The sequence below is a fragment of the Bradyrhizobium manausense genome, from assembly GCF_018130615.1.
Taxonomy (GTDB): domain Bacteria; phylum Pseudomonadota; class Alphaproteobacteria; order Rhizobiales; family Xanthobacteraceae; genus Bradyrhizobium; species Bradyrhizobium manausense_A.
In genome coordinates this window covers 115344-277500 of sequence record NZ_JAFCKB010000008.1, presented here as the reverse complement: position 1 = coordinate 277500, position 162157 = coordinate 115344, and the positions used below count along the sequence as shown (strand labels likewise).

Here is a 162157-nt window from a genome sequence, read left to right as displayed (position 1 = left end):
TTTCAACAGGCACCCGTTCGGTCCTCCAGTGAGTGTTACCTCACCTTCAACCTGCTCATGGCTAGATCACTAGGTTTCGGGTCTAATACAACGAACTTGGCGCCCTATTCAGACTCGCTTTCGCTACGCCTTCGCCTATCGGCTTAAGCTTGCTCGTTAAATTAAGTCGCTGGCCCATAATACAAAAGGTACGATGTCACCCAGAACGAATCTTGGGCTCCATCTGTTTGTAGGTGTCCGGTTTCAGGTCTATTTCACTCCCCTCGTCGGGGTGCTTTTCACCTTTCCCTCACGGTACTGGTTCACTATCGGTCGCTGAGGAGTACTTAGGCTTGGAGGGTGGTCCCCCCGTGTTCAGACAGGATTGCACGTGTCCCGCCTTACTCGTGGATACATCATCGCATTACTCGTACGGGGCTATCACCCTCTGAGGCCCGGCTTTCCTGACCGGTTCCGATTGTCTTTGATGTATCACTGGCCTGGTCCGCGTTCGCTCGCCACTACTAACGGAGTCTCTGTTGATGTCCTTTCCTCCAGGTACTTAGATGTTTCAGTTCCCTGGGTTTGCTTGAAACCTCCTATGTATTCAGAAGTCTCATACCTTCTCTTGATAACCGGAAATCCAAAACCTCTTCGATCGAAATCTAAAGGCCTGGCTTCTCACATTATCTGATCGAACCCCACACCGATGTCTTTCGACAAAGGTCTTGGAGTTCCGGCTATCGAAGGTGGGTTTCCCCATTCGGAAATCCGCGGATCAAAGCTTCTTCGCAGCTCCCCACGGCTTATCGCAGCGTAGCACGTCCTTCATCGCCTCTCAGCGCCAAGGCATCCACCGAACACCCTTAAGGCACTTGATTGCTCTCATTATCAATGTCCACACACTCGGCAGAATGTTGTCTGTACGATTGCCAGGAGATCGAAATCTCTAAGGCACGCGCCCTCGATGAACGCTACGTACAGCCGGACAATGATTAGAAAGACCAGCTTGCTTCGTAAGATCGTTCCGATAGCGAGGCGGTCAAGCTTCGCTAAAAGGATCATTTTACAACTCGCTGCCAACCTTGCGGTCAGCGACGAGCGCCGAAAATGATCCGGAGATAATGAAGGATCCGCGCAACAATCTGCTGCACGACCCAACTCGGATCGATCTCCTCTTTACGATGTCAGAAAACACGCATCTTGCTGTCTATCCAGACTAGCAGGATGCGAAGTGATGTTTCGCGGACGACGGTACAAGATCTCGGTGATCAAACCATCTGGTGGAGCCAGACGGGATCGAACCGACGACCTCATGCTTGCAAAGCACGCGCTCTCCCAGCTGAGCTATGGCCCCGTAACCAGAAGACGAATGCTCACTCGATGAGTGTGGTGGGCCTGGGAAGACTTGAACTTCCGACCTCACGCTTATCAAGCGCGCGCTCTAACCAACTGAGCTACAAGCCCCTAACGCATATCCCGTTAAGGACCCTGGAGCCTGCCGTTACAGGCCCAGCGCGTGTTCGTCCGCGAAGAAAGAGAAACGTAGACGGCGAAATCCCGCCAATGGAGCTCAACGATCTGGCGATCTGTTGGCCCCTGATGTTTCTAAAACAGCTCGATAGAAGCAAGCTTCTGAAGAGCCATCCTTAGAAAGGAGGTGATCCAGCCGCAGGTTCCCCTACGGCTACCTTGTTACGACTTCACCCCAGTCGCTGACCCTACCGTGGCCGGCTGCCTCCTTGCGGTTAGCGCACCGTCTTCAGGTAAAACCAACTCCCATGGTGTGACGGGCGGTGTGTACAAGGCCCGGGAACGTATTCACCGTGGCGTGCTGATCCACGATTACTAGCGATTCCAACTTCATGGGCTCGAGTTGCAGAGCCCAATCCGAACTGAGACGGCTTTTTGAGATTTGCGAAGGGTCGCCCCTTAGCATCCCATTGTCACCGCCATTGTAGCACGTGTGTAGCCCAGCCCGTAAGGGCCATGAGGACTTGACGTCATCCCCACCTTCCTCGCGGCTTATCACCGGCAGTCTCCTTAGAGTGCTCAACTAAATGGTAGCAACTAAGGACGGGGGTTGCGCTCGTTGCGGGACTTAACCCAACATCTCACGACACGAGCTGACGACAGCCATGCAGCACCTGTGTTCCAGGCTCCGAAGAGAAGGTCACATCTCTGCGACCGGTCCTGGACATGTCAAGGGCTGGTAAGGTTCTGCGCGTTGCGTCGAATTAAACCACATGCTCCACCGCTTGTGCGGGCCCCCGTCAATTCCTTTGAGTTTTAATCTTGCGACCGTACTCCCCAGGCGGAATGCTTAAAGCGTTAGCTGCGCCACTAGTGAGTAAACCCACTAACGGCTGGCATTCATCGTTTACGGCGTGGACTACCAGGGTATCTAATCCTGTTTGCTCCCCACGCTTTCGTGCCTCAGCGTCAGTACCGGGCCAGTGAGCCGCCTTCGCCACTGGTGTTCTTGCGAATATCTACGAATTTCACCTCTACACTCGCAGTTCCACTCACCTCTCCCGGACTCAAGATCTTCAGTATCAAAGGCAGTTCTGGAGTTGAGCTCCAGGATTTCACCCCTGACTTAAAAACCCGCCTACGCACCCTTTACGCCCAGTGATTCCGAGCAACGCTAGCCCCCTTCGTATTACCGCGGCTGCTGGCACGAAGTTAGCCGGGGCTTATTCTTGCGGTACCGTCATTATCTTCCCGCACAAAAGAGCTTTACAACCCTAGGGCCTTCATCACTCACGCGGCATGGCTGGATCAGGGTTGCCCCCATTGTCCAATATTCCCCACTGCTGCCTCCCGTAGGAGTTTGGGCCGTGTCTCAGTCCCAATGTGGCTGATCATCCTCTCAGACCAGCTACTGATCGTCGCCTTGGTAGGCCATTACCCTACCAACTAGCTAATCAGACGCGGGCCGATCTTTCGGCGATAAATCTTTCCCCGTAAGGGCTTATCCGGTATTAGCACAAGTTTCCCTGTGTTGTTCCGAACCAAAAGGTACGTTCCCACGCGTTACTCACCCGTCTGCCGCTGACGTATTGCTACGCCCGCTCGACTTGCATGTGTTAAGCCTGCCGCCAGCGTTCGCTCTGAGCCAGGATCAAACTCTCAAGTTGGACTTGAACTTTGAACCGGCTGATCACAACGTTTGACGAGGTCCCACCATTATCGACCGAAGTCGATGTGCTGCCTGCGATTCACATCGCGGGCAACGATGGTGTTTCCTTTGAAACGTGTACCGCCGAAGTCTTTCGTCCGGTCTCGATCAGAAAAGCCGAAGCTTTTCAGAAGCGAGACCCGCAAGGACTCCGCCGTCCACGTTTCTCTTTCTTCATCTTCACTTGTCAAACAGCCCGGGACCGTGGAGGCCCCAACCTTCCGGAGTGGAAGGGTTCCGACACTCTTACCGACGTCGAATGACTCCAACCGATTGTGTCGGCTGTTGTGTCACTCAACAAGTTGAGGAGCATCAGTGGCGCGTTCGCTCGCCTTGGTCAGTGACCCGGCGGCGCCGCGCTCAGTGGTTGGGGTTATAGGCCCCGCCTTCCGGGCTGTCAACGCCAATCGTCAACAAATCGTCGCACAGTGGATTGGCGAAAAAATTCTAGCGATTCCAGTCAATTAGAGGGGCGCGGAGCGGCCGAGGGGAGGTCGGACCGTAAAAAATCTGAAAAAAAGTTTGGCCCGCCGGGGGCTCCGGAGGGGCTCCTGAGGGCCTCCGGCGGCGACTGGCGACGCCCCTCCCCGAGGCCCCTGCGCCCGGCCGTTCAGGAAACTTTTTCCATATTGGGCGCCGTACTAGAGCCACAATCCCGCGGCGTTCTGATAAGAGACAAGCTTGAATCGCAGGATGCCAGTGGGGGCTGCCTGCGATTTTCATGGGGTCCAGAGAAGGCGATCTGATGATGACGCGGCCTTCTTCGGACATTCGAAAGACATCGAGAGACCTTCACCTGCCCTGCTGTTCGTAATTTCGGCCGGGCCTCATCCGGGGCCTACTGAGCGCGAACACCTGTGCGGCACGGCTTTTCCCGCGATGCCCCTGCAAGAGGGCAACCGGGGGGAGCTCGAAGCGAAGATTTTCGGGTCGTTGATGGGGGACTTGGGTTGAACCAGAGGACGTCACGCGGCGCTTACGGGCGTGAAACCGGGATCATCGATCTCGGCCACGAGCCGCCGCTGTCCGTCGATGGCTCCGAGGCCGCCGTCATCGATCGCCGTCGCGTCTCGGTGCAATGGTTCAGCGGCACAATTCTGACCGGACTCTGCGGCGCAGCCCTGATCGGCGGCGCCGTTTTCGCATCTCTCGACGGCGAAATGACCTTCGCCAAGGTGCCGGAGCGGGTCGAAGGCGCGCTGCGCGGGGCCTTCGGTGCCGCCGATCGCACCGTCACACTGCACAAGAGCGACCGCCTGCCGCCGCCGAACGACTCCACCGCCTCGCGCAACATCGTGCGCGTCTCGACGGTCGCCCGCGTCGGCAGCCGCGACGTGATGCGCGTGCGTCCCTTCGTCCGGATCGCCGGCAATCTGTCGATGACGACGAGCGATTTGTCGGCGAAGATCCCGCCGTTCAATGCCCAGCGTCTGCTCACCGACGTCGGCTCCGATCCGAAGACCGCCTCCGACGATCCGAACAATCCCGAGGCCGTCGAGCCCGACGCCGAGGTCTCCTTCGTCACCAAGGACCTCTCGCCGGTGCTGCCGAAGGCCAAGATTTCCGCGGTGGTCGCGCTCGACGACATCCTGATGCGGGTGCGCGACGCCGCCAATTGGCGCGGCAATGGCGGCGTACGCTACGCCTCGCTCGCCAACGCCACCGCCGACGTCTCCGGCGCGGCCGGCTCATCCGACATGAAGATGGCCTACGCCACTGAGGTGTCGCCGTCCGATCCCTATGCCGGTTTCGAGACCCGCGTGGTGCCGGAGAACGTCACGCTGCTGCCGAAGACCAAGGAACAGATCACCGGCGGCAATCCCAACGGCGAGCGCGTCCATGTCGTCAAGAAGGGCGACAGCGTCGGCTCCGTGCTGCGCGATCTCGGCGCGACGCCCGACGAAATCAAGGCGATCGCTGCGACCCTCGGTCCGCGCGGCCGCGACGGCGGCCTGAAGGAAGGCGAAAAGCTTCGCATCCTGATGGCGCCCGCAAGCCCCGGCGCGAGGCTGCAGCCCTATCGCGTCGTCGTCGCCAACGACACCGTGGTCGAGGCGATCGCGGCACTGTCCGATCTCGGCAAATACGTCGCGGTCGACGTCTCCAGCATGAACACCGTCGCCGACGCTACGGCCAACGCCAACAGCGAAGACGATGACGACGATGACGGCAGCGGCGTGCGGCTCTACCAGAGCATCTACGAGACCGCGATGCGCAACAAAGTGCCGATGCCGGTCATCGACGACATGATCAAGATCTACTCCTACGACGTCGATTTCCAGCGCAAGGTGCAGCCGGGCGATTCCTTCGACGTGTTCTACGCCGGCGAGGACGAGGGCTCGACGGCGGTCGACAAGAGCGAAGTGCTGTTCGCCTCGCTCACGGTCGGCGGCGAAACCAAGAAATATTATCGCTACCAGAGCCCCGACGACGGCGTCGTCGACTACTATGACGAGACCGGCAAGAGCGCGAAGAAGTTCCTGGTCCGCAAGCCCGTCAACAGCGCGATCATGCGCTCCGGCTTCGGCGGCCGCCGCCATCCGATCCTCGGCTATGTGAAGATGCACACCGGTGTCGACTGGGCCACCGCCTACGGCACGCCGATTTTCGCCGCCGGCAACGGCGTGATCGAAAAGGCCCAGCTCGAGGGCGGCTACGGCAAATATGTCCGCATCAAGCACAACAACGGCTATGAGACCGCCTACGGCCACATGTCGGCGTTCGCCAAGGGCATGGAGCCCGGCAAGAAGGTGCGGCAGGGCCAGGTCATCGGCTTCGTCGGCTCGACCGGCCAGTCGACCGGCCCGCATGTCCACTACGAAATTCTCGTCAACGGCCGCTTCGTCGACCCGATGCGCGTGAAACTGCCGCGCGGCCGTTCGCTGGAAGGCCCGATGCTCGCCGGCTTCGAGAAGGAGCGCGACCGTCTCGACGGCATGATGAGCGGCCGGGGCGGCGCCATCGCCCGCATGTCGGACGCGACCGGCGGCCCGCTCCAGATCAGCAACCGCTGATTGGATCGCCGGCCGAATTCGAACCGGACATCTCCAAAAAAAGATGATCATGCCGCGACGTCATTTGGTCGCGCACAATTTCAAGTTTCGTTTGCCAAAGCGGCATGACGGGCGAATACTTTCCAAAAAATCGGGAGGACTCGCCATGAATCACAGGTTCGCCTGCGCAGCTTTCGTCGCTGCAATTGTCTCGACCACGAGCGCATTTGCCGACAACTGGGAGGTCACTAAACTCGTCCCGGGCTCGGCGTTTCATGGCGTGCACGGGCTCGGAATCGACAAGGCCGGCCGTCTGTTTGCGGGCAGCGTCGCAGGTGCAGCGCTCTACGAAGTCGACATCGCCGGCGGCACCGCAAAGATTGCCATCCCGGCTCCTGTCGGCATGGCCGACGACATCGCATTCGCACCCGACGGCACCATGGCCTGGACCGGATTCCTCGCCGGCGACCTCTATGCGCGCAAGGGCGACGGCCCGATCAAGAAGCTGGCCAGCGGCCTGCCCGGCATCAACTCGCTCGCCTACCGCAAGGACGGCCGGCTCTACGCCACCACCGTTTTCCTCGGCGACACGCTCTATGAAATCGACGTCGAGGGCGTCAAACCGCCGCGTCAGATCATGGAGAAGATGGGCGGTCTCAACGGCTTCGAGTTCGGTCCCGACGACAAGCTGTACGGTCCGCTCTGGTTCAAGGGACAGGTCGCCAAGGTCGACGTCGACAAGGCCGAGCTGACGGTGGTTGCCGACGGCTTCAAGGTCCCGGCCGCGGTGAACTTCGATTCCAAGGGCAATCTCTGGGTTGTCGACACCGCGCTCGGCCAACTCGTGCGCGTCGATCCCAAGTCCGGCACCAAAGCCATGGTCGCGCAACTGAAGCCGTCGCTGGACAATCTCGCCATCGACGACAAGGACCGCATCTACGTCTCCAACATGGCCGACAACGGCATCCAGGAGGTCGATCCGGTGACCGGCCTGGTGAAGCAGGTCATCATCGGCAAGCTCGCTTTGCCCGGCGGCATCGGTGTCACCTCGGACAACGGCAAGGATACGATCCACGTCGCCGACGTGTTTGCCTATCGCACGGTGGACGGCGCGACCGGCGAGGTCTCCGAAAAGGCGCGCATGCACGCCGACGGCGTCACCCTCGAATATCCGATGAGCGCGGCCGCGAAGGGCAACGACGTCATCCTGTCGAGCTGGTTCACCGGCACGGTCCAGGTAATCGACGGCAAGACCGGCGCCACGCGCGACATGCTGCACGGCTTCAAGGCGCCGCACGACGCGATCGTGCTCTCCGACGGCAGTATTTTGGTGGCCGAGCTCGGCACCAAATCGCTTGTCCGCGTCAGCGGCGAGCATGGCAAGGACCGCGCCACGGTGGTCGGTGGTCTCGAGGGCCCGGTCGGGCTCGTCGGCGGATCGGGCGACGAGGTCTACGTCACCGAAGCCTTTGCCGGCACCGTCTCCAGGATCGACAAGAACGGCGAGAAGACCGTGCTCGCCAAAGAGTTGAAAATGCCCGAAGGCCTGGCCCGAGGCAGCGACGGCAGATTGATCGTGGCGGAGGTCGGCGCCAAGCGCCTGATCGAGATCGCACCCGACAGCGGCACGGTCACCGAGATCGCGGCCAATCTTCCGATCGGCCTGATCGGCGCGCCGGGCGGCCTGCCCAGCAATATCCCGACAGGAGTCGCCGTCGGCGCCTCCGGCGTCATCTATTTCAGCTCCGACATCGAGAACGCGATCTACAAGGTCGTGAGGAAGTAAGGCTTGACGCCTTGATGCCCGACTAACGCCCCACGCGGGGTCGTTCCCTCTCCCCTTGTGGGGGAAGGAACGGAGAGAGCATCGCGCCAACGAAAAAAATCGCCCCGGAGAGAACGACATCTCCGGGACGATTTTATTTCGCGATGCGCGCTGGCGCTCAGTTCAGCTTGCGCTTCGACGCCGGGGCCTCGAACTGGGCAATCTCCGCGGTCTGCTGTGCCTTGCCGTTGAAGGTCAGCACATTGCCTTCGGACGAGATCGCGACCGTGTCGCCATCCCTGACGTCGCCGGCCAGGATCATCTCGGCGAGCGGATCCTGGAGGTAGCGCTGGATCACCCGCTTCAGCGGCCGGGCGCCGTAGGCAGGATCCCAGCCCTTGGCGGCGAGCCAATCGCGCCCCAAGGCGTCGAGCGTCAGCACGATCTTGCGATCGGTCAGCAGCTTCTGCAGCCGCGCGAACTGGATCTCGACGATCCGGCCCATCTCGCTCCGCTGCAAGCGGTGGAACAGGATGATCTCGTCGACGCGGTTGAGAAATTCGGGACGGAAATGCCCGCGCACCATCCCCATCACCTGCTCGCGCACGGCTGAGGTGTCTTCGCCCTCGGGCTGGTTCACCAAAAATTCCGAACCGAGGTTCGAGGTCATGATGATCAGCGTGTTGCGGAAATCGACGGTGCGGCCTTGGCCATCGGTCAGGCGGCCGTCATCGAGCACCTGCAACAGGACGTTGAAGACGTCAGGATGCGCTTTCTCGATCTCGTCGAACAGCACGACCTGGTAAGGCCGCCGCCGCACGGCTTCGGTGAGGGCACCGCCCTCGTCATAACCGACATAGCCCGGAGGCGCGCCGATCAGCCGCGACACCGAGTGCTTCTCCATGTATTCGGACATGTCGAGGCGAACCATCGCGGTCTCGTCGTTGAAGAGGTACTCGGCGAGCGCTTTCGTCAGCTCGGTCTTGCCGACGCCGGTGGGCCCTAAGAACATGAACGAGCCGGTCGGCCGGTTCGGGTCCTGCAGGCCCGCACGCGAGCGGCGCACGGCGGTCGCGACCGCACGCACGGCCTCGGCCTGGCCGACGACGCGCTGCCCGAGCTGCTCCTCCATCTTCAGGAGCTTCTCCTTCTCGCCCTCCAGCATCTTGTCGACCGGCACGCCGGTCCAGCGGGAAACCACCTGCGCGATGTGGTTGGCGGTCACCGCCTCCTCCATCATCTCGCCGGAACTCTCCTTGGCCTCGATATCGGCAAGCTGCTTCTCGAGCTGTGGGATCCGGCCATAGGCCAGCTCGCCGGCCTTCTGGAATTCGCCGCGTCGCTGGGCGTTCGCCAGTTCGACGCGCAAGCCGTCGAGTTCGGCCTTCAGCTTCTGGGCGTCGGAGAGCTTGCTCTTCTCCGCGCTCCAGCGCGCGGTCAGCGCTGCCGACTTCTCCTCGAGTTCGGCAAGATCCTTCTCGAGCGTCTGAAGCCGGGTCTTGGAGCCGAGGTCGCTTTCCTTCTTGAGGGCCTCCTGCTCGATCTTGAGCCGGATAATCTCGCGATCGAGCGAATCCAGCTCCTCCGGCTTGGAATCGACCTGCATCTTCAGCCGCGCAGCCGCCTCATCCATGAGGTCGATCGCCTTGTCAGGCAGGAAGCGATCGGTGATGTAGCGGTTGGACAAGGTCGTCGCGGCCACGAGCGCGGAATCGGTGATCCGCACGCCGTGGTGCTGCTCGTACTTGTCCTTCAGGCCGCGCAGGATCGAGATGGTGTCCTCGACCGAGGGCTCGCTGACGAAGATCGGCTGGAAGCGCCGCGCCAATGCCGCGTCCTTCTCGACGTGCTTCTGATACTCGTCGAGCGTGGTCGCGCCGATGCAGTGCAGCTCGCCGCGGGCGAGCGCCGGCTTCAGCAAATTGGACGCGTCCATCGCGCCGTCGCCCTTGCCCGCGCCAATCAGCGTGTGCATTTCGTCGATGAACAGGATGAAATTGCCTTCGCTCCCGGTCACCTCCTGGAGCACGGCCTTCAGCCGCTCCTCGAACTCGCCGCGATATTTCGCACCCGCGATCAGCGCACCGAGGTCGAGCGAGAGCAGTTTCTTGTCCTTGAGGCTCTCGGGCACGTCACCATTGACGATGCGCAGCGCCAGCCCTTCCGCGATGGCGGTCTTGCCGACGCCGGGCTCGCCGATCAGGACGGGATTGTTCTTGGTCCGGCGCGAAAGCACCTGGATGGTGCGACGGATTTCCTCGTCGCGGCCAATGACCGGGTCGAGCTTGCCGTCGCGCGCGGCCTGGGTCAGGTCGCGGGCATATTTCTTCAGCGCGTCATAGGCGTTCTCGGCGGTCGCGGAATCCGCAGTACGGCCCTTGCGCAGCGCCTCGATCGCGGCGTTGAGGTTTTGCGGGGTGACACCGCCCTTGTTGAGGATCACGCCTGCCTCGCTGGTCTTCTCCAGCGTGAGACCGAGCAGCAGCCGCTCCACGGTGACGAAGCTGTCGCCGGCCTTCTCGCCGGCCTTTTCGGCCGCATCGAAGGTACGGGCGAGCTCGGGCGCCAGAAAGATCTGGCCGGCACCGCCGCCACTGACCTTCGGCACCTTGTTGAGGGCGTCCTCGGTCGCCTTCAGGATCGCGCGGGAATTACCGCCGGCGCGGTCGATCAGACCGGCAGCCAGCCCCTCATTGTCATCCAGCAGCACTTTCAGGACGTGCAGGGTGGAAAACTGCTGATGCCCCTCGCGCACCGCAAGCGACTGCGCGGACTGGATGAAGCCCCTGGAGCGTTCGGTATACTTCTCGATATTCATAGCTTTTCTGTCCCTCGGCCTGCCCATGGGGCCCTCTCAGGCACCCCAAACGGCATCTTCATTGGGTTTCCGCCGGTCGCGTTGACGTTCCTCAACACGGCAAGCGGTCGTTATCAGCCGGCGCTGGCGCCGGCCTGACCCAGATGTGGGAAGGGCGTCCTCGGATCGGAAGAGGCGAGTTCACAATTTCGTGCGCTGACCGGCCGGCTTGGCGGGTGCGAGCCGAATCCCTTAAGTAGCCGCATGACAGCCAGCCATACCGCCGAAATCACCGGCCTTTACCGCTACCCGATCAAGGGCCTGACGCCCGAGCCTCTGCCCCGGGTCTCCTTGCGAACCGGCCAGACCCTGCCCGCCGACCGCCGTTACGCCATCGAGAACGGCCCGAGCGGCTTCGATCCCGAGGCACCCAGCTGGAAGCCGAAAATCCAGTTTCTGATGCTGGCACGAAACGAGCGGCTGGCCTCGCTCGACAGCCGGTTCGACGATGCGAGCAACCGCCTGACCATCCGCAAGGACGGCCAGATCGTCGCCAGCGGCGATCTGGAGACCGCGGACGGCCGCGCGGCCATCGAACGCTACTTCACGGAGAACTTCCAACCGGAGCTGAAAGGGCCGCCGAAGGTGCTGTCCGGGCGCGACCACAGCTTTTCCGATGTCGACCGCAAGGTCGTGTCCATCATCAATCTCGACAGCGTCCGTGCCATCGAGACCATGCTCGGCGGCACGGCCGTCAATCCTCTGCGCTTCCGCGCCAATCTCTACGTGAAGGGCTGGCCGGCCTGGTCGGAGCTCGACCTGGTCGGCCAGACGCTCGCAATCGGGCAGGCCCGGCTGAACGTGGTCAAGCGCATTGTCCGCTGCCCGGCCACAAATGTAGACCCGGTGACGGCCAAGCGCGATCTCGAGATACCCCCGACGCTGTCACGCCATCTCGGCCACATGAATTGCGGCATCTATGCCGAGGTGATCGCCGATGGCGAGATCGACGTGGGGGATGCGGTTGCGGTGGAAGAGCCGAGATTGGTGTGAGCCTTGTTCGTCGTCCCGGACAAGCGCGCCCAAAGCGCGCGCCGATCCGGGACCCATAGCCACAGAGAGTGGTTTGGCGAAGACTCGTGGTTATCAACTCGCACAACAACGCGAGCCTGTGGTGATGGGTCCCGGATCTGCGCTGACGCTTGTCCGGGACGACGATCTTGTTTGACGCAAGGGCACCCCTCGCATCTCTCAACTCAATTCGGCATCACATAGGCATAGACGCGGCCGCGCGAGATCGGCGCCTCGCGAACGCGATTGCCGTTGTTGCCGGAGATCATGATCGGATTCCCCTGCGCGTCGATCCCGGTGATGATGCCGACGTGACCGCCACGCCGGCCACGCGACATCACGGCGATGGCGCCGACCTGCGGACCGGACACGCGCGTGCCGTAATGTGCGAACGAGCTCGCCATGTCCGAGCCGGTGCCCTGATGGCCGGTATGCTGCAGCACCATGTTCATGAAGCGCGCGCACCACAGGCTGCCGCGCCCGGTCGGATTGCCGCCGATATAGCGGCGCGCCTCGGACACGAGGCCCGACCCGCCGCCGAAGCCGCTGCTCGCAGCCATGCCGTCATTGGCGGTGCCGCTATTGGCATTCGGATTGTAGCTGGCCTGCGTGTCGGCAAAGCCGCTCGCCCGCAACTGCGCCGCGCCACGTTCGAAGCGCGAGCTGCGTGCATGGTGGCGATAATGATGATGCCTGGCGTGATGCACGTAACCGTGCCGCTCTGCGCTATGACGATGATGCGGCCGCGCTGAGGCCGGAGAAACAAACACGGCAACCGCCGCGAAGAAAATCGCCAGCGCGACAACACAACGCGACAGGCGAGACGCAAACAACTCAACCATACTTCATCCTCGTTGACACCCCCACTTCCCAAGTCGACCCGTGCGGTGGCCGACATCGAAAAGGCCGTTAAGCCGGACGATGTGGCAAGAAAAAGACGCCGTGCGGGCGAATAGCTGCGATGATTTTGTGTTGATGCTCGCGGGATGCTGCCGCATTGCGGACACCAGCATTAACTGCAATCCTGCAAAGGCGGCTTGAAGAGAGGGAAACGGTTAATGCCCCACGCCACGACCAGGGACGACGTCCGCATCTATTTCGAAGAAGCGGGTCAGGGAACGCCGATTATCTTTTTGCACGAGTTCGCGGCCGACTACACCAATTGGGAGCCGCAGATGCGCTACTTCTCGCGCAGCCACCGTTGCATCACTTATTCGGCGCGCGGCTACACACCGTCGGACGTGCCGGATGGCGAGGTCTACACCTTCGAGCATTTCTACACCGACGCGCTCGCGGTGCTCGATCATCTCAAGATCGAACGCGCGCATCTCGTCGGTCTGTCGATGGGCGCTTACTCATCGCTCCAGATCGGATTGAACGCGCCACAGCGCACGCTGTCGATGACGCTTGCCGGCGTCGGCTCAGGCTCGGAGCTCGAGAATTTGGAGGCCTGGCGCAAGCAGTGCCGCGCCAACGCAGAGCAGTTCGAGACGCTCGGCTCCGCCGAGGTCGCAAAAGTCACGCGCGAGGCGCCGAGCCGGATTCCCTTCCTGGGGAAAGACCCGCGCGGCCACGCCGATTTCTACGCCGCGCTGGCGCGGCACGATGCCAGGGGGTCGGCGAACACGATGCGCGGCTTCCAGGGCCGCCGCCCCTCGATCTACACCATGACGGATGCGATCAAGGCCGCGGCGACGCCGGCGCTGATCATCTGCGGCGACGAGGACGATCCCTGCGTCGGGGCGAGCCTGTTCTTGAAGAAGCATCTCCCGGCCGCGGGGCTGGCGATGTTTCCAAAGTCCGGCCATGTGCTCAATCTCGAAGAGCCCGCATTGTTCAACGAGAGCGTGGAGCGGTTCGTGACGCTGGTGGAGGCGCGCCGTTGGCCGGTGCGCGATCCGAGGTCGCTGGCGGCGCATTAGGGCAAAGTCGCAGCCAAGTATTCCGTCATTGCGAGCGCAGCGAAGCAGTCCCCCTCCGCGGAAGAACTCTGGATTGCTTCGCTGCGCTCGCAATGACGAGAGACTATCTTTCGCCACCGCGGCTCAGCAAGAACACGCCCTGCTCGCCAAACAGATTCCACACCCACCATGGCAATCGCAGCCGAAGCGGACGGCCGTAGAGGTCGAGCGCCTCGGCGCGCTCCATCTTGACGTGGATTTCGTCGCAGAGCTCGACGAAGTCCTTGATGGTGCAGAAATGGATATTGGCGGTGTCGTACCAGCTGGCGGGCAGATTCTCCGTGCGCGGCATGTGGCCGCCGATCAGGAGTTGGAGCCGCATCCGCCAGAAGCCGAAATTCGGAAACGAGACGATGGCGCGGCGGCCGATGCGCAAGAGATTCTCCAGTACGACCTTCGGCTGCCGCGTGGCCTGGAGCGTCTGCGACAGGATCACGTAGTCGAAGGCATCGTCGGGATAGTTGACGAGGTCGGTATCGGCATCGCCCTGCACCACCGCGAGGCCCTTGGCGACGCAGCGGTTGACGCCTTCACGCGACAGCTCGATGCCGCGGCCGTCGATGCCGCGGGTCTCCAGCAGCTGAAGCAGATCGCCCTCGCCGCAGCCGACATCGAGCACTTTCGAGCCCGGCTTGACCATTTCGGCGACCAGCAGATGGTCGGCGCGAAACGGGCCGGACTGCTCCGACGCGAGGCCATTGAGCGGCAGCACTTCCTGTACAGACATCGCGAGCCGTCCTTGTCAGTCGTTCTTGACGCTGAGCCCGCGCGCCTTGCCGGCCGATTGCAGGAAGGCGCGGGCGATATCGAAGAATTCGGGCACATCGAGCAGGAAGGCGTCGTGGCCGCGATCGGTCTCGATCTCCGCGAACGACACCCGCGCGCTCGACGCATTGAGCGCGTGCACAAGCGCGCGTGATTCCGAGGTCGGGAACAGCCAGTCGCTGGTGAAGGAGACGACGCAGAAGCGCGTCTCGATCCCGGCGAACGCTTTCGCCAGCACGCCGCCGTGGTCGCCGGCGATGTCGAAATAATCCATCGCGCGTGTGAGATAGAGATAGGAGTTGGCATCGAAGCGCTCGACAAAAGACGAGCCCTGGTAACGCAGATAAGATTCGACCTGGAAGTCGGCGTCGAACGAGAAGGTCGGCAGGTCGCGGTCCTGCATGCGGCGGCCGAACTTCCGATGCAGCGCGGCGTCCGAAAGATAGGTGATGTGCGCGGCCATGCGCGCGACCGCGAGGCCGCGATGCGGATGGATGCCCCGATCGGCGTAGGCGCCGTTGTGCCAGTCTGGATCGGCCATCACGGCCTGACGGCCGAGCTCGTGGAAGGCGATGTTCTGCGCCGAATGCCGCGTCGAACAGGCGATCGCGAGTGCGGAGTAGACTCGCGTCGGGTAGGCCGCGGTCCATTGCAGCACTTGCATGCCGCCCATCGAGCCACCGACGACGGCAAACAGCGTGTCGATGCCGAGCCGGTCGATCAGCATCGCCTGCGCGCGCACCATGTCGGGGATGGTGATGACCGGGAAATCCAGGCCCCACACCTTGCCGGTCGCGGGATTGATCGAGGCAGGGCCGGTCGAGCCCATGCAGCCGCCGATCACGTTGGAGCAGATGATGAAGTAGCGGCTGGGATCGAGCGGCCGGCCGGGGCCGACCAGCGTCTCCCACCAGCCGGACTTGCCGGTGACGGGATGCACGTTGGCGACGTGCTGATCACCCGTCAGCGCATGGCAGATCAGCACCGCATTGGAGCGATCGGCGTTGAGCTCGCCATAGGTCTTGTAGGCGATCTGGAACGGGGAGAGATCGATGCCGCAATCGAGCCGCAGCGGCTGGTCGGCGCCGAACTGCGCGACCTCTGAACTGGGATGATCGACCTCATGCGACCGATCGTCGGCACTGATCGCGGAACTTGGGATCGTAGGACTTGGGACAGACTTGACGCCAACCATCTCTGACCATCGACCTCGTTTGCGATCGGACTTCAGATCGCGACTGACATCAGGCCATGAAAAACCCGGCCTGAACGATAGGTTCGGCCGGGATCGGAAGCGTCCCCGGCCTGTTTAGCGAATTTTTTAACGTGGCTGCAAGCCGGCCGGCTCAAATGACCACGGAACAGGCAAAAACCTACTGTCTTGGGCGCTTTTCGTCAAGTCACGGTCCGGACGAGGCAAAACAGTCTCTCAACGCGCATCCTCGCAGGGCGTCATTTCTCTTTGCTTTCGCCGCCGTGACTGCCTAATCAAGACATTAACCGCAGCGGATCCGGCTTGCCCGATCCGCATAGGAACAGCCCTTACAACAGCACCTCGCAGATATGTCCCAACGTCCGCCCGCGCCACCATCGCTCCAGGAATTGCGCAAGGAGATCGACGCGATCGACGAGGGCATGCATCGCCTGCTGATGCAGCGCGGCGACATCATCGACCGCCTGATCCAGGTGAAGCAGACCCAGGAGGTCGGCTCGGCGTTCCGTCCGGCGCGCGAGGCCGCGATGATGCGCGACATCGTGCAGCGCCATCGCGGCATCCTGCCGCTCGACACGGTCGAGAGCATCTGGCGCGTCATCATCTCGACCTTCACCTATGTCCAGGCGCCGTTCTCCGTGCATGCCGACATCTCGGTGAGCGAGCCGGCGATGCGCGATTCCGTGCGCTTCCATTTCGGCTTCACGGTTCCTTATGTCGCGCATTTCAGCGCGCAGGCCGCGGTCGAGGCGGTGGCGAAGTCCAAGGGCGATCTGGCGCTGGTCTCGGCGACCTCGAGCCGCACGCCGTGGTGGCTGGAGCTGGAAGCGGACGGCGCGCCGAAGATCATCGCGCGGATGCCTTTCGTCGAGCGCGCCGACCATCCGGCCGCGCTGCCCGTGTTCGCGATCTCGCGTGTCGCCGACAGCGCCGTGGTGACGGAGGTCGAGACCTTCAGCGTGCGCGTGTCCGGCTGGAACGCCGAGGTCGCGAGGGCGCTGTCGCCGCTGGCCGAGATCGTGGCGGTGCCCGATACCGCCTTCGACGGCGCGGCCCTGCTGATCTCGGTCACGAGCGCCACCAGCATCGACAAAATCAGGGCTGCCCTGATCGAAGCGGGGGCCTCCGTGCGCTCCACGGCCCTCGTCGGCAGCCACGCAACGCGCTATACGGTGCCCCCGACCGGGTCGAAATCGTAGATCGCGAACCGCCTGAAGCCTATCCGGAGTTGAAGATGTCCCGCCCCGTGCCGAATCCCGGCATTCTCGATATTGCGCCCTACACGCCCGGCAAGAGCCCGGTCGCTGAGCCGGGCCGCAAGGTGTTCAAGCTCTCGGCCAACGAGACGCCGTTCGGACCCTCGCCCAAGGCAATCGAGGCCTTCAAGCACGTCGCGGAGCATCTGGAAGACTATCCTGAGGGAACCTCGCGCGTGCTGCGCGAGGCAATCGGCCGCTCCTTCGGGCTCGACCCCAACCGCATCATTTGCGGCGCTGGCTCCGACGAGATCCTCAACTTGCTCGCCCACACCTATCTCAGCCATGGCGACGAGGCGATCTCGACCACGCACGGCTTCCTGGTCTACCCGATCGCGACCATGGCGGTCGGCGCCAAGAACGTGGTTGCGGCGGAAAAGAACCTGACCTGCGACGTCGACGCGATCCTGAACGCGGTGACGCCGAAGACGAAGCTGGTCTGGCTCGCCAACCCCAACAACCCGACCGGCACCTATATCCCGTTCGACGAGGTCAAGCGCCTGCGCGCCGGCCTGCCTTCGCATGTGCTGCTGGTGCTCGACGCCGCCTATTGCGACTATGTTTCCCGTAACGACTATGAGATGGGGATCGAGCTCGTCGCCACCACCGAGAATACGGTGGTGACGCACACCTTCTCCAAGATCCACGGCCTTGCGGCGCTGCGCGTCGGCTGGATGTTCGGGCCCGAGCACATCATCGACGCCGTCAACCGCATCCGCGGTCCCTTCAATGTGTCGACGCCGGCGATGTACGCCGCAGTCGCCGCGATCGAGGACACCGCGCACCAGGCGATGTCCAAGCAGTTCACCGAAACCTGGCGCAGCTGGCTCACCGAGGAGATCGGCAAGCTCGGGCTGAAGGTGACCCCCAGCGTCGCCAATTTCGTGCTGATCCATTTCCCGACCGACAAGGGCAAGACCGCGGACGACGCCGACGCCTTCCTCACCAAGCGCGGCCTCGTGCTGCGCGCGCTGAAGAATTACGGCCTGCCGCACTCGCTGCGCATGACCATCGGCACCGAGGAGGCCAATCGCCTCGTCGCCGAGGCCCTGCGCGACTTCATGGCCGACAAGTGAGCGTGGAGGCGCACTTCCAGCGAGTCGCGCTGATCGGCTTCGGCCTGATCGGCGGCTCGATCGCGCGCGCCGCGAAACGCCAGGGCCTGGCCGGCGAGATCGTCACCACCGCGCGCTCGGAAAAGACGCGCGCACGGGTGCTCGAGCTTGGCATTGTCGACCGGGTCGTGGCGACCAACGCAGAAGCGGTGAAGGATGCCGATCTCGTCATCCTCTGCATTCCCGTCGGCGCCTGCGGGCCGGTGGCGCAGGAGATCGCCGCACATCTGAAGCCCGGCGCCGTGATCTCCGACGTCGGCTCGGTCAAGGGCGCCGTGGTCAAGGACATGGCGCCGCACCTGCCGAAGACGGTTCATTTCGTGCCGGCGCATCCGGTTGCGGGCACCGAGCATTCGGGGCCGGATTCCGGCTTCGCCGAGCTCTTCATCAACCGCTGGTGCATTTTGACGCCGCCGGAAGGCACCGACACTGCAGCCACCGCGCATTTGCGCGCCTTCTGGGCCGCAATGGGCGCCAAGGTCGAGGTGATGACGCCGGATCATCATGACCTCGTGCTCGCCATCACCAGCCATCTGCCGCATCTGATCGCCTACACCATCGTCGGCACCGCCGACGAGCTGGCGCAGGTGACCGAGTCGGAAGTCATCAAATTCTCCGCCGGCGGCTTCCGCGACTTCACCCGCATCGCGGCCTCCGATCCGACGATGTGGCGCGACGTCTTCCTCGCCAACAAGGACGCCGTGCTGGAAATGCTCGGCACCTTCACCGAGGATCTGGCAAAGCTCACCCGCGCCATCCGCCGCGGCGACGGCGAGGCGCTGTTCGATCACTTCACCCGCACCCGCGCCATCCGCCGCGGCATCGTCGAGATCGGCCAGGATTCGGCGACCGCCGACTTCGGGCGCCAGCACGGGCAGCTCGACAAGAAGCCCGGCTAACAGCGGTCCTTCGCTCGCGCGATGCGGCGGCGGCCGGCGAGGCCGGCGCCGATCTGCAGGCATACGCCCAGCATCCAGGTGGCGCCGAACAGGAGATTGCCGGCGGGATCGGACGTCTCGTCGAGCACGAAAGCATAAAGCGCGAGCAGGCCCGCCCCGGCCGCGAGAAACGTGCCGGTCGCGCTGGCAAGGCCGATCACGGGCGATCGGTGGGCCGACCCGGCCTGAAGCTGCGGCCAGCGCGGGATATCGATCCCGAGATAAGCGCCGACCATTCCAAGCACGATCAGCGCGACAGTGAATTCGACGGTGTCGAACCAGGGCAGCTCGACCCGCATCAGCAATGCGGCGACGAAGGTGGCGCCGGCCGCACCCGTCATCGCCAGGCCAAGCCGGGCGACGACGTGCGCGAGCCGAAGGATCAGAAGACCGTCGGACAATTGCCACTCACGATGGACTATTTGAGTTTGAGCATGATCTGATCGGAAAACCGCTGCACACTTTTCCGGATCATGCTCTAGAACGGATAGTACCGGATCTGCGTCATGACGATATTGTCGTCGGTCTTGGGCGCGCCGCCGACGCCGGCGAAGGCGAAGCGTTGCGTGTAGGAGTACTGCACGCCGGCTTTGAGCGTACCGTAATTGCCCTGGTAGACGGTGTCGTAGATTCCGGCCGTGACCTGCCGGACTTCCCTGGTGTTTCCGTTACAGGTCGCCGCCGGCGTGTTCTCGGTGAAGCAGCCGGTGTTGTTGTAGAGCGGATTGCCGTAGCCGAACGGCGTGGTCCCGACGTTGGCGAAATTGGCCTTGGCCTTTTCCAGACCAGCATAGCTGTAGACGTCCAGGGTCGGCGTTGCGTGCCAGATCAGGCCGGCCGCGGCCGCCGTGATCGTCAGCGGCAGCACCGTGCCGTCCTGCGCCAGCGCGGCATCAGGGAACGGCGTCGCCGTGAAGCGGCCGAGCACGCCGTGCGCGCCGTAGAGCTGCAGGTCGAGGGTCTTCGGAATCAGCTCGGCAAACACGTGGCCGCCGAAGCTGCCGGTGTCGTAGGTGTGGTTGGCACCATTGAAGCGGTCGAACAGCTGACGATAGAGCGCCCAGGTTTCGACATGCAGCTTGTAGGGCCCGAGTCGCGGATCCCACGCCGCCTTGACGGTGACGTCAGGCACCTGGTTCAAGCTGACATTGTTGAGGTTGTTGAAGAAGCTGCCGCCCGGTCCGGTCAGATTGACCTGGAGGTTCGGGTTGAGCACGCCCTGCGGGCCGACCGCGGGCGTACCGACCGTCGGCGTATTGCCGCCGAAGAAAGCGGTCTGCGGATTTTCGACCGACGCCGCGATCTTGAACTCGGGCCCGAGGTCCTTCCAGACGCGCAGACCCGGCTGGCGTGCCGCCAAGAGTCCCGGAACGGATTCGAAGTCGATCACACCCGGCGCGTCGATACCACGAGGGTCGATGCCCGACTTGGTCGGCGCATTCAGCGACCAGGATTGGCCGGCAAGGAAGTGCAGGCCGAGATCGGTTCGATCGACCTCGAGGCTGAGCTGTCGCATGCGCGGATTGAAGGAGTTGGTTGCAACCGAGCTTGCCGTCTGCGCCGCGCCCTCGAAGTCGATTTCGCCGTAACCGGCGAGATGCGTATCGGGATCGGCGTTACCTTCGGCGAGCACCGAGAACCTGCTCTGGCGCGCGGAGAAACGCGTCTCCGGAAAATAGAAATTGTGGCTCTGCTGATAGGGAATGAAATTGTAGACCGAGCCGGTGTCGGAAGCGATGTTGCGCGAACGGTAGATGCCGGTGAGGTCGACCCACCCTCCGAATGTCAGCGTGACGCCCTTGTAGCAGATCTTTCCGGCTGCGCAGGGATCGACGGGCAGCGCCTTGTACGTCGCCGGCATCGGCACGGCTCGCGACTGCGCCGCCTCGACCTGACGCGTCTTACGCGCCTCCGAATCCACCCTCTGCTGGAGCTCCTTCAGCTTCGCCTTCAGCGCCTGGATTTCGGTTGTGACATTGTCGTCGGCACGCGCCTGTCCCGAACAGGCAGCGAGCACTCCCAGCATCAGTCCGTAGTTGATGATCCGCACGTAGGCCTCCCTCCACTTGGGAAGCAGCTGCTGTTGGTTGCGCCCCCGGCGCGTGCATGCTTCCCTGGTGTGGAGTGATTTGAATGGGCCAGCTGTTATTCTCGGCGAGGCGCATCTTCTGCATCACGTTTTCCTGACGATCATGTTCGGAATATTTTCATCGCTCGACCGATCCGCACGCGCGCGATTCCCCTCGCATCGGATGTAGCGCGCATTGGGCCCGACCGGGTCATGGCCGGGCCCAACTCCGCGACGCGCTACGTCTCAAGGGGATGGCGGCTATTTGCCCTTGGTCGCGCGGATCACCGTGGGGCGCGGTGATTTTGCAGAAGGCACGTAAGCCATCGTGTCGCGCGTGGCTGGGGTCGCGAGACCGCGGTCGCCATGCGGATATGGGGCTTCGTAGGCAGCCGGCTCCTGCGACTGCCACTGCGCGAACGCAGGCGTCGCAACGGCGACCGCGACGGCAGCAACGAACAGCTTGGATATGGTCATGGTATCTCTCCTGCCCGGCCAGCCCGCCTCATCGAGCAGCCGACATGGAGAGAGAGCGGGATTTGCGGCTCCGCATTCCCGATGGACAATCACGATCCAGCGAAGAGATCGTGAGGTGCCGGTAGCCCGGATGGCTCCATCCGGGCGGCGAGAGACAGCTAATATAGCGGCGGAATCTGGCCGACCTTGAACGGGCCGAGCAGCACGGCGCCGTCGACGAATTTCAGCGGGAAGCTGCGGGCCTTCTTGCCTTCGAGCGTGCTCTCGGTGCCGATCGAATTGATGCCGGCGGCAACGCCGGCATTGGCGTTCTGCTTGATGACCTTGCCGAGGCCGGGAACGGCGCGGTCGAGAGCACCAAAGAGATTGTTGAGGTCCTGCGATTTCACGCCAGGCGCGACGCGATCGAGCGTTGCCTGCGGAACGCCCTCCTCCAGCATCTTCTCGATGCCGAGTGCCGGAATGACGCGCTCGAGGCCGGCCACCGTCATCTGCAATTCGCCGTCCAGTCGGCCATTGACCGAGAGGCCCAGCGTGCCGGCCGCGACCGCGATCATCTCGCCCTGCCGGATCCGCGACTGCACGATCTCGATGTGACCGCCGGCGGCCTGGATCTCGCGGAAGCGCTGCGGCCAGGGTTTTGGGGTGAGGTCGGAGAGCCCTGTGATCTTCGCGCGCGTGTCGGCTTCGAACGGCTCGGCGAGCAGCGGGTGCACGCCCTGGATGCTGCCCTGCGCGATCTGAAGCACGGTCTCAATGATCGGATGATCGGACGGGGATCCGTCCGCGAGACGCCCGTGCAGCTCGATCTGCTTGGCGCGCGCGAGCGGCACCTGCACCGAACCATCGAGCCTGTTGAGGCTGGGATCGTCGAACACGAGGGAGGCGCGTTCCGGGATTGCCGGCAAGCCGACCACGCTGCTTCGGCCCTTGCTCCAGTTCACCACAAAGGTGTTTTGCGTGACGCCGTCGGTCAGTGTCGCCGGCGCGGAAAACTCGGCGATGACGTGCTTGGGATCGTAGACCTGAGCCAGAACCAGAATGTTGTCGAGCTTCGCCGTAAACGGCGTCTTGCTTGCATTCTGCGAGACCAGGGCGACGCTGGCGCCGGAGCACTGGACCTCGAAGCGGAACGGGAAGCCCGCGATCGACCGCTTGGCGCAATCATAGATGCGGCCGGACTTGGCCTCCTGCGCGCGCCAGGCATCGGCTGCGACCTCGGCCTGCGAGGCCGCATAGAACCAGAAGCCGCTCCAGGCGGCCGCAAGGATCAGGAGAAGGACGGGAGCAATGAAGAGCCCCCAACGGGAGCGCCGGCCTGCGGCAATGGTCATATCGGACATGCGGCGACCCTTTGACCCCAGATTTTGTCAAATGTAAGCGAGGCCGGCCTCGGGCGAAAGGCGGAGAATTCGCTTCGTTTGCGCACCCAGTTCTGGTAGCCGTGCCCGAAATGTCGGAAATCACCCTCCCCTCCGTCACGTCAGCCAAGGGCGACCTTTGGGTGTTCGGCTATGGCTCGCTGATGTGGCGGCCGGGCTTCGCATTCGAGGAACGCGTTCCGGCGCGGCTGGTCGGCGAGCACCGCGCGCTCTGCGTTTATTCCTTCGTGCATCGCGGCACGCCGGAGCAGCCTGGCCTCGTGCTGGGGCTCGACCGCGGCGGCGCCTGCCGCGGCATCGCCTTCCGCGTTGCTGAAAAGAACCGCACCGAGGTGGTCGCCTATTTGCGGGAGCGCGAGCAGGTAACATCGGTCTATCGCGAGGTGATGCGCTCGGTTTGGCTGGAGAACGAAGCCCGCGAGCGCGTCTCGGCGCTCGCCTATGTCGTCGACCGCGGTCACGTGCAATATGCCGGGCGGCTGTCGCTCGCTGACCAGCACCGCCATGTGCTGCAGGGTCACGGCCAATCCGGGGCCAATCGCGACTATGTGACGGCGACTGTGAAGGCAATCGAGGCCGAAGGCTTTCGCGACACACAGCTGCATCAGCTCGCGATGATGCTGCATGGTGATGCGCAGCACGCACCACCTCCCGTGGACGATCAAGAGAACCGTTAGCTCTCTGACGGCGCGTAGCTCGGCGCGCTGCCGATCAGTTGCTCCTGCTCCTTGCGGCCCGCTTCAACGATGCGAGCGGTCGCGTCTTCGATCGCCGTCTGCACGCGCGCGAGAAACTCATCCTTGGGCAGGCCCGGCGGCAGCGGATCGAGAAACTCCACCACCAGCGTGCCGGGATAGCGCATGAAAGTCCGCCGCGGCCAGAACAGGCCGGAATTGAGCGCGATCGGCAGGCATTGCACGCCGCAGGACGAATAGATCTGCGCAAAGCCGGTCTTGTAGTCCGGCGGCGCTCCCGGCGCACGGCGCGTACCTTCCGGAAAGATCACGAGCTGGCCGCCGCCGCGCACCGCCTCGCGCGCGCGCCGGGTCATGTCCAGCAGCGCCTTCACGCCGGCGTTGCGGTCGATCGCGATCATCCCGGTCTTGACCAGGAACTGGCCGAACACCGGGATCTGCATGAGCTGACGCTTGAGGATGAAGATCGGGCGGTTGAAGAAGCCCGGCAGCACGAAGGTCTCCCAGAACGACTGGTGCTTCGCGACGATCACCAGCGGTCCCTGCGGGATCTTCTCCACCCCGCGGAATTCCACCCTGATGTTGCAGACCACACGCATCAGGAACACCGTCGCCTTCGCCCACCATTCGGCAACCGTCAGCATCGCGCGCGGCGGCAAGGCGAAGGTCGGCAGCGCTACGATCGCGAGGCACACCAGCACGGTGTAGAACAGCACGTTGAACAGCAGCGAGCGCAGAAAAATCAGGAACATCGAAAATCCGATCAATTGGCCTGCGCGGTGGCTGGCCGCTTGGATTGCAGACCCGCAGGCTGCTCCGACATCTCGGGGGAAAGGTCAATCCCGAAATCCTCCAGCCGCACCCTGAGCTCGGCGGCAACGTACTTGACGTATTCGGACAACAGCAGCCGCAGCGTCGAGGCCGAGGTCCACCACGGCTCCTCGCGCCATTTGTCACCGACCACGGCGAACGGGATCAGTGCCGTCGCCGGCATCGCATGGGAGAATTCCACCAGCGCACGCGGCATGTGATAATTCGAGGTCACCACGATCAGCGATTTGAAGCCGCGCCCCGCGGCCCAGCGCCGCGCCTCCGCCGCGTTGCCGCGGGTCGTGAGCGCTGTGCGGTCGAGATCGACGCAGCAGGTCATGAAGGACTGGTTCTCCGGCAGGGTCCGGGAGATGTCGCTCGCGGTCGAGGTCGGGTGCACACCCGAGATCAGGAGCCGCTTGCCGTAGCCGGCCGCGAGCAGCTCCATCGCATCCGACACCCGCGAGGAACCGCCGGTCAGCACCACGATGCCGTCGGCCTTGCGGTCCGGCGCGATCTCGCCGCCGCGCAATTGCGACAGGAACGCGATGAAGCCCGCCGCTGCGCCGACAAAGGCGAACGCGATCGTCGACACGACGGTCGCGCGGAGCCAGCCGCGCGGCAGTTTCGGCGATCGATCGTCGGTCGGCGAGGTCATATGATGTCGGTGATCCCTTCCCCGGATTATTTTAGGACGTTTTGAGGCGAAGTGGAGTCCGGTTTATCGGGCTCAGTCCACATCGTTCAGCGTCGCGAACAGGGTCTGGCGCGAGGCGACCGCCGTGATCGCGCCGATCAGGACGGCCTGCACCGCGAGCACGACATAGCCGGACGGCCGCAGCGAGAAGGTGCCGAGCAGGGCTGCGAACTGGTCGCCGACCGGGGTGCCGGAGAACCATCCGGCGATCGACTCGGAGAAGCCAAACAGCAGCATGGCGACACCGCCACCGATGACGCCGCCTTCGAGGCCGAGCCTGAGGAAGTGCCGCAGGAAATGATTGGCAATGTAGCGGTCGCCGGCGCCGACGAAATGCAGGACCTCGACGATCGGACGGTTCGCCGCCATCGCGCCGCGCGTCGCAAACGAGACCGAGATGATGGTCGCGACGATGACCAGCGCGAGGATGCCGATGCCGGCAAGCACGGTCGCATTGGTCATCGAACGCATCCGTTCGATCCAGGCGCGATGATCGTCGACGCTGGCGCTCGGCGCCACCTGGGTCACGCGGGCGCGCAAGGCTCCGAGATCCAGCACCGTTCCCGGCTGCACGCGCGCGATGATCATGCGCGGCACCGGCAGATCGTCCATCGACAGACCGGTGCCGAGCCAGGGCTCGAGCAGCTTGCCACTCTCGTCCTTGGTGAACGGCTTGACCTCGACGATGCCGGCCTGCGCGCGCATCGCCTCGGTGACGGCGCCGGTGTCGCGCTCGATATCGCGTCCGGATTGCGGGCGGACCTGGATGGTGATCTCGCTCGCGACATCCGACTGCCATTCTGCGGCGGAGGCGCTCACCAGCAGCACCGCGCCCGTCGTCATCGAGGCGAGAAAAGTCATGATGGCGACGACGGCGACCAGCGCGCGACCGTGGATCGAGGCGCGCGGCACGATCGGCGACATGTTGCGCGCCTTGGCCGGCAGCTGCGGACGCTCCTGTCCGAGATCGACCAATACGCCGCGCTCGTCGGTCCTACTCATAGACGTGCAACCGTCCCTGATGCAGCACGAAGCGGCGCGCTTCGTACTGGTCCATCAACGCGATGTCGTGGGTCGCGATGATGACGGCCGTGCCTGATTTGTTGAGCTCGATGAAGAGCCGCAGCAACCTTCGCCCCAGCGTCGGGTCGACGCTGCCGGTCGGCTCGTCGGCGAGCAGCAGCTGCGGTCGTGAGATCACCGCGCGCGCGATCGCCGCGCGCTGCTTCTCGCCGCCGGACAGGATCGGCGGCAGCGCATCCATGCGATCGCCGAGACCGACCCAGCGCAGGAGGTCGATGACCTCCTTGCGGTAGCTCGATTCGCTGCGGCCCATGACGCGGAACGGCAGCGCCACGTTCTCGTAAGTCGTCATGTGGTCGAGCAGGCGGAAATCCTGGAGCACGATGCCGATGCGCTTGCGCAAGTCGGCAATCTCGTCCTTGCCGAGCGTGGAAATGTCGTGGCCGAACAGATTGACGAGGCCGCGCGTCGGCCGGTGCGACAGGAACAACAGGCGCAGCAGCGACGTCTTCCCGGCGCCGGACGGGCCGGTGAGGAACTGGAAGGAATGCGCCGGGATCTGGAAACTGAGGTCGCGCAGGATCTCCGGCCCCAGACCGTAGCGTAATCCGACATTTTCGAACCGAACCAAGCTCAGCTCCGTTCGAGAGGTGACGCCGCGCGGCCAGCGAGGTTTCGCCGCGCGCGATCAAGGGGTTGTGCGACCGTTATGGTTTCCGGTTCGTTAACGGTCGCCCTGTAGCATCCCCGGCAGCATCCTTAGAAGTCGCTTCTTGGGAGTCCCTTGGCGCCAGGTTGCGCGCGAGGTCATCGTCGAGGCCGTCCATGCATATCGTCTGCCCGCATTGTACGACATCTTACGCCATCAAGCCTGCAAGCCTTGGGGCCAATGGGCGGACGGTCCGCTGCTCCCGCTGCAAGGAGACCTGGGTGGCGCATCCCGAGGATGCCACCGAGGAGGCCGTGATGCCGGCCATGGCCGCGGCCCGCCAGGCCGACGACCAGTCGGACCTTGCCGAGCAGTGGAACTCCTACGCCAAAGACGACGATGCCGCCGAGGCCCCCGTGGTCGAAAGCCCCTCGATCGCCAGTGACTGGCCGACCGAGGATGCTGCCGAGCCAGAGGACGAATGGTCGGCTGCGGCCCGGGTCGCCGAGGAGGAAGTCGTCGGCGTGCAGCACCAATCCTGGTTCCGTGGCTTGTTCAGCCGCCGCGGGGCCAAGGTCAGCCGCCCCGCCCCAGCCGTGGTCCGGCGGAAATCCCATTTTGGCCTGCCGATGGCCTGCGCCGCCATGGGCGCGCTGGTGCTGGCGCTGGTGATCTGGCGCGGCGACATGGTCCGGCTGCTGCCGCAGACGGCGGCCTTCTACAAGATGGTCGGCCTCGAGGTGAACCTGCGCGGGCTCGCCTTCAAGGACGTCAAGCTCTCGTCCGAAACAGTGGACGGTAAGCAGGTGCTGGTGATCGAAGGTGTGATCGTCGGCCAGGGCAAGAAGCCGCTGGATATCCCGCGCTTGCGCTTTGCCGTGCGCGACGCGCAAGGTGCAGAGATCTACGCTTGGAATTCGGTGCTGGAGCAGACCGTGCTGCAGCCCGGTGAGCGCGCCTTCTTCCGCTCGCGCCTGGCCTCGCCGCCGCCGGAAGGCCGCAATATCGACGTTCGCTTCTTCAACCGGCGCGACATTGCCGGCGGCAGCGTATAATCAGGCCCGCAAGGTCTGCACGGGAGGTTGGTCCCAAGGTTGGTGTCATGCCGAAAGTACTGATCGCCGATGACGAGGATTCGATGCGCCAATTGGTGGCGCGTGCCATCGCCATGGACGGCCACGAGACCGTCACCGCGCAGGACGGCGCCGAGGCGCTCGAAATCCTGACGCGCGAGGACGGCGCGTTCGACCTGTTGCTCACCGACATCCAGATGCCCGTCATGGACGGCATCGCGCTGGCGCTTTCCGCCGCGCGCGATTTTCCCGACCTGACTATTCTGCTGATGACCGGCTTTGCCGATCAGCGCGAGCGCGCCTCGAATTTGAACGCGCTGGTGCACGACGTCGTGACAAAACCGTTCTCGGTCGCCGATATCCGCACGGCCGTGGCGGATGCGCTTGCGGCGAAGAAGGGGTAGCGGCTCCGCACACTCGGTGTCGTCCTGGCGCAGGCCGGGACGACACTGGGAGAGAGCCGGGCCTCAAAAATCCTTCAGCAGCCGCTCGATATAATCGAGCTCGATCTGCGGGCGCGAGGGGTCGCCGAGGCGGCGGCGGAGTTCTTCGAGGATGCGGCGGACGCGCTGCACGTCGATCTCGCCGGGGATCTTGACCGTGTAATCGTCATCGATACTGCCGCGACGAAGAGGCCGGCCGAGCGGGTCGGTCTGGTTGCCGCCGCTCTGCTGGCGCCCGGCGCGATTGCCGGGGCCGTCACCCTGGCCGTCGCCATCGCCCTGCTGCATCGCCTCGGCCATCTTCTGCGCGCCCTTGCGCATGGCATCCAGCGCCTTGCCTTGCGAGTCCACCGCACCGTCGGCGTTGCCGTCGCCAAGCTTCGAGCCCGCATCACCCATGGCGCTGTCGGCGGAATCGAGCCCGCCATCATCGTCGCCCTGGTCGGCGTCCTGATCGCCATCCTGCCCCTGGTCGCCTTGCTGACCCTGCTGGCCCTTCTGTCCCTGCTGGCCTTTCTGCCCCTTCGGCGAGAGACCGCGCTTGGCCATCTCGTCCTGGAGCTTCTTCAAGCGGTCGCGCAGCGCCTGCTGGTCCTGCTGAAGATCCGACATCGACTGGTCGCCCGGCTGCTGCTTGCCGCGCATGCGATCGCGCCGGGAATCCTGGCCCTGCTTGTAGGTCTTGTCGCGCAATTGCTGCTGCTTGCGGATCATGTCGCCGAGCTCGTTCAGCGCCTGCTCCATGTCGCTCTCGCCGGACTGTCCCGGCTGCGCCATCTGAAGGCCCTCCAGCATCTGCTGGAGCTGATCGAGCAGCTGCTTGGCCGCTTCCTTGTCGCCGGAGCGCGACAGGCGCTCCATACGGTCGATCATGTTCTGAAGGTCCTGCTGGCGCAGGAACTTGGTGTTGGGATCGAGGGGACGCGCGAGCTGCTGAGCATCCTTGTTGTTGCGGAACTGCTCGGCGAGCTGGCGCATGAAATTGTCGAGCGCCGCCCGCAGATCCTGCGTGAGCTTCTTGATCTCCTCGTCGCTGGCGCCGCGTTCCAGCGCCTGCTTCAGTGCATCCTGCGCCGCGCGCAACGCCTTCTCGACGTCGGAGATGTTGCCGTCCTCGATCGTCACCGCGAGCGCCCACAGGCTTGCCACGACCTCACGCAACGCATCGTCGGTGCGCGCCGCCTCGAGCTGGCGCGCGACGTTGTAGAGGCCGAGATACTGCCCTGCCTCCTGCGTGAACAGCTCGGGCGCAATCATCAGCGCATCGAGCGCGGTGTAGACGTCGGAATTCTTATTGGCGTCGAGCGCGAGGATGCGGCGCTGCTCGATCAGCGCACGCGCAAGCGGCTTGGTGAACAGCCGCTCGGGCAGGCGCATATTGAAAGGTTCGCTTCGGGCCTCGTTGCCGGCTTCGTCCTTGGCGGTGAGGGTCAGCGTGACATCGGCACCGGCATAGGGATCCTCGCTGAGATCCTTCACCGTCTGGCCGACGCCGTTACGGGTGTGCGCATTGGGCAACACCAGCGGAAACTGCGGCGGCTGGAACAGCGGCCGCGCCGCGGTCTTGCCGTCGCCGTCCTTACCCGCATCGGCGGAACGCGTGGCGACCTGCGCCTCGGCGCCGGTGACGCCGTAATCGTCCTCGATCTTGTAGACGAGCTGGAGCGCACCGCGCGCCTGGCGCTCCGGATCCTTGGCGAGCGCGATCGTCGGCGGACGGTCCGGCGTCGCAGCGAAGGCCCATTGCGGCTGGCCCGAGGGCGCGCGGACATGCGCGGTGCCGTCGCCGGTAATGGTGAAATGCTTCTCGTTGGTGCCCTTGGGCGTGGCCTCAGCCGGCGCGACTTCCTTGAGGCCGCCGGACACGACGACATCCAGGCTGCCACCGGAGGAGCGCACGATCAGCGTCGACCCGGCGGGAACGCCGAGCGGTCCGGAGGCCGGAAGCGCTGCGGCCTCCTTGTTCGCGGCCGACAGGATCACGGGCGGCTTGCCGGTGTAGAGCGGCGGCGTGACCCAGGCGTCGACGCGGATATTGGTGGGCGTCAGCACGCCGTTCCAGTCGAACGCCGCGCCGAGCCGCATCGCGCGCTCGTCGCCGGCGGCGAAGAAGGTCGCAACCAGCATCACCATGACCAGCGCACGCAGCGCCCAGGGGTCGTGGAGAGCGAGGCGCGGGTGCGGCAAGCCGGCGCGGATGCGCTTGAGCGAGGCCAACGTGCGCTCGCGCTGCGCCTGCCAGAGCGCCTGCGCGATCGGATCCTGCGAACTCAGCGTGTCCGTCAGCGTCGTCGCGGGCCGGTGGCGGATGCCCGAGCCGCGATCGAGCCGGGCGAGCGCCTCCTCGCGGCGCGGCCAGCGAAAGCGAATCAGGGGGAACAGGGCGCCAGCGGCAAGCCCTGCGAAAACGACGAGGCCAATGGCACGCGCGACAAAGGGCAGCGCAAGCCAGAGACCGGCCCAGGACACCGCCAGAAACAGGCCGACAACGGTAAGAACGCGCGCCAGAGCGGGCCAGGCACGCTCCCACGCGATGGCATAGGTGGACCGCTCGAGGGCCTGCGCCAGCTTCAACCGCGACAGAGCGTCGCCATCGCGGATCGGGTCTGACGGGTCGGGGGTGACGCCGTTCAATCAACTCTCCAGGTTGCCCGGTAGAGAAGCGTACCACAACGGCAGCACTGAGGCATCCGTTCCCGTACGGGAGACACCCCTTTTCCCGCATAACACGAGGACGTGACTGGCCCAGCTCAACCCCGTAATTTCCGCGCCGCCATCCCAAGGAAACGCCAGGGAAATAGAGGAAACGTCATGGACAAGAAGATGCACGACAAGGGCCTGGAGGTCCGCAAAGCGGTACTGGGTGAGGCCTATGTCAACAACGCGCTGAGGAACGTCGACGATTTCAACCGTCCGTTCCAGGAGATGCTCAATGAATATTGCTGGGGCACGGTGTGGGGCCGCGAGGAGCTGCCGCGCAAGACCCGCAGCATGCTCAACATCGCGATGATCGCGATCCTCAACCGCCAGCACGAGTTTCGCGCCCATCTGAAGGGCGCGCTCACCAACGGCGTCAGCCGCGACGAGATCCGCGAGATCCTGATGCAGGTCGCGATCTATGGCGGCATGCCCGCCGCGGTCGACAGTTTCCGCATCGCGCGCGAGGTGTTCGCGGAGATCGACGGGAAGGCGTGAGGGCGCCAGCATTGGAATGAGGGTGGGGAAGTGAGGGACGCCACGTCCCTCCTCATCGTCGTCCTGGCTTTGGCCAGGACGACAACGAGAGAGGGAGCGCGCAGTTCGACAACAACGAAGACAAGAAACAAGGAAACACCATGGACATCGGATTCATCGGCCTCGGAAACATGGGTTTCCCGATGGCGCGGCGGCTGATCGAGGCCGGCCACAAGCTCGTCGTGTTCGACACCCGCAAGGAGGTCGTCGACAGGCTGGTCGCGCGGGGCGCGAGCGCTGCGACGTCGCCGAAGGACGTTGCCGACAAGGTCGAGACCGTGATGGCGAGCCTGCCGTCGCTGCAGGCCTCGCTCGACGTCGCGACGGGCGCAAACGGCGTGATCGAGGGAAGCCGTGCAAAACGCTTCATCGACCTCTCCACCGTCGGCTCGGCGATGGCTTCGAGGATTCACGGCCTGCTGGCGAAACGCAACATCGTGCAGATCGACTGCCCCGTCTCCGGCGGCGTCGGCGGCGCCGAGAAGGGCACGCTGGCGGTGATGGTGTCAGGGCCGAAGGCGGAATTCGAGCTGCTGAAGGGCGCGCTCGACGTGATCGGAAAGGTGTTCTTCATCGGCGAGAAGCCCGGCGCTGCGCAGACCATGAAGCTCGCCAACAATTTCCTCTCGGCCACCGCCATCGTGGCAACATCGGAAGCGGTGGTGATGGGCGTGAAGGCCGGGCTCGATCCCGCCGTGATGATCGACGTCATCAATTCAGGCTCCGGCATGAACACCGCGAGCCGCGACAAGTTTCCGCGCTCGGTGCTGCCGCGGACGTTCGACTTCGGCTTCGCCACCGGATTGATGGTGAAGGACGTGCGCCTGGCGCTGGAGGAGATGAAGCAGCTCGGCCTGTCGATGGAGGTCGCGGATGCGGTCGGGCGGCTGTGGGAGACCGTGATAGCTGCGGAAGGCGCCGAGTCCGATTTCACCGCGGCGATCAAGCCGATCGAGAAGAAGGCGGGTGTCATCGTGGGCGGAGCGAAGGGCGGTTTGGCGGGGAAGTAGCACTACATGCTCTGCCGTCGTCCCGGCGAAGGCCGGGACGACAGCGAGGATGAGGCGCGGTTGTACCGCTCCTCAACGGCTCACAGCCACGGCGCTGGCGTATCCATTGCGATGAGCTGCTCGACCTCGATGCGCGGGCGCACCACTGCGTATTGATCGCCCTTCACCAGCACCTCCGGCACCAGCGGCCGCGTGTTGTAGGTGCCGGCCTGCACGGCGCCATAGGCACCTGACGTCATGACGGCGATGAGATCACCCGGCTTCGGCGTCGGCAGCGCACGGTCCAATGCGAGGTAGTCGCCGGTCTCGCAGACCGGGCCGACGACATCGGCCATGATCATGGCCGCGCCCTTGGCCGGTTGCATCACCGGCAGGATGTCGTGATGCGCCTCATACAGCGTCGGGCGAATGAGGTCGTTCATGGCGGCGTCGATGATGACAAAGTTCTTGCCGTCGCCGTGCTTCACGTAGATCACCTTGGCGACGAGGATGCCGGCATTGCCGACGATCATGCGGCCAGGCTCGAACATCAGCGTGCAGCCGAGATTGTGGCTAACGCGCTTGACCATGGCGGCATAGGCATCCGGCGCCGGCGGCGCCTCGCGATCCATGTAATAGGGAATGCCGAGCCCGCCGCCGAAATCGACATGCGAAATGTTGTGGCCGTCGGAGCGCAGGGTCTGCACGAAATCGGAGAGGATGCGGAACGCCGTCTCCATCTTGGAGAGGTCGGTGATCTGGCTGCCGATATGCACGTCGGTGCCGGTGACCTCGATCCCCGGCAGCTTCGCCGCGCGGGCGTAAACTTCGCGGGCGTGAACGATCGGGATGCCGAACTTGTTCTCGGACTTGCCGGTCGAAATCTTGGCGTGCGTACCGGCGTCGACGTCCGGATTGACGCGGATGGAGATACGCGCGGTCTTGCCCATCTCGGTCGCAAGGCGCGACAGCAGCTCGAGCTCGGGCTCGGATTCGACGTTGAGACAGAGAATGTCGGCGGCGAGCGCGGCGCGCAGCTCGGTCTCGGTCTTGCCCACGCCGGAGAACACGATCTTGCTGCTGGGGATGCCGGCCGCGAGCGCGCGCTTCAGTTCACCACCGGAAACGACGTCAGCCCCGGCCCCCAGCTTCGCCAGCGTGCGCAGCACCGACTGGTTGGAGTTCGCCTTCATGGCGTAACAGACCAGCACCTTCTCGCCGGCAAAGGCATCGGCGAAGACGCGATAGTGCCGCTCCAGCGTTGCGGTCGAATAGCAATAGAACGGCGTGCCGACGGTTGCGGCCAGCTCGGACAGGTTCACCGCCTCGGCGTGCAGCACGCCGTTGCGATAGTCGAAATGGTTCATGGCGTTGGCTCAGTTGCCCCAGCCTTAGCGGCTGGGCTTTTCGTCCAGGAGCGGGTCGAGAATAAACGGTTTTTTTCTGCCCTTGGTCGCCGCCGGCGCGGCTTCCGCGCCGTAGGTCGGATTGAACACGCTCGGCGCCTTCTGGGCTTCGGTCTCGGTGTCGGTCGGTGCGGCGATGTTGGCCGTGGACGCGCCGGAGGCCGTCGGCGGCAGGTCGAGCGGCCCCTTGCGGCCGCAGCCGGCGAGCGCAAGCGCGCTCACGCTCAAGACAATGATGGCCCACCCCGACCCGGCCGGGCGAAACTTTGACGTCACGACGAAATCCCCACTACGCGGGGCGCACCATACAGAGATTGGCGCGCTCTGGCGAGAGCCGGATGACCATGAAACATAAGCGAAATTTTGCCTTCAGCCCAATTTTCGCTCTTTTTCCAGCCGCTTCGCCCAGGCCTTGGCCTGCGACGTCACGTTCTTCGGCGCGGTGCCGCCGAAGCTGGTGCGGCTCTTCACCGACGATTCGACCGAGAGCACGCCGAGCACATCCTTGGTGATCTTGGGCTCGATCGCCTGCATCTCCTTTAGCGGCAGCTCGTGCAGCGCCACGCCGCCCTCGGCCGCCTTGGCGACGATGCGGCCTGTGACGTGGTGGGCCTCGCGGAAGGGCATCTTCAGCGTCCGCACCAGCCAGTCGGCGAGATCGGTCGCGGTGGCATAGCCCTCGCCGGCGGCGGCCTTCATCTTGGCCTCGTCGGGCACGAGGTCGCGGACCATGCCGGTCATGGCGCGGATCGCCAGCGACAGCGCGGCAAAGCCCTCCATGGCGCCCTGCTTGTCCTCCTGCATGTCCTTTTGATAGGCGAGCGGCAGACCCTTCATCACGATCAGGAGACCGTTGAGCGCACCGATCACGCGGCCAGTCTTGGCGCGCACGAGCTCAGCGGCGTCCGGATTGCGCTTCTGTGGCATGATCGAGGAGCCCGTGGTGAACTTGTCGCTGAGGCGGATGAGGCCGACCAGCGGCGAGGTCCAGATCACGATCTCCTCGGCAAAACGCGACATGTGCACGGCACAGATCGAGGCGGCCGACAGCGTCTCCAGCACGAAGTCACGGTCGGAGACTGCGTCCAGCGAATTCGCCATCGGACGGTCGAAGGCCAGCGCCTTCGCGGTGGCGTGGCGGTCGATCGGGAACGAGGTGCCGGCGAGCGCGGCCGCGCCGAGCGGGGATTCATTGAGCCGCTTGCGCGCATCCTGGAAACGGCCGCGATCGCGCGCGGCCATCTCGACATAGGCAAGCAGATGGTGGCCGAACGTCACGGGTTGCGCGGTCTGCAGATGCGTGAAGCCGGGCATCACTGTCCCGGCGTGCTCCAGCGCGCGTTCCACCAGCGCCCGCTGGAACGCGGCGAGTGCCATGTCGGTCTCGTCGACGATGTCGCGGACATAGAGACGGAAGTCGGTCGCGACCTGGTCGTTGCGCGAGCGCGCGGTGTGCAGGCGGCCGGCGGCGGGACCAATCAGCTCCGACAGGCGGCTCTCGACATTCATGTGGATGTCCTCGAGCGCGCGCTTGAACTCGAAGCCGCCCTTGCCGATCTCTGACAAAATCGTGTCTAGACCCTTGCCGATATTTTTCGCATCAGAGGCCGTGATGATGCCGTTCGCGGCAAGCATCGCGGCGTGGGCCTTGGACGCGGCAATGTCCTGGGCAAAGAGGTGACGATCGACGTCGATGGAGACGTTGATCTCTTCCATGATCTCATCGGGACGTTCCGAGAACCGGCCGCCCCACATCTTGTTGCTCATGATCCCCTGCTCACGCCTTGCTTTGCCGCATGTTTGCTGGCGAAGGCCAGCCGTATTAAGAGGCCCCTGATAGCCATATCTGCGACCGGATGACAAACGATATGCTCGACCAGAAGCCTTCCGCCACGCGCCGGATCCCCATCGTCATCGCCACCGTGGTGATCGGCGGGCTGGCCGGGTTCGCTGCGCTCTACGGGCTGGGCCTGAGCCGGGGCCCATCAGGCGATCCGGCCTGCCGGGCGGCGGTGGCCACAGCCCAGAAGATCGCCCCGCTCGCTCATGGCGAGGTCGCGGCGCTGACCATGGCAAGCGCGCCCCTGAAGCTACCGGATTTGGCCTTCGAGGACGCCGACGGCAAGCCGAGGAAGCTGTCGGATTTCCGGGGCAAGACGGTGCTGGTCAACCTCTGGGCCACCTGGTGCGTGCCGTGTCGAAAAGAGATGCCGGCGCTGGACCAGCTCCAGACCAAGCTGTCGGGCCCGAATTTCGAGGTGGTGGCGATCAATATCGACACCCGCGACCCCGAGAAGCCGAAGAGCTTCCTGAAAGACGCCAATCTAACCAGGCTCGGCTATTTCACCGACCAGAAAGCCAAGGTTTTCCAGGACCTTAAGGCAATAGGCCGGGCGCTGGGCATGCCGACCTCGGTGCTGGTCGACCCGCAGGGCTGCGAGATCGCGACGATCGCGGGGCCGGCGGAATGGGCAAGCGACGACGCGCTCAAGCTGCTCCGCGCCGCGCTGGGACCGGCCGCGGCGTCCCTTTAAGGGAGTTCAGGCGGTGACGTTGAGGTTGCCGCCGACGCCTGGGCCGACATTGGCAAGGGAGGGCTGGCCGGCGCCCATCAGGGTCAGGACGGTGGATTTCTCCATGTCCATGTTCTGCTTCGTCAAGGTCGCCGCGATATTCGACTGCAGCGCGCCCTGCTGAGAGGCCAGCATGGTGCTGACCATCGCCATCATGTCCATACGCAAACCCTCTTACCGGCGGCAGCCTAGGGCGGATGAGTTAACGCGACATGAATTGTCACATGGTCGCCCCACGGCCGAGGCGCCATAGGGCGGGCAAAGGGAAGGCGTGACCACCAAACCCATTGCATGATTTGAGACATGGTGGGCACGGCGCTTTGCGCCTTTGCCACCCTGCTACGACTACGACCCTGCCGCCTTATCGCGTCGGAACCGGCTTGGCGCCGCGATAGTCGTAGAAGCCGCGCTGGGTCTTGCGGCCGAGCCAGCCGGCCTCGACGTATTTCACCAGCAGCGGGCACGGCCGGTACTTGGAGTCGGCCAGCCCCTCATGCAGCACCTGCATGATCGACAGACAGGTATCGAGGCCGATGAAATCGGCAAGCTCGAGCGGGCCCATCGGATGGTGTGCGCCGAGCTTCATCGCCGCGTCGATCGCCTCGACGTTGCCGACGCCTTCATACAGCGTGTAGATCGCCTCGTTGATCATCGGCAGCAGGATGCGATTGACGATGAACGCCGGGAAGTCCTCGGAGACCGCGACCTGTTTGCCGAGCTTGGCGACGAATTCCTTGGACGCCTCGAAGGTCGAATCGTCGGTGGCGATGCCGCGGATCAGCTCCACCAGCTCCATCAGCGGCACCGGATTCATGAAGTGAATGCCGATGAAACGCTCGGGCCGGTCGGTGGCGGCGGCAAGGCGGGTGATCGAGATCGAGGACGTATCGGAGGCGACGATCGCCTCCGGCTTCAGCACCGCGCAGAGCTCGTGGAAGATCTTGCGCTTGACCTCTTCCTTCTCGACCGCGGTCTCAATCACGAGATCGCAGTCGGCGAGGTCGTCGAGCTTCTCGGCGAGCTTGATGCGCGCGAGCGCCTTGGCCTTGTCGTCCTCGGTCACGCCCTTTTTGGAGACCTGGCGCGCCAGATTGCCGTTGATGGTCGCCATGCCCGACTTGAGGCGGTCGGCTGAGATGTCGTTGAGCACCACGTCGAAGCCGGCCAGGGCCGCCACATGCGCAATGCCATTGCCCATCTGACCCGCGCCGATCACGCCGACCTTCTTGATTACTGCCGCCATAATGTCATCCACCGGAACGGCGCGCATATCGCGCCCTGCCTAATCCCCTGAGCCGGGAGAGCCGATTTAATCAGAACCTCGATTAGATCAGAATCCTGGCTCGAAACCTAGATTGGATCGCTTCGAAGCCGTGCCCCACGCCAAAGAAAACGCCTCAGAAATGAAACACCGGCCGGAGCTTATACCTCCGGCCGGTGTTTTTAGCGCGTTTTACTTGCCGAGCTTGCCGAGTTCGGCGGTCAAATCCGGAACCGCCTGGTAGAGGTCGGCGACCAGGCCGTAATCGGCAACCTGGAAGATCGGCGCGTCCTCGTCCTTGTTGATCGCGACGATCACCTTGGAGTCCTTCATGCCGGCCAGATGCTGGATCGCGCCGGAAATGCCCACCGCGACATAGAGCTCGGGGGCCACGACCTTGCCGGTCTGGCCGACCTGCCAGTCGTTCGGCGCATAGCCGGCGTCGACCGCCGCGCGCGAGGCACCGACGCCGGCGCCGAGCTTGTCGGCGAGCGGCTCGATATACTTGGCAAAGTTCTCGCGGCTCTGCATGGCACGGCCACCGGAAACGATGATCTTGGCCGAGGTCAGCTCGGGACGGTCGCTCTTGGCGACTTCCTCGCCGACGAAGGTCGACAGGCCCGGATCGGCCGCCGCCGCAACGTTCTCGACCGGCGCGCTGCCGCCCTCGCCTGCTGCGGCGAAGGTGGAGGTACGGACGGTGATGACCTTCTTGGCGTCCTTCGACTTCACCGTCTGGATGGCGTTGCCGGCGTAGATCGGACGCTCATAGGTGTCGGGGGCGACGACCTTGATGATCTCGGAGACCTGCATCACGTCGAGCAGAGCGGCGACGCGCGGCATCACGTTCTTGAAGCGCGAGGTCGCAGGCGCGACGATCGCGTCATAGGACGGGGCCAGCGAGACGATCAGCGCGGCCAGCGGCTCGGCGAGATCGTGCGCATAGGTCTCGCCATCGGCGAGCAGCACCTTCTTCACGCCGGCAAGCTTGGCCGCGGCGTCCGCAGCGGCTTTGGCGTTCTGGCCCGCCACCAGCACCTCGACGTCGGCGCCGAGCGCTGCGGCCGCGGTCAGGGCCTTGTTGGTTGCATCCTTCAACGACGCATTGTCGTGTTCGGCAATCAGAAGCGTCGTCATCAGAGCACCCCGGCTTCGTTCTTGAGTTTGGACACCAGCTCGGCGACGTCCTTGACCTTGACGCCCGCCTTGCGGCCTGCCGGTTCAGTCGTCTTGAGAACTTCGAGGCGCGCAGCGACGTCGACGCCGTAATCGGCGACGGTCTTCTCCGCGATCGGCTTCTTCTTGGCCTTCATGATGTTGGGCAGCGAGGCGTAGCGCGGCTCGTTGAGACGCAGGTCGGTGGTGACGATCGCCGGTCCCTTGAGCTTCACGGTCTGCAGGCCGCCGTCGACTTCACGGGTCACCTTGAAGTCAGAACCTTCGACTTCGAGCTTCGAGGCAAAGGTCGCCTGCGACCAGCCCAGCAGCGCAGCCAGCATCTGGCCGGTCTGATTGCTGTCGTCGTCGATCGCCTGCTTGCCGAGAATGATCAGGCCGGGCTGCTCTTCGTCCGCAACCTTCTTCAGGATCTTGGCGACCGCGAGCGGCTCGACGGTGCCCTCGGCCTTCACCAGGATGCCGCGATCGGCGCCCATGGCAAGACCAGTGCGGATCGTTTCCGACGCCTGCGCAGGTCCAATGGACACCACCACAACCTCGGTCGCCTTGCCGGCTTCCTTCAGGCGCAGCGCTTCCTCGACCGCGATTTCGTCGAACGGGTTCATCGACATCTTGACGTTGGCGAGTTCAACGCCCGATCCATCGCCCTTGACGCGGACCTTGACGTTGTAATCGACCACCCGCTTTACCGGCACTAAGACCTTCATCGATCCTCTTTCACTCAATTTGGGAGGGGGGTATTCAACTGGCGCGGAACCTAAAGGCCTGATCCGGCCCGGTCAACGCGCGAAAGGGCCTAATTTTAGCCCCCTGAAATGCCGACCTCAATGGGTCAGCGATTCTGGCCCGGAACCCAGAGCACATCGCCGGCGCCGTTATGGTTAGCAGCGCGGCTGGCCACGAACAGGAAGTCCGACAGGCGATTCATATATTGGATGCCAGCTGCGCCGACCGGCTCTCCGGGCTGGGCCGCCAGTTCCACCATCACGCGTTCCGCCCTGCGGCAAATCGTACGGGCAACATGGAGGTAGGCGGCGGCCGGCGTACCGCCCGGCAGCACGAAAGACGTCAGCGGCGCGAGCTTGTCGTTGAGCGCGTCGATGTCGTGCTCGAGCCGCTCGACCTGGCTCGCCACCACCCGCAGCCGTTCCGCCTTACCCTCGCGCTCGGGCACAGCAAGATCGGCGCCGAGATCGAACAGATCGTTCTGGATGCGGCCGAGCATCGCATCGAGCTCCGGCGCTTCCTTCGTGTGCAGGCGCACCACGCCGATCGCGGCATTGGTCTCATCGACCGTGCCATAGGCCGCGATGCGCAAATCATATTTCGGACGGCGCTCCCCGGTTCCGAGCGCTGTCGTGCCGTCGTCACCGGTCTTCGTGTAGATGCGGTTGAGCACGACCATGAAAGTCTCCTTGTTCTCAGGGCATGATCTTGTCGCAAAACCGCTTCACACTTTGCGCGACCGCGGCCCTTCGGGTCCGGATCATGCCCTACCGCCCCATCGCCCAGACCGCGATCATGGCGATGACAATCGCGATGAACTGAAGCAGCACGCGCCAGCGCATCAATTTCTGCGAGGTGTTGGGCGAGCCGCCACGCATCATGTTGACGAGGCCGAGCAGCAGCACCAACGCCACGGCGCCGGCTGCCACCGGCAAGATGAAAGTACTCAGGAGAGATGCCATTTGGGGGTGATAACACCGTGTGCGGCAGTCCGCCATGGCGTTCCCAATCTGGCTTTCAGGCCGATAATGTCAGAAGCTAGCGGCATGATTTCCGATTTGCGCATGCGGCCCGTCCTGTTCGCCTCTCCCTGCTTGCGGGGAGAGGCCGGAATAAGTGCGCAACGCGGATTTCGGGTGAAGGGGAGCCTCCGCGAGTCTCCCTCTCTCGGCCCCTGCGGTGAGTCCCCCTCACCCGCCGCGCGTTCCGCGCGTCGGCCTCTCCCCGCAAGCGGGGCGAGGCGAATTCGGGCCGCGAGCGAAGAGAGAGCAGCGTTGCTCTGGAGCAAGCCGTGAAAGCGATCCGCACCATCTACGTCGTCGTGGAGGACGCGTTCTACACGTTCCTGGCCGACGACGGCTGGGCGATCTCGAGCCATATCGCGCTGTCGACGCTGATGGCGCTGTTCCCTTTCCTGATCGTGCTGACCTCGCTCGCCGGCTTCTTTGGCTCCAAGGAGCTCGCCGACCAGGCCGCCAGCCTGATGCTCGAGGTCTGGCCCAAGCAGGTCTCCGATTCGATCTCGGGCGAGGTGCACGACGTGCTGACCACCACCCGCTCCGGCGTGCTGACCATCGGCGCGGTGCTATCGGTCTATTTCGCCTCGAACGGCGTCGAGGCGCTCCGGGTCGCGCTCAACCGCGCCTACGCGGTGGTGGAGATGCGGCGCTGGTACTGGCTGCGGCTGGAGTCGATCGGCTACACGTTGGTCGCGGCCTTCACCGCGCTCGCCATGGCGTTCCTGATCGTGCTCGGCCCGCTGCTCATCGAAGCTGCGCGGCGCCACATTCCGCTGTTCGTCGAATCCAACGAAAGCATCCTCACCTGGCTGCGCTACGGCATCACCATCGCCGCGCTGGTGGTGGCGCTGTTCATCCTGCACGCCTGGCTGCCGGCGGGGCGGCGCAGCTTCGTGCAAATCCTGCCCGGCATCGTCTTCACGATGGTGGCGTCCCTGATCTCGGGCGTCGTGTTCGGGCAATATCTGGCCCGCTTCGCCAATAATTACGTGACGATGTATGCGGGGCTGGCCTCGGTGATCATCGCGCTGGTGTTTCTGTACTTCATCGCCGCGATCTTCGTTTACGGCGGCGAGCTCAACGCCGCGATCATCAAGTCACGGCTTCCTCACGGCGTGTCGCTTCAAGCAGCGCAGTCGCTAAAGCCCGCGGGGACACAGGCTTGACCAGGAATGCGTCGGCGCCGGCCTCGCGCGACGCTGCCTCGTCCTCGCCACGGCCCGACACGCCGATGATCGGGATCTGAGCCAGCGGCGTCTGCATCTTACGAATCCGCCGGATCGCCTCGACACCGTCGATCCCCGGCAAGACCATGTCCATCAGTACGGCATCGAAGCCGCCTTGCGCGAGCCGGTTCACCGCATCCTCGCCGCGTCCGATGAACTCGGCATGATGGCCGAGTTCGGTCAGAATCGTGTTGAGGACGACGCGGCCGAATGGATTGTCCTCGACGCTGAGCACCCGCAGCGCCGCCAGCCCATTCGCCTTGTCGCCGTCGGCCTTGCGCGACTTCGCCGGCCCCGCCGCATCGAGCGTGACTGTCAGCATGAAGGTTGCGCCGCCGCCGCGCCGCGGCGCAACCGTGATGTCGCCGCCCATCGCCCGCGCCAGTTGCTTCACTGAGGACAGACCGAGCCCGGCGCCGCCGAACCGCGAGGCGATGGTGACATTGGCCTGGGTGAACGGACGGAACAGCCGCTTGATCTCGGCCATGGTCAGACCGATGCCGCTGTCGGAAATCGAGAAGGCAACACCGACCCGGCGCTTGTCCTTCTCTTTGCCCTTGCCGCCAGCCTTGCCCTTGGCGGGGCGCCAGGGCGCAGCCGAGATCGCCACGCCGCCCCGCTCGGTGAATTTGACTGCATTGTCGATCAGGTTTTCGAGCGCGGCACGGAGGCGGACGGGATCGCCGACCACGAGGCCCGGAAGCTTGTCGGAGATCTCGACTTTGGCCTGGAGCCCCTTGGCGGCGGCGCGACCGGCGAGCGAATCGCCGGTGCTACGGGCCAGCGCCCGCAGATCGAACAAATCCTGCCGCAACGTGCCGCCGCCCGCACCCTTGCCGGTCTTGGCGGCATCGACGAACAGCGTCGCAAGGTTCGCCAGATGCTCGGCACCGGCCTTGATGGTGTCGGCCCAGCGCCGCTCCCGCTCGCCGAGGTCGGAGGTCGAAAGCAGGTCGCTGATCGCGAGAATGCCGGTCAGGGGTGTGCGGACCTCATGGGCAAAGGCCGCAAGTGCCGCCTGGATCACGTCGGGCGCGACGGCGCCGGTGCTGCGCTTCTGCACTTTGCCGACCGCCCCGGACCGCTTCCGAGGCGGCTGCCTGGACTTTCGCGTGGTCCGCGTTTTCGCCGCCATAAATCCCCTTCGAAGCATCCCCTTCGAACCCCAGGCTCGAAGCCGAGCATGGCACGGCGGAACCCTCGGAGTCACGGCGGTGTTTGGCTAACCCCCAGAGAAACTTAGCCTAATCCCACGGACCTGCGGATACCCGCGGGCGAGACACCAGCCGCGCGCAACTCGCGCAGGCCGGTCGAACAGTCCGATTTCGACAGCTTCCGGCCGTCGGCGCCTCGAATCAGGGCGTGGTGGCGGTAGGCGGGTTCGGGCAGGTCGAGCAAAGCCTGGAGCAAGCGATGGACCGAGGTGGCGTGAAACAGGTCCTGGCCGCGCACGATCTCGCTCACGCCTTGAAGCGCGTCGTCGACCACCACGGACAGATGATAGCTGGTTGGAGTCTCCTTGCGAGCCAGGATGACGTCCCCCCACGCCTCGGGCCGCGCGGCGACCATGCCACGCTCGCCATCGGGCCCCTCGCCCAACTCATTCCAGGTCAGGCCGGCGACCCGCTGGCAGGCGACCGCCATGTCGAGCCGCAACGCGTAGGGCGCACCTGAAACGATCAGACGCGATCGCTCGCTGGCGGGCAGCGATTTCGCTTCGCCCGGATAGAGCGGAGCTCCGTCGGGATCGCGCGGCCATGGCCCATCGGCCTTGCACGCAGCGACCAGCCTGGCAATCTCGGCGCGGCTTTCGAACGCAGGATAAACGAGGCCGAGCGCGGAGAGCTTCTCCAACGCGGCACGGTAATCGGCGAGATGCTCCGACTGCCGCCGCACCGGCGTTTCCCAGTCAATCCCGAGCCAGGCGAGGTCCTCGTAGATCGCGGCCTCAAATTCCGGCCGGCATCGCGTGGCATCGATATCCTCGATCCGCAGCAACAAACGCCCGCCGGTCTCCCGGGCGCGGTCGAAATTGAGCAGCGCCGAATAAGCGTGGCCGAGATGCAGATGGCCGTTCGGGCTGGGGGCAAATCGGAAAACGGGTGGCATCATGCGACTGATCTCGTCATGGCCGGGCTTGAACGCACGGCCGTCATTCCGGGGCGGTCCACAGGACCGAACCCGGAATCTCGAGAATCCGGGTTCGATGCTTCGCATCGCCCCGGAATGACGGAGTAAGATATTTTAGACCGGGTCAAGCCCGGCCATGACGCCGCAGAGAGTTTGGCAAACTGCAATGACCATTCACCTCGAAACCCAGTCCGATCTCGAAGAGGCCGTTCATGCGCTGGTCAAGCGCGATCCGCGCCTCAAGCCCGTGCTGGCGATTGCCGGCATGCCGGCGTTGCGGCGGCGCGAACCTGGCTTTGCCGGGCTCGCGCACATCGTCTGCGGGCAGCAGCTTTCGACCGCGAGCGCGGCGGCGATCTGGGGACGGCTGTCGGCCGCCTTCGATCCATTCGACCATGACGCGGTACGCCGCGCCCGTACCGACCGGCTGGGACGTCTCGGCCTGTCCGCTGCCAAGATCAAGACGCTGAAACATCTCGCGCGCGAAATCATCGCGGAGCGGCTGAACCTCGACGTGCTCGCAGAAGAGGATGCCGACGCCGCGCATCACACGTTGATCTCGCTGCCCGGCATCGGGCCATGGACGGCCGACGTCTATCTCCTGTTTTGCCTCGGCCATGGCGACGCCTGGCCGGCCGGCGACCTTGCCGTGCAGGAGGGCATCCGCATCGGGCTAGGCCTGAAGGCCCGGCCGACCGAAAAGCAGATGGCACCACTCGCCGAACCCTGGCGACCGCTCCGTGGCGCCGCCGCGCATCTGTGGTGGAGCTATTACCGCGCGGTGAAGAAGCGCGAGGGTGTGATCGCCGGCGAAGCGAACGCCGTTTCAAACAAAGTTGCTGTTGCAAAGCGCACGGCCGTAAAGGAGAAGATGCCGGCACGGAAAAAGCCGGGACCTTCACCATGACATCGACCGACTTCGTCGTCGCACGCAACGATCTCGAGCAATGCAAGCTGATCGAGACCACTCTTCCGGATGCAGCCGCATTGCCCGCGGATGCGCTTCTGGTGAAGGTCGATCGCTTCGCGTTCACCGCCAACAACATCACCTATGCCGTGATGGGCGACGAGCTGAAATACTGGCAGATCTTTCCGGCGCCGCAGGGCTTTGGCAACATTCCGGTGTGGGGCTTCGGCGAGGTCATTGCCTCCAAACATCCAGGCGTCGCCGTCGGCGAACTTCTGTTCGGCTATTTCCCGATGGCGACCCATCTCGTCATCGAAGCCGCAGACGTCAGCAAGCGCGCGCTTCGTGACGGCGCCGAGCATCGCAAGCAGGTCGCGCCGGTTTACAATCTCTATTCCCGCGTCACCGGCGATCCCGCCTTTGCCGGGCATCAGGGCGACCTACAGGCGCTGTTGCGACCGCTGTTCATGCTGTCGTTCCTGGTCGACGATTTTCTGGCCGAGAACGACGATTTCGGCGCGCGCACCGTGCTGTTGTCGAGTGCCTCGAGCAAGACTGCTTTCGGGCTTGCGCATCTCCTGCACAGCCGCGGCCGCAAGGTGATCGGGCTGACCTCGGCGGGCAATGCGGGTTTTGTCGGCTCGCTGCCCTGCTATGACGACGTCGTCACCTATGACCGCGTCAATTCACTCCCGACCGACAAGCCGGTTGCCTTCGTCGACATGGCCGGCAGCAGCGCGTTGCGGGCCGGGCTGCACAACCATTTCGGCGGGCAGATGGCCTGCTCGGTACGCGTCGGCTTGACGCATCGCGCCACCGACGCGAACGAGGGCACGTTGCCCGGCGCAAAGCCACGCTGGTTCTTCGCGCCCGACCACATCCGCAAGCGCGCGAAGGATTGGGGTCCGGGCGGTATCGAGCAGCGTTTTGGCGCCGCATGGTCAGGCTTCGCGCCGATGCTGGAAAGATGCCTGAGCGTGGTCGAGAGCCGCGGGCCGGAAGCCGTGCAGCGCATTTATCTCGCGACGCTGAAGGGGCGCATTCCGCCTGAGCAGGGCCACATGCTCTCGCTGCTCGGGTAATGCGCTTTTGACGTCGGCTAATCCAGTATAGCGTTCCTCTCAAAGGAAACGCCGCGAAGACGGCCACGAGGTCGCGCATACTGGATCGCACCAAGGATATGGCCGTCTCCGCCCAAGCCTGGCTCGATGGGTTCGAGCGCGCGATGGGCAAGCCAGATCGCGCGGCACTCGCACGGCTCGGCAGCGTGGAAGGCCCGGGTGTCGCCAGCGGAAAGTTTCTGGCACCGCACGGCATCGCGCTGGATTCGAAAGGCGACATCTATGTCGGCGAAATCGGCGTCACCGACTGGAAGACCAGCTTTCCGCACGAAGAGATGCCGGCCGTCGTGCGCGCCACCCGATGCCTGCAGAAGCTGGAGCGGGTGCAGGAATAGCCGCCGCGCGTCCCAAGGTCTTGGTCGAGGCTGTTCCGCGCCGATACCGCGCGCCCGCGCCAAATCGCGGCGTTTTTGAGCGTTTGCCACCCCGCCGCCGTATTGCGTGCGCCCTGAATAAGTCGCTCAACGGGCTTCACAATCCCGTCACGCTGCATGTAGTATGTCAGTACATGCTGCTTCGCAGCGTATATTGGAGGCCGGGAGCGTTACTTGAACGCACATGTCTCGCAAGGCAGTTGGCCGGTGCTGGTCCTCAACGCGGACTTCCGGCCGCTGAGTTACTACCCACTGTCTCTGTGGTCGTGGCAGGACGCGATCAAGGCGGTGTTCCTCGACCGCGTCAACATCGTAGCGCATTACGATCAGGCGGTTCACAGTCCCACGCTGCAAATGCAGCTGCCGAGCGTGGTCTCGCTCAAATCCTTCGTCAAGCCGACCACCCACCCCGCCTTCACCCGGTTCAACGTCTTCCTGCGCGATCGTTTCGCCTGCCAATATTGCGGCTCGCCCGAAGACCTCACCTTCGACCACATCATCCCGCGCAGCAAAGGCGGCCAGACCACCTGGGAGAACGTGGTCGCGGCTTGCTCGCCCTGCAACCTGCGCAAGGGCAATCTGACACCGGCGCAAGCCAAGATGTTTCCGCGCCAGAGCGCGTTCGCGCCGACGGTCCACCAGCTCCACCGCAACGGCCGCCTGTTTCCGCCGAACTATCTGCACGACAGCTGGCTGGACTATCTCTACTGGGATACGGAGCTGGATCCGTAGTGCTGCAAGAACCGGCGGCTTTCGTTACCGGACCTTAAGGTTCGATCCGCAATCTCGCCCGCAGATCGGCAGGCCTTGCCGCGGCGTAGAGATAGCGAACCGATGCTCACCGCAACGTTGGAGCAGATCCAGGCCTCGCCGCGGAAGCGGACGATCTATCTCTGCGTCATTCTTGCGCTGCTGGCCGTCATCCTAGGCTTCAAGACCTTCCGGTTCTTCGAGGGCGGCCTCTGGTACGGCAGCCAGACCGCGGACTTCGCCGCCTTCCACATTGTCGCGCAGCGAATCTGGCTCGGCGATCTCGATCTGACCTACCAGTTTGCGTCGTTCACGAAGATGCAGATGGCGGCCGCGGGCGGTTCTGTCGGCGTCATGCCCTGGACCTATCCGCCGCAATTCGACCTGCTGCTTGCCCCCTTCGCATTCCTGCCGGGCTGGGCCGCCTATTTTCTCTTCACGGCGGTCACGCTCGCGGCTTATCTGATGGTGCTGCGCGTCATCGCGGGACACGGCTTCGCAGCCGTGCTCGTCGTCTTTTTTCCGGCCATCGCGATCACCATCGGTATCGGCCAGAACGGCCTTTTGACCGGTGCGCTGATCGGGCTGGTCTGCATCAACGCCGACCGGCGTCCGGTGCTATCAGGCGTCGTGCTCGGCATGATGGTCATCAAGCCTCATCTGGCCGTTGCCGCCGGCATCTACATGCTTTTGACGCGCCGCTGGCCGGCGGTGCTGACGGCTGCAATCGTGGTGACCACGAGCTCGCTCGTCTGCACGCTCGCCTTCGGTCCGCAAATCTGGATCGCGTGGCTCGGCAGCATTCGCGAAGCAGCAAGCTATCTGGAGGACGGTCGCTACCAGCTGTTTCGGATGATCTCGGCCTATGCGGCCTTGTACAACGCCGGCCTCCCCGCGGCTTGGGCGTTCTGGGGCCAGATGGCCATGGCGGCGCTTGCGCTGGTCACCGTCGCACTCGCGATTGCTCGCGGACCGTCTCCCCGCTTCGCGCTCGGCATCGTCGCGGTCGCGTCGGTGATGATCAGCCCCTACGCCTACGATTATGACCTGCCGATCGTGGGGATCGGTCTTGCGCTGCTGCTTCCCGAGCTTGCCAGCCTGGCGAGCCCGCGCGAACGCAGCACCTTCTACGCCCTCCTCCTGCTGGCCAATGCCTACGGACTTCTGCAATCGGCGCGGCTGTCCGCAGAGAGCGTCCATGCGAGCAGCCCGGGAGGTATCATGACGCCGGCCGTCGGAGGCTTCGCGCTCATGGCGGTGCTCGCCATATTGCTGTGGGTCCTGCTGCGCGAGGCCAAGCCTGCCGCGATCCGCCTGCACGGCGAGCCAGCGTAGCTTCGCGTCCGATAAGCGCGCGGTGACGTCATTGCGCGAATGGCGCGGGCAGGCCATGGCAGCCAGCGGAACCGGAACGGCTGCTGTCCGTTCAGTTCTGATGCCCATGCGACCGCGAATGCGGCAGCGCAACCGACGGAGACTCGCCATGCCCACAGCCGAGAAGGATCATGTCTACAAGATCCTGGAACTGGTCGGATCGTCCGAGACCTCGATCGAAGACGCGATCAAGAACGCGATCAGCCGCGCCGCGAAAACCGTTCGCGAGATGAAATGGTTCGAGGTGGTGCAGACGCGTGGTCATATCGAGAATAACGCCGTGCGCCACTACCAGGTGACGTTGCGCGTCGGTTTCACGCTGGAAGGGTGACACGACGGACGCGAGACGAAACCATCGCGTCGCGGGAAACTTGGTAAACATCCGCCGACGAGAGTCGATCAAAACGTCGGAAACTTCCTCCGGTTGAGTACGGCTCCGCACAATCATCGCAGTTGTTGCAATGAGCCGTTAAGGCCAAAGTGAGAGGTTTGCCCCGAATTGGAGCAAGCCCAATGGTCACGAGCCGCGAACTCGGCAAGACACGCCTTCCGCTCTGGGCGGCGGGCTTTGTCGCGCTGATCTGCATGACGATCCTAGGCTTGAGCGCCTGGCGCGAATGGGAAACGCGCAATACCGAGCTCAGGAACGCCGAGATCGACGTCGCCAATCTTGCGCATTCGCTGATCCAGCACGCGGATGACACGTTCGAGCTTACGGATACGATCCTGGTCGGACTGGTCCACCGGCTCGAGCTCGACGGACTGGGCCCGGACACAATCTCAAAGCTCCAGACCTATTTACCTACCCGCAAATCCTCGGATCGCATTCGCGGCATCTTCGTCTATGACGAGACCGGCCGCTGGCTTGCCACCACCGAGCAAATCGACTTCTCCGGGCTCAATAACAGCGACCGCGAGTATTTTCGCCAGCACCGCGACTCCCCCGCCAAGGGCACGCTGATCGGCCGCCCCGTCAAAAGTCGCTCCGGCGGCCAATGGATCATCACGGCGTCACGCCGGATCAATCATCCCGACGGCAGCTTCGCCGGCGTCGCCCTGCTAACGATCGACGTCGCCTATTTCGCAAAGTTCTACGAGCGGTTCGACTTTGGGCCGAATGGCTCGGTATCGCTGCTCAACAATGCCGGCATCATGCTGGTGCGGACTCGTGACGAGAGCGGAGCTTTCGTCGGACGAGACATGTCCAATGCGCCCTTGTTCAAGAATTGGGAGAGCCGTCCCGCCGCGGCTGTCTATTATTTCAAGTCGCCGCTCGATGGCGTGCAGCGGTTGAGCTACTACCAGCGCAGCAGCCGCTATCCGCTGTTCGTGCTCGCGAGCAAGTCGAAGGACGACGTGCTCGCCCCTTGGCGACACGCCGCGGCCACGCGCGCGATCGTCGTCTTCGGCCTCGTGCTGCTGATCGCCGTGATTGGCTTCTATCTGGTCCGTCAATTGTCGCAGCGGCAGCGCATGGCACAGGTCCTGGTCGCCAAGGAAGCGAATTTCCGTCTGCTGGCCGAGCAATCCAGCGACATGGTGACCCGGATCGGGCTCGATAACCGCCTGCTTTACGTCTCCCCCTCATGCGTGCGCATCACCGGATGGTCGGCCGAGGAACTGCTTGATACGTCGGCCCTGGCTGGCATCCACCCCGATGACATGGAACGGGTCGAGCAGGCCATCGCCGCGCTGAAGAGAGGCGAAGCCGAGGAGGCGCGGTTCGTGTATCGCCAACGTCATCGCGACAAGGGTGAGATCTGGGCCGAAGCGGCGCTGCACGTGACCCTGGCATCGGACAGCGGCGAGATCGACGGCGTCGTTGCCGTCATACGCGACATGACGGAGCAGAAGGATCTTCAGGACAAGCTTGCCTCGCTTGCAACGACCGACGGCCTCACCGGCCTTGCCAACCGGCGCGCATTCGACGAGCGCCTGGCCGATGAATGGGCGCGCGCGCGGCGCGACGGCACCCAGCTGTCGCTCCTGCTGATCGACGTCGATCATTTCAAGAAGTTCAACGACCATTACGGGCATCTGGCCGGCGATGGGTGCCTGCGCGCGCTCGGCCGGATTCTATCCGCCACCGCCAGGCGCCCTGCCGACCTCGCGGCGCGTTATGGCGGCGAGGAATTCGCCGTGTTGCTGCCCAACACCGGCCCGGATGGCTGCGCCGAAGTCGGCGAAGGGATTCGCCAGGCGCTGCACGATCTCGCCATGCTGCATGCGCAAAATCCACCGTCCCGCCTGGTGACCGTCAGCGTCGGCGCCGCGACCGGCCTTCCGTCCCAGGTCACGGATTCAAGCACGCTGGTCGCTGCCGCCGACCGCGCACTCTACACCGCCAAGGACAGCGGCCGTGACCGGCTGGTGATGTCGGGACAGGTCGTCCCCTGGCCCGCGAAGAGCGCGTGACGGGATCGACGAACGCCGCCGGGTTTGTTGCCTGCGCTCCGACCGGTTATGACTGCGGTCACGGCCGGATGTTCGGCCATCCGAGAGCGCTGCTGTGGCTGACGAAATCAAGCTCGTCCTCTTCGATATGGACAACGTCCTCTGCGGCTACGACAGGGGAAAGCGTGTCGCGCACCTCGCCGCGCTTGCGGGGACCAGCAGCGAAGCCGTCCACTCGGCGATCTGGGACAGCGGCTTCGAGCTGCTCGGCGATTCCGGCACGCTTGATGCCGCCGACTATCTGCGGGGCTTCGGCGAGCGCATCGGTTATCCGCTGTCGCTCGACGAATGGGTGGAGGCGCGACGCTGTTCAATGCGGGCCGATTGCGCCATGCTGGAGATCGTCGGTCAGCTGCGCCGAAGTGTCGATACTGCGGTCCTGACCAACAACACCACACTGGTCGCCGATCACATCGATACGCTGCTGCCGGAATTGCGGCCGCTGTTCGGCTCCAAGATCTACACGTCAGCCCAATTCGGAGCGGCGAAGCCCGATCCGCTCTGCTACCGCCGCTGCGTTTCAGAGCTCAAGGCCAGCCCCGCGACCATCCTCTTTGTCGACGACCTCGCGGCAAATGTCGCCGGGGCACGGCAAGCCGGCCTCCTTGCGCATCACCACTCGTCCGTGGAAACGTTCAAGACGGCCCTGTCAGGCTACGGCCTGCTCCGTGAGGAGTGAGGCGAAACCGACGTCAGGCGAGATCGACGCCGCGCCGCTCCGGGATCAGGGCGAGCAACGCCACGATGTCAATCAGGTAAAGCAGTGCAAGACCTGCGATCGCGGTCGGAAAGCCGTAAGCGGCACTGACGATGCCGACCACCAGCGGACCGAAACCGGCCACTGCCCGCCCGATGTTGAAGAACACGTTCTGCGCAGTGGCCCGCGCCGCGGTCGGATAAAGTTCGCTCATCAGCGCGCCATAGCCGCCGAGCATGCCGTTGACGAAGAAGCCCATCACGGCCCCGCCGACCAGCAGCGCGCCGGCGGCCGTCAACTGCGAGTACACCACCACCATGATCGCCGCGCCCAGCATGTAGGTCAGGAACGCCGCACGGCGGCCGAAACGGTCCGCGGCATGGCCGAACAGGAAGATGCCGAGCGCCATGCCGGCGATGGTGACAGCGGTCCACAGCGCCGATTGCGTCAGGCCGTAGCCGAACCGCGTCGAGAGATAGTTCGGCAGCCAGATCATGATGCCGTAGTAGCCGAAATTCTGCACCGAGCAGAGAATGATCATCCCGATGCCGATCCTGGCCGTCTCCGCATCAGCCACGAGCGCACGAAGTGACGAGCCAGCTTTCGTCGCGTTCGCCTTGTGCGCAATGAAGACATCCGGCTCGTGCAGCTTGCGCCGGATCACGTAGGCGATCACCGCCGGAAGTACGCCGAGCGCAAACATCCCGCGCCAGCCGATGACCGGCAACAGCACCGGCGTCACCAGCGCCGCCGTGAGCACGCCGAACTGCCAGCCCAGCCCGACATAGGATGTTGCCCGCGCGCGTTTGCTCGCGGGCCAGGCCTCGGCCACCAGCGCCATGCCGATGCCGAACTCGCCGCCGAGACCGATGCCGGCGATGGCCCGATAGATCAGCAGGTCCCAATAGCCTTGCGCCAGCGCGCAGAGCCCGGTGAAGACCGCGAACAGGACGATGCTCCAGGTCAGAACCCGGACGCGCCCGAGCCGGTCCGACAGCATGCCGAAGACAAAGCCGCCGACCACCGCACCGACCAGCGTTCCCGTCACCAGCGAGGCCGCCTGCGGCTGCGTGAGATGAAGGTCTTTCGAAATCGCCGTCAGCATGAAGCCGAGGATGAGGAGGTCGAATCCATCCATGGCGTAGCCGAGCGCCGACCCCCATAGCGCCCGGCGCGCCGCCGCGTCGCGATCCGTCGCACGGGCCACATCAACCGCACCCAGCGTCACGTCCTGTATCTGGCTCATGCGTCCCCCTACGCCGGACGGGCCCCCGGGATCAAGACCGCCGGCGACCTATGCACCGCGTAACTCAGGCCAGATGGCACGCCACAAAATGTCCGCCCGCGCCTTCCTTCAGCTCCGGCGCGGCCTCGGCGCAGCGCGGCTGGGCGATCGGACAACGGGTGTGGAAGTGACAGCCGGACGGTGGCCTCATCGGGCTCGGCACGTCGCCCTTGAGGCGGATGCGGTTGCGCTTGAGCTTGGGGTCCGGCACCGGCACCGCCGACAGCAGCGCCTTGGTGTAGGGATGTTGCGGATTGCGATAGAGGTCGCTCGCCTTCGCAAGCTCGACGATGCGGCCGAGATACATCACCGCAACGCGGTCCGAGATGTGCTCGACCACCGAGAGGTCATGCGCGACGAAGAGATAGGTGAGGTTCAGCTCGGCCTGGAGGTCTTCCAGCAGGTTGATGACCTGCGCCTGGATCGAGACGTCGAGCGCAGACACCGGCTCGTCACAGACGATCAGCTTCGGCTCGACCGCGAGCGCCCGCGCGATCACGATGCGCTGACGCTGGCCGCCGGAGAATTCGTGCGGATAGCGGCGCATGTGCTCGGCCTTGAGGCCGACCTTGACGAGCAGGCCCGCAACACGCTCCTCACGCTCCGTGGCGTTGGAGGCGAGATTGTGGATGGTGAAGGCTTCGCCGAGGATGGAGCCGACGGTCATCCGCGGGTTGAGCGAGGCAAACGGATCCTGAAACACGAGCTGCATATTCCGCCGCATCGCGCGCAGATCGCCGCCGCCGAGCTTGCCGACGTCCTGGCCGTCGAACACGACTTCGCCGTCGGTCGGCTCGATCAGACGCAGCACGCAACGCCCCGTCGTCGACTTACCGCACCCGGATTCGCCGACGAGACCGAGCGTCTCGCCGCGATTGACCGAGAACGACACGCCGTCGACCGCGTAGACGCTGCCGACCTGGCGCGACAACAGGCCGCCCAGCACGGGGAAATACTTCTTCAGGCCGCTGACGCGGAGCAAGGGCTCGCTCATGCAGCGCCTCCCACTTGCGTATCGCCGAGATGGCAGGCCATGCGATGGCCGGGCGCGATCTCGCGCAGCCGCGGCTCCTTCTCGATGCAGACGTCCATGGCGAACTTGCAGCGCGGCGCGAAACGGCAGCCGACCGGCGGGTTGATCAGGATCGGCACCGAGCCGCCGATCGCCTCGAGCCGCGTCTTGTGCTCGCTGTCGAGATCGATGCGCGGGATCGAACGGATCAGGCCCTGCGTGTAGGGATGGCACGGATCGGCGAAGAGAGCGTCGACATCCGCTTCCTCCACCACTTTGCCGGCATACATCACGACGACACGCTGCGCCGTTTCGGCGACGACGCCCATGGCATGGGTGATCAGCATCACCGCCATGCCGAAGCGTTCCTTCATGTCCTGCAGCAGGTCAAGGATCTGCGCCTGGATGGTGACGTCGAGCGCAGTGGTCGGCTCGTCGGCGATGACGAGCTTGGGCTTGCAGGCGAGCGCCATAGCGATCATCACGCGCTGGCGCATGCCGCCGGAGAACTGGTGCGGATAGTGATGCACGCGGCCCTCGGCATTCGGGATCTGCACCAGCTTCAGCATCTCGATGGTGCGATCGAGGGCCTGCTTCTTGGTGACGGCCTCGTGCCGGCGCAGGCTTTCGGCGATCTGCTCGCCGATCGTGAGCACGGGATTGAGCGAGGTCATCGGCTCCTGAAAGATGAAGCCGATCTCCTTGGCGCGGATGTCGTCGAGCTGGTTGCTCGTCAGCGGCACCAGATCGCGGCCCTCGAAGATGATCTCGCCGGCCGCGATACGGCCCGGCGGCATTGCGATCAGCTTCAGGATCGACATCGCGGTCACGGTCTTGCCGCAACCGGATTCGCCGACGACGCAGAGCGTCTCGCCCTTGTTGATGGTGATGTCGACGCCATCAACGGCCTGCAGGATGCCGTCGTCGGTGGAGAAGTGGGTCTTGAGACCCTTGATCTCGAGCAGCGGCGCCATCAGATCACCCGTCGCGCATCGAGCGCGTCACGCAGACCGTCGCCGATGAAGTTGATGGCGACCACCGCGATGAAGATCGCGCCGCCCGGAAACAAGGCCCAGTGCGGGCCGATGTCGAGAAAGTCCTTGGCGTCGAACAGCAGCCGGCCCCAGGTCGGGGTATCCGGCGGAAAGCCGAGGCCGAGGAAGGACAGCGTCGATTCCGCGATGATCGCGGCCGCAACGTCGATCGTGCCGGCGATGATCACCGGACCGAGCGCATTGGGCAGGATGTGCTTCACCACCTGTCGCACCGGGCTGGCACCGAGCGCGCGCGCGGCCTCGACGAACTCCTTTTCGCGGATCGACAGGAACTGCGCGCGGACGAGACGCGCGACCGGCATCCAGCGCAGGCCGCCGATCACGAGCACGATCAGGATGAAGATGCCGCCTTCAGGGCCGAACACCTGCTTCAGCCCGTCCCGGAAGAGATAGATCAGCAGCAGGAGCAGCGGCAGTTGCGGCAGCGACAGAAAGAGATCGGTGAGCCACATCAATCCGTGACCCAGCGCGCCGCGCGACATGCCGGCGAGCGCGCCGATCAGCGTGCCGATGAACACCGACACCAGCATCGCAGCGAGCCCGACCGCGAGTGAAATTCGCCCGCCATAGATCATGCGCGCCAGGATGTCCTGGCCGAGGTCGTCGGTGCCGAAGGGATGGGTCAGCGACGGCCCCTGCAGGCCGGCCACGATGTCGATGTCGTTGATCTTGACGCGCCAGATGAAGGGACCGACCACGACCGCCAGGATCAGGACGAGCAGCAGGAACGCGCTGACGACGGCGAGCTTGTGGCGGCTGTAGCGCCGCCACGTCTCGCGCCAGGGCGAGTAGACGCCCCGCTCAGCGGAGGGAGATGCGAGGGTCAAGCCAGCCATAAAGGACGTCCGCGATGAGATTGAACAGCACCACCAGGCACGCAAAGACGAAGGTGACGGCCATCACCACCGGCGTGTCGTTGGAAAGGATGGAGGAGATCAGAAGCGAGCCGATACCCGGAATGCGGAAGATCTGCTCGGTGACGATGGCGCCGCCGAAAACGGCGGGCATCTGCAGCGCGATCAGCGTGACGACCGGGATCATGGCGTTGCGCATCACATGCTTGACGATGACCGTGGCCTGGCCGAGGCCCTTGGCGCGCGCCGTGGTGACGTAGTCGAGCCGGATCACGTCGAGCATCGCCGAGCGCACGAAGCGCGTCATCGACGCCGCCTGGAACAGGCCGAGCACCGCCACCGGCATGATCGCCTGCCGGATCATTTCGAGCACCCAACGGATGCCGGTCGCCTTGATGTCCGTGGAGTAGACGAAAGGCAGCCAGTCCAGGGTAACCGAGAAGATCAGGATGAACAGGATGCCGGTGAAGAAGGTCGGCAGCGAGAAGCCGACAAAGGCGAGCGTGTTCGCGATCTGGTCGAACAGCGAATAGGGCTTGGTGGCCGCATAGACGCCGACGGGAATCGCAATCAGCAGCGCCAGGATCTGCGCCGAGCCGATCACGTAGAGCGTGGCCGGCAGGCGCTGCAGGATGAGCGTGTCCACGTTCATCCGGCTGACGAAGGAGAAGCCCCAGTCGCCGTGCAGCATGGCGTTGAGCCAGTGCAGGTAGCGAAGGTAGATCGGATCGTCGAGGCCGAACTTGGCCCGAAGCGCGGCCTGCACTTCGGGCGGCACGTTCGGATTGGTCGCGAGCTCGCTGAAGGGATCGCCTGGCGCAAGCGCCAGGACGACGAACAGGACGAGCGAAATCGCCAGCAGGCTCGGAACGGCAATCAGAAGGCGGCGCAGGACATACTGGCTCATGGCGGAGGATCCCGGCCTACGATCACGCCTCCCGGTACCAGTCCTGGATGTTATCGGTCCGGTTGGCCCAGCCCGAGATGACCGGCCGCAGCGCATTGGCGCTGGCATCCACCACAAGACGGTGCATCACCGGGATGAACACGGTGTCCTGCCACAACAAGTCATTGCACTTGATGTAGAGCGCCGCGCGCTTGACCAGGTCGGTCTCGGTCTCGGCCGCCGCAATCGCCTCGTCAAACTCCTTGTTGACGTAACGCGGGAAATTGGGGCCCTGCCACTTGTTCTCCTTGGTGGCTACGTTGGCGGAGATATAGCGCCGCATGTGCAGGGCCGGATCCGGCTGGGTCATCGGGATCTGGAATTCCTCGATGTCGGCATAAAACTTCGAGTAGGTGTCGGGGTTGGCAACGTCAGACGAGAAGAACACCGAGGCGACGACGGATTTCAGTTCGACGTCGATGCCGGCCTTCTGGCAGGCCTGCTTGACGATGGCCTGGGTCTTCTGCCGCGGGCCGTTGGTCGAGGTCTGGTAGAGAAGCTTCAGCTTCTTTCCATCCTTCTCACGGATGCCGTCCGCACCGACCTTCCAGCCGGCGTCCTCCAGCAACTTCGACGCCTTCTCGACGCTGAATTCCCAGGAGGTGTTCTTGGAGACGAACTTTTCGGGACCGTTGAGATAATTCGCCGTGGTGCGCCCGGCGCGGCCGTAGATCGCCTTCTTGACCGACTCGCGGTCGACGAGGAGCGCCAGCGCCTTGCGAACGTTCGGGTCCGACAGGATCGGGTGCTTGGTCTTCATCGACGACCGCTCCCCGTCGACCTCGGCATTGGGGTCGGTGAAGTTGATCGCAATGAACTCGATGTCGCCACCGGTCGCATAGACCGTCTTGCCCTTGCCGCCCTTCTCCAGACGCAGCAGCACCTCGTCTTCGACCTGCATGTTCCAGGCGAAATCAAATTCTCCGGTTTGGATCACGGCCCGTGCCGCGGAGACGGCATCGCCGCCGCCCTTCATGTCGATGGTGTCGAAATACGGCCTGTTGGGCATGTGATAGTCGGGATTGAGCTGGCCGCGGACCAGATCGCCCGGCTTGAACTCGACGAATTTGTAGGGCCCGGTACCGACCGGAGCCAGGTTGGTCGGCGCCTCGCGGGATTTCGATCCCTTGTAGTCCGCAAACAGATGTTTCGGAATGATGCAGCCGTAAGCGCCGACGAAGGCATTGGCCCAGAACGGCGTTGGATTCTTGAACAGGATACGGACGGTAAGGTCAGCCACCTTTTCGACCGTCATGTCGGCGTAGGTGCTGATGGAGACGGCGGCCGTGGCAGGATCACTGGCATATTCCCAGGTGAACACGACATCGTCGGCCGTCAGGGGCTTGCCGTCATGCCATTTGACGCCCGGCTTGATCTTCCAGGTCACCGACTTGCCATCGGCTGCGAGGCCGCCGTTCGCGACCGACGGAATTTCAGCGGCGAGAATCGGATTGAGGTTGCCCTCGACGTCCCAGCTTGCGAGCGGCTCGTAGAACAGGCGCGAGCCGTCCTGATCCTTTGTGCCGGTGGCGAAATGCGGATTGAGCAGGGTCGGCCCCTGCCACCACAACAATTTGAGCGGACCACCACCGCCACGCTTGGTCGGCGGATACGGGACCGGGCTCTGTGCCATCGCAACGCCGCCGATCGAGAGAAGCTGGTTGGCGAGTGGGGCCGTCAGGCCGACGGCGGCCAGGCGCTGGATGAAGGTACGGCGATCCATCCGCCCGTCCTTCACGTCACCGATCATCGAACGCAGTTCTTTGTCCAGCATGGTTGTCCCCCGTCTGGTTCCCGTATGGATGCAGGCGGCCGCGGGACGGCCGCCGAGTTTTGACTGGCCGTAGATGGCACACTGAATAGGCCGCGCGTCAACTGCGACCGTGTGTGTGCGAACGATGTTCTGGCTGTCCGTTGGGCAAAACTTCGTTCCGCAGCCCAACGGTTCGGCATTCCGGCGTCAAAATCCGCAGGAAACCAAGTTGCACTGCGAAAAATTTGTTCGCGAGATCAGACGAAGTATCGAGATGGAATTCTACGCCACGGACATATTGAGCGGCGGCGCGACGTGATCCGGCAGCGGGCAAACATAAGGCGTTTTGGCCGTCCGCTTCGTCAGATCCGCCTTCGCGGCCTTGATCAGATCCGGCTCGGTCAACGCCTTGATGCCGAGGCCGGCCATGGCCTTGGCCGCCTGCACCATCGCCTTGTGGGCATGCGGGCTCTTGCCCTGCGCCACAACCTGCCAGGTGTGAAAAGGCGTGCCGATTGCAACCGTTGGTGCGTGAACCTGTACGGTCGGCACCACCCAGCTCACGTCACCCACGTCGGTCGAACCGACCAGCGGGTTGCGCTTGGCGTCCAGCGGCACCAGGAAGTCGGCCAGCGGCCGATCGGTCGGCTCCATGCCGATCGCGTAATAGACCGACGCGATGTCCTTGTCGGTCAGCGTCGCGCGGATCTGGCCGGCAAAGCCCTTGTCGGCGTCGTCGAAATGCGGCGGTCCGAGCTCTTCCATGACCCGATGCAGCGCCTGCTCCAGCGGCGTGTTCGGCAGGATGTTGGAGACCGCGGAGATGATCTTCATCTCCACCTTGGTCTCGGTCATCAGGGCCGCGCCGTCTGCGATCTTGCTGACGCGCCCGACCAGCTCGTTCATGCCGGGGAGATCACGGGCTCGAATGGAATAACGCACGCGGGCGTGGGCCTGCACCACGTTGGGTGCAATTCCGCCGGTGTCGAGCAGCGCGTAATGCACGCGCGCGTCGCTCGGCATGTGCTCGCGCATGTAGTTCACACCGACATTCATCAGCTCCACCGCATCGAGCGCGGAGCGGCCGAGATGGGGCGAAGCAGCCGCATGCGAGGTGCGGCCGGTGAAGATGAAGTCGGCACGGGTGTTGGCGAGCGACGGCGTCACCGCGACTTCCCAGAAGCTGTGCGGATGCCAGGTGATGGCAATATCGGCGTCCTCGAACGCGCCGAAGCGTACCATGAAGGCTTTGGCTGCGCCGCCCTCTTCGGCCGGACAACCGTAATAGCGCACGCGACCGGGCACCTTGTTCTCGGCGAGCCAGTCCTTCACTGCAGTTGCCGCCAGCAGCGCCGCGGAACCGAGCAGATTGTGACCACAGCCATGGCCATGGCCGCCAGTCTCGACCGGACGATGCTCGGCAACGCCTGCCTCCTGGCTGAGGCCCGGCAACGCATCATATTCACCCATGAAGGCGATGACCGGACCGCCCTCGCCCCATTCGCCCATCACAGCAGTCGGAATGCCTGCGACCTTCTCGGTGATGCGGAAACCCTGGTGGCGCAGCTCGGCGAGATGCTCGGCGGCGGAGCGTGCCTCGGTGTAGCAGACTTCGGGCATGCCCCAGACCTTGTCGCTGAGGTCGATGAAACGCCCCTTGATCGTGTCGATGCCACGCCAGATGTCGCTGCGGTTGTCCATTGCTTCGGTCCGTGATCTCTTGGTCAAACGAAGCGGCAATGGTTAGCAGCTTCACCCGAGAACGACCAGCGGCTCGCCGGACATCAGCCATGCGGCCGGCGCGACCACCCCTCGGTCCGGCACGTTGCCACCGCGATGAGCACCGGCAGTTCCTGGCACGATCATTGAATTGAGCCGACAGCGTCCGGAATAGTTGAGGTCAAGTCTTTCAAGACGACCGCCCTCGGCTTAAATTACCTCTGCTTCGCGCGCGCTCCTCTTGCGGCGAAGGGATCGCGCTCGCAAATCAGGAGAACTCCATGACCGTTCTGACCGAATGGAGAGTGCCGCCGGCCAATCAGCCGCGTGCGAGCGATTACGGCTTCGACCTCAACCGTGCGCTCGCCTCCGTCGTCGGTCTACACGCCATCATCCCGCCGGACGCCTTTAGCGCCGAAACGCTCGGCACCGAGCGCGCCGGCAACGGCGTCGTGATCGATGACGGGCTGGTGCTGACCATCGGCTATCTGATCACCGAGGCGGAATCGGTGTGGCTTCATCTCGGCGACGGGCGCGTGGTGGAAGGACATGTGCTCGGCTTCGATGCCGTCACCGGCTTCGGCCTGGTGCAGGCGCTCGGCCCGCTCGACATCGAGCCATTGCCGCTCGGCTCATCGGCGGACACACGGCTCGGCGACCGCGTCGTGGTCGGCGGCGCCGGGGGACGGACGCGATCGGTCGCGAGCCAGATCGTCGCCAAGCAGGAGTTCGCGGGTTACTGGGAGTATCTGCTCGACGAAGCCTTGTTCACCTATCCCGCCCATCCGAATTGGGGCGGCACCGGGTTGATCAACGAGCGCGGCGAACTGATCGGCATCGGCTCGCTCCAGCTCGAGCGTGAACGCGACGGCAAGGCCGAGCATGTCAACATGGTCGTGCCGATCGACCTCTTGAAGCCGATCCTCGACGATCTCCGCAAATTCGGCCGCGTCAACAAGCCTGCCCGGCCATGGCTCGGACTCTTCTCGACCGAGATCGACAACCGCGTGGTGGTGATCGGGATCTCGACCAATGGCCCGGCTGCGCGCGCGGAGCTCAAGACCGGCGACGTGATCCTTGCGGTCGACGGCGAGAAAGTGACGAGCCAGACAGCCTTCTACAAGAAGATGTGGGCCCTCGGCCCCGCCGGCGTCGATGTGCCTCTCACCGTGCATCATCAAGGCACCGCGCATCATGAGGGTGTCACCTTCGACGTGACCGTGACGTCGACCGATCGCTTCAAGCTTCTGAAGGCGCCGAAACTGCACTGACAGCTTCAATCCAGCATAGGAAGCGGCGATGACCGAGGCCGTCGTTGACGACATCGTAGCCGTGCTCCCGCCGCTGCTCAATGCGCTGGAGGCGCTCGGTTACTTCACCCGGCATTTGCATCCGCCGGCCTTCGCCTCGGTGATGAATGCCATCGGCGCACCGGATCATGCGCTACGGTCGGCACACGCAGCAACTGGCGCGTGGCCGGAGCAGTTCGCCGGACTGCGCGAGCGGCTCGATCGCGCCTGCAACGAGACGCTCGCGGCCTTTGCCGGCATCCGCGACGTCGAGCGCGGCAACGGCGATCTCGTCGCGGTGTTCCGCGCGCTGCGCCATCTGCCGCGCGCGCAGGAGGCACTGTATCCGCTGTCGGCGCAATTTCCGCCGGTCAGCAACTTCTTCCTCAACGGCGCCAATCGCGGGAATGAAGCGCTGCTGTCACGGCTCGAGGTCGGCGCGGGCGAGCACACCGGCATCCACCACGATCACAACGAGCCCGGCAGCCGCGGCGGCTTCTCGGTCTATGTGCCCGAATACTACACGCCCGATCGCGACTGGCCTCTGGTGATGGCGCTGCATGGCGGCAGCGGCAATGGCCGCGGCTTCCTGTGGAGCTGGTTGCGCGATGCCCGCAGCTCAGGTGCGATCCTGGTGGCGCCGACTGCGACCGGGCAGACCTGGGCGCTGATGGGTGACGACACCGACACGCCCAACCTCATGCGCATCCTCGAAACCGTGCGCGACCGCTGGAACGTTGACGCCTCGCGCATGCTGCTGACCGGCATGAGCGACGGCGGTACCTTCTGCTATGTCAGCGGACTCGATGGCGCCTCGCCCTTCACTCATCTTGCGCCGGTGTCGGCAACCTTCCATCCGTTGCTGGCGGAGATGGCCGACGCCTCGCGCCTGCAGGGCCTGCCGGTCTTCATCACCCATGGCAAGCTCGACTGGATGTTTCCGGTGCAGACCGCGCGGCAGACGCAGGGAGCGCTCGCCGCCGCCGGCGCTGAGGTCACCTACCGCGAGATCGACGATCTCAGTCACACCTATCCGCGTGAGATCAACGCGGAGCTGCTGCAATGGCTGAACGGGGCGTGAACGAAGTGTCCTTACCTGCGCCGCACTGTCGCGGAACCATCACTGTGGGCCGACGTTATCCGCCCGTCACCGGAGGTTCGCCATGCAGACTTTTCTCGGAATGATTTTGGGCGCGCTGCTGCTCGCTTGCGGCGTCTATGTCTATGATTCCATGCAGACGTCGTCAGTCGCCAATGGCGAGGTCGCGGTCACCAATCGCACTATCGTGAACTGGGATGTCGCGAAGGCCGACTGGGACGCGTTGCGCGACCGCGCGCACAAGGACTGGGTCCGGATCTCGTCGAAGTAAATCGGTTCGACCCGACATGAACAAGGCGCCGTCGCGGATCCGCGGCGGCGCCTTTCTCCTGGTCGTGATCGGCTCAGCGATACGTCAGTTCATCTTGGCCTTGCGGGCGTCGGCGATGACCTGCTCGAATTCGTTCATGCTGAGCACGCCCGGAACGCGGTACTTGCCGACGATGAAGGACGGCGTGCCCCGGAAGCCGAAGGCCTCTGCCTGGTCGTTGTTGCGCTTGAGGACCACATCGATGTCCTTGCCATGCGCGGCGAGGTCGCTCTTGAGGCGATCCATGTCGACCCCGACGGATGCGAGCAGCTCGTTGATGCGCGACTCGGTCAGGCGCGAGCTGACGCCCATCATGGCGTCATGGGCCTGATGGTATTTGCCCTGGAATTTCGCCGCGAGCGCAATGCGAGCAGCCGTCACGGAGACAGGTCCGAGGATCGGCCAGTCCTTCAAAACCAGCCGGACCTTGCCATCGTCCTGGACGACCTGGCGCAACTCGGGTTCGAGCTTACGGCAATAGGGACAATTGTAGTCGGACCACTCGATGATGCTGATGTTACCATCGGGATTGCCGGCGACGGGAACGTCGGGATCGCGCAGCACCTTAGCTTCGGTCAGCACCTCGTCATCATCGGTGGCTGCGAGGGCAAATCTGGTTCCACCAGCCGCCAGCGCACCAGCCCCGATCAATTTCAGCGCCGCTCGCCGGGAGGGCACCGGGCCAACGCCATTGAGGCCTTTATTCCTAAATCCCGTCATATCTCGTCCCGTTTCGTCCCACCGCCAGCAGTTACGGCCGGGAACCGGAAAATGTTACGTTCCATATAGAGTGTCGCGGCGACGATGTCATCGCACCAGCAGGGTCACCATCAGGGGGACCAGGAACGAGGTGACCAAAGCGTTCAGGCTCATGGCGATGCCGGAAAAGACGCCGGCGATCTCGTCGACCTGGAATGCGCGCGCCGTGCCGATGCCGTGCGCGGCAAGGCCGGCAGCAAAGCCGCGGGCGCGGAAATCGGTCACGCCGGTGCGGTTCATCAGCGGCGTCACGATGATGGCGCCCATGATGCCGGTGAGGATGACTGCGACCGCCGCCAGCGACGGATCCGCATGCAGCGATTCGGCGATGCCCATGGCAACGCCAGCCGTGACCGATTTCGGCGCCAGCGACAGCACCACGTCGCGCGGCAGGCCGGCGAACTCGGCGAGCAGCACGACCGACACCACGGCCGTCACCGAGCCCGCCACCAGCGCCACCAGCATCGGCACGATGGAGCTGACCACGCGCTTGCGGTTCTCATAGAGCGGCACGGCGAGCGCCACGGTGGCGGGCCCGAGCAGGAAATGCACGAACTGCGCGCCGGCAAAATAGGTGGTGTAGGACGTACCTGTTACGAGCAGGAACGCCCCGATGATCCACATCGCATGCAGCACCGGATTGGCAAACGGATGGCGCCGCGTCGCCAGCGACACCGCATCCGTGGTCGCATAGACCAGCAGGGTCACCGTCAGCCAGAGCAGCGGCGACTGCGACAGGTACACCCAGAGGGAGAACGGATTATCCTTCATCTGATGTCCTGCTGCTTCAACAGGCGGCTGACCAGGCGGAAGGTCAGGACGGTGGCGAGTAACGTCACCACCACCGAGAGCACGAGCACCAGCAGGATGGCAACGCCGTGGGAGGCGAGCAGGTCGAGCTTTTGGACGACACCGACGCCGGCGGGCACGAACAAGAGCGAGAGATGAGCCAACAGGCCCTTGCTCGCGGTCTCCACGCCGTCGTTTCGGAGCGGCCCGTGCACGAGCAGCGCAAAGCGGTCGCGGGCAAGCAGCAGGACCAGAAGCAGCAGCAGGCCGAGCACGGGGCCCGGCAGCGGCAGGCCGAGACCGCGGACCACGGCCTCGCCGATCAATTGGCAGAGCAGGATGAGGCTGAGACTCGCAAGCATGACGCATCAAGGAATGCGCCACAGAGCTTGTCAATTGCCGCTAGGCGCGGGACGCGCGCGGTTGGTGCGGAGCTGCAACACGGGGCAGCATCGCCATCAGCGTGCCGGTCATGGTGGCGATCAGCGTGGACTTGCCGTCATGCTCGGCAAACGCCCTGGCTTCGCAGAAGGTGAGCGTACGGCCGGGCTTGACCACCTCGGCCTTGAACACGAAGCGCTCGCCGCGGGCGGGGGCGAGCAGCGTGGTCTTGAACTCGACGGTGAGGATATCGGCCTCGGACGGCATCAGGGTGAAAGCGGCGACGCCGCAGGCATTGTCGAGCCCCGCGGTCATGATGCCGGCATGGATGAAACCGTTCTGCTGCGTGAAGGCCGGCGAATGCAGCATGGCCAGCTCGACCTCGCCCGGTGCGAGGCGGACGATCACGATGCCGAGCGTGCGCATCGCCGGCTGTCCTTCGAACATCGCGACGGTTGCCGCTCGATAGCCCGGGTTTTTCGGCTCGAATGTGGCCATGCTTCAGACCTCGGCCGGTTCGGCAAGATGCTTCAGCGCGATTTCGCGGATCGCATCGATGAACGGTGCGGATTTGCGCAGGCTACGATCCATGTGCACCGCCGTGATTTCACAAAACGCGGCCACTTCGCCCGTTTCGGCGTTCGTCATCTCGTGCCGGAAGCGAATCGACTTGTCGCGAAGCTCGAGCAGGTGACTGCGGATCTCGATGATGTCACCGGCGAGCAGCTCGCGCTTGTAGGTGATGTTCTGCTGCACCGCGGCCATGCCGCGGCCGGATGAGCGTAGATAACCCGGTGTCAGTCCGAGCCGGGCAAACAGATTCCAATTGGCCTCGTCGAATTTGCCGACATACCACATGATGTTCATGTGACCGACGTGATCGCATTGCCACGGATAGACCGTGCCGCGATAGGTCGCCGCCTGCTCCATCGCCATCCCTGCCCCTGTCTGCATTTTTGATTTTGATACGGTAGCGTATCAGGCGAAGGGCGCGTTAGCAATACGGCAGCGTATCAAGAACCGGTGAGGCTTCCTTCATGAACGACGGCAGGGGCGATGTCTGGGTCGAGGCGGGGTTCAGCGAGCTCGCCCGCGCCGGCGTCGAGGGCGTGCGGGTCGAAGTGCTTGCCAAGAATCTCGGCGTCACCAAGGGCGGCTTCTACCGCCGCTTCGCCGACCGCGCCGCACTGCTCGAGGCCATGCTGGTGCACTGGCGCGAGGGACGCTCGGCGTCCATCGCGCAGCAGACCAGCCTCGACGGACAAGAGCCGCGTGAACGGCTGAAGGCGATGATCCAGCTCTACTCCGAGCGACTCAATCCGGAAGGCATGGCAATCGAGCTTGCGATCCGGCAGTGGGCACGCTCCGACGAGAGTGCGGCTGCGGCTGTGGCCAGCGTGGATGCGGCGCGGCTCAAGCATGTCGCCGAGCTCTACCGTGCGACCGGCCTGGAGGCCGAGGCGGCCGAGGCGCAGGCCTTCCTATTCTACTGCTTCATCTTCGGCCAGAGCCTGCTGTTCATCGAGCGCGGCCCACGCAAGCGGTCGCAGCTCGTGGCGAAATCAGCCGAGAAGCTATTGGACTAGGGCATGATCCGGAAACGCATGTAGCGGTTTTCCGAGAGATCACGCGCAACAGTCACCAAGCAAAATGGCCGGAGCTTTGCTCCGGCCATCGCATCAATTCGAAGCGTTAGGCGGCACCCTTCAGCTTCTTGTTGCATTCGCTGTAATAGCCGCCGCCCTTCTCGATCCACTTCATGCCACCATTGCCATTGGTGGTCTTGTTGGCATTGTACTGGTCGACGCAGGTGTGGAGGCGCGCCTTACCGGCAGTCTCCTTGGCGTATTTCGGATCAACCGCGTTCGGGAAGATCGCAGGGCCGGCCGGCAGAGTCGGCGCCGGAGCAGCAGCAGGGGCGGCCTCCTTCTTTGCCTGCTTCGGCTCGGCTGCAGGGGGTGGCGCAGCTGGGGCGGCCGCGGTCGGCGCAGCGGCCGGCGTTGCGTCGGCGCCGCACTGGGCTTTGCGGAAGTCATTCCACTTCATGGTGCCGAGCGAGCCGTCCTTCTTGGCGGCCTGATATTTCGCGCTGCACTCTTGCGAGGTCAGCGCCTGCGCCGGCGCGCTCGCCACCAGCGCGGCGACGCCCGACACCGCAATTGCACACAACAATTTGGCTTGAATGGTCATCCTTGGTCTCCCTCAGGGAAGCAAAACGAGGATTGCTATCCTAGCGTGTCCCGCACGCCCGACAAGGAAGCGGTGGGCTTCGCAGCCAAAATATAGTGATCCCGCTGTTCAGATTATTCATGTCGCGTTCAGCAACGCGGGCCGACGTTCGCGTCCCTTCGCAATTCTCGCAAGAAGAGTCCAACACCATGACCCTCGCTTCCCGTCTCGCCGTCGTCGCCATTGCCTCCCTGTTCGCCACCGGCACCGCCTTCGCACAGACCGCGGCACCGGCTGCCAAGACCGATGCCACCACGACCACCGACAAGAAGGCGCCGAAGGAGCACTCGGCCGAATCGCTCGAATGCTCCAAGCAGGCGGATGCCAAGGGCCTCCACGGCAAGGAGCGCAAGAAATTCCGCTCCGAGTGCATCAAGAGCGCCAAGGCCGGCACTGCGGCTGCGCCTGCCGCCGACAAGAAGTAAGCCCGTCACTATCCTCCCCTCGCCGTTGGCGAGAGGCGCACGCATTGCGGCATGACGAGCCTGCAATTGTGCGCCTCTCGCCGATTTGCGATAAGGTGGCGTGAAGCAAATCACCGCCTCCTTCCCGTTCGAATTGCCGAGCCGTGCCAAGGTTTTGAGCACCGCGGAGACGCTCGTCATCGGCGCGGCTGGCGGCCTCGCGTTCCTGGTTGCGGGCCTTCCGGGCGGATTGATATCGGGATCGATGATTGCAGTCGGGCTTGCCGCAATTGCCGGACGCCAGCTCGCCGTTCCGCCGCTGCTGACCCAGACCGTGCTGGTGCTGCTTGGCATTTCGCTCGGCTCCGTCGTTTCGCGACACCTGATCCAGCAGGTCAGCGCCTATCCGCTGACCATCGGTCTATTGGCGCTCGCGACCTTCTGCTCGACCTTCGGCTCGAGCTACTATCTCCAACGCATCCATGGCTGGGATCGCACCTCGGCCTTCCTCGCCGGCAGCCCCGGCGCATTATCGCAAATCACGATCTTGGCGGTTGAACGCGGCGCCGACCTGCCGGGCATCGCTGTGGTGCAGACCATGCGCGTCATCATCCTCACCGCGGCGCTGCCCATGGTGCTGGCGATCGCGGGCGTCGCCCCCTCCGTCGCGCCGTCGCTGACGACGACGATCGCCTCGCCGCTCGATCTCCTCGAACTGGTCGCCGCATCGCTGGCGGCGTCGCTCGTTCTCCGGCTGATCAGGTTTCCGGCGAGCTGGATGTTCGGCGCGATGATCGCCTCCAGCGTGCTGCACGGCGCGGGCTGGGTCGACGGCGGCCTGCCGAACTGGGTGCGCGGCGTATCGCTGGTCGGCATCGGCGCGCTGATCGGCAGCCGCTTTGCCCGGATGCGAATCAAAACGCTGGCCGGCCACATCAACGCGGCGCTGGGATCGTTTGCCGTGGCCATCGCCGTCTCCGCCATCTTCGTCGGCATCGTCGCCGTTACGACCCAGGTGAAGTTCTCCGACGTCGTCGTTGCTTTCGCGCCCGGCGCGATGGACGCGATGCTGGCGCTGGCGCTCACGCTGCACATCGATCCGATCTTCGTCGGCGCCCACCATCTCTCGCGTTTCGTGTTCGTGACGATCGCGACGCCGGGCATCGTCCATCTGTTCGGCCGGACACAAGACGACGTGGACGATTAGCCCTCCACTGCCGTCGCCCGTCCCTTCAACACGGCAACCTCTGCCTCGAGCTCCGCAATCCGCTGGTCTCTGGCCGCCAGCGCCGCCGCAACATCCGGGGCGTCAAACTTCTGCGGAATGTGCTGCGGGCAGTTGGTGTCCCACGCCGCGATCTTGAACAGAACCACCTGCTCCGGCCGGGCGCGGTAGCCCTTCGGCATCAGGGCCATCGTCAGCGCCTCGTCGTCCTCGACCACGCGCGCCTCGCCCCAGATCTTCACGCGGCGGCGGTGGGCGTAGTCCATGACGAAGATGTAGGCCTTGGGGTTCTCGGACAGATTTCCCTGGGTGATGAATTGCCGGTTGCCGGAATAGTCGGTGAAGGCCAGCGTCTGCTTGTCCAGCACCTTCAAGAACCCCTTCGGGCCGCCGCGGTGCTGGATGTAGGGCTGGCCGTCGGCCGAGGCGGTCGCAAAGTAGAAGCTGTTGGCATCGGCCAGGAACGCCGCGAGGTTCTCGTCGACCTCGGTGCGCCATCCCCGCTGCTCGGCATGGGCATAGCCCTCGCGCGATCCCTTTCGGGTCTGGATCGATTTCACCGCCGGCGAGAAGGCAATATCGCTGGCATAGGTGTGTACGGCAGTCATCGGAACATCTCCTGAGAATTCCAGCACATTGCTGCGTCTTTCAGGGCTCAAAATGGACCTTCCGGCGATCAAAACAATCGGCCCGCTTGACACTTAATCGTTGCAATATATGCAATAATACCCATGGACCGCCTTGAAGCCATGCATGTCTTCGTCACCGTCGCTGACCTGCGCGGCTTTGCGCCGGCGGCGCGAAAGCTGCGGCTGTCGCCATCGGCGGTGACGCGGATGATCGCGGCGCTCGAAGAGCATCTCGGCGCGCGGTTGCTGCAGCGGACCACCCGGCAGGTCAGGCTGACCGACGTCGGCACGCGCTATCTGGAACGCGCACGGCGGATTCTTGCCGATGTCGAGGAAGCCGACGGCTCGGCGCGGGAGGAGCGCAACCGGCCGAGCGGGCGGCTGGTGGTGTCGGCCCCGGTCGGCTTCGGCCGGCTGCATCTCGGCCCGGTCATGACCGATTATCTCAAGCGCTATCCCGAGGTCGCCTGCGAGCTCAGGCTGTCGGACAACCTCGTCAATCTCGTGGAGGATGCCGTCGACGCGGCGGTGCGGATCGGCCATCTCGCCGATTCCTCGCTGGTGGCGCGCCAGGTCGGCGAGATGCGGCGGATCGTGGTGGCGACGCCGGGCTATCTGAAGCGCCATGGCGAGCCGAAGACGCCGGAGGCGCTGGTCGAGCACCAGACCATCCAGTTCGGTCCCACCTCGAACTGGCATTTCGTGCAGGACGGCCGCGACATCGAGGTGACGCCGAGCCCGCGCTTCACCAGCAACAGCGCCGACGCAGCGCTGCAATTTGCCGAGGCCGGCGGCGGCGTGACGCGGGTGCTGGCCTATCAGGCCGCCGAGGGCCTGAAGCGCGGGCGGCTGAAAATCGTGTTGGCGAAATACGAGCAGCCGGCGCTGCCGATCCACATCGTCTATCCGACCTCGCGCCTGCTCTCGGCCAAGGTGCGCGCCTTCATCGATCTCGTGGTGGAGACGGCGGAGTGGCGGTTTGGGTAGGCTCAACCTTTCTTGGGCACCACCCGGAACGTGCCGCTGGCCCGCGCGATCACGGCGCCGTCGGCCTTGATCAGGCACTGCGCGAAGCAGATCGTCTTGCCGGTCTTGATCACGTCGCTCTCGATCGAACACCACTGGCCAATCTCGGCCGAGCCGACGAAATCGATCGACAGTGATACCGTCACGAAGGAAGTGGTCCAGTTCGTCACCTGCGCGCAGCTATAGCCCATGGCATTGTCGGCGAGCGCGGCGATCAGGCCGCCATGGATCAAGCCACGGCCGTTGGTGTGCGGCCGTGCCAGCCGGAGGCCAATGATGATGGCCTTGTCGGTCTTCTTCGCGTAGAGCGGCTCCCAGGGCTCGGTGAGCGGGCTCTTGCGGGACAGGGGCTCAAAGCCGTCGGGAATGTCGGTGGAGGTCATGTGCGTCTCGTGTGCTGCTGATTGCCAGCATTGAACGCGATGGACGTGACGGGCGCATCAATTACAAAGTTTTAAACGGGATTTGCGCGGGTGTTTGAAACGCGCCGTGCCATCCCCGCCACTGTCATCACCCGCGAAAGCGGGTGATCCAATATTCCAAAGGCGGCGCGGCTGCAATCGAGAGGCCGCGGCGCACTGGATGCCCCGGCCTTCGCCGGGCATGACGGCGAGTGTCAGAACGGCAAGCCCACATAATTCTCCGACAGCGACGTCATCGCGGCCTGCGACTGCGTGACGTAATCGAGCTCGGCGAGCTGGATGCGCGCGCCGATGCTGCCGGTGTCGGGGAACTTGTGCAGCATCGAGGTCATCCACCAGGAGAAGCGCACCGCCTTCCAGACCCGCGCCAGCGCCGTCGCGGAATAGGCGTCGATGCCGGCGCTCGATTTCTCGTCGTAGAACTCGCGGAGCGCGCTAGACAGATAATGCGCATCGCTGGCAGCGAGGTTCAGTCCCTTGGCGCCGGTCGGCGGCACGATGTGGGCGGCGTCGCCGCACAGGAACAACTTGCCGAAGCGCATCGGCTCGGCGACGAAGCTGCGCAAGGGCGCGATGCTCTTCTCGATCGAGGGGCCCGTGATCAGGCTGTCGGCGGCCTCCTGGTCGAGCCGGCGCTTCAACTCGTCCCAGAAGCGGTCATCCGGCCATTGATCGACATGGTCGTCGAGCGAGCACTGCACGTAATGCCGGCTGCGTTTCATCGAGCGCATGGTGCAGAGCGCAAAGCCGCGGGCGTGGTTGGAATAGATCAGCTCGTGGCTGACCGGCGGCGTCTCGGAGAGGATGCCGAGCCAGCCGAACGGATAGACCCGCTCGAACTCCTCGATTGCCGAGGCCGGCACGCTGGCGCGGCTGACGCCGTGAAAGCCGTCGCAGCCGGCGATGAAGTCACAATCGAGGGTGTGGGTGACGCCATCCTTGATGAACGTTACGCGGGGGTGACTGCCATCGAAATCATGCGGCTGCACGTCCTTGGCCTCGTAGACCGTGGTGAGGCCGGCGGCCTTGCGGGCATTCATCAGATCCAGCGTGACCTCGGTCTGGCCGTAGATCATGACCGTCTTGCCGGTCGCGGCCTTCATGTCGATGCGATGACGATGGCCGGCGAAGGCGAGCTCGATGCCTTCATGAACCAGGCCTTCGGCATGCGCCCGCGTACTGGCGCCGATCTGATCAAGCAACCCGACCGTTCCCTCTTCCAGCAGGCCGGCGCGGATTCGGCCGAGCACGTAATCCGGGCTCTGCCGTTCCAGAATGAAATTGTCGATGCCGTATTGGTTCAGAAGTTGCCCAAGCAACAATCCTGCCGGCCCGGCCCCGATGATTGCGACTTTTGTCCGCAATACTTGCTCCTCCCGATCCTGTAGGCTTTCGTCGCGGCGCGCTTGTCGCGGTCGTCCACGCGCGATAATTATAACATATAACGGTTGGGCAAAAGGGGAGCGCTCGTCGCGGCATCGCGACAAATCCATGCAACATGGCTGACATAGATGACGCGGCGGCACGCCGCGGCAGTTCCGGCTTGAACGCGCCAGCCAATTATATAACATGTTAACTAATGAGACCGGGCCATCGAAGCCCGCCGTCACAAAGAGGGAGAGACACGTGATGAGGAAAGCATGTCTGGCTTTGCTGCTGGCAGCGAGCGTGACGCCTGCGTTCGCGCAGGACAAGACCTTCGACTTGAAGATCTCGCATTGGGTGCCGGCTTCGCATCCGCTGCAAAAGTCGCTGGAGGATTGGGCAGCCGCGGTGGAGAAGGATTCCGGCGGCACCATCAAGGGCAAGGTGTTCCCAGCCCAGCAGCTCGGCAAGGCCTTCGATCACTACGACATGGCGCGTGATGGCATCGCCGACGTCACCTACGTCAACCCAGGCTATCAGCCCGGCCGCTTCCCGATTATCGGCGCCGGCGAATTGCCGTTCCTGATCTCGGACGCCAAGGGCGGATCGATGGGGCTGGACGCCTGGTACCGCAAATATGCCGAGAAGGAGATGAAGGACGTCAAATACTGCCTCGCCTTCGTCCACTCGCCCTCCTCCTTCCACTCCCGCACGAAGAAGATCGTGATGCCGGAGGACGTGAAGGGCATGAAGATCCGCCCCGCTCACGCCACCATGGCGAATTTCGTCACCGCGCTCGGCGGCACCAATGTGCAGTCCTCCGCACCTGAAGTGCGCGACATCATCGAGCGCGGCGTCGCCGGCGGTGTCACCTTCCCCTGGGGCTCCCTGGTGCTGTTCGGCATCGACAAGGTCACGAAGTTCCACATGGAGGCCCCGCTCTACACCACGACGTTCGTGTTCGTGATGAACAAGGACAAGTACAATTCCATGTCCGACAAGCAGAAGGCCGCGATCGACAAGAACTGCACGACCGAAATGGCGGGCGTGGTCGGCGAGCACTGGGGCAAGTTCGAGGATGCCGGCATCGACAAGGTAAAGGCGGAAGAAGGTCACGAGGTCTACAAATTGACGGCAGACCAGACGACGGCCTGGAAGAAGGCAGCCGAACCGCTGGTCAAGACCTGGAGTGACGGCGCCAAGAAGGCCGGTGCCGATCCTGACGCAGCCTTGGCGGAGCTCAAGGCCTCGCTGAAGAAGTACAACGCGCTGGCGGAGTAGGCGATGCCGTCGCGGCGAGCTCCGCTTCTCCCTCGCCCGGTTCTTACGGGGAGAGGGTCGGGGTGAGGGGCTGCTTCGGCACAGAAGCTGGCAGATGGGCCCGCGGAGAGTCCCCCTCACCCACCGCGCTCTGGCACGCAAGGGCGCTGCCAAGCGCGTCGGCCGCTCCCCGCACGCGGGGAGAGGCGAACGTCGCGGCGAGACCCGGATCAAAAATGACATCACGCGAAGGGATCACCAACCCATGAAGCGCTCCTGGATGGATCGCGTCATCGATACGATCGAATGGATCGCGGCCGGCTTTGTCGGCATCGTCGCGCTCGACATCTTCCTGTCGGTGCTGTTGCGCAACACGCTGAACTATTCGATCCCCGACAGTTTCGACATCGGCCGCATGCTGCTCGGCATCCTCATTTTCTGGGGCATTGCGGCGACCTCCTATCGCGGCACCCACATTACGGTCGACCTGGTCTGGGGCAATGTCGGGCCGCGCTACCAGCGCTGGATCGACGTGTTCGCGACCTTGGTGCTGCTGTTCGTCGTCACGGTGCAGACCTGGACGCTGTTCGACAAGGTGCGCGGCACCTACAACGACAACGTCCAGACCTTCGACATGCACATGCCGACCTGGCCTTTCTTCGCCATCGCCTGGATCGGCGACGTCTCGGCCGTGCTGCTGATCGCGATCCGCACTTACCGGCTCATCTTCCACCCCGAAGACATGCACGACCCCAAGCTGAAGGCGACGGAATAATCATGAGCACCGATGCCGTCGCCGTTATCGGCTTCGTTTCCCTGTTCGCGCTGATGCTGCTGCGCGTGCCCGTCGGCATGGCCATGGGTCTCGTCGGCGTCTCCGGCTTCTCCTATCTGGTCGGCGCGACGCCCGCGCTGAAGCTCGTTGGCCAGACCTCGATGCGCACGGTCACCGACTACACGTTCGGCGTCATCCCGATGTTCCTGCTGATGGGCTCCTTCGTCAGCAATTCCGGCATGAGTCGCGAGCTGTTTCGCGCCGCCAACGGCTTTGTCGGACATCTGCGGGGCGGGCTCGGCATCGCCACCGTCGGTGCTTGCGGCGGCTTTGCCGCGATCTGCGGCTCGTCGGTCGCGACCGCCGCCACCTTCTCCGCCGTCGCCTATCCCGAGATGCGCCGCTTCGGCTATCCGCAATCCTTTGCCACCGGCGTGATCGCGGCCGGCGGCACGCTCGGCGCGATGCTGCCACCTTCCACCGTGCTCGCGGTCTACGGCATCATCACCGAGCAGGACATCGGAAAACTCTTCATCGCCGGCATCATTCCGGGCCTGCTGGCGATGACCATGTACATGATCACGATCTTCCTGATCGGCTATTTCCGCCCTGACTTCCTGCCCAAGGGCAAGGTGCTGCCGTGGCGCGAGCGCTTCGCCGGCCTGAAGGACATCTGGGCACCGGTGCTGCTGTTCGTGTTCGTGATCGGCGGCCTCTACGGCCTGCCTTTCCTGCCGCGCTTCACGCCGACGGAGGCCGGCGGCGTCGGCGCCGCCGGCGCCTTCATCATCGGCATCGTCACGGGACGACTCGACCGTGAGAAGGTGTTGGCCTCGCTGCTGCAGGCGACACGCACCGCGGCCGCCGTGTTCACCGTGCTGATCGGTGCGTTGATCTTCGGCTATTTCCTGACGGTGACGCAGACGCCGCAAAAAGTGACGGAATTCCTGACCGGCCTCGGCCTCGGCCCCTACGGCGTGCTGGCGCTGATCATGGTGATGTATCTCGTGCTCGGCTGCCTGATGGACGCCATGGCGATGATCATCCTGACCGTGCCGATCATCTTCCCCGTCATCACGCATCTCGGCTTCGACCCGATCTGGTTCGGCGTCATCATCGTAATGACCGTCGAGCTCGGCCTGATCCATCCGCCGGTCGGCATGAACGTCTTTGTCATCAAGAGCGTGGTGAAGGACGTGTCATTCTCCACGATCTTCAAGGGCGTGATCCCGTTCGTAGCGACCGATCTCGTGCGGCTGGTAATCCTGATCGCCTTCCCGCTGTTGGCGACCTGGCTGCCGACGCGGATGATGGCGCATTGAGGGAGAAGTGATGACGACACCGACGCTCGAGACGAAATACGTCTTCACCATCACTGCCCGCATCGGCGACGTCATCACGGCCGGCGAGACAGGCATCGGCGTCCGTCGCATCATCCCGATTATCGGCGGCGAGGTGCAGGGCGCGATCACCGGCAAAGTGCTGCCGTTCGGCGCCGATTTCCAGACCATCCGTCCCAACGAGCTGATCGACCTCGAGGCCAAATACGCCTTCGAGACCGACGATGGCGCCGTGGTCTATGTCGAGAACAAGGGCATGCGCTTCGGCCCGGTCGAGCTGTTGCAAAAGCTCAAGCGCGGCGAACCGGTCGATCCAAAGCTGATCTATTTCCGCACCGTCCCGAAGTTCGAAACCGGGCACGAGAAGTATCGCTGGCTGATGGAGCACATCTTTATCGGCTCAGCCGCGCGGCATGCGGATCGCGTGGTGATCGACGTGCACCAGGTGGTGTGAGGGCCGGCTTTAGCGGTTTGGAGCTGGCACGAAGGCTAGCCGTCGTCCCGGCGAAGGCCGGGATCCACCGCGGGATCTACCGGTTGCCGGCGGTCGGAGTACCGAACGACGAATCTTCGCCAAATTCCTCCCTGTGCTTATGGGTCCCGGCCTTCGCCGGGACGGCATAGTATGCGGGGCGGCATTCGCCACAATTCACCGCCCCATATTGACTCCCGCCAAATTCGTTATACAACATAACTATTCTGATAAGGACGCAAATGACACAGGGAAACGCCGAGACCGCTGACGCGGGCGCCTCCGGGCTGCTTCAGATCGAGAGGGTGGACCGGGTTCTGACCGTAGGGCTGAACCGGCCGGCCAAGCGCAATGCGCTCAACGACGGCATCATCCTGGAAATCGGCGAGCGCTTTGCATCCCTGCCCGAGGATATCGGCGCGGTCGTCATCCACGGCATCGGCGACCATTTCTCCAGCGGTCTCGACCTTTCCGAGCTCCAGGACCACGACGCTACCGGCGGCCTCTTGCATTCGCAGATGTGGCACCGGGTGTTCGATCGCATCCAGTATAGCCGCGTCCCCGTCATCGCCGCGCTGAAGGGCGCCGTCATTGGCGGCGGGCTGGAGCTTGCCTGTGCCGCACATATCCGCGTCGCCGAACCCTCGACTTACTTCGCGCTGCCGGAAGGGCAGCGGGGCATCTTCGTCGGCGGCGGCGGCTCTGTGCGGCTGCCGCGACTGATCGGCGTCGCGCGCATGATGGACATGATGCTGACGGGCCGCGTCTACAGCGCGACCGAGGGCGCTTCTTACGGCTTTGCGCAATACGTCACGGAGGCCGGCAACGGGCTTCCCAAGGCGCTGGAGCTTGCAACCAAGATCGCCTCCAACGCGCCGCTGACGAATTTTGCCGTGCTCCAGGCCCTGCCGATGATCGCGGAAGCCAATCCGCAGACCGGCCTACTGATGGAATCGCTGATGGCGACGGTCGCGCAGAGTGACAAGGAAGCCAAGCGCAGGATTCGCGAATTTCTCGAGCACAAGACCGCCAAGGTGAAGCCGAAATCATGAGCGCACAGCCGTCCTCTTCCAGCACAGAGCGCGGCGTGAGCAATTCTCCGCTGCGACCGATCTCGTTCGGCGATCCCGTCGTCGACATCGAGCGTCGCGCCGATGGCACGATCTATCTGCGGCCGAAGCAGCCGCTCGGCGACTATCCCGTTCGCATCACCGATCGCCTGCATCACTGGGCGACGACGACGCCGGACCGCGTCTTCATGGCGGAGCGCGAAGGCGGCCGCGGCTGGCGCAAGATCACCTATGCGGAGCTGCTCACGGCGAGCCAGCATATCGCCTCGGGCCTGATCCAGCGCGGCCTGTCGGCGGAGCGGCCGGTCGTCATTCTCTCCGGCAATTCGATCGACCACGCGTTGCTTGCATTCGGCGCCTATTATGCCGGCGTTCCGTTCTGCCCGGTGTCGCCGGCCTATTCCCTGGTGTCGAAGGATTACGGCAAGCTGTCCTATCTGATGAAGCTGCTGACGCCGGGCCTCGTTTTCGCCGAGGACGCCGACAAGTTCGCCGACGCGCTCGTCGCCAATGTTTCGCTGGGCACCGAGATCGCCGCGTCCTATGGCCATGTCCCGGGCCGCGACGTCACCCTGCTCGCCGACCTCATGGCAACGCCCGTTCGCAGCGACCTCGACGCGGTGCACGGCAAGATCGGCCCCGACACGATCGCGAAATTCCTGCTGACGTCGGGCTCGACCGGCAATCCCAAGGCCGTCATCAACACCCAGCGCATGATCTGTGCCAACCAGGTCATGCTGCGCGAGACGCTCGCCTTTCTCAAGGACGAGCCGCCCGTCATCATCGACTGGCTACCGTGGAACCACACCTTTGGCGGCAATCACAATATCGGGCTGACGCTCTACAATGGCGGCTCGATGTATCTCGATGCCGGCAAGCCGGTGCCCGGCGGCATCGAGGAGACCGTTCGCAATCTCCAGGAGATTTCGCCGACGGTGTATTTCAACGTGCCCAAGGGGTACGAGTCGCTGCTGCCCTATTTGCGCGACGACCAGGGCTTGCGCGCAAAGTTTTTTGACCGGCTGCACGCGATGTTCTTCTCCGGGGCGGCTCTGTCGCCCTTCGTCTGGAACAGTCTCGACGAACTCGCGGTGAAGGAAAAAGGCTATCGCGTGCCAATGCTGACCGGCTTGGGCGCGACCGAGACCGCGCCGTTCTTCATGTCGGTCAATCCGCGCACCAGCCGCTCCGGCCATGTTGGCCTGCCGGTGTCCGGCAATGATGCCAAGCTGGTGCCGAACAACGGCAAGATGGAGGTCCGGGCCAAGGGGCCGAACGTGATGCCCGGCTACTGGCGCCAGCCCGACATCAGCGCGAAGTCCTTCGACGAGGAGGGCTTCTACAAGATGGGCGATGCGCTCAAGCCCGCCGATCCCGATGATCTCAATGCCGGCTTCGATTTCGACGGCCGCGTCAGTGAGGATTTCAAGCTCGCGAGCGGCACCTGGGTCAGCGTCGGCCCGCTGCGCGCGCGCCTCACGGCGGCCTGCGCGCCGCTGGTGCGCGACGTCGTCATCGCCGGCATCAATCGCGACGAAGTCTCCGCGCTTGTCGTCCTCGATCTCGACGGCTGCCGGCTGATCAACCCAACGCTGCCCGCCGACGACCTCACCGTCACCGCGCGCGACCGCCTGGTTCAGGAGGCCTTTCGCGAGCGCCTGACACACTTCCTCGCTTCGGCCACCGGCTCCTCGACCCGGGTCACACGCGCGATCCTGATGGACACGCCGCTCTCGATCGACAAGGGCGAGGTCACCGACAAGGGCTCGATCAACCAGCGCGCGGTGCTCGAGCATCGCGGTGCGCTGATCGAGGAGCTCTATGCTGCCAATCCATCCGACCGTGTGATATCGGTCGGCTAAGAATTCATCGAAGGAGAACGCCATGTTGTTGAAGGATCAGGCAGCCATCGTCACCGGCGGCGCATCGGGGCTTGGTGCGGCGACCGCGCGAAAGCTGGCGGCGCAGGGCGCAAAAGTCGCGGTCTGCGATCTCAATGCCAAGCTTGCGGAAACCGTGGCGGCCGAGATCAAGGGCGTCGCCGTGACCTGCGACGTCTCCGATGCCGCCTCGGCGGAAGCTGCGATCGCGCAGGCGACCAAGGCTCACGGCCCGGCCCGCGTGCTGGTCAATTGCGCCGGCATCGGCGTGGCAAAGCGCGTGGTCGGCCGCGACGGTCCGATGGCGCTCGCCGATTTCGACAAGGTGATCAAGGTCAATTTGATCGGCACCTTCAACATGCTGCGCCTTGCCGCGACCGAAATGTCCAAGCTCGAGCCGCAGGCCAGCGGCGAGCGCGGCGTCATCATCAACACCGCCTCCGTTGCCGCCTATGACGGCCAGATCGGCCAGTCGGCCTATTCGGCCTCGAAGGGCGGCATCGTCGGCATGACGCTGCCGATCGCGCGCGAGCTCGCACAGTTCGGTGTCCGCGTGCTGACCATCGCGCCCGGCCTCTTCCTCACGCCGCTGCTCGCCAACCTGCCGCAGGAAGCCCAGGATTCGCTTGCCGCCGCGATCCCGTTCCCGCGCCGGCTCGGCAACGCCGACGAATTCGCCGCCCTTGCGCTGCACATGGTCGAGAACTCCTACCTCAACGGCGAAGTGGTGCGCCTCGACGGCTCGCTGCGCATGGCGCCCAAGTAGTAAGGCCCGCAACGCATGTTCGTGAACCGGCGCGACGTCCAGATCCAGTGGGGCGACTGCGACCCCGCCAACATCGTCTACTATCCGCGTTATTTCGCGATGTTCGACGATTCGACGTCGACCCTGTTCGAGGTCGCCGGTTTCTCCAAGCAGGACTTGGTCCGCAAATACGGCCTGGTGGGCATCCCCATGGTCGACACGCGGTCCAAGTTCTACATCCCCTCGACCTACGGTGACTGGATCACCATCGAGACGAAGATCGAAAGCATCAAGCGCTCGAGCTTCGAGGTGAAGCACAACGTCTACAAGGGCGAGGCGCTCGCGATCGAAGGTTTTGAGACCCGCGTCCTGGTCGGACGCGATCCCGTTAACCCCGACAAGCTGAAATCGGCACCGTTTCCGCCGGAAATGGTAGCGAAGTTCGCCGGGAGTTAGAGTCTGGAGCTAAATCGCCGCATCACCAAAAGACGGGGCTGAATTCATCCCCGATTTCTGCTTTCAAAGAATAACGTCAAGGGAGGAATAGATGAAACGCTTTTACCTGACCGCCGCAATCGCGGCGGCTACGCTGGCGCTACCGGCCCTGCCCGCGCTGGCCCAGACCAACGAAATCACCATCGGCATCAGCGTGACCACCACGGGTCCAGCCGCCGCCCTCGGCATTCCCGAGCGCAACGCGCTGGAATTCGTGCCGAAGGAAATCGGCGGCGTGCCGCTGAAGGTGATCGTGCTCGACGATGGCGGCGACCCGACCACGGCGACCACCAACGCGCGCCGCTTCGTCACGGAATCCAAGGCCGACATCATCATGGGCTCGTCGACGACGCCGCCCTCGATCGCAGTCTCCAACGTGGCGAACGAAGCCGGCATTCCGCATTTCGGTCTCGCGCCGTTCCCGATCACGCCCGAGCGCGCCAAGTGGTCGGTGTCGATGCCGCAGCCGATTCCGATCATGGGCAAGGTGCTTTATGAGCACATGAAGGCTCACAACGTGAAGACGGTCGGCTATATCGGCTATTCCGACTCCTACGGCGACCTCTGGTTCAACGACTTCAAGGCCCAGGGCGTGCCGATGGGCATGACCATGGTCGACGAGGAACGCTTCGCGCGGCCGGATACGTCTGTCACCGGGCAGGTCCTGAAGCTCGTTGCAGCCAATCCCGACGCAATCCTGATCGGCGCCTCCGGTACCGCGGCTGCGTTGCCGCAGACCGAGTTGCGCGAGCGTGGCTATCAGGGCCTGATCTACCAGACCCACGGCGCGGCCAGCATGGACTTCATCCGCATCGCCGGCAAAGCCGCCGAAGGCGTGCTCATGGCGTCCGGCCCGGTGATGGACCCGGAAGACCAGCCCGACAGCGCGCTCACCAAGAAGCCGGGCCTGGCGCTCAATGCCGCCTATGAAGGCAAATACGGCCCGAACAGCCGCAGCCAGTTCGCGGGCCATTCCTACGACGCCTTCGAGGTGTTGAAGCGCGTGATCCCGACCGCATTGAAGACGGCCAAGCCCGGTACGCCCGAATTCCGCGAGGCCATCCGCCAAGCCTGGCTGACCGAAAGGGACATCGCGGCGAGCCAGGGCGTCTACAACTTCACCGAAAAGGATCGTTACGGCCTCGACGACCGCTCACGCATCCTGCTCACGGTCAAGGACGGCAAATACACGCTCGCGAAGTAAGAGGGCGGCACTCTCTGAAACGACCGGAGCCGGCCCATCGGGCCGGCTCTTTTTCTTTCGCGCTTCCCGAGCGCGGGTCAGGCCGCCTGCCGCAGCGGCGTCCAGGCGAACTCCGGATAATAGTTATCCATCATCCGGTCGACATAGGCGGTAAGGTTCGGAAACCCTTCCGCGCGCTCCCGCAGGCGGGAATCGAAGAACGGCGTGAGAATTCCGGCGAGCGCGCCGAAGGCGGTGGCATCGACACCGCTGGGCCTGTTGCCCATCAGATAGGATTTGTCACCGAGCTGCACCGAGAGCGCGAACAGCGAGCGGACGGCGAGATCGACATCGTCGTCGGGCCCATGGCGGCCGAGACCGGAGAGCAGGTAGTTCTCGGCGACGCGGAACTGCGCGTCCTCCCGTAGCTTCTCGCGGTTGTGCTCGGGTGCGCCGTCGAAGAAATGCGCCGGCCCCTTGGCGAAATTGGCGGCATCGACCCAGCGCGCGCCGACCAGCGCCCAGTAGACATGGTGCTCGATCATGCGCTCGAACGCCCAGGCTTGCGCGCGCTCCTGCAAGGAGAGACCGGCGTCGAAATCGAAGCCGTAGCGGCGCTCGATATGGGCGCGGATGAAGGTGGAATCGGCCACTGCCTCGCCGCCATCGTCGATGAACGGCAACTGCCCTTTCGGCGACGCCGGCGGCATCGCGCGCTCCTTCCTGTAAGGCAGTCCCGCCATCTTGAGCTGCACTTCTGTCTTGGTGACGAAGGGGCTGATTTCCGGCAGGCCAAAGCCGGTACCAAAGCCGTAAAGCGTAATCATGGGAGCTCTCCTGAACCTACCGAAAGAGTTGATGGAACCTAGTGGCGGGCTGCTGCCACCATGGTGGCAGCAGCCGTGATATCTTCTGCGAAACGGGCCCCCCGCCAGGCGCGGCCCATGACATGGCGGACCACCGCGTCCGCAGCCTGGATCAGCGAGCGTGTCAGCATGGCCGCAAGCGCGATGCGGAGATCGGCGACCGTGAGATCGAAAAACGTGAGGCGGCTGAAGGCCCAGGCAGACAGCGAGACATGCAACGGGGCCCGGGTCCGCCACAACGGACCGGCCGGACCGAAATGGGTTGGAATGATCATGGACAAATCCTCTTCAGTCGATGTGTTGTCCCGGTATAGAACTCCCCTGCTGCCAACATCCTGTCAGCAGCCACGCGCCGTTTTCTGATCTGCCCACGACGAGAGAATTGTCATGAGACGCGCCGACCGGCTGTTTCAGATCATCCAGGTGCTGAGGCGCACCCGTAAGCCGCTGACAGCGGACGCGATTGCGGCCGAGCTCGAGACGTCGAAACGCACGATCTATCGCGACATCGCAACGCTGATTGGCCAGCGCGTGCCGATCCGCGGCGAGGCCGGCATGGGCTACATTCTCGAGAAGGGTTTCGATCTGCCGCCCTTGATGCTGACACCCGACGAAATCGAAGCGGCGGTGCTGGGCGCGCAATGGGTCGCCGGTCATGCCGATTCCACGCTGGCGCGCGCGGCCGAAGATTTGATGGCCAAGATCGCCGACACGGTGCCTGAGCGGCTGCGCCCCTTCGTGCTGGAGCCGGCCAGCCGCGCGCGGCCGAGCTGGAACAGGGAGCCGGACCGGCTGGACATGGCGCGCACGCGCACCCAGATCCACGAAGGCAAGAAGATCATGCTGCGCTATCGCGACGAGCAAGGCCGCCCCAGCGAGCGCATGATCTGGCCGATCTCGGTCGGCTACCTGGAAGCGGTGCGCCTGCTCGCGGCCTGGTGCGAACTGCGCAGCGACTTCCGCAGCTTCCGCACCGATCGCGTCGTGGACGCCACCTATCTCGACGAAAGATATCCGGAGCGGCGCGACGTGCTGCGCGCGAAATGGCGGCAGAGCCTGGTCTGGGGCCCGCCGAAAGATACATGACGACGATGGAAGAGATCGATCTCTCGGACCTTTGCCAGAGCTGTGGCGCCTGCTGCGGTTACTCGCAGAACTGGCCGCGCTTCTCGATCGAGAGCGACGAGGAACTGGCGCTGATCCCCGACGCACTCGTCAACGAGCGCCAATCCGGCATGCGTTGCGAGGGCGATCGTTGTTCGGCGTTGCAGGGAGAAATCGGCAAGGCGACCGCGTGCGGCGTCTATGCGGTGCGGCCGGAGGTGTGCCGCACCTGCATGCCGGGCGACGCCGAATGCGCGATGGCGCGGCGAAAGTTCGGCCTGCCTGCGATCGCTAGCGCATGATCCGGAAAAGTGTGCAGCGGTTTTCCGCCAAGATCATGCGCCAACAAGAAGCCGCTTAGGCCGGAACCGCTTCGCTGATCTCGTCGTCGATCTCGTCCTCGAGCGGCGCGAGCACCGAAAGCGGCTTGGTCGACAGCGTGATCGGCTTGCGGCCCCCCGACAGGGACGGGGACGATTTGGCCGAGCCTTCGCGCGACAGCGCGTAGAGCGTCGAGCCGACACGGCCGCCGTTCTCGATCAGGTCGCGCTCGCTGCAGCTGCCTGCGATCGCGACCGCCAGCGAATGAAGATGGCTGCGGCGATAGCAGAACAGCGCCAACCTGGCGCGCGCGTCAGGGGAAACACTCTCAACCAGCCTCGGCAGGCCACCCTCGCTGGCGCGGTACATCTCGCCAAGGAGCTCGTCGCGAACCGGGCAGAAATCGCTTTCATAAGCGTCGCGGCTTGAAAACATTGCAGTTCTCCCTCGTGTCGGGAAGATGCCGCGTAATTCTCTAATGAAAGGTTAACCACCCTGGGCGGTAGTCACCCGGTGTCCTTGCTTTATGCCGCGAATCAGAACGGTCCCCTACCCGGGTTGAATACGGGGGTGGCGCTGCCCGTGGGGCCTTGCTTCGCGACTCCCGTTCTTGGCGGTCGCCCTCAGGCTGAGGTCTGGGCCTAGTTCGCAGCCATGAAGATGGAGAGACCGAAGCCGGTGAGATGGTGCAGCGCCTGGTCGACGCCGATCAGGGTCCAGAACCAGGGGTGCTCCTGGTTGACGCCGAAGTTGGCCGAGACCAGCCCTTTGGCGCGATCAATCGTGATGTGGATGACGAAATCGATCAACGCCACGAACCAGAATTTCGGCGCAACGATCAGGATCAGCGGCAGCGCAACCGCAAGGTGAATCAGGCAATGCACCAGAAGCGGCAAGGCCCAGCCATGCTTCTGGTCTTTGCCATGCGCCATCCAGGCGGTCTGCAGCACGAAATCGGCGATGATGTGCTTGAAAGTAAGCAGCAACATCCAGCCAATGAGCGCTTCGACAGGAACCGCCGATGACAGGGGTGGAAACGACAAAACTGACGCCCTCGTTGAACTCGAAAAGAAAAAATGGAGCGTTCAGCGCAACTTCTTCTTGGACCCGACACGTCCTCGGGACCGGTGATTTATGACATCTCCCGCGCCGGAATGCAGCCGGGGGGAACTGGAAAATCGCCAACTGTGGCTAAACGGTGATAGCCTCTCGCATCGGCGCGGGATCGGCTGAGGTTACCTTCGGCGCGGAATTTGCTTTCTGTGGCTGGGGCGCTATCATCCTCAGGTAGAGGATTATTGTTCTTTTTTCAGACGCTTACGGAATTTTCGTGCGTGCCGCCGGTGATCACCGAGCCCGCCCGCGCCTCCTGAAATAAGGCCAGAGTGCTGCCATGAGTGCTGAAGGCCCGACCTCGTCGACCGAACTCCCGCCGCCCCGGCGTCCCAAGGTGATCAAGACCAATCAGCAGCAGGTCCTGCTGTATGTCGTGCTGACCCTATTGTTGTCGCTGGCCACCGTCTGGGCCGGCCGAGCCCTGCTGCACAATTCGGAGACGCTGATCTTCGCCGTCGGCGCCCCCAACAGCGACGAGGCGCTGTTCGCGACAAAGCTCGCCAACGTGCTGAAGACCAACGCCTCGCGCTTCCGGGTCAAGATCGTCAATAGCCCCGACAACGCCAAGGCAGTCGCGCAATTCGACCGCAGGCAGGCCGATCTCGTCGTCCTGCGCACCGATGCCAAAGTGCCCGCGCGCACGCACACTGGCGATCCTGGACCACGATCTCGTGCTGCTGCTCGGTCCCGGCAACAAGAAAATCAAGTCACTGGCCGAGCTGAAGAAGAGGAGGGTCGCGGTTCTCGCCGAGAACGACGCCTCGCTCGCCTTCGTCCGCAACCTCCTCGACATTCCCGACGGCCCCGACGCCGCAAGGATCCAGATGGCGCCGCAAGGCGCGACGCTGGATAAGCTGTTCGCGCCGGCCAACGGCTTCAGCGCGGTGATCGCCGTCGTTCACGCCTCCAAGGCCATACGCGACAAGGCCTATGAGCAGGTCGCCAAACGCGGCGGCTTCACGTTGAATGCGATCGACGAAGCCAAGGCGCTGGCGCGCAAATTCCCGGGCATCTCCGATGAGACGCTGACGGCCGGCACGCTGTCCGCATCGCCCGAGATTCCTGACGACGATCTCGACACGATCGGGCTCGAATGGCTGCTGGTCGCGCAATCCAAGATGTCGGCGACCACCGCCGGCGACATCGCGCGCATCGTCTACGAGAACAAGTCCGCGCTCGGGCTCGACAATGGCTTCGCGACCCACATCGAGCCGGCCTCGGTCGAGAAGGATGCCTACGTGATGGCGCATCAGGGGGCGGCCGACTACATCAACGACGACACCAAGTCGTTCATGGATAAGTACAGCGACATGATGTATCTGGGCGCCGCCGCGCTCAGCGTCATCGGCTCGATCTTCGCTGCGATCTACGCCAAGATCACCCGCATCGCGCCGGAAAAGGCGAGCGAGCTCTCCACCGCCATTCTCGACATTGGCGAACGCATCGAGCACGCTCATTCGCTGGATCAGCTCGAATGCCTTCAGGACGAGCTCGAGAGCATCCTGCGGGGCGCGGTCATCGGCCTGCGCGACGGCACGATCAGCACCGACGGGCTCGACACCTTCAAGCTCGGTTATGAATTCGTCCGTGACGAAATCGGCATGCGCCGCGACTACCTGAAGCGTCACGCCAGCGAAATCGAGAGCGCCGCCCGCGAGTCTGCCCCTCCCCCGCATGATGACAGCAATGTCGTGGTGGTGAAGACAGCTCAGAGTGCCTGACCTATCGATTCCTGCCGGCGACCGGAGGTCTTGTCTTTCCTGGCAAATCGCTGCCCCGGCTCCTGGAACAGTTTGCCTGGCGCAACCGTTGGTTACAGGTACAACCGGAGAACGCACCATGCGTATGCTCCTTCTCACCATCTTGCTGGGAATGCTGGTTGCGGTCGGTTACTTCGGCTATTCGGCCATGGCGGTCGAAGGCGATCCGATCCCGACAGGAGGTTACGTGGCACTGGCGCTCGGGGCGGGGTTCTCCGTGGTCGTCGGCATCGGCCTGATGATGCTGCTGTTCTTGAGCAGCCGCCGAGGCTATGACGAACCTCCACATTTCAAATAGCGCCCACAACGCAACGCCTAGGCACCAGCATCGGCGCCCTGATCCGGGCAGAAGGTGCTGGCTCCCCATCGTTGACGGCCCCAGTGCGGGCGGGCACTTTGGCGCCGAAGTCCCATCCCGGGGCTGCAAGCACAAGACCGAGCCGCCATCCCGCATGTCCAAGCCGATGTTTCCCGCTCTGGCCCAATTCGTGGCCGCGACCGCCGGCCGCAACATGACCAAGGCGGCCTATGTGGCCGTGATCGTCGGCGTGGTCAGCATGGTGCTGCTGACACTCGATCCGGCCTATGAGACGGCCCACCGCTGGGTCGATTTCCTGCTCTGGGCCTGTCTCGTCTATTTCGTTTTCGAATGGCTGGTCCGGCTGCGCCATATGGCAGGGCAGGGGCGGCTGGGCCTCTACATGACCTCCTCCGCCGGGCTGGTCGACACCTTGGGGGCGCTGGCCGTACCGGTCGCGCTGATCTTCGGCGCCGAGCCCAAGACGGCCTGGCTGCTGAGCGTGCTCTGGGTCTTGAAGGTAGTGCCGGGCATTCCCGGCCTGCGCCAGCTCCGCCGCGTGCTCGTGCTGGAATCAGGGCCGCTGGTCAGCGTGCTCGTGATCTTCCTGATGGTGGTCTTCCTCGCCTCCGTCGCCGAGTATTTCCTGGAGCGGGATGTGCAGCCGCAGACGTTCGGCAGCGTCCCCGCCGCGCTGTGGTGGGCGGTCGTCACGCTGACCACGACGGGTTATGGCGATGTCGTGCCGGTCACCCCGCTCGGTCGCATGGTGGCCGCGCTGGTGATGATCTCCGGCCTTGGAGTGTTCGGTCTCTGGACCGGTATTCTCGCGACCGGATTTGCCGCCGAGACCCGGCGTGACAATTTCCTCAAGACCTGGGAATCCGTCAGCAAGGTGCCGTTCTTCGCGGCGCTGGGGCCTGCGGCCATCGCCGACGTCACGCACATGCTGCGCACCATGGAGCTGCCGGCCCGCACCATGATCATCCGCAAGGGCGCGCAGGGCGACTGCATGTATTTCATCGCCGCCGGCGCGGTCGAGGTGGACCTCCCCGGCAAGAAGGTCCAGCTCGGCGAAGGCGCCTTCTTCGGCGAGATGGCGCTGCTCGGCAACAACATGCGCGGCGCCAATGTGTCGACCACGAAAGTGTCGCGGCTGCTGGTGCTCGACCTCGTCGATTTCCGCGTGTTGATGGCGCGGCATCCTGATCTGGCCGAGACCATCGACGCCGAGGCGAAGCGCCGCACGCTCGAAAACAAGTAAATGGAGACAAGAATGTCGGACACAGCCGACGCGGCAAGTCCCCCCGCGCTCAAAATCGCTGGAGCCCGCGCCACCATCCGCCTGAACCGGCCCAAGCATCTCAACCGGCTCCAGGCCGAAGATCTCGGCGAGCTGGTCAAACTGTTCGACCGGGTTGAGGCCGATCCTGATATCCGCGTGCTGGTACTGACCGGGACGGGACGCGCGTTTTCGGCCGGTTATGACCTCAATTCGGTCGCCGAGCGGGCGGTGAGCGTCAACGAGCAGCAGAGCGCGGGCTCTGCCTTCGAGGTGGTCGTCAATCGGCTGGAAGATCTCGGCGTGCCGACGATCTGCCGACTCAATGGCGGCGTCTATGGCGGCTCGACCGACCTCGCGCTCGCCTGCGATTTCCGCATCGGCGTCGACAGCGCCGAAATGTTCATGCCGGCGGCTCGGCTGGGGCTGCACTACTACACGAGCGGCATCAAACGCTACGTGACGCGGCTCGGCGTCGACAACGCCAAGAAGCTGTTCCTCACCGCGCAGAAGATCACCGCGCCGGAGATGCTGCGGCTCGGCTATCTCACCGCGATGGTGGCGGTGGAGTTCCTCGACGAGGAAGTCGACAAGCTCGCCAATATCCTCGCCGGCAACGCGCCGAACGCGATGCGCGGCATGAAGCGCGCCATCAACGAATTTGCTCGTGGCGAACTCGACGAGCCCGCTGCCGACCGGCGTCACCGGGACAGCATGCGTGGCGACGAGATCAAGGAAGGCATCAAGGCGTTTGCGGAGAAGAGAGCGCCGCGCTTTTGAGGATCACCCCCGCTTCGACCGCATCGCACGTGTCTGCGTGAGCTTTGAATCGCGCGACAGCGCCTGATAGCGTTTGCTGTCGACGGCGTAGATCGCGATTCGGCCCTCACTGTCGGCGTGCACACCCCAGCCGTAGCGCTTGCCGAGGCCCGAGGCTCGCATGCAGGCCTGTCCGCGCGAGAAGAACGCAGAGCGGGCAGCGGTCCTCTCCGACTTGGTCACCTTGGCTCCAAGTTCACGCCCATGCGCCGAGGTCGCGAAGATCACGTCGTCCGACGTGTACCTATAAGGTGCATTCGCGATCATCGCATATTGCAGGCCGGCCACTGTTGGTCGCCCTGCCCGCGGCGGCGGCTCCTCACCGAAGCGCGCCGGACAGTCCTCAGCAACCCGAATGAACGTGTCGAAACAGTTAGTCGTATGGATCGGTCTGGTCATATGAGATTCGGCCTCTTCATCCCGCCGCGGCATGCTGCGCCGCCATCTCGTCGTCCGCCGCGTTGATGCGCTGGAAAGCGCTCCGCGAAGTCATCCGCTCGGCATAGCGGACAAAAACGTCCTTCTTCGGCACGATGCCGAACATCATGGTCCAGCTGAACGCGACGCCCCATAGGACATCGGCGGCGGTCATGCGCGCACCGAGCAGATATGGCCCTTGCGACAGCTGCGCCTCAAGCGCACCCAGCATGGTATCATAGTCGGCATAGGGTGATTGCGTGATTGGCGCGGGCTCGCGTTGCATGAACTTGTCGATCAGGGCCGGCTCGAACGATGAGCCGTAATAGGCGATCCAGCGCAAGTAAGGCCCGCGCAGCGGATCGTTCAGCGCAGGCGTGAGGCCGGCCTGCGGAAACAGGTCGGCGAGATAGATCGTAATCGCGACCTGCTCGGTCACCAAGGCACCGCCGTGGTGGATCGCCGGCACCTTGCCGAGCGGATTGATGGCGAGATAGGCCGGCTGCCGCTGCTCGCCGGCCTTCATGTTCAGGACGTGGAGATCGTAGGGCGCGCCGAGTTCCTCCAGCAGCACCCTTGTGCCTGTCGCCCGGCTCTGCGGCGAATAATACAGCGTGATGCGGTTCGGGTCTGTCATGGCGGGTCTCCCTCGGGCCGGCTTGCGATGCGCGCATCTTTAGCCGACCATACCTGACATCCTGTGTCAGGTATGGTTTAAGAAACCATGCGTGCGAGCCGGATGCTTTCGATCCTCACCACCCTCCAGGCCAAGGGGCAGGTCACTGCGCCTGAGCTTGCGGAGGCCTTTGAGGTCTCGGTGCGCACGATCTATCGCGATATCGATGCGCTCGCGGCGTCCGGCGTTCCCGTTTATGCCGACCGCGGCGCGGAGGGTGGCTACCGCCTGCTCGGCGGCTATCGCGTGCGCTTGAACGGTTTGTCGCAGAGCGAAGCTGGTGCGCTGTTCCTCGCAGGGCTCCCAGGCCCGGCCGCAGCGCTCGGGCTCGACGCCACGATGATCGCCGCGCAAAACAAGCTGATGGCGGCCTTGCCTGCTAACCTGCGCGAAGACGCTGGGCGCATGCAGGAGCGCTTCCATCTGGATGCCCCGGGCTGGTTCGGCGAGGCAGAAGAACCAAAACATCTGCGCACCATTGCGGGTGCCGCGCTGCGCGGAGCATTGATAAAGATCCGCTATCAGAGCTGGCGCGCCGAGAAGCAGCGCCGTGTCGCCCCGCTCGGCCTCGTGCTGAAGGGCGGCAGTTGGTATCTCGCCGGACAAGTCGACGGCAGTGTGCGCACCTATCGCGTCGCGCGCGTGCTCGACTGCGTGGTGCTTGACGACTGCTTCGACCGTCCCGCCGATTTCGATCTCGCCGCCTATTGGCAGGACGCGACGCTGCGGCTCGAGGCCGAGATGCATCCGAACGTCGCGATCGTCCGGCTCTCGCCGTTCGGGGTGAAGTTGCTCGACGCGCTGAGCCAGCCTTACGTCAAGGCGCGCACGGAGATCGAGGACGCCGCCGATGCAGACGGCTGGCGCATCGCAAGGGTGCCGACCGGCAAGACGTCGTGGCACGCTGCGGCCGAATTGCTGCGGCTCGGCCCCGAGGCCGAGGTGCTGGAGCCCGCCGATCTCCGCGAGAAGATGGCAGAGCTGACGCAGGGGATGGCCGCGCGTTACCGCACGGCGGCGCGGAAAGCCCGGCCGAGACGCACTTCGCCGCAGCCGACGAAACAATCCTGAAACACGATTCTCCCCTGCCCGTGTGAACGCAATCGCATCTCGACCCGACCGAGAAGCAGGGACACAACAACGGCCCCGCGCCACACTGGAGAATGAAGATGTTTCGTAAGCTTGCAATTGGTTTGATCGCCGCCGGCTCTCTCGGTATCGCCGCTCTTGCGCCCACCGCCGCGTCGGCTCATGGCTTCCATCATCACTGGGGTCCCGGCTGGGGCTTTGGCTATGGCGGTCTCTACGTCAACGCCGGCGTCAGCAATTGCTACCAGGAGCGCGTCGTCCAGACCCGCCACGGCATGCGCGTGCGCGTCGTGAATGTCTGCGGCTACGGGATCTATTGATATCGTGCCTTTCCGATAAAGCTCCGGTCGCGCTGCGGCCGGAGTTTTGCGGTTGAGCTAGGCGCTCTGCCGGTTCCGCCGAAACCAGGCCCAGGTTTCACGCGTCGTTCTGATGTAACCACGCCCGCGATAGACGATCTCGTCGTCGACGATCTCGTTCAATTTCGGCAGCGCGTGAAACGGGATCGAAGGATAGGCGTGGTGCTCGACATGGTAGGGCATGTTCCACGCAATCCATTTGACGAGCAAGCCGGTATAGGTCGTGCGGGTGTTCTGGAACGCGCTGCGGGTGCGGTCACAGCCGGTGTGCTCGGCATAGAGATAGGGCCGCAGGAAGAATTGCCCGATGATCAGCGGCACGATCCAGATCCAGAGCAACAGCGCAGACGAGAACCACAGCGAGAGCGCGAACAGCAGCGCATAAAGTGCGACATAGGCACGTGCCTCGGCGACAGTGGTCGCGCGCCTGTTCTCGGGGATCCAGGGCACGACGACCTTGCCGAGGACGGCATGGCCGAGCATCAGCCGTAGCCGGCCGGCGATCTGGAGCAATCCGCTATAGGCGACTGCAAGCTGCGTGTCGGATGCAGGCCTGACGCCGACGATCAGCTCCGGGTCCTTCGCCGGATCCTGGGTGTAGCGATGATGGTCCCAGTGAAACAGGCAGTAATATTCGTAAGGAAGGCCGATGAGGAAGGCCGAGAGATAGCCGACCCCGAGATTGAGGCCGCGGCTTCTGAATGCGGTCTTGTGCGCGGTCTCATGCACCGCCATGAACAGGAAGGCGACCAGATAACCCTGCATCACCATCAGGGGTAGCGCCCAGAGCACGCCATAGCGCGATGACGTCATCCCGATCAGCGCACCGACCAGGACGATCGTGCCGTAATGACCGAGGCTCTGCGTGGCCCCCCTCAAATTCGAGCGCACCGACAATTCTCGCAGCATTGCCGGACTCAGCGGCTTCAGGCGATGGCCCGGCTCCGAAGCGGTCGCGTCAGTCATGATCGAGGACCTCGCCTACTTGTCGAGAAGCGCTGCGATCTCGGCCTTGAGGAAGGCCTGATCGCGCGGATTGTTGACGGGGTTGCCGGCGCGATGCCCGTGCAACGAAGGAATCGGATGGAGCACCGCCGATTTTGCGTTGACCAGTTTGCCAAGCTCATCCTCATTGTCACGGACATCGAAATAGCGATCGGTCGCGCCTGGCATCAGCAGCATGTGGGCCTTGATCGCGCCGAGTGCGCGATCCAGATCGCCGCCGAAGGCCGGGCAAGCGCTGATGTCGCCGCGCTGCCAGATACCGGCTTGCGTGAGGAGGTCGTTGGCGTCACGACGCGCGAAAGTCGTGTCCCAGTTGCGGACGAGATAGTCCTCCAGCGAGGTAAAGCCCGCCTCGCGCCAAAGCTCGTCGCGATAAAAGCCGTGAGACATCGCCCAGCCGGCATAGACGCGGCCCATGGCACGGTAGCCGGCGACAGGTTTTTCGACGAAACGGCCGTCGCGGAAGGCCGGATCGCCGGTGAGCGCTGCCTTTGCGCTTTCGAGGAACACATAGTTGTAGGGCGCACAGCGCGCGCTGCCGCAGACCACCGCGGCGCGTGCGACCATCGCAGGATGCAGCGCCGCCCAGTGATAGGTCTGCATGCCGCCCATCGACCAGCCATAGACCAGCGCGAGTCTTGTGATGCCGAAGCGTTCGGTCAGCAGGCGATGCTGGACCGCAATGGCATCGTGATAGGTGACTTCTGGGAATGACCCGATGCCAGAGTTCGACGGCGAGGACGACAGACCGTTGCCGAACAGGTTCGGGATGATGATGAAATAGCGGGTGGAATCGAGCACGCCATCGGGTCCGATCAGCCACTCGGTGTCGACATGCTGCGCGCTGAACGAGGTCGGATAGAGGATGACGTTGTCTTTGGCTGAATTCAGCGCGCCGTAAGTCTTGTAGGCGAGCTTCATCGCTGGGAAGATGGCGCCCGACTGAAGCGGGACATCGCCGGCCTCGAAAATCTCGTAATCAGGCTGCCCCGTCATGCATCCAACTCCCGCTCATGCGACTGCAGAACACGATGCATCGATCATGCCTGACCAGCAAACGCATCGTTGCGTCGAGCTTAATAACTGTACCAATAGTCCACTTATTTGACGGAGGCAATGGAGATTTTGGCTGCCGGATCACGCGATGGCCGCGATGTATCGCTCCACCGACGCCGCGAAGGCAACCTTGGCACCTGAGGCAATGTTGCGCCCCCACCAGGCGCCATAGATGCGGTCGAAGGCGAGGGGTTCGACGGCGGCTGCAATCCGCCGCACCGCGGCGGCGCTCAGGGGCATGTAGTTCGGATAAGAGTACATGAAGCTGACGAAGCGACGGTCCATCGTCACCTGCGCAATGTCGCCGGTGAGCAGCGCACCTTTGCCGTCCCCGCCGCGCGCGTAATGCAGCATGGTGGCGCCCGCGAAATGGCCGCCGGTCCGCAGCAGCATGACGTCATCCGAGATGCGATGATGATCGCCAGTCCAATGCACGATCGACGGATGCGAACGCGTCACCCATTGGCGATCGTCGGCGTGAAGATAGACCGGCACATCGCCAAAAGCTTCGCTCCAGTCGGCGAGTGCGCCATAATAGTGCGGATGCGAGATCGCGATCGCTGTCAGACCGCCAAGCGATTTGACCTGTGCAATCGCCTCCGTCGTCGCCAGCGGAATGCAGTCCCACATCACACATCCTTTGTCATCGGGGACCAGCAGCGCGCGCTGGCCGATGGCAAAGCTCGGCTCAAGCGCCATGCCGGTGAGGCCGAGATCGTCGCGCCAGACGAGGCGGTGACGCTCGGCGAGCGTCTCGCGGGCCAGGAAGGCCTGTCCCTTCCAGTTCACATATTGCCGCTCGTCCTCGCAAATCGAACAGGATGCGGGCGGCTTTCCGGCGTCCGGGAATTGCGCGCCGCAGGTTTCGCAGGTCCAAAGGGGCATAGCGTGATCCAGAATGAGAGCGGACACACATGAGGCGACATCGCGTCCCTCCAATCGCAAGTCCGGAGGAACCAAGGCGGTTAGCGCATGTTACTTTTCAGACCGCTCCGGCGCAAACGGCCGGCCATTTCCACCTGCGCGAGACCTCATGCGATCGGCAGCATCACGTTCAGCGTTTCGATGACATCGCGCCCCTCCCGCATCTGGCCCCTATTCGCCGTCAATTTCTTCATGGCGGACATGCAGTCCGGCATCGGACCGTTCGTCGGCGTATTCCTCCAAGAGCGCGGATGGGCCACCGGCTTGATCGGCACCGCGCTGACGATCGGCAATGTCGCGGGCATGCTGGTCACGACGCCAATTGGCGGCTTCATCGATTCCAGCCGCAACAAGCGGCTGTGGGTGGTCATCCCCGGCATCTTCGTGGTGCTCGCGTCCGCCATCATCCTGATCTCGCAGAATTTCCGGGCAGTGACGTTTTCGCAAGTCGCGCAATCGCTGGCGAGCGCCGCGATCGTGCCGGCAGTCACCGGCATCACGCTCGGCATCGCCAAGCAGAAGGGTTTCAATGCGCTGAACGGGCGCAATCAGGCCTTCAACCACGCCGGCAACATGGTCGGCGCCGCACTCTCGGGCTATCTCGGTTACAAGTTCGGCTACGTCGCGGTGTTCGTGCTCGCGGCCGTGTTCGGTGCCATCGCGATCGCCTGCGTGCTGATGATTCCTGCAAAGGCGATCGACGATCGCCAGGCCCGCGGCAGCAAGGAGGACGAGAGCAAGAACCCGCCGGATGCCATGTCCGTCCTCCTCAAGCACAAGCCACTCCTGGTGCTGGCGCTTGCGCTTGCCATCTTCCATCTCGGCAATGCAGCGATCGTCCCGCTCTATGGTCTTGCGGCGGTGGCTGAGGGACAAGCCAACGGCCCGAGCTTCGTGGCGACCACCGTGGTCATTGCGCAGGGCGTCATGGTGGTGACATCGCTGGTCGCCATGCAAGCCGCGGGAAAACGCAACTACTGGCCGGTGATCCTGGCCTCCTTCATGTTCTTACCCGTCCGCGGCGTGCTTGCGTTCTTCGTGACGGGATGGTGGGGCGTCGTCCCCATGCAGGTGCTCGACGGGATCGGCACCGGATTACAGACAGTCGCCGTCCCCGGCATGGTCGCGCGCTCGCTGGATGGCACCGGTCGCATCAATCTCGGCCAGGGTGCCGTCATCACCGTGCAAGGTGTCGGCGCGAGCTTGAGCCCCGCGCTCGGCGGCTGGATCGCGCAATGGATCGGCTACGGCCCGACCTTCCTGCTGCTCGGCGGCTTCGGCCTCGCCTCAACGGCACTGTGGTTGGCATTCGGCGCGCATGTGAAGAAGTATTGAGCCGGGGTCCTTTTCCCTCTCCCCGTTCTTACGGGGAGAGGGGGCTGGTTCCGCGAACACAGTATCAGTTAGACTCGCGGAGGCTCCCCTCTCCCGGAATTCGAGCTTTGCTCGAATTCCGGCCTCTCCCCGCAAGCGAGGAGAGGCAAAAAAAGAAAGACATGCTCACATTCAGAAATTCTTCTGGATGGCCTTGTCGAGGGTATCAGCCCCGACGAAGCGCTGGCGTAGCTCACGCTTGAGCAACTTGCCGCTCGGATTCTTCGGCAGGCTGTCGACGAAGATCACCCGCTTGGGCACCTTGAAATGCGCCATCTGTCCGGCGCAGTGCTTCACCACGGCTTCCTCATCGAGCGTCTCGCCGGCCTTGACCACGACGATCGCAGTCACCGCCTCGATCCAGCGCGGATCTGGCAGACCAACGACGGCGACCTCCGACACCGCAGGGATGCGATAGACCATCTCCTCGACCTCGCGGCTCGCGACATTCTCGCCGCCGGTCTTGATCATGTCCTTGACGCGATCGACCACGGTGATGTGGCCCTCGTCATCGACGGTGGCGAGATCGCCAGAGTGAAACCAGCCGCCGGAGAACGCCGCCGCGGTCTTGACGGGATCGTTGTAATAGCCGGAGAGCAGGTGTGGCGAGCGGTGCACGATCTCGCCGACCTCGCCGACCTCGACGTCCTCCATGGCCGTATTGACCACGCGCGTCTCCACATTGAGCACGGGCTTGCCGGCCGAGCCGGCCTTGCGGAGCTGATCCTCCGGCCGGAGTACGGTCGCGAGCGGCGCGATCTCGGTCTGGCCGTAGAAGTTCCAGAACTTCACGTCAGGCAGACGGCGCTGCAGTTCGAGCAGCACCTCCACCGGCATGATCGAGGCGCCGTAATAGCCCTTCTGAAGCGTCGACAGGTCGGTCTTGTCGAAATTCGGCGAGCGCAGCATTGCGATCCAGATCGTCGGCGGCGCGAAGAACGAGGTGATCTTGTTCGCCTGGATCAGCGCCAGGATGTTGTCGGCGGTCGGCTTGCCCGTGATGACGCCGGAGGCACCGAGATAGATTTGCGGCCCGAGGAACACATCCAGCTGGGCGCAATGATAGAGCGGCAGCGCGTGCAGGAATTTGTCGTCCACGCTCATGCCGCCATCGATGATGCAGCTGACATACTGCCACATCACGGCTTCATGGGTCAGCATCGCGCCCTTCGGCAAGGATTCCGTGCCGCTGGTGTAGACGATCTGCGCGAGATCGCGGCTATCGACGGATGCCTCGAGGAATGAGCCGTCGGCATGAAGCAGATCATCGAAGGTGGTGAGGCCCGCAGGCGCTGTGACGGGATCCTCGCCCGGCAGCCAGACCATCTTCTCGACGGCACAATCCTTTGCGCTTGCGGTCCGTGCGGACTCCACAAAATCGAGGCCAGTTGCGAGCAGCTTTGCTCCGGAGCTCTTCAGGATGAAATTGATCTCGTCCGGATTGAGCATGAAATTGATCGGCACCAGCACCGCGCCGATCCGCGCCACGGCGAAGCGCAGCGCGGCAAAGGCGTGCGAGTTGCGCGAGAGCACCGCGAGGCGGTCGCCCTTCTTGACGCCAAGGCCGAGCAGACCGCGGCCGACCCGGTTGCAGATCGCGTCCATCTCGGCAAAGGTCCAGCTCACACTGCCGCAGCTCACCGCAAGCTTGGTCGGCTCGCGGCCCGCCGAGCGGCGCAAGAGGTCACCGATGGAATGCTCGCGCGCTTTCGAGATGATGGCTGCGGTGTCGCCGGTCATGCGTCCCTCCATATGATGTTTTTTGCTGGACTTCTTGTTTGAAATCTTGCGTCTTGTCTTCTTGCGTTATCTGCGCCGGGCCGCCTGCGCGTGCTCCATGTACATGTGCTCGACGGATCGATCGAGCGAGGCGATCTTCTCGAAACCACGCCGCCAGTCCTGCAGATGCCGTCGGGTCCAGAGCACGCCGGCTTCGCTGTCGCGGCGGCGGATCGCATCGATCAGATGGCGGTGCGCGGCGACGAGGCGCGGACCGCCTTCGGCCACGCCCGTCACGATCATCTCGGTGGTGGGATAGAACAATTGCGCCGCCGGCTCGCGGGCGAGCTGGAGCACGCGGTTCTGCGAAGCCTTTGCGACCAGTACGTGGAATTCGGCATCGCATTCGGCCAGCGCCGCAGCATCCCCGACCACGGCCTCGCTGCGCAGGAGGTTGTCGGCTAGCTCGGCGAGGTTCTCCTCAGTCGCGCGCTCGACAGCGCCTTCGATGCTGGCGACCTCCAAGGTCATCGAGGCCTCATAGAGCTCGCGAAACGTGACCTCATGCAGCACCAGTGCACGGCTGAGGCGGCTCGTCAGCTTGCTGTAGCGCGGCAGGCAGGCGTGCAGGCGGCGCGAAGAGTCGCGGCTGATCAGCCCGCCTTCTTCAAGCACGCGAATGCCCTCGCGAATGGTCGAGCGGTTGACGCCGAACTGCCGTACCAGATCGTGCTCGGTGCCGATGGGATCACCGGGTTTGATACGGCCGTTGACAATCTCGCGTTCGATGGCGTCCGCAACCTTTTGGTAGGCCGGCGCGACATCGATCGGACGGAAGAGCGGCGCGAGGGACAAATTCAGCTCCAATGTCGATTGTCCGACAAAGCATAGGGTCAACCCGTTAGTGCGTCAAACTGCGGCCATTCTGGCATACACGTAGCAAATTGACTCCTCCGGAACTCGTCATTAACTTTGTCGGACAAAGGGACGAAACAGTCCCGTCAGAGGAAACGTGTCCATGAGACCTATCGCAGCCCTCGTGTCTGCGGCCGGCTTGCTGTCGGCTGTCCTGAGCCCTCCCGCCTCCGCCCAGCAGACTCCCCTCAAGATCGGCGTGCTCTCCGACTTCTCCTCGGTCTATTCCGACATTGGCGGCCAGGGGAATGTCGAGGCTGCCAAGATGGCGATCGAGGATTTCGGCGGGAAGATGTTCGGCAAGCCGATCGACATGGTCGCGGCCGACGTGCTGAACAAGCCCGACGTGGCCTCCACCATCGCCCGAAAATGGTGGGAGACAGAAGGCGTCGACATGATCATCGACCTGCCGACCTCGGCCACTGCGCTCGCGGTGATGGAGCTGTCGAAGCAGTACGAGAAGATCATGATCGTGACGGATGCGGCGAGCTCCGACATCACAGGCAAGTCCTGCTCGCCCTACACCGCGCACTGGACCTACGACACCTACGCCAACGCGCATACGGTCGGCAGCGCCATCGTCAAAAACGGCGGCGACAGCTGGTTCTTTCTCACCGCCGACTACGTGTTCGGCCATTCCGTCGAGCGCGACACGGGCGATGTGGTGAAGGCGGCCGGCGGCAAGGTGCTCGGCAGCGTCAAGCATCCGCTCAATACGGCGGACTTTTCGTCCTTCCTGCTCCAGGCCCAGGCCTCAAAGGCCAAGATCATTGGCCTTGCCAATGGCGGCGGCGACACCATCAATGCAATCAAACAGGCCGGCGAATTCGGCATCGTCGCCGGCGGCCAGAACCTGGCTGCGATCGTGATGTTCATCTCCGACGTTCACAGCCTGGGCCTCAAGCTGGCGCAGGGGCTGATCATCACCGAGGCCTATTATTGGGACCTCAACGACAAGACCCGCGCCTTCGGCAAGCGTTTCCTGGAGCGCGTCAAGCGAATGCCGACGATGAACCAGGCCGCGACCTACAGCGCGACACTGCATTACCTCAAGGCCGTGCAGGCTGCCGGAAGCAAGGACACCAAGACCGTCATGGCGAAGATGCGGGAGCTTCCGGTGAAGGATGCCTTCACCGACAACGGCGTGCTGCGCGAAGACGGCCGCATGGTGCACAGCATGTTCCTGTTTCAGGTGAAAAAGCCCGAGGAATCCAAGGCGCCGTGGGACTATTACAGGCTGCTCGCCGAGGTGCCGGCGGATCAGGCTTTTCGTCCCCTGAAGGACGGCGGCTGTCCACTGGTGAAGTAACGCCGCCGGCGACTGACTTGCATCACCTCGCGCGTTTGCAAGTCCAACTCTAGCGGCGGCGCAAATCAGACGGGCTGTGCCCGAACTTCCTTCGAAACACCGTGCTGAAATAGGACGAGCTGCTGAATCCCAACTGATAGGCGACTTCGGTGATCGACAGCGAGCGCAGCTCGGAACGGGTCAGGACGTCGTAACAACGCTGTAGCCGCCGATCCAAGATCCATTCCGACACAGAGACATCGGTGAGCCGGAAGAGATAGTGCAAATGCCTGAGCGACACGCCATTGCTCTTCGCGATCCTCTCAAGCGACAGGTCCGCGTCCGTAAGGTGCGCCTCGATCCAGGCCTTGACGGACCGCAGGCGGGCCTGCTGCGCGGTTGCATCCTCGGAGAATTCCTCCCTGTCGCCCATGTCGAGCGCAAGCGCCAGCACGTCCATCAGTTCGCCGCCGAGCCGCGCCCTTGCAATCTCGTCCAGCGGCGCGCCTTCCTGCGCAAGGGTCGCGCAGAACTCGGCGGCGATCCGGCCCAGGCCGCGGCTGGTCGTCAAGGTAGTAATGACCGGCAGACGCCCATCGCTGAAGCGTTCGGCGAACTCCGTGCGGGGTATCTCGAGGTAGAGCGATCGCACCTTGCCTATGCATTCGAGGTCATAAGCCTCGGAAGCCGAGAAGACCGTGCTCATTCCGGCGTTCGAACGCATGGTCTGGCCGGCCTGAAGAACGTTGATCCTGCCCTGCTGGACGAATTCGAGGTAGTAGCAATCCTTGTCGAGCTTTGCGATGTGCCGCTCGCGCCGGGATATAACCTGCTCCGACAGCAGCACATCGGTCATGGTGATCGCGCCGAAATTCGCCTTGCGGATAAAGCCCTGATAGTCGGATCGCTCTTCGGCATTGACGTCGACATGAACGTAGACGTCGCAAATAGCCCCTTGCCACGCGGCGAAACGTTTGGACGGCTCGAGGTCGTCCGTCGAAAATATCAGGTCCATCGTTCACCCATCCGTCGCAAGGCCAAGATGAACAATGTTTGTGCGTCGCACAAGCTGGCCGAACGCCGGAATTCTAGATTGCCGCCGCCTGTACGCAAGACAAGTTTGCGCGGACAAGCAAAAGCTTTGCGCTCCGAAGCAAGCCGCGTTCGGGCATGTGGCCTATGAACAAGAAACGATCAACGAGATGGGCGGGAAACGTTGGCTTGCACCACGTCAGACCAGTTGCCGCGCAGCACGATGTACCGCTTGAATGGCGGGGCCGTGGGCGATGTCTTGCCCTCTGAAAGCACTCCGCTTCCACAGACCTGCCGCCTAGAGACCCGATCGTCATAATGGACTCGCAGTGGCCGACGTCCAAGAAAGGCAACAAGGGAATGAAGCGCTTCCGGTTCAATCAGCAGGAGATCGTCTTCGCCGTTTTTGCGCTGTTGTTTCTCGTGTTCTCGATTTTCCTGAACGGCTTCCTGACTGCGGAGAATATGCTCACACTGCTCCAGAACGTGGCAGTGCTCGGCATCCTTGGCCTCGCAATGGCGATCGTCGTGATCGGCCGCGGCATTGACATCTCGCTGATCGCGGCCCTCGCCGTTCCTCCGGGGCTCGTGCTGCAGATGGTGCAGAACGGCCATTCGCTGCCATTCTCGCTGCTGATCGCCGTACTGCTTACGATCGCCTTCGGCCTCGTCAATGGCTGGCTGATCGCCTATGCCGAGGTACCTTCGCTGTTTGCGACGCTCGCAACCGGGCTGCTGCTCGCGGGGCTCGGACAAGCCGCGCTGTTCCAGCTCGATGTCGTGCAATGGAGCCCGGGCATGGACGGCTTCGAAAGGCTGGGACAGGGCGCCATTCTCGGCATTCCGACCTCGATCGTGATGTTCGCGATCGCCTGCCTCGTGGTCGCCTTTCTGCTGCGCCAGACCCGGTGGGGCGCCTATATCTACGCGATCGGCGACAACCCTTACGCCGCGCGCGTCACCGGCATTCCCTCCCGCCCGATCATCGTGCTGCAATATGTGATCGCGGCATTGATCGGCTGCTTTGCCGGTCTCGTGATGGCCGCATCGGTTAATTCGATGCCGACCCGCGTATTCAACTCCACGCTGATCTACGACGTGATCCTCGTGGTCGTGCTCGGCGGCATCGGGCTGTCAGGCGGCCGCGGCGGCGTGCTGAACGTCATCATCGGCACGCTGCTGATCGGCACCATGCTCAACGGCATGACCATCATGGACATCTCCTACGCCGGGCAAAATCTCATCAAAGGCATGGTTCTGCTGCTCGCCGTCATCACGGATTCCTTCCTGAATCCGCGCAACGAAGAAACGGCACAGCAGGGCGACATCTGAACGACGACAAGAACTGCAACGACGACCGCAACCAAGGAGGAAGCAATGAAGACCTTCGGCAGCCCGGCAAGGGCAACCCTCGCCGCATTGGCTCTGGCGACACTGACGGGACCGGCTCTCGCTCAGCAGGGCCTGGACGAACCGTTCCAGAAGCCGTTCAAGGAAGCGCTCGCCGGCAAGACCGTGGCCTACGTGCCGGTCGCGATGAACTTCGACCTCACCGAGGGCTGGTACGCCGGCCTGAAGAAGGAGCTCGAGCCGTACGGCGTCAAGTTCGTGATCCGCGACGCCAACTGGAACACCAATGCCGGCGCGCAGGCCGTCACCTCGCTGATCTCAGAGAAGCCGGCGGTGATGGTCGTCCATAATCCGGACGTGCAGACCTACGCCAAGCTGCTGCAACGCGCCGAGAACGAGGGCATCTACGTCATCCAGATCAACATGGGCTCGGCCTATCGCAGCTCTGCGTTCGTCGGTGCCAACTGGGTCGAGATCGGCGAGCGTCAGACTGAGGCCGTGGTCAAGGCCTGCGAGGGCAAGTCGAACAAGATCGCGATCGTGCAAGGCGCACTCTCGGCCGCGGCGAGCGCCTACACGCTGAAGGGCGTCGAAAATGTTCTCGCCAAGCATCCCGAGATCAAGGTGGCGTCGAGCCAGGCCGCCGATTGGGATGCCGCCAAGGCGAAGGCGATTACGCAAACCGTCCTGAAGCAAAATCCCGATCTCTGCGGCATCGTCGGGTTCTGGGATGGCATGGACATCGGCACCGCGGCGGCCGTCAAGGAAGCTGGTCTCACCGGCAAGGTGTTCCTCGCCACCTCGGGCGGCGGCGAACGCAAGGGTGCCTGCGAGCTGGTGAAGTCAGGCGCATTCGACCTCAACATGAGCTACGACGTGCCGACCCAGGCGGCACAGATGGCCGGCACGATCAAATGGCTGTTGTCGTCGGGCGCCAAGCCCGGCTCGATCAAGGGTTCGGAATACACCACGCTGATTCCGATCACCAAGGAGAACGCCGACAGCCAGACGGCCTGCTGGAATCTCAGCGACCTCAAGAAATAGGTCGGCGCTGACGCTCCAGATCCCCGGGCCATCAACGCTCGGGGATCCTGCTTCCGATTACTTCCACGCCCCGCTGGGATGCCGATGCGCGACACAATCACAAGCCTGCGTTACCGCTACTGGCCTGATCATCTCCTCGGTGAAATCCTGTCCAAGCGATGGACCGAGACAGCCATCCCGGTCATCCTTCTCCTGATCGTCGGCTTCGCGTTCAGCCGATCCATCGACAACTTCCTGTCGCCAGCAAGCCTCGCCGACACCGCGCGCCAGGCCGGCGAGATCGGCTTCATTGGACTCGGGCTGGCGCTGGTCGTCATCGTCGGCGGCATTGATCTCTCCGTCGGATCGATCTTCGCGCTGACCGATTTCTGCGCCCTCTATCTGCTTGATGTCGCGGGCTGGCCGGTCCCAGCGGTGGTGGTCGCCACGCTGCTCTGCGGCGCAATGCTCGGCGCGGTCAACGGCCTCCTGGTCGGATATCTGCGGCTGCGCGCCTTCATCACCACGCTGATCACGCTGATCATCTACCGCTCGGCTTACGATCTGCTGATTCAGCGCTACTCCAACGCGATCGCTTCGGCCTTTCCAGACATCCCGTCCTGGGATTTCATTGGCGCCGGTTCGGTCTTCGGCATTCCGACCGTGGCGCTGGCCTATATCGTCGTCGCCATCTTCGGCCACATCTTCATGACACGCTTGCGGCCGGGCTGGCACATCACGGCGATCGGCGGCTCACGCCGCTCGGCTTATAATTCGGGCATTCCCGTTCGCCGCACCATTGCGCTCTGCTACGTCGCGAGCGGCGCGTTGACCAGCATCGGCGCGCTGTTCTTTGCCTCTCGGCTCGGCACCGTCGGTGGCGACATCGGCGTCGGACTGGAGGTGATCGTGCTGACGGCGACCGTGCTGGGCGGCATCACGCTCGGCGGCGGCAAGGGTTCGGTGGCCAAATCCGCCGTCGGCGTGCTGATCGTGCTCCTGATCACCAACGGCCTCACGACCATGAACGCGCGCGGCGGCGTCAACCGCATGGCGCTGGCCGGTATCCTGCTCGTCGCAGCCATGGTCGACATTCGCTGGCAAAAGAACCGGACCCGCATCATCAGCAAGGTCTACGTTGCGCCGACCTACCACGAACTGCCGCCGCCGCCACCGACGGAAATCGGACAAGGCGGGCCATTCGAGCAGAACGACAAGCTGCGCAACGTCGAGGCAATCGGCCTCGGCCGCATCGAAGCGCCGGAAGACGTCATCCTCGATCGCCACGACAACCTCTACGCGGGCTCCCGCCACGGCGATATCATGCGTTTCCTGGCCCCCGACTATCAGACGATGGAGGTGTTCGCGCATATCGGCGGCCAGCCGCTCGGCATGGCGTTCGACCGCGACGACAATCTCTATGTCTGCATCGGCGGCATGGGGCTCTACCGGATCAAGCCTGATGGCACGGTCGAAAAGGCGACCGACGAGACCAACCGCAGCATGCGCTCGGTCAACGACGACAGCCGGCTGCGGCTCGCCGACGACTTGGATATCACCGACGACGGCTTGATCTTCTTCTCGGAAGCGACCGTGCGCTACGAGATGGACGAATGGCCGATCGATGGTCTCGAAGCGCGCGGTAACGGCCGCATCATCTCCTACGACACCAAGACCGGCGCGACCCGCACCGAGCTGCGCGGTCTCAAATTCCCCAACGGAATCTGCGTCGCCAGCGACGGCCAGTCGATCCTGTTCGCCGAAACCTTTGGCTGCTCGATCAAGCGCTACTGGTTTGCGGGACCGAAGAAAGGCGCAGTCGAGGTGGTGATGGACAATCTGCCGGGCTATCCCGACAACATCAACCTCGCCTCTGACGGCAATTACTGGCTGGCGCTGGTCGGCATGCGCAGCCCCTCGCTCGACCTCGCCTGGAAGATGCCGGGCTTCCGCCGCCGCATGGCCAAGCGCGTGCCGGTCGACGAATGGCTTTTCCCCAACATCAATACCGGCTGCGTGGTCAAGTTCAACGAGCAGGGCAAGATCGTCGAATCGTTCTGGGATCTGCACGGCGAGAACCATCCGATGATCACCTCGATGCGCGAGCATCGTGGCTATCTCTATCTCGGCGGCATCCTCAACAACCGGATCGGCCGCTACAAGCTCGACAACGCCGATCCGAACTTCGTCCAGTATGACAAGCGGTGGGGGAAGCAGTCGTGATTGCGGCCGTCAGAGACTTCGCCAACCGCTTTCTCGGGCGCGGCGACGCCACCATCACCGTGCCGTCCTTCGACGGCGCGTTGAAACCCAACCAGAAGCTGGAATCGGCCGAGACCTTGCTGACATGCGAGGCGCCGGAGGATCTCGCCACCGATGGAAGCAACCTGTTTATTGCGAACGGCCAGCGGCTGATGTGCCTGAGTGGTGGCTCGACCTCGGAGGTGCGCAGCTTCGAGCGGCCGATTTCGGCGCTCTGCGCCCTTCCCGGTGGCGGCCTCGCTATCGCGCTCGGCGGGCGCGAGGTGCGTGTTTACGCAAGCCCCTCGGCCGAGCAGCCGAGCGTGACGTTCACCGACACCGCCTTCAATGCCGTCAATGCGCTGGCACTCGCGGAAGATAACACACTGATTGCAACGGACGGCTCGACGACATGCGGCGTCGACGATTGGGCCCGCGACCTGCTTGAACTCAATCGGACCGGCCGCGTGTTCAAGCTGGATCCCGGCGCGAAAGCCGTGACACGACTAACCCAGGGCCTCGGCTATGCTTTCGGCGCCTGCGCCCATGGCAAGGCCATGCTGGTCAGCGAGAGCTGGCGTCATCGCCTTGTTCTCATCGGGCTCGGCGCATCACCAAAGGTCGTGCTCGCTCACCTCCCCGTCTATCCATCGCGGCTGTCGAAGGCCTCCGGCGGCGGTTACTGGCTGACGGCCTTCGCCGCACGGACCCAGCTGGTCGAATTCGTGTTGCGCGAACCCGGCTATCGGCGCCGCATGATGGCCGAGATCGATCCGGCCTACTGGGTCGCACCGCGCCTGCGTTCCGGGCGTTCGTTCAAGGAGCCGATGCAGGGCGCGCACATCAAGACCATGGGCGTCATCAAGCCATGGGCGCCGCCGCGCTCCTATGGCCTCGTGATCCGTCTCGATGCGGATGGCCAGCCGCTCTATTCGCTGCACAGCCGGGTCGACGGCATCAACCACGGCGTCGTCGCGGCCGTCGAGATGGGTGGCGACCTCGTCCTGATTGCCAAGGGCCCCGGCCGAGTCCTGAAACTGCCCCTTGCTGGCCTTGCCGAGGAGTTTCGGACATGAGCGATATTGCACTCTCCTTGCGCAAGGCGACGAAACTCTATGCCGGCGTGCCCGCCATCGACGGGGTCGACTTCGACCTTCGCCGCGGCGAGATCCACGCACTGGTCGGCGAGAATGGCGCCGGCAAGTCGACCCTCACGAAGGTGATGGCGGGCGTGGTGACGCTGACGTCGGGAACCATGATGGTCGACGGCGCCGATGTCGCGCCGAGGACGCCGCTGGAGGCGCGCAATCTCGGCATCGCCATGGTGTTCCAGGAAAACAGTCTGGTGCCGACCATGACGGTCGCGCAGAACCTGTTTCTCGGGCAGGAGAAGTTTTATAACCGCCTACGCGGCATCTACATCGCCGCGCAGCAGTTTCTGCAATCGCTCAATTTCGATGTCACGCCAACCGCAACTGTCGGCGGCCTTGGCGCGGCCAAGAAGCAGATGGTGGAGATTGCGCGCGCCGTTCTACACCGCGCCAAGGTCATCATCTTCGACGAGCCGACCGCATCGCTGACGCCGGAAGAAAAGAAATACTTTTTTGACCTTGTCCGCGACCTCAAGAGGCGCGGCGTCTCGATCGTCTTCATTTCGCATGCCCTGGAAGAAGCGCTGCTGCTCGCGGACCGCATCACGGTGTTGCGCGATGGCAGGCATGTCGTGACCGACGATGTCGCCAAGTTCGACCGCGCCGCGATCGTGCAGGCCATGGTCGGGCGCGATCTCTCCAACACGCTCTATGGCGCGCGGAAGAGCAACGTGCGGCCGGCAGGTGCGCGCGTGCTCACGGTGCAGAATTTGAAGATGGCTCCGATGGTGAAGAACAATTCGCTGTCGGTGTTCGCGGGTCAGATCACCGGCGTGTTCGGTCTGGTCGGCGCGGGTCGCACCGAGACTTTCAAGATCGTCGCCGGCGTCCTCAAGCGCGACTTCTTCCATGGCGGCGAGGTCCTGCTGCACGACCAGCCGGTGCGCTACCGGGTGCCGGCGCCGGCGGTCAAGGCTGGCATCGCCTATGTCACCGAGGACCGCAAGGTCGAGGGTTTCTTCGAGACCGCTTCCATCGCACGCAACATCTATCTTGGGCTGTTGTCGAAATTTCCGAGAGGCCGCATGATGTTGTCGCGGCGAGAAACCGACAGCGTCGGCAAGACCTGGATCGAGCGGCTCAAGGTTCGCACCATCGGCGACCAAGGCAAGGTGGTCGAGCTGTCCGGCGGCAATCAGCAGAAGGTCGTGATCGCCAAGTCGCTGGTGCAGGAGCCCGACCTGATCATCTTCGACGAGCCGACCCGCGGCGTCGACGTCGGCGCCATCGTCGAAATTCACGAGCTGATCAACCGGCTCGCCGACGAGGGCAAGGCGGTCGTGGTCATCTCATCCTATCTGCCCGAGATCATGGCGCTCTCGGACCGCATCCTGGTCTCGCGCCAAGGCAAGGTCGTGGAGGAATTCTCCGCGCTGGAGGCGACGGAAGAAAAGATCATGTACGCGGCGATTCACTAGACCTTGAACGCACCCGCTGTCATCAGCCCGCTCCAGGTCGAGGAATTGCCTGAACCTTGGGCAAAGGCAATAGCCATCGTCTGATCTGCATCAAGTTGCGCTGCAAAAATCGCTGCATGTTGGGCTTGCTCCCTTCGCGCGGTTAGCGAAGGGCGTTCGTGTCGCAACATGTGGGCGCCGCTACGCGGCGTTATGATCAAATGAACTTCACACCGGGGCGCATCATCGCCGCGATCGCAATTCTCCTTGCGGGCGGCGGCTATTACTACTGGCTGCATCGCGATTCCAATCCACTGCCGGCAGGCTTCGCCCGCGGCAATGGCCGCATTGAAGCAGTCGAGATCGACATCGCCACCAAGACGCCCGGCCGCATTCGCGAGATCCTGGTCAACGAGGGCGACTTCGTGAACGCGGGCCAGATTCTGGCGCGCATGGACACCGAGCAGTTGCAGGCCCAGCGCCGCCAGGCCGAAGCGCAGCTTCAACGCGCAACGATCAACGTCGAGACCGCCAAGAGCCTCGTCAACCAGCGCGAGGCCGAACGCAAGGCCGCCGAGGCCGTGGTCGATCAGCGCATTGCGCAGCTGGACACCGCGAGCCGCAAGCTCGATCGTTCCGAGCAATTGATCCGGACGAGCGCGGTATCGCAGCAGGTGCTGGACGACGATCGCTCCGCCAACGCCACGGCGAAGGCGGCGCTCGCCGCGTCCCAGGCGCAGGTCGCAGCATCGGAAGCGGCAATCAGCTCCTCTCGCGCCATGGTGATCGACGCCGGCGCCGCAGTCGAGGCCGCGAAGGCCGCCATCGAAAGCATCAACGCCGACCTCAATGACAGCGTATTGAAGGCGCCGCGCGAGGGCCGCGTGCAATACCGCGTCTCGCAGCCGGGCGAAGTGCTCGCCGCCGGCGGCCGCGTCCTCAACATGGTCGACCTCGGCGATGTCTACATGACGTTTTTCCTGCCGACTTCCGATGCCGGCCGTGTCGCAATCGGCGCCGAAGTCCGCCTCGTGCTCGATGCCATCCCGCAATACGTGATCCCTGCCAAGGCCACCTTCGTCGCCGACGTCGCGCAATTCACGCCCAAGACCGTCGAGACCGAGGAAGAGCGCCAGAAACTGATGTTCCGGATCAAGGCGCATATCGCGCCCGAACTGCTGCGCCAGCATATCGAGCACGTGAAGACCGGTCTGCCCGGAATGGCCTATGTGCAGCTCGATCCAGCCGCGCAATGGCCCGACAACCTCAAGATCAAGCTAACGAGATGAGCGCGACTGCCACAGCCGATGCCACGGCTGCCGTCGGCAGCGTCGTGCATCTGGATGGCGTGGGCCTGAGCTACGGCAAAACCCGGGCGCTCGATGCCATCACGCTCGACCTGCCGTCCGGCTGCATGGTCGGCCTGATCGGCCCCGACGGCGTCGGCAAGTCGAGCCTGCTCGCTCTGATCGCGGGTGCACGCGCGATCCAGCAGGGCCGCATCCACGTGCTCGGCGGCGACATGGCGAGCGCGCGCCATCGCCGCAACGTGTGCCCCGACATCGCTTACATGCCGCAGGGGCTCGGCAAGAATCTGTATCCGACGCTGTCGGTCTACGAGAACATCGACTTCTTCGGCCGCCTGTTCGGACACGACAAGGCGGAGCGAAACAGGCGCATCGCAGGCCTTTTGCGAGACACGGGGCTCACGGCTTTCGCCGACCGGCCGGCGGCAAAACTTTCTGGTGGCATGAAGCAGAAGGTCGGCCTGTGTTGCGCGCTGATCCACGATCCTGAGCTGCTGATCCTGGACGAGCCGACCACCGGGGTCGATCCGCTGTCGCGCCGCCAGTTCTGGGAATTGATCGCCGCGATCCGCAACGGCCACCCCGGCATGAGCGTGATCGTCTCGACCGCCTATATGGAAGAAGCCGCCCAGTTCGACTTCCTGATCGCGATGAATGCCGGCCGCGTGCTGGCGACGGGAACGCCCGACGAACTCAAGCGGCAGACCGGCACCGATACACTGGATGAGGCCTTCATTGGTCTTCTGCCCGAGGCAGACCGCAGCAACCACACCAGCGTCGATATCCCGCCGCGCAGCGAGGACCATGACGAGATCGCGATCGAGGCCGAGCATCTAACCCGGCGGTTCAATGACTTCGTTGCGGTGGATGACGTCAGCTTCCGCATCAGAAAGGGCGAGATCTTCGGCTTCCTCGGTTCGAACGGCTGCGGCAAGACCACGACCATGAAGATGCTCACCGGCCTGTTGCCGGTGAGCGAAGGCAGCGCGCGGCTGTTCGGCAAGGCGATCGACGCCGGCGACATGTCCGTGCGCCGGCGCATCGGCTATATGTCGCAGGGTTTCTCGCTCTATTCAGAGCTCACGGTCGCACAGAATCTCGATCTGCATGCGCGGCTGTTCGACCTGCCGGCGGAGACCATCGCCGCGCGCACCGACGAGATGATCGCCCGATTCGATCTTGCGGACGTGATCGACGCCTTGCCCGATGCGCTGCCGCTTGGCCTCAGGCAGCGTCTGTCGCTGGCGGTTGCCATGATCCATGCGCCCGACATCCTCATTCTCGACGAGCCGACCTCCGGCGTCGATCCCGTTGCACGCGATCGCTTCTGGCAGATACTCGCCGAGCTCTCGCGCAAGGATAATGTGACCATCTTCGTCTCGACCCATTTCATGAACGAGGCCGAGCGCTGCGACCGGGTCTCATTGATGCATGCCGGCAAGGTGCTGACGTCAGACACGCCAGCCGCGATCGTAGCGGCTCGCGGTAGCGCCACGCTGGAGCAGGCCTTCATCGCCTGCCTGGAACAGGCCATCGCGGACACGGCGGAGCTGGCCAGCCAGCCTGCTGGATCTCCCGCCCCCGCATCAGCGACGACCGCGCCTTTAAGCCGGCGCAGTGCGACATTCAATCCGACCCGCGTGCTCGCCTATTCACGCCGCGAGACGCTTGAGCTGCTCCGTGATCCGATCCGCGCCACGCTCGCGGTCCTCGGCAGCGTGCTGCTGCTGTTCGTGCTCGGTTACGGCATCAGCATGGACGTCGAGAACTTGACCTTCGCCGTACTCGACCGCGACGATAGCGCCATCAGCCGCGATTACCGCCTTCAGATCGCGGGGTCGCGCTACTTCACGGAAAAAGCCCCGATCACGGATTACGCGGATCTCGACCGCCGCATGCGTGCCGGCGAGATTGGTCTCGCCATCGAGCTGCCTCCCGGCTTCGGCCGCGACGTCAGCCGCGGCCGGCATGTCGAAATCGGTGCCTGGGTCGACGGCGCCAACCCGACCCGCGCCGAGACGCTGCGTTCCTACGTCCAGGCGATTCACGCGACGTGGCTCACCCAGAAGGGCCGCGAACTCTATGGCGAAGCGGCGATCGCCGGCTCCTACCAGCTCCAGCTGCGCTATCGCTACAACCCTGATGTCAGGAGCGTCGTCGCCATGGCGCCTGGAATCATCCCACTGCTGCTGGTCATGATTCCGGCGGTGCTCGCCGCGCTCGCAGTGGTGCGCGAGAAGGAGCTGGGCTCGATCGTCAATTTCTACGTAACGCCGGTGACGCGGCTCGAATTCCTGCTCGGCACGCAACTGCCCTATGTGGTGCTGGCATTCGGCAACTTCCTCCTCCTCGTCGGCTTCGCGCTCGTTGTCTTCGGCGTGCCCTTCACTGGAAGCTTTGCGACCTATGCCCTGGCCGCCCTGCTCTACGTCACGGCCACGACCGGCATGGGGCTCGTGATCTCCGCCTTCATGAACAGCCAGATCGCGGCGCTGTTCGGCACGGTGCTGATCACGCTGATTCCCGCCATCCAGTATTCGGGACTGATCGATCCAGTTTCGTCGCTCCAGGGGTTAGGCGCACTGGTCGGACGGCTCTATCCCACCACCTATTTTGTCACGATCTCGCGCGGTACCTTCTCCAAGGGTCTGGGATTCGAGACTCTCCACAACGATCTGCTGGCACTCGCCATCATGATCCCGGTGCTGGTGGCAGCCGGCGCAATGCTGCTGAAGAAACAGGCACGTTGACCATGCGCATCGACAACGTGCTTCGGCTCGGCATCAAGGAGTTGCGCGGCCTCGTGCGCGACCCGATGCTACTCGTGCTCATCGTGTATTCCTTCACGCTCGCCGTCTATGCCGGCGCCAAGGCCCTGCCGGAAACCTTGAACCGCGCCGCGATCGCCATCGTCGACGAGGATCACTCACCGGCCTCGACCCGCATCGGATTGGCCTTCACCGCACCCTATTTTTCCGAGCCGCGCCTGATCTCGCAATACGAGATGGATCGCAGGATGGATGCGGGCCTCGACACCTTCGCGCTGGACATCCCGCCGGACTTCCAGCGCGATCTCCTGGCGCGCAAGTCGCCGGCGATCCAGCTCAATGTCGACGCGACGCGCATCTCGCAGGCGTTCAATGGCGGCGGCTATGTCGAGCAGATCGTCAGCGCGGAAATCGCGGAATTTCTGGCGCACACCCGCAACGCGCAGGCCCCACCGATCGATCTGGCGCTGCGAGCGCGCTTCAACCCCGAACTGAAGAAGTCCTGGTTCGGTGCCATCGACCACGTGATCACCTCGATCACCATGCTCTCGATCATCCTGACCGGAGCGGCGCTGATCCGCGAGCGCGAGCACGGCACGATCGAGCACCTCCTGGTGATGCCTGTCTCTCCGCTGGAGATCATGGTGAGCAAGGTCTGGTCGATGGGAGCAGTGGTGCTGGTCGCCTCCACTCTGTCGATCCTGTTCGTGGTGAAGGGATGGCTGGCGGTCACGATCGACGGCTCGGTGGCGCTGTTCCTGCTCGGCGCGGCGTTGCAGCTCTTCGCCACCACCAGCATGGGCATCTTTCTCGCCACCGTTGCCGGATCGATGCCACAGTTCGGGTTGCTGTTGATCATGACCCTGCTGCCATTGCAGACGCTCTCGGGCAGCATGACGCCGAGGGAAAGTATGCCGCAGTTCGTCCAGGACATCATGCTGGCCGCACCGAACACGCATTTTGTGATGCTCGCCCAGGCCATCCTGTTCCGCGGCGCGGGCCTCGAGGCCGTCTGGCCGCAGCTGCTCGCGCTCACGGTGATCGGCGTCGTCTTCTTCCTGATCGCGCTGCGGCGTTTCCGCGCCTTCCTGGCCTAGAGCTTGTGGCCCTTCTGGCGCAGCGCCTCGATCAGGCGCTGCTTCAATTCGTCGGCGGCCTTCTGGCTGACGTTCTGGCCGATCTGCGCACTCGCCTGTGCCAGCGCATCCGACTGCGCCAGAAGCTTCTGTCCGGCCGGCTGCGAATAGAACGCCTCGATCTGGCGCAGCTCGTCCAGGGTGAAGCTTGCGGCATAGACGGCGGCGGTCTGTTCGACCATGGTCGCGAAGAACGGCGCGTAGATTTGGGCCCCCGGCGCCGTCATCGCATCGTAGTCGCGCTCGATCTCCGGCCTGTCCTGCGCCACCACCGGCCGCAGCTTGAGCAGAAGCTGCGGCAGCAGCGCGCGGTATTGATCGGTGATCTTCAACGTGACCATGAGCTTGCGCGCCGTCGTCATCGCCTCGGGCGACGGCGCTTGCGCGGATGCGCCGCCGACGAGGAGCAGGAGGATGCCGGCGATCGTCAACATGCGTCTGGACATGGGCCTCTCCTCACCGGCTCGCAGGCGCAGCCGCGGCGCCAGTTGCGGCCGGGGCACTCTCGATGGCAGCGTCTGGCTCTTCGACCTCGGACACTCTCACGAAGAGGCTCGGCACCCGCTCGGCGCGATCGAGCAGCCAGGCGGCGCCGACCATGATGATGATGCCGACGAGGGAGACTGCGAGCTGCTCCCAGACGCCCTTGGTGTATTGCGTCAGGATCCAGTGCGCGGAGAACGACAGGAAGACGCCGAGGCAGAAGATCGGCAGCGAGTGCTGGCCGCAGAGGATGACGGGACGCAGCCAGCCGGTGTGCAGCGCCTTCCATTTGCGCGAGACGAAATACGTCACCCAGATCGCCAGTGCCAGGAAATGCGTGAAGCGCAGCATGTCGAGGTCGGTCTTGTCGATCGGGTAAATCGCCTTGATCATCCATTTCGGGACCAGGGCCTCGAGCGTGTGGACGTGCCAGGTCATCACGATCAGAAGAGCGAAGACGAGCCAGGCCGCGGCCAGCGTCATCGTAGCCCTCGACCACACCCATTTGCCGATCCTGTCGATCTGGCCGATGCCGCACCAGGCGGCGAACACGAACATCAGCTGCCAGCAGAACGGATTGAAGTACCAGGTGGTGCCGGGCGGATAGGAGGCGATGTTCCAGTCGAACCGGCGCGACAGCACGTACAGCACCACGGAGGCGGCGAGCGTCAGGTTCGGACGGCGTACCAGGCACCAGATCATGAAGGGCGCAGCCAGCACCAGCGTGATGTAGAGCGGCAGCACGTCGAGATTGACCGGCTTGTATTTGAGCAGGATCGCCTGCCCGATCAGCTCGTCCGGATGCGACAGGAAATTGAACACGTTGAACTCGTGCTCGTACATCGGATTGTCGAAGCGGCGCGCGGTGCGGGCGATCTGCGCCGTGAACAGCAGGAACAGCATGATGTGGGCGACGTACATTTCCGCCGCCCGCCGCCACAGCCGCTTCAGCGCGGCGAGGAACCAGCCGCCGGCGACGACGGGGCCGTAGATCCAGCCGACCAGATAGCCGGAGATGAAGACGAAGAATTCGGCGGCGTCGCTGAAGCCGTAATTGCGCAGCGTCAGCCAGGCCACGACGTCGTGCGGGATGTGATCGAGGAAGATCATCCACAACCCGATGCCGCGGAAGAGGTCGAGCCGCAGGTCGCGCTCGACCGGCGCCAACAGTGCTGCATGGTCCCGTATGATCATGGCCCCGCCTCGTCGGGTGGGCGTCGCGCCATCGCGGCGCCGATGCAATCACATGCTAAAAAATATCAAACAAATCGTCACCTAGCCCTGAAGTTAGATGGACAGCCGACGGTAGCCCACCTTGGCGCCCGCGCAAGGGGCTTTGTGGCCACATCCGGGCCGCACCCCACAAAGGCGAAAACAACCCCATGCACAGTAGCTAAGTACTTGCATCGCCAGCGAAACTCATTTGGCCCGCCGGGAAGAAGGGGCTCGCATGCCGGAGGCCTGTCTCAGGTCGGCTGATCGCCCTCGGCGAGCACGCCGTTCAGCATCGCCTCGGCCTTCTGCAGCAGCGGTCGCGCGCCGCTGTCGGACGCGATCGCGATCGTGGCGCGCAGCGCGGCCAGGATGATGGCCCGGTTCTCCTGGCTCGAGGGCGGCGTCACCACGGCTTCGCCGTACAGGGCCTCGGCCTCGAGGCCGGAAAAACCCTGCTGGCGCGCCGTGTTGCGCGCCTCGCGCAGCATGTTCTGCGCGGCCTGCACGTCGCCGAGCTGGTTGGTCGCCAGCGCCAGGGAGATCGAAGAGCGCAGCACCGCCGAGGTATAGCCGACGCTGCGCGCCTCTTCGCGCGCCTCGGCCAGCATGCGGCGGGCGCGGTCGAGCTGCCCCTGCTCCAGATAGGCGATGCCGAGATGGCAGGCGAGCACCGGCACGAACAGGCGGATGCCGTGCTTCTGCGCCAGCACGAAGCCGCCTTCGAGAATGGAAGCGGCCGCCGCCGGATCGCCCCGGCCGAGCATCAGCCAGCCGCCGCTATAGGCCGCCGCGACGCGGTCATAGGGACGGCCGGTCTCGTCCGCGATCGCAGCGGCTTCTCGCTGGAGCCGCTCGGCGGCGTCGAACTCACCCATGACGATGTGGGTTAAGCTTTTCATCATGCAGCAAAGCAGGAGCGTGTATTTCGGCGGCGTGCCGTATGGTGCACTCGCTTCCGGTGCGAGGAGATGTGCGCGCGCCCGCGCGAATGTCTGCTCGGCCTCGCGGTATCGACCCGCAAGAAAATAGGCCTGTCCGAGATTGTATTGCGCAAGGTTGCGCCACCCCGGATTGCCCGACTCCTCGGCAAGACCGACGACTTCCTCGCCAAGAACGACGGCCTCGGCCGGCGTCCCGTAGAAGTTCTGCCCACCCGCCATGACTGTCAGGGCCGCGACCTTTCTGCCGACGTCATCGATCTGGCTGGCCCGTTGGTCCGCCTCCTTTCCGAGATCGACCCACTCGGCGACGCGACCCGACCAGATGAACGCCATGCGCGCCTCCATCCGGAGATCGATGGCGTTGGTCTCCCGCGGACGCGTCAACGGCGTCTTGTCGAGCGAATTCATCGCGGTCCGGAAGTAGTCGACAGCCTCGGCATAGGCCGAGCGCACGAGGCATTTCTGTGCGGCGCTTCTCCCGTAGTTGAATGCCTTCGCCCAATCCTTGGCGCGCATGGCGTGGTAACAGAGGGCGTCGGGATCATCCCGCCAGGTTTCGTCGCTCTCGAAAGCCGCGAGCACCCGCGCATGGACGCTGTCGCGCACCTTTTCGACCATCGACTCATAGGTCACCTGGCGGACCATCTCGTGCCTGAATTCGAGCGAATTCTCGAGATCGCTATCGATCCTGACGAGCAGCTCGGCTCGGTCGAGCGAGGCGAGACAGTCCTGAAAGTCATCCTCAGGCAGCTCCGAGACTCTGCGGACCACGGCTTCGCTCGATCGCGGGCCCAAGGCGGCCGCGACTTGCAACACCAGGCGCTGTTGCCTCGATACGCGATCGAGGCGGGCCGCGATCACACCCTGAATGCTGGTGGGAATACCGAGCTCGTCGATCGGACGCACGAGAGCGAGGTCACCCCACTCGCCGCGCAAGGTGCCGCTGTCCTTCAGTCCGCGGCAGACCTCCTCGATGAACAGCGGCACGTTGGCCGTATGGGAAATGATCCGGCTCTTCAGATCGGCGTTGGTCTCGGCGGATCCAAGCATGTCGGACAGCATTTCGAGGCCCGAATCGTCGTCGAGCGGCCGCATCGCGACGACCTCGGCGTGGCAGCGCGCGATCCAGACCGGCATGCCGGTCGGGCGGGAGGTGAGCAGCACGAGGAGATCGGGCACCGCCAGCGAAGCGATGGCGGCGACGACGACGTCGCTGGCCCGGTCGATCCAGTGCAGATCCTCCAACAGAAGGATGGTCCGCTGGCGGCTGGCCAGAGTCCGGATGACCGCACAGCTTGCATCGGAGATCACGCGGCCGCGGGCATGAGGCTCGAGCTCGTCCCACTGCGGATTCGAGATCGGCACATCGAGTACCGCGTCGAGCGCGCTTCTTTGGATCGTGGACAGGCCCTTGAGGAGATCGCCGGGATTGGCAGGGTCCCTCGCGGCTGCGTCGATGGCCGACAGCAGGATCCGCTTGAGCGTGCTGAACGGCGCGCCTTGCAGATTCGGGCTGCACTCGGCGTCAATCAGCCGCCAACCCTCGGCCTTGAGCTTCTGCGCAAACTCATGCGCCAGCCGCGATTTGCCGATGCCGGCATCGCCGAGCAGCAGCACGGTCTGCCGGCTCGCCCTCGCCTGTTCCGCACTGCGGTCCAGCAGGGCTCGCTCGGTGGTGCGATCGACGAATCGGGAGACACTGCGGGCACGCCGGACCCGCCAGCTCGACAGATCGCTGGCACCGACGATCCGGTAGACCGGCACGGGCTGGCTGAAGCCGCGCAGCGATTTGCCGCCGAGGGACTCGAACCGGACATGGCCGTCGGCGAGCTGCTGGCAGGCTTCCGAAACGTAGATTTGATTCGCCTCGGCCTCCTGCTCCAGCCGCGCGGCCAGATGCTGGGCAGCACCGCCAATCTCGTAAACCTTGGAGAATTCGCTGGCGACCATGTAGGCAACGACATGGCCGGAGTGCAGGCCTACCCGGACCTGAAGGGCGGGATCACCCAGGCTTGCGACGCGCCGGACCAGTTCGATCGCGGCATGGCACGCCATCGGCGCATGGTTGTCGTCCGCGATCGGGGCGCCGAACACAGCGGAAAGCCCGTCGCCCAGCTCCTTGCTGACGATGCCGCCGAACTGACGCACGGACGCCCTCATGGCCGTGAGCGCCGGCTCGAGGCGCGAGACCGCTTCCTCTGGCTCCAGTTCGGCGACGAGACCCGTGGAATCGATGACGTCAGCACGAAGAATCGTCACAAACCGACGTTCGCTGTCGGGATCGACCCGTTGACGCACTGCGGCCCCGCATTTGGAGCACCAGCTATCGTCCGGATTGATCGCCGATTGACATGCGAAGCAATGCATTCCTGCGCCTCAAAGGCCGCGGCCCGTCTGTCGATCAGAATCCGCGGACAACTTCCGATGAGAATACCCATCGAGACCTACTTAGCAATCGCGTCCGCTCCGCGCCGTTAGCTGGGCACAGCGCGGGTGGCGATCTGGACGAAACACAGTCCTGAGTGGTAGCGTCAACACATCCCAGCACGGGGGGCATATATTTCGGCGGCGCAGGGTTGGTCAAACCGGCCGGCGTCGCGGAGTTGTATGTATTTTCGCACAGCCAAAGACATATTGAGGGGAAAAAGGCGATGGGGTCGAGACCTTATAGAGGCAAGCCATTCAGAGATTTGATGAACAGCAACTACTTCCCTCTGGCCAACATGAAGAAGAGCGTGGCCAAGCTGAAGGCATCGGACGACATCGATGTACCGACTCTGGAATACGGCCAGTATCACCTGATTCTGACACCGGCCTCGAAGTGGCCGGAGGGCAGCGCCAAGCACTGGCATAAGGAGAAGGGCCGGGCTCGCGTCGACCTCAGCGCCCAGCTGAACACTGTCCCGCTGTCCAGAGACGAGCCTGGGGTCATTCCCTTGACGCGGTGCGACCTGCTCGATGCCTGCGTCCGGAAGTGCTTCAACTCCGAGCCGCCGATCCCGATGAAGACCAACATCATTGTCCACGCGCCGGGCGATGCCCTGGCGGACCGGCACGAGATCCGGTTGGAGTGGGATTACAAGAAGGGATCGGACAAGCCGACGCTGCTCCATCTGACGATGGTCTGTCCGCACAGGCCTGAGAAGGGCTGATCCTCGGGCTCGATCGCAGCATCACCATCTGATCTGAATTGCGCGGGACGGCATTTGCCGGCCCGCGTTTCTGTTGTGTGGCGAACGCACCAGGCCGGCCCCGTGGCGTCTCCCCACACTTTCTCCCGTCATGGGCCTGTCGCACGAAGATGGTCCGCTACCTTCGATTGCATGTGCGAGTCGCGTTGTCGAAGCGGCCGCGAAACTCATGAGGAGGAGCGGCCGATGCCGGTTGGATTGCTCGAGGTCGAAGGCACGATCGAGGTCAGTCAGTTCTGGCCAGAGGGACGCTCGGACGCCGACACCACGAAGGTCGTGGTGAATGTCGCCGCAGACGCGATCCGTTTCCGCAAGAACGATCAATCGACGTTCCAGACGACCCACGTTTTCGACAATGCCAAGGTCAAGGGCCGGACCAACACCGCGCCGATCAAGAACGGCAAGCTCACCATCCGCCTCCAGGGCATCGACGCGCCCGAGCTGCACTACATGCCGTCGCCGCTCTCCCCCGCCGAGAAGAAAGGCCTGACGGACGCGAAACGGCAAGCCTATCACGAGGTCACGCACTCCTACCGGCAGTTTCTCGGCGCGACCTCGACCAAGGCGCTGCATGACTTCCTCGCCGACACCGGCGAGGCGACGCTCGCCTGCCGCGTCTTCACCCGTGTCGATACGCCGAACGAGGTGTTCGACACCTATGGACGGCTGGTCGGCGATATCGAGGTCACCGTTGCGAACAAGACGGTCGACATCAACCATTGGTTGGTCGAGCACGGCTTTGCCTATCCGACGTTCTACTCCTCGATGAACGACGACGAGATCAGGGCCTTCCTGGCGCTCGCCAAGACCGCGCGCACCAAGAAGCTGCCGGTCTGGAAGAACCTCGCCAAAACCATTCCCGCCTTTGACTTCAGCCTGCGCGAGCCCAAGGCAAACGAGACCGACGTGCTCGCAACCGACAAGGGCCCGGTGATCCTGCCAAAGCTCTTCCGCCGCTATACCAACTGGTCGGCGCGCAAGACGGCCAAGGTGACCAGCCAGAACTTCCAGAAGTTCTTGAGCGCAGGCTCCGGCGGCAAGCCCGACACCTGCTACAAGATCGACGATTTCCTGAGCAACGGCGTGCACTCCGCAACACCGCGGAATTTCGCGGAGTTCGTCGAGGGCGGCAAGACGATCAAGTTTCAGCCGGACGGGCTGGTGTTCGGCGAGGCACCGTCGACGCTGGTTGGGCCGGATGGGAAGGTGATTGCGGGGTTTTGACAAACTTCGTTACGAAATGCTCGCGCGGGGCAATCGTAGCAGCGCGTAGGATGGGTGGAGCGGAACCCATCAAACTTTGTTCTCTTGATCAGATCGCACCAACGATTGCTGGTGCTGACTCCGCCCGTCAGGCGATGGGTTTCGCTTCGCTCAACCCATCCCACGAGCTGCGGCGCCGCGCGCCAACGATCGCCGGCGGAACGTCATCCGGTCGGGCCAAAGTAGATACAGTCCGGATCGTCCTTCGGACAGTTGCAACGGCCCATTCGATCCGACAGTTCGGCCAATTGGGGTTTGCTGTCGACAAACTGTTTGATGCTCTTCAGGCCAGTTCGGCGCACTCTAACGAATGTCCCGGCTTTGCCCACGTGCTTATTGAACTCTTCAGTCAAGCCTGCCGTCTTCACTGCATTCAGAATGTGAGCCAAACCATGGGCTCCGAATTCAACGTGCGAAGCGTCGCCCGGCCTCGGTTTCTTCTTCCGAGCGGCCTTTGCTTTCGTCGCAGTCTTTCGCACGACCTTCTTTGCCATGAGCATTCTCCCTACTGAGCAACAACGATCGTTGGCTTGAAGATTTTGAGGGCAAGGAACTGCTCAACAGCGGCCGCAGCTCCCCGCTCCGCAGGTCCACCAGAGTAAGTGACGAACTGGCCGCGATGTGGAACACCAACGGCCGCAGCCTGTGTTACTGGCAGCCTGTGGGGCAGATAGGGCTCCGCATCCAACTTTTGGGCCGCCGCTTGATCCAGGTAGATGCCCACTGTGAGTAGATGAGTGTCCGTTCGCGAGGCGGTGACGCCGAAGCTCGCATCAGCCACCTGGAAGGCGCGGCCGGCAGGCGCGAACACGATCTTGGGCGTAGCTGTGCCACCGATCTTTGTCACGAACTGTAGTTGATCGACCATGGTTGGCGGCCCTTTAACATTGACCGTACCCTTGGGCTTGTCGTTCTCGGCGACCAGATTCCCAAAAATCGTAAGGTTGAGAAAATCGTCGACCACCTTGTCGATGCCCACCCTTCCAGCAATCGGATAAATGTAATTCTCGTCGACCGGGCGCGTGCAAGTCGGGTGTTTGGTGTTCGCGATCAAGTCGCCAAGAGTATCGGTGATCGTGAAAATGCGCTCGTTTTGTCGCGACCGATCAAAGCTCCCGCTTGCGCTCATCGACACGACGGAACTTACCGGCAGGGGACGAATGAAGTTTATCTGAGGGTCGAAGTTATTCATCTCCAACCCGGTCAGATCAAAATTGTACGCAATGCCCGTGCTGTAGAGGATATCAACGATATGTCTGGCTCTTCCCTTCAATTGTCTGGGATCAAATTTGGCAACAGCTTCCGGGTCGTCCTTAGCTCTCTTGAGGAGATCTGTCCCTATCGTATGCGAAGTCAAATCGACTTGACCGTTACGAAAATTGTCGTCGTCGGCCAAATAGTTCAACAGTGCCTGCACACCGGCAGCGCGGGCCTCACAACGAATCTGCTTTACAATCACGCTCGTTCCTACGCCAGCCAGATCGCCTGGTAGCGGATGGATGGCACATCCACTTGAAGCGAGTCCGATAAGAGCAAAGAACAGAAGTCGTCGTCCCCCGGAAATGCCTCGCGCTCTCATAACAACCCCCAATATCACCACGCAGCATATGCGCGAAATAATTGCATGGAAATGCGTTAGTTGCGGGTTATGCACAGAGGAAGCCTTGGGGGCGCCAAAGACCAAGAAGCTAGGCTCCTAACGGATCGAGCACGCGAGACGCGATTTCTGGTTCGGGGTCACAAGCCGACGTAAAGCGGTTGAAATACAAAGGCTCGCTTTGCGCCCAAAAGCGGAATTCGAGTGGTCAAGTCCGTGAGTATGGTTGGGACGCGCAACCGCCGGGGCCGACAAATGCTGATGCCGACCATTCGACGCGTGACTGGCGCGCACGCAAACCTGCCTAGCTCACTAGCTCTCCAGAATCGCCACCGCTCGCGTCCATCCTGCCGAGGCGCGCTCGATCTTCACGGGGAAGCATGACACCTTGAAGCCGGTCGGCGGCAGCTGTTCGAGATTGTGCAGCTTCTCGAGATGGCAATAGCCGATATGGCGGCCGGCCTTGTGGCCTTCCCAGATCAGCCCGGCGTCTTTCGTCTCGGCGTATTTCTTCGCGGTATGAACGAACGGCGCGTCCCAGCTCCAGCCGTCGGTGCCGGTGAGGCGCACACCGCGCTCGAGCAGGTACATGGTGGCTTCATAGCCCATGCCGCAGCCCGAAATGACGTAGTCCTGCCGGCCATATTTGGCGCCGGCGCTGGTGTTGACCACGACGATCTCCAGCGGCTTCAGCTCATGACCGATGCGCTTGAGCTCGGCCTCGACATCCTTGGCCGTTGCAACATAGCCGTCCGGCAGGTGCCGGAAGTCGAGCTTCACGCCGGGCTGGAAGCACCATTCCAGCGGCACTTCGTCGATGGTCCAGGACCGCTCGCCACGATTCATGGTCGGGTGAAAATGCCAGGGCGCGTCGAGATGCGTGCCGTTGTGGGTCGAGAGGCTGACCTGCTCCACCGCCCAGCCCTGCCCGTCCGGCAGATCCTCGGCCTTCAGTCCGTCGAAGAATTGCAGCATACGCGGCAGGCCCTGCCGGTGGTCGATATACTGGATCGTCGGATGATTGCCGGGCGGATCGGCCGGCACGTCGTTTTGCAGAGGGACGGAGATGTCGATCAGCTTGCTCGTCATGGCGCTTCCTCGTTGATTGTTCTCGTTGACTGTTTTTGATTGGCGGCCTTCAGGCGACCCTTCAGGTATCTTGCCGCTCGACGCGATTTCTCAGGATACCGATCTTCTCGACCTCGAGCTCGATCGTATCGCCATGCTCGAGAAACCATCCGAGCTCGAGGCCGCAGCCATTGCCGACCGTGCCGGAGCCGATGAATTCGCCGGGCATCAGCGTCTCGTCCTGGGTGACGTGGGCGATGATCTCCTCGAAGGAAAACAGCATGCCTTCGGAGACGCCTTTCGAGCGGGTCTCGCCGTTGACGCGCGCCTCCATCTTGAGATGATAGGGATCTCCGATCTCGTCCGGCGTCACGATCCAGGGACCCATCACGTTGCCGCCGTCAAAACTCTTGCCCTTGGCCGGGCCGAGCCGTCCCTCCATCTCGATGCGCTGGGCGTCGCGCGCGGAGAAATCGTTGAAGATGGTGTAGCCGAAGATGTGATCCTTCGCCTTCGCCGCCGAGATGTTCGCGCCCTTGTTCTTGGTGATGATGCCGAATTCGAGCTCGTAGTCCATGACCTTGCTGTAGCGCGGCCATTTCACTGTGGTGTTGGTGCCGCGGACGCTGAAGCGGTTGGTGATGTAGAAGATCGGCTGCTTGCGATAGACCTCGGGCAACTCGCCGAGCGGCTCGGCGTCGATGCGCGCCAATTCCGCCATGTCGCCTTTGGCGCGCGCGGCGAGCTTCCGCTGCCCGCGCGGCGCCTGCAGGATATGCAGCGCGAACGACATGCCGTCGCGCATCTGCCGCGGCTCCGGCACCGGCGCAAGGATGTCGACGGCGCTGACGGCCGCCGACAGCGCCGCGTCCCGGCCGTGCTTGTCGAGCAAGGCCTGGGCCCGATCGAGCGCGCGCGGCCCCGCGTCGATCAGCGCCAGCATCGAGCCAAAGGCCGGATCGGCCCCACCGTCCCGCGCGGCGGCGGCGGCGAGGTCGAACACTTGGTTGTCGTTGGTGTGGACGGCTCCGATCTTCTCCTGACCGGCCGATCTGAATGTTGCGAGCTTCACCTTGGGCACCCCTTGCTATCGTTAGAAATATATGATCAGATAAAATATCGATAAACAAGCCTGAAAAATACAAATTGGGGAGAGCGCGGTGAGGCGAACGCAGATAAGGGCGATGTTGGCGGGTCTCACGCTTGGCGTTGGGATCTCGGTTGCCGTGACGGCCCCCGCGCTGGCACAGGCCAAGATCCAGATCGGCTGCACCGCAACCTCCGACTGCGCCTCGGCCATGGTCGCGGTCGACGAAGGCCTCTTCAAGAAGCACGGGCTGGACGTCGAGATGACGCCGATCGCGATCAACTCCAACATCCCGGCGGCGATCCTGTCGAACTCGATTCAGGTCGGCGGCCCCACCTCCACCGTCTTTCTGCAGGCCGTCGACGGCGGCCTCGACCTCGTCGCGATCGCCGGCGCCTCGGTGATGAACCCGACCTCCAACACCGCGATCGCTGCCTTCGTCCGCAACGGCATCACCATCAAGGAGCCGAAGGATTTCATCGGCAAGAAGGTCGGCGCGCCGGGCCTGAATGCCTTTCTCCATGTGCTGTTCGTGAAATGGCTGGTGGAGAAAGGCGTCGATCCCAAGAGCGTCAATTTCGTCGAGGTCACCTTCCCGACCATGGCGGACATCATCAAGTCCGGCGGTGTCGATGCCGTGCTCACCGCCGAGCCATTCGTCACGCGCATGAGCAATGCGGGGCTCGGCTCGGTCGGCGCGCGCTACGGCGCCGAACTCGCCCGCACCGATCCGATCATCTTCTATGCCGCCTCGCGCGACTGGGCGGAGAAGAATGCGGCGACGGTAAAGAGATTCCGCGAGGCCATCGCGGAGGCCGCCGCAATCGTCAACGGCGATCGCGAGAAGGCCTCCGCCTCGATCGCCAAGTTCACCAAGCAGCCGCTCGAGCTCGTCAAGGCGACGCCGCCGAACCAGTCCGAGCCGAACCTTAAGCCGGAAAACCTCACCTGGTGGATCGGCGTGATGTCGTCGCAGAAGATGCTGCAATCGAAGCTCGACACCGCGAAACTGGTGCTGAACTAAAGGACATCGACGATGCCTGCTCCCGAGCGCACTTCCGAACGGCCGCCGGCCGAAGGCACCTTGAGCGAGCGCGCCGCAAACCTCATCGAGCAGGACATCCTGGCCGGAGATCTCGCGCCGGGATCGCGGCTCGGCATCGTCGATCTGGTGCAGCGTTACGAGATCGGCGCCACGCCGCTGCGCGAAGGCTTGTCACGGCTGATGTCGCGCGGCCTGATCGTCGGCATCGGCCAGCGCGGCTTTCGTGTCGCCGAGGTCAGCCGCGACGATCTCGCCGACATCACCTGCATGCGCACGGCGGTGGAGATCGAGGCGGTCAGGCTCGCCATCCTTCACGGCGATGCCGCCTGGGAGGCCGGCATCATCAGCGCGCTGCACCAGATGCGCCGGCATATCGAGCGCACCGGCAATGAATTCCGCGAGGGCGCGGCCGATTTCGACCGGCTGCACAAGGGCTTTCACACCGCCCTGCTCGCGGCCTGCGGCTCGCCGCGCATGCTGGCCGCCCATTCCGACCTCTACGACCAGGCCTACCGCTACCGCCGCGTGATGATGGGTGCCATCGACAGCGGCGAGGGGTTCATCCGGAGTCACCAGATGCTGGCCGACCACGTGCTCGCGCGCGACCTCGCCGCCGCGCAAGAAATGCTGGCGGCGCATCTGCACTCGACCATCGATTTCGTCTATCCGCAGGCCGGCGGGGAGCAATCATGAGCGTCGTTGCCCGGATCATTGAGGCGCGCGCCGCGCGGCGGCAAAAGACGCTGATCGCGTTCAACGCCGCGACCTTGCGGCTCGGCGGCAAGACCATCATCGAGAATCTCGATCTGGAGGTGCGGCCGGGCGAATTCCTCTGCATCGTCGGCGCCTCCGGCTGCGGCAAGACCACGGCGCTGCGGCTCGCGGCGGGCCTCTACCGCCCCACCAGCGGCGCCGTGACCTTCGACGGCGAAGAGATCACCGAGCCGCGCCGCGAGGTCGCGATCGTGTTCCAGGATTACGGCAAGGCGCTGCTGCCGTGGCGGACCGCGGCCGGAAACATCTCGCTGGCGCTGGAGGCCTCCCGCGTGCCGGCGCGCGAGCGCAGCGCGCGCATCGAGGCGCTGCTGCGCAAGGTCGGATTGCCCGGCCATGCCGACAAATATCCAACCGAAATGTCGGGCGGCATGCAGCAGCGCCTGCAGATCGCGCGCTGCCTTGCGCAGGAGCCGACGACGCTATTGATGGACGAGCCGTTCGGCGCGCTGGATGCGATGACGCGGCAGGGCTTGCAGGACGAGGTTTTGTCGCTGACGCAAGCGAGCCAGACGACCGTGGTCTTCGTGACCCACGATCTCGACGAAGCCATCTATCTCGGCGACCGCGTCGTCGGCCTGCTGCCGCATCCGGGCCGGATCGGCATCGAGCTCGACGTCGACCTGCCGCGCCCGCGCGACCAGCTCGCCACCCGCGAGCATCCGGAATTCCTGCGGCTGCGCCGGCAATTGTTCGACTTCATCAAGGCGAGCGAACATTGAGCCTCGACCGCGCCAAGCCCTTGCTGTTGCCGCTGGCGCTGATGCTGGCATTCGAGCTCTGGGCGCGCCTCACCCAGCTGCAGAGCGACAGCCTGGCGCCGCCGAGCGCGATCCTCGCGGCGCTGGCCACGGCGCTTGCCGATCTGTCGATTCCGATCGCGACCCGCGACACGCTGTTCGCCGCCTTTGCGGGTCTTGCGATCGGCAGCGCCATCGGGCTTTCGCTCGGCATCGCCTTCGGCATCTCGCACCCCCTCGACCGGCTGATGGAGGTGACGGTCGAGGCGATCCGCCCAATTCCCTCGATCGCGCTGCTGCCGATTGCGCTGATCGCGCTGGGCTTCGGCTACCGGATGGAGATCGTGATCGTGGCGTTCGCCTGTGTCTGGCCGATGCTGATCATGACGCGCAGCGCGGTGCGCAGCATCGAGCCGCGATTGATGGAAGTGTCGCGGGCCCTGCGGCTGAGCGCGACGCAACGGATCGCGAAGATCGTGATCCCGGCCGCGCTGCCGCGGATCTTCGTCGCCTTTCGCCTGTCGGCCGGCATCGCCCTGATCGTCGCCGTCACCGTCGAGATCGCGATCAATCCGATCGGCTTAGGTGCCGGCATCATGCTGGCGCAGCAGGCGCTGCGCGCCGACCTGATGCTCGCTTATCTGCTGTGGATCGGCGTGATCGGTTACGCGCTGAACATCCTGCTGATTGCGGCCCAGCGCCGCCTGTTCGGCCGCGCCGCGCTCGCCGGAGACAATCCATGAACCGCGCAGCGATCCTCTGGCGTGTCGCAAGCATCCTGGTCGCGGCCGGCTTCATCGCGGCCTGGCAGCTGATTGCCAATCTGCACCTGGTGTCGCCGGTTTTTCTGCCCGGTCCTGATAGGGCCTGGGCCGCGCTGGTGCGCGGGTTTTCGAGCGGCGATCTCGCCAGCAAGCTCTTCGGCACGCTCGAGCACATGGCCTATGGCTGGCTCGCGGCCTCGATCGCCGGCATTGCGCTCGGCGCACTGATCGGATCGTCGAGGATGATGCGCGCCTATGTGGCGCCGTCGCTGGAATTCCTGCGGCCGCTGCCGGTCTCGGCGATCATCCCGGTCGCGATCGCGATGCTCGGGCTGACGCAAGGCATGGCGCTGTTCGTCATCGCCTTCGGCGCGATCTGGCCGATCATGCTCGCAACCATTCACGGCTTTGCCGCAGTCGAGCCGCGGCTCTACGAAGTCGCCCGCTCGCTGCAGATGTCGCGCGCCGCCATCATCGGCAAGATCGCGCTGCCCTCGGCATTGCCGGATATCCTCGCGGGCATGCGGCTCAGCCTGACGGTCGCGCTGATCCTCTCGGTGGTCTGCGAGATCCTGGCCGGACTCGACGGCCTCGGTCAGTGGGTCCTGCTCTCGGCCCGCGCGTTCCGATCCGCCGACCTGTTCGCCGGCGTCATCCTGCTCGGTGCGACCGGATATCTGACCTCGATTGCGGTGTCGCTGGTCGAGCAGCGGCTGCTCGCCTGGCAGGCTGCGGCCCGGTAGCATTGCGATCACATCGCCAAACAAAAATGGCCCGCTTTGCAGCGGGCCATTTTCGTATCGGAACCGGTCATTCCGAATTTGGTTGCGGGGATAGGATTTGAACCTATGACCTTCAGGTTATGAGCCTGACGAGCTACCGGGCTGCTCCACCCCGCGTTAAACCGTTGCGCGCCTTCGCAGATCAGCCGGGGACGGTGGATTGAGGCCGACGCTGCTCGCGTGGCTTGCTTCTCCCGTCCCGAAGGCTTCCCTGGAAGGCAACCCCGGGCAAAGCCCGTTGGGTGCGGGGGGTATGTACCAACCCGGGCCGGCTTTGGAAAGGGCTGCGGGGACGTTTTTTTCGACTTTATGACAGCTCTCGGGCGCGGATTCCGGCCGGTTTGCCCTGCACTTGCCAGAAGTTCCACAAAGCGCCAGCTTGCGGCAACAAAACAGCGGCGAAACGCCGACTTGGGGAGGAGCGCCATGGAAACTTCCTTGGACAAGACTTTGGACCGCCCCCTCGCGACCGCCCCGCTCGCGGCGCTGACGGACAGCTTCCAGGCCATGACGGCGCGCTCGCGGGCCGAGCCGGCGCCTGATTGCGCCACGCGGCTCGACCGGCTGGCGCGATTGCGCGCCGTGGTCGCCGATAACGAGGAGCGGTTCCGCCAGGCGATCTCGGCCGATTTCGGCCACCGCTCGGCGGTCGAGACCACCATTGCCGAGGCGATGATGGTGTTCTCCGAGATCCGGCACGCCACGAAACACCTGAAGAGCTGGATGGCGCCGCAGCGCGTAGCGACGGCGCTGCAGTTCCTGCCTGCGCGCAACCGGCTGATGCCGCAGCCGCTCGGCGTCGTCGGCATCATCGCGCCCTGGAATTATCCGCTGCAGCTGACGCTCGCCCCGGCGATCGGCGCGCTCGCCGCCGGCAACCGCGTCATCATCAAGCCGAGCGAGCTTGTGCCGCATTTCTCCGCGCTGTTGAAGGAGACGGTCGCGCAAAGATTCGACACCACCGAGTTGCTCGTCACCGGTGTCGAGGACGAGGTCGCAAAGGGGTTCGCGCACCTGCCGTTCGATCACCTCGTCTTCACCGGCTCGACCCGGGTCGGACGGCTGGTGGCGGAAGCGGCGGGGCGCAATCTCACGCCTGTGACGCTCGAGCTCGGCGGCAAGTCACCGGCGATCGTCGATGTCTCAGCCGATCTCGACCAAGCGGCCGAGCGCATCGCCTATGGAAAGCTGCTCAATGCCGGGCAGACCTGCATTGCGCCGGATTACGTGCTGGTGCCCGAGCCTGCGCTGCAGGCCTTCGCCGAAAAGGTCCGCGCGCAGATGCGGCGCATGTTCGGCACCGATCCCGCCAACAAGGACTACACCTCGATCATTTCCGACCGACACTATGCGCGGCTCGAAGCGCTGGTCGCGGATGCCGCGCAGCGCGGCGCAAAGATCCTGCAACCGGCGAAAGCCGACGATCCCAACTGGAAGGCTCACCGCAAATTCCCGCCGACACTGATCCTCGGTGCGACCGAAGAGATGGCGGCGATGCGGGAGGAGATTTTCGGTCCCGTGCTGCCGGTGCTGGGCACTCGCGATCCCGCCGATGCGATCGCCTTCATCAATCGCCGCGACCGGCCGCTGGCGCTGTACTGGTTCGGCAAGGACAGCAACGCGCGCGACGAGGTGCTGGCGCGCACCGTCTCCGGCGGCGTCACCATCAACGACTGCCTGTTTCACTTCGCGCAGATCAACCAGCCGATGGGCGGCGTCGGCGCCTCCGGCACCGGCGCCTATCACGGCGAATGGGGTTTTAGGACGTTCAGCAAGCTGAAGCCGGTGTTCTATCGCTCGAAGTTCAACCGCCTCGCCGATCTCTATCCGCCCTATGGCGGCAAGATCGCGCGGCTGGAGAAGATGATGCGGTTCATGTCGTAGGGACGGTCGTTCCGGGGCGCATAGCGAACCCGGAACCTCGAGGTTCCGGTTCGCGACTTCGTCGCGCGCCGGAATGACAATAAGGGGGAAACATCAGTGACTGACACATTCGATTTCGTCGTCGTGGGCGCGGGCTCCGGCGGGTGCGCGGTGGCGGGGCGACTGTCGGCGGATGCGGCGACATCGGTGGCGTTGCTCGATGCCGGCGGCAAGAACGACAGCTGGCGGATCACCACACCATTCGGGCTCGCGCTGCCCTACAGCGCGGCCAACTGGGCCTTCGAGACCGTGCCGCAGAAGGGATTGAACGGCCGTATCGGCTATCAACCGCGCGGCAAGGGCCTCGGTGGCTCCTCCGCAATCAACGCCATGGTCTATATCCGCGGCCACAAATCGGACTACGACCATTGGGCTGCACTTGGCAATGCAGGCTGGTCGTATGCAGACGTGCTGCCCTATTTCAAGCGCTCGGAGAACAATTCCGATTTCGACGGCGAGTATCACGGCAAGGACGGCCCGCTCCATGTCAACAGGCTGCGCTCGGACAATCCGATCCATGACATCTTCCATCAGGCCGCGCGCGAGGCGCAATTCCGCATCCGCGAGGACTTCAACGGCGAGGATCACGAAGGGCTCGGCAGCTACCAGGTGACGCAGCACAAGGGCGAGCGCTGGAGCGCGGCACGCGCCTACCTGCAGCGTCACATGGACAAGCGCGCGAATCTGCGCGTCGAGACCGGGGCGCATGCCACGAAAATCCTGTTCGAAAGCGGGCGCGCGGTCGGAATCGAATATGTGCAGGGCAAGCAGACGAAGCAGCTGCGCGCCCGCCGCGAGGTGATCCTCGCTGGCGGCGCGTTCCAATCACCGCAGCTATTGATGCTGTCGGGCATCGGCGATGGCGAGGCGCTCCGCGCACATGGCATCGGCGTCACACATCACCTGCCGGGCGTCGGGCGCAATCTGCAGGACCATCCGGACTTCGTGTTCGTCTACGCCTCCGACTATCCGCATTTCGTTCACTCGTCGATCGGCCGTTTGCCATCTCTGCTCCGCGCCATCCAGCGCTACCGCCGGGAGCGACGTGGCCTGATGACCACCAATTTCGCCGAGTGCGGCGGCTTCCTGAAGACCCGGCCCGATCTCGATGTGCCCGACATTCAGCTGCACTTCATCATCGCGATGCTCGACGACCACGGCCGCAAGAAGCACAAGGAGGCCGGCTTCTCTTGCCACGTCTGCCTGCTCAGGCCGAAAAGCCGCGGCAGCGTCTGGCTCAGAAGCGCCGATCCGCTCGCGGCGCCGATGATCGATCCGAACTTTCTGGGCGAGGCGGAGGATCTCGAGACGATGGTCGCGGGCTTCAAGACCACGCGACGGCTGATGGAGACGCCCGCGATGCGCGCGTTGCAGAAGAAGGACATGTTCACGTCCGACGTGCGCACGGACGACGACATCCGCGCCATCCTGCGCAGTCGCGTCGACACCGTCTATCACCCCGTCGGCACCTGCAAGATGGGCACGGATGCGATGGCCGTGGTCGGTCCGACATTGAAAGTGCACGGTGTGGATGGCCTGCGTGTCGTCGACGCCTCGATCATGCCGACGCTGATCGGAGGGAACACCAATGCGCCGACCATCATGATCGGGGAGAAGGCAGCGGATATGATCCGGGCGGACATGCGGTAGCACAAAGGCGCCGCGCCGTTCTCTGCTGTCGTCCCGGACAAGCGAAGCGCAGATCCGCGACCCATACCCCCGGGAGCAATTGCGGCGAACTGGTCACCACGAGTCGTCGCCAAACCACGCGCGCGCTTTGGGCGCGCTTGTCCGGGACGACGGCGGAACTCAACCCGACGACAACCTCAACCCCGAAGATGGTTTCTTTATTGACGTCGACTAGGCCTTGGACGAACACACCCCCCAGCCTCTGGAGCCAAGAAAAATACAGACGATTTTAGCGATCTGAAACCGGAACGATCGGTTCAGCGTTCATTCGTTCCACGGCAGGGTTTCGCTCATGAACAGTTTTGATCTCGCGGTCTATGCCGCGCTCGCGATTGCGATGGGATTCGGTTTCAGGACCGGCCTGCTCGGCAGCGCCATGACCATCCTCGCTTATCTCCTCGCCGCCCCCATCGCGGTCGCGCTGATGCCGCTGATCGTGCCGCAGGTCGCCGGCAACCCGAACGCGCCGCTAATCCAGAACTGGATCTGGTTCTTCGGCATCTTCCTGGTGGTCGGCATGTTGTTCGGACATCTCGGCCGCCTCGCGCTGAGCGATACGATCCGCGATGCCGGGATCGGCGACCGCCTTGGTGGTGCCGCGCTCGGCGCCATCAGGGTCGGCCTCGTCGCCACCACGCTGGTGCTGGTGTTCGATCAGATCGTCCCGGCCAACCGCCAGCCGCCCTTCCTCGCCGGCTCGCATCTGCGCCCGCTGTTCTCTGCGGTCGGGCAGATGGGTTTCAAGTCGCTGCCACCGGAGGCCGCTGAGGCGATCGACCGCCTCAAGCAGGAGCGGCGCATCTGAAGCGCGGCGGGATCGCGCTTTTTTCTACTGTTTGGGCATGATCTTTTCGGAAAACCGCTGCACACTTTTCCGGATCATGCCCGCACATTTGCATCGCCGCGCGAACGCGCATGCATTTTGACGCGGGCATCTCCCTTATCAGGGCCGCCCAGGTTGGCTAAAGTGCCGGCCGTCCAAAAGCCTGCCTGCAATTTTCGGGAGTGAAACAGTGGATCTTGGGATCAAAGGTCGCCGCGCCATCGTCTGCGCATCCAGCAAGGGCCTCGGGCGCGCTTGCGCCATCTCGCTGGCCGAAGCCGGCGTTGACGTCACGCTGACCGCGCGCGGCGCCGATGCGCTGAAGAAGACGGCCGACGAAATCCGGAAGGCCTATCCGAGCGTGAAAGTCACCGAGATCGTCGGCGACATCACGACCCCGGCCGGCCGCGAAGCCGTGCTCAAGGCCTGCCCCGAGCCGGACATTCTCATCAACAATGCCGGCGGCCCGCCGCCCGGTGATTTCCGCAACTGGACCCGCGACGACTGGATCAAGGCGATCGACGCCAACATGCTGACGCCGATCGAGCTGATCAAGGCGACTGTGGACGGCATGATGGCGCGCAAATTCGGCCGCATCGTCAACATCACCTCGGCCGCGGTGAAAGCGCCGATCGACATTCTCGGCCTCTCCAACGGCGCCCGCGCCGGCCTCACCGGCTTCATCGCGGGCCTGTCGCGCAAGACCGTGATCAACAACGTCACGATCAACGGCCTCTTGCCGGGCCCATTCGAGACCGATCGCCTGACCGGCACCGCGAAGGCCGAGGCTGACAAGCGCGGCACGACGCCCGAGCAGATTTTGTCCGAGCGCGCCAAGCTCAACCCAGCCGGCCGCTTCGGCCAGCCCGACGAGTTCGGTTACGCCTGCGCCTTCCTCTGCGGCGCCAAGGCCGGCTTCATTACCGGGCAGAACATCCTGCTCGATGGTGGCGCGTTCCCGGGAACGCTGTGAGAGCGATGGGGCTCATCACCTCTCCCAAGGGAGAGGTGGATTCCCAATGCCGTGTCCGCTTGCCCAAACTACAACTCGGAAAGCAGTCCAGATGAGAGCGGTCTGGTACGAGCGGACAGGACCGGCGGCGGACGTTCTCGCCTATGGTGAGATGGCGACGCCGGCCGCGGGCCCGGGCGACGTTCGCATTCGCCTGGAAGCCTCCGGCGTCAACCCGGCCGATGTCGGCCGGCGCGGCGGCTCCTATCGCGCGATGGACTATCCGCGCGTCATTCCGAACAGTGACGGCGCGGGCTTTGTCGATCAGGTCGGTGACGGCGTGACACGCTTCAAGATGGGCGACCGGGTCTGGCTGTTCAACGGCCAGCGCAACGGCCGGGCCTTCGGCACCGCGGCGGAATATATTGCGCTCGCCGCGCAGCTGGTGACACCGCTGCCGGATCATCTCTCCTTTGCGGAAGGCGCCACGCTCGGCATTCCAGCGATGACCGCGTGGTGCAGCCTGTTTGCGGATGGGCCGATCGTGGGCAAGACCATACTTGTCACCGGCGGCGCCGGCGCGGTCGGGCACTATGCCGTGCAACTGGCAAAGTGGGGCGGCGCGCAGGTGATCGCGACCGTCAGCTCGGCACTGAAGGGCGAGCAGGCGCGGCGCGCGGGCGCGGATCTCGTGGTCAATTACAAAGACGAGGACGTCGTTGCGAAAGCAATGGCCTTCACCGGCGGACGCGGTGTGGACCGCGTGGTCGATGTCGATTTCGGCGGCAATATCGCCACGACGCTGAAGCTGATGGCGGCCAATTCGACCATCGCAGTGTACGCCACCAACGGCAACCGCACACCGACGTTGCCGATGCGCGAGCTGATGGAAAAGTGTATCACGCTGCGCGCGCTGGTGCTGTTCGCTCTGCCGCCGGCGCTGCTTGCGGCAGCGCAGGCCGACATTTCGAAATGGCTGGCGGCGGGGCCGCGGATTCACAACGTCGCGGCGCAATTCGCGCTGTCGGACACGGCGCAGGCGCATCTCGCCGTCGAGAAGGGCGACAAGCTCGGCACTGTGATCGTCGACTGCGCGCGGTGAGTGCTGAGCTGGTGTCTTTGCCACGACAAAGGCGCGCTCCATCTCCCGCTCGGGGGAGGTGCACCGAGACTGCGGCTCCATCGACTTGATCTAGCACGCTTTAAGCGACCGGCGTGGTGCGCTCGCCGCTCCAGTCGATGCCGAGTTCGTCCATGCCGTCGGCCAGCAGGTCACCCAGCATCGGCTCACCCAGCAGATATTGCACCGCCTCGCGGCGGGGCGCCTTGTATTCGGCACGGGCCTCGACAGCGCGGGCACGCAGATCGTCCCACTCGTCCACATCGCCATCGCCGCGGCCTAGCCACATCAGCGTGACCAGATCGAGTTGCTCGTCCTCATTCAACGCCCCGATGAAGCCTGCAAGCTCGGCTGCAACCGGATCGGAATTGGAATCCTCCAGCACATCGATCTCGTCGTCATCGGATGGGTTGGAGCCTGAATCCGGATCGGAGCCGGATTCCTTGACATCGAATTCGCGCGCCTTCTCGATGATGAAGGCGACCTTGTCGGCAGAAATCGCAAGCTCTGGCATGGGCTCCCCCTGTTCGTCGTTCGGGTTGGTCCGGGTTCCCTCGATAACGCGGCATCACGACAGATGATCCATTGCGCTTCATGACGGAAAGTGCGCATCTTTCGTCGACAATGATCCCCGTCATTCCGGAGCGCGACGACGTCACGAACCCGGAACGACGGTGAGGGCACAAGCAAAGAAAATGGGGGCTCGCCCGATGCAGTGGAAGGTCGGCAAGGTCAAAATCACCAAAGTGGTGGAGTTGGAGACGGTCGGCTCGACCCGCTTTATCCTGCCTTTGGCGAGCAACGACGAGATCCGGAAGTTGCCCTGGCTGATCCCGCATTTCGCCACCGACGAGGGTCGGCTGAAAATGTCGATCCATTCACTGGTGGTGGAGACGCCGTCGCGCCGGATCGTGGTCGATACCGGCCTCGGCAACGACAAGCAGGGCCGCAACGTCCCGACCTGGAATAACCGCAACACGCCGTTCCCCGAGATGATGGCGGCGGCGGGCTTCGCCCCCGACAGCATCGACACTGTGCTGTGCACGCATCTTCATGTCGACCATGTCGGCTGGAATACGAAGCTTGTCGGCGGCAAATGGGTGCCGACCTTCCCCAGGGCGCGCTACGTGTTCGGCCGCACTGAATACGAGCATTGGCGCGATCATTCGACCGAGCCGGACAAGCAGGCGGTCTTTGACGATTCCGTGAAGCCGATCATCGATGCCGACCGTGCGGATCTGATCCCGAGCGATCACCGGCTCAGCGATGAGATCAGCATGATCCCGACGCCCGGCCACAGCCCCGGCCATATGAGCATCCTGATCCAGTCGGACGGCGAACAGGGACTGCTGACCGGTGACGTCGCCCATCACCCCTGCCAGATGGCGCATCTCGACTGGTCCTCCACCGCGGATTCCGACCAGGCCCAGTCGGCCGCGACGCGCGACGCGCTGTTCGGCCGGTTTGCCGACACGCCGACGCTGGTGATCGGCGGGCATTTCTCGGCCGGCCACATCCGCCGGGAGGGCGATGCGTTCAGGTTTGTGGCGCTGCAATCGTAGGCTCACCTGAATCGGGGGACTGCAATGCGCCCCATTTTCGGCGGTTGAATTTCCCGCCGCCCTGTTCCATGAAGCTATTTAACCGATCAGTCCATCCCAAGGGAGAAACGAGAATGAAGCTTGTCCGTTACGGCGAAAAGGGTGCGGAAAAACCCGGCCTGATCGACAAATCCGGCCAGTTGCGTGACCTGTCGGCGCATCTGAAAGACCTGACCGGCGAGGCCTATTCGCCGGAATCCCTGAAGAAGCTCGCCGCGATCGATCCGGCCTCGCTCCCCGCAGTCTCCGGCAAGCCGCGGTTCGGCGCGCCCGTCACCGGCATCTCGAAATTCGTCGCGATCGGCCTCAATTACAGCGACCACGCCAAGGAGACCGGCGCCGCGATTCCGACCGAGCCGATCATCTTCATGAAGGCGAACACCTCGCTCTCCGGCCCGAACGATAATGTCGAGAAGCCGCGCGGCTCGACGAAGCTCGACTGGGAGGTCGAGATCGCCGCGATCATCGGCACCCGCGCCAAGTACGTCTCGGAGGCCGATGCGCTGAACTACGTCGCCGGCTATTGCGTCTGCAACGACGTCTCCGAGCGCGCCTTCCAGATCGAGCGCCTGGGTCAGTGGACCAAGGGCAAGTCGCACGACACGTTTGGGCCGGTCGGCCCGTGGCTCGCCACCAAGGACGAGATCAAGGACGTGCAGAACCTGTCGATGTGGCTCGACGTCAACGGCCAGCGCCGCCAGACCGGCTCGACCAAGACCATGATCTTCTCGATGGCCAAGTGCGTCTCCTATGTCTCGCAGTTCATGACCCTGCTGCCGGGTGACATCATCACGACAGGCACCCCGCCCGGCGTCGGCCTCGGCATGAAGCCGCCGACCTTCCTCAATGTCGGCGACGTCATCACGCTCGGCATCGAAGGCCTCGGCGAGCAGCGCCAGGAGATCGTTGCGGCGTAAGGTCGGGCACGCTCGTCACGCCCACCGTCGTCATGCCCGGGCTTGTCCCGGGCATCCACGTCTCACAGTCTCGCCACGCGGAAGCGCGTGGATGGCCGGGTCAAGCCCGGCCATGACGGTGGGGATAGTGTTCGAAGAACTTGATTGCAGGGAATTGTCCCCATGAAACTCTCCTTCTCCCAAGCCTCGCCCTTCGCCCGCAAGGTGCGCATCGCCGCGATCGAGCTTGGGCTGATCGACAAGATCGAATTCACGTCCGCGACCGTCGCGCCGGGTACGGTCAACGAGGACTATTCGCGCATTACGCCGCTGAAGAAACTGCCGGTGCTGATCACCGATGACGGCGACGTGATCCTGGATTCCTACGTCATCGTCGAATATCTAAACGAGATGGCCGGCGGCAGCCTGATCCCGGATTACGGTCCACGGCGCTGGAAGGCCAAGACCAATCATTCGCTGATCAACGGCATGCTCGATTCCATGCTGCTATGTCGCTACGAAAAGATGGTGCGGCCGCAGGGGTTGCAATGGCAGGCGTGGTCGGACGACCACTGGAACCGGGCCTGGACCGGCATGGCGCGCTTCGAAAACATGCCCGACGTGCTGAACGGTCCGTTCGACATCTCGCAGATCGGCCTCGTTTGCGTGCTCGGTTACGCCGACTTCCGCTTTGCCGATTGCGGCTGGCGCAAGGCCTATCCGCAACTCGACGCCTTCCATCAGAAGATGCTGGAGCGGCCCTCCGTGAAGATCTCGGTGCCGCCGGCGGCGTAGCGAAGACATGGCGGGAGAATGACGATGCGCGATCGGTTCTCCCGTCTCACAAGTCTCAGCGCGAGCCTTCTGCTCGCGCTCTCTGTCTCAGGCACCCATCTACGGGCCGAGAGCATGTCGCCCGGACAAGCCAATCAGGCTTGCGGATCGCCGTCATCGATCGACGATGGCTGGGAGATCGCTTCGCCCGACGATGTCGGCATGGACGGCGCGCAGCTGTGCAGCATCGCGGCGCGACTCGAGCAGCGGGCAACCGCGGTCCATTCGATCGTCGTCATCAGGCATGGCAAGCTTGTCTTCGAGCAATATTTTCCCGGCTACGACCAGCCTTGGGGACAGACGGACGGCCAGTACGAATTCGCCGCCACGACCAAGCACGACATGCGCTCGGCAACCAAGAGCGTGACCTCGCTGCTGGTCGGAATCGCGATCGACCGCAAGCTCATCGCCGGTGTCGATGAGCCCGTCCTGAAATTCTTCCCCGATTCCGCAGCGGTGAAGCAGCCGGGATGGGATGCCATCACGCTGCGCCATCTGCTGACAATGTCCTCCGGCATCACATGGGACGAGGCGCGGGCCTGGACCGATCCGAAAAACGACGAGCCGCACCTCGTCTTTGAAGCCGATCCGATCGGCTATGTGCTCGCAAAGCCGGTCGCTGCGCCGCCCGACGTGCTGTGGGCCTATAATGGCGGCGGGACTGAACTGCTCGGCAACATCCTCGAGCACGTCTCGGGCAAGCCGCTGGAGACATTTGCGCGCGAAATGCTATTCCAGCCGCTCGGCATCACCGACGTCGAATGGAAGACGTACAAGAACGGCAAGATCGCAGCGGCCGCGGGCCTGCGGTTGCGGCCGCGCGATGCGGCGAAGATCGGCCAGCTCGTGCTCAATCACGGCCGGTGGAAGGGCCGGCAGATCGTCCCGGCCGACTGGATCGCGCAATCGATCACGCCGCGCTTCCAGGCGGTCGGCTATTTCGGCGGCACGCTGTTCTACGGCTATCAATGGTGGATGGGCCGCTCGCTGGCCGGCGGCAAGGAGATCAAATGGGTTGCAGCCTTCGGCTGGGGCGGTCAACGCGTCTTCATCGTGCCCGAGCTTGATCTCGTCGTGATGACTTCAGCCGCGCAATACGGCCAGCCCAAGGAAGGCCTGGCCGCGATCGACATCCTCTCCAATATCGTCATTCCATCCGTACGCGACGCGCACTGATTTTAAAGGAAGCGAGCATGAGCCTGAAATACGCGGTCGGCGACCTCACCATCCATCGCGTCATCGAGCAGGAAACCTCGTTCGTCCCGGCGCTGGAGATGCTGCCGGGGCTGACGCCCGAGGTGCTGGCCGAGAACCGGGGCTGGATGCGAGAAGCCAAGGCGCTGGACGATCAGGACGTGCTGCTGCTGTGCTTCCAGTCCTATGTGGTGAAGACACCGCATCACACCATCCTGATCGACAGCTGCATTGGTAACGACAAGCCGCGACCGCGGCCGAAATGGAACATGAAGACCGATGACACGTATTTGCGGGCACTCGGCGCCGCGGGCCTTGCCGTGGACGACATCGATTTCGTGATGTGCACGCATCTGCATGTCGATCACGTCGGCTGGAACACGCGGATGGAGAACGGTCGCTGGGTGCCGACCTTCCCCAAGGCACGCTACGTCTTCGCCAGGCAGGAATACGACCATTGGTTCGAGCAGAATGCGAAAGCGGAGATCCCCCCCTTCGCCGACAGCGTACTGCCGGTGGTCGAGGCAGGGCGCCATGAGCTCGTCGGCAACGACCACCAGATCGGCGATCACGTTCGCATCCTGCCGACGCCGGGCCATACGCCCGGCCATGTCGCCTTCACCATGGGCCGGGGCAAGGATGACGCCGTGTTCTCCGGCGACCTCATGCATTCGCCATTGCAGACGCGGTACCCGGAGCTATCGATCAAGTTCGACGTCGATCCGGCCAAGGCGGCCACGACGCGTCGAAACTTTCTTGAACGCTATTGTGACACCGACACGCTGTGCTGCACCGCGCATTTCCCCTCGCCGTCGGTGGGGAAGATCAAGCGCGAGGGCAACGCATTCGTGTGTGCGGCGGTGTGAGTTAACTGAGGCGCCGCAGGGTAGGCAAAGGCGCGCACTACGCGCGCCGTGCCCACCACTCCTTATGGTGAGCACGCTTCGCTTTGTCCACCCTACGATTCCACCCGTGTGGAGAAAGCAATGACTGCACTTCCCGACATCCCTCTCCCCGCCGGTATCCGCTCGCGTTATGTCGATGGCATCAACGGCTTGCGCATGCATCTGCTCGAGGCCGGTTTCGAGACCAAAGGCCGTCCCTGTATTCTGTTGCTGCACGGCTTTCCCGAACTCGCCTTCTCCTGGCGCAGGGTAATGCCGGCGCTCAGCTGTGCGGGCTATCACGTGATCGCGCCCGACCAGCGCGGCTACGGCCGCACCACCGGATGGACCGCGGACTACGACGGCGATCTCGCGCCATTCTCGCTCCTCGACCTCGTGCGCGATGCGCTCTCGCTGGTGTCGGCGTTCGGCTACAAGCAGGTCGATCTGGCCGGACATGATTTCGGCAGCCCGGTCGCGGCGTGGTGCGCGCTGATCCGGCCCGACGTGTTTCGCTCGGTGACGTTGATGAGCGCACCGTTCGGCGGAGCGCCGCCGTTACCTTTCAACACGGTCGACACGCCAGTAAAGCCGCCGGTCGAAGATCCCGTTCATCGCGAGCTCGCCGCGCTGCCGCGCCCGCGCATTCACTATCAATGGTACTATTCGACACGTCCGGCCAATGCCGACATGCAGCACGCGCCACAGGGCATGCATGACTTCCTGCGCGCTTATTACCATCACAAGAGCGCGGACTGGATCGACAACAAGCCCACTCCGCTGAAATCATGGTCTGCGGGTGAGCTCGCAAAGCTGCCGACCTACTACGTGATGGACCTCGGCGAGACCATGGCCGAGACGGTCGCGAAGGAGATGCCATCGCCCGCTGCGATCGCCGCCAACACGTGGCTGCCGGACAGCGATCTCGCTTTTTACAGCGCCGAATATGGCCGCACCGGATTTCAGGGCGGTCTGCAATGGTATCGCTACGGCACGACGGGCATGCTCAACAACGAGATGCAGCTGTTTTCGGGCCGCAGCATCGACGTGCCCTCCTGCTTCATCTCGGGCAAGCAGGATTGGGGCACCTATCAGCGCCCCGGCGTGTTCGAGGCCATGCAGGGACGCGGCTGCACTAGGATGCTGGGCTGCCATCTCGTCGATGGCGCCGGCCATTGGGTGCAGCAGGAGCAGCCGGCTGAGGTGAGCCGGCTGCTGTTACAATTTCTCCACCGCGCCGCGACGGCCTCTTTCGGCTGAAGCAACGCCACCCTCCCGCCACAAGGTATTAATCGGCGGTTCAGGGAACATTCGGCAATATCCGACGTTGCGAGACACCGGAGCTGCATCCGGCGACCATGGAGAACGACATTGGACAAGAAGATCGCCGGATTACTGGGAGCAGTAGCTGCGCTCGGAACGCTGGGCACCGCCGAAGCTGCGCCTGCACCGACGGACGTCCTGCAGGCGAATTCATACGCCGAGCTGCTGGAGCCGATTGCCAACGCCAGCGCGCTGCTACAAGCCATCGATGAAGCGGCTCCGCCAAAAGCGAGCGACAATGTTCAGGTCGCTCAATTTTACTACCATCATCATCATCACCATCACCACCACAGCTTCTATCGTCGTCGCTATTACGACTACGACGCACCGGTCGTGGTGGTCCCGCGATATCGGCGGTATTATCACCACCATCATCACCATCACCACCACCATCACAGCTTCTATCGCCGCGACTATTGAGGTCGCGACGCCAGGAATGAGATGAACAGGACCTACGGGTCCTGTTTGCTTTCGATGGCCCGAAACAGGGAAAGTTGGGCAAATCACCCATCACGATCGTCGATGATGACGGCAAGTCCAGGAACGGTCGTCCGCTCTAAAGCGATGGAAACGGAACGGGGGCTCGAATTCCTGTTTTGACGCGCTTTCTTTATGCGAACCGGTGTCGGCTTCGCTCGAAAACGCCCTATTCGTTACGGGCCTTGTCCTTTGCCGCGCGGTGCAGGTGCCGGTAAGTACCGTCGAATACGGTATCAGATGACGATGTCCACTCGGTGCCGGCCGCCAGTTTGGGCCGATTGCTGTAGATCCGGCGGGCTTGCAACTCGCGCTCTGCCGCTTCCTCCTCGCCCATGGGCTCGAGTTCGAAGTTCGCTTCCTCAGGAACGACGATGATTTGCGCGAACGGCTCGTTCGGCCGGAAGATATGGGTTCGGCCCTCGGCCGGCGCCTTGAAGACGCAAAAGAACATCATGGGCCACCAATTGCGGATCAGCGCAGGGACGGCAATCGGCACGGTGTCGGTCGGATCGGTATAGAACCGCGGATGCGGCTCGGTGCGAATCGCCAGGCCTTTTTCGACCTTGAGATCGAGCAGGATCTGATAGGTGTAGAAGGCGTCGCCAAACTTGCGAAACGGCGGCCATTCCGCGCCACCTTCCGGCGGCTCGCCCCAATCGGCCTCGAGGATCAAGTGCCCCTCCCTGGTCGTGACGCGAAGCTCGAAATCATAGGGATAGAACAGCTCGATGCCGTATTGCGCGCCCTCGGAAAACGGCACGCAATGCCAGACCTGCTCGCGCGAGCCGTCCGCACGCGGCTCGCGCTTGCCGGCCCATCCGGGGATTTCCAGCTTGGTGCGGCGGGGCGCCAGCCGCGGATCGTTCAGACGAAACTTGACCTTGGCCATCATTCACCCGTCCATTCACAATGTAGAGTTCGAACCCGTACGTCTGCCATGCTCTCAAGCGCCATTGTAACGGCGCGTGGACTGCTAGGGTTTGCGCGGCGCGCGTGAATTGACCCTGAACGAATTGCAGCCTATATCGATTTAGAATCGTTCTAAACTGATAACAGGCGCAATTCGTGAAAAACTTTGCCGATTTGACCGAGCGCGAGGTTCTGGCGGTCGCGATCTCCTCCGAAGAGGAGGACAGCCGCATCTACATGACCTTCGCCGAGGATTTGAGGGAACGTTACCCGGACTCGGCAAAGCTGTTCGAGCAGATGGCCGAGGAGGAGCGCGGCCATCGTCACATGCTGCTGGAAATGTACGAGCAGCGCTTCGGCAAGCACCTGCCGCCGATCCGCCGCGAGGACGTCAAGGGATTCCTGAAGCGCCGCCCGATCTGGCTGACCAAGAACCTGCCGCTCGACACCATCCGCAGGGAAGTCGAGACCATGGAAATGCAGGCCGAGCGCTTTTACGTGAAGGCCGCCGAACAGGCCCAGGATGTCGGGGTGCGCCGCCTGCTCGGCGATCTCGCCGAAGCCGAGAAAGGCCACGAAGAGACCGCCGCGAAGCTGACGAACCAGATCCTGAGTTCCGACGTGCGCGCGGAAGAAGACCGCACCAACCGCCGCATGTTCGTGCTGCAATATGTGCAGCCCGGCCTCGCAGGATTGATGGACGGATCGGTCTCGACGCTGGCGCCGCTGTTTGCGGCCGCCTTCGCCACGCACCAGAACTGGCAGACTTTTCTCGTCGGCCTCGCCGCCTCGATCGGCGCCGGCATCAGCATGGGTTTTGCCGAAGCGCTGTCGGACGACGGCTCGCTGACGGGACGCGGCTCGCCCTGGCTGCGCGGCATCACCTGCGGCGCGATGACGACGCTCGGAGGGCTCGGCCATACCATGCCCTATCTCGTGCCGGACACCTGGCCCAACGCATTCTGGATCGCGACCGCCGTCGCCGGGATCGTCGTGTTCTTCGAATTGTGGGCGATTGCCTTCATCCGCGCGCGCTACATGGACACGCCGTTCCTTCAGGCCGTGTTCCAGATCGTGCTCGGCGGTGCGATCGTGCTGGCGGTCGGCATCTTGATCGGAGCGGCGTAGGCGGTGACACTGCGTCGTTCATTCATCGTTGCGCACGGGCGTCCAACGCGGGATCCTCATGACGATTCGTCTTCAATACGGTACACCTGCTAAATTCTTCCACTGGCTCATCGTTGCACTGCTTGCCGTGCAATACCCGATCGGCTGGCTCATGCCGGATATCCATCGGGGCATGAGCCCGGGCGCCGGCATGACTTTCCATGTGTCGATTGGAATTACGATCCTGGTGCTGACGGCGCTGCGCTTTCTCTGGCGCATCACCCATCCCGTCGCGCCTGAAAGCTCGTTGCCCGCCTGGCAACGCTTGTCGTCGGAAGCCGTTCACTGGCTGCTTTACGCGCTGGTGCTGGCGACGACGCTCTCGGGCTGGCTGTTTGCGTCCTTCCGCGGATGGTCGGTCTCGTTTTTCTATCTCGTGCCGCTGCCGATGCTCGCGTCCGACAACGCAGCCGCCGGCCGCACCATCGACGGCCTCCACCAGGCAATGGAATGGGCGCTGCTCATCACCATCGGCATTCACATCGCAGCCGCGCTCGTCCATATCTTCATCTATCGCGATCGCGTGATGCGGCGAATGCTGCCTGGATAGGGTTCCGGACAGATCAACCGCGATCAAACGACGGTTGCGGCATCGGCTAAAACTGCGCATCATCCAGCAGTGAAGCGCAGGAGCATCTCGTGGCCAAATCGGAATGGAGTTTCAAAAGCGCGGTCGAGCTATCGGCCGCATTGACGGCGAAGAAGGTCTCCGCGGTCGAGCTCACGCAGGATGCGATCGACCGCATCGAACGTCACGACGGCAAGATCAACGCCATCTGCGTCAAGGATTACGATCGGGCCCTCGACGCGGCGCGTGACGCGGATGCGGCCTTGGCGCGCGGCGAGCGCAAGCCGCTGCTCGGCCTGCCGATGACCGTGAAGGAATCCTACAATATCGCCGGCCTGCCCACGACCTGGGGCAATCCCGCGCATAAGGACTTTGTTGCCAAGGAAGATGCGCTGCCGGTGACGCGGGTGAAGGAGGCCGGCACCATCGTCCTCGGCAAGACCAACGTCCCGCTCTCGCTGGCCGACTGGCAGAGCTACAATGACATCTACGGCACCACCAATAATCCCTATGATCTCGGCCGCACGCCGGGCGGATCCTCCGGCGGTTCCTCGGCGGCGCTCGCGGCCGGTTACGGCCCGCTCTCGCTCGGCTCGGATATCGGTGGCTCGCTGCGCGTGCCCGCGTTTCACTGCGGCGTCTACGCGCACAAGCCGAGCTTCGAGCTGTTGCCGTCGCGCGGCCATACGCCGCCGCCGGCTCCGCCATTACCCTATGAGCGTGATCTCGCCGTGGTCGGCCCGATGGCGCGGAGCGCGGGCGATCTATCCTTGCTGCTCGACGTCATGGCCGGGCCCGACCCGCTCGACAACGGTACCGCCTACAGGCTCGAGCTGCCTGCCGCGCGTCACGGCGCGCTGAAAGATTTCCGCGTCCTCGTAGTCGATACCGATCCGGTGCTGCCGACCGACACTGCGGTGCGCGGGAGCATCAACACGCTCGCTGACAATCTTGCCAAGGCCGGCGTCAAGATCGAGCGCAACAGCCCGCTGCTGCCGGATTTCGCGGCGTCCTCGCGCCTCTATATGCGGATGCTGCTGTCGTTTCTCGGCGCCAGCTTCCCGCCCGAATTCTACGCCGGCGCAGTTGCAGCAGCAGCCACATTGCCGGCCAGCAACGACAGCCTGCAGGCTGAACGCCTGCGCGGCATCGCGCTCAGCCATCGCGACTGGCTGATGGCGCGCGGCGGCCGGACACGGCTGCGCGCGCAATGGCACGAGCTGTTCAAGTCCTTCGATGCTGTGATCTGCCCGATCATGCCGACACCGGCCTATCCTCACGATCACTCGGAAGACCAGGAGCAGCGCCGTATCAAGATCGATGGCAAGGAGCGCGTCTATACCGACCAGCTCGCCTGGCCCGGCATCGCCACGCTTCCCGGCCTGCCCGCGACCGCGATCCCGACCGGCTTTGCGCCGGATGGACTTCCGGTCGGCGTGCAGATCGTCGGCCCGTGGCTCGAGGACCGCACCCCCTTGAGACTGGCCGAGCTGATCGAGCGCGAGTTTGGCGGGTTCGTGCCGCCGAAGATGTTTGACGACTAATTTTGGCCCCGCTCGTCATTGCGAGCGCAGCGACGCAATCCAGAATCTATCCGCAGCGGCAGTCTGGATTGCTTCGTCGCAAGGGCTCCTCGCAATGACGGAGTAAAACAACTGAGAGATTCCGGGGGCTGCACGATGCGCGCCCCGGAATGATCGGGAGGAGGAAGCACCATGAGCCAGGACCTCGAACAGCTCACCGCACTCAACCGCGACTACGTCGTCTCCGTGCAGAATTGCGATGTCAAGCGTTTCGACGAGATCCTGGCGCCGGAGTTCTATTGCTCCAATCCCGACAAGACGCTGGTCGACCGCGCCGGATTCCTGGAGCAGACAGCACGGCCCATCGCGATCCGCAATCTGCACGCGTTCGACGTCATCATCCGCATCATGGGTGACTTCGCCATCATCCACGCCGCGACAAGCTACACGACCGCGGACGGTCAGCAGGCGACCGGGCGCTATACCGATTGCTGGGCGAAGAAGAACGGCAAATGGCTCGCGGTGTCAGCGCACGTGTCGCGGTGAGATGGGCGTACTGCTCGCATCCTCTCCGCTGTCAGGCCCCGCGAAGGCGGGCATCCAGTACTCCGCAGCGGCAATTGGTTCGCACAGCTGCCGCTGCGGAGTACTGGATCGCCCGGTCAAGCCGGGCGATGACACCTGTATTGGAGCGACGCTGGTGCACGCCAGCGCTCAGCTATCAAACACAATCACGCTGCGCAGCGTCTTGCCGGCCTTCATGCTGGCAAAACCTTCGTTGATCTCGCTCAGCTTCAGCTTGGCCGAGATCCAGTCTTCCAGGTGCAGCCGGCCGCGCAGATAGAAATCGACCAGGCGCGGCATGTCGACGCGGAAATGGTTTGAGCCCATGGACGAGCCCTGGATCCGGCGCTCGCGCAGGAAATCAAAGCCGTGCAGCTCGATCTTCTGGCCGAACGGGATCATGCCGACGATGGTGGCGGTGCCGCCGGAAGCAAGCATGGCGAAGGCCTGCTCGGCGGTTTCCTTGCGGCCGAGCACCTCGAAGGAATGATGCACGCCGCCATTGGTGAGATCACGGACCTGCTTCACGACGTCGCCGTCGGCGGGGTTGATGATGTCGGTCGCGCCGAGCTTGGTCGCGAGCTGGAGCTTAGCCGGATTGGTGTCGATCGCAATGATCCGGCCGGCGCCCGCGATCTGCGCGCCGTTGATCGCGGCCATGCCAACGCCGCCGCAGCCGATCACCGCCACGGTCTCGCCGGCCGTCACCTTCGCCGTGTTCACCACCGCGCCGTAGCCGGTGATGACGCCGCAGCCGATCAGTGCGGCGAGATCGAGCGGCATCTCCTTGCGGATTTTGACGATGGCGTTCTCGTGCACCAGCATCTGCTCGGCAAAGGATGAGAGGTTGAGAAACTGGTGCAGCTTCTCCGGCTTATTCCACTGCATCCGGTTGGACACGCCAGGCAGCAGTTTTACGGTCGTGTCGGTGCAAAGCACGGTGCGGCCCGTGGTGCAATTGTCACAGGTGCCGCAGAACACCGACAAGCAGGTGACGACGTGATCACCGGGCCGGACGTAGGTGACGTCCGAACCGACCTGCTCGACGATGCCGGCGGACTCGTGACCGAGTACCGCGGGCAGCGGATGCGGGTAGAGGCCTTCCATGAAGTGCAGATCGGAGTGGCAGAGCCCGGCGACCGACGTGCGGATCAGCACTTCGCGCGGGCCGGGCTTCGGCAGGCTGACATCCTCGATGACCAGGGGCTTGTTGACTTCATAGAGGACGGCGGCCTTCATCGGTGTTTCCCCGTTGTTTTGATTGTCGTTGAGTGCGGCTTCCACCTCTCCCATAGGGAGAGGTGAAGACAGAGCCTACGCTGCCAGAACCAGTTCGCCAACCTCGCTCATGCCGGCCGGGCTGTCGCCGAGCAGCAGAGCTGCGATCTTCGCCTGCGTGGCATTTTCCGTCAGCTGGAAGGGATCGCTCGGAGCCACGCGATGATCGATCACCAGCCGCGACAGCAGCAGCCGGCGCGCATCGCCGCGCATTTCATGAATGCGATGCGCTTCCCAGGCGAGCGCGACCGCGCTGGCGACATGATAAAGCAGGCTCGTAGCGCGGCGCGCGTCGGCTTCGTTCTCGGACTTGCCGGCGACCTCGCGGGCAAAGCCGACGGCGCGATCAACGAGGCCGCGTAAATTGTCGCGCCAGGTCTGCGGCACCGAGGCGCCGTCGTCGAGCCGTGCGTGCAGATCGGCGGCGAGTGCGGATTCGGCACCATGGCGGCCAACCGCGCGCCGCAGCGCATCGATCGCGACGATGTTGCCGGTGCCCTCCCAGACCGAGCCGAGATGAGCATCGCGCAGCAGCCGCGGGGTGGCGAATTCCTCGATATAGCCGATACCACCGCGCATCTCGAGCGCATCACCGCAGACTTTTCGCGCGTCCCGCGTGGCGCGAAACTTCAGCGTCGGCGTCAAGATGCGCAGCAGCGCCGCCGCATCCTGGCTGCCCGCTTCCGCGCGGTCGAGCGCGTCCGCCGTGAGAAAGCTCATTGACAGCGCCTGCTCGACCGGCAGCATGATCTTCAGCATCTGCCGTCGCCCGAGCGGCAGGTCGATGATGCGGTTGCCGAACACGACGCGGTTCTTCGCCACCGTCATCGCGTCATGATAAGCGCGGCGCATCAGCGCGGTCGATTTGACGCCGTTGGAGAGCCGCGACGAGTTCACCATCTCGGCCATCTGTACAAAGCCACGGTCCAGCTTGCCGACGGCATAGGCAATCGCGCCTTCGAGCTTGATCTCGCCAGAGGCCATGGAGCGCGTGCCGAGCTTGTCCTTGAGACGCACGATCCGATAGTGGTTCTGCGAGCCGTCGTCGAGGAAGCGCGGCATCAGGAACAGGCCGACGCCACGCGTGCCGGGGCCGGCGCCTTCCGGGCGCGCCAGCAGCATCACGACCTTGGCGTCGGCATTCGAGCAGAACCATTTCTCGCCAGTGAGGCGCCAATGGTCGCCTTCCCGCACCGCGCGCGTGGTCAGCGTGCCGACATCGGAGCCGCCCTCCTTCTCGGTCATGAACTGGCCACCCTGGGTCAGCTTGCTCATATCGGTCTGGGTCAGGCCATCCAGATATCTCGCCTTCAACGCCTCGCTGCCGAAATTCGAAAGCAGCTTGGCACAGCCGTCGGTGACGTTGATCGGGCAGCCCATGCCGAATTCGGTCTGGTTGAACAGGAAGGTGAAGGCGTGCTTGGCCACCACGGGATATTTGTCCGGCCAGCCCATGATGCCTTTGCGGATCGACAGCGCATGGATGCCGAACTCGCCGAACGCGGCATTCTCCAGCTCGCGATAGGCCGGATGATATTCGATCCACTGCACGTCGCGGCCAAATTTGTCGCGCTGGTGCAGCACCGGCACGTGCCGGTCGGCAAGTCGCGCGCATTCGTCGAGATGGCCGCCGGCGAGTTCGCCGAGGCGGTCGAGATGCGGCTCGATATGGCGGAACAGAGTGTCCGGCAGGTGGATGCGCAACAGGTCCGTCAGCGCCTGATCGGCGCGATAGAAATTCATGCCCGTGGTATCCGGCGCCAGCAGGCCGGATGGTGCGGCCGCGACATCGTTTGGCTGCGCTGTGACCGGCTCGTGCATGATCGTCCTCTTCGTTTCCGCCCCGCGGCATTCTTATCGCTTGCCGCTTGAGATCGTGTCGATCATGCTCGCGTCGCAGCGACAGTTAAAGCCGCAAATTGTCAGGGAGCCATGATCGCCGTGAAGGAGCAATTCGCCCTGCGGAATTGTGATCGATCCGGCTGGTTGTCCGCACGGCGGATGCATAGATCATCGACGTCCCGTCCCCGAGAGATCACACCATGGAACATCCGAAATACAAGATCGCCCTCATCGTCGGCGCCGGCGAAGGCTTGAGCGCCTCGCTGGCGCGGCTGCTCTCCGCGCAAGACATCCGCGTCGCACTTGCCGCGCGAAAGATCGAAAAGCTTGGCGCGCTCTGTAGCGAGACCGGCGCCAAGGCCTATGCCTGCAACGCCATTGAGCCTGACGAGGTCGAGCGGCTGTTCGGCCTTGTCGAACGCGAGATCGGCACGCCTGATCTCGTCGTCTACAATGCCAGCGGCCGGTCGCGCGGACCGTTCGTGGACCTCGTGCCGTCCGATGTCGCGAACGCGATCGCGGTCAGCGCCTATGGCGGCTTCCTGGTGGCGCAGCAGGCGGCGAAGCGCATGCTCCCGAACCAGCACGGCGCGATCCTGTTCACGGGCGCGTCGGCCAGCGTGAAAGGCTATGCGCAGTCGGCGCCGTTCGCGATGGGCAAGTTCGCGCTGCGTGGCCTTGCGCAGAGCATGGCGCGCGAATTGTCGCCGCAAGGCATCCATGTCGCGCATTTCGTCATCGACGGCGGCATCCGCAGTGCGGCGCGGACCGAGCCGACGGACAAGCCGGATTCGATGCTCGATCCCGATGCGATCGCGGAAAGCTACTGGAACGTGTTGCAGCAGCCGCGCAGCGCCTGGAGCTGGGAGCTCGAGCTGCGGCCATGGGTGGAGAAGTTTTGAGGCAATTACGTCACAACAATCGTCATTGCGAGGAGCGGAGCGACGAAGCAATCCAGCCTATATCCGCGGAGACAGTCTGGATTGCTTCGCTGCGCTCGCAATGACGAAAGAGAGGGAGGCGACATGACCACGGAAACCACCATCGACACTGGCACCGATGAGCTCCTCTGCGTTATCCGCGACCGCGTCGCGATCATCACGCTGAATCGGCCGGAGGCGCGCAACGCGTTGTCGGACGCGCTGACGCCGGCATTGCGCACGATGATCCGCAGCTGCGGCGAGAACCCCGGCGTCGGCGCGCTGCTACTCACCGGCGCGGGCGAAGCGTTTTGCGCCGGTGGCAACGTCAAGGGCATGGGGGCGCATCGCGACCCGAAGAAGCTCGAAATGTCCTTTGACGACAGGGTCGCCGATCTGCAGGAGCGGCAGCGGCTGCTCACCGGCGCGCTGGTATCGCTGCGCAAGCCGACCATCGCCGCCCTGCCCGGCCCCGCCGTCGGCGCCGGGCTCGCCATTGCCATGGCTTGCGACATCCGGATCGCCGCGCAATCCGCCTTCGTCGCCACCGGCTATGCCCGCATTGCGCTGAGCGGCGATTACGGCATCGCCTGGCTGCTGACGCGCCTGGTCGGCACCGCTCGGGCGCGCGAGCTGCTGTTCACCGGCGATCGCGTCGATGCCGCGCGTGCCGAGGCGATTGGCCTCGTCAATCGCGTGGTGCCCGACGACAAGCTCCAGACCGAGGCCTTTGCCCTGGCCAAGTCGCTCGCCGATGGCCCGCGCCTCGCGCTGCGCTACATGAAGGACAATCTCGACGAGGCCCTGCTGTTCGATTTCGAAACCGCCCGGGATCACGAAGCCGAACGGCTGGTCCGCCTGACCACGACGGCGGATCACAAGGAGGCCGTGCAGGCCTTCATCGAGAAGCGCAAGGCCGCGTTCACCGGGAAGTAGGCGCGTTGGCGTGAGAACAAAAAAATGCCCGGCTCTGGCTTTGCCAGGCCGGGCTCGGAGTGATGTCAAACCGAGGCTGAGGGGCTGTCGGCCTGACGGGAAAGTGCGGCGAGACGCCAGCTGGCGCAGGGAATGTCCTTTGGCGCGACGTGGATCTCCTTGTCGAAGCGCACCAGCTTCCAGTCGTCGGGATGGTTGACGAAGGCGAAGCCGGATTTGCGCGCCAGCGAGATCATGGGCTCGTTGGAGCGCAGCGTGTCGCCGACCATGTGCTCGGCTCCGAGCGCAGCGGCGCGGCATTCCAGGTTCTTCATTAGCGCGGTCGCGATGCCGTGCCCCTGCCAGCGATCGTTGACCGACAGGCCGAATTCGAGGGTCGAAGTCTCGGCATGCAAGGCATAGCGCGCCTCGGCAACAATGGTCTCGAAGCCGTCGACCATTTTGGTCGCGATCACAGTGAAACGTTCGCGCTCACCCACCTGCAGGAAGTCGCGCAACAGACCATACGGCAGCTCGCTGATCGCACCGAAGAAGCGGTTGTAGCGTGAGCGGGTCGAGAGCGAGCGGAAATAGTGCTGAAGCTCGTCGGTGTCGCGCGGCTCGACGAAACGCACATTGAGCGCCTCGCCTTGCCGGGTGCGTACCACGTCCGAGTATTGCTTCAGATCTTCCAGGCGGAGGGTGGTCATGACACGTGCCCAGAGAAAGAGGGACCGCCGGCGCCCCAGTAATCAGGCGGCGCCGGCCTGGCGGCCAATCAGGCCCGCCAGAAGGGTTTGTCGGCCTCGTAGGCAATGTCGGTCCAGGACAGGCCGACGTCGTGGAGATCACGGGCGGTCCAGTTGGTCAGCTCACGCCGGGTCCGATAGCGCTCATGCCAGACATGGAGCGTCTCGCCGATCTGCTGGATCAGGCCCAGTGCATGATGATTTGTCATCGAATTGTCGGTCAAAGTAGACATCTTCAGCTCCTTGAGCTAACTTAACCGCCAATATCTGCCACTCAGTGCGCTGCCACAAACGACAATTTGTACCCTTTCGCATGAAATAAGCTCATGCATCCTGCTGCCAAATGACTGCCAGATTGCCTTCGCTGAACGGACTGCGGGCATTCGAGGCCGCTGCGCGCCATCTCAGCTTCACGCTGGCCGCAAGCGAGCTGAACGTGACGCAGACTGCGATCAGCCATCAGATCCGCCGGCTCGAGGAGGAGCTCGGCATCCGCCTGTTCATCCGGCAGAACCGCGCGCTGGCACTGACGGCGGAGGCGCGCGACTACCTCCCGGGTGTCCGCGCCGCCTTCAACGATCTCCGCCTCGCCACCGACCGCCTGCTGCGCAAGGACGACGACAAGGTGCTGACGGTCTCGACGATCGCTTCGCTTGCAGCGAAATGGCTGCTGCCACGGCTGACCGATTTCCAGGAGACCCATCCCGGCATCGATGTCCGCATCACCACCTCGACCAGCCTCGTCGACTTCCAGCGCGACAATGTCGATGCCGCGATCCGCTACGGCAGAGGCCAGTGGCCGGGCGTGCGCGCCGACTGGCTGATGGCGGACGAGCTGTTTCCCGTGTGCAGTCCTTCTCTCCTTCGCAGCGACAAACCGCTGCGCACGCCGGAGGACCTGAAGGATCATGTGCTGCTGCACACCAACAACAGCGACGACTGGCGCCTCTGGCTGACGGCGGCAGGCCTGTCGACCGGCCTCTCGCGACAGCCCGGCATCACCTTCGACATGACCTTCATGACGGTCCAGGCCGCGATCGACGGCATGGGCGTGGCGATGGGCCGGACCTCCTACGTCCAAGACGACATCGCCAAGGGCCGGCTCGTGGTTCCCTTCAAGATCGCGCTGCCGGCGGACGCCGGCTTCTATCTGGTCTCCCCGGAGGGCCGCCGCGAAGCGCCAAAGCTTGCCGCCTTCCGCCAATGGATGGTCGCTGCAACGCAGAATAAAGCCTGAAAAATCATCAGCTTCCGCGGCGAAATGGGTTGACTCGCAAGGTCCCGCGCGAGAGGGGTTAGACAGATTGTCGCAGCAACAATCTATCGCCTTGCCGTGAAATGAGTTCCGGTCCGGCCGCGTCTTTCAGGGGAGTAACGTCAATGGCTGGACCAGCAACCAATCCGCCCGCAATCAAGTCGCGTATCGGCGCGATCCTGCGCGCAACATCGGGCAATTTCCTCGAACAGTTCGACTTCTTCCTGTTCGGCTTCTATGCCGCCGCGATCGGCAAGGCATTCTTCCCCTCCACCGACGAGACCGCATCGCTGCTCAACACCTTTGGCGTGTTCTGGCTCGGCGCCTTGATGCGCCCCGTCGGCGCCATCGTGCTCGGCGCTTACATCGATCGCATCGGCCGTCGTCAGGGCCTGATCGTCACGCTCGGCATCATGGCATTCGGCACGGTCGTGATCGCATTCTGCCCGAGCTACGCCACGATCGGCATCGCCGCGCCTGTGATCGTGCTGATCGGTCGCCTGCTGCAGGGCTTCTCCGCCGGCGTCGAGCTCGGCGGCGTGTCGGTCTATCTCGCGGAGATCTCGACGCCCGGCAATCGCGGCTTCTACACCTCGTTCCAATCATCGAGCCAGCAGGTCGCGATCTTCGTGGCCTCGATCCTCGGCTATCTCCTCTCCGAAGTGATGCCGGCCGACACCGTTGCCTCCTGGGGCTGGCGCATTCCCTTCTTCGTCGGCTGCCTGATCATTCCCTTGATCTTCTTCCTGCGGCGGACGCTGGAGGAAACGCCGGCGTTCCTCGCGATGAAGAGGCATCCGACCGCCAGCGAGGTGTTCGCCTCCGCGCTCGCCAACTGGCGCATCGTCCTGCTCGGCATGATGATCGCGATCCTGACCACGACGACGTTCTACTTCGTCACCGTCTACACGCCGACCTTCGGCAAGACCGTGCTAAAGCTGTCGACGCAGGACGCGCTGCTGGTCACGCTGCTGGTTGCCGTCACGAACTTCATCTGGAACCCGGTCGGCGGCGCGCTCTCCGACCGCATCGGCCGCAAGCCGGTGCTGATCGCCATCGCCACGCTGTCGCTGCTCACCGCCTATCCGGCATTGAGCTGGCTGGTGGCGGCACCGACCTTCGGCAAGCTGCTCGCGGTCGAGATGATGTTCTCGTTCTATTTCGGCATGTACAGCGGCACCATGCTCGGCGCGCTGGTCGAGATCGTGCCGGCCCATGTGCGCACGACCTGCTTCTCGCTGGCCTTCGCGCTCGCGGCCGCGCTGTTCGGCACGTTCACACCGTTCGCCTCGACCTGGTTGATCGAGCACACCGGCAACAAAGCCGCGCCGGGTGCCTGGCTGATGTTTGCGGCCGTGCTCGGCATCATCGCGGCGCTGATCGTCTATCGCGGCGGCGGCAAGGCGGTGCCGGTCTATGATGCGGTGGCCGAGCCGGTTGCGGGGCATTGATCGGGCGCGCGTAGCGCCTCTGTCTTAACCTCTCCCCGTAAGAACGGGGCGAGGGAGCGCACTGCCGGTGCAGCGAAGACCTACAGCTCCACCACCACGTAATCGCTTTCGACCGTCACCGTGACAGTCTCGGCGACATACGGCCCCTTCACGACGCTCGCGCCGGGCTCGACATGGGCCGGATAGGCCTTCACGCGGAAGCGGCGGGGATCGCAATAGGATTGGCCGGTGCGGATGTCGAACTCCCAGCCGTGCCAGGGGCAGCGAATGATCTCGCCGAGTTTCGTGTACTCGATCTCGCCGGGATCCTTTGACCGCGCGAGCCCGATCAATGGGCCCTCGCACAGCGCTGCACCCTGATGCGGGCAGCGGTTCATCAGGCCGAAATATTCGCCCTTGATATTGAAGACCGCGATCGGCCGTCCATCGATCTCCAGAAACTTTCGCGTGCCCGGCGGGAGCTCATCGACCGGGGCAATCACGTGACGCGCCATCAAGCAATTCCGTACAGCTTCTTCGCATTGCCAAGATAGAACGCTTCGCGGTTGTCGTCGCTCACGCCAGCCGGCAGCACGCGCGATGGCTCGTCATAATCCCAGTGCGGATAGTCGGTCGCGAACAGCAAGCGATCCCAGCCGATCCAGTTGATGACGTCGAACAAATCCTCGCGCCGCTCCGGGTCTTCCATCGGCTGCGTGGTCCACCACACCTGCTCGCGGATATATTCGGACGGCGGCCGTTTGACATGCGGCACCTCGCTGCGCAGCCGCTGCCAGGTCTTGTCGAGCCGCCACGCCAGCGACGGCGCCCAGCCGAAGCCGGCCTCGATCATCACCATCTTCAGCTTCGGGAAACGCTCAAACACGCCCTCCAACACGAGGCTCGCGAGCGCCGATTGCTGGCACTGCGAGTGACCGACCATCTCCTCGATGTAATAGGACGGCCAGCCTGACGGCGTGATCGGATTGCCGCCGAAGCCGAAGGCGTGCACGCCGACCGGAAGACCCGCCTCTTCCGCAGCCTGATAGATCGGCCAATAGCGTCGCTGGCCGAGCGGCTCGACATTGCGGCTGAGCAGCAGCACCTGGACAAAATTCTTGTCGCCGGCGCGCTCGCGGATTTCGGCGGCGGCCGACAGACCGTCCTCGTTGCCGACGACGATCGAGGCCTTCAGCCGCTTGTCCTTGCTGGTCCATTTGTCGATCTGCCAATCGTTGATCGCGGAACACAGCGCAGCCGAGAGTTCGTGATTGCGGATGCCTTGCCCGCTGTTGAGCGGATTGAGCACGCCGAGTTGCACGTTGTTGGGATCGAGCAGCTGCTTCTGCATGAAGGACAGCGATGAGCCCTGCGGCCCGCCTTCCGGCGGATAGGCATCGCGGCGCGAGGCATTGGGCTGGGCCTTCGGATAGGGCGGGCCTTCCATCATGCCCTGATAGGCATGGACGCCGTAGACTTCGAGATGATGCTGCCAGCGTTTGGCAAGATAGGGGTAAAGCTCGGTCCGGGTCGCGCGCGCCGGATGGATATCGCAGTCCGCAATCGCGGTCTTGGTTGTCGGAAGGGAAGCGGCTTCTAGGTTCTCGCGGAACTGGATGTTCATCGCCTTGCCTCCTTTGGCAGCGGGCTCACGTCAGGCGGGGATAGGTCGCATGCGGATTGTCGATCATGATCTTGCGCACGAGATCGGGGGTGAGACCTTCGGGCAGCGCGTCCTGGCCGTCGAACTGCCAGTGCGGATAGTCCGTGGAGAATAGGACCAATTCATCGGACTGCATATGATCAAACAGGCGAATTAATGTCGCTTCGTCTGGCGGTGCATCAAATGGCTGTAATGAGAAGCGGATGTTGCTGCGCACAATTTCGAGCGGCGCGCGATCGACCCACGGCGTCTCCATCCGCACCCCGCGCCAGAACTTGTGCAGCCGCCAGAGATAGGGCGAGATCCAGGAGACCCCGGACTCCAGCATCACCATTTTCAGCCGCGGATATTTGGCGAACACGCCCTCGACGATCAGGCTGGTCAGCTGGGTCTGGAACGCCTGGGCCTGACCGACATAGTCCTCGATGTGATAGGAACCCCACCCCACGGCGGTTGGCGGATTGTGATAGGCGGAACCGGCGTGGATACCGACCGGCAGATCATGTTGTTCCGCGGCCTCATAGATTGGCCACAGCGCGCGCTTGCCGAGCGGTGTGTCGCCCATGACCAGCATCAGCACCTGCACGAAGCGCTTGTCCTGCGCGCAGCGCTCGATCTCGGCGACGGCTTTTTCGACGCTCTGCGTCGGGATCACGATCGATCCGCGCAGCCGCTTGTCGCGATCGAGCCATTCCTTCGCGAGCCACGCATTCAGCGCGCGGCAGAAGGCGGCTTGCAAATCCTCCGAAAACACCATCTGCACGCCGTAGAGCGGATTGCAGATGGCGAGCTTCAGCTGGAAGGGATCGAGCACATGGCGCTGCATGTCCTCCAGCCTTTCGCCGGGCTTGCCAGTCTCGGGGCGCCAATCGGGCCGCGCCACGATCGGTGAGTTCGGCGGATAGGATTGCGAGACGAGATCGACCATGCCGCGCGTCGTCACCTGATCGCGCCAATAATCGTTCAGGTACGGCAGCAGGCTGGTCAGATGCGGCACGGCTGGATGCACGTCGCAATCTACCCCGCCGGCGATCAGGGACGCCATGACGTCTCCCTTCTCACATTTCCTCGTCGTGTCTCGTCTCGGGCGGCGCTCGGCCGCTTCGCCTTGCCCGCCATTCAAGCAGGCCTGCCCGCCGCTCGCAACTCGGCCAAGGCCGTTGTCATATGCTAGGAAGGCTCAGCTCGGTTGCGAAGGAACAGGGGACTGGGATGAAAGAACTCGCCGGCATAGCGGAACAGGTCGCGGCAAAGTTGATCGCGCGCAAAGAGACCATTGCAGTCGCGGAATCCTCGACCGGCGGCCTGATCTCGGCGAGCCTGCTCGCAGTGCCCGGCGCGTCCGCTTATTTCCTCGGCGGCGCGGTGGTCTACACCCGCGACGCCCGGCGCGTGCTGATGGATATTTCGGACGAAGGAATGAAGGGCTTTCGCTCCTCCTCGGAGCCTTACGCAAAACTGCTCGCCGACCAGATGCGCGGCCGCTTCAGCTCCGACTGGGGCCTGTCCGAGACCGGCGCAGCCGGCCCAACCGGTAACCGCTACGGCGATGCTGCCGGCCATAGCTGCATGGCGGTCGCAGGGCCTGCGGCCGAGGTCATGACGCTGGAGACGGGCGGCAACGACCGGTTTGCCAACATGCAGATGTTCGCAGCGACGGCGTTGAGACTTTTGTTGAAGAAGCTGGAACGATGAACGCCCTCCTTGTCGCGATCCTGCTTGTCCTCGGGACCGCAACGGCACAGGCCGCCGGGGTCAGAAACTTCGACATACCCGCCGGGCCCGCGGGGCCGGCAATCCGGCTGCTGGTCTGGACTCCGTGCGCAGAGCCTCCCCAGGAGATGGATGCGCGTGGCGCCACTTTCTTCGCGGTGCCTGGATGTCCGGTCTCCGGAGAAAAGCTTCCGCTGATCGTGATGTCGCACGGCAGGCGAGGATGGTTCGGCGGTCACCATGACACCGCGGCGGCGTTGGCGGACGCTGGCTTCGTGGTGGCTGCGCTCAATCACCCCGGCGACACCTGGCGTGACACCAGCCGCACCGACAGTTTGTCGGTTCTGGTCGAACGTCCCACGGATATGAGGCGGTTGATCGACTATATGCTGGACGGGTGGCCGGAGGCCTCGCGCATCGATCCTCAGCGCATTGGGCTCTACGGGTTTTCGTTTGGCGGCTACACCGGTCTTGCCGTCATCGGCGGCAATCCCGATCTGCGCAAGGGATTGCCGAACTGCGAGACGTCCAGCTTGAAAGCGTGCAAGCAACTCGAAAACGGCGAGCTTCCCGGGCAGCCGGTCACACATGACCCGCGCATCACGGCCGCCGTCATCATCGATCCCTATCCCGTATTCGTCTTCCCTGAAGAGAATCTGAAAGGAATCACGGCGCCGGTTCAATTGTGGAGCTCTGACCCCGCGCAGAACGCCGACGGTCTATCCGGATGCTGTGCGGCAGCCATCGATCAAAGACTTCCGGTCAAGCCGGACTACCATTTCGTGAAGAATGCGAAGCATTTTTCCTTCCTCGCGACCTGCACCCCAAAGGACGCCCAGGAGGCTCCGGCCGTCTGCACCGATGCGCCTGGGTTCGATCGCGTCGATTTCCACCGGCAGCTCCACGCGGATGTCGTTGCGTTCTTCCGCAAGCATTTCGCCGAAAGCGCCAAGCCGTGACGCAGCCCTCAGCCCGCCGCTGCCCTGCCTTAAGAGCAGGACAAACCGTTGCCGGGCTCGCGGCAGAGCTTCGCGCGCACCTCGACGATATCGATGTCGTACTTCCCGGCTCTCCGCTTGCGCGAGGCGTAGGCCGAGTCAGCGCTGTCCATTGACAGCAAATTGAGCTGCTTCTTGGTCGCCGCGCTGCACATCAGAGCCGCGTTGCCTTCGAGATATCTCGACTGGGCGCCAAGCTCCGGCCGGATGAACTCCGGCTCGGCTATCTTGCCAAATGCCGCACGAATATCCGCACCACATAGCCTTTGAACCGCGGCGCCTCGTCATAGAGGTCGGACGCGATCCGCTCGATGGTCCCGCGCAGCGAGGTGAACTGCGCCTGCCGCGCGCTGCTCTCGGTGCCCTGCATGCCCGCGAGCTCATCCATCGCGGCGTCGCTGATCTGGCAATGCACGACCTCGTCCTCACGCATCATCGTGAAGCGGAAGGCAAGCCGTTCGAGGTCATGACCGATGATCCTGTCGCGCGTCAGCGGCATCCAATTGTCCCGTTCGTACCCCGAACGGGACAATGCTGAAAATCTCACGCTTTGTCACCACCCGCGCCAGGAGACAGGGCCGTCATTGGGAGCCGATCGACAGCGAGGCTGCATCGATCGGCGCCTCTTTGGACCTAGTAGGCGAGCGCCGTACCAGTCGGCTTGTCGAGCGCCGCGGCCAGCGATCGATACTCCTCGCAATCCGTCCCGCAGATGGCCGCAATCCGGCTCAAATGATAGAGCGCCTGTTCGCGGTTGCCCCGCTCGAGCTGCCACAGCCCGTAATACTGCCATGTCAGGACGTGGTTCGGATCCGCCTTCAACGCGCGCTCGTACCAGACCTGCGACTGCTCGTAGTCGCCAAGCTTGCGGTAGGAATAGCCGATCAGGTTGGCGACATTCGGATGGTCGTCATGGCCGAGCGACTTCAATTCCGCGATCGCGGTCGCATAGTCGTTGCGCTCGTAGATGGTGTCATAGGCCATGCGGTAGCCGGCCGCGAATCCGGGATCGTCGATGCTGGATTGGTTGTTCGCCTTCTTCCCTTTCTGGGACGCCTTGGTACCTGAGCGCTTCGGATAGATTGGCTGCGGTTGCTGCTGACCCGAAGAGCTTGCGGCAAAGGGATCGGTGGAACCGGCCCCGCCCCCGCCGCCTCCACCACCGCCTCCGCCTGCGGCAAATGCCGGCGGGCTCAACAAGACTGCCGCGAATGTACCCAGCGTGACGAGCTTGATCATCTTCGTGAACATCTCCGCCTCTCGTGTTGTTGCAAGCGGCCCCGGACCAATTGATAACCCTGCCTCGGCGGCATTATTCCGGCATGCCGTGCTCACGGTGACGTCAGTGTTCGTGCGACAGTTCTGTTGTCCTTACTGGAACGCCACCTCGGCGAAGCTGCGGAGCTTGCGCGAATGCAGCCGCTCCGATTCCTGCTGCTTGAGCCGCTCCAGCGCCTTCAGGCCGATCTCCAAGTGCTGGCCGACGCGGCGGCGGTAGAACTCGCTGGCCATGCCGGCGAGCTTGATCTCGCCATGCAGCGGCTTGTCGGAGACGCATAGCAGCGTGCCGTAGGGCACGCGGAAGCGGTAGCCGTTGGCGGCGATCGCGGCCGATTCCATGTCGAGCGCGACCGCGCGCGATTGCGACATGCGGCGGATCACTTCAGGTCCGGAGATCTCCCAATTACGGTTGTCGACGCTGGCAACGGTGCCCGTGCGCATCAAGCGCTTGAGCTCGAAACCTTCGAGACCCGTGACGTCCTCGACCGCCTGTTCCAGTGCCACCTGCATCTCCGCCAGCGCCGGGATCGGCACCCACAGCGGCAGCTCGCGGTCGAGCACGTGGTCCTCGCGCACGTAACCATGCGCGAGCACGTAGTCGCCGAGCCGCTGCGTATTGCGCAAGCCGGCGCAGTGCCCGAGCATCAGCCAGGCATGCGGCCGCAGCACCGCGACGTGATCGGTGACATTGCGGGCGTTGGACGGACCGGTGCCGATATTGATCAGGCTGATGCCGCGATAGCCTGATGTGACCAGATGGAAGGCCGGCATCTGCGGCATGCGGACGGGCGCATCGCCGCTCGTCGCGCCGCCGCTGCGCGTGATCACATTGCCGGGCGCGACGAAGGCTTCGAGGCCGGCCTCGCCGGATTGGAGTCGCTGCTGGCACGCTTGAGCGAAGGCATCGACATAAAACTGGTAGTTGGTGAATATGACGAAGTTCTGGAAATGCTCGGGATCGGTGCCGGTGTAGTGGTAGAGCCGACGCAGCGAGTAGTCGACGCGGGCGGCGCGGAACAGCGACAGCGGCTCGGGCGTGCCCGGCCGAAGCTCGAACGTGCCGTCGGCGATGGAATCGTCCATGGTCGCGAGATCGGGCACGTCGAATGCATCGCGCAGCGATCGTGCGACAGGCGAATTCTCGCTGGTGGTGATGGCGGCTTCGATGTTGATGTCGCGGCGATAGGCAAAATGGATCGGGATCGGCTCGGCGGATTCGCCGATCTCGACGGGAACGCCGTGGTTCTGGATGAGGAGACCGATCTGCTCGGTCAGATAGCTGCGGAACAGATCCGGCCGCGTCACGCTGGTTTCGTGCACGCCGGGGCCCGCGACGAAGCCATAGGCGAGGCGCGAATCCAGTCGCGCATGGGTCGCG

Annotated in this window: 156 protein-coding genes, 3 tRNA genes, 2 rRNA genes, 2 pseudogenes and 1 riboswitch (2 of these 164 only partly in view); of the genes and pseudogenes, 86 read left to right on the top strand and 77 right to left on the bottom strand. The window is 63.8% G+C overall.

Annotation, left to right across the window (positions count from 1 at the left end):
- The 4 genes from JQ587_RS18095 to JQ587_RS18080 form a co-directional block, all read right to left on the bottom strand.
- Positions 1-860, bottom strand: a 23S ribosomal RNA gene (locus JQ587_RS18095) (it extends 2013 nt beyond the left edge of the window).
- Between the two features lie 400 nt (positions 861-1260).
- Positions 1261-1336: transfer RNA gene (locus tag JQ587_RS18090), tRNA-Ala, on the bottom strand.
- Positions 1337-1369: 33 nt separating this feature from the next.
- Positions 1370-1446 (bottom strand) — tRNA-Ile (locus JQ587_RS18085).
- A gap of 186 nt (positions 1447-1632) precedes the next feature.
- Positions 1633-3119 (bottom strand): 16S ribosomal RNA (locus JQ587_RS18080).
- Together the 16S and 23S rRNA genes with 2 tRNA genes alongside form the textbook arrangement of a ribosomal RNA operon.
- Positions 3120-3129: 10 nt before the next feature.
- On the opposite strand from JQ587_RS18080, the gene JQ587_RS18075 reads away from it, so the two are divergent.
- The 3 genes from JQ587_RS18075 (at position 3130) to JQ587_RS18065 (ending at position 7939) form a co-directional block, all read left to right on the top strand.
- Positions 3130-3423, top strand: coding sequence for a hypothetical protein (locus tag JQ587_RS18075; protein ID WP_143270136.1), 294 nt, complete (start codon positions 3130-3132; stop codon positions 3421-3423).
- Between the two features lie 687 nt (positions 3424-4110).
- A complete protein-coding gene (locus JQ587_RS18070) occupies positions 4111-6174 on the top strand; it encodes a M23 family metallopeptidase (protein ID WP_212297303.1) in 2064 nt (687 codons plus the stop codon).
- 145 nt (positions 6175-6319) lie between these two features.
- Positions 6320-7939: an NHL repeat-containing protein gene (locus JQ587_RS18065; protein WP_212426138.1), complete on the top strand. Its 1620-nt coding sequence runs from the start codon at positions 6320-6322 to the stop codon at positions 7937-7939.
- A 157-nt stretch (positions 7940-8096) separates the two neighbouring features.
- Here JQ587_RS18065 and clpB read toward each other — a convergent pair whose 3' ends face one another.
- Positions 8097-10736, bottom strand: a complete 2640-nt coding sequence (gene clpB, locus JQ587_RS18060) for an ATP-dependent chaperone ClpB (RefSeq protein WP_212426137.1) — start codon at positions 10734-10736, stop codon at positions 8097-8099.
- Positions 10737-10979: 243 nt separating this feature from the next.
- Between clpB and JQ587_RS18055 the strand changes: the two genes are divergently transcribed.
- A complete protein-coding gene (locus JQ587_RS18055) occupies positions 10980-11768 on the top strand; it encodes an MOSC domain-containing protein (RefSeq protein WP_212426136.1) in 789 nt (262 codons plus the stop codon).
- A 203-nt stretch (positions 11769-11971) separates the two neighbouring features.
- On the opposite strand, the gene JQ587_RS18050 is transcribed toward JQ587_RS18055, so the two are convergent.
- Complete coding sequence (locus tag JQ587_RS18050) at positions 11972-12628, bottom strand: TIGR02594 family protein (RefSeq protein WP_212297306.1); 657 nt, start codon at positions 12626-12628, stop codon at positions 11972-11974.
- A gap of 216 nt (positions 12629-12844) precedes the next feature.
- On the opposite strand from JQ587_RS18050, the gene JQ587_RS18045 reads away from it, so the two are divergent.
- The gene (locus tag JQ587_RS18045) at positions 12845-13708 is read left to right on the top strand and encodes an alpha/beta fold hydrolase (RefSeq protein ID WP_212426135.1); all 864 of its coding nucleotides are present in this window, start codon (positions 12845-12847) and stop codon (positions 13706-13708) included.
- Positions 13709-13811: 103 nt separating this feature from the next.
- Here the strand turns inward: JQ587_RS18045 and metW are convergent, their stop codons facing one another.
- Together metW and metX are read right to left on the bottom strand one after the other, a co-directional pair.
- A complete protein-coding gene (metW, locus tag JQ587_RS18040; protein WP_212297308.1) occupies positions 13812-14474 on the bottom strand; it encodes a methionine biosynthesis protein MetW in 663 nt (220 codons plus the stop codon).
- A 15-nt stretch (positions 14475-14489) separates the two neighbouring features.
- Positions 14490-15707, bottom strand: coding sequence for a homoserine O-acetyltransferase MetX (gene metX / locus JQ587_RS18035; protein ID WP_212426134.1), 1218 nt, complete (start codon positions 15705-15707; stop codon positions 14490-14492).
- A gap of 93 nt (positions 15708-15800) precedes the next feature.
- Positions 15801-15880, bottom strand: a riboswitch (SAM riboswitch).
- Positions 15881-16075: 195 nt separating this feature from the next.
- On the opposite strand from metX, the gene JQ587_RS18030 reads away from it, so the two are divergent.
- From JQ587_RS18030 to JQ587_RS18020, 3 genes are read left to right on the top strand one after another with little or no spacing between them, the layout of a single operon-like run.
- Positions 16076-16924, top strand: a complete 849-nt coding sequence (locus JQ587_RS18030) for a chorismate mutase (RefSeq protein WP_212297310.1) — start codon at positions 16076-16078, stop codon at positions 16922-16924.
- 35 nt (positions 16925-16959) lie between these two features.
- A complete protein-coding gene (gene hisC, locus JQ587_RS18025; RefSeq protein ID WP_212426133.1) occupies positions 16960-18057 on the top strand; it encodes a histidinol-phosphate transaminase in 1098 nt (365 codons plus the stop codon).
- Positions 18054-18995, top strand: coding sequence for a prephenate/arogenate dehydrogenase family protein (locus JQ587_RS18020; RefSeq protein WP_212297312.1), 942 nt, complete (start codon positions 18054-18056; stop codon positions 18993-18995). The genes hisC and JQ587_RS18020 overlap by 4 nt, the downstream gene beginning before the upstream one ends.
- On the opposite strand, the gene JQ587_RS18015 is transcribed toward JQ587_RS18020, so the two are convergent.
- The 4 genes from JQ587_RS18015 to JQ587_RS18000 form a co-directional block, all read right to left on the bottom strand.
- Positions 18992-19435, bottom strand: coding sequence for a hypothetical protein (locus JQ587_RS18015; RefSeq protein ID WP_212426132.1), 444 nt, complete (start codon positions 19433-19435; stop codon positions 18992-18994). The genes JQ587_RS18020 and JQ587_RS18015 overlap by 4 nt on opposite strands.
- 77 nt (positions 19436-19512) lie before the next feature.
- Positions 19513-21084 (bottom strand): hypothetical protein, encoded by a 1572-nt coding sequence (locus JQ587_RS18010; RefSeq protein WP_212426131.1) that lies wholly within the window; start codon positions 21082-21084, stop codon positions 19513-19515.
- Positions 21085-21363: 279 nt separating this feature from the next.
- The gene (locus JQ587_RS18005) at positions 21364-21579 is read right to left on the bottom strand and encodes a hypothetical protein (RefSeq protein ID WP_212426130.1); all 216 of its coding nucleotides are present in this window, start codon (positions 21577-21579) and stop codon (positions 21364-21366) included.
- A 158-nt stretch (positions 21580-21737) separates the two neighbouring features.
- On the bottom strand, positions 21738-22922 hold the full coding sequence (locus JQ587_RS18000) for a DUF2125 domain-containing protein (protein WP_212426129.1): 1185 nt from the start codon (positions 22920-22922) through the stop codon (positions 21738-21740).
- A 110-nt stretch (positions 22923-23032) separates the two neighbouring features.
- Here JQ587_RS18000 and JQ587_RS17995 point away from each other — a divergent pair, with 110 nt between their 5' ends.
- Positions 23033-23638, top strand: coding sequence for a gamma-glutamylcyclotransferase (locus tag JQ587_RS17995; protein WP_212426128.1), 606 nt, complete (start codon positions 23033-23035; stop codon positions 23636-23638).
- Here the strand turns inward: JQ587_RS17995 and JQ587_RS17990 are convergent.
- From JQ587_RS17990 to ftsE, 4 genes are all read right to left on the bottom strand, one after another.
- Positions 23635-24408 (bottom strand): lysophospholipid acyltransferase family protein, encoded by a 774-nt coding sequence (locus JQ587_RS17990; RefSeq protein ID WP_212297318.1) that lies wholly within the window; start codon positions 24406-24408, stop codon positions 23635-23637. The genes JQ587_RS17995 and JQ587_RS17990 overlap by 4 nt on opposite strands.
- A gap of 11 nt (positions 24409-24419) precedes the next feature.
- Positions 24420-25124, bottom strand: a complete 705-nt coding sequence (locus JQ587_RS17985) for a YdcF family protein (RefSeq protein WP_212426127.1) — start codon at positions 25122-25124, stop codon at positions 24420-24422.
- Positions 25125-25196: 72 nt separating this feature from the next.
- A complete protein-coding gene (locus tag JQ587_RS17980; protein WP_212426126.1) occupies positions 25197-26165 on the bottom strand; it encodes a cell division protein FtsX in 969 nt (322 codons plus the stop codon).
- On the bottom strand, positions 26158-26817 hold the full coding sequence (ftsE, locus tag JQ587_RS17975; protein ID WP_057746699.1) for a cell division ATP-binding protein FtsE: 660 nt from the start codon (positions 26815-26817) through the stop codon (positions 26158-26160). Before ftsE ends, JQ587_RS17980 begins: the two co-directional genes overlap by 8 nt.
- 194 nt (positions 26818-27011) lie before the next feature.
- On the opposite strand from ftsE, the gene JQ587_RS17970 reads away from it, so the two are divergent.
- Positions 27012-27890, top strand: a complete 879-nt coding sequence (locus JQ587_RS17970; RefSeq protein ID WP_212426125.1) for an MJ0042-type zinc finger domain-containing protein — start codon at positions 27012-27014, stop codon at positions 27888-27890.
- A gap of 47 nt (positions 27891-27937) precedes the next feature.
- Positions 27938-28312 (top strand): response regulator, encoded by a 375-nt coding sequence (locus JQ587_RS17965; RefSeq protein ID WP_128954176.1) that lies wholly within the window; start codon positions 27938-27940, stop codon positions 28310-28312.
- A gap of 63 nt (positions 28313-28375) precedes the next feature.
- On the opposite strand, the gene JQ587_RS17960 is transcribed toward JQ587_RS17965, so the two are convergent.
- Entirely contained in the window at positions 28376-30985 is a 2610-nt protein-coding gene (locus JQ587_RS17960; protein WP_212426124.1) for a TIGR02302 family protein, read from the bottom strand.
- Positions 30986-31162: 177 nt separating this feature from the next.
- On the opposite strand from JQ587_RS17960, the gene JQ587_RS17955 reads away from it, so the two are divergent.
- Together JQ587_RS17955 and JQ587_RS17950 are read left to right on the top strand one after the other, a co-directional pair.
- A complete protein-coding gene (locus JQ587_RS17955) occupies positions 31163-31546 on the top strand; it encodes a carboxymuconolactone decarboxylase family protein (RefSeq protein ID WP_212426123.1) in 384 nt (127 codons plus the stop codon).
- 140 nt (positions 31547-31686) lie between these two features.
- Positions 31687-32595 (top strand): NAD(P)-dependent oxidoreductase, encoded by a 909-nt coding sequence (locus JQ587_RS17950; RefSeq protein ID WP_212297323.1) that lies wholly within the window; start codon positions 31687-31689, stop codon positions 32593-32595.
- Positions 32596-32675: 80 nt separating this feature from the next.
- Here the strand turns inward: JQ587_RS17950 and lysA are convergent, their stop codons facing one another.
- The 3 genes from lysA to argH form a co-directional block, all read right to left on the bottom strand.
- Complete coding sequence (gene lysA, locus JQ587_RS17945) at positions 32676-33941, bottom strand: diaminopimelate decarboxylase (protein WP_212297324.1); 1266 nt, start codon at positions 33939-33941, stop codon at positions 32676-32678.
- A gap of 24 nt (positions 33942-33965) precedes the next feature.
- Positions 33966-34256 (bottom strand): LPS translocon maturation chaperone LptM, encoded by a 291-nt coding sequence (gene lptM, locus JQ587_RS17940; RefSeq protein ID WP_212297325.1) that lies wholly within the window; start codon positions 34254-34256, stop codon positions 33966-33968.
- Between the two features lie 93 nt (positions 34257-34349).
- Complete coding sequence (gene argH, locus JQ587_RS17935; protein ID WP_212426122.1) at positions 34350-35747, bottom strand: argininosuccinate lyase; 1398 nt, start codon at positions 35745-35747, stop codon at positions 34350-34352.
- Positions 35748-35848: 101 nt separating this feature from the next.
- Here argH and tlpA point away from each other — a divergent pair, with 101 nt between their 5' ends.
- Complete coding sequence (tlpA, locus tag JQ587_RS17930; protein WP_212297327.1) at positions 35849-36514, top strand: thiol:disulfide interchange protein TlpA; 666 nt, start codon at positions 35849-35851, stop codon at positions 36512-36514.
- A gap of 6 nt (positions 36515-36520) precedes the next feature.
- Here tlpA and JQ587_RS17925 read toward each other — a convergent pair whose 3' ends face one another.
- The 6 genes from JQ587_RS17925 to JQ587_RS17900 form a co-directional block, all read right to left on the bottom strand.
- Positions 36521-36715 carry a putative motility protein gene (locus JQ587_RS17925; protein WP_212297328.1) on the bottom strand — a complete coding sequence of 65 codons (195 nt, stop codon included), beginning with the start codon at positions 36713-36715 and terminating at the stop codon, positions 36521-36523.
- A 199-nt stretch (positions 36716-36914) separates the two neighbouring features.
- Positions 36915-37796 (bottom strand): 3-hydroxybutyryl-CoA dehydrogenase, encoded by an 882-nt coding sequence (locus JQ587_RS17920; protein WP_212297329.1) that lies wholly within the window; start codon positions 37794-37796, stop codon positions 36915-36917.
- A gap of 210 nt (positions 37797-38006) precedes the next feature.
- Entirely contained in the window at positions 38007-38951 is a 945-nt protein-coding gene (locus JQ587_RS17915; protein ID WP_212426121.1) for an electron transfer flavoprotein subunit alpha/FixB family protein, read from the bottom strand.
- Positions 38951-39700: an electron transfer flavoprotein subunit beta/FixA family protein gene (locus JQ587_RS17910; protein ID WP_018646529.1), complete on the bottom strand. Its 750-nt coding sequence runs from the start codon at positions 39698-39700 to the stop codon at positions 38951-38953. The genes JQ587_RS17915 and JQ587_RS17910 overlap by 1 nt, the downstream gene beginning before the upstream one ends.
- Positions 39701-39825: 125 nt before the next feature.
- Positions 39826-40398 (bottom strand): cob(I)yrinic acid a,c-diamide adenosyltransferase, encoded by a 573-nt coding sequence (locus JQ587_RS17905; RefSeq protein WP_212426120.1) that lies wholly within the window; start codon positions 40396-40398, stop codon positions 39826-39828.
- Positions 40399-40486: 88 nt separating this feature from the next.
- Positions 40487-40681, bottom strand: a complete 195-nt coding sequence (locus JQ587_RS17900; protein ID WP_212297332.1) for a twin transmembrane helix small protein — start codon at positions 40679-40681, stop codon at positions 40487-40489.
- Positions 40682-41010: 329 nt separating this feature from the next.
- On the opposite strand from JQ587_RS17900, the gene JQ587_RS17895 reads away from it, so the two are divergent.
- Positions 41011-41904, top strand: a complete 894-nt coding sequence (locus JQ587_RS17895; RefSeq protein WP_212297333.1) for a YihY/virulence factor BrkB family protein — start codon at positions 41011-41013, stop codon at positions 41902-41904.
- Here the strand turns inward: JQ587_RS17895 and JQ587_RS17890 are convergent.
- Both JQ587_RS17890 and gluQRS read right to left on the bottom strand, forming a co-directional pair.
- Positions 41831-43099: an ATP-binding protein gene (locus tag JQ587_RS17890; protein WP_212426119.1), complete on the bottom strand. Its 1269-nt coding sequence runs from the start codon at positions 43097-43099 to the stop codon at positions 41831-41833. The genes JQ587_RS17895 and JQ587_RS17890 overlap by 74 nt on opposite strands.
- 104 nt (positions 43100-43203) lie before the next feature.
- Positions 43204-44073 (bottom strand): tRNA glutamyl-Q(34) synthetase GluQRS, encoded by an 870-nt coding sequence (gene gluQRS, locus JQ587_RS17885; RefSeq protein ID WP_212426186.1) that lies wholly within the window; start codon positions 44071-44073, stop codon positions 43204-43206.
- A 187-nt stretch (positions 44074-44260) separates the two neighbouring features.
- On the opposite strand from gluQRS, the gene JQ587_RS17880 reads away from it, so the two are divergent.
- From JQ587_RS17880 to JQ587_RS17845, 8 genes and pseudogenes are all read left to right on the top strand, one after another.
- Positions 44261-45001, top strand: coding sequence for a DNA-3-methyladenine glycosylase family protein (locus JQ587_RS17880; RefSeq protein WP_212426118.1), 741 nt, complete (start codon positions 44261-44263; stop codon positions 44999-45001).
- A complete protein-coding gene (locus tag JQ587_RS17875; protein WP_212426117.1) occupies positions 44998-46083 on the top strand; it encodes a DUF2855 family protein in 1086 nt (361 codons plus the stop codon). Before JQ587_RS17880 ends, JQ587_RS17875 begins: the two co-directional genes overlap by 4 nt.
- Positions 46084-46250: 167 nt before the next feature.
- A pseudogene (locus JQ587_RS17870) lies at positions 46251-46457 on the top strand (hypothetical protein); the annotation flags it as partial.
- A gap of 213 nt (positions 46458-46670) precedes the next feature.
- Positions 46671-47228: an HNH endonuclease gene (locus tag JQ587_RS17865; RefSeq protein ID WP_008142962.1), complete on the top strand. Its 558-nt coding sequence runs from the start codon at positions 46671-46673 to the stop codon at positions 47226-47228.
- A gap of 102 nt (positions 47229-47330) precedes the next feature.
- Complete coding sequence (locus JQ587_RS17860) at positions 47331-48581, top strand: glycosyltransferase family 87 protein (protein ID WP_212426116.1); 1251 nt, start codon at positions 47331-47333, stop codon at positions 48579-48581.
- Positions 48582-48729: 148 nt separating this feature from the next.
- Positions 48730-48951, top strand: coding sequence for a dodecin (locus tag JQ587_RS17855; protein ID WP_212426115.1), 222 nt, complete (start codon positions 48730-48732; stop codon positions 48949-48951).
- Between the two features lie 182 nt (positions 48952-49133).
- Positions 49134-51035: a sensor domain-containing diguanylate cyclase gene (locus JQ587_RS17850; RefSeq protein WP_212426114.1), complete on the top strand. Its 1902-nt coding sequence runs from the start codon at positions 49134-49136 to the stop codon at positions 51033-51035.
- A 94-nt stretch (positions 51036-51129) separates the two neighbouring features.
- Positions 51130-51753, top strand: a complete 624-nt coding sequence (locus tag JQ587_RS17845; RefSeq protein ID WP_349629512.1) for an HAD family hydrolase — start codon at positions 51130-51132, stop codon at positions 51751-51753.
- Positions 51754-51766: 13 nt separating this feature from the next.
- Here the strand turns inward: JQ587_RS17845 and JQ587_RS17840 are convergent, their stop codons facing one another.
- From JQ587_RS17840 to JQ587_RS17810, 7 genes are all read right to left on the bottom strand, one after another.
- Positions 51767-53017, bottom strand: a complete 1251-nt coding sequence (locus JQ587_RS17840; protein ID WP_249154358.1) for an MFS transporter — start codon at positions 53015-53017, stop codon at positions 51767-51769.
- Between the two features lie 64 nt (positions 53018-53081).
- The gene (locus JQ587_RS17835; protein WP_212426113.1) at positions 53082-54050 is read right to left on the bottom strand and encodes an ABC transporter ATP-binding protein; all 969 of its coding nucleotides are present in this window, start codon (positions 54048-54050) and stop codon (positions 53082-53084) included.
- Complete coding sequence (locus JQ587_RS17830; protein WP_212426112.1) at positions 54047-55042, bottom strand: ABC transporter ATP-binding protein; 996 nt, start codon at positions 55040-55042, stop codon at positions 54047-54049. Before JQ587_RS17830 ends, JQ587_RS17835 begins: the two co-directional genes overlap by 4 nt.
- On the bottom strand, positions 55042-55959 hold the full coding sequence (locus JQ587_RS17825) for an ABC transporter permease (RefSeq protein WP_212297342.1): 918 nt from the start codon (positions 55957-55959) through the stop codon (positions 55042-55044). The genes JQ587_RS17830 and JQ587_RS17825 overlap by 1 nt, the downstream gene beginning before the upstream one ends.
- Positions 55925-56884 (bottom strand): ABC transporter permease, encoded by a 960-nt coding sequence (locus JQ587_RS17820; protein ID WP_212297343.1) that lies wholly within the window; start codon positions 56882-56884, stop codon positions 55925-55927. Before JQ587_RS17820 ends, JQ587_RS17825 begins: the two co-directional genes overlap by 35 nt.
- 22 nt (positions 56885-56906) lie before the next feature.
- Positions 56907-58697: a peptide ABC transporter substrate-binding protein gene (locus JQ587_RS17815; protein WP_212426111.1), complete on the bottom strand. Its 1791-nt coding sequence runs from the start codon at positions 58695-58697 to the stop codon at positions 56907-56909.
- A gap of 261 nt (positions 58698-58958) precedes the next feature.
- Positions 58959-60377, bottom strand: a complete 1419-nt coding sequence (locus JQ587_RS17810; protein ID WP_212426110.1) for a M20 family metallopeptidase — start codon at positions 60375-60377, stop codon at positions 58959-58961.
- A gap of 299 nt (positions 60378-60676) precedes the next feature.
- Between JQ587_RS17810 and JQ587_RS17805 the strand changes: the two genes are divergently transcribed.
- The 3 genes from JQ587_RS17805 (at position 60677) to JQ587_RS17795 (ending at position 63054) form a co-directional block, all read left to right on the top strand.
- Entirely contained in the window at positions 60677-61666 is a 990-nt protein-coding gene (locus JQ587_RS17805) for a S1C family serine protease (protein ID WP_212426109.1), read from the top strand.
- Between the two features lie 28 nt (positions 61667-61694).
- Positions 61695-62765 (top strand): carboxylesterase family protein, encoded by a 1071-nt coding sequence (locus tag JQ587_RS17800; RefSeq protein WP_212426108.1) that lies wholly within the window; start codon positions 61695-61697, stop codon positions 62763-62765.
- Positions 62766-62847: 82 nt separating this feature from the next.
- Complete coding sequence (locus tag JQ587_RS17795) at positions 62848-63054, top strand: hypothetical protein (protein ID WP_212426107.1); 207 nt, start codon at positions 62848-62850, stop codon at positions 63052-63054.
- An 84-nt stretch (positions 63055-63138) separates the two neighbouring features.
- Here JQ587_RS17795 and JQ587_RS17790 read toward each other — a convergent pair whose 3' ends face one another.
- The 5 genes from JQ587_RS17790 to JQ587_RS17770 form a co-directional block, all read right to left on the bottom strand.
- Positions 63139-63813: a DsbA family protein gene (locus JQ587_RS17790; RefSeq protein ID WP_212297349.1), complete on the bottom strand. Its 675-nt coding sequence runs from the start codon at positions 63811-63813 to the stop codon at positions 63139-63141.
- Between the two features lie 87 nt (positions 63814-63900).
- Complete coding sequence (locus tag JQ587_RS17785; RefSeq protein WP_212297350.1) at positions 63901-64623, bottom strand: LrgB family protein; 723 nt, start codon at positions 64621-64623, stop codon at positions 63901-63903.
- Positions 64620-65003: a CidA/LrgA family protein gene (locus JQ587_RS17780; protein WP_212426106.1), complete on the bottom strand. Its 384-nt coding sequence runs from the start codon at positions 65001-65003 to the stop codon at positions 64620-64622. Before JQ587_RS17780 ends, JQ587_RS17785 begins: the two co-directional genes overlap by 4 nt.
- Positions 65004-65043: 40 nt before the next feature.
- On the bottom strand, positions 65044-65520 hold the full coding sequence (locus JQ587_RS17775; RefSeq protein ID WP_212297351.1) for a PaaI family thioesterase: 477 nt from the start codon (positions 65518-65520) through the stop codon (positions 65044-65046).
- Between the two features lie 3 nt (positions 65521-65523).
- Positions 65524-65952 (bottom strand): acyl-CoA thioesterase, encoded by a 429-nt coding sequence (locus tag JQ587_RS17770; protein WP_212297437.1) that lies wholly within the window; start codon positions 65950-65952, stop codon positions 65524-65526.
- Between the two features lie 107 nt (positions 65953-66059).
- Here JQ587_RS17770 and JQ587_RS17765 point away from each other — a divergent pair, with 107 nt between their 5' ends.
- Positions 66060-66608 (top strand): TetR/AcrR family transcriptional regulator, encoded by a 549-nt coding sequence (locus JQ587_RS17765; RefSeq protein WP_212297352.1) that lies wholly within the window; start codon positions 66060-66062, stop codon positions 66606-66608.
- Positions 66609-66714: 106 nt separating this feature from the next.
- On the opposite strand, the gene JQ587_RS17760 is transcribed toward JQ587_RS17765, so the two are convergent.
- On the bottom strand, positions 66715-67212 hold the full coding sequence (locus JQ587_RS17760) for a hypothetical protein (protein WP_188104093.1): 498 nt from the start codon (positions 67210-67212) through the stop codon (positions 66715-66717).
- 188 nt (positions 67213-67400) lie between these two features.
- Between JQ587_RS17760 and JQ587_RS17755 the strand changes: the two genes are divergently transcribed.
- Both JQ587_RS17755 and JQ587_RS17750 read left to right on the top strand, forming a co-directional pair.
- Complete coding sequence (locus JQ587_RS17755; RefSeq protein ID WP_212426105.1) at positions 67401-67676, top strand: PsiF family protein; 276 nt, start codon at positions 67401-67403, stop codon at positions 67674-67676.
- 100 nt (positions 67677-67776) lie between these two features.
- The gene (locus JQ587_RS17750) at positions 67777-68862 is read left to right on the top strand and encodes an AbrB family transcriptional regulator (protein ID WP_212297354.1); all 1086 of its coding nucleotides are present in this window, start codon (positions 67777-67779) and stop codon (positions 68860-68862) included.
- Here JQ587_RS17750 and JQ587_RS17745 read toward each other — a convergent pair.
- Positions 68859-69488 (bottom strand): pyridoxamine 5'-phosphate oxidase family protein, encoded by a 630-nt coding sequence (locus JQ587_RS17745; RefSeq protein WP_212426104.1) that lies wholly within the window; start codon positions 69486-69488, stop codon positions 68859-68861. The two genes, JQ587_RS17750 and JQ587_RS17745, sit on opposite strands and share 4 nt — an antisense overlap.
- A 123-nt stretch (positions 69489-69611) precedes the next feature.
- On the opposite strand from JQ587_RS17745, the gene JQ587_RS17740 reads away from it, so the two are divergent.
- Positions 69612-70496: a LysR family transcriptional regulator gene (locus tag JQ587_RS17740; protein WP_212426103.1), complete on the top strand. Its 885-nt coding sequence runs from the start codon at positions 69612-69614 to the stop codon at positions 70494-70496.
- A 2-nt stretch (positions 70497-70498) separates the two neighbouring features.
- Here the strand turns inward: JQ587_RS17740 and JQ587_RS17735 are convergent, their stop codons facing one another.
- Both JQ587_RS17735 and pobA read right to left on the bottom strand, forming a co-directional pair.
- Positions 70499-70918 carry a PaaI family thioesterase gene (locus JQ587_RS17735; protein ID WP_212426102.1) on the bottom strand — a complete coding sequence of 140 codons (420 nt, stop codon included), beginning with the start codon at positions 70916-70918 and terminating at the stop codon, positions 70499-70501.
- A gap of 233 nt (positions 70919-71151) precedes the next feature.
- Positions 71152-72321 (bottom strand): 4-hydroxybenzoate 3-monooxygenase, encoded by a 1170-nt coding sequence (gene pobA / locus JQ587_RS17730; RefSeq protein ID WP_212426101.1) that lies wholly within the window; start codon positions 72319-72321, stop codon positions 71152-71154.
- 265 nt (positions 72322-72586) lie between these two features.
- On the opposite strand from pobA, the gene JQ587_RS17725 reads away from it, so the two are divergent.
- The 9 genes from JQ587_RS17725 (at position 72587) to JQ587_RS17685 (ending at position 81563) form a co-directional block, all read left to right on the top strand.
- The gene (locus tag JQ587_RS17725; RefSeq protein WP_212426100.1) at positions 72587-73603 is read left to right on the top strand and encodes a TRAP transporter substrate-binding protein; all 1017 of its coding nucleotides are present in this window, start codon (positions 72587-72589) and stop codon (positions 73601-73603) included.
- Between the two features lie 244 nt (positions 73604-73847).
- Positions 73848-74357: a TRAP transporter small permease gene (locus JQ587_RS17720; RefSeq protein WP_074116636.1), complete on the top strand. Its 510-nt coding sequence runs from the start codon at positions 73848-73850 to the stop codon at positions 74355-74357.
- Positions 74358-74359: 2 nt separating this feature from the next.
- Positions 74360-75679, top strand: a complete 1320-nt coding sequence (locus tag JQ587_RS17715; RefSeq protein ID WP_212426099.1) for a TRAP transporter large permease — start codon at positions 74360-74362, stop codon at positions 75677-75679.
- 10 nt (positions 75680-75689) lie between these two features.
- Positions 75690-76151, top strand: coding sequence for a DUF3237 domain-containing protein (locus tag JQ587_RS17710; protein WP_212426098.1), 462 nt, complete (start codon positions 75690-75692; stop codon positions 76149-76151).
- Positions 76152-76411: 260 nt separating this feature from the next.
- Positions 76412-77221 (top strand): crotonase/enoyl-CoA hydratase family protein, encoded by an 810-nt coding sequence (locus tag JQ587_RS17705; RefSeq protein WP_212297362.1) that lies wholly within the window; start codon positions 76412-76414, stop codon positions 77219-77221.
- Positions 77218-79101, top strand: a complete 1884-nt coding sequence (locus JQ587_RS17700; protein WP_212426097.1) for a feruloyl-CoA synthase — start codon at positions 77218-77220, stop codon at positions 79099-79101. Before JQ587_RS17705 ends, JQ587_RS17700 begins: the two co-directional genes overlap by 4 nt.
- Before the next feature lie 22 nt (positions 79102-79123).
- Positions 79124-79885 carry an SDR family NAD(P)-dependent oxidoreductase gene (locus tag JQ587_RS17695; protein ID WP_212426096.1) on the top strand — a complete coding sequence of 254 codons (762 nt, stop codon included), beginning with the start codon at positions 79124-79126 and terminating at the stop codon, positions 79883-79885.
- A 15-nt stretch (positions 79886-79900) separates the two neighbouring features.
- On the top strand, positions 79901-80320 hold the full coding sequence (locus JQ587_RS17690) for an acyl-CoA thioesterase (RefSeq protein WP_212297365.1): 420 nt from the start codon (positions 79901-79903) through the stop codon (positions 80318-80320).
- A 91-nt stretch (positions 80321-80411) separates the two neighbouring features.
- Positions 80412-81563: an ABC transporter substrate-binding protein gene (locus JQ587_RS17685; protein ID WP_212297366.1), complete on the top strand. Its 1152-nt coding sequence runs from the start codon at positions 80412-80414 to the stop codon at positions 81561-81563.
- Between the two features lie 77 nt (positions 81564-81640).
- Here JQ587_RS17685 and JQ587_RS17680 read toward each other — a convergent pair whose 3' ends face one another.
- On the bottom strand, positions 81641-82369 hold the full coding sequence (locus tag JQ587_RS17680; RefSeq protein ID WP_212426095.1) for a glutathione S-transferase family protein: 729 nt from the start codon (positions 82367-82369) through the stop codon (positions 81641-81643).
- A gap of 38 nt (positions 82370-82407) precedes the next feature.
- Positions 82408-82683: a hypothetical protein gene (locus tag JQ587_RS17675; protein WP_212297368.1), complete on the bottom strand. Its 276-nt coding sequence runs from the start codon at positions 82681-82683 to the stop codon at positions 82408-82410.
- A gap of 112 nt (positions 82684-82795) precedes the next feature.
- Between JQ587_RS17675 and JQ587_RS17670 the strand changes: the two genes are divergently transcribed.
- Positions 82796-83494 (top strand): helix-turn-helix transcriptional regulator, encoded by a 699-nt coding sequence (locus JQ587_RS17670; RefSeq protein ID WP_025575324.1) that lies wholly within the window; start codon positions 82796-82798, stop codon positions 83492-83494.
- A gap of 5 nt (positions 83495-83499) precedes the next feature.
- Complete coding sequence (locus JQ587_RS17665; RefSeq protein ID WP_212426184.1) at positions 83500-83814, top strand: YkgJ family cysteine cluster protein; 315 nt, start codon at positions 83500-83502, stop codon at positions 83812-83814.
- A 55-nt stretch (positions 83815-83869) separates the two neighbouring features.
- Here the strand turns inward: JQ587_RS17665 and JQ587_RS17660 are convergent, their stop codons facing one another.
- Both JQ587_RS17660 and JQ587_RS17655 read right to left on the bottom strand, forming a co-directional pair.
- Entirely contained in the window at positions 83870-84268 is a 399-nt protein-coding gene (locus JQ587_RS17660) for a hypothetical protein (RefSeq protein ID WP_212297369.1), read from the bottom strand.
- Between the two features lie 206 nt (positions 84269-84474).
- Complete coding sequence (locus JQ587_RS17655) at positions 84475-84822, bottom strand: DUF3307 domain-containing protein (protein ID WP_177248139.1); 348 nt, start codon at positions 84820-84822, stop codon at positions 84475-84477.
- A 404-nt stretch (positions 84823-85226) separates the two neighbouring features.
- Between JQ587_RS17655 and JQ587_RS17650 the strand changes: the two are divergent.
- The 4 genes and pseudogenes from JQ587_RS17650 to JQ587_RS17635 all read left to right on the top strand — a co-directional run bounded on the left by JQ587_RS17650 (position 85227) and on the right by JQ587_RS17635 (position 89069).
- Positions 85227-86670 (top strand): annotated as a pseudogene (locus tag JQ587_RS17650) (TAXI family TRAP transporter solute-binding subunit).
- 118 nt (positions 86671-86788) lie between these two features.
- Entirely contained in the window at positions 86789-87007 is a 219-nt protein-coding gene (locus JQ587_RS17645; protein ID WP_212297371.1) for a hypothetical protein, read from the top strand.
- A gap of 154 nt (positions 87008-87161) precedes the next feature.
- Complete coding sequence (locus JQ587_RS17640; protein ID WP_212297372.1) at positions 87162-88271, top strand: cyclic nucleotide-gated ion channel; 1110 nt, start codon at positions 87162-87164, stop codon at positions 88269-88271.
- A 12-nt stretch (positions 88272-88283) separates the two neighbouring features.
- Positions 88284-89069, top strand: coding sequence for an enoyl-CoA hydratase/isomerase family protein (locus JQ587_RS17635; RefSeq protein WP_212426094.1), 786 nt, complete (start codon positions 88284-88286; stop codon positions 89067-89069).
- 3 nt (positions 89070-89072) lie between these two features.
- Here the strand turns inward: JQ587_RS17635 and JQ587_RS17630 are convergent, their stop codons facing one another.
- Positions 89073-89507 carry a DUF6157 family protein gene (locus JQ587_RS17630; protein ID WP_212297374.1) on the bottom strand — a complete coding sequence of 145 codons (435 nt, stop codon included), beginning with the start codon at positions 89505-89507 and terminating at the stop codon, positions 89073-89075.
- A gap of 16 nt (positions 89508-89523) precedes the next feature.
- On the bottom strand, positions 89524-90162 hold the full coding sequence (locus tag JQ587_RS17625) for a glutathione S-transferase family protein (protein WP_212426093.1): 639 nt from the start codon (positions 90160-90162) through the stop codon (positions 89524-89526).
- Between the two features lie 87 nt (positions 90163-90249).
- Here JQ587_RS17625 and JQ587_RS17620 point away from each other — a divergent pair, with 87 nt between their 5' ends.
- Complete coding sequence (locus JQ587_RS17620; protein WP_212426092.1) at positions 90250-91272, top strand: helix-turn-helix transcriptional regulator; 1023 nt, start codon at positions 90250-90252, stop codon at positions 91270-91272.
- A gap of 98 nt (positions 91273-91370) precedes the next feature.
- On the top strand, positions 91371-91610 hold the full coding sequence (locus JQ587_RS17615) for a hypothetical protein (protein WP_212426091.1): 240 nt from the start codon (positions 91371-91373) through the stop codon (positions 91608-91610).
- Between the two features lie 57 nt (positions 91611-91667).
- Here JQ587_RS17615 and JQ587_RS17610 read toward each other — a convergent pair whose 3' ends face one another.
- The 3 genes from JQ587_RS17610 to JQ587_RS17600 all read right to left on the bottom strand — a co-directional run bounded on the left by JQ587_RS17610 (position 91668) and on the right by JQ587_RS17600 (position 94595).
- Positions 91668-92615: a fatty acid desaturase gene (locus tag JQ587_RS17610; protein WP_212426090.1), complete on the bottom strand. Its 948-nt coding sequence runs from the start codon at positions 92613-92615 to the stop codon at positions 91668-91670.
- Between the two features lie 15 nt (positions 92616-92630).
- Positions 92631-93650 carry an alpha/beta fold hydrolase gene (locus JQ587_RS17605; protein WP_212426089.1) on the bottom strand — a complete coding sequence of 340 codons (1020 nt, stop codon included), beginning with the start codon at positions 93648-93650 and terminating at the stop codon, positions 92631-92633.
- A 141-nt stretch (positions 93651-93791) separates the two neighbouring features.
- Complete coding sequence (locus tag JQ587_RS17600) at positions 93792-94595, bottom strand: MBL fold metallo-hydrolase (protein ID WP_212297380.1); 804 nt, start codon at positions 94593-94595, stop codon at positions 93792-93794.
- Between the two features lie 180 nt (positions 94596-94775).
- On the opposite strand from JQ587_RS17600, the gene JQ587_RS17595 reads away from it, so the two are divergent.
- A complete protein-coding gene (locus tag JQ587_RS17595) occupies positions 94776-95969 on the top strand; it encodes an MFS transporter (RefSeq protein WP_212426088.1) in 1194 nt (397 codons plus the stop codon).
- Between the two features lie 171 nt (positions 95970-96140).
- Here the strand turns inward: JQ587_RS17595 and JQ587_RS17590 are convergent, their stop codons facing one another.
- Together JQ587_RS17590 and JQ587_RS17585 are read right to left on the bottom strand one after the other, a co-directional pair.
- Entirely contained in the window at positions 96141-97748 is a 1608-nt protein-coding gene (locus JQ587_RS17590) for an acyl-CoA synthetase (protein WP_212426087.1), read from the bottom strand.
- 66 nt (positions 97749-97814) lie between these two features.
- The gene (locus tag JQ587_RS17585; protein WP_212426086.1) at positions 97815-98582 is read right to left on the bottom strand and encodes a FadR/GntR family transcriptional regulator; all 768 of its coding nucleotides are present in this window, start codon (positions 98580-98582) and stop codon (positions 97815-97817) included.
- Positions 98583-98745: 163 nt separating this feature from the next.
- On the opposite strand from JQ587_RS17585, the gene JQ587_RS17580 reads away from it, so the two are divergent.
- The gene (locus JQ587_RS17580) at positions 98746-99951 is read left to right on the top strand and encodes an ABC transporter substrate-binding protein (RefSeq protein WP_212426085.1); all 1206 of its coding nucleotides are present in this window, start codon (positions 98746-98748) and stop codon (positions 99949-99951) included.
- 49 nt (positions 99952-100000) lie between these two features.
- Here the strand turns inward: JQ587_RS17580 and JQ587_RS17575 are convergent, their stop codons facing one another.
- Entirely contained in the window at positions 100001-100945 is a 945-nt protein-coding gene (locus tag JQ587_RS17575) for a helix-turn-helix domain-containing protein (RefSeq protein ID WP_212426084.1), read from the bottom strand.
- A 377-nt stretch (positions 100946-101322) separates the two neighbouring features.
- Between JQ587_RS17575 and JQ587_RS17570 the strand changes: the two genes are divergently transcribed.
- The 8 genes from JQ587_RS17570 (at position 101323) to JQ587_RS17535 (ending at position 113296) form a co-directional block, all read left to right on the top strand.
- A complete protein-coding gene (locus tag JQ587_RS17570) occupies positions 101323-102294 on the top strand; it encodes an ABC transporter permease (protein ID WP_212297386.1) in 972 nt (323 codons plus the stop codon).
- A 45-nt stretch (positions 102295-102339) separates the two neighbouring features.
- Positions 102340-103356, top strand: a complete 1017-nt coding sequence (locus JQ587_RS17565) for a sugar ABC transporter substrate-binding protein (protein ID WP_212297387.1) — start codon at positions 102340-102342, stop codon at positions 103354-103356.
- Positions 103357-103434: 78 nt separating this feature from the next.
- Positions 103435-105558 (top strand): ABC transporter permease, encoded by a 2124-nt coding sequence (locus JQ587_RS17560; protein WP_212426083.1) that lies wholly within the window; start codon positions 103435-103437, stop codon positions 105556-105558.
- Entirely contained in the window at positions 105555-106652 is a 1098-nt protein-coding gene (locus tag JQ587_RS17555; protein ID WP_212426082.1) for a hypothetical protein, read from the top strand. Before JQ587_RS17560 ends, JQ587_RS17555 begins: the two co-directional genes overlap by 4 nt.
- On the top strand, positions 106649-108145 hold the full coding sequence (locus JQ587_RS17550) for a sugar ABC transporter ATP-binding protein (protein WP_212426081.1): 1497 nt from the start codon (positions 106649-106651) through the stop codon (positions 108143-108145). Before JQ587_RS17555 ends, JQ587_RS17550 begins: the two co-directional genes overlap by 4 nt.
- Positions 108146-108345: 200 nt before the next feature.
- Positions 108346-109413: an HlyD family secretion protein gene (locus JQ587_RS17545; protein WP_212426080.1), complete on the top strand. Its 1068-nt coding sequence runs from the start codon at positions 108346-108348 to the stop codon at positions 109411-109413.
- Positions 109410-112181, top strand: a complete 2772-nt coding sequence (rbbA, locus tag JQ587_RS17540) for a ribosome-associated ATPase/putative transporter RbbA (protein WP_212426079.1) — start codon at positions 109410-109412, stop codon at positions 112179-112181. Before JQ587_RS17545 ends, rbbA begins: the two co-directional genes overlap by 4 nt.
- Before the next feature lie 2 nt (positions 112182-112183).
- Positions 112184-113296 carry an ABC transporter permease gene (locus tag JQ587_RS17535; protein WP_212426078.1) on the top strand — a complete coding sequence of 371 codons (1113 nt, stop codon included), beginning with the start codon at positions 112184-112186 and terminating at the stop codon, positions 113294-113296.
- Here the strand turns inward: JQ587_RS17535 and JQ587_RS17530 are convergent.
- The 3 genes from JQ587_RS17530 to JQ587_RS17520 form a co-directional block, all read right to left on the bottom strand.
- Positions 113293-113781 (bottom strand): DUF2059 domain-containing protein, encoded by a 489-nt coding sequence (locus JQ587_RS17530; RefSeq protein ID WP_212297394.1) that lies wholly within the window; start codon positions 113779-113781, stop codon positions 113293-113295. The two genes, JQ587_RS17535 and JQ587_RS17530, sit on opposite strands and share 4 nt — an antisense overlap.
- 10 nt (positions 113782-113791) lie before the next feature.
- A complete protein-coding gene (locus JQ587_RS17525; protein ID WP_212297395.1) occupies positions 113792-115012 on the bottom strand; it encodes an OpgC domain-containing protein in 1221 nt (406 codons plus the stop codon).
- A 272-nt stretch (positions 115013-115284) separates the two neighbouring features.
- A complete protein-coding gene (locus JQ587_RS17520; protein WP_212297396.1) occupies positions 115285-118341 on the bottom strand; it encodes an ATP-binding protein in 3057 nt (1018 codons plus the stop codon).
- A 326-nt stretch (positions 118342-118667) separates the two neighbouring features.
- On the opposite strand from JQ587_RS17520, the gene JQ587_RS17515 reads away from it, so the two are divergent.
- Both JQ587_RS17515 and JQ587_RS17510 read left to right on the top strand, forming a co-directional pair.
- Entirely contained in the window at positions 118668-119126 is a 459-nt protein-coding gene (locus JQ587_RS17515; protein WP_249149089.1) for a hypothetical protein, read from the top strand.
- Between the two features lie 225 nt (positions 119127-119351).
- Positions 119352-120389, top strand: coding sequence for a thermonuclease family protein (locus tag JQ587_RS17510; protein ID WP_212297397.1), 1038 nt, complete (start codon positions 119352-119354; stop codon positions 120387-120389).
- Positions 120390-120592: 203 nt separating this feature from the next.
- On the opposite strand, the gene JQ587_RS17505 is transcribed toward JQ587_RS17510, so the two are convergent.
- The 4 genes from JQ587_RS17505 to JQ587_RS17490 form a co-directional block, all read right to left on the bottom strand.
- Positions 120593-120922 carry a hypothetical protein gene (locus JQ587_RS17505; RefSeq protein WP_212302644.1) on the bottom strand — a complete coding sequence of 110 codons (330 nt, stop codon included), beginning with the start codon at positions 120920-120922 and terminating at the stop codon, positions 120593-120595.
- An 11-nt stretch (positions 120923-120933) separates the two neighbouring features.
- The gene (locus tag JQ587_RS17500) at positions 120934-122007 is read right to left on the bottom strand and encodes a hypothetical protein (protein ID WP_491524939.1); all 1074 of its coding nucleotides are present in this window, start codon (positions 122005-122007) and stop codon (positions 120934-120936) included.
- Between the two features lie 330 nt (positions 122008-122337).
- Positions 122338-123114, bottom strand: coding sequence for a cyclase family protein (locus JQ587_RS17495; RefSeq protein WP_212302646.1), 777 nt, complete (start codon positions 123112-123114; stop codon positions 122338-122340).
- A gap of 61 nt (positions 123115-123175) precedes the next feature.
- Positions 123176-124165, bottom strand: a complete 990-nt coding sequence (locus JQ587_RS17490) for a fumarylacetoacetate hydrolase family protein (protein WP_212426183.1) — start codon at positions 124163-124165, stop codon at positions 123176-123178.
- A gap of 112 nt (positions 124166-124277) precedes the next feature.
- On the opposite strand from JQ587_RS17490, the gene JQ587_RS17485 reads away from it, so the two are divergent.
- From JQ587_RS17485 to JQ587_RS17465, 5 genes are read left to right on the top strand one after another with little or no spacing between them, the layout of a single operon-like run.
- On the top strand, positions 124278-125204 hold the full coding sequence (locus tag JQ587_RS17485; protein WP_212426077.1) for an ABC transporter substrate-binding protein: 927 nt from the start codon (positions 124278-124280) through the stop codon (positions 125202-125204).
- 12 nt (positions 125205-125216) lie between these two features.
- Positions 125217-125918: a GntR family transcriptional regulator gene (locus tag JQ587_RS17480; RefSeq protein ID WP_212426076.1), complete on the top strand. Its 702-nt coding sequence runs from the start codon at positions 125217-125219 to the stop codon at positions 125916-125918.
- Positions 125915-126721 (top strand): ABC transporter ATP-binding protein, encoded by an 807-nt coding sequence (locus JQ587_RS17475; protein ID WP_212426075.1) that lies wholly within the window; start codon positions 125915-125917, stop codon positions 126719-126721. The genes JQ587_RS17480 and JQ587_RS17475 overlap by 4 nt, the downstream gene beginning before the upstream one ends.
- Positions 126718-127482, top strand: a complete 765-nt coding sequence (locus JQ587_RS17470) for an ABC transporter permease (RefSeq protein WP_212426074.1) — start codon at positions 126718-126720, stop codon at positions 127480-127482. The genes JQ587_RS17475 and JQ587_RS17470 overlap by 4 nt, the downstream gene beginning before the upstream one ends.
- Entirely contained in the window at positions 127479-128246 is a 768-nt protein-coding gene (locus tag JQ587_RS17465) for an ABC transporter permease (protein WP_212426073.1), read from the top strand. The genes JQ587_RS17470 and JQ587_RS17465 overlap by 4 nt, the downstream gene beginning before the upstream one ends.
- A 79-nt stretch (positions 128247-128325) precedes the next feature.
- Here JQ587_RS17465 and JQ587_RS17460 read toward each other — a convergent pair.
- Positions 128326-128402: transfer RNA gene (locus JQ587_RS17460), tRNA-Met, on the bottom strand.
- 309 nt (positions 128403-128711) lie between these two features.
- Between JQ587_RS17460 and JQ587_RS17455 the strand changes: the two genes are divergently transcribed.
- The 5 genes from JQ587_RS17455 (at position 128712) to JQ587_RS17435 (ending at position 134774) form a co-directional block, all read left to right on the top strand.
- Positions 128712-130169 carry a coniferyl aldehyde dehydrogenase gene (locus tag JQ587_RS17455; RefSeq protein ID WP_212426072.1) on the top strand — a complete coding sequence of 486 codons (1458 nt, stop codon included), beginning with the start codon at positions 128712-128714 and terminating at the stop codon, positions 130167-130169.
- 96 nt (positions 130170-130265) lie between these two features.
- Positions 130266-131858: a GMC family oxidoreductase gene (locus JQ587_RS17450; RefSeq protein ID WP_212426071.1), complete on the top strand. Its 1593-nt coding sequence runs from the start codon at positions 130266-130268 to the stop codon at positions 131856-131858.
- Positions 131859-132189: 331 nt separating this feature from the next.
- Positions 132190-132702: a CvpA family protein gene (locus tag JQ587_RS17445; protein ID WP_212426070.1), complete on the top strand. Its 513-nt coding sequence runs from the start codon at positions 132190-132192 to the stop codon at positions 132700-132702.
- A 208-nt stretch (positions 132703-132910) separates the two neighbouring features.
- The gene (locus JQ587_RS17440; RefSeq protein WP_212426069.1) at positions 132911-133693 is read left to right on the top strand and encodes an SDR family oxidoreductase; all 783 of its coding nucleotides are present in this window, start codon (positions 132911-132913) and stop codon (positions 133691-133693) included.
- 91 nt (positions 133694-133784) lie between these two features.
- Entirely contained in the window at positions 133785-134774 is a 990-nt protein-coding gene (locus JQ587_RS17435; RefSeq protein WP_212426068.1) for an NADPH:quinone reductase, read from the top strand.
- 100 nt (positions 134775-134874) lie between these two features.
- Here the strand turns inward: JQ587_RS17435 and JQ587_RS17430 are convergent, their stop codons facing one another.
- Complete coding sequence (locus JQ587_RS17430; protein WP_212302657.1) at positions 134875-135306, bottom strand: DUF3775 domain-containing protein; 432 nt, start codon at positions 135304-135306, stop codon at positions 134875-134877.
- Between the two features lie 196 nt (positions 135307-135502).
- On the opposite strand from JQ587_RS17430, the gene JQ587_RS17425 reads away from it, so the two are divergent.
- From JQ587_RS17425 to JQ587_RS17395, 7 genes are all read left to right on the top strand, one after another.
- Positions 135503-136354: an MBL fold metallo-hydrolase gene (locus JQ587_RS17425; RefSeq protein WP_212302658.1), complete on the top strand. Its 852-nt coding sequence runs from the start codon at positions 135503-135505 to the stop codon at positions 136352-136354.
- 113 nt (positions 136355-136467) lie between these two features.
- The gene (locus JQ587_RS17420; protein WP_212302659.1) at positions 136468-137310 is read left to right on the top strand and encodes a fumarylacetoacetate hydrolase family protein; all 843 of its coding nucleotides are present in this window, start codon (positions 136468-136470) and stop codon (positions 137308-137310) included.
- Between the two features lie 162 nt (positions 137311-137472).
- Positions 137473-138084, top strand: a complete 612-nt coding sequence (locus JQ587_RS17415) for a glutathione S-transferase family protein (protein ID WP_212302660.1) — start codon at positions 137473-137475, stop codon at positions 138082-138084.
- Positions 138085-138108: 24 nt separating this feature from the next.
- Positions 138109-139299, top strand: coding sequence for a serine hydrolase domain-containing protein (locus tag JQ587_RS17410; protein ID WP_212426067.1), 1191 nt, complete (start codon positions 138109-138111; stop codon positions 139297-139299).
- A gap of 17 nt (positions 139300-139316) precedes the next feature.
- Complete coding sequence (locus JQ587_RS17405) at positions 139317-140183, top strand: MBL fold metallo-hydrolase (RefSeq protein WP_212426066.1); 867 nt, start codon at positions 139317-139319, stop codon at positions 140181-140183.
- A 120-nt stretch (positions 140184-140303) separates the two neighbouring features.
- A complete protein-coding gene (locus tag JQ587_RS17400) occupies positions 140304-141461 on the top strand; it encodes an alpha/beta hydrolase (RefSeq protein WP_212426065.1) in 1158 nt (385 codons plus the stop codon).
- A gap of 111 nt (positions 141462-141572) precedes the next feature.
- A complete protein-coding gene (locus tag JQ587_RS17395) occupies positions 141573-141944 on the top strand; it encodes a hypothetical protein (RefSeq protein WP_212302664.1) in 372 nt (123 codons plus the stop codon).
- A 226-nt stretch (positions 141945-142170) separates the two neighbouring features.
- Here JQ587_RS17395 and JQ587_RS17390 read toward each other — a convergent pair whose 3' ends face one another.
- A complete protein-coding gene (locus tag JQ587_RS17390; RefSeq protein ID WP_212426182.1) occupies positions 142171-142893 on the bottom strand; it encodes a hypothetical protein in 723 nt (240 codons plus the stop codon).
- A gap of 176 nt (positions 142894-143069) precedes the next feature.
- Here JQ587_RS17390 and mbfA point away from each other — a divergent pair, with 176 nt between their 5' ends.
- From mbfA to JQ587_RS17370, 4 genes are all read left to right on the top strand, one after another.
- A complete protein-coding gene (gene mbfA, locus JQ587_RS17385) occupies positions 143070-144041 on the top strand; it encodes an iron exporter MbfA (protein ID WP_212426064.1) in 972 nt (323 codons plus the stop codon).
- Between the two features lie 58 nt (positions 144042-144099).
- On the top strand, positions 144100-144630 hold the full coding sequence (locus JQ587_RS17380; protein WP_212426063.1) for a cytochrome b: 531 nt from the start codon (positions 144100-144102) through the stop codon (positions 144628-144630).
- A gap of 89 nt (positions 144631-144719) precedes the next feature.
- Positions 144720-146192: an amidase gene (locus JQ587_RS17375; RefSeq protein ID WP_212426062.1), complete on the top strand. Its 1473-nt coding sequence runs from the start codon at positions 144720-144722 to the stop codon at positions 146190-146192.
- Positions 146193-146363: 171 nt separating this feature from the next.
- Complete coding sequence (locus tag JQ587_RS17370) at positions 146364-146717, top strand: nuclear transport factor 2 family protein (protein ID WP_212426061.1); 354 nt, start codon at positions 146364-146366, stop codon at positions 146715-146717.
- 168 nt (positions 146718-146885) lie between these two features.
- On the opposite strand, the gene JQ587_RS17365 is transcribed toward JQ587_RS17370, so the two are convergent.
- Together JQ587_RS17365 and JQ587_RS17360 are read right to left on the bottom strand one after the other, a co-directional pair.
- The gene (locus JQ587_RS17365) at positions 146886-147974 is read right to left on the bottom strand and encodes a Zn-dependent alcohol dehydrogenase (protein ID WP_212426060.1); all 1089 of its coding nucleotides are present in this window, start codon (positions 147972-147974) and stop codon (positions 146886-146888) included.
- Positions 147975-148049: 75 nt separating this feature from the next.
- The gene (locus tag JQ587_RS17360; RefSeq protein ID WP_212426059.1) at positions 148050-149834 is read right to left on the bottom strand and encodes an acyl-CoA dehydrogenase family protein; all 1785 of its coding nucleotides are present in this window, start codon (positions 149832-149834) and stop codon (positions 148050-148052) included.
- A 221-nt stretch (positions 149835-150055) separates the two neighbouring features.
- On the opposite strand from JQ587_RS17360, the gene JQ587_RS17355 reads away from it, so the two are divergent.
- Together JQ587_RS17355 and JQ587_RS17350 are read left to right on the top strand one after the other, a co-directional pair.
- On the top strand, positions 150056-150757 hold the full coding sequence (locus JQ587_RS17355) for an SDR family NAD(P)-dependent oxidoreductase (protein WP_212426058.1): 702 nt from the start codon (positions 150056-150058) through the stop codon (positions 150755-150757).
- Between the two features lie 123 nt (positions 150758-150880).
- Positions 150881-151711: an enoyl-CoA hydratase gene (locus JQ587_RS17350; protein WP_212302672.1), complete on the top strand. Its 831-nt coding sequence runs from the start codon at positions 150881-150883 to the stop codon at positions 151709-151711.
- A 65-nt stretch (positions 151712-151776) separates the two neighbouring features.
- On the opposite strand, the gene JQ587_RS17345 is transcribed toward JQ587_RS17350, so the two are convergent.
- Together JQ587_RS17345 and JQ587_RS17340 are read right to left on the bottom strand one after the other, a co-directional pair.
- Entirely contained in the window at positions 151777-152400 is a 624-nt protein-coding gene (locus JQ587_RS17345; RefSeq protein WP_212302673.1) for a GNAT family N-acetyltransferase, read from the bottom strand.
- Between the two features lie 68 nt (positions 152401-152468).
- Complete coding sequence (locus tag JQ587_RS17340; protein WP_212426057.1) at positions 152469-152672, bottom strand: DUF1127 domain-containing protein; 204 nt, start codon at positions 152670-152672, stop codon at positions 152469-152471.
- Positions 152673-152782: 110 nt separating this feature from the next.
- Between JQ587_RS17340 and JQ587_RS17335 the strand changes: the two genes are divergently transcribed.
- Positions 152783-153676, top strand: a complete 894-nt coding sequence (locus JQ587_RS17335) for a transcriptional regulator GcvA (protein WP_212426056.1) — start codon at positions 152783-152785, stop codon at positions 153674-153676.
- 143 nt (positions 153677-153819) lie between these two features.
- Positions 153820-155145: an MFS transporter gene (locus tag JQ587_RS17330; RefSeq protein ID WP_212426055.1), complete on the top strand. Its 1326-nt coding sequence runs from the start codon at positions 153820-153822 to the stop codon at positions 155143-155145.
- Positions 155146-155225: 80 nt separating this feature from the next.
- On the opposite strand, the gene JQ587_RS17325 is transcribed toward JQ587_RS17330, so the two are convergent.
- Genes JQ587_RS17325 through JQ587_RS17315 form a run of 3 tightly spaced genes read right to left on the bottom strand, consistent with a single transcriptional unit; the run spans position 155226 to position 157832 of the window.
- The gene (locus JQ587_RS17325; RefSeq protein ID WP_212426054.1) at positions 155226-155639 is read right to left on the bottom strand and encodes a Rieske (2Fe-2S) protein; all 414 of its coding nucleotides are present in this window, start codon (positions 155637-155639) and stop codon (positions 155226-155228) included.
- Positions 155639-156748, bottom strand: a complete 1110-nt coding sequence (locus JQ587_RS17320; RefSeq protein ID WP_212426053.1) for an amidohydrolase family protein — start codon at positions 156746-156748, stop codon at positions 155639-155641. Before JQ587_RS17320 ends, JQ587_RS17325 begins: the two co-directional genes overlap by 1 nt.
- A 25-nt stretch (positions 156749-156773) precedes the next feature.
- Entirely contained in the window at positions 156774-157832 is a 1059-nt protein-coding gene (locus tag JQ587_RS17315) for an amidohydrolase family protein (RefSeq protein ID WP_212426052.1), read from the bottom strand.
- A 167-nt stretch (positions 157833-157999) separates the two neighbouring features.
- On the opposite strand from JQ587_RS17315, the gene JQ587_RS17310 reads away from it, so the two are divergent.
- Positions 158000-158482: a CinA family protein gene (locus JQ587_RS17310; protein ID WP_212426051.1), complete on the top strand. Its 483-nt coding sequence runs from the start codon at positions 158000-158002 to the stop codon at positions 158480-158482.
- On the top strand, positions 158479-159459 hold the full coding sequence (locus JQ587_RS17305; RefSeq protein WP_212426050.1) for an alpha/beta hydrolase family protein: 981 nt from the start codon (positions 158479-158481) through the stop codon (positions 159457-159459). The genes JQ587_RS17310 and JQ587_RS17305 overlap by 4 nt, the downstream gene beginning before the upstream one ends.
- Positions 159460-159488: 29 nt before the next feature.
- On the opposite strand, the gene JQ587_RS17300 is transcribed toward JQ587_RS17305, so the two are convergent.
- From JQ587_RS17300 to JQ587_RS17285, 4 genes are all read right to left on the bottom strand, one after another.
- Positions 159489-159653 carry a hypothetical protein gene (locus JQ587_RS17300; RefSeq protein ID WP_212426049.1) on the bottom strand — a complete coding sequence of 55 codons (165 nt, stop codon included), beginning with the start codon at positions 159651-159653 and terminating at the stop codon, positions 159489-159491.
- Positions 159654-159721: 68 nt separating this feature from the next.
- Complete coding sequence (locus tag JQ587_RS17295) at positions 159722-159997, bottom strand: DUF1488 family protein (protein ID WP_212302682.1); 276 nt, start codon at positions 159995-159997, stop codon at positions 159722-159724.
- A 134-nt stretch (positions 159998-160131) separates the two neighbouring features.
- Positions 160132-160749 (bottom strand): tetratricopeptide repeat protein, encoded by a 618-nt coding sequence (locus tag JQ587_RS17290; RefSeq protein WP_212426048.1) that lies wholly within the window; start codon positions 160747-160749, stop codon positions 160132-160134.
- Between the two features lie 120 nt (positions 160750-160869).
- Positions 160870-162157, bottom strand: the 3' portion of a protein-coding gene (locus JQ587_RS17285) for an AMP nucleosidase (protein WP_212302684.1). Its footprint extends 182 nt past the window's final position; only the last 1288 of its 1470 coding nucleotides appear in the window; its start codon lies beyond the right edge, outside the window — the gene reads right to left on this strand; it ends in the stop codon at positions 160870-160872.

Bases quoted from the DNA above. Each gene is read 5' to 3' on its own strand.
- JQ587_RS18065 (WP_212426138.1), top strand. From the start codon at position 6,320: ATGAATCACAGGTTCGCCTGCGCAGCTTTCGTCGCTGCAATTGTCTCG.
- clpB (WP_212426137.1), bottom strand. From the start codon at position 10,736: ATGAATATCGAGAAGTATACCGAACGCTCCAGGGGCTTCATCCAGTCC.
- JQ587_RS18055 (WP_212426136.1), top strand. From the start codon at position 10,980: ATGACAGCCAGCCATACCGCCGAAATCACCGGCCTTTACCGCTACCCG.
- JQ587_RS18050 (WP_212297306.1), bottom strand. From the start codon at position 12,628: ATGGTTGAGTTGTTTGCGTCTCGCCTGTCGCGTTGTGTTGTCGCGCTG.
- JQ587_RS18045 (WP_212426135.1), top strand. From the start codon at position 12,845: ATGCCCCACGCCACGACCAGGGACGACGTCCGCATCTATTTCGAAGAA.
- metW (WP_212297308.1), bottom strand. From the start codon at position 14,474: ATGTCTGTACAGGAAGTGCTGCCGCTCAATGGCCTCGCGTCGGAGCAG.
- metX (WP_212426134.1), bottom strand. From the start codon at position 15,707: ATGGTTGGCGTCAAGTCTGTCCCAAGTCCTACGATCCCAAGTTCCGCG.
- JQ587_RS18030 (WP_212297310.1), top strand. From the start codon at position 16,076: ATGTCCCAACGTCCGCCCGCGCCACCATCGCTCCAGGAATTGCGCAAG.
- hisC (WP_212426133.1), top strand. From the start codon at position 16,960: ATGTCCCGCCCCGTGCCGAATCCCGGCATTCTCGATATTGCGCCCTAC.
- JQ587_RS18005 (WP_212426130.1), bottom strand. From the start codon at position 21,579: ATGACCATATCCAAGCTGTTCGTTGCTGCCGTCGCGGTCGCCGTTGCG.
- JQ587_RS18000 (WP_212426129.1), bottom strand. From the start codon at position 22,922: ATGTCCGATATGACCATTGCCGCAGGCCGGCGCTCCCGTTGGGGGCTC.
- JQ587_RS17995 (WP_212426128.1), top strand. From the start codon at position 23,033: ATGTCGGAAATCACCCTCCCCTCCGTCACGTCAGCCAAGGGCGACCTT.
- JQ587_RS17990 (WP_212297318.1), bottom strand. From the start codon at position 24,408: ATGTTCCTGATTTTTCTGCGCTCGCTGCTGTTCAACGTGCTGTTCTAC.
- JQ587_RS17985 (WP_212426127.1), bottom strand. From the start codon at position 25,124: ATGACCTCGCCGACCGACGATCGATCGCCGAAACTGCCGCGCGGCTGG.
- JQ587_RS17980 (WP_212426126.1), bottom strand. From the start codon at position 26,165: ATGAGTAGGACCGACGAGCGCGGCGTATTGGTCGATCTCGGACAGGAG.
- JQ587_RS17970 (WP_212426125.1), top strand. From the start codon at position 27,012: ATGCATATCGTCTGCCCGCATTGTACGACATCTTACGCCATCAAGCCT.
- JQ587_RS17965 (WP_128954176.1), top strand. From the start codon at position 27,938: ATGCCGAAAGTACTGATCGCCGATGACGAGGATTCGATGCGCCAATTG.
- JQ587_RS17955 (WP_212426123.1), top strand. From the start codon at position 31,163: ATGGACAAGAAGATGCACGACAAGGGCCTGGAGGTCCGCAAAGCGGTA.
- JQ587_RS17950 (WP_212297323.1), top strand. From the start codon at position 31,687: ATGGACATCGGATTCATCGGCCTCGGAAACATGGGTTTCCCGATGGCG.
- lysA (WP_212297324.1), bottom strand. From the start codon at position 33,941: ATGAACCATTTCGACTATCGCAACGGCGTGCTGCACGCCGAGGCGGTG.
- argH (WP_212426122.1), bottom strand. From the start codon at position 35,747: ATGAGCAACAAGATGTGGGGCGGCCGGTTCTCGGAACGTCCCGATGAG.
- tlpA (WP_212297327.1), top strand. From the start codon at position 35,849: ATGCTCGACCAGAAGCCTTCCGCCACGCGCCGGATCCCCATCGTCATC.
- JQ587_RS17925 (WP_212297328.1), bottom strand. From the start codon at position 36,715: ATGGACATGATGGCGATGGTCAGCACCATGCTGGCCTCTCAGCAGGGC.
- JQ587_RS17920 (WP_212297329.1), bottom strand. From the start codon at position 37,796: ATGGCGGCAGTAATCAAGAAGGTCGGCGTGATCGGCGCGGGTCAGATG.
- JQ587_RS17915 (WP_212426121.1), bottom strand. From the start codon at position 38,951: ATGACGACGCTTCTGATTGCCGAACACGACAATGCGTCGTTGAAGGAT.
- JQ587_RS17910 (WP_018646529.1), bottom strand. From the start codon at position 39,700: ATGAAGGTCTTAGTGCCGGTAAAGCGGGTGGTCGATTACAACGTCAAG.
- JQ587_RS17905 (WP_212426120.1), bottom strand. From the start codon at position 40,398: ATGGTCGTGCTCAACCGCATCTACACGAAGACCGGTGACGACGGCACG.
- JQ587_RS17900 (WP_212297332.1), bottom strand. From the start codon at position 40,681: ATGGCATCTCTCCTGAGTACTTTCATCTTGCCGGTGGCAGCCGGCGCC.
- JQ587_RS17890 (WP_212426119.1), bottom strand. From the start codon at position 43,099: ATGGCGGCGAAAACGCGGACCACGCGAAAGTCCAGGCAGCCGCCTCGG.
- gluQRS (WP_212426186.1), bottom strand. From the start codon at position 44,073: ATGCCACCCGTTTTCCGATTTGCCCCCAGCCCGAACGGCCATCTGCAT.
- JQ587_RS17880 (WP_212426118.1), top strand. From the start codon at position 44,261: ATGACCATTCACCTCGAAACCCAGTCCGATCTCGAAGAGGCCGTTCAT.
- JQ587_RS17875 (WP_212426117.1), top strand. From the start codon at position 44,998: ATGACATCGACCGACTTCGTCGTCGCACGCAACGATCTCGAGCAATGC.
- JQ587_RS17860 (WP_212426116.1), top strand. From the start codon at position 47,331: ATGCTCACCGCAACGTTGGAGCAGATCCAGGCCTCGCCGCGGAAGCGG.
- JQ587_RS17855 (WP_212426115.1), top strand. From the start codon at position 48,730: ATGCCCACAGCCGAGAAGGATCATGTCTACAAGATCCTGGAACTGGTC.
- JQ587_RS17850 (WP_212426114.1), top strand. From the start codon at position 49,134: ATGGTCACGAGCCGCGAACTCGGCAAGACACGCCTTCCGCTCTGGGCG.
- JQ587_RS17840 (WP_249154358.1), bottom strand. From the start codon at position 53,017: ATGAGCCAGATACAGGACGTGACGCTGGGTGCGGTTGATGTGGCCCGT.
- JQ587_RS17835 (WP_212426113.1), bottom strand. From the start codon at position 54,050: ATGAGCGAGCCCTTGCTCCGCGTCAGCGGCCTGAAGAAGTATTTCCCC.
- JQ587_RS17830 (WP_212426112.1), bottom strand. From the start codon at position 55,042: ATGGCGCCGCTGCTCGAGATCAAGGGTCTCAAGACCCACTTCTCCACC.
- JQ587_RS17825 (WP_212297342.1), bottom strand. From the start codon at position 55,959: ATGGCTGGCTTGACCCTCGCATCTCCCTCCGCTGAGCGGGGCGTCTAC.
- JQ587_RS17820 (WP_212297343.1), bottom strand. From the start codon at position 56,884: ATGAGCCAGTATGTCCTGCGCCGCCTTCTGATTGCCGTTCCGAGCCTG.
- JQ587_RS17815 (WP_212426111.1), bottom strand. From the start codon at position 58,697: ATGCTGGACAAAGAACTGCGTTCGATGATCGGTGACGTGAAGGACGGG.
- JQ587_RS17810 (WP_212426110.1), bottom strand. From the start codon at position 60,377: ATGGACAACCGCAGCGACATCTGGCGTGGCATCGACACGATCAAGGGG.
- JQ587_RS17805 (WP_212426109.1), top strand. From the start codon at position 60,677: ATGACCGTTCTGACCGAATGGAGAGTGCCGCCGGCCAATCAGCCGCGT.
- JQ587_RS17800 (WP_212426108.1), top strand. From the start codon at position 61,695: ATGACCGAGGCCGTCGTTGACGACATCGTAGCCGTGCTCCCGCCGCTG.
- JQ587_RS17795 (WP_212426107.1), top strand. From the start codon at position 62,848: ATGCAGACTTTTCTCGGAATGATTTTGGGCGCGCTGCTGCTCGCTTGC.
- JQ587_RS17790 (WP_212297349.1), bottom strand. From the start codon at position 63,813: ATGACGGGATTTAGGAATAAAGGCCTCAATGGCGTTGGCCCGGTGCCC.
- JQ587_RS17785 (WP_212297350.1), bottom strand. From the start codon at position 64,623: ATGAAGGATAATCCGTTCTCCCTCTGGGTGTACCTGTCGCAGTCGCCG.
- JQ587_RS17780 (WP_212426106.1), bottom strand. From the start codon at position 65,003: ATGCTTGCGAGTCTCAGCCTCATCCTGCTCTGCCAATTGATCGGCGAG.
- JQ587_RS17775 (WP_212297351.1), bottom strand. From the start codon at position 65,520: ATGGCCACATTCGAGCCGAAAAACCCGGGCTATCGAGCGGCAACCGTC.
- JQ587_RS17770 (WP_212297437.1), bottom strand. From the start codon at position 65,952: ATGGAGCAGGCGGCGACCTATCGCGGCACGGTCTATCCGTGGCAATGC.
- JQ587_RS17765 (WP_212297352.1), top strand. From the start codon at position 66,060: ATGAACGACGGCAGGGGCGATGTCTGGGTCGAGGCGGGGTTCAGCGAG.
- JQ587_RS17760 (WP_188104093.1), bottom strand. From the start codon at position 67,212: ATGACCATTCAAGCCAAATTGTTGTGTGCAATTGCGGTGTCGGGCGTC.
- JQ587_RS17755 (WP_212426105.1), top strand. From the start codon at position 67,401: ATGACCCTCGCTTCCCGTCTCGCCGTCGTCGCCATTGCCTCCCTGTTC.
- JQ587_RS17745 (WP_212426104.1), bottom strand. From the start codon at position 69,488: ATGACTGCCGTACACACCTATGCCAGCGATATTGCCTTCTCGCCGGCG.
- JQ587_RS17740 (WP_212426103.1), top strand. From the start codon at position 69,612: ATGGACCGCCTTGAAGCCATGCATGTCTTCGTCACCGTCGCTGACCTG.
- JQ587_RS17735 (WP_212426102.1), bottom strand. From the start codon at position 70,918: ATGACCTCCACCGACATTCCCGACGGCTTTGAGCCCCTGTCCCGCAAG.
- JQ587_RS17725 (WP_212426100.1), top strand. From the start codon at position 72,587: ATGAGGAAAGCATGTCTGGCTTTGCTGCTGGCAGCGAGCGTGACGCCT.
- JQ587_RS17720 (WP_074116636.1), top strand. From the start codon at position 73,848: ATGAAGCGCTCCTGGATGGATCGCGTCATCGATACGATCGAATGGATC.
- JQ587_RS17715 (WP_212426099.1), top strand. From the start codon at position 74,360: ATGAGCACCGATGCCGTCGCCGTTATCGGCTTCGTTTCCCTGTTCGCG.
- JQ587_RS17710 (WP_212426098.1), top strand. From the start codon at position 75,690: ATGACGACACCGACGCTCGAGACGAAATACGTCTTCACCATCACTGCC.
- JQ587_RS17705 (WP_212297362.1), top strand. From the start codon at position 76,412: ATGACACAGGGAAACGCCGAGACCGCTGACGCGGGCGCCTCCGGGCTG.
- JQ587_RS17700 (WP_212426097.1), top strand. From the start codon at position 77,218: ATGAGCGCACAGCCGTCCTCTTCCAGCACAGAGCGCGGCGTGAGCAAT.
- JQ587_RS17695 (WP_212426096.1), top strand. From the start codon at position 79,124: ATGTTGTTGAAGGATCAGGCAGCCATCGTCACCGGCGGCGCATCGGGG.
- JQ587_RS17690 (WP_212297365.1), top strand. From the start codon at position 79,901: ATGTTCGTGAACCGGCGCGACGTCCAGATCCAGTGGGGCGACTGCGAC.
- JQ587_RS17685 (WP_212297366.1), top strand. From the start codon at position 80,412: ATGAAACGCTTTTACCTGACCGCCGCAATCGCGGCGGCTACGCTGGCG.
- JQ587_RS17680 (WP_212426095.1), bottom strand. From the start codon at position 82,369: ATGATTACGCTTTACGGCTTTGGTACCGGCTTTGGCCTGCCGGAAATC.
- JQ587_RS17675 (WP_212297368.1), bottom strand. From the start codon at position 82,683: ATGATCATTCCAACCCATTTCGGTCCGGCCGGTCCGTTGTGGCGGACC.
- JQ587_RS17670 (WP_025575324.1), top strand. From the start codon at position 82,796: ATGAGACGCGCCGACCGGCTGTTTCAGATCATCCAGGTGCTGAGGCGC.
- JQ587_RS17665 (WP_212426184.1), top strand. From the start codon at position 83,500: ATGGAAGAGATCGATCTCTCGGACCTTTGCCAGAGCTGTGGCGCCTGC.
- JQ587_RS17660 (WP_212297369.1), bottom strand. From the start codon at position 84,268: ATGTTTTCAAGCCGCGACGCTTATGAAAGCGATTTCTGCCCGGTTCGC.
- JQ587_RS17655 (WP_177248139.1), bottom strand. From the start codon at position 84,822: ATGTTGCTGCTTACTTTCAAGCACATCATCGCCGATTTCGTGCTGCAG.
- JQ587_RS17645 (WP_212297371.1), top strand. From the start codon at position 86,789: ATGCGTATGCTCCTTCTCACCATCTTGCTGGGAATGCTGGTTGCGGTC.
- JQ587_RS17640 (WP_212297372.1), top strand. From the start codon at position 87,162: ATGTCCAAGCCGATGTTTCCCGCTCTGGCCCAATTCGTGGCCGCGACC.
- JQ587_RS17635 (WP_212426094.1), top strand. From the start codon at position 88,284: ATGTCGGACACAGCCGACGCGGCAAGTCCCCCCGCGCTCAAAATCGCT.
- JQ587_RS17630 (WP_212297374.1), bottom strand. From the start codon at position 89,507: ATGACCAGACCGATCCATACGACTAACTGTTTCGACACGTTCATTCGG.
- JQ587_RS17625 (WP_212426093.1), bottom strand. From the start codon at position 90,162: ATGACAGACCCGAACCGCATCACGCTGTATTATTCGCCGCAGAGCCGG.
- JQ587_RS17620 (WP_212426092.1), top strand. From the start codon at position 90,250: ATGCGTGCGAGCCGGATGCTTTCGATCCTCACCACCCTCCAGGCCAAG.
- JQ587_RS17615 (WP_212426091.1), top strand. From the start codon at position 91,371: ATGTTTCGTAAGCTTGCAATTGGTTTGATCGCCGCCGGCTCTCTCGGT.
- JQ587_RS17610 (WP_212426090.1), bottom strand. From the start codon at position 92,615: ATGACTGACGCGACCGCTTCGGAGCCGGGCCATCGCCTGAAGCCGCTG.
- JQ587_RS17605 (WP_212426089.1), bottom strand. From the start codon at position 93,650: ATGACGGGGCAGCCTGATTACGAGATTTTCGAGGCCGGCGATGTCCCG.
- JQ587_RS17600 (WP_212297380.1), bottom strand. From the start codon at position 94,595: ATGCCCCTTTGGACCTGCGAAACCTGCGGCGCGCAATTCCCGGACGCC.
- JQ587_RS17595 (WP_212426088.1), top strand. From the start codon at position 94,776: ATGACATCGCGCCCCTCCCGCATCTGGCCCCTATTCGCCGTCAATTTC.
- JQ587_RS17590 (WP_212426087.1), bottom strand. From the start codon at position 97,748: ATGACCGGCGACACCGCAGCCATCATCTCGAAAGCGCGCGAGCATTCC.
- JQ587_RS17580 (WP_212426085.1), top strand. From the start codon at position 98,746: ATGAGACCTATCGCAGCCCTCGTGTCTGCGGCCGGCTTGCTGTCGGCT.
- JQ587_RS17575 (WP_212426084.1), bottom strand. From the start codon at position 100,945: ATGGACCTGATATTTTCGACGGACGACCTCGAGCCGTCCAAACGTTTC.
- JQ587_RS17570 (WP_212297386.1), top strand. From the start codon at position 101,323: ATGAAGCGCTTCCGGTTCAATCAGCAGGAGATCGTCTTCGCCGTTTTT.
- JQ587_RS17565 (WP_212297387.1), top strand. From the start codon at position 102,340: ATGAAGACCTTCGGCAGCCCGGCAAGGGCAACCCTCGCCGCATTGGCT.
- JQ587_RS17560 (WP_212426083.1), top strand. From the start codon at position 103,435: ATGCCGATGCGCGACACAATCACAAGCCTGCGTTACCGCTACTGGCCT.
- JQ587_RS17550 (WP_212426081.1), top strand. From the start codon at position 106,649: ATGAGCGATATTGCACTCTCCTTGCGCAAGGCGACGAAACTCTATGCC.
- JQ587_RS17545 (WP_212426080.1), top strand. From the start codon at position 108,346: ATGAACTTCACACCGGGGCGCATCATCGCCGCGATCGCAATTCTCCTT.
- rbbA (WP_212426079.1), top strand. From the start codon at position 109,410: ATGAGCGCGACTGCCACAGCCGATGCCACGGCTGCCGTCGGCAGCGTC.
- JQ587_RS17535 (WP_212426078.1), top strand. From the start codon at position 112,184: ATGCGCATCGACAACGTGCTTCGGCTCGGCATCAAGGAGTTGCGCGGC.
- JQ587_RS17530 (WP_212297394.1), bottom strand. From the start codon at position 113,781: ATGTCCAGACGCATGTTGACGATCGCCGGCATCCTCCTGCTCCTCGTC.
- JQ587_RS17525 (WP_212297395.1), bottom strand. From the start codon at position 115,012: ATGATCATACGGGACCATGCAGCACTGTTGGCGCCGGTCGAGCGCGAC.
- JQ587_RS17520 (WP_212297396.1), bottom strand. From the start codon at position 118,341: ATGCATTGCTTCGCATGTCAATCGGCGATCAATCCGGACGATAGCTGG.
- JQ587_RS17515 (WP_249149089.1), top strand. From the start codon at position 118,668: ATGAACAGCAACTACTTCCCTCTGGCCAACATGAAGAAGAGCGTGGCC.
- JQ587_RS17510 (WP_212297397.1), top strand. From the start codon at position 119,352: ATGCCGGTTGGATTGCTCGAGGTCGAAGGCACGATCGAGGTCAGTCAG.
- JQ587_RS17505 (WP_212302644.1), bottom strand. From the start codon at position 120,922: ATGGCAAAGAAGGTCGTGCGAAAGACTGCGACGAAAGCAAAGGCCGCT.
- JQ587_RS17500 (WP_491524939.1), bottom strand. From the start codon at position 122,007: ATGAGAGCGCGAGGCATTTCCGGGGGACGACGACTTCTGTTCTTTGCT.
- JQ587_RS17495 (WP_212302646.1), bottom strand. From the start codon at position 123,114: ATGACGAGCAAGCTGATCGACATCTCCGTCCCTCTGCAAAACGACGTG.
- JQ587_RS17485 (WP_212426077.1), top strand. From the start codon at position 124,278: ATGTTGGCGGGTCTCACGCTTGGCGTTGGGATCTCGGTTGCCGTGACG.
- JQ587_RS17480 (WP_212426076.1), top strand. From the start codon at position 125,217: ATGCCTGCTCCCGAGCGCACTTCCGAACGGCCGCCGGCCGAAGGCACC.
- JQ587_RS17475 (WP_212426075.1), top strand. From the start codon at position 125,915: ATGAGCGTCGTTGCCCGGATCATTGAGGCGCGCGCCGCGCGGCGGCAA.
- JQ587_RS17465 (WP_212426073.1), top strand. From the start codon at position 127,479: ATGAACCGCGCAGCGATCCTCTGGCGTGTCGCAAGCATCCTGGTCGCG.
- JQ587_RS17455 (WP_212426072.1), top strand. From the start codon at position 128,712: ATGGAAACTTCCTTGGACAAGACTTTGGACCGCCCCCTCGCGACCGCC.
- JQ587_RS17445 (WP_212426070.1), top strand. From the start codon at position 132,190: ATGAACAGTTTTGATCTCGCGGTCTATGCCGCGCTCGCGATTGCGATG.
- JQ587_RS17435 (WP_212426068.1), top strand. From the start codon at position 133,785: ATGAGAGCGGTCTGGTACGAGCGGACAGGACCGGCGGCGGACGTTCTC.
- JQ587_RS17430 (WP_212302657.1), bottom strand. From the start codon at position 135,306: ATGCCAGAGCTTGCGATTTCTGCCGACAAGGTCGCCTTCATCATCGAG.
- JQ587_RS17425 (WP_212302658.1), top strand. From the start codon at position 135,503: ATGCAGTGGAAGGTCGGCAAGGTCAAAATCACCAAAGTGGTGGAGTTG.
- JQ587_RS17420 (WP_212302659.1), top strand. From the start codon at position 136,468: ATGAAGCTTGTCCGTTACGGCGAAAAGGGTGCGGAAAAACCCGGCCTG.
- JQ587_RS17415 (WP_212302660.1), top strand. From the start codon at position 137,473: ATGAAACTCTCCTTCTCCCAAGCCTCGCCCTTCGCCCGCAAGGTGCGC.
- JQ587_RS17410 (WP_212426067.1), top strand. From the start codon at position 138,109: ATGCGCGATCGGTTCTCCCGTCTCACAAGTCTCAGCGCGAGCCTTCTG.
- JQ587_RS17405 (WP_212426066.1), top strand. From the start codon at position 139,317: ATGAGCCTGAAATACGCGGTCGGCGACCTCACCATCCATCGCGTCATC.
- JQ587_RS17400 (WP_212426065.1), top strand. From the start codon at position 140,304: ATGACTGCACTTCCCGACATCCCTCTCCCCGCCGGTATCCGCTCGCGT.
- JQ587_RS17390 (WP_212426182.1), bottom strand. From the start codon at position 142,893: ATGGCCAAGGTCAAGTTTCGTCTGAACGATCCGCGGCTGGCGCCCCGC.
- JQ587_RS17380 (WP_212426063.1), top strand. From the start codon at position 144,100: ATGACGATTCGTCTTCAATACGGTACACCTGCTAAATTCTTCCACTGG.
- JQ587_RS17370 (WP_212426061.1), top strand. From the start codon at position 146,364: ATGAGCCAGGACCTCGAACAGCTCACCGCACTCAACCGCGACTACGTC.
- JQ587_RS17365 (WP_212426060.1), bottom strand. From the start codon at position 147,974: ATGAAGGCCGCCGTCCTCTATGAAGTCAACAAGCCCCTGGTCATCGAG.
- JQ587_RS17360 (WP_212426059.1), bottom strand. From the start codon at position 149,834: ATGCACGAGCCGGTCACAGCGCAGCCAAACGATGTCGCGGCCGCACCA.
- JQ587_RS17355 (WP_212426058.1), top strand. From the start codon at position 150,056: ATGGAACATCCGAAATACAAGATCGCCCTCATCGTCGGCGCCGGCGAA.
- JQ587_RS17350 (WP_212302672.1), top strand. From the start codon at position 150,881: ATGACCACGGAAACCACCATCGACACTGGCACCGATGAGCTCCTCTGC.
- JQ587_RS17345 (WP_212302673.1), bottom strand. From the start codon at position 152,400: ATGACCACCCTCCGCCTGGAAGATCTGAAGCAATACTCGGACGTGGTA.
- JQ587_RS17340 (WP_212426057.1), bottom strand. From the start codon at position 152,672: ATGTCTACTTTGACCGACAATTCGATGACAAATCATCATGCACTGGGC.
- JQ587_RS17335 (WP_212426056.1), top strand. From the start codon at position 152,783: ATGACTGCCAGATTGCCTTCGCTGAACGGACTGCGGGCATTCGAGGCC.
- JQ587_RS17330 (WP_212426055.1), top strand. From the start codon at position 153,820: ATGGCTGGACCAGCAACCAATCCGCCCGCAATCAAGTCGCGTATCGGC.
- JQ587_RS17325 (WP_212426054.1), bottom strand. From the start codon at position 155,639: ATGGCGCGTCACGTGATTGCCCCGGTCGATGAGCTCCCGCCGGGCACG.
- JQ587_RS17320 (WP_212426053.1), bottom strand. From the start codon at position 156,748: ATGAACATCCAGTTCCGCGAGAACCTAGAAGCCGCTTCCCTTCCGACA.
- JQ587_RS17315 (WP_212426052.1), bottom strand. From the start codon at position 157,832: ATGGCGTCCCTGATCGCCGGCGGGGTAGATTGCGACGTGCATCCAGCC.
- JQ587_RS17310 (WP_212426051.1), top strand. From the start codon at position 158,000: ATGAAAGAACTCGCCGGCATAGCGGAACAGGTCGCGGCAAAGTTGATC.
- JQ587_RS17305 (WP_212426050.1), top strand. From the start codon at position 158,479: ATGAACGCCCTCCTTGTCGCGATCCTGCTTGTCCTCGGGACCGCAACG.
- JQ587_RS17300 (WP_212426049.1), bottom strand. From the start codon at position 159,653: ATGTGCAGCGCGGCGACCAAGAAGCAGCTCAATTTGCTGTCAATGGAC.
- JQ587_RS17295 (WP_212302682.1), bottom strand. From the start codon at position 159,997: ATGCCGCTGACGCGCGACAGGATCATCGGTCATGACCTCGAACGGCTT.
- JQ587_RS17290 (WP_212426048.1), bottom strand. From the start codon at position 160,749: ATGTTCACGAAGATGATCAAGCTCGTCACGCTGGGTACATTCGCGGCA.